At 48.1% G+C, this 230,686-nt stretch carries 192 protein-coding genes and 1 pseudogene (2 of these 193 cut by a window edge); 93 read left to right on the plus strand and 100 right to left on the minus strand.

Annotated elements, in window-relative coordinates:
* The 3 genes from V5J35_RS04410 to V5J35_RS04420 all read right to left on the minus strand — a co-directional run.
* Positions 1-2,728: the 5' portion of a hypothetical protein gene (locus V5J35_RS04410; RefSeq protein WP_354010090.1), read on the minus strand. 215 nt of this gene lie to the left of the window's left edge; only the first 2,728 of its 2,943 coding nucleotides appear in the window; the start codon lies at positions 2,726-2,728; its stop codon lies beyond the left edge, outside the window.
* A gap of 26 nt (positions 2,729-2,754) precedes the next feature.
* On the minus strand, positions 2,755-3,594 hold the full coding sequence (locus V5J35_RS04415) for a hypothetical protein (protein ID WP_354010091.1): 840 nt from the start codon (positions 3,592-3,594) through the stop codon (positions 2,755-2,757).
* 199 nt (positions 3,595-3,793) lie between these two features.
* Positions 3,794-4,612, minus strand: a complete 819-nt coding sequence (locus V5J35_RS04420) for a hypothetical protein (RefSeq protein ID WP_354010092.1) — start codon at positions 4,610-4,612, stop codon at positions 3,794-3,796.
* Positions 4,613-4,844: 232 nt separating this feature from the next.
* Between V5J35_RS04420 and sodB the strand changes: the two genes are divergently transcribed.
* The 12 genes from sodB to cas6f all read left to right on the plus strand — a co-directional run bounded on the left by sodB (position 4,845) and on the right by cas6f (position 20,267).
* Complete coding sequence (sodB, locus tag V5J35_RS04425) at positions 4,845-5,423, plus strand: superoxide dismutase [Fe] (protein WP_354010093.1); 579 nt, start codon at positions 4,845-4,847, stop codon at positions 5,421-5,423.
* A gap of 160 nt (positions 5,424-5,583) precedes the next feature.
* Positions 5,584-6,447: a TnsA endonuclease N-terminal domain-containing protein gene (locus V5J35_RS04430; protein ID WP_354010094.1), complete on the plus strand. Its 864-nt coding sequence runs from the start codon at positions 5,584-5,586 to the stop codon at positions 6,445-6,447.
* A complete protein-coding gene (locus V5J35_RS04435; RefSeq protein WP_354010095.1) occupies positions 6,444-8,834 on the plus strand; it encodes a hypothetical protein in 2,391 nt (796 codons plus the stop codon). Before V5J35_RS04430 ends, V5J35_RS04435 begins: the two co-directional genes overlap by 4 nt.
* Complete coding sequence (locus tag V5J35_RS04440; RefSeq protein WP_354010096.1) at positions 8,827-10,809, plus strand: ATP-binding protein; 1,983 nt, start codon at positions 8,827-8,829, stop codon at positions 10,807-10,809. The genes V5J35_RS04435 and V5J35_RS04440 overlap by 8 nt, the downstream gene beginning before the upstream one ends.
* A gap of 9 nt (positions 10,810-10,818) precedes the next feature.
* Positions 10,819-12,684, plus strand: coding sequence for a TnsD family Tn7-like transposition protein (locus V5J35_RS04445; protein ID WP_354010097.1), 1,866 nt, complete (start codon positions 10,819-10,821; stop codon positions 12,682-12,684).
* Between the two features lie 283 nt (positions 12,685-12,967).
* Positions 12,968-13,471, plus strand: a complete 504-nt coding sequence (locus V5J35_RS04450; protein WP_354010098.1) for a hypothetical protein — start codon at positions 12,968-12,970, stop codon at positions 13,469-13,471.
* 354 nt (positions 13,472-13,825) lie between these two features.
* Positions 13,826-15,160 carry an MATE family Na+-driven efflux transporter gene (locus V5J35_RS04455; RefSeq protein ID WP_354016273.1) on the plus strand — a complete coding sequence of 445 codons (1,335 nt, stop codon included), beginning with the start codon at positions 13,826-13,828 and terminating at the stop codon, positions 15,158-15,160.
* Positions 15,157-16,158, plus strand: a complete 1,002-nt coding sequence (locus V5J35_RS04460) for a phytanoyl-CoA dioxygenase family protein (protein ID WP_354010101.1) — start codon at positions 15,157-15,159, stop codon at positions 16,156-16,158. The genes V5J35_RS04455 and V5J35_RS04460 overlap by 4 nt, the downstream gene beginning before the upstream one ends.
* A gap of 494 nt (positions 16,159-16,652) precedes the next feature.
* Complete coding sequence (locus V5J35_RS04465) at positions 16,653-17,648, plus strand: hypothetical protein (protein WP_354010102.1); 996 nt, start codon at positions 16,653-16,655, stop codon at positions 17,646-17,648.
* Positions 17,617-18,453 carry a type I-F CRISPR-associated protein Csy2 gene (locus tag V5J35_RS04470; RefSeq protein WP_354010103.1) on the plus strand — a complete coding sequence of 279 codons (837 nt, stop codon included), beginning with the start codon at positions 17,617-17,619 and terminating at the stop codon, positions 18,451-18,453. Before V5J35_RS04465 ends, V5J35_RS04470 begins: the two co-directional genes overlap by 32 nt.
* A 30-nt stretch (positions 18,454-18,483) precedes the next feature.
* Positions 18,484-19,533, plus strand: a complete 1,050-nt coding sequence (locus V5J35_RS04475; RefSeq protein ID WP_354010104.1) for a type I-F CRISPR-associated protein Cas7f/Csy3 — start codon at positions 18,484-18,486, stop codon at positions 19,531-19,533.
* A gap of 29 nt (positions 19,534-19,562) precedes the next feature.
* Positions 19,563-20,267, plus strand: a complete 705-nt coding sequence (gene cas6f, locus V5J35_RS04480) for a type I-F CRISPR-associated endoribonuclease Cas6/Csy4 (protein WP_354010105.1) — start codon at positions 19,563-19,565, stop codon at positions 20,265-20,267.
* Between the two features lie 723 nt (positions 20,268-20,990).
* On the opposite strand, the gene V5J35_RS04485 is transcribed toward cas6f, so the two are convergent.
* Entirely contained in the window at positions 20,991-21,719 is a 729-nt protein-coding gene (locus V5J35_RS04485; protein ID WP_354010106.1) for a sensor histidine kinase, read from the minus strand.
* 354 nt (positions 21,720-22,073) lie between these two features.
* Here V5J35_RS04485 and V5J35_RS04490 point away from each other — a divergent pair.
* A protein-coding gene (locus V5J35_RS04490; RefSeq protein WP_354007591.1) for an IS1 family transposase occupies positions 22,074-22,777 on the plus strand; the annotation gives its coding sequence in 2 pieces (ribosomal slippage) (positions 22,074-22,317 and positions 22,317-22,777; 705 coding nt in all).
* Between the two features lie 68 nt (positions 22,778-22,845).
* On the opposite strand, the gene V5J35_RS04495 is transcribed toward V5J35_RS04490, so the two are convergent.
* Together V5J35_RS04495 and V5J35_RS04500 are read right to left on the minus strand one after the other, a co-directional pair.
* Positions 22,846-23,088, minus strand: a complete 243-nt coding sequence (locus V5J35_RS04495; RefSeq protein WP_354010107.1) for a type II toxin-antitoxin system PrlF family antitoxin — start codon at positions 23,086-23,088, stop codon at positions 22,846-22,848.
* On the minus strand, positions 23,078-23,275 hold the full coding sequence (locus V5J35_RS04500; protein ID WP_354016274.1) for a UPF0175 family protein: 198 nt from the start codon (positions 23,273-23,275) through the stop codon (positions 23,078-23,080). Before V5J35_RS04500 ends, V5J35_RS04495 begins: the two co-directional genes overlap by 11 nt.
* Positions 23,276-23,444: 169 nt before the next feature.
* On the opposite strand from V5J35_RS04500, the gene V5J35_RS04505 reads away from it, so the two are divergent.
* The 3 genes from V5J35_RS04505 to V5J35_RS04515 are packed head-to-tail and all read left to right on the plus strand — an operon-like array spanning position 23,445 to position 25,058.
* The gene (locus V5J35_RS04505; RefSeq protein ID WP_354010109.1) at positions 23,445-23,867 is read left to right on the plus strand and encodes an SPFH domain-containing protein; all 423 of its coding nucleotides are present in this window, start codon (positions 23,445-23,447) and stop codon (positions 23,865-23,867) included.
* Positions 23,868-23,890: 23 nt separating this feature from the next.
* The gene (locus V5J35_RS04510; RefSeq protein ID WP_354010110.1) at positions 23,891-24,307 is read left to right on the plus strand and encodes a hypothetical protein; all 417 of its coding nucleotides are present in this window, start codon (positions 23,891-23,893) and stop codon (positions 24,305-24,307) included.
* Between the two features lie 7 nt (positions 24,308-24,314).
* A complete protein-coding gene (locus V5J35_RS04515) occupies positions 24,315-25,058 on the plus strand; it encodes a metallophosphoesterase (RefSeq protein WP_354010111.1) in 744 nt (247 codons plus the stop codon).
* Positions 25,059-25,354: 296 nt separating this feature from the next.
* Here V5J35_RS04515 and V5J35_RS04520 read toward each other — a convergent pair whose 3' ends face one another.
* The 3 genes from V5J35_RS04520 to V5J35_RS04530 all read right to left on the minus strand — a co-directional run bounded on the left by V5J35_RS04520 (position 25,355) and on the right by V5J35_RS04530 (position 26,226).
* The gene (locus V5J35_RS04520) at positions 25,355-25,594 is read right to left on the minus strand and encodes a hypothetical protein (protein WP_354010112.1); all 240 of its coding nucleotides are present in this window, start codon (positions 25,592-25,594) and stop codon (positions 25,355-25,357) included.
* Positions 25,591-25,815, minus strand: a complete 225-nt coding sequence (locus tag V5J35_RS04525; RefSeq protein WP_354010113.1) for a hypothetical protein — start codon at positions 25,813-25,815, stop codon at positions 25,591-25,593. Before V5J35_RS04525 ends, V5J35_RS04520 begins: the two co-directional genes overlap by 4 nt.
* Before the next feature lie 69 nt (positions 25,816-25,884).
* Entirely contained in the window at positions 25,885-26,226 is a 342-nt protein-coding gene (locus V5J35_RS04530) for a hypothetical protein (RefSeq protein ID WP_354010114.1), read from the minus strand.
* 235 nt (positions 26,227-26,461) lie between these two features.
* Between V5J35_RS04530 and V5J35_RS04535 the strand changes: the two genes are divergently transcribed.
* The gene (locus tag V5J35_RS04535; RefSeq protein ID WP_354010115.1) at positions 26,462-27,031 is read left to right on the plus strand and encodes a hypothetical protein; all 570 of its coding nucleotides are present in this window, start codon (positions 26,462-26,464) and stop codon (positions 27,029-27,031) included.
* A gap of 481 nt (positions 27,032-27,512) precedes the next feature.
* Here the strand turns inward: V5J35_RS04535 and V5J35_RS04540 are convergent, their stop codons facing one another.
* The 6 genes from V5J35_RS04540 to V5J35_RS04565 all read right to left on the minus strand — a co-directional run bounded on the left by V5J35_RS04540 (position 27,513) and on the right by V5J35_RS04565 (position 32,684).
* Positions 27,513-27,854 (minus strand): hypothetical protein, encoded by a 342-nt coding sequence (locus V5J35_RS04540; RefSeq protein ID WP_354010116.1) that lies wholly within the window; start codon positions 27,852-27,854, stop codon positions 27,513-27,515.
* Positions 27,855-27,868: 14 nt separating this feature from the next.
* On the minus strand, positions 27,869-28,648 hold the full coding sequence (locus V5J35_RS04545) for a hypothetical protein (protein ID WP_354010117.1): 780 nt from the start codon (positions 28,646-28,648) through the stop codon (positions 27,869-27,871).
* 336 nt (positions 28,649-28,984) lie between these two features.
* Complete coding sequence (locus V5J35_RS04550; RefSeq protein WP_354016275.1) at positions 28,985-29,143, minus strand: hypothetical protein; 159 nt, start codon at positions 29,141-29,143, stop codon at positions 28,985-28,987.
* 436 nt (positions 29,144-29,579) lie between these two features.
* The gene (locus V5J35_RS04555) at positions 29,580-30,905 is read right to left on the minus strand and encodes a TRAP transporter large permease (protein ID WP_354010118.1); all 1,326 of its coding nucleotides are present in this window, start codon (positions 30,903-30,905) and stop codon (positions 29,580-29,582) included.
* Entirely contained in the window at positions 30,902-31,474 is a 573-nt protein-coding gene (locus V5J35_RS04560) for a TRAP transporter small permease subunit (RefSeq protein ID WP_354010119.1), read from the minus strand. The genes V5J35_RS04555 and V5J35_RS04560 overlap by 4 nt, the downstream gene beginning before the upstream one ends.
* Before the next feature lie 184 nt (positions 31,475-31,658).
* A complete protein-coding gene (locus tag V5J35_RS04565; RefSeq protein ID WP_354010120.1) occupies positions 31,659-32,684 on the minus strand; it encodes a TRAP transporter substrate-binding protein in 1,026 nt (341 codons plus the stop codon).
* 261 nt (positions 32,685-32,945) lie between these two features.
* On the opposite strand from V5J35_RS04565, the gene V5J35_RS04570 reads away from it, so the two are divergent.
* Entirely contained in the window at positions 32,946-33,863 is a 918-nt protein-coding gene (locus V5J35_RS04570; RefSeq protein WP_354010121.1) for a LysR family transcriptional regulator, read from the plus strand.
* A gap of 140 nt (positions 33,864-34,003) precedes the next feature.
* Here V5J35_RS04570 and lhgO read toward each other — a convergent pair whose 3' ends face one another.
* Entirely contained in the window at positions 34,004-35,236 is a 1,233-nt protein-coding gene (gene lhgO, locus V5J35_RS04575; RefSeq protein ID WP_354010122.1) for an L-2-hydroxyglutarate oxidase, read from the minus strand.
* 69 nt (positions 35,237-35,305) lie between these two features.
* On the minus strand, positions 35,306-36,253 hold the full coding sequence (gene glaH, locus V5J35_RS04580) for a glutarate dioxygenase GlaH (protein ID WP_354010123.1): 948 nt from the start codon (positions 36,251-36,253) through the stop codon (positions 35,306-35,308).
* A gap of 170 nt (positions 36,254-36,423) precedes the next feature.
* Between glaH and V5J35_RS04585 the strand changes: the two genes are divergently transcribed.
* The 4 genes from V5J35_RS04585 to V5J35_RS04600 all read left to right on the plus strand — a co-directional run bounded on the left by V5J35_RS04585 (position 36,424) and on the right by V5J35_RS04600 (position 42,037).
* Positions 36,424-37,302, plus strand: coding sequence for a LysR family transcriptional regulator (locus V5J35_RS04585; RefSeq protein ID WP_354010124.1), 879 nt, complete (start codon positions 36,424-36,426; stop codon positions 37,300-37,302).
* Positions 37,303-37,398: 96 nt separating this feature from the next.
* Complete coding sequence (aptA, locus tag V5J35_RS04590; RefSeq protein WP_354010125.1) at positions 37,399-38,712, plus strand: omega-aminotransferase AptA; 1,314 nt, start codon at positions 37,399-37,401, stop codon at positions 38,710-38,712.
* A 374-nt stretch (positions 38,713-39,086) separates the two neighbouring features.
* A complete protein-coding gene (locus V5J35_RS04595; RefSeq protein WP_354010126.1) occupies positions 39,087-41,306 on the plus strand; it encodes a ribonucleoside triphosphate reductase in 2,220 nt (739 codons plus the stop codon).
* A complete protein-coding gene (locus tag V5J35_RS04600; RefSeq protein WP_354010127.1) occupies positions 41,306-42,037 on the plus strand; it encodes an anaerobic ribonucleoside-triphosphate reductase activating protein in 732 nt (243 codons plus the stop codon). The genes V5J35_RS04595 and V5J35_RS04600 overlap by 1 nt, the downstream gene beginning before the upstream one ends.
* Positions 42,038-42,228: 191 nt before the next feature.
* Here the strand turns inward: V5J35_RS04600 and V5J35_RS04605 are convergent, their stop codons facing one another.
* Together V5J35_RS04605 and V5J35_RS04610 are read right to left on the minus strand one after the other, a co-directional pair.
* Entirely contained in the window at positions 42,229-42,939 is a 711-nt protein-coding gene (locus V5J35_RS04605) for a hypothetical protein (RefSeq protein WP_354010128.1), read from the minus strand.
* Positions 42,940-43,161: 222 nt separating this feature from the next.
* Positions 43,162-43,731, minus strand: a complete 570-nt coding sequence (locus V5J35_RS04610; protein WP_354010129.1) for an FMN-dependent NADH-azoreductase — start codon at positions 43,729-43,731, stop codon at positions 43,162-43,164.
* Between the two features lie 336 nt (positions 43,732-44,067).
* On the opposite strand from V5J35_RS04610, the gene V5J35_RS04615 reads away from it, so the two are divergent.
* Both V5J35_RS04615 and V5J35_RS04620 read left to right on the plus strand, forming a co-directional pair.
* On the plus strand, positions 44,068-44,874 hold the full coding sequence (locus V5J35_RS04615) for an amino acid ABC transporter substrate-binding protein (protein WP_354010130.1): 807 nt from the start codon (positions 44,068-44,070) through the stop codon (positions 44,872-44,874).
* Between the two features lie 8 nt (positions 44,875-44,882).
* The gene (locus tag V5J35_RS04620; protein WP_354010131.1) at positions 44,883-45,548 is read left to right on the plus strand and encodes an amino acid ABC transporter permease; all 666 of its coding nucleotides are present in this window, start codon (positions 44,883-44,885) and stop codon (positions 45,546-45,548) included.
* A 37-nt stretch (positions 45,549-45,585) separates the two neighbouring features.
* On the opposite strand, the gene V5J35_RS04625 is transcribed toward V5J35_RS04620, so the two are convergent.
* The 5 genes from V5J35_RS04625 to gcl form a co-directional block, all read right to left on the minus strand.
* Positions 45,586-46,257, minus strand: a complete 672-nt coding sequence (locus V5J35_RS04625; protein WP_354010132.1) for a LysE family translocator — start codon at positions 46,255-46,257, stop codon at positions 45,586-45,588.
* Positions 46,258-46,443: 186 nt separating this feature from the next.
* Positions 46,444-47,589: a glycerate kinase gene (locus V5J35_RS04630; RefSeq protein WP_354010133.1), complete on the minus strand. Its 1,146-nt coding sequence runs from the start codon at positions 47,587-47,589 to the stop codon at positions 46,444-46,446.
* 135 nt (positions 47,590-47,724) lie between these two features.
* Positions 47,725-48,615 carry a 2-hydroxy-3-oxopropionate reductase gene (locus tag V5J35_RS04635; protein ID WP_354010134.1) on the minus strand — a complete coding sequence of 297 codons (891 nt, stop codon included), beginning with the start codon at positions 48,613-48,615 and terminating at the stop codon, positions 47,725-47,727.
* Between the two features lie 46 nt (positions 48,616-48,661).
* Positions 48,662-49,444 (minus strand): hydroxypyruvate isomerase, encoded by a 783-nt coding sequence (gene hyi / locus V5J35_RS04640; RefSeq protein WP_354010135.1) that lies wholly within the window; start codon positions 49,442-49,444, stop codon positions 48,662-48,664.
* Between the two features lie 18 nt (positions 49,445-49,462).
* Positions 49,463-51,202, minus strand: a complete 1,740-nt coding sequence (gcl, locus tag V5J35_RS04645; protein WP_354010136.1) for a glyoxylate carboligase — start codon at positions 51,200-51,202, stop codon at positions 49,463-49,465.
* A gap of 337 nt (positions 51,203-51,539) precedes the next feature.
* Between gcl and V5J35_RS04650 the strand changes: the two genes are divergently transcribed.
* Positions 51,540-52,769, plus strand: a complete 1,230-nt coding sequence (locus V5J35_RS04650; RefSeq protein ID WP_354010137.1) for a hydantoinase/carbamoylase family amidase — start codon at positions 51,540-51,542, stop codon at positions 52,767-52,769.
* Positions 52,770-52,831: 62 nt separating this feature from the next.
* Here the strand turns inward: V5J35_RS04650 and V5J35_RS04655 are convergent, their stop codons facing one another.
* Together V5J35_RS04655 and V5J35_RS04660 are read right to left on the minus strand one after the other, a co-directional pair.
* Positions 52,832-54,001 (minus strand): YfcC family protein, encoded by a 1,170-nt coding sequence (locus V5J35_RS04655; protein WP_354010138.1) that lies wholly within the window; start codon positions 53,999-54,001, stop codon positions 52,832-52,834.
* Entirely contained in the window at positions 53,992-54,228 is a 237-nt protein-coding gene (locus tag V5J35_RS04660) for a hypothetical protein (RefSeq protein WP_354010139.1), read from the minus strand. The genes V5J35_RS04655 and V5J35_RS04660 overlap by 10 nt, the downstream gene beginning before the upstream one ends.
* A gap of 45 nt (positions 54,229-54,273) precedes the next feature.
* Between V5J35_RS04660 and V5J35_RS04665 the strand changes: the two genes are divergently transcribed.
* The gene (locus V5J35_RS04665) at positions 54,274-55,482 is read left to right on the plus strand and encodes an IS256 family transposase (RefSeq protein WP_354010011.1); all 1,209 of its coding nucleotides are present in this window, start codon (positions 54,274-54,276) and stop codon (positions 55,480-55,482) included.
* Positions 55,483-56,297: 815 nt separating this feature from the next.
* Positions 56,298-57,905 (plus strand): hypothetical protein, encoded by a 1,608-nt coding sequence (locus V5J35_RS04670; protein ID WP_354010140.1) that lies wholly within the window; start codon positions 56,298-56,300, stop codon positions 57,903-57,905.
* A 339-nt stretch (positions 57,906-58,244) separates the two neighbouring features.
* On the opposite strand, the gene V5J35_RS04675 is transcribed toward V5J35_RS04670, so the two are convergent.
* From V5J35_RS04675 to V5J35_RS04710, 8 genes are all read right to left on the minus strand, one after another.
* A complete protein-coding gene (locus V5J35_RS04675) occupies positions 58,245-59,711 on the minus strand; it encodes an NCS1 family nucleobase:cation symporter-1 (RefSeq protein ID WP_354010141.1) in 1,467 nt (488 codons plus the stop codon).
* 26 nt (positions 59,712-59,737) lie between these two features.
* Complete coding sequence (gene allB / locus V5J35_RS04680) at positions 59,738-61,123, minus strand: allantoinase AllB (protein ID WP_354016276.1); 1,386 nt, start codon at positions 61,121-61,123, stop codon at positions 59,738-59,740.
* A gap of 96 nt (positions 61,124-61,219) precedes the next feature.
* Entirely contained in the window at positions 61,220-62,584 is a 1,365-nt protein-coding gene (locus tag V5J35_RS04685; RefSeq protein WP_419095787.1) for an NCS1 family transporter, read from the minus strand.
* Positions 62,585-62,804: 220 nt separating this feature from the next.
* Positions 62,805-63,299, minus strand: coding sequence for an ureidoglycolate lyase (locus tag V5J35_RS04690; protein ID WP_354016277.1), 495 nt, complete (start codon positions 63,297-63,299; stop codon positions 62,805-62,807).
* A gap of 56 nt (positions 63,300-63,355) precedes the next feature.
* Entirely contained in the window at positions 63,356-64,816 is a 1,461-nt protein-coding gene (allB, locus tag V5J35_RS04695; RefSeq protein ID WP_354016278.1) for an allantoinase AllB, read from the minus strand.
* A 72-nt stretch (positions 64,817-64,888) separates the two neighbouring features.
* Complete coding sequence (locus V5J35_RS04700) at positions 64,889-65,920, minus strand: aspartate/ornithine carbamoyltransferase family protein (protein WP_354010147.1); 1,032 nt, start codon at positions 65,918-65,920, stop codon at positions 64,889-64,891.
* Positions 65,921-66,049: 129 nt separating this feature from the next.
* On the minus strand, positions 66,050-66,814 hold the full coding sequence (gene allE / locus V5J35_RS04705) for a (S)-ureidoglycine aminohydrolase (protein ID WP_354010148.1): 765 nt from the start codon (positions 66,812-66,814) through the stop codon (positions 66,050-66,052).
* Between the two features lie 339 nt (positions 66,815-67,153).
* Positions 67,154-67,831, minus strand: a complete 678-nt coding sequence (locus tag V5J35_RS04710; protein WP_354010149.1) for a GntR family transcriptional regulator — start codon at positions 67,829-67,831, stop codon at positions 67,154-67,156.
* Between the two features lie 208 nt (positions 67,832-68,039).
* Between V5J35_RS04710 and arcC the strand changes: the two genes are divergently transcribed.
* Both arcC and icd read left to right on the plus strand, forming a co-directional pair.
* Positions 68,040-69,020: a carbamate kinase gene (arcC, locus tag V5J35_RS04715; protein ID WP_472924763.1), complete on the plus strand. Its 981-nt coding sequence runs from the start codon at positions 68,040-68,042 to the stop codon at positions 69,018-69,020.
* Between the two features lie 82 nt (positions 69,021-69,102).
* Positions 69,103-70,380, plus strand: coding sequence for an NADP-dependent isocitrate dehydrogenase (gene icd, locus V5J35_RS04720; protein ID WP_354010150.1), 1,278 nt, complete (start codon positions 69,103-69,105; stop codon positions 70,378-70,380).
* On the opposite strand, the gene V5J35_RS04725 is transcribed toward icd, so the two are convergent.
* On the minus strand, positions 70,355-72,604 hold the full coding sequence (locus tag V5J35_RS04725) for a malate synthase G (protein ID WP_354010151.1): 2,250 nt from the start codon (positions 72,602-72,604) through the stop codon (positions 70,355-70,357). The two genes, icd and V5J35_RS04725, sit on opposite strands and share 26 nt — an antisense overlap.
* A gap of 271 nt (positions 72,605-72,875) precedes the next feature.
* Here V5J35_RS04725 and V5J35_RS04730 point away from each other — a divergent pair, with 271 nt between their 5' ends.
* Complete coding sequence (locus tag V5J35_RS04730) at positions 72,876-73,502, plus strand: hypothetical protein (protein ID WP_354010152.1); 627 nt, start codon at positions 72,876-72,878, stop codon at positions 73,500-73,502.
* Positions 73,503-73,531: 29 nt separating this feature from the next.
* On the opposite strand, the gene V5J35_RS04735 is transcribed toward V5J35_RS04730, so the two are convergent.
* Positions 73,532-74,479, minus strand: a complete 948-nt coding sequence (locus V5J35_RS04735) for a LysR family transcriptional regulator (RefSeq protein WP_354010153.1) — start codon at positions 74,477-74,479, stop codon at positions 73,532-73,534.
* A gap of 163 nt (positions 74,480-74,642) precedes the next feature.
* Here V5J35_RS04735 and V5J35_RS04740 point away from each other — a divergent pair, with 163 nt between their 5' ends.
* The 9 genes from V5J35_RS04740 (at position 74,643) to V5J35_RS04780 (ending at position 85,348) form a co-directional block, all read left to right on the plus strand.
* Positions 74,643-76,226 carry an isocitrate lyase gene (locus V5J35_RS04740; protein WP_354010154.1) on the plus strand — a complete coding sequence of 528 codons (1,584 nt, stop codon included), beginning with the start codon at positions 74,643-74,645 and terminating at the stop codon, positions 76,224-76,226.
* 170 nt (positions 76,227-76,396) lie between these two features.
* Positions 76,397-76,894: a hypothetical protein gene (locus V5J35_RS04745; RefSeq protein ID WP_354010155.1), complete on the plus strand. Its 498-nt coding sequence runs from the start codon at positions 76,397-76,399 to the stop codon at positions 76,892-76,894.
* Positions 76,895-76,961: 67 nt separating this feature from the next.
* Entirely contained in the window at positions 76,962-77,273 is a 312-nt protein-coding gene (locus tag V5J35_RS04750; protein ID WP_354010156.1) for an ArsR/SmtB family transcription factor, read from the plus strand.
* Positions 77,274-77,354: 81 nt separating this feature from the next.
* Positions 77,355-78,386: an ACR3 family arsenite efflux transporter gene (arsB, locus tag V5J35_RS04755; protein ID WP_354010157.1), complete on the plus strand. Its 1,032-nt coding sequence runs from the start codon at positions 77,355-77,357 to the stop codon at positions 78,384-78,386.
* Between the two features lie 127 nt (positions 78,387-78,513).
* A complete protein-coding gene (aceK, locus tag V5J35_RS04760; RefSeq protein ID WP_354010158.1) occupies positions 78,514-80,277 on the plus strand; it encodes a bifunctional isocitrate dehydrogenase kinase/phosphatase in 1,764 nt (587 codons plus the stop codon).
* Positions 80,278-80,887: 610 nt separating this feature from the next.
* On the plus strand, positions 80,888-81,469 hold the full coding sequence (locus tag V5J35_RS04765; RefSeq protein WP_354010159.1) for a 2-oxoacid:acceptor oxidoreductase family protein: 582 nt from the start codon (positions 80,888-80,890) through the stop codon (positions 81,467-81,469).
* Positions 81,463-82,659, plus strand: a complete 1,197-nt coding sequence (locus V5J35_RS04770; protein WP_354010160.1) for a transketolase C-terminal domain-containing protein — start codon at positions 81,463-81,465, stop codon at positions 82,657-82,659. The genes V5J35_RS04765 and V5J35_RS04770 overlap by 7 nt, the downstream gene beginning before the upstream one ends.
* A gap of 20 nt (positions 82,660-82,679) precedes the next feature.
* Positions 82,680-83,714, plus strand: coding sequence for a thiamine pyrophosphate-dependent enzyme (locus V5J35_RS04775; protein ID WP_354010161.1), 1,035 nt, complete (start codon positions 82,680-82,682; stop codon positions 83,712-83,714).
* Positions 83,715-83,716: 2 nt separating this feature from the next.
* Positions 83,717-85,348 carry an NAD(P)-binding protein gene (locus tag V5J35_RS04780; protein WP_354010162.1) on the plus strand — a complete coding sequence of 544 codons (1,632 nt, stop codon included), beginning with the start codon at positions 83,717-83,719 and terminating at the stop codon, positions 85,346-85,348.
* Between the two features lie 40 nt (positions 85,349-85,388).
* Here V5J35_RS04780 and V5J35_RS04785 read toward each other — a convergent pair whose 3' ends face one another.
* Complete coding sequence (locus tag V5J35_RS04785) at positions 85,389-86,834, minus strand: amino acid permease (RefSeq protein ID WP_354010163.1); 1,446 nt, start codon at positions 86,832-86,834, stop codon at positions 85,389-85,391.
* A 140-nt stretch (positions 86,835-86,974) separates the two neighbouring features.
* Between V5J35_RS04785 and V5J35_RS04790 the strand changes: the two genes are divergently transcribed.
* From V5J35_RS04790 to V5J35_RS04800, 3 genes are all read left to right on the plus strand, one after another.
* The gene (locus tag V5J35_RS04790) at positions 86,975-87,496 is read left to right on the plus strand and encodes a hypothetical protein (protein ID WP_354010164.1); all 522 of its coding nucleotides are present in this window, start codon (positions 86,975-86,977) and stop codon (positions 87,494-87,496) included.
* Between the two features lie 308 nt (positions 87,497-87,804).
* Positions 87,805-89,397: an ATP-binding cassette domain-containing protein gene (locus V5J35_RS04795; RefSeq protein ID WP_354010165.1), complete on the plus strand. Its 1,593-nt coding sequence runs from the start codon at positions 87,805-87,807 to the stop codon at positions 89,395-89,397.
* A gap of 72 nt (positions 89,398-89,469) precedes the next feature.
* The gene (locus V5J35_RS04800) at positions 89,470-90,024 is read left to right on the plus strand and encodes a hypothetical protein (RefSeq protein ID WP_354010166.1); all 555 of its coding nucleotides are present in this window, start codon (positions 89,470-89,472) and stop codon (positions 90,022-90,024) included.
* A gap of 177 nt (positions 90,025-90,201) precedes the next feature.
* Here the strand turns inward: V5J35_RS04800 and V5J35_RS04805 are convergent, their stop codons facing one another.
* Together V5J35_RS04805 and V5J35_RS04810 are read right to left on the minus strand one after the other, a co-directional pair.
* Entirely contained in the window at positions 90,202-91,632 is a 1,431-nt protein-coding gene (locus V5J35_RS04805; RefSeq protein WP_354010167.1) for a class-II fumarase/aspartase family protein, read from the minus strand.
* Positions 91,633-91,677: 45 nt separating this feature from the next.
* On the minus strand, positions 91,678-93,147 hold the full coding sequence (locus tag V5J35_RS04810; protein WP_354010168.1) for a DASS family sodium-coupled anion symporter: 1,470 nt from the start codon (positions 93,145-93,147) through the stop codon (positions 91,678-91,680).
* A 144-nt stretch (positions 93,148-93,291) separates the two neighbouring features.
* Between V5J35_RS04810 and V5J35_RS04815 the strand changes: the two genes are divergently transcribed.
* From V5J35_RS04815 to V5J35_RS04825, 3 genes are all read left to right on the plus strand, one after another.
* Complete coding sequence (locus V5J35_RS04815; protein ID WP_354016279.1) at positions 93,292-94,266, plus strand: LysR family transcriptional regulator; 975 nt, start codon at positions 93,292-93,294, stop codon at positions 94,264-94,266.
* Between the two features lie 358 nt (positions 94,267-94,624).
* Complete coding sequence (locus tag V5J35_RS04820; RefSeq protein WP_354010170.1) at positions 94,625-96,832, plus strand: RING finger protein; 2,208 nt, start codon at positions 94,625-94,627, stop codon at positions 96,830-96,832.
* Between the two features lie 67 nt (positions 96,833-96,899).
* Positions 96,900-97,343, plus strand: a complete 444-nt coding sequence (locus V5J35_RS04825; protein WP_354010171.1) for a LysR substrate-binding domain-containing protein — start codon at positions 96,900-96,902, stop codon at positions 97,341-97,343.
* Between the two features lie 14 nt (positions 97,344-97,357).
* Here the strand turns inward: V5J35_RS04825 and V5J35_RS04830 are convergent, their stop codons facing one another.
* Both V5J35_RS04830 and V5J35_RS04835 read right to left on the minus strand, forming a co-directional pair.
* A complete protein-coding gene (locus V5J35_RS04830; protein WP_354010172.1) occupies positions 97,358-97,954 on the minus strand; it encodes a hypothetical protein in 597 nt (198 codons plus the stop codon).
* 101 nt (positions 97,955-98,055) lie between these two features.
* The gene (locus V5J35_RS04835; RefSeq protein ID WP_354010173.1) at positions 98,056-99,402 is read right to left on the minus strand and encodes an MATE family efflux transporter; all 1,347 of its coding nucleotides are present in this window, start codon (positions 99,400-99,402) and stop codon (positions 98,056-98,058) included.
* 175 nt (positions 99,403-99,577) lie between these two features.
* Between V5J35_RS04835 and V5J35_RS04840 the strand changes: the two genes are divergently transcribed.
* Together V5J35_RS04840 and V5J35_RS04845 are read left to right on the plus strand one after the other, a co-directional pair.
* Complete coding sequence (locus V5J35_RS04840) at positions 99,578-99,826, plus strand: hypothetical protein (RefSeq protein WP_354010174.1); 249 nt, start codon at positions 99,578-99,580, stop codon at positions 99,824-99,826.
* A gap of 193 nt (positions 99,827-100,019) precedes the next feature.
* The gene (locus V5J35_RS04845; protein ID WP_354010175.1) at positions 100,020-101,024 is read left to right on the plus strand and encodes a hypothetical protein; all 1,005 of its coding nucleotides are present in this window, start codon (positions 100,020-100,022) and stop codon (positions 101,022-101,024) included.
* Positions 101,025-101,159: 135 nt separating this feature from the next.
* On the opposite strand, the gene V5J35_RS04850 is transcribed toward V5J35_RS04845, so the two are convergent.
* Positions 101,160-101,822, minus strand: a complete 663-nt coding sequence (locus V5J35_RS04850; protein WP_354010176.1) for a hypothetical protein — start codon at positions 101,820-101,822, stop codon at positions 101,160-101,162.
* Between the two features lie 230 nt (positions 101,823-102,052).
* Here V5J35_RS04850 and V5J35_RS04855 point away from each other — a divergent pair, with 230 nt between their 5' ends.
* A complete protein-coding gene (locus tag V5J35_RS04855) occupies positions 102,053-103,762 on the plus strand; it encodes a trypsin-like serine protease (protein WP_354010177.1) in 1,710 nt (569 codons plus the stop codon).
* Positions 103,763-104,030: 268 nt separating this feature from the next.
* On the plus strand, positions 104,031-105,056 hold the full coding sequence (locus V5J35_RS04860) for a threonine aldolase family protein (protein WP_354010178.1): 1,026 nt from the start codon (positions 104,031-104,033) through the stop codon (positions 105,054-105,056).
* A gap of 41 nt (positions 105,057-105,097) precedes the next feature.
* On the opposite strand, the gene V5J35_RS04865 is transcribed toward V5J35_RS04860, so the two are convergent.
* From V5J35_RS04865 to V5J35_RS04880, 4 genes are all read right to left on the minus strand, one after another.
* Complete coding sequence (locus V5J35_RS04865) at positions 105,098-106,390, minus strand: MFS transporter (protein WP_354010179.1); 1,293 nt, start codon at positions 106,388-106,390, stop codon at positions 105,098-105,100.
* A gap of 34 nt (positions 106,391-106,424) precedes the next feature.
* Positions 106,425-107,489 (minus strand): phospholipase A, encoded by a 1,065-nt coding sequence (locus V5J35_RS04870; RefSeq protein WP_354010180.1) that lies wholly within the window; start codon positions 107,487-107,489, stop codon positions 106,425-106,427.
* 31 nt (positions 107,490-107,520) lie between these two features.
* Positions 107,521-108,834 carry an MFS transporter gene (locus tag V5J35_RS04875; protein WP_354010181.1) on the minus strand — a complete coding sequence of 438 codons (1,314 nt, stop codon included), beginning with the start codon at positions 108,832-108,834 and terminating at the stop codon, positions 107,521-107,523.
* Positions 108,835-108,939: 105 nt separating this feature from the next.
* Entirely contained in the window at positions 108,940-109,332 is a 393-nt protein-coding gene (locus V5J35_RS04880) for a YybH family protein (RefSeq protein WP_354016280.1), read from the minus strand.
* A 166-nt stretch (positions 109,333-109,498) separates the two neighbouring features.
* Here V5J35_RS04880 and V5J35_RS04885 point away from each other — a divergent pair, with 166 nt between their 5' ends.
* On the plus strand, positions 109,499-110,881 hold the full coding sequence (locus V5J35_RS04885; RefSeq protein WP_354010183.1) for a DUF6829 domain-containing protein: 1,383 nt from the start codon (positions 109,499-109,501) through the stop codon (positions 110,879-110,881).
* A gap of 106 nt (positions 110,882-110,987) precedes the next feature.
* Positions 110,988-111,650 carry a metallophosphoesterase gene (locus V5J35_RS04890; protein WP_354010184.1) on the plus strand — a complete coding sequence of 221 codons (663 nt, stop codon included), beginning with the start codon at positions 110,988-110,990 and terminating at the stop codon, positions 111,648-111,650.
* Positions 111,651-111,683: 33 nt separating this feature from the next.
* Here V5J35_RS04890 and V5J35_RS04895 read toward each other — a convergent pair whose 3' ends face one another.
* On the minus strand, positions 111,684-112,538 hold the full coding sequence (locus V5J35_RS04895; protein WP_354016281.1) for a DUF2608 domain-containing protein: 855 nt from the start codon (positions 112,536-112,538) through the stop codon (positions 111,684-111,686).
* Between the two features lie 269 nt (positions 112,539-112,807).
* Here V5J35_RS04895 and V5J35_RS04900 point away from each other — a divergent pair, with 269 nt between their 5' ends.
* On the plus strand, positions 112,808-113,308 hold the full coding sequence (locus V5J35_RS04900; RefSeq protein WP_354010186.1) for an 8-oxo-dGTP diphosphatase: 501 nt from the start codon (positions 112,808-112,810) through the stop codon (positions 113,306-113,308).
* 151 nt (positions 113,309-113,459) lie between these two features.
* A complete protein-coding gene (locus V5J35_RS04905; protein WP_354010187.1) occupies positions 113,460-113,921 on the plus strand; it encodes an Hsp20 family protein in 462 nt (153 codons plus the stop codon).
* Positions 113,922-113,992: 71 nt separating this feature from the next.
* Here the strand turns inward: V5J35_RS04905 and V5J35_RS04910 are convergent, their stop codons facing one another.
* Positions 113,993-114,958 (minus strand): hypothetical protein, encoded by a 966-nt coding sequence (locus V5J35_RS04910; RefSeq protein WP_354010188.1) that lies wholly within the window; start codon positions 114,956-114,958, stop codon positions 113,993-113,995.
* 116 nt (positions 114,959-115,074) lie between these two features.
* On the opposite strand from V5J35_RS04910, the gene V5J35_RS04915 reads away from it, so the two are divergent.
* The 4 genes from V5J35_RS04915 (at position 115,075) to V5J35_RS04930 (ending at position 119,495) form a co-directional block, all read left to right on the plus strand.
* Complete coding sequence (locus V5J35_RS04915) at positions 115,075-116,583, plus strand: carboxypeptidase M32 (RefSeq protein ID WP_354010189.1); 1,509 nt, start codon at positions 115,075-115,077, stop codon at positions 116,581-116,583.
* A gap of 141 nt (positions 116,584-116,724) precedes the next feature.
* Complete coding sequence (gene rarD / locus V5J35_RS04920) at positions 116,725-117,684, plus strand: EamA family transporter RarD (protein WP_354010190.1); 960 nt, start codon at positions 116,725-116,727, stop codon at positions 117,682-117,684.
* Positions 117,685-117,790: 106 nt separating this feature from the next.
* Positions 117,791-118,843 carry an AI-2E family transporter gene (locus V5J35_RS04925; RefSeq protein WP_354010191.1) on the plus strand — a complete coding sequence of 351 codons (1,053 nt, stop codon included), beginning with the start codon at positions 117,791-117,793 and terminating at the stop codon, positions 118,841-118,843.
* A 22-nt stretch (positions 118,844-118,865) separates the two neighbouring features.
* The gene (locus tag V5J35_RS04930) at positions 118,866-119,495 is read left to right on the plus strand and encodes an NUDIX hydrolase (RefSeq protein WP_354010192.1); all 630 of its coding nucleotides are present in this window, start codon (positions 118,866-118,868) and stop codon (positions 119,493-119,495) included.
* On the opposite strand, the gene V5J35_RS04935 is transcribed toward V5J35_RS04930, so the two are convergent.
* From V5J35_RS04935 to V5J35_RS04970, 8 genes are all read right to left on the minus strand, one after another.
* Complete coding sequence (locus tag V5J35_RS04935; RefSeq protein WP_354010193.1) at positions 119,465-120,577, minus strand: hypothetical protein; 1,113 nt, start codon at positions 120,575-120,577, stop codon at positions 119,465-119,467. The two genes, V5J35_RS04930 and V5J35_RS04935, sit on opposite strands and share 31 nt — an antisense overlap.
* Positions 120,578-120,633: 56 nt before the next feature.
* Positions 120,634-122,073 (minus strand): metalloprotease TldD, encoded by a 1,440-nt coding sequence (gene tldD, locus V5J35_RS04940; RefSeq protein ID WP_354010194.1) that lies wholly within the window; start codon positions 122,071-122,073, stop codon positions 120,634-120,636.
* 132 nt (positions 122,074-122,205) lie between these two features.
* Positions 122,206-126,090 (minus strand): YhdP family protein, encoded by a 3,885-nt coding sequence (locus tag V5J35_RS04945; RefSeq protein ID WP_354010195.1) that lies wholly within the window; start codon positions 126,088-126,090, stop codon positions 122,206-122,208.
* Positions 126,091-126,307: 217 nt separating this feature from the next.
* Positions 126,308-127,780: a ribonuclease G gene (gene rng, locus V5J35_RS04950; protein ID WP_354010196.1), complete on the minus strand. Its 1,473-nt coding sequence runs from the start codon at positions 127,778-127,780 to the stop codon at positions 126,308-126,310.
* Positions 127,781-127,859: 79 nt separating this feature from the next.
* Complete coding sequence (locus V5J35_RS04955) at positions 127,860-128,447, minus strand: Maf family protein (RefSeq protein WP_354010197.1); 588 nt, start codon at positions 128,445-128,447, stop codon at positions 127,860-127,862.
* 19 nt (positions 128,448-128,466) lie between these two features.
* Positions 128,467-128,955, minus strand: a complete 489-nt coding sequence (gene mreD, locus V5J35_RS04960) for a rod shape-determining protein MreD (protein ID WP_354010198.1) — start codon at positions 128,953-128,955, stop codon at positions 128,467-128,469.
* Positions 128,952-129,884: a rod shape-determining protein MreC gene (gene mreC / locus V5J35_RS04965; RefSeq protein ID WP_354011369.1), complete on the minus strand. Its 933-nt coding sequence runs from the start codon at positions 129,882-129,884 to the stop codon at positions 128,952-128,954. The genes mreD and mreC overlap by 4 nt, the downstream gene beginning before the upstream one ends.
* Positions 129,885-130,069: 185 nt before the next feature.
* Complete coding sequence (locus tag V5J35_RS04970; RefSeq protein ID WP_262563848.1) at positions 130,070-131,107, minus strand: rod shape-determining protein; 1,038 nt, start codon at positions 131,105-131,107, stop codon at positions 130,070-130,072.
* Positions 131,108-131,677: 570 nt separating this feature from the next.
* On the opposite strand from V5J35_RS04970, the gene gatC reads away from it, so the two are divergent.
* The 4 genes from gatC (at position 131,678) to V5J35_RS04990 (ending at position 135,547) form a co-directional block, all read left to right on the plus strand.
* On the plus strand, positions 131,678-131,965 hold the full coding sequence (gatC, locus tag V5J35_RS04975) for an Asp-tRNA(Asn)/Glu-tRNA(Gln) amidotransferase subunit GatC (RefSeq protein ID WP_354010199.1): 288 nt from the start codon (positions 131,678-131,680) through the stop codon (positions 131,963-131,965).
* Between the two features lie 51 nt (positions 131,966-132,016).
* Positions 132,017-133,468, plus strand: coding sequence for an Asp-tRNA(Asn)/Glu-tRNA(Gln) amidotransferase subunit GatA (gene gatA / locus V5J35_RS04980; protein ID WP_354010200.1), 1,452 nt, complete (start codon positions 132,017-132,019; stop codon positions 133,466-133,468).
* 17 nt (positions 133,469-133,485) lie between these two features.
* The gene (gene gatB / locus V5J35_RS04985) at positions 133,486-134,928 is read left to right on the plus strand and encodes an Asp-tRNA(Asn)/Glu-tRNA(Gln) amidotransferase subunit GatB (RefSeq protein ID WP_354010201.1); all 1,443 of its coding nucleotides are present in this window, start codon (positions 133,486-133,488) and stop codon (positions 134,926-134,928) included.
* A 139-nt stretch (positions 134,929-135,067) separates the two neighbouring features.
* Positions 135,068-135,547: a hypothetical protein gene (locus V5J35_RS04990; RefSeq protein WP_354010202.1), complete on the plus strand. Its 480-nt coding sequence runs from the start codon at positions 135,068-135,070 to the stop codon at positions 135,545-135,547.
* A gap of 11 nt (positions 135,548-135,558) precedes the next feature.
* Here the strand turns inward: V5J35_RS04990 and V5J35_RS04995 are convergent, their stop codons facing one another.
* Both V5J35_RS04995 and V5J35_RS05000 read right to left on the minus strand, forming a co-directional pair.
* A complete protein-coding gene (locus V5J35_RS04995) occupies positions 135,559-137,049 on the minus strand; it encodes a protein kinase domain-containing protein (protein WP_354010203.1) in 1,491 nt (496 codons plus the stop codon).
* A gap of 272 nt (positions 137,050-137,321) precedes the next feature.
* The gene (locus V5J35_RS05000) at positions 137,322-138,911 is read right to left on the minus strand and encodes a protein kinase domain-containing protein (RefSeq protein ID WP_354016282.1); all 1,590 of its coding nucleotides are present in this window, start codon (positions 138,909-138,911) and stop codon (positions 137,322-137,324) included.
* A 279-nt stretch (positions 138,912-139,190) separates the two neighbouring features.
* Between V5J35_RS05000 and V5J35_RS05005 the strand changes: the two genes are divergently transcribed.
* Both V5J35_RS05005 and V5J35_RS05010 read left to right on the plus strand, forming a co-directional pair.
* Positions 139,191-139,748, plus strand: a complete 558-nt coding sequence (locus V5J35_RS05005) for a cysteine hydrolase family protein (protein WP_354010205.1) — start codon at positions 139,191-139,193, stop codon at positions 139,746-139,748.
* Positions 139,749-139,951: 203 nt separating this feature from the next.
* The gene (locus V5J35_RS05010; protein ID WP_354010206.1) at positions 139,952-141,424 is read left to right on the plus strand and encodes a hypothetical protein; all 1,473 of its coding nucleotides are present in this window, start codon (positions 139,952-139,954) and stop codon (positions 141,422-141,424) included.
* A gap of 21 nt (positions 141,425-141,445) precedes the next feature.
* On the opposite strand, the gene V5J35_RS05015 is transcribed toward V5J35_RS05010, so the two are convergent.
* Entirely contained in the window at positions 141,446-142,804 is a 1,359-nt protein-coding gene (locus V5J35_RS05015) for an MBL fold metallo-hydrolase (RefSeq protein ID WP_354010207.1), read from the minus strand.
* Positions 142,805-143,076: 272 nt separating this feature from the next.
* Between V5J35_RS05015 and V5J35_RS05020 the strand changes: the two genes are divergently transcribed.
* From V5J35_RS05020 to V5J35_RS05030, 3 genes are read left to right on the plus strand one after another with little or no spacing between them, the layout of a single operon-like run.
* Positions 143,077-144,405 carry a CmpA/NrtA family ABC transporter substrate-binding protein gene (locus V5J35_RS05020; protein ID WP_354011370.1) on the plus strand — a complete coding sequence of 443 codons (1,329 nt, stop codon included), beginning with the start codon at positions 143,077-143,079 and terminating at the stop codon, positions 144,403-144,405.
* 44 nt (positions 144,406-144,449) lie between these two features.
* Entirely contained in the window at positions 144,450-145,442 is a 993-nt protein-coding gene (locus V5J35_RS05025) for an ABC transporter permease (RefSeq protein ID WP_354010208.1), read from the plus strand.
* A gap of 22 nt (positions 145,443-145,464) precedes the next feature.
* A complete protein-coding gene (locus tag V5J35_RS05030; protein ID WP_354010209.1) occupies positions 145,465-146,310 on the plus strand; it encodes an ABC transporter ATP-binding protein in 846 nt (281 codons plus the stop codon).
* A 224-nt stretch (positions 146,311-146,534) separates the two neighbouring features.
* Here V5J35_RS05030 and V5J35_RS05035 read toward each other — a convergent pair whose 3' ends face one another.
* Both V5J35_RS05035 and eno read right to left on the minus strand, forming a co-directional pair.
* Positions 146,535-148,619 carry a glycoside hydrolase family 71/99 protein gene (locus tag V5J35_RS05035; protein WP_354010210.1) on the minus strand — a complete coding sequence of 695 codons (2,085 nt, stop codon included), beginning with the start codon at positions 148,617-148,619 and terminating at the stop codon, positions 146,535-146,537.
* Positions 148,620-148,883: 264 nt separating this feature from the next.
* On the minus strand, positions 148,884-150,179 hold the full coding sequence (gene eno / locus V5J35_RS05040) for a phosphopyruvate hydratase (RefSeq protein WP_354010211.1): 1,296 nt from the start codon (positions 150,177-150,179) through the stop codon (positions 148,884-148,886).
* Positions 150,180-150,596: 417 nt separating this feature from the next.
* Between eno and V5J35_RS05045 the strand changes: the two genes are divergently transcribed.
* Positions 150,597-152,207: an AbgT family transporter gene (locus tag V5J35_RS05045; protein WP_354010212.1), complete on the plus strand. Its 1,611-nt coding sequence runs from the start codon at positions 150,597-150,599 to the stop codon at positions 152,205-152,207.
* 97 nt (positions 152,208-152,304) lie between these two features.
* Here V5J35_RS05045 and V5J35_RS05050 read toward each other — a convergent pair whose 3' ends face one another.
* A complete protein-coding gene (locus tag V5J35_RS05050; RefSeq protein ID WP_354010213.1) occupies positions 152,305-153,840 on the minus strand; it encodes a hypothetical protein in 1,536 nt (511 codons plus the stop codon).
* A 365-nt stretch (positions 153,841-154,205) separates the two neighbouring features.
* On the opposite strand from V5J35_RS05050, the gene V5J35_RS05055 reads away from it, so the two are divergent.
* Positions 154,206-154,571, plus strand: coding sequence for an STAS domain-containing protein (locus V5J35_RS05055; protein WP_354010214.1), 366 nt, complete (start codon positions 154,206-154,208; stop codon positions 154,569-154,571).
* A gap of 71 nt (positions 154,572-154,642) precedes the next feature.
* On the opposite strand, the gene V5J35_RS05060 is transcribed toward V5J35_RS05055, so the two are convergent.
* On the minus strand, positions 154,643-155,887 hold the full coding sequence (locus tag V5J35_RS05060; protein ID WP_354010215.1) for a hypothetical protein: 1,245 nt from the start codon (positions 155,885-155,887) through the stop codon (positions 154,643-154,645).
* A gap of 371 nt (positions 155,888-156,258) precedes the next feature.
* Between V5J35_RS05060 and V5J35_RS05065 the strand changes: the two genes are divergently transcribed.
* Positions 156,259-158,679, plus strand: a complete 2,421-nt coding sequence (locus V5J35_RS05065; RefSeq protein WP_354010216.1) for a DMSO/selenate family reductase complex A subunit — start codon at positions 156,259-156,261, stop codon at positions 158,677-158,679.
* Between the two features lie 14 nt (positions 158,680-158,693).
* Positions 158,694-160,163: a DMSO/selenate family reductase complex B subunit gene (locus tag V5J35_RS24330; protein ID WP_354016283.1), complete on the plus strand. Its 1,470-nt coding sequence runs from the start codon at positions 158,694-158,696 to the stop codon at positions 160,161-160,163.
* 56 nt (positions 160,164-160,219) lie between these two features.
* Here V5J35_RS24330 and V5J35_RS05075 read toward each other — a convergent pair whose 3' ends face one another.
* Both V5J35_RS05075 and V5J35_RS05080 read right to left on the minus strand, forming a co-directional pair.
* Positions 160,220-161,518 (minus strand): NAD(P)/FAD-dependent oxidoreductase, encoded by a 1,299-nt coding sequence (locus V5J35_RS05075; RefSeq protein ID WP_354010219.1) that lies wholly within the window; start codon positions 161,516-161,518, stop codon positions 160,220-160,222.
* A 4-nt stretch (positions 161,519-161,522) separates the two neighbouring features.
* Positions 161,523-163,016, minus strand: a complete 1,494-nt coding sequence (locus V5J35_RS05080; RefSeq protein ID WP_354010220.1) for an aldehyde dehydrogenase — start codon at positions 163,014-163,016, stop codon at positions 161,523-161,525.
* 196 nt (positions 163,017-163,212) lie between these two features.
* Between V5J35_RS05080 and aptA (V5J35_RS05085) the strand changes: the two genes are divergently transcribed.
* The 8 genes from aptA (V5J35_RS05085) (at position 163,213) to V5J35_RS05120 (ending at position 172,159) form a co-directional block, all read left to right on the plus strand.
* A complete protein-coding gene (gene aptA / locus V5J35_RS05085; RefSeq protein ID WP_354010221.1) occupies positions 163,213-164,592 on the plus strand; it encodes an omega-aminotransferase AptA in 1,380 nt (459 codons plus the stop codon).
* Positions 164,593-164,666: 74 nt separating this feature from the next.
* Positions 164,667-166,013: a glutamine synthetase family protein gene (locus V5J35_RS05090; RefSeq protein WP_354010222.1), complete on the plus strand. Its 1,347-nt coding sequence runs from the start codon at positions 164,667-164,669 to the stop codon at positions 166,011-166,013.
* A 12-nt stretch (positions 166,014-166,025) separates the two neighbouring features.
* Complete coding sequence (locus tag V5J35_RS05095; RefSeq protein WP_354016284.1) at positions 166,026-167,414, plus strand: aspartate aminotransferase family protein; 1,389 nt, start codon at positions 166,026-166,028, stop codon at positions 167,412-167,414.
* A 50-nt stretch (positions 167,415-167,464) separates the two neighbouring features.
* The gene (locus V5J35_RS05100; protein WP_354010223.1) at positions 167,465-168,577 is read left to right on the plus strand and encodes a polyamine ABC transporter substrate-binding protein; all 1,113 of its coding nucleotides are present in this window, start codon (positions 167,465-167,467) and stop codon (positions 168,575-168,577) included.
* A gap of 83 nt (positions 168,578-168,660) precedes the next feature.
* The gene (gene potA / locus V5J35_RS05105; protein ID WP_354010224.1) at positions 168,661-169,761 is read left to right on the plus strand and encodes a polyamine ABC transporter ATP-binding protein; all 1,101 of its coding nucleotides are present in this window, start codon (positions 168,661-168,663) and stop codon (positions 169,759-169,761) included.
* A gap of 13 nt (positions 169,762-169,774) precedes the next feature.
* Entirely contained in the window at positions 169,775-170,677 is a 903-nt protein-coding gene (locus V5J35_RS05110) for an ABC transporter permease subunit (RefSeq protein ID WP_354010225.1), read from the plus strand.
* The gene (locus V5J35_RS05115) at positions 170,667-171,593 is read left to right on the plus strand and encodes an ABC transporter permease subunit (protein WP_354010226.1); all 927 of its coding nucleotides are present in this window, start codon (positions 170,667-170,669) and stop codon (positions 171,591-171,593) included. The genes V5J35_RS05110 and V5J35_RS05115 overlap by 11 nt, the downstream gene beginning before the upstream one ends.
* Positions 171,594-171,607: 14 nt before the next feature.
* Positions 171,608-172,159, plus strand: coding sequence for a cupin domain-containing protein (locus V5J35_RS05120; protein ID WP_354010227.1), 552 nt, complete (start codon positions 171,608-171,610; stop codon positions 172,157-172,159).
* 10 nt (positions 172,160-172,169) lie between these two features.
* Here the strand turns inward: V5J35_RS05120 and V5J35_RS05125 are convergent, their stop codons facing one another.
* The 3 genes from V5J35_RS05125 to V5J35_RS05135 form a co-directional block, all read right to left on the minus strand.
* Complete coding sequence (locus V5J35_RS05125) at positions 172,170-172,664, minus strand: LabA-like NYN domain-containing protein (protein WP_354010228.1); 495 nt, start codon at positions 172,662-172,664, stop codon at positions 172,170-172,172.
* Between the two features lie 127 nt (positions 172,665-172,791).
* Complete coding sequence (locus V5J35_RS05130; RefSeq protein WP_354010229.1) at positions 172,792-173,187, minus strand: hypothetical protein; 396 nt, start codon at positions 173,185-173,187, stop codon at positions 172,792-172,794.
* Positions 173,188-173,470: 283 nt separating this feature from the next.
* On the minus strand, positions 173,471-174,832 hold the full coding sequence (locus tag V5J35_RS05135; RefSeq protein WP_354010230.1) for a glutamine synthetase family protein: 1,362 nt from the start codon (positions 174,830-174,832) through the stop codon (positions 173,471-173,473).
* 252 nt (positions 174,833-175,084) lie between these two features.
* On the opposite strand from V5J35_RS05135, the gene V5J35_RS05140 reads away from it, so the two are divergent.
* Complete coding sequence (locus V5J35_RS05140) at positions 175,085-176,662, plus strand: AbgT family transporter (RefSeq protein WP_354010231.1); 1,578 nt, start codon at positions 175,085-175,087, stop codon at positions 176,660-176,662.
* An 88-nt stretch (positions 176,663-176,750) separates the two neighbouring features.
* Here the strand turns inward: V5J35_RS05140 and V5J35_RS05145 are convergent, their stop codons facing one another.
* Together V5J35_RS05145 and upp are read right to left on the minus strand one after the other, a co-directional pair.
* A complete protein-coding gene (locus V5J35_RS05145) occupies positions 176,751-178,016 on the minus strand; it encodes a uracil-xanthine permease family protein (protein ID WP_354010232.1) in 1,266 nt (421 codons plus the stop codon).
* Between the two features lie 170 nt (positions 178,017-178,186).
* Complete coding sequence (upp, locus tag V5J35_RS05150) at positions 178,187-178,813, minus strand: uracil phosphoribosyltransferase (protein WP_354010233.1); 627 nt, start codon at positions 178,811-178,813, stop codon at positions 178,187-178,189.
* A 350-nt stretch (positions 178,814-179,163) separates the two neighbouring features.
* On the opposite strand from upp, the gene V5J35_RS05155 reads away from it, so the two are divergent.
* A complete protein-coding gene (locus tag V5J35_RS05155) occupies positions 179,164-179,721 on the plus strand; it encodes a hypoxanthine-guanine phosphoribosyltransferase (RefSeq protein WP_354010234.1) in 558 nt (185 codons plus the stop codon).
* A 71-nt stretch (positions 179,722-179,792) separates the two neighbouring features.
* Here V5J35_RS05155 and V5J35_RS05160 read toward each other — a convergent pair whose 3' ends face one another.
* The 3 genes from V5J35_RS05160 to V5J35_RS05170 all read right to left on the minus strand — a co-directional run bounded on the left by V5J35_RS05160 (position 179,793) and on the right by V5J35_RS05170 (position 182,778).
* Positions 179,793-181,343 (minus strand): hypothetical protein, encoded by a 1,551-nt coding sequence (locus tag V5J35_RS05160; RefSeq protein ID WP_354010235.1) that lies wholly within the window; start codon positions 181,341-181,343, stop codon positions 179,793-179,795.
* 135 nt (positions 181,344-181,478) lie between these two features.
* Entirely contained in the window at positions 181,479-181,811 is a 333-nt protein-coding gene (locus V5J35_RS05165; RefSeq protein ID WP_354016285.1) for an SLC5/6 family protein, read from the minus strand.
* Positions 181,798-182,778, minus strand: coding sequence for an amino acid permease (locus V5J35_RS05170; RefSeq protein ID WP_354016286.1), 981 nt, complete (start codon positions 182,776-182,778; stop codon positions 181,798-181,800). The genes V5J35_RS05165 and V5J35_RS05170 overlap by 14 nt, the downstream gene beginning before the upstream one ends.
* Positions 182,779-183,097: 319 nt before the next feature.
* On the opposite strand from V5J35_RS05170, the gene V5J35_RS05175 reads away from it, so the two are divergent.
* Both V5J35_RS05175 and V5J35_RS05180 read left to right on the plus strand, forming a co-directional pair.
* A complete protein-coding gene (locus V5J35_RS05175) occupies positions 183,098-183,388 on the plus strand; it encodes a PA4642 family protein (protein ID WP_354010237.1) in 291 nt (96 codons plus the stop codon).
* 7 nt (positions 183,389-183,395) lie between these two features.
* Positions 183,396-183,893 (plus strand): rhodanese-like domain-containing protein, encoded by a 498-nt coding sequence (locus V5J35_RS05180; protein WP_354010238.1) that lies wholly within the window; start codon positions 183,396-183,398, stop codon positions 183,891-183,893.
* 78 nt (positions 183,894-183,971) lie between these two features.
* On the opposite strand, the gene V5J35_RS05185 is transcribed toward V5J35_RS05180, so the two are convergent.
* Positions 183,972-184,535, minus strand: a complete 564-nt coding sequence (locus V5J35_RS05185) for a pyridoxamine 5'-phosphate oxidase family protein (protein WP_354010239.1) — start codon at positions 184,533-184,535, stop codon at positions 183,972-183,974.
* Positions 184,536-184,712: 177 nt separating this feature from the next.
* On the opposite strand from V5J35_RS05185, the gene V5J35_RS05190 reads away from it, so the two are divergent.
* From V5J35_RS05190 to V5J35_RS05210, 5 genes are all read left to right on the plus strand, one after another.
* Complete coding sequence (locus V5J35_RS05190) at positions 184,713-185,891, plus strand: MerR family transcriptional regulator (RefSeq protein WP_354010240.1); 1,179 nt, start codon at positions 184,713-184,715, stop codon at positions 185,889-185,891.
* A 39-nt stretch (positions 185,892-185,930) separates the two neighbouring features.
* On the plus strand, positions 185,931-186,437 hold the full coding sequence (locus tag V5J35_RS05195; protein WP_354010241.1) for a GNAT family N-acetyltransferase: 507 nt from the start codon (positions 185,931-185,933) through the stop codon (positions 186,435-186,437).
* Between the two features lie 163 nt (positions 186,438-186,600).
* Positions 186,601-188,478: a serine/threonine-protein kinase gene (locus V5J35_RS05200; protein WP_354010242.1), complete on the plus strand. Its 1,878-nt coding sequence runs from the start codon at positions 186,601-186,603 to the stop codon at positions 188,476-188,478.
* A 161-nt stretch (positions 188,479-188,639) separates the two neighbouring features.
* A complete protein-coding gene (locus tag V5J35_RS05205) occupies positions 188,640-188,960 on the plus strand; it encodes a DMT family transporter (RefSeq protein WP_354010243.1) in 321 nt (106 codons plus the stop codon).
* A gap of 482 nt (positions 188,961-189,442) precedes the next feature.
* Positions 189,443-190,768, plus strand: coding sequence for a dicarboxylate/amino acid:cation symporter (locus V5J35_RS05210; protein WP_354010244.1), 1,326 nt, complete (start codon positions 189,443-189,445; stop codon positions 190,766-190,768).
* Between the two features lie 59 nt (positions 190,769-190,827).
* Here V5J35_RS05210 and lpxL read toward each other — a convergent pair whose 3' ends face one another.
* Both lpxL and V5J35_RS05220 read right to left on the minus strand, forming a co-directional pair.
* Complete coding sequence (gene lpxL / locus V5J35_RS05215; RefSeq protein WP_354010245.1) at positions 190,828-191,853, minus strand: LpxL/LpxP family Kdo(2)-lipid IV(A) lauroyl/palmitoleoyl acyltransferase; 1,026 nt, start codon at positions 191,851-191,853, stop codon at positions 190,828-190,830.
* Positions 191,854-192,041: 188 nt separating this feature from the next.
* Entirely contained in the window at positions 192,042-193,166 is a 1,125-nt protein-coding gene (locus V5J35_RS05220) for a porin (RefSeq protein ID WP_354010246.1), read from the minus strand.
* A 347-nt stretch (positions 193,167-193,513) separates the two neighbouring features.
* Between V5J35_RS05220 and V5J35_RS05225 the strand changes: the two genes are divergently transcribed.
* Together V5J35_RS05225 and tsaA are read left to right on the plus strand one after the other, a co-directional pair.
* Positions 193,514-194,452 (plus strand): LysR family transcriptional regulator, encoded by a 939-nt coding sequence (locus V5J35_RS05225; RefSeq protein WP_354010247.1) that lies wholly within the window; start codon positions 193,514-193,516, stop codon positions 194,450-194,452.
* Between the two features lie 53 nt (positions 194,453-194,505).
* Positions 194,506-195,225 carry a tRNA (N6-threonylcarbamoyladenosine(37)-N6)-methyltransferase TrmO gene (gene tsaA, locus V5J35_RS05230; protein ID WP_354010248.1) on the plus strand — a complete coding sequence of 240 codons (720 nt, stop codon included), beginning with the start codon at positions 194,506-194,508 and terminating at the stop codon, positions 195,223-195,225.
* Here tsaA and V5J35_RS05235 read toward each other — a convergent pair.
* Entirely contained in the window at positions 195,191-196,963 is a 1,773-nt protein-coding gene (locus tag V5J35_RS05235) for a hypothetical protein (RefSeq protein ID WP_354010249.1), read from the minus strand. The genes tsaA and V5J35_RS05235 overlap by 35 nt on opposite strands.
* A gap of 321 nt (positions 196,964-197,284) precedes the next feature.
* On the opposite strand from V5J35_RS05235, the gene V5J35_RS05240 reads away from it, so the two are divergent.
* Together V5J35_RS05240 and V5J35_RS05245 are read left to right on the plus strand one after the other, a co-directional pair.
* Positions 197,285-197,857 carry a hypothetical protein gene (locus tag V5J35_RS05240; protein ID WP_354010250.1) on the plus strand — a complete coding sequence of 191 codons (573 nt, stop codon included), beginning with the start codon at positions 197,285-197,287 and terminating at the stop codon, positions 197,855-197,857.
* Between the two features lie 101 nt (positions 197,858-197,958).
* Positions 197,959-198,210, plus strand: a complete 252-nt coding sequence (locus V5J35_RS05245; protein ID WP_354010251.1) for a YheU family protein — start codon at positions 197,959-197,961, stop codon at positions 198,208-198,210.
* Between the two features lie 141 nt (positions 198,211-198,351).
* Here V5J35_RS05245 and V5J35_RS05250 read toward each other — a convergent pair whose 3' ends face one another.
* The 8 genes from V5J35_RS05250 to V5J35_RS05285 form a co-directional block, all read right to left on the minus strand.
* Entirely contained in the window at positions 198,352-199,803 is a 1,452-nt protein-coding gene (locus tag V5J35_RS05250) for a DUF945 family protein (protein WP_354010252.1), read from the minus strand.
* Positions 199,804-199,819: 16 nt separating this feature from the next.
* A complete protein-coding gene (locus tag V5J35_RS05255; RefSeq protein WP_354010253.1) occupies positions 199,820-200,401 on the minus strand; it encodes a transglycosylase SLT domain-containing protein in 582 nt (193 codons plus the stop codon).
* The gene (ligA, locus tag V5J35_RS05260) at positions 200,398-202,452 is read right to left on the minus strand and encodes an NAD-dependent DNA ligase LigA (protein WP_354010254.1); all 2,055 of its coding nucleotides are present in this window, start codon (positions 202,450-202,452) and stop codon (positions 200,398-200,400) included. Before ligA ends, V5J35_RS05255 begins: the two co-directional genes overlap by 4 nt.
* Positions 202,453-202,531: 79 nt before the next feature.
* Entirely contained in the window at positions 202,532-203,551 is a 1,020-nt protein-coding gene (zipA, locus tag V5J35_RS05265) for a cell division protein ZipA (protein WP_354010255.1), read from the minus strand.
* Positions 203,552-203,775: 224 nt separating this feature from the next.
* Positions 203,776-207,285 (minus strand): chromosome segregation protein SMC, encoded by a 3,510-nt coding sequence (gene smc, locus V5J35_RS05270; protein WP_354010256.1) that lies wholly within the window; start codon positions 207,283-207,285, stop codon positions 203,776-203,778.
* A gap of 273 nt (positions 207,286-207,558) precedes the next feature.
* The gene (locus tag V5J35_RS05275; RefSeq protein WP_354010257.1) at positions 207,559-208,782 is read right to left on the minus strand and encodes a hypothetical protein; all 1,224 of its coding nucleotides are present in this window, start codon (positions 208,780-208,782) and stop codon (positions 207,559-207,561) included.
* Positions 208,783-208,926: 144 nt separating this feature from the next.
* Positions 208,927-209,400 (minus strand): DUF2147 domain-containing protein, encoded by a 474-nt coding sequence (locus tag V5J35_RS05280; RefSeq protein ID WP_354010258.1) that lies wholly within the window; start codon positions 209,398-209,400, stop codon positions 208,927-208,929.
* Positions 209,401-209,860: 460 nt separating this feature from the next.
* Entirely contained in the window at positions 209,861-210,106 is a 246-nt protein-coding gene (locus V5J35_RS05285; RefSeq protein WP_354010259.1) for a hypothetical protein, read from the minus strand.
* 714 nt (positions 210,107-210,820) lie between these two features.
* On the opposite strand from V5J35_RS05285, the pseudogene V5J35_RS05290 reads away from it, so the two are divergent.
* Both V5J35_RS05290 and V5J35_RS05295 read left to right on the plus strand, forming a co-directional pair.
* Positions 210,821-211,276: pseudogene (locus V5J35_RS05290) on the plus strand (IS4 family transposase); the annotation flags it as partial.
* Positions 211,277-211,807: 531 nt separating this feature from the next.
* Positions 211,808-214,486 carry an autotransporter outer membrane beta-barrel domain-containing protein gene (locus V5J35_RS05295; RefSeq protein ID WP_354010261.1) on the plus strand — a complete coding sequence of 893 codons (2,679 nt, stop codon included), beginning with the start codon at positions 211,808-211,810 and terminating at the stop codon, positions 214,484-214,486.
* A gap of 68 nt (positions 214,487-214,554) precedes the next feature.
* Here the strand turns inward: V5J35_RS05295 and V5J35_RS05300 are convergent, their stop codons facing one another.
* The 15 genes from V5J35_RS05300 to hrpA form a co-directional block, all read right to left on the minus strand.
* Complete coding sequence (locus tag V5J35_RS05300; RefSeq protein WP_354008570.1) at positions 214,555-215,763, minus strand: IS256 family transposase; 1,209 nt, start codon at positions 215,761-215,763, stop codon at positions 214,555-214,557.
* 169 nt (positions 215,764-215,932) lie between these two features.
* On the minus strand, positions 215,933-217,108 hold the full coding sequence (ccmI, locus tag V5J35_RS05305) for a c-type cytochrome biogenesis protein CcmI (protein WP_354010262.1): 1,176 nt from the start codon (positions 217,106-217,108) through the stop codon (positions 215,933-215,935).
* A gap of 2 nt (positions 217,109-217,110) precedes the next feature.
* Positions 217,111-217,584 (minus strand): cytochrome c-type biogenesis protein, encoded by a 474-nt coding sequence (locus tag V5J35_RS05310; RefSeq protein WP_354010263.1) that lies wholly within the window; start codon positions 217,582-217,584, stop codon positions 217,111-217,113.
* A complete protein-coding gene (locus tag V5J35_RS05315) occupies positions 217,585-218,121 on the minus strand; it encodes a DsbE family thiol:disulfide interchange protein (RefSeq protein WP_354010264.1) in 537 nt (178 codons plus the stop codon).
* A complete protein-coding gene (locus V5J35_RS05320) occupies positions 218,118-220,106 on the minus strand; it encodes a heme lyase CcmF/NrfE family subunit (RefSeq protein WP_354010265.1) in 1,989 nt (662 codons plus the stop codon). The genes V5J35_RS05315 and V5J35_RS05320 overlap by 4 nt, the downstream gene beginning before the upstream one ends.
* On the minus strand, positions 220,103-220,570 hold the full coding sequence (gene ccmE, locus V5J35_RS05325) for a cytochrome c maturation protein CcmE (RefSeq protein WP_354010266.1): 468 nt from the start codon (positions 220,568-220,570) through the stop codon (positions 220,103-220,105). Before ccmE ends, V5J35_RS05320 begins: the two co-directional genes overlap by 4 nt.
* Entirely contained in the window at positions 220,567-220,821 is a 255-nt protein-coding gene (gene ccmD / locus V5J35_RS05330) for a heme exporter protein CcmD (protein WP_354010267.1), read from the minus strand. The genes ccmE and ccmD overlap by 4 nt, the downstream gene beginning before the upstream one ends.
* 68 nt (positions 220,822-220,889) lie before the next feature.
* Entirely contained in the window at positions 220,890-221,642 is a 753-nt protein-coding gene (locus tag V5J35_RS05335; protein WP_354010268.1) for a heme ABC transporter permease, read from the minus strand.
* A gap of 240 nt (positions 221,643-221,882) precedes the next feature.
* Complete coding sequence (locus V5J35_RS05340) at positions 221,883-222,338, minus strand: rhodanese-like domain-containing protein (protein ID WP_354010269.1); 456 nt, start codon at positions 222,336-222,338, stop codon at positions 221,883-221,885.
* 234 nt (positions 222,339-222,572) lie between these two features.
* Positions 222,573-223,337, minus strand: a complete 765-nt coding sequence (locus V5J35_RS05345; protein WP_354010270.1) for an RNA polymerase sigma factor FliA — start codon at positions 223,335-223,337, stop codon at positions 222,573-222,575.
* A 2-nt stretch (positions 223,338-223,339) separates the two neighbouring features.
* A complete protein-coding gene (locus tag V5J35_RS05350; RefSeq protein ID WP_354010271.1) occupies positions 223,340-224,158 on the minus strand; it encodes a MinD/ParA family ATP-binding protein in 819 nt (272 codons plus the stop codon).
* Between the two features lie 578 nt (positions 224,159-224,736).
* The gene (locus tag V5J35_RS05355; RefSeq protein ID WP_354010272.1) at positions 224,737-226,197 is read right to left on the minus strand and encodes a sigma-54 dependent transcriptional regulator; all 1,461 of its coding nucleotides are present in this window, start codon (positions 226,195-226,197) and stop codon (positions 224,737-224,739) included.
* A 276-nt stretch (positions 226,198-226,473) separates the two neighbouring features.
* On the minus strand, positions 226,474-227,688 hold the full coding sequence (locus tag V5J35_RS05360) for an OprO/OprP family phosphate-selective porin (protein WP_354010273.1): 1,215 nt from the start codon (positions 227,686-227,688) through the stop codon (positions 226,474-226,476).
* Positions 227,689-227,917: 229 nt separating this feature from the next.
* Entirely contained in the window at positions 227,918-228,247 is a 330-nt protein-coding gene (locus V5J35_RS05365; protein ID WP_354010274.1) for a hypothetical protein, read from the minus strand.
* A gap of 115 nt (positions 228,248-228,362) precedes the next feature.
* Positions 228,363-230,686, minus strand: partial view of an ATP-dependent RNA helicase HrpA gene (gene hrpA / locus V5J35_RS05370; protein ID WP_354010275.1) — the 3' portion only. The gene runs 1,567 nt beyond the window's last position; 2,324 of the gene's 3,891 nt are visible here — the last part of the coding sequence; its start codon lies off the right edge, out of view; it ends in the stop codon at positions 228,363-228,365.

Genomic DNA, 230,686 nt, shown 5'->3' on the forward strand with positions numbered 1-230,686 from the left:
ATTTCAGCTGACCCGAATCCTTCCTCTCCTCGCAGAGCCTGTCCAGACAGTTATGGATCAAAGGGATCTGATACTCAGCAGTCCAGTTTTCAAGATTGGGCTGATGCCTGAGCCCCGCCCGGGCAGAGTGTTCAAGAAATGACACAACCATAGCCATCAGGCTGGCTTCCGGCACTTTATAAGACAACAGCCGCTGTTCGCAGTTGCCTTGCTCTTTTTCCGCAATGGCTCTGACTTTGCTCCTTAATACACCGACATTCATGCGGGCTATATTATGCGGCTGAAGCTCCGGGTAATGCTGAATAAAGTGTTGATAAAAAGCAGGTTTTGAGTCTTTCAAGTAATCCAGCGTGTCTTTAAGGGCGATCAGCATTTCACCATCGTTCGTACACCGGAATGCCGCATAAGTTCGTCTGAAAAAGTTTTGCATCTCAACAGCATGATTCAATGCCTGGGATTTTACAGTACCGATTTCCCTGTAGAGCAGTTTTTTCAACCAGGGACCCGCTTCATTAATAGCAGCGTGCAGCTGACACCACGAATAATTAAACCAGCCTTCCTTTAACAGGAAACGGATGGTCCGGAGATCGTCACTTTGCCCCGCTCCTTCAATGCCAAGCTCCGCGAACCTGTCCAGCTGATCTTCAACAATCTGAAGAATTCTCTGCCTGCAAGCCCTCGTATCTCCATGAACAATACCCTCATACTCTGCCCACATGCCTTCCACTGTCTTCTCAAGGGTTGCCCGGGCTTGCGCAAGACGGTCAAATGCCGGATTTTTCGAATCAATACTCCCTATTCTTTCCAGCTTGTGTAAATGACGCGACAACTGATCCAGCGTGCTGCTATGAAAGTTAATTTCCCGGTCAACCGGTAGCAGTTCATGACTGACATCCAGCCTTGAATAAAGCCGGGTTAAACGCTCTTCTATCGCTTCGGCCTGTACGGCAACACTCCCGGCATCCAGCTGGTCACCGGCATAAAACAGCAACGATTGACAGATTTCCTCTTTTGCTGAATTTCTTGCCACTTCATCCTTGCGAATCTGAAACTGTCGCATCAGCAATAAAGCCTGAAGGTCCTTGCCTTCAGACAGTTGATAGCGCTGATGGGCGTCATGAAGCGACGCATCCATACGCCTCTCTTCTGCCTGTAAATGCTGTTCTATCCTGGCAATATACCGATTCAGGTCGATGCCTTGCCGTGGGTCAAACTCTTCAGGTACGACCTTTCCTGCAAAAAGGTGCTCAAATGATCTGGCATCCTTAATGGCTTTATGGGCAGCAATATTAACCAGCCGCTCTTTCTGAACCTTCAGAGCCCGTGTTAGCTGCTCAAACTGACCAGCCCTGAGGGTTGCCGCTAAACCCTGTAAGTGAAGGAACTGGAAAGCATGTAACGACTCAAGGTCTGAAAATTCTCTTGTGACAAAGTCTTTCAGGTCAGGTGTCGGCTGTTCAAACAGGGAGGTTATCTTTCCCAGCAATAGCTGGCTGCCGTTAAGTTTCGTTGGAAGGATTGATGACGGAGGCGCAGGGCAGCCCACAGCGGCCCGCTGTGCTCCGGCACAAAAGCGCCGGAGTGGGCCTTTCTCCCGGTTAAACGCTGTACGGCGACCCCGGGGGGCTGATCGTAAAGGTACTAAACCAGGTTCTTCCGGGATAACCTCAGTTTCGATGGGAGCCGGCGGTTGATGACGTTCAGGTAATCTTTCCAGTCGTCGTCTATTACCCAGTATTGGCTTGAAACCCTGAATTTCAGGATGAGCTTCAGCCCGCAATGGCGCTCCAAACATCTCCTCAACACTGACATCCTGCCTGACATCTTCAGCCTCAGGCGCGGCATCCGCTTCACCATTGCCACCCACGGGATCAAAAACAAAATCAAGCAGCCTTTCAAGCTTACCCACACCATAACACCCCAGCCGATAAGCACCATGGCACAACCAGCCCAGATTCTGGCCAACACAGTGAATAAGCTGTGATGGACCCTGCAGACATTGTGTCAATTTATTTTCTGCACGAGCCCGTCTTTCCGTTCTCTCCCGGGCAACATCCGGTTCCAGCCGCTCATTGGCTGTTGAGACATTGTGGCCATTCAATGGCCGGGAGCCCAGACGGCAGGCTTCGTTAACACCATCCAAAAATTGCCTTGCACTGTCACGAAAGACCTGACAGTCGTCGAACACTGCCTGCAGCAAACGATTGACCTCCTGCATAGACACTCTACGGTCAGACACTTTAAGGCCAGACACTGCCCTGTTCAGATCCTGAATGCTTGTCTGTAGTCGACTTAGGTCCGCTTCAACCCCTATTCTCCCCCGTCCATCCCATTCTGCCTCAAGCGCCGGGGCATTCCCCGTAGCCAGCTGTATGGAATAGGCGTGTATCCGGGCTCCCAGTTCTGGAATAAATTCCAACAGGGGCGTGGTTCTCTGCAACACCCGCTCAACATCCTGTTCATCCCTGATAAGGTTTTTGCAGGAAACCAGATGACCAGCCTCAACGCTCAGCTGATTGATCATCGCATTAAGTTCATCCCCGAGGCGCTGGGGAGGCTGCATCCTTCGCCGTTCCCGCAGCGAAACATCGGGTACTTCATCACGAGCACCGGGAAGGGCTCGCTCCGGGCTGAATGACCAGGGTCCATGACGAACAACGCCCGGGCGATCCACAGAATGGCCCGGGCGGAAAGGTTTCAAGGGTCTGGAGGAGCGATCGACATCCATGTCTGCGGACCAAAAGGCTCAGGGCATTACCTGCTTATCGGCAGGTTCTGCAGAGCCTTATCCATGAATTGCCTGAATTCTGGCATCAGGGCTTCCTGAACATCCTGCTTTTGTGCGGTAGAAAGTCTTTTCCCGGCTTCCTCCCAACCCAGGCGACAGAAACCACGGCTTTTGAATTGCTTTTTACTGACAAAATCGTTTGAAACCCAGTCCAGCCGCAAAACCCCGACATAAGGTTTAACGGCCTTTATACGAGCCGATTCGTCCGCTTTCGTCAGCACCCGACCATAGGGGGAGTAACGTGTATGGAGCATGGCCGGAGCGTTGTACAGGTCAGAGGTTGACATCAGCAGATACCCTACTGAATCATGTGACTTCATCCACTGCTCTATACGCCCCCAGTCGTAAAGATTGTCACTGCTGAACAACCCGCCCACACTGAGCCAGCCTTTTAGCACACAGCCATCAATCTTCCGGGTTGCATTCTCAGGGCATGCGTGTTCCACACTGGCCAGCAGTGTCTGGAAAAACGCCAGACTGATGCCAGCCGATTCCAGCTTCAGATGATTCTCAAGGGATTTATAGAGAGGCACACTGGCTTCGACATCCGGAGCCAGCGTGTGTTGTTGACCCACTTTTAGTAATGGCAGGAGCAGCCCTTTCTGACTTCGGTCACTCAATGTCTGCAGCATTCCGGGGGACATTTGACACTGTCCCCTCAGCTGCACAGGGCCTGTAAAGAGGTCTGAGACTGAGTCAGGCAGCCCGGATACCTGCCACTCACGGCTGTAATCCCAACCCTGTCTGATTTCAACCCCGCCGTCTCTGCGATGACTGTCAGACTTGTCTTCGCTAAACCAGTTCAACCAGGAACATCCTGTTAAAACCAGTGACAGCAAAACAGGAGTCAGCCGTATAACCGAACGATACATTCTGGACATTACTTACCTACATCTATCCTTTTGATCGTATTTTAATCTTAGATAGACCTTTCACCCTGGACTGCGCAAAGTTCATGGACGAAAGTTCTGTAGAGAAGCGTCAGAAACCCGCCAGAATCAATACCTATTCCAACCCCAAACCCTGCTCAGGTGGCTGGGTAAATTCACGAACCGTTCCTTCCAGCTGATGAATCTGACGATTAACCTGCTGACGGAAGTTGTCCATTGATTTCACGGCATCAGACTGATCCCTGATACGCTGTTCCAGCTCGGCATTCTGCTTTTTCTGCTGTGCCAGTTGCGACTGCAACTCTTCCAGTTGCCTGCGCATGGCCTGAAGATTGATCGTGACTTCAGATTGTGCAGCCACCTGTTCGGAACTCATAGCCTTCAGACTCTGGCTGGCATCCTTCAGTTCCTTACTCAGACCGGCAATGGCTTTGTTAGCCTTGTCTGCCTCAGACGCTGCGGCATCTGCCTTTTTGGTGGCTTTCACCACATTATCCTTATTAATCAGAATCCACTGCCGGTTACGCTTGTTGGACACATCCCAGAGCTTGCGGATCTCGGAATTCACTTCCTTTAACTCAGAGCGAATAGAAGAATCGCTCTGGTTCAGGGTTTCTCCCGTTGCAGAAACCTCCCCTGTCACCTGACTCAGGTTATCCTTGGCATTTTGCAACTGAGAACGGGTATCCTCAAGCACCTGCTGCATCTCATAAAACTGCCAGCCACCAGCGCCTCCCAAAGCGGCTACCAGTACCAGCAAAAACCAGGTCATACCGTTGCCCGCTTTCTTTGCCGCCTTTGGCGCTTGTGCCTTCTGTGCTTCTGCCGCTGTGGGCTTTCTGGCAGTCCCTTTTGACTGACGGCGCTCCGGGCGCTCATCTGCCGAAATGGATAATTCAGGAACAGCCTTTATTTTCTTGTCATCATCTCTCATGGGTTATCCATCCAGAATCAATCACGCCATTTTAGAAGAAAGGTTCTTCAGTCCCAAGAGACACAGCTCAAAATAAACACTGTTTTCAATATTGTGGAATGAAAGGCTTTTCTTATAAAAACAACCAATTACCTATATGGATTCGTATGAATACTAATGGTAATATCGCTTCTGCGAAACACCAGATCAAAAATTGATTCTTTTTTATACAAAACCACGTGGAGAGATTAACATGGCTTTTGAATTGCCTGCACTGCCATACGCCCGTGATGCTCTGGTTCCTCATATCTCCGAGGAAACTCTGGACTATCACTATGGCAAGCATCACAACACCTACGTTGTGAAACTCAATGGCCTGGTTGAAGGTACCGAACTGGAAAGCAAGACCCTTGAAGAGATCATCAAGACTTCAGAAGGCGGCATCTTCAATAACGCAGCACAAACCTGGAATCACACCTTCTACTGGAACTGCATGAGCCCTAATGGTGGTGGTCAACCAGCCGGTGAACTGGCTGAAGCCATTAACAAAGCCTTTGGTTCCTTTGATGAGTTTGTTGCCAAATTCACTGATATGGCCGTTAACAACTTTGGCTCTTCCTGGACCTGGCTGGTAAAAAATGCTGATGGTTCTGTTGAAATCGTAAACACCAGTAACGCCGCCACCCCTCTGACCACAGACCAGAAGCCTCTGTTAACCTGTGATCTGTGGGAACATGCCTACTATATTGATTACCGTAATGTTCGCCCTGATTATCTGAAGGCTTTCTGGGCGCTGGTAAACTGGGAGTTTGCTCAGGCTAATTATGCTTGATCAACAGAGCCTTGACTGATACACAATTAAGTTGGCAATTAGCACAAATTAGTTGGAAATTAGCACAATTTGTAGGCAATTCCGACATTTAAGTTGGCAATCAGGCTTAATTTTTGACCTATACTGTCTGGTATGTAAGTGCCAGACAGTATCCTCAATTATGCCTTCAAAGAATATAAAACACTCCCCTTATTCCAGATCAGAGAAGCTATTTGTAAAATGGCTAGAAAAAGAGCTGCGTGGGACAGGCTCAGGTGCAAGTTACATACGAGGCTTAAACATTAATGAAGTTCCATCATCCGGCAAAGGTAACCGGAAACGCAGTGTTCCAAGTGTTACTGTATTAGGCAGGCTCATCCATTTGATGTCTGACCTTGAATACAAAGTGTTCAGATTTTTTGATCTTTCCAAAAACGTATTTGACATCCGCGAGCAGTTCCCACTTGATAGAGAAGTTACCTTATCCATCGCTGAAAAACTTAAGATAGGCCACCCGTCTGTAACCGACTACAACACCAAGGAAAAGATTGCCAACTGGATGACAACTGACTTATTAGTTGATTATCTTGATAATGAAGGTAATAAAAAACAGTTGGCCGTATATATAAAGCCTGCTAAAGACTTAAAATCATCACGCAACCTTCAAAAACTGATTATTGAATATGTATACTGGCAGCTTAAGGGTGTTAGGTTTTGTATCATAACAGATAACTCATTTTCTAAAGAAGTCTCTAGAAATCTTGAGTTTTCAGGTTCATTTTATGATAAACAAAAACTCATCGACGAAATGATTCCAAATCTCAGCGTAATTGAGAAACACATAGCTTCTGAAATAATCGCCACTTGCAGTAGGATAGATTTAATCTGCGAAAGCATAGACCATAAACTGGACATTCCTCCGGGTGATTCCTTAAGAGCTTTTTACTATATGATTGGAACGAGAAAAATAGATGTAGAACTAAGCAAAGTTTCCGTTGGACCGTTAACTCACTCATCCTTCCTTCAAAAATCATTCCTATCATGAATCAATCCACACATCTGATTTTTGAGTCTTGCCTGATCATCAAAAACCAAAAACAAGAGTCAAAGATTGAACTTAAAGACAAAACAATTTACCGAATACTCTTTTTTGATGATGAAAAAGAAGTCGTAATTTTGATTCACATCTTCAACAATAGCCTTCCGTTCGCAATATCATATAGTGAATTCAACCAAAAGCTTGAAAGCAGTTACTATTCTGTATATACAGAAAAAGACCCTTTCGATGAAACAGTAGACTTAACAATTCGCAAAACAGACTCAACTGAAACAGCCAACCTTAAGCTCAAGAAAAAAAATATAATTAACCAGAGATGGCTAAAAATACAAAAACATGTACATAATGAACCAAATATCTTTTATAGCAATTTCAGATCAACGATTATAGAAAAAGAAAGAAGAATTTCAAAAAATGATAAAGAATATACATCACAATACATATTCTACAATGATGAAAATGGAATAACATGTAAGTGCGAGCTCAAATACTTTTTAAAATACCTGAAACTCTACTGGAAAAGAGGAAAATGCGAGTCGGCTCTTATCGATGATTATAAGAATTGTGGAACAACTCCACCCGATCTTGAAAACCCAGGAAGAAGACGCGGCCCACCCTATAAGGAAGATCCATGTAGGACAATAGGACGCGCGCCTGAAAAAATCGACCACCTTATTTTTGAGCAATTTATTAGAGATGAATTAATAAAGAATAAAAACACTATTGAAGAAACATACGAAGCAATAAAGCGATCAATTTATTACTCCAACCCCGAAAAATTCGAATCATCTCAACATAAAGCTTTATCAATTTCAAAGAAAGATATTGAGACACTTAAAAAAGGACCTCTTTCACAACGACAATTTGAAGGTTATTATTACAAGCACTATTCACTAGAACAGAGGGAAAAAAATCGTATAAGTGCACGGACTTATGACTTGGAAAGATCACCTAAAACGGGCTCCCAGATAGCCCTCTACCCTGGTCATTTGTTTGAAATAGACGCAACAGTATTAGATTACTACATTGTTTCTCATTTCTATCCATATAATCTCATAGGACAGCCAACACTATATTTAATCATTGATGTTTATTCTAGATTTATTATCGCTTGGAATTTATGTTTAGGAAGACCATCCGGAGCTAATGCTTTAAGAACTCTTGTAAACATGGCGACTGACAAATCCGAATTACTAAATAGAATTGGATATGTAAAGCCATCCAAATGTAATAAAAATGACATATTCACCATACAAGGAATTCCTAAAGGATTAATTATCGATCAAGCTGAATTGAGAAAAAATATACCCACGCACTTCCAAAAAACATTTGGTGTACAAATAATTCAAACACCAGCTAAAAAACCAAAATGGAAAGGCACTATAGAAAAACGGTTTGACATACTTCAAAGATGGAACAAAATATATGACCCTTCCTACGGCAACTACCCAAAAAAGAAATATGGAGACCCTGATGTACGATTAGAAGCTGTTAGGTTTTTCGATGAAATGAATATAGAGGTAGCAGACGCAATCTTTGAACATAATTATAAACCAATTGACAACCCAAAACTGCTTAATACTTCAATACTAGAATCCGGTATTTCAACCGCTCCCGTTGAGCTGTTTAATCATGGAATAGCAAAAGTCGGAGGCTCAATAAAATCCTTTAGCAGAGACAAAATATTACGAAACCTACTGAAGCCAGGAGTAGCTACAAAAACGCTTCAAGGAATAAAATACAATGGCTTATTTTATTTACCCGAAATGGATGACGTTGATCTCTTCCTGTCTTCATCCAAAACCACACAATACAGAAAAGCGGCATTAAACAACAAGTTAAATATTCTTGAACATGAACAAATAGTTGATCAAATCTATATGCCTTTAGATGGTTATGATGATCCTGTTGTGTGCAATCTCTTGGATAGTTGCAATTTTCAAGTACAAAGCGACCTACCTGAAGGGATAGATATTAGTGACAAAAACTCAATCAAAGGCCTGTCATGGTATGAGTACAATGACATTAAAAATGAGTACAGGAAAACCAAAATAGTGGCTAATGAAAATTATCAAGAAATAAAATTTGAAATCAATGAACGCCGAAAGCAAAGACTAGAAGCTGCTAAAAAAAGAACAGACCAACTTACTGCAAACATGTCTAATAATGAATTTCTTGCTGGCGCGAATGAAAGAAAAAAACAGATCAAAGAACTACATGACAAAGAAGATGCGACTGAGGTTAAAAAAGCTTATCAATCGGTAGATGAGACTGAGCAACAAGATAAAATCGATGACCAGTATTCTGATGACGACATAGATTTTTCTGACCTCATCGGTGAAATCGATGATGAAATGGAGAATGACGATGAGTAGTGATAACAACCACACCGACAGAAGAGAGGATGACCAGCGAGTTTTCTTCAATGCTGTAAAATCTGGAAAAATAGCCCCACCTATATTTTTCAAATTCTCAAAATCTGGAAAAAAAGCACTGATAGCTCAATATACAGATTACAGAAAAATAAGCCCCTACAGCACCTCAATTTTTGCTCAGGCCCTTCCGCCAGTTCTATCTAATGACGACTTTATACGGTATGCAAATTTTTTTCCTGATCCTTTTGATGAGAGTGTTAAATCACTAAACTACGATGAAAAGCATGTCAGAATACAATCAATCTCAAAACTATTCAGAGTTACGAATAAAAGCCTTGAGGTCTTTCGATCAATTAGTACCGCTATTAGAGATAGCTACACAGATAAAGTGCACGATGGTGAAATCCAAAATTCACGAGGTGGCTTAACTGTCTATGGAATAAGTAGTCAGGGTAAAACTTTTTCAACAAACTTTAGTCTGTCTTATTTTCCCCAAATCATTATACATTTAGATCCTCCCTCCCAAGCTGATAGCACAACTAAAACCAAACTATCTGAATCAAAAGAGAACATTACCCCATCAAACCCTTCACAGGAAACCGCTAAAGACAGCCCCATATCCTGCGAATGGAATGATGGCTCATCCGCTTATCGATGCGGCAATGCAGCCAACCCAGACTCGGAATATGTCATCCAAGTCACATGGTTAAAGGTCATCTGCCCATCAACGGGTGGGCCAATCAGTCTTTGCAACAATATATTAGCGGCTGTAGATTCACTTCTTGGTACTCATTATGCCGATAGATTTAAAAGGAGCCTGGGCTACAGAACTGAGCTGGATGTAAAAGTCTACATCAACCGCGTAAAACAGATGATTAAAGATATTCACCTTGGAATATTGGTCATAGATGAAATACAGTTTTTAGCTCACAGCGAGTTAAAGCAACAACTGGCGGATTTTTTAGTTGAACTGAGTGATGAGATTGGCATACCTATTTGTCTCATTGGCACTCTGGAGGTTATTGCTGCTTTCAACAAACTATCCTTCTCCTTCAAGTCAAAACTTACAAAATATGGTGACACCTACTTTGAACCCTTTCAGCCAGAAAACCAAAAAGCACCTCCTGAGTATAAAGCGTTGATTAGGTTTTTATTTAAGCGTTATCAAATAGGAAAACATCCTGTAAGCATTGAAGAATTTGATGCGCAAGAAAAAGCCGTCAGTTCAGCAAACAAAAATTCTAAAGTGTCATCGATAACCGACACTTTTTATCACGAAACCGGAGGCATAACTCAATATACAATTTATCTGTTTATTTTCCTTCAGCAGCACATCAACTTACTTGAGGGTCAGGCTGAGAGGGCTGCAAACAAAAGTAATAGTAAATCTCCAAAGCCCATAAAAACAACCCAGGCTTTAATTTCAAAAACAGCCAAGCAGTCCTTCCAGATCAACAGGGAATATATTGATGCAATCATTAGTGGCAACAAGAAAGAGTTACAAAAAAAGAAAGACATAGATTTCAGAAAGTTCCGTTTAGATGAAGTATCAAAAAAATTTGAACCGGACGTAGACATCAACAAAGCTCAAGAACAATATGAAAAAAATATCGAAATCCCATCTAAATTAAAATCCACCCTAATGAGCTTCGACGCACCAGAAGATATAGCCGACAAAGCCATTAAAGCCGTCATGGATACCTACAACAGCGAGACCGAGAGCGAGAGCGAATTTGAGCTTATTGCAAAAGCTATCGAACTTTGTAAAAAACTCACCAAAAAACCAAACAAACCTGTACAGCTATCCCCAGACATCGATCGAGCCGATATTGATCTGAGCAAGCTAAAAGATGAGTTAACAGCAATTCGCGCTTTCTGTGATGAGCAAAAAGAAAATAAATCACCGGAAGCTGTCCCAAGCATTCTTCATAAACATGGGTTAGGATTTAATCTTGAGACGGAACTCGATCTATAAAGGGCATGGATGATACTAAAATTCCCACGACCATATCCTGATGAAACATTTTATAGCTGGATCGCTCGTTATCATGAGCGATCGGCAAATTATTTTGCATCAAGTACGCTTGAAAGTATCTATAACTCAAGTACAGGCTGTGCCGTTTACGGCCTTCCGACAGGACTCCAGACTTTCTGCAATCAGCTACAACCATTAATGTCTTACAAGCTTGAAGATATCATTCTCCACCACACATCACTGCCCTACCATTCATCATCTTTACCAAAAAAACGCATACAGGTAGCTTCAGAAAGAATGTCAGAAAATCTAAATTCTGATGTGCAGGGAATTCTGGGAACGCTTGGCTCAAAGGTAAAAGAATTCCGCTATCTTCGATATTGCGAAAACTGCCTTGAGCAGGACATTAAAGACTACGATGAACCTTACTGGCACAGAGTTCACCAATTACCCGGGGTATTAGTCTGCCCGCATCACCACAGCCCTACGTTAAATTCTTTGGTAGATAAACAGCACCTGAAAAGCCCCCTCTATATTAGTGCTGCAACAAGTGCCAAACCTAATGTGTTACAGAAAAAAGTAATCACCGATCCCAGACTGATTAAAATCGCCCAAGAGAGCCATAAGCTGGTCTCTAAATTTCACCGCCCAATCACTTCTGCCCATTACCGGCCAAACCTTATCAGGCTCGGCTTTAATAAAGGTTCTGTGATAAATCAGGCAAAGCTGGAAGATGCGTTCTCTTCTTACTGGGAGGAACCACTCTTACAACACCTTGGAGTGGTTGCCGATTTTAACAGTGAGTTCAGCTGGCTGAAGTTCATGACACGAAGAACCAGAGCCGGTCTTCAGTCTCATCCCTTGGAACATATCCTCTTCAGGCTTTTCCTGAACAAGAAGCGGATAAAACTAAGTACCACGCCAGGCAAATCTGAAGTTCAGGAAAACTATCCATGTCCAAATAAGTTCTGCACAGTCCCCGACGAAAATAGCGCCAAAGTCAAAAGAACTTATAAATACAACAAGTCCGGACCGGTTTATGCTGAAATCCATTGCCCCTGCGGCTTCCGCTTTACCAGTCGGGTTGATGCCAAAAAACTTTATACAAGCAATGTCCTGAGCTTCGGTGATGCCTGGGAGAAGCAGTTTATTGAATATGTAAACGAAGACCACTCAATACACAGGCTTGAACAGCTGATGTCTGTAACCCGTCCTGTTATCAAAAAAAAGGCGATAGAGCTTGGCCTATCCCCAAAATGGCTTTCTCAGGTTAAAAAGAAGAAACCAAGCCTGTTTATGGAGAAAAGAGCCAAACAGCACAAAAAACGCTATCTCAGCTATCGCCAGAAGTACCCAAATGCAACGGATATAGAACTTAGAAAGAAAATCAGCAGCTCTATTAAATTTCTGCTGCGTTACGAACGGGATTGGTTTGACAGCCACAAACCAAAGGCCAAAACACCGCCAAAGAAAACCTTGGTAGACTGGAACAAAAGAGATTCCTACTACCTCAAAGAAGCCCAAAACATTGTTGCAGAACTCCTGAAAGCGCCAGGCAAACCTCAGCGTATAACCCCCTACTTGATCAGCAAAATCATGGGTGAGAACAATATTTTTTCAAAAATTCCTGACAAAATCCCAAAAACCATGACCTATCTGACCAAAGCATGTGACCGGGGTGATTTTATCACCAGAAAATTCCGCTGGGCGGCAAGGCAGCTTTACCAGCAGGGTAAGCCAATAACCCGAAATAATATCCTTCAAAAATCAGCTGTTCGTTATACTGCTTCAGAGATTCATGAAGCTCTGCTGGAAGAACTTATCAGCAATGAAACGACGCATCAGCTCCCGAAAGATGGCTCCCCTTCGTCTTGATCTTCTACCTGATCAGTCCCGACTTCAGCTTACTCTGATAGCTTACGGAAACCTCTGCAGCGTCAACGATCAGCCACATATCTGGTGTCTGTTCTGCGATGAGAAAAAAAAGCTGCATGAGTCACCGCAGCCCTTATCCAAACTTCCCTATTTCACCCTTGGCAGCCATTTCAATAACGCCTTTCTGGTTAACCAGACAAATGCGCCAGCTCTGTACGGCTTTCATATAACCCCCGGGAAAACCAAGACAGGCACTCTTCCACATAAACTTCTGGAAGCCAATTTGGCTGGTTTTAAGGGAAACTATTACGAGCAGCGCTGTATACAAGTACGTAATAAGCAAGTGTTACTGGCAGACATAGCATTGAGAGCCCTGTTCCCCGATCCGGGGTTTGCTGAATTTATATTTGAACCTCTTTCCCAGTCTCTGATCATGCGTCATATCCGACCAGATGGTGATCACCTCTATGTAAAACTGGATAAGATTTACTCTTTTCGTGTTACCACCGCTGCAGTAAGGCAATTCGCCTGGATGGCCATTAGTCCGGAATACCGGAGCTGGCAAAGAGCCGTTGGGCTGTTTGCCGGTGAGGCACTGTCGTCTTCAGATGGACTTCCCTGGACTTACCCGCTGCCAAAGCTCAGCTTGAAAGTCACCTATTCCTCATTGATAACTCCGGGCAAAGCCCTTGTTTACAGAGTGACCCGGGTGCGGCCAGTATTATCCCACCCTTTTAAGGCGGTTACGGTTTACTTTAAAGATAAATCTGAAACCTTCTGGCTCTAACCATTTTAATTAGCTTTAATGAAGACCGGATCCTGTTGACCCCATCAATACTCCACACTTAGTATGGCTGCATTCTATTTTCAGCAAGTTAGTACCAGCAAGAGGGCAAGAAATAACTGTTTCAGGATAAGGAGGGTGAGCCTTTGCGCTCACCCTCTCGTAAACTTGCTGTTGATGCCTTGAAAGTTACATCGCTTTTATTTCCTGTGCTTGAAGACCTTAGTTTTTTTGATCTGTAACTGTTTTTTGGTTAGGGCTTTTAGATAGACTCAAGTAAACGAGATTTAGCTGATTGAAGAATCAAAATATCTAATAGAGCAGCTGTATAAAATATAAGAATGGAATTAAAAACTGATGTTTTCTTTTCAAAAAATAGATTATCGACTTTTCTTTGTATTATTGCTTTCTAATTTTATCCCGGTTATTTACTCAACAGTAAGAGTGTATTTTTTGGGATCCCTTCCTGATACTTGGGGGTATAGCATTGCAGCTCAGGCAGCCTGGTTAAATCTGATCTACGAAGTGATTTCTGAAGGCTTACTATTCTCTCTGTATTTCATACTTGGGCAAGTCATCAGCCAGCCAAAAGCTTTTTCAGAGCGACTGAGCGTGGCGTTAAGGGTTGTTGTAGCAACCTTTGCTTTGTTCTCTGTAAACATACTGCTTTTTGCTGAACCCATTGTGTTATTTATGGGGCAAGGAGGGGAGCAGCTCACGGCTACAGTGAGCTATATCAGATTGGAAAGTCTTGCCTTGTTGCTTTCGTCGGTTTATGCAGTTGCGATGGTGGTACTAGTATTACAAAAGCGTGAGCAACTGATGTATTTGCTCTTGGCTCTTAAGACGGTTCTTATTGTTATTCTTGATAGCCTGTTTGTAAGTCAACTACCAGTGTCTCTTCAGCTGGGCGTGAATGGGGTGGCGTGGACCAATATTGTCGTCAATGGCGTGCTGGTTCTGGCATCAATTATGTGGCTGTCGAGATCGGGTATTTCCATCCGAGCAATTCCTGCATATGGCCAGTTGAACTGGGTAAAGAACTGGATGAAGATCAGTGCTAAATCGGGCTTGGAATCATTGGTCAGGAATCTGGCTTTTATGCTTATGATTCTGAAACTGGTTAATGAAGTTCAACAAGCCGGTGTTTATTGGGTGACTAATCAGTTTATCTGGGGGTGGTTGCTATTGCCTGTTTTGGCTCTGGGTAATCTGATCAAACAAGATGCTGCATGCTGTAACGGAGAAATTGGCTCTCGTTTCAAAGGGTATTGTCAGTTAACTGCGCTCATCGCTTTGGGGTGGGTTCTGACAATGCCCGCCTGGGAGTGGTTTATACGATCAGTTATGGGGGCGCCTCAGGCGAAACAGGTAGCGCAGCTGGCCTTTGTGTTGGTTGTTTTCTACATAGTGTTTGCTTTCAACAATATTCTGGACAGTTACTTTTATGGGATAGGGAGAACGGATTTATTGCTCTATCAATCACTGGTTGTGAGCGGTGTTTATTATAGTGGCGCTTATATTCTATACAGCCTTGGTTATTTTGTTCCAACGCTGGATTCTATCGCCGTCCTTTTCGGAATGGGGATTGTTTTAGATGCAGCGGTTACCGGTTTTATCTTCTGGTATCTTGTAAAGCACAGAAGGCTGGGCAGCATAATGTTTGAGCATTCAAGGGGGGGAGCATTATGATCATCAGTGAAGACTGGAAGTCTGAGTATAAGAAAAATGGTTATTTGATCATCAAAGGCGGAGTTGATACCAGACAAGGAGAGTTCTGTTCCCGCTTGAATCGAACTTTAGAGCTCCAGGCTAAAGCCATCAGAGTTCCAGTCGATGATTATCTCCGAGCTGTATGCAGGTGGGATTCACCCAATGATATCGTGCAGAAATTCGTTAGAGAACTTAAACCAAAAATCCAGCCTCTTATATCATCCATTTTGGATCGGTCGGTTGAAATCGTCAGAGCTTCTGTAATACGTAAACACTACTGGGCAGGAAAAGCTACTCATGGTCATCAAGATGCAGGGTATTGGTTAAAAAATGCTTCACAAGCATATGACATTAGTTCATGGATTGCACTGGAGGATGTTGATGAGTCCAATGGTGCTTTAAAAATCATTCCCGCAAGCCACCTTAGTGGTGCAGAACCTCAGCAGGATTTTTTGTCGAAAGGCTTTGAAGATCCAGCTGATTTCTGGGGTGACAAAAGTTTAACGCTAAGTATGTCCGCTGGGGATATTTTGCTGTTTTCTCCTTATCTTTGGCATGCCTCACACCCATGCAGCAAAGGCCGAACCCGAACCGCTTTTGTGATGAGATGGGCTGGAATCCCCCCTATCTATGAAGCTATCGATACAATAGAGACTGAGCATGATAGTGCCACTGAGTTCGGAATGTCTACATCAGGAAAACTGCTGTCGGACTCTTTAATGATGCTTTTACAAAATAAGGGCTATACCGCCACGGAGAAACGAGAAGATCTGATTTGCCTCGTTCTTAAAAGGAATCTGACCAATATACTACACGATCCTGTCCGTGCAAATTTGGCTTTGAAAAAGCTGTTAATCCTGACTCTTGCAAAGCAAGATCATTATGGGAATGACCTGGGAGCAGGCATATGGGAAGAAATTCGGGATTCTTTTGTTGAGCCATGCAAAGTATTGTTTGGAGAAAAGGGTGATGCATAAAAAACTGTATTTTACATCAGAATTTGCATAACCAGTGCCTTATTCTAAAACGATCGGGAGATAACTTCTATCATGTCCCTGTGTTGAAAGCCTGATGTTGAGGCTACTTTGCTTATGTTCAGATCAATAGACACTCTGGCAGACCTAATCGAAGAAAGTAAAAACTGTCAGGATAAGGATTATAAACCCGATGACGTATTATATCGCTTTGTTAGCGCAAACCGGCCTCCTTATGACATCGGCAACTGCGAAAAGAAGCCACCTGTCTACTGATCAACTTTTCAGCTAAACGTGAAAATGTTGATGACCCTCTCGATCTTGAAGAGGCGAAAGAGCATCTGGAAGAAAATAAGAATCAGCTGATCAAGCGCTTTCTGGCTACTATCAAAGGTTGGCATACCCATAATATTAAATTCCCATTGAGTTTTCTCAGGGGAAATATCCGCTGCATATTGCCTTACGATGATAGCGACCCGTATGTGCATTCTGGCAGTGTGAAATTACAAAAGCGTTTTGGTTACTCCAGGGATGCAGCTTGTATCAAGGCGTCAAAAGCCCTGCTGGGAGAGTTTGTTTACCAAGGTAGGCTAACATCGATGCTGGAGGAAATTCAGCAAGGCAGCTCTCTGGCTGAACAATTTATGGCGCTGCTTTATGAAGCGGAGGAGTCTGCCCGACGCCATCAAGATGAGTCGTCAAAGAAGAAACAGAAAGAAAGAGAATCGGTTGTGGATAAGTTGTATGAAAGTATCCTGTCACTGCCAGCAGAAGAGTTTCCGGACACTGCAACTGATCCGCAGATTTTTGCGTTTACTGATGAAAATGAACCGAACTTACTGCTCTCCCCTGTTACTCATACTGGTATGATGTCTGAGATCAACCTCAGGCTGAAAGAATGTCATTCCTGGCTGAGCACATGGATGGTGACAGGCACTGGCAATGACAGAAACACTTACGGCGATTTAGTGTCTGATTCCGGAGGTTGGCTACGTGTCCTCCGTTCAGTGCCTCCCATTGAAAGAAGGGGGGAGTTTGGCAAGCTGGTCAATCAGTTAGGTTCTACTGGCCATCTATATTCTTTCAGTCGCATCACCACCTTCTTCACAAAATTTTCTACGGCCTATGTTGATGAAGAAACTGGCGAGCAAAAGCGATGGACAAGTTTTAGACAAAATCAGGTACTTGAAAATCAAGCTGAGAAAATAACAGCATCAATTTTTAGCTCATACCGAAAACTGAATTTTTATCTTTCTGTTGGCAGATGCATTCCTAAACGATGCCAGCATGTGATCGACCAGAATGAAGCTCAAGATTATCTGATTGAAAAAGGTGTTAACACAGCAAAAGCCATCAACGTAGTGATCGATGAACTGATGCCTCTGGTTGTATGTCATATAAATTCGCTAATTCCAAGAGATGGATTACCTTTTACAGAGCATCAGCAAGAGGTTATCCGAAATGCCATTATCGGCTACTTCAGACAACATTGAGCTTTATCTGTTAATAAAAAACATGCAGATTAATCGTGCCAATGCTATGCCGTGCCCTTATCTGACGGGTTTGCCATCGATGTACGGGTTGGTTGGAATGGGGCGAAATCTAGTTAATCATGCTCTTCAGGGGTCAGGCCTCCACTTCGAATCAATCGCTTTGTGCATTAGTTCGTTTCATATGTCTGGCAGTCAGAAGAAATATCCCGGTTTCTCTCTACAAGATATGGATAGACATCAGGATGTCAGAGTCATTACTGCGCGAGACAGCTGGTTTGATGCCTCCATACTCGTTCGAGTCACAGTGAAGAATAAAGAGAAAGTCAATACAGTTAGAAGCTGGATCGAAGAGAATAAGCACTTAGATGAACTTTACTCTCTAAAACTGTGCGGCGGTGCTGTCATGTACTCCAGTAGAGAACCGAATATTACCCTGCTGCGAGCAGAAGAAGTTAAGGACGTATGCCAGCACCTTGACGGATATTTTATTGCCGATCGAATTGAACTTTGCCGCTCAGAAAGGCTACCAGAAGAAGATGCTCTGGATACACTGCTGAGGCTCATCCAAAATAGCAAGGAATCTGGGCATGGCTGGCTAACGCCATTAAATGTTGGTTTTATCTCCCTTGGGCAGCCTGAAAGACGGAAGAATACTCGCCAGTTTATTGGGCATAGCTTTGCTGAACCAGTATTAGGGCTAGGTCGTTTATTTTCTGCATGCAGTGTTGCTCGCAGTGTTTGTACTAGTGAACCGTTCTTCTGGAAACCATTTTCTAAGAAATTTGTTGTAGCAGGGTCTATATAGTGAGTGTCACGCCTACTATCTGCGAGGAGTATGATGGCTTTACCAAACCAGTTGCATGCAGACCGATCACTGGTATTCGGTTGTGGCATTGCTGATTCCAAGGACTCAGAAACAGGTAGAATCTGGACACTCCATATCCCGCCTCCCCGTGACGTTAAGGGCCCTCCTAGTGATGCTAAATCCCTCAAAGGCCGAAATGACCAAAATCTGGATACCCCCAATATTTATCAAGGGGAATTTATCAGAAATGAACCCGGGGACACGTTGCGCATCCGGTTTGAAGGCTACATCCATAGAAACGCTTTCAAACCGAAAACGCCAGATAAGCGAATAGCGACCAAAATAAAAAACTTTCTAAATCGCATGCAGCAAAAGGGTGGCTTGAAAGTCATCGCTCGCTTAATGTTTACTAATCTTGTTACTCTGCTGTGGCTCCGAAAAAACAACGAAACTTTTTTATTAAAAAGAAAATTAATATTTGAAACCAACTATTTTAAGCATGAGTTTACTCTGCCTGATTGGCAGGAGGGTAATATAAGCCTTGAGCAAGTAACAGCATCTTCCCCTCAGGCAGTTAATGACTGTATAGAGTTCATCGAGACAAGGTTATATCAATGTAATATTGATCGCTGGTTTCGAGTAACCGCTGAGATATATACGGGCCATCAAATGAATATCTATCCCAGTCAGTTAATGGCGGTCAAACCAAAGACGGACAGCAGTAATTCAAAAGAGAAAGAAGGCCGATTGTTTTTGAAGGGGATAGACAAAGAAACAAGGTGCCGGAATATTCCGCTGTTTGATGAGCGACAAATACTGTATGCACTCTATACTTTTGATACTTGGTATGCTGAAGGTAACAACCTTGACCATATCAATAACAACCCTTCCGGCTTTAATTATGATAAATATAAACACTTTCGTGACTATCAAAAAGGCAACTGTATCTTCAACTATCTGGAAAAACTGTCTAAGTTTACTCTAAGATTGAGGTCTATTGATGACCCTGAAAAAATTCCCGGCGAAATGCTTTATACCGCTACCTGCCTTATTAGAGGCGGCGTTTTTGGCGATAAATAGAACTGAAGTAAGGCTGGATTCAAGCAATCATGGCACCACGTTTTTTTATTGAGCTATTACAGCCAGAATCACACGATGAGTTTCAAACATTTCATCAAACCATTATTCAGGCTTTACATGATCAATCCGAACGGTTCGATGATCCTTTCTCTGATGCCAAATATCGTTCATGGATCGGATTGTCATATCCCATATATGGTCAGCTCGAATTGTATGAAAGAGCTGAATATGCTCAAGATCCTCACTATCGTCTTCACTACGCCATTAAACACCCAGGAAAATTTCTCGGTAATGTTGTTCACTGTATTTCCTCTGAACCCTGGCGACTCGAAGCCCTGATTAGTACAACTTTACCCAGATCTTTGTCAGATGACAGTTGCTCTGTATCAGAAATTCTATCTGTGCCAGATGACTGCGAAGAAGTAATAAACAAGCGTGACAGAAGACCAGAAAGGCGATCTGAAAAAAATAAGACAAAACCGTCAAACCGCACATTTAACATTGGTTCGCAGAAATTCAGTCACAACCCTTCGCCTCTCACAGAACCAGTGCCTCGAATATGCAACTTCAGCACTAGCGGAAAACGCAAACCACTACACATATGTAGTCGTTCGAGTGAAAGACGCATTGATGGCTGGTATTCAATGTATGGGCTATCGAGAGGGGGTTCGACAGTGCCTTTAGTACCTGTGCAAAATACCCTTTTTCTCGGGTTGCTAAGTCAGGACCGTTAACCGACTGAAGACTAAGGATATTTGTAGGAGTGCCAGATGGAATCAAATTTTTGGTATTTTTGTTGAAATCGTAATAAATTGACTAAAATCAATGTGCTGGGAGCTTTTGCTTTCGGTGAACCGCCTCGGAGGCGGCTGATAAGAGTGGGGCAGAAAGCCGAGACTTTCAATCAGGGTGAACCGCCTCGGAGGCGGCTGATAAGATTAAATCCAAGGGTGCGGGTTTTCGATCCAAGTGAACCGCCTCGGAGGCGGCTGATAAGATTCGAACCCCACAACAGTTCAATACTCATGAGTGAACCGCCTCGGAGGCGGCTGATAAGATCACCTCAACGCCAGCATCTTGCATATACTCGTGAACCGCCTCGGAGGCGGCTGATGTTAACTCAACAGAAATGTCAGGCACCCTAGCTCGGACATTCAATGGAGTATGCGTGCCGCTCCTACAGCCTTTGAAACTATGAGTTTCACTCAGAATGGCATCGAACTGATGTGTCCGAAGTATTCTTCAGAGTAACTGTCTGTTTTCTACGGCCTGTTAAGTTTTCTTAACAGGCCGCGTATTTTGTTACCAAAAAGAAATAATCTTCTCATTCTCGTTCAGAGAACAGGTGTAAGCTCTGGGAAATGCAAGAGTGACCCACTACCGTTATTTCTGGATAAGAAAAACACAGCAACTCTTGCACCAGTAGATATCGACACAAGAGCCCGAAAAAATTCACTCTAGAGTTGCTCTGAACGACCTACAGGCACAGGAATCGTCACAGTGAAGACACTCCCCTGATCTTTGCCACTTTTCACTGTAATGGTTCCATTCATCAACTCAACCACCCTCTTACAAATTGGCAACCCGAGCCCGACTCCATGACGAGCCGAGTTAGTTTGATAGAAGGGCTCATAAATTCTCTGCAGCTCACTATCTTCGATACCAATCCCCGTATCAGTCACAGAAAACATTATGCGAGACTCAGACATGGTCGCCTGCAGTGTCACATACCCTTGCTCTGTGAACTTTACAGCATTGTCCAACAAAGCCAGTAAAATCTGTCGTATTTTCAAGTCGTCAATAGTTACTGACTGATCCAGCTCTTCCGGTAGTTGATAGCGAAATATCAGACCTTTTTTGTCTGACTTTGCGCTTATCATAAAACAAACGTCCTGAATGACCTCTTTGAGGTTCACTACCTGACTGCAAAGAGTCATTTTATTGCTTTCAATTCTACTCATATCGACCAGATCGTTAACCTGAGATAAAAGTTCCATTGCACTATGGTTTATCTGGTCAATAACCGCTGCCTGTTCTTCGTTACAATCAAGCGTTGCTCTCAGCAAGTGTGAATTTCCAAGAATCACATTAATCGGGGTTCTCAGACTATGACTGACGTTTGATAAGAATACTTCAGAAATGTCGCTGTACGTTACTTGGTTATCTATTGAAGACATCTGAGACATAGATCATTCCTAATATGGATATTCATTCAAGACGATAGTTTAACTAAATCCTGTCAACCATCCTGAAACAATAGAATGATTGAATTTAGATGCGTTTTGGACATTCAAAATGGTTGCCATGAGAAAGGCGACAATTTTACTGTTGAAGTGTCGTATGAAGGCTGGGCTTGCAACAAGCCCAGCTTCTTTGCTGGGTTTCAACCAGCTGTAACATAAAAAGCTACTCTTCAATGAAGCCGAGAATAATTCTCAGAAGACTAGATAACATTAGTCTAAAAACAAGGGTCATGAATCAAATGCGTTGATCTCGTATATCTAACGACCAATACTTGCTGTTATCCTGCCGATTTTCCTATGGCAATTATTAAAGTCGTTTGTGCTCACTGTGATACCACAGATGGTGTCGTGAAAAATGGTAAAGCGCCCTCAGGCATACAGCGCTATCTGTGTCGAAATTGCAGGCAAAGCTTCCAGCTTGAATTTGTCTACAACGCCAACAAGCCCGGTGCTCACGAGCGCATAGTGGATATGGCCATGAATGGTTCCGGTGTCAGAGATACGGGACGCGTTCTGGGCATCAGTCCAACGACGGTCATCAGCCACTTAAAAAACTCGTCCCGCGACAGGTGACATCACTCCCCTTCGACAATGAAGAGCTGGTGCTCATCTGCCAGATGGATGAGCAATGGTCTTATGTCGGCAATAAAAAGAATCAGCGTTGGCTATTCTATGCGTGGGAACCTCGCTACCAGAGGGTGATCGCTCATGTTTTTGGTCGAAGAACGAAAAAGACCTTGAAGAAACTGATAAAGCTGGTCAAACCTTACAAGTTCAAATTTTACTGCACAGATGACTGGAAGCCCTACGGATCAGAACTGCCGGAAGATAGCCATGTTATCAGTAAGAAGCTGACCCAGAGCATCGAGAGAACAAACCTAACGCTTCGCACTCGGCTGAAGCGGTTAACACGTAGAACGATCTGTTTCTCTCGATCAGACGAACTGCATGATAAGGTTATCGGGGAGTTCATCTCACGAACGTGGTATCAACGTGTTTGATGCGTGACCAATTTTTCTTGCTTCTTTTATCTGTCATTCAGGCACTATTCCCTTTTGGTGAGTTTGGCTTATTCGATGGGATCATCCAGTGGTAAAGGCGAGTCAAGATCGACTTCAACACCTTTAACCAAATCATTTATGCATTCAAGAAGATCCTGGGGAATTGGTTTTAATTGCTCAGGATTTTGCTGAATATCTGCATCAATCAGGCTCAGGAAAAAAGCTTCCTCATAGCTCAGGCTGTCTTCATCAACATCAAAAGTATCAGCATTTGCTGATGATCTCTGATTCTCAGTAAATTTAAGACTCAAGTAGGTTCAGCTCCTCAGTCAGTTCATTCGGTGGATAATCGACAATAGTGGCACCAAGAGACCCCGCAGCCAGAATAAAACTTTCAAGGCTGCACTGAGCCAGTCTGGCAGCATAATCCAGTGAGATGGAGCCATTGGAAAATAGACGAACAGCTTCCATTTTTTGACTGAGCAAATGTTCACTCATGGTTTCTCTACCGAGAGAGTTCTGGTGTATTTTTTCTTTTCATTGCTGCCAATAAATTTTCCGCGAGCCACAGAAAACTTAGTCTAGACTGTTTTTCCCATTTTAAATGAGAGAGTCTGACTCTGTTGAGACCGCTCTCAGGATAAAGCCTTAAGTTCTGGAGAGCAGCATGAGCAAATACTGGGATGAAAAAGAACATGAAACCAAATGGGGTGTGGTTCTGCGTGATTTTTCCGTGGGGTTTATTGTGTTGATTCTTGCCAGTATGGCTGGCTGTCCTTCTTACCGGGTCTGGCAGCAAGGGTTGGCAGGTCAGGCAGAGCTCAAGCGGGCTGAACAAAACCGGCAAATTGCCATTCAGGAAGCTGAAGCCAAAAAAGAAGCTGCATCACTTTTGGCCGCTGCTGAAGTTGAGCGTGCAAAAGGCGTGGCAGAAGCCAACCGAATTATTGGGGAAAGCCTGAGGGAAAATGAATCATACCTGCGCTATCTCTGGATCACAGAGGTGGCTCAAAATGAAACGGGCAAAACCACCGTGTATATTCCCACAGAAGCAAACATCCCTATTCTGGAAGCAGGCAAACGTGAATAAAAGTTATTGAAAGGGGTAGCAATATGTCTACAAAGTGTAGTCTTGCTTATGGTGATGATTTTCATCTCTATGAAGAAGTGTTTGACGATTACCATGTCTATCTGTCATTGGAGAAAGCGGAATTTGAGGCCAGCAATAATGAAGTAATGGTTCGTATCCCACTGGCAATCTGGGAGCACATCCGACAGTTCACCAATGCCCGTTTTGATCTGATTGATTTCGACGATGAAGCGCTACTGAAACTGACTGAAAAAGAGGTAGACGAACGAATTGAGGATTATAAAATAAACCCAAGCAGTCTGGCAGGTTTGCTGACCTTTGGCAAAGCAGACACCCCAAGAGATCAACAAATTAAAAATCGCATGGAATATTATATTAACGAGAGGAATCGACAACGCAGCATCAAAGAGAAGATAGATCAGCTGAACGAAAAACGCTGAGAGGCCTATGAAGATACAGCTTTTTTCAGATATACACCTTGAGTTCAGTGACTTTACGCCTGACTGTTCGGGTGCTGATGTGGTGGTGTTTGCCGGAGATCTTGCCACTGGGGTAAAAGGTGCGAAATGGCTGTTGCAACTACCAACTCGCACCCCTGTTTTATACGTTGCTGGTAACCATGAGTTTTATGGCAATACTTGCGGCAAACTTCAACAAAAGATCCGTGAATTGCTTTCCGGCAGCCACGTTCACTTTCTCGACAACGATAAAGTGGTGATTGACGGTGTCAGCTTCTTTGGCTGCACCCTCTGGACAGATTTTAAGTTATTCGGTAACCCGTCACTGGCGGCATATACCTGCAAGACAAGGCTTAACGACTACAACAAAATCCGTACCCTGCCCAACTATTCACGGTTAACACCAGAAGATACTCTGGCATTTCACAGGCAGTCGATTAGTTGGCTTGAGCAGCAGCTACTGCACTCAACTACTTCAAAAAATGTTGTTGTCACTCATCATGCACCGTCCATAAAATCGATTCCTGAACAGTATGAATGCGATACCCTGTCTACTGGGTTTGCCTCTGATCTCGAGGGTTTCATTAGCCAACACCAACCAGACATATGGCTACATGGGCATGTGCATACCAGTAACGATTACACCATTGAGGGTTGTCGGGTGGTGTGCAATCCTCGTGGGTATAACGATGAAAATGCTGATTTTAGTGGTCAGTTGTTGATTGATCTGTAAACCAGACCTGTATGGATGTAATGCTTCAATCGATCAAGCACTGGTTTTCAGATTAAAGCCGTAAAAGCGATAATACCGTTGGGAGAAGATGATGCGTTTCGCAATCCTGGTCTGCTTGCCTGTCGCCATAGCTTTAGCCTTCATAGCTGTATGGCACTACTATGACAATCATCTGATCTGGTTATGGATGAGTGGATTAATGCTGACAATTGCTATGCTGGGAGGGCTTTACTGGTACGTTTGGCGGTTGTCAGACCAGAAGGAAGAGGCCCGACATCGCTTAGGTTAGATGACCTTCAATATTCGCTTTTTCGGCAATACCCGGAAATCAGTTGGTGCAAGCAATCTGAGCAAAGGTCGCACTGAATCCGGTAGCCATCACCAAATGCCGAGGTGTAACCTGCCGTAAAGTCCAGACGTAGCACTTCTTCAAAGTCGCAGAGATCTTTATTTTTGTCATACCGTTTTTCGCAACGGTCACACTCAACTGCGACCTCGACATCTTGCTCTATAGGTTTTCGTTCAGTGATGATCATTGGTCATCAAGTGCCTCTGTTTCGTTGCCACGTATGCGATTTAGCTCTTCTATTTTTTGCTTAATCTGGTTTTCATGGTCGTCATAATACTGAGGGCTTAGAGCAGCAATCCATGGTTTGCCGCGCCGGGTAACAATCAATCTGGAAATACGATCATCTGCCAGTTTTTTGCTGATGCTGTTCATATTTCTACGAAAGCGAGAAAGAGGAAGTGTCTTCATTGTTTATTTTCGTACCTTATTGCAAGAGTCAGCCACTGGCAACAGCGGCTGATACATGACGGGCAAGGGCTACCAATAGTAATAGTGTGGCTTGTGATTGCCCAAAGGAAAGGTCATATCATCACTGTCCAGCCCCTGCTGAATATCTGCACAGAGCCTTTTCGCCAACCTTCTGTCCGGGCGGGTCATAAACAAGGTGACATGCCAGGAAGGAGTTTGTCTCAGCCAAAAACCACTTTCTGGCCCAGTGTACTTACGTTTTATTTTGCCTCTGCTATCACGATCTTTGGCCTTATTTTTCACAGCCATTTCACATCTCCAACTTAATAAAAAGCTAGAAGATGCTTTTGCTGTAATAGCCCTCTGTTGCTGCTGGCCTAAACATAGCCTAATCCATTTTTTGACCGACAAATAAAAATAGCATCTGGAGAGACTTTGTCCACGTCAAAGCAAGAAGAGAATGACAGTTCCGTTGGGAAATCAGTTTGAAGATCGGGTAAAAAATATAAATAGGTGTGGGTAAAAAATGCAAATGGGCTTGGGTAAAAAAGACAAATCACCGAGAGAATATAATCATTGATGTTTGAGGGCACGGTACTCAGATCAGGCTATACTGGCACAAAATAATTATTCTTAGGAAGGCAGTATGAGCATTATTACGATTAATAACGGAGAATTATCCCTTAAAATTCAGGATTCCGTAACTAAGATCCCTTTCGGAGTCGAAGATCTTGATGAAATGCTCTGCTTCGCTGAAACTTTCATCAATAAACAGCCCCCTGTCGGGCAGAAGTCAGAGTCTGACCATTACTTATCTGCACTAAAATCAGATATTAAAAAGTCTCAGCACCAGATAGATACCGAGTTCTTCTGTGAATGTCTCAGCAGCATTTCATCCGAAATGAACCAGTTTTTGCCTCCAGGCTATGACTTATTTGAAAACGAAAGACTGTGTATGGAATTTTTACAGAATAGCTCTCGCAACCTGAAATCAGGTGAAGTAGGTGACTTATATATACTCTCCTGCGAGAAAAATGATGATCAATCGTCCAACATGATCATGGTGCTCAACCCTCCCTTCAAAGAACTGATGCTGAGTCTTTATCATGGTGACCCGGAGTTAACTGAAGAAGAGAAGATTTCCAATGTCATTAGCACTGCAATTTGCAATATGGCTCGGAAGGTACTGGATGAAAATGGTGAGAGTATTGAATGACAACTATTCAACAGCAAATAGCTGTCATGTTCTTATCTTTTTTACCAGTAGTATTTATGGGGTTTGCGGTTGCCTAATGGAAAAATAGCACTCTCAGTATCTATGTCTCTGAGAATCTTACGACACAGCCTTGCAGTTTCCCGTCGTTCAGGACGAGTCATGAAGAGTTTTACCCACCACGCAGGTACATTCCTGTAGATAGCTGCTTTTTCTGAGCGCGTATACGTTCTTCGAATGCGACCCTTTTCATTTCGATCTTTTACTTTATGCTTTACAGACATCTTTTCTTCCAACTTATTAAAAAGTCATAGGAAGATGTCTTGGGTGTAATAATATTCGATAGTTTTCACGATTCTTATTTTCAGCATCAGTCAATCAGGTATAAATTAATGCCCGCTATTTCAGCGGACTGTGAGTCTAGCGTAAAAATCGGTGACAGCCACTTTACTGATCGCTTTTCAGACAGTTTGAAAGGAATAAGTTACTTCAGCAAGTAGCATTTTGGAGAACCTTCCCAACAAAAAAGCGTTCTTGAACGTTTTAAAAAACCATTATTTTGAACCGTCCAGCTTTTGGCTCCTATGATGATATTGTTAGCACGCTTAACCAAGTAGATTCGGTCTGTTGTCTGTATTTCAGCTAACGCAGGGCCTAATGATTTATCAAGATAGCGAGCAGATACGATATTACTCTCATCTTGCCTTTCATCAGGTAAAGTCTTCAAATCGACAATCAGCTCGCTTCTCCCTGGAACAACAATGTATGTGATGGCAATAATTGCACCAATGATTACAACCTGACCTAATGTATAAAAAGCGGACATAACGCTATTCGTTCTCAGTGTTTGCGTTTCGTTGGTTCTTTCTTAAAACTTCTCTGATTAAATCCCTTGGCAAAGAGCAAGCTGCTGTCGTCTACCGTAATGGTGGATTTTTCACCCACTCCAAGAACGCCTGATAGATACTGAGCAATACTTTGATGAGCCGTATAAGGATCTACCCGTGTTTGAAAGCCCAGTTGCATCAGTGAAGGGTTTTTGAATAAAACAAAGTCATCAAACCGTCCTTTTATCAACGCAAAGACAGGTACACCCCATTGCCTGAATGGTTCATCATCAGGAATGCCTTGTGACTGCTCCATTTGCTCCATTAGCTTTCGGGTTAATCTACGAGAAATAAAGTAGCCCTTATGGCGCTCACCCTCAAAGACCGCATCGCCTTTTTCAGCAGCCTTTCTGGTAAAGCGTTTATCGCTGTCAAAGATGCTTTGCTTCAGTGCGAATAAGCTTTTGGTACTCCATGCAGTAGCACTCTTGGGCCTCACCCTCGATATCAAGGGGTCTGCAGGTAAGTGGTAACAATAGGAGGGATACAACTTTCCACAAAAGCCAATTAACGCAAAACGCAATTCAGGGTCATTATGCCTCCAACCTCTTTCTAACTCCCAGGGAGACGTGGCATTTTCGAAGTTATCCAGCAGCCTTTGTATGGGATGGGATACAGAAAAATTCGAGGTGTTTTCAATCTTTTCAAACTCACGCTTGTAAACGATAGTTTTATCTATGCCGTAGGCAATCGCAGAATCATAATAATCATGGTATTTGCTGACAATATACACAGCAACATCCTTCGCTACTCGTCTTTATGCTTAATATATAAACATTTATTTTATGCTGATTGAGAGCAGCCATCTCTTTCTGGCTGCTCTGGCTACCTTCTTTTTTATGGAGCTATTGAAACCGAGAAACTGTCGTTTGTCATTTCCTCAGTGAAAAATTTAGCTTTTCGTTCTGTGATTGAGAGGCGTTCAGACCCACTGCTCAGGATGGATCTTCGTGGATTCCCACACATAGCACAGGAGCATATACAACGAGCCTTGGCAATTTTTCCAACCATTCTGCCTTTTATCTGTTCACTGTCGCACCAGCTGTTCAGGTCATGATAATTGTTCTTTTTACATCTTTGTTTGATCCGGGCAGCGTGATGCCTCCGGATAGCTCTCTTGATACTTTTCAATGTAGTTACCCTTCAGTTGCAAAGGGTGGGCTACTGTTTCCAGCACCCACCTGAAACTGATGAGGTGCATTTGTTGATGGAGGAACTGCTGTTTCATGGATGGTACTCTGCCACTTTCGAATTGGTTAACCACTACAGCCATCCCAAGTCTAAGAAACGCTCTATCTCATTGTTTTTTTAAAGAGTTTATTGAAAACACTAAGAAATTCAATATTGTATTGTAGAGTTAGAACTCAAATTGCCAACTTAAATGTTAAAACAAAATTCAAACGATTGTTTAAATTACTGCAATATCAAGAGATTACGAGATACTCTAATTGCCAACTTAATTGTGTATCTATCAGCCTTGTCAGATACACAGCTAAGTTGGAAATCAGGTTTAATTTTTGACCTATACCGTCTGGTAAATACATACCAGACGGTATTCTTATTTTTCCTGAAGAGAATCTAAAATACCCACCTTATTCTCTGAATCGCACGATTACAAATACGTCATATGACTTATTTTAGAAAGTAGCGACCAAATCGCAGATCTAACCCCTTACCCCCATAATTTTGTCGGGCAGCCAGAGCACTATTTCGGGAAACAGCATACAAATAAACAGAACCAGCAGCTTCAGCAGAATAAATGGAGTAATGGATTTATAAATATCCATCATAGTTACTCCCGGTGGTGCTATACCTTTCAAGTAGAAGAGTGCAAAACCGTATGGTGGTGTCTGAACAGCAATCTCAATATTGAGAATCATCAGAATACCGAACCAGATCGGATCATAGCCCAATGAGACGACAATCGGCGTGAATAATGGCGCACACATCAATACAATAATCAGCTCATCAATGATAAAGCCAAGCAGTAGCATGATGACCTGCATCAGAATGATGACGCCAATAGGTGGCAAACCCAGATCCTGGGCAAACTGCGCCACCATGGTCTGCACACCACTGAGCATGTGAAAATTACTGAAGATCGAGGCGCCAAGAATAATCCACATGGCAGCGCTGACCAGCAAAGCTGTTTCAAAACCTGCTGATTGAAACATCCTGAACCTGAATCGTTTAAACAGAATAGCCAGCAAAATGGCGCCAACTACACCTATTGCTCCTGACTCGGTAGGTGTCGCAATACCCGTGATAATAGAGCCCAGTACAGCCACGATCAGTAACAGAGAAAAGAAACCATCACGAGCTGTTCTCAGCTTTTCTTTACCTGACATTTGCCGTTCATCACCCGTATCCAGTGGTGCTTTCTTAGGGTTCAGCTTGCAGCTGATGATGACATAAGCCACCAGCAAGGTGATTGAAATCAGGGCGGGTACGATAGCTGCAATAAACATTCGTCCCACGGAATTCTGGGTAGTCGCAGAGTACATGATCATTGGAATACTGGGAGGAATCAGAATGCCCAGTCCCCCACCGGCCATGATTACACCCAGAGCCAGCCGCTTGTCATAACCGCGATCCAGCATGGGTTTCAGGGCAATACTGCCCGATGTCATGATGCCTGCACCGATAATTCCCACCATTGCACCAATCATGGAGCAAACACCGATAACACTGATAGCCAGTGAGCCGCGAATACGGCCTATCAACATCTGGCTGGCATTAAACATGGCATCCCCGATACCCGAACGGGTCAATAGCTGCCCCATATAGATGTAAAGAGGAATAGCCAGCAGAATAAAGCTGAAGAAGTTGCTCTCAATGGTCGTAGGTATCAGGGTAAAAATCCCTTCTCCCCAGGTTAAATAGCCAACAGCCATGGCAATGCCACCCAACGCCAGTCCCACCGGAGCTCCAAGGGCAAAACTGACCAGGATACAGACCAGTAACAGCAGAGTCAGAACTTCAATACTCATGCCTCTTCTCCTTTTACTTCATTCTCTGTAGAGGCGCCTGAATCTTCATTGTCCAATAGTGTCTGACCTGTCACCAGGAAATACCCGCTCTGCAGCAGATCGCTGAAAAATTGCAGTACGAACATGCCACTGGCCACCATCATCATTACCCAGAAGTGGGCCATGGAAGGTGCCCATTCAGACTGGCGACGGTAATTGAACTCCACTGCTTCCTGGAATTTACCGAGGCTCATGTACATAACAATGACAAGGAAAAATATCGCCAGTGAAAAAGTCAGGAGATTAAACAATGCTTTTATACGATCTGGAACGGTCAAATAGAGTACATCGACAATAATATGAGAGCGTTTCTGCTGAGCCAGCGCTCCTGTTAACGCAGCTACATAACCAAATAAAAACAGGGAAACGTCATAAGCCCAGATGGTTGGATTGTTAAGCACATACCGGGAAAAGACTTCGAATGCGACCGTTAACGCCAGCAGTGGCATTAACAAAGAAGCGGACAGACCTGTGCAATACACCAGCCGATTGATAGGTATACAGCAGGCCTGGATCAGCGTCTTGAACATAACTGCTTGTCCTGATTATCTGGAGAGCCCAATCAGCCAATTCACTGTTGTCCTTTTGGCTCCCGGTTGCCTAAAACCAAAGCCGTATGATTCACACTCTCTTTTCACACGACACTGATCGGTTTAGAACAACAGGTAACTGGTCAGAGGGTACCTGGCCAGCCACCTGTAGGGGTCTTTGCAGTTAGTTCTGAAGTATCTGCACCAGCTCCTTGCTGTACTTGTCAGCATTAGCATATTCAGACCAAAGAGATTCAGCGGCCGCATTCCAGGCAGCAACGTCTTCTTTGCTTGGTTCAGGACTCCACTTCATACCCTTTTTCTCCATATCAGCAACTGCCTGAGACTCCCAGAGGCGAGATTTTGTCATCTGCTCGCGAGCGTGGGCAGCACTGGCAGTTCGAACAATGGCCTGCAGTTCCGGAGACAGTTTATTCCAGGCGTTCTTGTTAACCACAATAGGCAGTGTCTGGGCACCGGCAACAGGCAGGGGGTACATATACTTAGCCACTTCTGCATGGTTGCCGTCACGGTGGTCAATCAGGTTGCTGCCTATAGAACCGTCGATTACACCAGTGGCCAGACTGGTATAAATTTCACTCCAGGATAATGAAGCCGGGGAAGCCCCGAGGTTTCGGAGGAATTTGCCATACGCACCCGGCGCACGGATCTTCATGCCCTTGAAGTCTTCGATTGAATTGATGGGCTTTTTGGTCAGTATATAAACTGGCAGTTGAATGTAAGGTTCCAGCCAGACCATATTTTGTTTGCCGTAGGCTTCTGTCAGTATCTTGTTCCAGCCTTTCTCATGGAACAGGGCACTAAGCTCACCAACATCATCAGTAGTGCCTGGCAAGCCCACCTCTACGACACCTGGTGGAAATTCACCGGCGTGCATGGCCTGAAAAGGAGCCCCCATGGTTATCAGACCAGATTTCACAGCTCCGAGAATACCTGTCTGCCCCACTCCTTCACCGGCATACATCATCTGAACCTTGATGCGGCCACCCGACATGGTTTCGATATTGTTGGCAAAGTTTTGATAAACCTCACCGTAAGCAGTTCCTCTCGAGTAGAGGTTGGCAAAACGCCAGTTATGTTCAGCAGAAAACGCATTAGGAACCATCGCCATGAAGGCTGAAGCTACCAGAGTGCATCCGGTAATGGCTTTTTTCAGCACTTTCTTCATCTTGACGGGAGATGAAAACATAATCTTACTCCAATATTATTATTATACGTCGCCTGTTGTATTATAAGGTCAGGCTGTGGGGGCAACCAGAAATTTTTCGCTGCTACAGTTGTTAAGTTCTTTGAACCTGAACAGAGAAATTGATCTACGTCATGGTTTCTAAGGATCATTACAACTCAGGCCTTTCTGATAAATGCCGCTCTGTCCATGTAAAGTTTTATAATGATCAAACCTTACCGTATGTGATTTCACATAAATTTTTAGTTTTTTGGATGTAAAACAATGACAAGAATCTCTATTCCGATGGGGCAGATCGGTGATTACGAGATCAAACAGCTGAAAATTTTTAAGACTGTTGTAGACTGCGGTGGTTTTTCCGCTGCAGAGACAGAACTCAATATCAGCCGTTCCACCATCAGCATTCATATTTCCAATCTGGAGTCACGCCTTAATCTCTCTCTTTGTCGCCGAGGTCGGGCCGGTTTTTCTATGACCAATGAGGGAGCCGTGGTTTACGACGCCACCATTAAATTACTGGGAGAACTGGAAGACTTTCGGAGTACTATAAATAGTCTGGATACCAGTATGACCGGCAAGCTGAACCTGGTATTCAGTGATGCCATCAGTCTGGATAACCGCGCAGCCATACCCCGAGCTATTGAGCGCTTCTCGCAGCACGCCAGTGAGGTTCACATAACCGCTGAAGTAGCCCGAATGACCGAGATCGAACGCATGGTGATGAATGAAGAGGCTGATGTCGGCTTTATACCCTATCATCGCAGTCTGGATGGTATGAACTATAAACGCTTGTATACCGATATTTGTTATCTTTACTGCTCCGAAGGTAATGCATTGTTTTCTCTGGATAGCAATGAACTGACAGACGAACTGATAAATACGACTCCTGCTGTTCATGCGGGATTCAAGGCTCACGACAATATCAATATACACCTGGCCAGGATGAATCAGAAAGCAACTGCTTACAGTTATGAATCCCGGCTGTCCCTGATTCTCTCATCAAAGTTCATTGGCTTTCTGCCTGAGCACTATGCCAGAACCTATCTGGATTCCGGACAACTGAAAGCCATCGATCAAAGCAATAAATATTACAAGCTGGATATTATGGCTATTACCCGTAACACTTCAGCAATCAATAAAGTCAGGGATCGTTTTATGCAGGTGCTACAGAGCGTTTGTTAAATGCTCTTTCAAAGAAACTAATGGCTCCTGGAGGCTTTGGTCTCTCAGGATATTGAAGAAGTTCAGGGCAGGCTGATAATCAAGCTTTGCAATTACCCTTCACTCCTTGCTCCATCAATCCAGGGAGTTCGTTTGATTGGTCAGGCGCTTATACGATTCACAGGCTGCCTTTCATCGATCTTGTCACAGATATGGTTTCCTATAGGTATTGCAGAAGTAGCCGCCGGCGATGGTGCGTTACAGACATGTAAGCTGCGTTTGCTTTCTGCGAACAGAAAATCGTGAATCAGTGTACCGTCTTTCAACACAGCCTGAGCACGAATCCCTGCTGGATAAGGTTCCAGATCTTCCAACCTGATCATTGGACAATATTTGTTGACCAGTTTCAGGTAGCCCGGTTTCCACCAGGAATTTCTGGTTTCAATCAGGCCTTTTTTCAGGTTGGCCAATGTCGCTTTCCAGAAGCCGGGAAAGCGCAGCATGTCCCAGATATCCTTAAGGTCGATATTAATTTTTCCATAACCTTCCCGTTTCCAGCCTTGAACGGCATTTGGACCAACAGTTACCGAGCCATCAATCATCCGGGTGAGGTGAACTCCCAGAAAAGGTAGCTCAGGATCAGGAATCGGATAGATCAGATGGTTAACGACCTGATTATGTTTGGCTGACAAGCGGTAATATTCACCACGGTAGGGAATGATCTGAAAATCGGTTTCAATGCCCAGCATCTTTGTCACACGATCTGCCATCAAGCCGGAACAGGACACCAGAAAATGACTTTTAAAGCTAACTGGCTGACCTCTGCGAAGGGCCTGAACTGTAACGGTCAAAGGCGATTCCGTAATACCAGTAACTTCCGTCTGCATACTGAGTTCACCACCCGCGTCGACAAACTCCTCAGCCATTTTTTCGGTAACCCGTCGATAGTTAACGATGCTGGTCGTTTTAACCCGAATAGCCCCCAGGCCAACAATATTCGCTTCAGCCTCTTTTAGCTGTTCAGCAGTCAGCAGTTCTACTTCAATAGCATTAGCAGTACAGCGTTCATACAGTGCCTGCATGCGTTCCATTTCCAGGAGATTGGTGGCTACCAGCAGCTTGCCACAGTTTTCCACCGGAATATCATGCTTTTTACAAAAATTAATGGTGGCATCAACGCCTGCCTTACAGAATTCGGCCTTGAGGCTGCCCGGGGCATAGTAAACACCGGCATGTATGACTCCGCTGTTATGACCGGTCTGATGCTGTGACAGGCCGTTTTCTTTTTCCAGAACCAGAATGGTTTTGTCAGGATTTCGTTGCTGAAGTTGCCAGGCCGTTGAGATACCAATAATACCGCCACCCACTATGATGTAGTCGTATACTTTTTCCACTGACCCTACTCCTTAAACCAACAGTTTCAGCCGTACGAAGCGACGAAGGTCCGCAATGACAACTCAGCATTAACGGGTAAAATGACCACGCTGGCGCAGCAGCTCACGTTTCAGGCCCGGATGTGCAACGAACTTGTCACGACCATGTAACCAGCAATGATTCTGAATCACTAGCATAGAGCCAACATTGACACTGATATTACTGCAGTTTTTATCACTTTCCAGAGACTCACCCATTTCATACAGATAGAGTCCCTGTTGCGTATTTTCCGGCTGGGCAAACTGGTCAATGAACAGCATGTGCGGTTTGCCGTTTTTGTCTTCTTCAAAGAAGACAGGGTGCTCGATAGAATAGCCAACATTCTTGCTGGGAGGTGCAGACCAGCGAATATCCTGCCTGGCTAACGGATGGTTATAGAACTTATCAAGCTCTTGCCAGTCATCAACATGTAGCAGCAAAGAGTCGCCCATCTCCATATTTTCTTCAGCCATCTTCATCATCAGTACGAAGTCGGTGCGCTCATTAACATAAGTGCCATCATTGTGAAGCTCCATGCGGCGGTGCGCCTGTCGCAGGTAACTGTCGCTGTTATCATCATTGGTAACAGTAAAACGTGCATAGTATTTGCCATACATAGCATCAAAGTTAGGCAAGCCGATCAGGTGGGAAATTGCTGTCGACAGTTTTACAAAACTATCCCGCTGTTCTTCACTGTCCACCAGGGCTTTTTTTGCGGCCTCATCACCTTCCAACAGAAAAGCGCCCGTATCGCGTTCTTCCATAGTACCTACCAGAAATTTACCCAACTGGTATTCACAACACTTGTCCAAAGCATCAGCAACAGCAAAACGATTGAAAGGTTTATACTCCAGAGCCTGAACGTTCCATTTGGTTGATATCTTTTCAAAGCGGTCAATGATAGCTTTATCCAGAGTGACCACTTGAACCCGTGGGTTTTCAGGATGGTTGCTGACAGTAAATCCTTCGTAGCGCACAACACTGGCGGCTGCAGTCATTATTATCTCCCTTGTCGTATCAGTTTCGGTCAAAGCTACTTCTTATAAAACATGCTCTGTCCATTGTTGTTTATTGTTTTGATCAAACTATAGAGATCAGCTCTTGCAATTAAAAATATATTAGAAATATAGTTTCTATATATTTTATTGATAACGATGACAATAATGGCATGGATATTAAACGACTGTATTACTTTACTATCCTGGCAGACACAGGAAGCTTTACCCGTGCTGCTCAGCAATTAGGCATTGCTCAGTCAGCACTGAGTATCAGCATGAAAAAGCTGGAAGATCAGCTGGAGTTGAAGTTGATTAACCGCCTTGAGCGCCGTATGAGTTTAACAACTGACGGTGACGTGCTGCTGAAACATGCGCGCTGCATTCTGGAGAATGTTGAACAGGCAGAAAAAGAACTGCAGGAACTGAAGGGACTAAGTTCCGGCGTTATCAACTTTGGTGTTTCTGCTATGCTGGGCTCTTATTTCCTGCCTGATGCCCTGGCCCTGTTTAAACAGACGTATCCGGGCATTCAGGTCAATATTCATGAAGCCGGTACAGCGACACTGGAAAAAATGCTGTTGGAAGGTCAGCTGGATCTGGCTTTGATTCGAACTGACCGCCCTCATGAACAAATTCGCTCCATTAGCCTGCTGCAAGAAGAAATCGTTGCCTGTATACCTGAGCATCATCCATTTGTCAGCAGGCAGCACATTACGCTTTCCGAGTTCTGTCAACAGCCATTAGTCCTGTTCCGTGAAGGTTACTTTCTTCGTGAAGCCGTCAGCTGTTATTGCCGTCAGAATCAAATTGAGCCGAATATTCAGTTTGAAACCAATCTTACCGAGCTGCTGAAATCACTGGTTAAAAAAGAGGTGGGGATCAGTACCTGTTTGTCGTTGATTCTCAACGAGCAGGAACCTCTGACAACTGTCTCATTTGATCCTGCTATTTCACTGGAGCTGGGTCTCGGCTGGAAATCCAGTCATTATCTGTCCAGTGCAGCCAGCGCATTTGTGAAGTTTTTACAGGCGGAGGTAGGGAAAGTTTGAAGGAGTAAAACCTTTATATTGAATCAAAACAATTTTCCTGATTGACCTTCACCACTACCCTGTGTTCACATAAGAACAACAAGAATAGTGCTGAAAATGAGTAAAACATCTGGCTATGACGCTTTCTGGATGCCTTTCACCGCTAACCGTGACTTTAAGGCAAACCCGAGAATCATTAACCGCGCCGAAGGCATGTATCTGTACAGTGACGACAAACGACAATTGCTGGACGCTACAGCGGGGCTCTGGTGTGTTAATGCCGGTCATGGCCGGAAAGAGATTGGCGAAGCCATGTCTCGCCAGGTAGCTGAGCTGGATTACACCTCGCCTTTCAATTTTGGTCATGATATCGGTTTTGAGTTTGCTGAACGTCTGGTGCAGTTTACTCCCAAAGGACTGGACAAAGTATTTTTCACCAATTCTGGTTCCGAAGCGGTCGAAACGGCTCTGAAGATTGCCCTGGCTTATCAGCAGGCTCGTGGCAAAAAAGGCAAATTCAAGCTTATTGGGCGCGAGCTGGGTTACCATGGCGTGAATTTTGGTGGTATCTCAGTAGGTGGGCTGACTACCAACCGTAAGGGCTTTGGTCCTTTACTGCCTGTAGACCACCTTGATCACACTCTCGATGTAACCAATAACGCTTTCAGCAAAGGTCTGCCAGAAAATGGGGTTGAAAAAGCCGAACAGCTGGAACGACTGATTAAATTCCACGGCAGTGACAGTATAGCGGCTGTTATTGTTGAACCGGTAGCAGGTGCAGGCGGCGTCATCATGCCTCCAAAAGGTTACCTGCGTCGCTTGCGTGATATCTGTGATCAACACGATATCCTGCTGATTTTTGATGAAGTCATTACCGGCTGGGGACGACTTGGTGCCAACTTTGCTGCTGAAGCTTTTGATGTTCTGCCGGATCTTATGACTTCAGCGAAAGGTATTACCAGTGGTGTAGTACCCCTTGGGGCTGTATTTGCCAAAGATGAAATTTACAACACGATTAATGACGCAGCGGCTGATGGTTCGGTGGAGTTCTTCCATGGTTACACCTGTTCGGGTCACCCGGTTGCCTGTGCTGCAGGACTGGCGACACTGGATATCTATGAAAAAGAAGGCCTGCTCACCCGGGGCAGTGGTGATATCGGGACTTACTGGCAGGAAGCGCTGCACTCATTAAAAGAGCTCCCGGGCATTGTTGATATTCGTAACTACGGTCTGATCGGGGCTGTTCAGTTTGCTCAGCAGGATAATGGTAAGCCTATCGGTTTTGATATCCTCAAAAAGTGTTACGCAAAAGGTGTAATGGTGAGAAGTATGGAGAACACTATTGCTTTATCTCCTCCGCTGATTATTGAAAAGCAGCATATTGACCAGATAGTCTCCACTCTTTCCGAGGTGGCCAGAGACATCTGGTAAATGCTGTAGCTATAAGAGCTGACGTTGTTGATGTGAGCCAAAACTTTCCGATTAGCTTTCCGGTATAAATTACGCCTCTGTTTTTGAGGCGTATATAAGCAAAATCGATGGTCGTAATATCATGACTGGTGCGTAAGCCCTGGCCTTCTAACGTTTGCTGTCTAAAACCTCACCCCTCTTTTCATCTACGCTACATGTTGTACTGAAATCACTGCAATAATACTATATATTGTGCTTAACTAACTATTAAGGCGTCTCTGCTTTTTATCTGGTCACAAACCAATCCAGTGATCAGCAGAACCCAGATCTTTCCAAAAAATGAAGTCCCACATTACGGAAGTAGTAAACATCCGAACACAATAAGGACTGTTAAAATGACTGACACGCCCGCCACAATCCCTCTGGCATTCCCGGAACAATCCCAGCCTTTTCTCAAACAGGTTCGCAAGCGTGACGGCAGTATCGTGGTTTTTGATGCAAAAAAAGTCAGAACCGCCATTGACAGTGCCGGTCAGGCCACCGGTGAATATGATGCCGCAGAATCTGAGCGTATTGCCTCCAAATTACTCACTCTGATCAGTTTTCGCTTCAGTGATAAAACCATTCCTACGGTAGAACAAATTCAGGATCTGGCAGAACAAGTGCTGGTGACGGAAGGGCATTTTGAAACAGCCCGTGCCTATATTGTTTATCGGGAAAAGCACAAAGTGCTCAGGAATGACAGCCGCACAATGCTGGATGTGGAAGCCTCCATGTCGGAATATCTTGATCGCAGCGACTGGAGAGTCAAAGCTAATGCCAATCAGGGGTATTCTCTGGGGGGACTTATCCTGAATGTCGCGGGTAAGGTGACTGCCAACTACTGGCTAAGCCACGTTTACGAACCCTCTATTGGCGAGGCTCACAGAGAAGGCGACCTTCATATTCACGATCTGGATATGCTGTCCGGATATTGTGCTGGCTGGTCTCTTCGAACCTTGCTGCATGAAGGTTTTAATGGGGTTCCGGGTCGGGTGGAAGCAGCACCCCCAAAACATTTGTCAGCAGCCATTGGCCAGATGGTAAACTTCCTTGGCACCCTTCAAAATGAGTGGGCGGGAGCCCAGGCATTCAGTTCATTTGATACTTATCTGGCCCCCTTCATCCGCAAGGACAATTTATCGTACCGCGCTGTTAAACAGTGTGTTCAGGAATTCATTTATAATCTGAATGCGCCCTCCCGCTGGGGAACCCAGACCCCTTTCACCAATATTACTCTCGACTGGGTGTGTCCACAGGATTTGCAGGATCAGGTTCCGGTGATTGCCGGTGAAGAGATGCCGTTCAGCTATGGCGAACTTCAGGATGAAATGGCGTTAATCAACCGTGCTTATATTGAAGTAATGATGGATGGGGATGCCAAAGGGCGGGTCTTTACCTTTCCTATTCCCACTTACAATATTACGCCCGAGTTTGACTGGAACAGCCCCAACACCGACCTTTTGTTTGAAATGACTGCAAAATACGGTTTGCCTTACTTCCAGAACTTTTTAAATTCCGACCTTACCCCTAACATGGTGCGCTCCATGTGTTGCCGTCTGCAGTTGGATTTGCGGGAATTACTCAAACGTGGCAATGGATTATTTGGTTCGGCCGAACAGACCGGTTCCCTTGGGGTTGTGACGATTAACTGCGCACGGCTGGGGTATCGCCATAAAAACGACAAGGCCAGCCTTTATCAACAGCTGGATTATTTGATGGAACTGGCGAAGAACAGTCTGGAACTCAAACGAAAAGTCATACAACGGCACATTGATGACGGTTTATTCCCTTACACCAGGCGGTATCTGGGTACGCTCCGGAATCACTTCTCTACCATCGGTGTCAATGGCATTAATGAAATGATTCGCAATTTTACCGGCGATGCCGAGGATATCACCACGCCTGCCGGACATAAAATGGCGGTGGACTTACTGGATCACATTCGGGAAAAAATGCAGGCATTTCAGGAGGAAACCGGCCACCTTTATAATCTTGAGGCGACACCGGCTGAAGGCACCACATACCGAATGGCAAAGGAAGACCGTAAACGGTTCCCGGATATTTTACAGGCTGGTACGCCGGACAAGCCTTATTACACCAACTCATCCCAGCTCCCGGTTGGCTACACCGACGACCCCTTTGCCGCTCTGGATGCCCAGGATGAATTGCAGTGCAAGTATACTGGTGGCACGGTTTTGCACCTTTACATGTCCGAGCGCATTTCCTCCATTGAAGCCTGTAAAAAGCTGGTTCGCCGGAGTCTGGAAAATTACCGGCTGCCTTATATTACAATAACGCCTACCTTTTCTATCTGCCTCCATCATGGTTATCTGTCTGGTGAGCATGAATTCTGCCCCCACTGTGATGAGGAAAACAAACCCGTCACACTGGACGACAATGAACGTCAGCGTTGCGAAGTCTGGACCCGGGTAATGGGCTACCACCGTCCTGTATCAGCTTTCAATCCCGGCAAGCATCAGGAGCATGATGACCGGCTGCACTTTCAGGAGCAGGGTATGAAAAACAAAGCCGCGAAAAGGGCTTCTATAACAGAAAGCGAAATTGCCTGCTGATGAACCTGATAAAGACCGAACCTTTTGAAAAAATACCGCCTGCTGAATCACTCAGGGTAGGAGGGTTTACTCCCCTCACGACCATAGATTATCCCGGTGAACTGGCGGCGGTTATTTTTACCCAGGGGTGTCATCTGCGCTGCCAATATTGCCAGAACGGTCATTTAATTCCCTCCCGGTCAGATCATTTGTTGCCATGGAATGAAATTCAGACTTTTCTGGAAAAACGAACAGGTCTTCTGGATGCCGTCGTGTTCAGCGGTGGAGAGCCCACTCTACAAAGCGCCCTGCCTTCTGCCATTAACGATATAAAAGCGATGGGTTTCAAGGCGGGACTTCATACGGTGGGCAGTGCGCCCGGAAAACTGGCAAGGGTTATAACAAAACTTGACTGGATAGGCTTTGATATTAAAGCCCTTCCGGAAGATTACGCGGAGACAACCGGCATTGATAAAGGCAAAGATTGCTGGGAAAGCTTACGGCTTATGCTGGAATCTGGCGTCTCTTATGAGGTGCGTACGACGATACACTGGCAACTGTTGCCACCAGAGAAGGTGTTGAAACTGGCAAAACGCTTACAGCAGGAAGGAGTCCGGCATTTTGTATTACAGAATTGCCGGACTCATCACTGCCTGAATCAAAGCCTGACTCCTTCCATCCTTGATGAACAACACCGTAAAGGTATTAATCAGGAGCTTTCGGAGCTATTTCCATTTTACCAAACCCGCTGATCAGCATTTCTGCCGAACCACCTGATAACGACTTCCCAGGTACCAGATAGATTCACTGACAATATGGGTGATGCTTCACAATCGTTGGTAGTGATTTCTTGAAATAAGGCTGCCAGTCTGAGGCACCACCCTTTCAGTAAAAAATGGCAGTCTCACAAACTGCCATTTTCAATTCTGCGACAAAACTACTCTCAGCTTTCGATAGCTTCCAGCACCCGACTGACGTTGCTGTTCAGCTTACTGCAATCCACTCCCATACGGATTTCAAACGCTTCATCCACTTCCCAGAACAGCTCCAGCAGGCGGAAACGGTCTTCCAGACTCACTTCGCCAAAATCGATACGTGTTACCGGATGCCGGGGATAAGCCGCCTGCACTTCTTTCAGCAAATCATGGTTAATATCATCCGGATGAACGGTCAGGCCATCGTCGCGGGTCTGGTAGGTATTAATCACATCACGCTGTTCCTGAGTCAGCAGTTCCCCTTCACCACTGGCTCGTACCCGTGCGTCTTCCATCAACAGGTTGATCTGAATGCGGTTCAGCTCGCGGGCAATGTTATTGATTGAAAACACGCCCTGCATAAAGTCAGCCTGATACTGCTGAAAGAACTGTTCATTTCGGACAGCCAGCTGATCGTCTTCAACAGCGGGACACTGACTGTTAATCAGAATCGACTCATAAGCAGCGTACAGGGTTTCATCGTCCAGATCGTGGATGTAATCGTAACTGGCCGGGGCAGTCAGTCGGTCAAGGTTGTCCTGACTTTGCTGCCACTGTGGCGGCAACTCTTCCTGAGTTTCCTCATTGTTGCCTTTCAGAACACAACCAGACAAAACAACGCTCGTAACCGCTGCAACAATAACGCTGTTTCGCAGCTTGCCAGAAATTTTACGACTCATAGCCAGCCCAATAATAAACACAGAATGAAGACCCCGCAGAAAGCTATGCCAGCTCTATCTGCGGGGTCTGGGAAATTAAGAGATGGCGCGAGTATATTGAGGCATTTTCAGGCAATCAACTGCGCTTACTAACTATTACCGGCTTGTATAAATAGCGCCTGATTCAGAAAGGTTAGGTTACAAACAGACCTCTGTGTATCAACGCCTTGTACTTGTCATAAGTTAATGACAAATTGCATCAATCTGCGCATGAACATCTGCTAACCCTTCTTCCCGTTCCGGGGTATCAAGGTTGGCCGCGTGAATAAAGGTAATGTCTTTCATGCCAAGCATCCCAAGCGTCTGGCTGAGCTGCATTTCAATATGCTCAACACTGCCACCACCACGAGCCAGAACAATATAGACTTTCTTATTGTCCAGATATCCGACTGGTCCCTGTTCGGTATAATTAAACGTCACCCCCACGCGGGCGATGTAATCAATCCATGCTTTCAGCGTCGTTGGAATCGAAAAATTATACACCGGCGCACCAATGATAATGATTTCACTGTCTTTCACTTCACCAATCAGCTCATCCGACAGTTCACAGGCTTTTTTGCTGGCCTGAGAGTCATCACCGCCAAAACCGGAGAACGCTGAGTGATCAAAATGAGGTACCGGTTGCTTCACCAGGTCACGATGCTTTACGCCGTGTCGTTCTGTGCTGAATTTCTCAAGCAAGACCTGTGTCAACTGTCGTGAATTGGAGTTTTCAAAGCGTACACTGCTGTTAATTACAAGGATGTTATTCATTATTTCCTGTCATCTTCTGGATACAAATCAAAGGCAGGCATTACCTGATCCCGAATTTCAAATGCATCTTATTACTTCAACCTAACTTTAAGTCAACCCGTAGTCCTGTTATTTTTTCGCACAAGCCTGCGCGATTTTTATACTACGATGGATAAATACTTAATAATTATAAGAATATTAATAATATCCATTTCAGTTATATCAAAAATACTGTTACCCTGCGCTCAGCGCCATTCGAATAGGCATATTTACCTAACAATAATTCCACCTGAATGCAGTTCACCTTGAAAGAATCCACCATAGAACAACAAGGCGCTGTGGCAAAAGGAGATGTATGTGTCCACTTCAAAACTAAAAAAAATTCTCACCGCTTCACTGGTTACAGCAGGAATAGCCCTGGCAGGCTGCTCCGCTGAGCAATCAGCACAGACCAGTACAGGAGCTACCAGCAGTACCGTTAAAGTGGGCATGTCCGGCACTTATTACCCATTCACCTTTATGGAAAAAGGTGAATTACAGGGTTTTGAAGTCGACCTGTGGAACGAGATTGGCAAACGTCTGGACTCTAATGTCGAATTTGTGACCGCACCCTTTTCCGGTCTGTTTGGCATGCTCGAAGCCGGCCAGCTGGATACCATCTCCAACCAGATTACGCTGACAGAAACCCGGGCCGAACGCTATGAATTTTCCCATCCCTACGTCTACGACGGCGTTCAAATAACGGTTCACAGCGATAACGATAAGATTAATTCAGTCACCGACCTGGCTGGAAAAAGAGTAGCTGTTAACCTTGGCTCCAATTTTGAACAGGTCCTGAGAGAATCAGACCCTGAAAACAAAATCAATATCATTACCTACGACTCAGGTATTGAGCAGGACGTCGCCATGGGCAGGTCTGATGCCTTTATCATGGATCGTATCAGCGTACTCGCCCTGATTGAAAAATCCGGTTTGCCTCTGAAACTGGCGGGAGAGCCCATCAAGGTCATGGAAAGTGCCATGCCATTTGTGCGTGATGACCAGGGTATTGCACTGCGGGATCAGGTGAACAGCGCCCTCAACAGTATGCTCGAAGACGGAACCCTGGCAGACCTCTCCGGTAAATGGCTGGGTGCCGACGTCACCACACCACCGGCAGGCTGAGGAGCGCCATGATTGATTTTGACTACACCGTTGGCTTACTGCCAACGGTGACTTCCAGTCTTGATGCCACCCTTTGGATGACAGTCGGGGGCCTGGCCCTCTCCCTGAGCATAGGGCTGGTTCTGGCGCTGATTAAAGTCACCCGACCCTTTTACCTGCATTATCTGGCAGACCTTTACATCTCCTTCTTCCGGGGATCGCCACTTCTGGTTCAGCTGTTTATTTTTTACTATGGCCTGCCACAACTGTTTCCAGTCATGCGCGGAATGCCTGCCATCATCGCTGTCATCATTGGTCTTGGTCTGCACTTTTCTGCTTACATGGCTGAAAGTATGCGGGCAGCCATTATTGGCATTCACAATGGGCAAATGGAAGCGGCACTCAGTGTTGGCATGAACCGTATGCAGGCCATGCGCAGGATCATTCTGCCACAGGCTGCCAGAGTCGCCTTTCCCGGTTTGATGAACAACACCATTGACCTGTTGAAAAGTACGTCACTGGCGTTCACCCTGGGGGTGGTAGAGATTATGGCGAGAGCCCAGATGGAGGCCTCCAGCAGTTTTCGTTTTTTCGAAAGCTACCTGACCGTTGCCCTGGTTTACTGGTTTGTCGTTGTTATCTGCACCTGGTTTCAGAAATGGGCAGAAGCCCGGCTTAACAGGGCTTATGCCTGAGAAAAGGTGATACAGGTGCATCATTAAAGCACCTGTATCACCTTTGCATCATTGCCGTTAAAGCGCCCGCCCCCATCAGCAGACCACCACCGGTACGGTTGAACCACTTTCGGGTTAAAGGCGACTGGAGTTTGTCGTGTACGTAACCGGAAAATAAACCATAAATAAGGACGGTTAAGCTTGATGCCGCAATAAAGCTGACCGACATAATCATCATCTGCACCAGAATCGGATGACGGTCATCAATAAACAACGGTAACAACATCACAAAAAACACAATGCTTTTCGGATTCAGGGCTGTCACGATAAAGGAATCCCTGAAGACCTGACGGGCATCCATCAGGCCGGACTGAAGCCTGAGTGACTCCACCGGCGCACGCCAGTAGTTTATACCCAGATAGACCAGATAGACCGCCCCAAGCCACTTTAATGCTCCAAACAGGACAGCCGAGGCAGACATCAAGGCACCCAGTCCAATAAATGACAGCGACATAGCCAGAAGATTGCCCGTCCCTGTCCCCATAATCAGTGGCAGTACCGATTTAGGGCCATGATTCAGCGCCTGTGCCATCACCATAAGAATCGTTGGGCCAGGAATCATACAGACTATAAAAGCGGCTCCGACATAAGAAAGCCAAGTCTCAAAGTTCACCGGATACTCTCCCCACACCAGTGCCAACTTCTGAATAGCGTGGATGGTGTCATACAATACGGCTAATCAACACGAGCCTTCACTTTAGCTCATAGATCTCAGGACGACACTGGTCTGAACACCTGAAAGACCAGAACGATCTTTCAGGCTTTATGGAGAGCCTTCAGCTATTAAAAAGAGCCTTCAGCTCTTACAAGGAGCCTTCAGCCTTTATAGAAAACCTTCAGCTGGTAAAAAGAGTCTTCAACCTTTCAACGGTACTTTTAGCTGTAACAGCCGGGCAACATTCTCAGCAGTACGTTCAAGGTTTTCCCGTCCCGCCTCAAGAGCTTCAGGCAAAGAAACAGCCCCATGAACCACTGGAAATACGGCATCAATGCCATGTTCATAAACCGCTTCACAGCCCTTGCCGACACTGCCAGCCAGTGCAATCACAGGTATGCCTTCCGCTTTAGCGACCCGGGCCACTCCGACCGGGGTTTTACCATGCACTGTCTGACCATCCAGACGTCCTTCTCCGGTAATCAACAGGTCAGCGCCACCAGCCTGAGCTTTCAGCCTGACAGTTTCGAGAACTATATTAATGCCAGGTTTCAGGTCAGCGTCCATAAAGGTCAGCAGGGCAGCTCCCATGCCACCGGCAGCACCGGCTCCGGCAACGTGTTCAATATCTACATCCAGGCATTGCTGAATCACTGCCGCATAATTTGTCAGAGCCTTGTCCAGTTGCACGACCATAGCCGGAGTTGCCCCCTTCTGGGGGCCAAATACCGCCGAGGCACCCTTCGATCCCGTTAACGGGTTATTCACATCACAGGCTGCAGTGACACGCACGTTTGCCAGTCGAGAATCCATAGTGCTGCAATCAATACTGGCAAGGTCTGCCAGTGCCGCGCCACCAGCAGGCAACTCTTCCCCCTTGTCATTCAGGAAACGAACCCCCAGAGCTGCCATCATACCGGCGCCGCCGTCGTTGGTCGCACTGCCACCAATGGCAACAATAATCCGGCTGACCCCAAGGTTCAAAGCTTCCCGCACCAGCTCTCCAGTGCCGTAAGTTGTCGTCAGTAAAGGATTGCGAAGATGAGGCAAGATCCGTTCAAGTCCGGAAGCTTCGGCCATTTCGATCACTGCGGTTTTGCCATCACCCAGAACACCAAAGCGGGCTTCTACCGGCTCCCCCAATGGTCCTGTCACCGTTCGTGAATAGAACTGTCCGGCAGTTCCGTCCACCAGCGACTGCAGTGTCCCTTCACCACCATCCGCTACGGGTACCTTGATGAACTCAGCCGAAGGTAATACACGACGCATTCCTGTTTCTATGGCAGTAGCGACGTCTATCGCACTCAGGCACTCTTTAAAGGAATCGGGGGCAATGACTATTTTCATAATTATTTTTCCCTGTGGCCGGTTTATGACGTTTTACGAAAGGCTTGAAAACCCTTGGTAAACTGCCATAGCTGAACTGTATAAAAGCGCAGAAAGCCCGATAACCCGGCTTTCTGCAATCTCAGCCAGCTATCCTCACTCTTCACGGATGCAATGATTACTCATGTGCTCCAGCGCCCGGATCATCGCCGAATGATCCCAGGCTTCACCACCCAGTGCTGAACAGGTGTTAAATAACTCCTGTGCAGTAGCAGTATTGGGCAAATTCAACTGCAATGCTCTGGCACCGGTCAATGCCAGGTTCAAATCTTTCTGATGCAACGCAATTCTGAAGCCGGGGTCAAAAGTGCCTTTCACCATGCGCTCACCATGGACTTCAAGAATCTTGGAAGACGCAAAGCCACCCATTAAAGCTTCACGAATTTTCACAGGGTCGGCACCTGCCTTTGAGGCAAACAGCAGCGCTTCAGAAACCGCTTCAATATTCAGGGCAACAATAATCTGGTTAGCGACCTTGCAGGTCTGTCCATCACCATTGCTGCCCACCAGGGTAACGTTCTGTCCCATGACCTCAAATAACGGTTTAACTTCATCAAAGGCTGCCTGTGTACCGCCCACCATAATAGACAGTGAACCGGCAATAGCACCTACTTCACCACCGGATACAGGGGCATCCAGATACAGGCCGCCTTTTTCCACAACCAGCGCTGCAAACTGCTTGGTTTCTATCGGCGAAATAGAACTCATATCAACAATAACTTTGCCTTCCCTGACCCCCTCAAGCACGCCTTTTTCACGCTTGAGAACATCAGCAACATGAGGCGTGTCTGGCACCATAATGATGGTAATATTGCACACCTCCACTACGTCGATAGGGTTGGGCAGTGCATGCCCCTGCTCTCCTAATAACTCTTGTGGTGCTGGTTCAAAGTGTTCAGTGAAATACAGGTCATAACCGGCAGTCTGAAGATTCTTTGCCATAGGCTTACCCATGATACCGGTGCCGATAAATCCTATTTTTTTCATAGTATTTCTCTCGATTTATTATGTTTATGCTGTGTTTATGTCGTTTTTAAACCTGGTTGTAGATTTTTAGCCAGCCCAGACCTTCTTCCGTTGTCGTAGCAGGTTTATATTCACAGCCAACCCAGCCGTCATAGCCAATACGATCCAGATGACTGAGCATAAAGTGATAATTGATCTCACCAGTACCCGGTTCGTGTCGTCCGGGGTTATCAGCCAGCTGAACATGCTGGATCACATCCAGATGGGCTTCACAGGTGGTGGCAATATCACCTTCCATTATCTGCATGTGATAGATGTCGTATTGCAGCATCAGGTTGTCACTGCCCACCTGCTCTTTGATCTTCAGCGCCTGTGCCGTAGTCGTCAGGAAAAAGCCGGGAATATCGCGGGTATTGATCGCCTCAATGATCAGACGGATACCCGCCTGCTCCAGTTTTTCTGCCGCATATTTCAGGTTGGCAACAACCGTTGCTTCCGCCTCAGCAGCAGGCACACCTTCAGGAACAATACCTGTCAGACAGTTGATCTGGGTATTACCCAATACCTGTGCATAAGCAATCGCGGTGTTTACTCCGGCTTTAAACTCTTCCGTTCTGGCCGGGTCACAGGCTATGCCGCGATCCCCTGCAGCCCAGTCTCCGGCAGGCAAATTAAACAACACCTGTTCAAGGTCATTCTGTTTCAGCTTTTGAGCAATTACCTCAACCGGGTAATCGTATGGAAACAGGTATTCAACGCCCTTGAATCCGGCTTTTGCAGCGGCTTCAAAACGATCAGGAAAGTCCACCTCGGTAAACAACATGGACAAATTTGCAGCTAACTTTGGCATGGAGCCCCCCCATTGAAATCAAAGATCAATAACTTCTTCAAACTCATTAACAGCGTCGATATTCACACCCATGGAAATATTGGTCACCCGTTCGGTAATCACTTCGACAACAACAGGTACACGATGGGTCTTCATCAACTCCTGCGCTTCCTTCAACGCAGGCCCGATCTGATCCGGATCAAACACCCGCAGCGCCTTACAACCCAGACCTTCAACCACTGTCTTATGGTCTACGCCGTAGCCTTCCAGTTCTGGCGCGTTAATGTTTTCATACGACAGCTGAACACAGTAATCGATGTCAAAGTTGCGTTGTGCCTGACGAATCAGGCCGAGATAGGCGTTATTCAGCACTACATGGATATAGGGCAGATTAAACTGGGCGCCGACTGCCAGCTCTTCAATCATGAACTGGAAGTCATAATCACCAGAAACAGCAACAACCGGACGTTGTGGATCAGCCTTGGCAACACCCAGGGCCGCAGGCAGTGTCCAGCCCAGAGGACCCGCCTGGGGGCTGTTCACCCAGTGACCGGGCTTATAAACATGAAGGAATTGTGTGGCAGCAATCTGAGCAAGACCAATAGTGGCAACGTAGCAGGTATCAGAACCAAACACATTGTTCATTTCATGATACACACGGTGTGGCTTAATCGGCTTACTGTCAAAATCGGTCTTGCGCAGCATGGTTTGCTTACGGACCTGACACTCTTCTACCCAGCCATTGCGGTTTTTCAATGTGCCAGCGACTTTCATCTCTTTAGCCACTGCAATAAACTGCTTCAGTGCCGCACCAGCATCAGACACAATGCCGAAATCCGGAGCCAGTACACGGCCGATCTGGGTGGGTTCAATATCGACATGGATGAACTTGCGACCTTCTGTATAAACATCCAGACCGCCGGTATGGCGATTCGCCCAGCGATTACCAATACCAAAGACAAAGTCGGAAGCCAGCAGGCTGGCATTACCATAGCGATGTGAACACTGAATGCCGGCACGACCAATCATTAAAGGATGATCGTCAGGTACAGAACCCCAGCCGCGCAATGTCTGAATCACAGGGACACCGGTGACTTCGGCAAATTCCTGCAACAGATGGGCAGCTCCGGTGCCAATCACACCACCACCCGCGATCAGAACCGGGCGTTCAGCGTCGTTCAGCATGGCCAGTGCTTTTTCAGCCTGAGCGCGGCTTGCCTCTGGCTGGTAAGGTTTCAGAGGTTCATAGGTATCAATATCAAATTCAATTTCTGTCATCTGCACATCAATAGGCAGATCAACCAGTACAGGACCGGGGCGGCCGGAGCGCATGATATGGAAAGCTTTCTGAATCGTACCCGGTAGCTGGGCCGCTTCACGAACGGTCACTGCCCACTTGGTGACCGGGGCTGCAATTTTTTCGATCTCCACAGCCTGAAAATCTTCTTTTGTAATTTTTGCAACAGGTGCCTGACCCGTGATGCAGAGGATCGGACTGGAATCAGAAAAAGCAGAGTAAAGCCCTGTAATCATATCGGTACCGGCAGGACCTGATGTGCCAATACAGACACCGATATTGCCCGGATTCGCTCGGGTATAGCCTTCTGCCATGTGTGAGGCGCCCTCAACATGACGCGCCAGAACGTGATCAATGCCACCATTTTTCTTCATGGCTGCATACATGGGATTAATCGCTGCGCCGGGTACACCAAACGCACAGGAAACACCTTCGCGCCTGAGAATCTCTACGGCTGCTTCAATTGCTTTCATCTTAGCCATTGCAATACATTTCCGTCGTTTATTAGTCTTGTTTAAACTTATAATTGCTAGCAATTTAAAATAATGTGGCTAGCAATTTGTCGGTATTATTTCACGGAGGAGTGGCAAATTTATTGTTGCAGATCAAATCTGAACAGAAGAAAACGAATAAAACACACCTTTATGAACAGAGCCTGTCAATATCGCTAAAAATCATCCGGCTTATTGACTTATATCTACAAACAACCTTTTTCATTCACAGACACTAAGTTATGTAACCAATGACAATAACTAACCTGCCCTTGATGCGTCTTACACTAAGAAGCTTAAAAGAACTTATAACACTTCCGGGGGAAGTATGACCAAGCCACAGATTAAACCTGAACGCCTGTTAGCAGACCTGCAGCAATTACGACGTTTTGGTGAATATAAATCAGGTGTCGTACGACCTGCACTGTCTCCGGTGGATATGGAAGCCAGAAGATGGTTAAGAGAACGTATGCTGGCTGCCAGCCTGGACGCACATATTGACGGTGTGGGCAATGTGATTGGCTATTCCGGTAAACAAGGGCCTACCCTGCTGATGGGTTCGCACACCGATACCCAGCCTGAGGGGGGATGGCTGGACGGAGCCTACGGTGTTATCTGCGCCCTGGAAGTGTGTCGCGCTCTGCAGGAGTGTCCCGAAACCACACAGATGTCGGTAGATATTGCGTCCTGGTCTGATGAAGAACACACCTTTCATGGGTTCCTGGGCAGCAAGAGTTTTCTTGGATTGCTGGAACCGGATGTGATCAGAACCGCCACCAATGCCGATGGGCATTCTCTTGAACAGGCTCTGTTTGACGCCGGCCTTAACGGTGTACCACACCGTTACCAGCCCGACCGTTATATCGCTTATCTGGAGCCTCATATCGAGCAAGGCCCCAGACTGGAGTTAAGCAATAAACGACTGGGGATCGTTACAGGCATTGTCGGCTGCCGTGATTACGATATTACCTTTACCGGCGAAGCCAATCATGCAGGAAGCACCCCAATGGAGCTGCGTAAAGATGCAGGGATGGCCATGGTGGATTTCATCGGGCAACTCAACCGGAGGTTTCAACAGTTGGCTGGCCAGTTTACTGTATGGACGGTAGGCCGGATTGATTATTTTCCCGGTGCCGCCTGTGTGATTCCGGGGCAGGCGATCATGCGCCTTCAGTTCCGAGACACCAGCCAGGGGCAGATGAATGTGCTGGAACAGGCTCTACGACAGTTAGTCGATACATTCAGCAGTCATAGCGGATTCCCGGTCACCGTCAGTCGTGAAAGTATCACCGATGCCGTGACACTGGATAGGCAGGTTCAGTCATGTCTGCAGGAAGCCGCTGAAGAACATTACCCCGAACAGTGGCAATCCCTGCCCAGCGCCGCCATGCACGATGCCAATATGTTTGCACCGGTGATGCCAACGGGTATGCTGTTTGTTCCCAGCATTAAAGGTATCAGCCATAATCTGGCGGAAGATACCAGAGAGAGTGATTTGATTACGGGTTGCCAGCTGGCAGCTTATGCTGCAGCCAGAATTATTAATGAGGCAACATAAACGATGAGAAGGGGGAAACGGCTGTTTCCCCCTTCTCATCAGTTTGAACATTCAGTTACCGGTCAGAAAGGACCGTAATTAATCATACCTGCCAGAATAGCGCCACCGCAGGCAACAAAGATAGTGAAGATAAAGAACGGGAAGTAGAACTTCACCCACCGAATATAATCCACACGGGCAGCCACCAGCGCCGCAATGAAATACCCACTGGTTGGGAAGAAGATGTTGGAGAGTCCATCCGCAACATTGGAAGACCATACCAGCACCTGTTGATTCATACCCACCAGATCAGCAACAGGGCTCAAAATAGGCAGAGTTACCAGCATCTGGCCGGAGCCTGAAGGAACCAGGAAGTTAAAGGTCGCCTGGCTGATCACAACACCAACGGAGGTTGCCCAGCCCGGCAGCCCGCTGATAAACATTGCCAGATAATGAACCAGCGTATCCATAATATTACCGGTATCCAGCATCACGGAAACACCGCGCGCCACACCACAGATCAAAGCACCCACCAGCATGATGCGCATGGCTTCATTAAAGTTGTTGCAGATCTGGTTCAGTGAGTTACCGGCAATCAGAGAGGCAACGATTGCCATAGCCATAAACAGACCGGAAATCGCATTGAAGCCTAAACCGAATATCATGATGCTGCTTATAACAGACAAAAACATGATCAGAGTTGCCAGACCCGCCATTTTCAGCCTTGGATCGTAGTCAACAGCAATGTTCTGGTCGTCTTTACTGAGAAGCTCTTCTCTCAGCCTGAGGTCGTCTTCATACATCATGCTGGATTCTGGACTGGCTTTTACCCGGCGTGCGTGACGCAGAATATAGGCAATCACACAGGCCATGACGAAGCACCAGAAGATAATGCGATACCAGGCACCGGAGAACATGGGCAGTTCGGTAATCATGTGACCGATACCAACATTGGTCGGAGCAGTGACGCCAAAAGCGAAGCCCAGAGTAGTAGGAATAATTGCAGTGGCCGCTGCGGTCATGGAGTCATACCCCAGCCGTAGCATAAGCGGTAATATGATGGGAATGTAAGCGATTGACAGCTCCGGGGTGCCGATAAAGGCACAAATGGCGCCAAATACCAGCACCAGAATCGGAATCATAAATTCCGTTCTTCTCCCCAGCTTATCTACCAGCATGTTGATGCCCATATCAACAACGCCAATCTTCTGCAGTACAATCACTGCACCGCCCACCAGCAAGGTCAGAACCACAACCGAAGACGCCCCACCAGACCGGCAGGAATGGCTTCAATCACATCCATGAAACCAACAGGAGTTTGTTCAATTTGCTGGTAGGTGCCGGCAATTACCACCTGTCGTCCATTAGGGAGGGTGTCACGTTCAAACTGACCAGCAGGTATCACCCAGGTTAGAAGGGCAACAATGATGATAAAACTGGAAAGGATGACGTAGATGTCGGGGAAGAGACTGTAATTCAAATTGTGTAAACGCTTGTCGTTAAAACTCCAAAGAGGAGAATAACAATGAGCGTTGACATCGATCCGGAACTCGTCGAAAAACTTGCCAGTCAAATAAAGACTCAAGATGATCTTGCCGAACTCAGTCGTCAGCTGTTGAAAGTCTCTGTTGAGCGTGTCATGGCCGCTGAACTGGAAGATCATCTTGGCTATTCCAAGCATGCGCCTGAAGGTCAAAACTCCGGAAACAGTCGCAACGGTTATTCCAAAAAAACACTCAAGGGCGACTTCGGTGAAGTCGAGGTCAAAACCCCCAGAGACCGCAACGGTGAATTCTCACCACAGCTTATTGCCAAAGGTAAAACCCGAATCAACAAGCTGGATCAGCAGATTCTGGCTCTGTACTCCCGTGGAATGACCACCCGCGATATAGCCGATGCCCTGGAAGAAATGTATGGCGCAGACGTGTCACACAACCTGATATCCAAAGTGACTGAAGCTGTTCAAGAGGAAGTACAGAACTGGCAGAACCGCCCTCTGGAAAGCCTTTACCCCATTGTCTACCTTGACGGCATCGTCGTTAAAGTCCATCAGGATAAGCGGGTTGTCCGGAAAACCGTTTATGTCGCTCTTGGTGTTGATATTGAAGGCCAAAAGGAACTTCTCGGTCTCTGGATTGCCGAAACAGAGGGAGCCAAATTCTGGCTCTCGGTTTTAACAGAGCTTCAGAGCCGTGGCCTTGAAGATATCTTCATTGCCTGTGTTGATGGACTGTCAGGCTTCCCTGAAGCCATCAACACGGTTTATCCAAAAGCCCAGATTCAGTTGTGTATCGTCCATCAGGTTCGTAACTCTCTGAAGTATGTGTCCTACAAGGATCGTAAGGCCGTATCAACGGACCTGAAGAAGATCTACCAGTCAGCTACTGTGGACGAGGCTGAACGTGAACTGAGCGCTTTTGAGGCGACCTGGGATGATAAGTTTCCATCGATAGGTAAATCCTGGCGCAACAACTGGGATAACCTGATAACCCTGTTTGACTATCCTGATGATATCAGGAAAGCGATTTACACGACGAACGCTATAGAATCGCTGAACAGTGTGATCAGAAAAGCTATCAAGCAACGGAAGATCTTCCCATCAGATAACTCTGTGATGAAGGTGATTTATCTGGCGATGGAAAGAGCTTCAGCGAAATGGACGATGCCCATCAGGAATTGGGTATCAGCTCTGAACCGGTTTGCAATTATGTTTCCAGACCGGTTCAGGCAGTAAAGTTGGTTGAGCGTTTACACAGAATTAATTACAGGCTCTCGGGGAACTGGAACTTTTTCTTATCTCGTTTTTCTTCTATTTGAGCTGCTATCGCCATGACCATACCTACAATTATTTAATTTCTAGTAATATGGTTTCCATCCGTAGCGTATATTTCATACGCTGACTTCCCTGTCGGTAGCTAATGCTTGCTTAAAAACTCATTTAATATTCTTGTTTAAAATATTACTGAACTTTTTAAACCTTCATTTTCCTTACGACCTTTGCTAACAATCTTTATTAATATTACTAACATTTATTTTCAAATAATTGCCACAGATCAATTATTGCAACAATAACCAACATGCAAGTAAAATGCATGATTTTATTGTCTTTAGCAATACACCTCGACCATTGATGGAAAAAGCATCGTGATACGAACAAGGAGTCGCTCAAGACCGCTTAAGTACTCAACCTATGGAATCAATATTCCTGACTTATTGGGCAGATGCTATGCAATACCCTGAAGGGCATAAATACCCTGAAGGACATAAATACCCTGAAGGGAATAAGGCTCTTATCGGCTTCTAAACTACTGGATGTTGAAACCTGCTCATAGCCCATACAGGACTTTAGTTTCATAGATATTGGTTAGTAGTTTCGCATATGCCTTGTCTACCAAAGCATGTAACCAGTTTTTGTATAGAGCAGTCTGCAGCCGATAAGAGCCTCTGTAATTAACCTGCTCCGGAAGACGACAAGAGCCAATATTAGTAGCAATCAGAAAATAATAAGCTACTGTCTACTGTACCATTATGATTAATGAATGACGTGTCGTGAACAAAAAAATACATAAGCTAACCTTAAAAAGAATGCTTCGTCTTGTTTGTTGTTTATTTTTTGCGACAACATTCGACTCAAATGGCGACACACTGTTGATGGGGCGCTCTGTTTCTTTTCAAAATAACCCATCCACTCTTTCCTTTGGACCGAAAATACCTGAACCAATGCATCCTCCTCAAATGGCCCTTTCTGATAAAGTTCATCGCGCCCTTTTCGCGGAAACAACTTTACAGGAAATAGAGATAGCCTCAAAAATAACACGATCGTACGAAAAAGAGCTTATTACACTTTTGGAACTAGCAAAAAAGATGATTATCATCGTGATCTTTGGTAGAAAGGAGTCAATTGAAACAGGGGACCCGTTAAGTGAGTCTGTAGAAAACGAAGCTCATGCAATCCTACCAGACGATGATCCGGGATTTTTAAGTTATTCCTACTCAGGTCCTACTGATTTTATGATCGTCTCACTTCCTATAGAAGGTGGTAAAAGTCAGAATGACCCGAATGGTCCGAATGGTCCGAATGACCCGAATAGTCCGAGTGACCCGAATGGTCCGAATGGTCCGAATGGTCCGGTTGGTCCGGTTGGTCCGAATAAAAAGAAACCCAAATTGCAACTAACTATAAACCTACCCCAAAAAGAAGAAATACATCATCGCCGCCTGACCTGTCAACTTAGTCAGGATGCACAGTTTGTCCGCCTTTGGTTACGTAACGATTTGCACTTGGAAAATCACATACCTAAGAAACTTCTGCTTAGTAAGCAGTTTACATTTAATACAGTTGCTGAGAGTGGGCATCGTTTAACAGTCATTGCAGAAACACCTGATCATAGAAAATATGTTATTAAAGTGACAGACACAGGCTATAGTGATTTTCAATCATCTTATGGAAATGATCCGGCATTAATAACATTCAAACAGGCTGTATTTGATGTTTTGGCTTTTCAACAATTTCAGAATTTCTTTAATGAACACTTTCCTCAATATGAGGAGGATACTATATTTCCTACAACACACGTTGCAATAGTATCTGTAGATGATTATCTCAAAAACCTGCCTGATGAGTTAAAAACAAGTAGCAACCCTATGCTTTCTATACTTCGAGAAAGCCTCCGCGTCAATAATGACTCTGAACTTCTTATGTTTGTAGTTATACAACAATTTATTCCTTCTTTAAGGAAGCTTAATGAGGATGATTTTAAAAAGCATGAAGATTTAATTGAAGAACTAACTAAGCTGATAACAGACATCAAAGAAGAAACAGGCCAAAACTTACTCATCAACTCTAATGGCCAGATAGCTTTAATTGATGTTGAACTGGATCAGATTGACTGGCGTGCCAGGGAAAAAATGGGTGAACTAAAGCATGATAAAGACGCTATGCTAGAAGCGCTCAGAAATTTTGACGACTTAGAGTGTATAGATCTGGATGAAAAAAGCTACACAAAATTACGGAATTCGTTGGGCCAGTCTGGTTCTTCAGACAGCGGTATTTATTCATATAAAAGCTTTAGTGAATTATCTGAAGTAACCAATGAAGATCACGACATCGGTGATGAAGATTACGATTTCAGTGATGAAGATGTTTTTGAACCATAAAAGATTCGGCGGTCATGCACCATTAGCCTTTGCATGGACTTTCAAAACCATTGACTCGCCCTTTTTACCCGGCAACCGTGGCATACCTGTGTGTCATAAAGAATGACTCTATAGAGTAATGTTCCTGATTTTGCCAAACGATACCGGGTTTCAGGTTCTGCCTTTGGATAGTGTGCAGACTGATGAAAGACAGGTTCAACGTAACAGTGAATTGTACGGCTCTCTGACCTTAAACCTGATATTAGAACCAGTGGAGATGTTCGATTATTTATTTTGGAAGCTAAGAGCTATTTTATGGACAGAAACCCTTGCCTGCCAGGCAAGGGCTTTTGCTAAGACTTAAGCAATTTTTTTCTTATGCACTACAGTTTTTTGCTCGCCGGACATCAGGAAAAAATAGCTCACCCCTCCAAGCGCAGCACCAATAACCCAACCAAAACCGGCCAGTGCCGACAACGCTGGCACCCAGACCGTACCAATAGCAAAAACTGCAGCGATGGCAAAAGCCTGCAGGGCTTTTCGGTTCCAGCCATTATCGTAGTAATACGCTCCATCAGTGTCGTAAGTGAACAGATCCTGCACAACCAGTTCCTGTTTTTTCAGCAGGTAGTAATCCACCATCATAATGCCGTAAACCGGTGCCAGAATCGCACCAAGCGTATTCACAAAACCGTCAATACCGATCCGGCTGATCAGAACCACCCACAATGCTCCGATAAAGAAGGAGATAAAGGCCGTAATCAGGCCACCCACTTTAAAGTTCACCTTGCTTGGGAACAGGTTAGCCAGACCAAAGGCTGATGGGATAAAGTTAGCCACCAGGTTGATGCCCACTGTAGCGGCAAAGAAACACGTAGCAGCAACCACCGTCAGAAACAGGTTATCGACCCGCTCAATAATTTCTGCCGGATTGGTCAGCTCTTCTCCAAACACCACGACAGTGCCTGCTGTAACGAACAGGGCAATAAACGAAAACAGGGCAACGTTACCAGGCAGACCCAACCAGTTACCCAGCTTCAAAGACCTGTCGTCTTTCACGTTACGGGAGAAATCACCAAAGTTAATAACGACGGCGGCAAAGTAAGCAATCATGGTTCCCATGGCTGCAAAGAATGCCATGACCGGACCGCCCTCATAACTGCCACTCCCTTTGAAAATATTACTGACAGCAGGCAACATCTGATCGCCCGCCTGTATCCAGATCATAATCATCAGGGCAATCATAACGAAGTAGACAAAAGGCCCAGCCCAGTTCAGGAAACGGGTGATCCAGCTTATCCCGCGCATAAACATAAGCAGCTGGAAGGCCCAGACCAGTACATAGGAGAACCAGCTGATAGCGGTCATGCCGAGATAGGTTTGCGTACTCTGTACATTAAACAGACTACCCAGTAACAACGTGACTGCCGTCGCTGCAAAGTAGGTTTGTACGCCATACCAGAACATGGCTACAACACCACGGGTCAATGCCGGAAAGTTCGCACCTTTCACCCCCATGCTGACCCGTGCCAGCACAGGACTGGGAATACCGTATTTAACACTGGGCTGGCCGGCAAGGTTACACAAGTACATAATAACAATAGCGGCAAGGATAATGGCGGCCATGACAGCCCAGCCATTCAAACCGTAAGAAATAAACAGTGAAGCCGCCAGTGTATAACCAAAAAGGCTTTGTACATCGTTGGCCCAGACATTAAATATTTCGAAAGAGCCCCAGGTTCTGTTTTTGGATTCTAATGGAGCGAGATCTTCATTATAAAGACCCGGATCGACGTTCTTGAGATTTAACTGATGGTCCGAGGACATGGCATACTCCCTTTCATTGTCTGTTTTTATTTCTCAAAATCTGGCTGAATCAGTTCCCCACTGCCTGGCTCAGCAATTATCTTTCCATTGCGGAATACCGTTTGCCCGCGAACAATGGTTTCAAGCACCTGGCCCTTAATTTTTTTACCTTCCCAGGGAGTCAGGCTGCTCTTCTGTTTACCGAGTGAATACTTACCTTCATAAACCCATTGATGATCAAGGTCTGCCAGAGCAAAATCAGCATCCAGTCCCACCTGTATTGCACCTTTTCTTCTGCCCAGACCAAACCGTCTGGCTGGATTGGAACTCATCAGTTGAGCAAGGCGCTCTGGTTTCATCCCCCGCTGGTTGATTGCAGCGTCCAGCATTAACGGCAGCATCAGTTCAATGCCAGGTAAACCGGGTGGTACTGACCATATATCGCCATCATGTTTAAGACGGTCGTCGTCCGTGTAGGGGCAGTGATCTGAACCCAACATGTCGATCTCACCCTTAAGCACCATATCCCAAAGGGTGGCCTGATTCTCAAGGCTTCGAATGGGAGGGTTACACTTGCCAAAAACGCCACAGCGCTGCAGATCAGAATCATCCAGAACCAGATAACTGGGCAGGGTTTCAACCGTCATGGATACCCCACGGGAGCGAGCGTGCTGGATCACATCCCGTGCTCGTGCGCTGGACAAATGACAGATATGGATGTCACAGCCAGTTTCTTCTGCAAACAGTGCTATTCGGGAAATAGCCTCTATTTCAGCGATGTCAGGCCGAGACTGCAAATGCGCTAAACCACCATTGATTCCAGCTTTCTGCATCGCTTCAGCAGTAGAGTCGATAATGTCAGCATTCTCTGCGTGAAAACCAATAAAACGACGGTATTTATTCACCTCTTTCATTGCTTCCAGAAGCCTGTAATCGGTCAGTTTCGGCGCATCAGGATCAGTGGATAAAAAGGTCTTGAAAGCCACACAACCGCATTCAACCAGCTCTTTCACCCGTTCCAGCTCATCGGCAGGCAGTAATCCCCATAAGGCATAATCTGTGACAACCTGTGGTTTAGCGACTTCATATTTGTGAGCAAAGGCATCACGGCTCGTCACCAGCGGCTGGCTTAATGGCATTTCAACGGTAGTGGTTACACCACCGGCTGCAGCCTGTCGTGTACCACTGCCAAAATCTTCTCTGCTTTGCCCCGGTCCCGGCTCCTTGAAATGCACATGTGGGTCAACCACACCGGGAAACACCATTAAGTCATTAGCGTTGGTTTCTTCTTTTGCGGGTAATTGAACGTCCGGAGCAGTAATAGCTGCAATCTTGCCATCTTTAATGGCCAGGTTGCCTTCAATCACGCCAGATTCAAGCACCAGACGGCCACCCGTAATTACCCGATCCATAAGCTTGTCATTGTTTTTCATTTTGTTTCCCAATAACTCACAAAAGCTGGAAGTTAAGAATGAAGCATTAAAGGTCAGAAGCCGTCTGTCACATATTCAGCCGACTTATGTCTTATATCAATGACCTGCCCTGAACCTCTGGGAAGAAGGCATATTCTTCATCAGGATATAGTACGTAAGACCGGCAGGTATCAGGCTGGCATACCAGGAGACGCTGACAAACATAAAGGCAAAAACAACACCGACAAGTACAGCGATCATACCTGCCCAGTTGACGCCACGCAGCGGGCCTTTCTCATCATAGAAATCGGCAATGTGCAGGGTACTGCGGCGAATCAGGAAATAATCCACCAGCATCACGGCAAAGATTGGACCAAGAAAAGCAGAGTAAGACTGCACAAACAGTTGCAGGCCCGCTGCAGAGTCTTCTTTAACCAGTTCCCACGGGAAGGTACAGAACGACACCAGCCCCACGGCGACAGCCGCTTTTTTGAAACTGATTTTGAAAGTATCCATCAGAACATAGGCAGGAGGAACAACATTGTTCAATACGTTAGTGGTCACCTGCGCAAAGGCGATAAACAGCAAAGTGATAATCAATAGTGGGGTGTTATCTACTGCACTGGAGAAGACCTGAATCGGATCAGAAACACCGGTTGCGCCAGAAACCATCAAACCGATCAGCCCCATAAATACGGTCACCGGCAGAATAGCCGCCACATAAATGCCGGTCATTAAACCACGTCCTGCTGACTGCTGCATTTCACGGGAGTAATCGCTCACATTCAACATCATGGTGCTGTATATACCGAGGAACAGCATGGTGGCCTTCCAGAATGGCAGCCCCCAGGTTCCTTCAATATTAACGATGGTGGTCGAGATTTCAGCGCCGTATTTATCAATCGTGCTGTAAAACATGTAAGCAAGGGAGGCGAGAATAAATCCACTGCCAATATTCTCAAGCCATTTGATACCCTGAAAGCCCAGTACAGACAGGCCAATCTGCAACCCCTGGAACAAGATAAAGAACAGTACCAGATTGTCATAACCAAACAGTGTGGCTGACACCATATTTAAAGCACCTGCACCGATCCAGCTCTGAAAGCCAAACCAGACGACAGCTGGCACAGCCCGGATCAGGCCGGGAACCCGGGTACCGGCAAAACCGAAAGCGCCCCGGGCCTGAACCACAAAGGGAATACCATACTTCTGCCCGGCCATACCGTTTATGGTCAGGGCAACACCAATGATCACGCAGCCCAGAGCCATCGCCACCACGGCCTGAAAGAAGTTCAGGGTGCCGACGATACTTGACCCCATGGCAAAGGTGCCAATAGAAACACAGCCACCCATCCAGGTGAACAGATAAGACCAGTTCCCCATAATTCGATGCTTCTGGGGTTCAAGAGACTCTTCACCGGCTTTTTTGGTTTGAATCTCTTCGCCTGTAACCTCGTATCCAGATTTTGAATCAGCAGCCAGTTCACTCACAGGTATGCCCTCATTCAAACACATGCTATGAAATCATCAGTGGTTCCACTGGCATGGTTTTATTTTGGTATTAGGAATTTCCCGGTTAATAAGTTAATGTTTCCTGTGATATTTTTAATTGTTCTCAGAACTCACTGGTTAACTTATTTGTGTTTCCCTTGCTCTGCTTTTGCTTGTCCTTAATATGAAAGAAAACACGTTTTCCTGTTTATTATTTTCGAACGAAAATATTTTGTTCCGACATAAAGACTTCTTCCAGATTCTTACCAACATCAGCCGGGTCTGCCACCAGAAATTCTGATTTGTCAGACATCGCCAGCAATGGGTGATGCCAGACTCCCGGATGGTAAACAATACCCTGTCCGTGACTGGCAATAAAACAACGAAGGGTGCTTAAATCAGGTTGTGAATCACCGGACGCCACAACAATCAGGTAAGGTTCTTTATTGACAGGCATAAACATCTGACTGCCAATAGGGTGGCGTTCCAGTACCTGTAAACGGCAAGGCAATTGAATGGCTTCAGCCTGTAAAAAAAGATGAGCGTTAACAGCACTGGCACCACCAGCCTGAATAACGCCCAATGCCGGATATTTTCGACACCGTCCCTGGTTATTACCCAGACTTTCACCACGGTATTCAATGACATCACCAAAGGGTGCAAAGGGTTCTCTGGTTAACGGTTCGGTCTGGATATAAGTCATCATTGTTATTAACCCACTATTGATGATTGCCTGATTATTCTTTTCCCGTTATTTGAAACTCACGCATTTCGCCTCAGGTTTAATTGACCAAACCCGGGTTCAACAAGTATCTCCCTGTTTCGGTAAACCGTCTTACCTCTCACCAGCGTCTGCTCAACGCGCCCTTTCATTTTTCTGCCTTCAAACGGGCTGCGGGTACACTTCGCTTTGGCGTAAGACGCTTTCCAGCTATACGTCCATTCCGCTTCAGGATTCACCAGCACCAGATCGGCATCATTCCCAAGCTTGATAGAACCTTTATGAGGCAGGTCGAAACGTCGGGCCGGATTGGTCGCCAGCAGCTGTGCCAGAGTTTCCAGACTGACACCACGTTTGTGATAACCTTCATCCAGCATCAGAGGGAGCATCAGGTCCATGCCACCGATTCCGGGAGGCATTTTCCAGATATTGTCACCGTGCTGAAGACGATCATTATCGGTATAAGGCGTATGGTCTGTGCCGATCATGTCAAACTCACCAGCTTTCAGCATATCCCACAGCTGTTCTTTGTTCTCCGGACTTCTCAGCGGCGGGTTGCACTTGGCAAACCCATGGTGTTTTTCCAGATCATCAGTATCAAGCACCAGGTAGTGCGGACAGGTTTCAACGGTAACATCAACGCCGCGTTTACGCGCATCGGCAATCAGCTGGCGTGCCTTAACCGTGGACAGGTGACAGATATGCAGACGACAACCTGTGTGTTCAGCAAACAGAATAACCCGGCTGATGGCTTCGACTTCAGCAATTTCAGGGCGAGCCTGTTCATGGGCAGAGCCATTAAAGATACCCTTCTCTTCAAACTCTTTCTGACGATTGAACAGGATATCGGCGTTTTCAGCATGAACACCCACCAGACCGTTAAACCGGCTGATCTCTTCCATCGCCTTTAGCAGGGCATAGTCAGGCGAATGAGGATAATCCGGGCTGGCATAAGGTATGAAAACCTTGTAAGCGACACAGCCACAGTCATTCAGTTCTTTATAATGCCCTGTGGACTTTTCTATAAGGGCGCCCCAGAAGGCAACGTCAACCACACTTTTACTGCTGACAATTTCCTCCTTGAAACGAAACGCTGCTGCATCGGACACAGGGGGGACAGACAGCGGCATTTCGATCATGGTGGTTATACCTCCTGATGCAGCCAGTTGCGAACCACTCAGGTAGTCTTCACGCTCGGGGTAATGGGTGGGCTCCCAGATATGACTGTGGGGATCAACCAGCCCGGGCATGATCACCTGCCCTGCGGCATCAATCACTTCACTGGCAGGCGGCGCACAGTCGTTATCGGTAATGCCGACAATCTTGCCATCCCTGATGGCTATTGCTCCGGAAACCACACCATTTTCAAGTACCAGCTGTCCATTTCTGACGACTACATCTACTGTCGGATTCAGACCTGCCATTGCACTTCCCCCTAAAGACCCGATGATAAACTTATTGATTTCCCTTGCCTGCTGGCCACAACAGGCAAGGGAAATCAATAAACGAAGCCGGGAAGATAGCTACCTGAAAAGATAGCTATTTGAGAAGATCTACCCGGCTTCTGTCATTTATTAATTAACACCGACTACGGAAGACAGCAGAGCCATACGCATGGCAACGGAGAACTCAATGGCCTTGAAGTAAATTTCATGTGGAGAGTCGTCAATGGCAAAATCAAACTCACCAGGATTACGTGGCAGAGAGTGATGTACACCAACGATCTTACCAGTTGCTTCTTTAACACGCTCAAGCATTGGCAGAGACAGATAATGGTTGTCCATCTTCTTCATGAAGTCTTCACGATTAGGATCGTCTTTCTTCACGGAGCAGCCTGGCAGGTAAACCAGATCAACCGCTTTTTCAACAAACAACGCTTCGTGATCTTTCTGATCCAGATCGAAATGCTCTTCAAAGGAAGCGCCCATACCAACCAGCTTGCGACGAACTATCTCAGGTGTACGCAACTCGCTGGAGCCAGTGTAAATAATATGAGCCCCCATTGCTGCCAGAGCCAGTGCAAAGGACTGACCGGAGCGGGCGCGACTCAGATCCGGGGTAGAAATAACCACCTTCATATCATCCAGACGACCATTGAACGCTCTCCAGCACGTGTAACTGTCCAGCAGGCCCTGGGTTGGGTGAGTGACATGACCATAGCCACCGGAAATGATGGGCGCGCCACGGCCATCCAGTTTTTCAATAGCACCCAGCGCTTCTTCATCGTCAGGATGACGCATTACGATAACGTCGGCGTATTTAGACGTCACACGCAGAGAGTCATAAAGGCTTTCATTTTTTGCTGCAGCTGAGTTGTGAACAGGGTCTGCTTCCGTAATCACCTGACCACCCAGGCGGATCATCGCATTTTCATGACTGCAGCGGGTGCGGGTAGAAGGCTGGAAAAACAGGGTATATAGTGTTTTACCCTGCAGCAGGTTGGTTCCAGTGCGCATGAAGGGTTCCAGCATTTCAGATGCTTTGAACAGATGGGTAATCTGCTCTTTGCTGAAATCGTCCAGAAAAGTAATATTGCGCCCTTTCATGCCAGTGGCTTCCAGATGTGCGCGAATATCTTTTGCTTTGAAATCGGAAGTAATAGCCATTTTGTTACCCTGTTCTTTATTGCAAAGAGTAAATGAAAGTTATATACGTCTTATGTCGTATATCTGAGCACCAGGCTCCTTAAAAAAAAGAAGCCTTAACCGTAATTAACAGACAAAGTTAGAAATCAGTCAGATCTCAACATCCCTGTGGCAGTCCTTTGAATAAATGTAGGTGAAGCGGCCATTGCCAGTGCCGTAGCAGGCCTGCTGAGTGAATGGACCAAACCAGATGAAATCTTCTTTCATGGTTTGCACCCAGTCATTTCCGAGCAGATAGATCCCTTCGCCTTCCAGCAGGTAAGCCCCATGCTCCTGAACATGGGTTTCAATGAAAGGATGGCAACCGCCTGGCGCAAAGCTGAGGATATGGAAGTTCATATCAAAGTGGGTATCGACAGGCAGCAGGTCTTTCAGGAAAACCTGATCGAGTCCCATATAGTTTATTTCAGGGATATCATTAGTGTTACCGAATACCGCATAAGGTTGCTTGCCTTCAGCAGGAATATAACGCTGTTTATAGAGGATCACGCGAACATCGCCCCTACCAGTGTTTTTGAATTCCAGTGCTTTATTATCCGGTGCATAGGCAAAACCACCCTGCCCCAGAGTCACGGACTCATCGCCCACACGAACTTCCAGCTCACCTTCACCGTCCATTACCCAGATAAAGCTTTCAATGCCTTCTTCTGCAGCAAAAGGTCTGGACGTGTAACCATCACTGGTAACAGTGCCTGTATACCAGACAAAGCTGCAACCAATCTTGGGTGAACCAATAATAGAGAGCTTACAATTTTCAAGCCCGGGAATAACATTAATAACCCGGCCTTCAGGCGGAATAACAGCATATTCGCCAGGTTTTACTACTGATCGTGTTTTCAGGTCTGGAAAGCTCATTCAAATTGCCTCCATAGAGTGCGTTGATTTTTTTATTGAGGGACCCGGCTACCAGGGCAAGGACAACGGCCGGGTCTATTGTTCTAAATTTGTTGTCGTGTTTTATTTTATATTTATTTATCAATTGCTAGCAATACTACTCTTAACTGCTAATAATTTATTGACCCTTGTCAATGGTTTTCACCAATAAACAAAACAGCCCGTTTTTTTAAGAGAAACGGCCTCCCTCATTCAATAAAGAGTCACAAACAAAGAGGAAAAAAGAGAAAGTAAAGAGAATAATGTCAGGCAATTACTGCCAGCCATAAGACTCTCTGGCTGGCAGCAATTGAACAGAAATCATGCAAAAATAGATTCCAGGTTCGGAGAATCCTGCTCCTGATAGCGAAGCAGCAGTTTTTTCTCAATAGAAGACAAGTGACCGGCCATCAGTTCCGGCAGACTGTCATAGTCTTTTTTCCTGATGGCATTGAAAATGATGTCATGCTCATTAATGGTGCCAGTAAAATCATCATTCTTTTCATAAAGCCCCGCCACCAGTGAACTGCTGGCCACCAGCTCTTCAAGCATTTCATATAAACGTACATTGCCCAGAATACGAGCCAGCTCAAGATGGAACTCACCAGACTCTCTGACCAGCCCATGTCGACTTTTATCGTTCCTTGCCTGCTTTTCCCGGTCAAGTATCTCTTTAAGCCGGCGGAGGTCGTCGCTGGTACACTTTCTGGCTGCATCAGAGATCATACCGCACTCCAGAATGCGGCGAGCCATAAAAATCTCTTTACACTCTGCGGAACCCGGATTGGAGACAAACGCCCCTTTATTGGTTTCCACCGTTACCACCCTGCGCAGGCTCAACTGTTCTATCGCAGCCCGGACATGATTGCGGTTCGCAGAAAATATATCCGCAAGGCGGGTTTCCACCAGGCGGGTGCCAGCTTTCAGCCGTTGTTCAATAATAGCTTTATAGATAGCGTCGGATATTCTCTCTACCTCGAGAGCTTTGAATGTTTTCATAGTTTTGCTACAGCACTTAAGTCTAAAAAAGACAACCGCTTATAGTTTACAGCACATAAAAGCATATACGACAGAATTAAATCATAAGACATAATTTAATGATTTTTTGAATGTACGTATCAATATTTTGTACTTACAATATTAAAGTCGTTTACTTTTGCTAGCAATTCAAATTACAATCGCTAACAGGCAAGGACAATTCACTTCTATGCATCACATACCATCCATGATGGGTGGCATAACAACAGGTATTGTCATGAAGATTGTTATTGCCCTTGGCGGAAACGCCATGCTCCAGCGCGGTCAACCTCTTGAAGCTGATATCCAGAGGGAAAATATCCGCAAGGCCGCCGAAGTAATTGCCAAAGTATCCGACGATCATCAAATTATTCTGACTCATGGTAACGGGCCACAGGTGGGGCTGCTCGCTTTGCAGAACGCAGCTTATGAAGCGGTCTCTCCCTATCCGCTTGATGTGTTGGGTGCAGAAACGGCAGGTATGATCGGCTATATGATGAACATGGAGCTACGAAACCAGCGACCCAAAATGCCGATTGTCACCATGGTGACTGAAACCCTGGTGGACATTAACGATCCTGCTTTCGAAAATCCCACCAAATTCGTTGGCCCCGTCTACAGCAAGGAAGAAGCACTAAAACTGGCTGAAGAGAAGAACTGGCACGTTAAAGAAGATGGTGAATACTATCGCCGGGTGGTTCCTTCCCCAAAACCTGAAAAAATTGTTGAAGGCAACACGGTACGACAACTGACAGACGCTGGCGCACTGGTTATCTGTTCCGGAGGCGGCGGTGTTCCGGTTTGCCAGCAGCCCGATGGCACGATTGATGGCGTAGAAGCGGTTGTGGATAAAGACCTGACCGCTGCCATTATGGCAAAACAGCTGAAAGCCGATGCCTTGATTATCATGACCGATGTTGATTCCGTCAGCGTCAACTTTGGCAAACCGGACCAGAAGCAGATCAGCCTGGCCTCGCCCGATCAAATCTGTACCCTTGATCTGCCTGCTGGTTCCATGGGGCCCAAGGTGGAAGCCGCTGCTGATTTTGTTCGTGCCGGAGGCCAGTATGCCGCTATTGGCAGTCTGTACGATCTGGAAAAAATCGTCACCGGTGAAGCCGGTACTCATATTACCGAAGCCTATACCCAACCGGATATGAGCTTCTATTAATAAATTAAAGTCGTTTACCAACGAGCTAAACCCATGCACAATCAGGGCAATGATAATAACTACACTGCCCTGATTACACGACATGCATTACCAGCACATCACCACTCCGGCAAACGCTGAACGAATCACCATCAATCCTGACCAGTCCCTTTATGTTCCAGACAATCCTATTATCACTTTTATTCAGGGCGATGGCGTTGGTGCAGATATAACACCGGTCACCCTGAAAGTCGTGGATGCTGCGGTTAAATATGCCTATGGTGAAAGCCGGAAGATTGGCTGGATGGAAGTCTTCAATGGTGAAAAAGCGGCCGAACTCTACGACGGAGACTGGTTTCCCCAGGAAACCCTGCACGCTATTCGGGAACATGTCGTCGCCTTAAAAGGCCCTTTGACCACACCGCTTGGAGGTGGTTTCCGTTCCCTGAATATCGCCTTGCGTCAGGAGATGGACCTGTTTGTCAATATGCGGCCGGTGCAATGGGTACCGGGCGTACCTTCTCCCATTACTCACCCTGAAAAAACAAACATGGTCGTGTTCAGGGAAAATTCTGAAGATATTTACACCGGCATCGAGTGGAAAGCCGGTTCATTACAGTCAGAGCAGCTTATGGCGTATCTGCAACAGGAAATGGGGGTTTCCCGAATACGGTTTACCGAGCAATGTGCGCTCGGCATCAAACCCATCTCGGAACAGGGGTGTAAACGACTGATTCGCCACGCCATTCAGTATGCCCTGGATCATCAGCGCCAGTCGGTCACCCTGGTTCATAAAGGCAATATCATGAAGTTTACGGAAGGCGCTTTCAGACAGTGGGGCTTTCAACTGGCTAAAGAAGAGTTTGACGCAAAACCATATAACCATGGTCGCGAGCTGGTTATAGACAACAATGGGCATCCACTGATCATCAAAGATGCCATTGCCGACAGCATGTTGCAGTACATTCTACTGCAACCTGAACAGTTTGATGTGATTGCAACCATGAACCAGAACGGCGATTTCATTGCTGATGCCCTTTCGGCCCAGGTCGGTGGCAGTGCTATTGTGCCGGGTGCAAACCTGAACAACGAGCTGGCTATTTTCGAACCGACTCACGGTACCGCCCCAACCATTGCCGGGAAGGATAAAATGAATCCCTGCTCAATGCTGCTCAGTGCAGAGCTGATGCTGGAACATATTGGCTGGAGAGAAGCAGCAGGTTTAATCCGGAAGAGTATCGAAGAAACCATTCAGGCCAAAGTCGTGACTTACGACTTCGCCCGAATGATTGCCGGAGCAAGAGAAGTGAGTTGTTCTGAATTTGGAGAAGCCATTATTCAGAACATGAACGTCTCTAAATCTCAGCTACCGCTTCTTTAGCGTTGTTACACAGACTGGCAATGCTGCTCAGGTCACGATCGTGTTTGAGGCGATAGCGGTATTTGTGCAACAGTGGTTCCGTATAACCGGAAGGCTGAACCAGCCCTTTAAACACCAGGTTTAAAGCCGCCCTGAACGCCGTACTGTTATCAAGATCGGCACACATGGGGGTATAACCTTCGGTATCTGTATTTTGCCGGTCAACTATCGCCGCCATGCGGTTAAACACTTCCCGCACCTGATGTTCACTGCAAATACCAAAATGCAGCCAGTTAGCAATATGCTGGGCTGAAATCCGCAGAGTCGCGCGATCTTCCATCAGGTTAACGTTATTGATATCAGGCACCTTGGAACAACCAACGCCCTGGTCAATCCAGCGCACGACATACCCCAGAATCCCCTGCGCATTATTTTCCAGCTCTCTCTGGATGGTGTCAGGATGCAAGGATTCAGACGCTTCCATAACCGGCACCTGCAATAAATCACTGAACGACGTATGACGTCTTTCAAGGGATTGCTGAACGTCTGTCACCTTAACCCTGTGGTAGTGGATTGCATGAAGCGTTGCAGCCGTCGGAGAAGGCACCCAGGCACAGTTGGCACCCGCCTGTGGATGAGCCACCTTGGTTTCCAGCATATCGGCCATGGCATCAGGCATTGCCCACATGCCCTTACCAATCTGGGCATGGCCAGACAGACCACACTGCAGACCAGTATCCACATTCCAGTCTTCATAAGACCTGATCCACTGCTGGTGCTTCATTTCGGTTTTAGGCACCATGGGACCGGCTTCCATATTCACATGCATTTCACTGCCGGTACGGTCCAGAAAACCGGTATTAATGAAAATAACCCGATCTGTGGCAGCGGCAATGCAGGCTTTCAGGTTCAGTGTTGTCCGATGTTCTTCATCCATAATGCCCATTTTCAGGGTGTTTTTGGCCAGACCAGTCAATTGCTCGGTGCGGGCAAATAACTGACTGCAGAATGCGACTTCTTCCGGCCCCTGCATCTTGGGCTTAACGATATAAACACTGCCGGTGCGGCTGTTACGAATCGGGTCAGATGCTTTTTTACTCAGGTCATAACGGGCAATCACCGCAGTGACCAGCGTATCCAGAATGCCTTCCGGTATTTCACAACAGTGTTCGTCCAGAACCGCCGGGGTGGTCATCAGGTGACCAACATTACGAATCAACAGAGTGCTGCGACCGGGCAGACGAACAGGTTCACCCGACAGGGAACGATACTCACGATCCTTATCCAGGGTGCGAAGCAGGGTTTGACCACCTTTCTGAAATTCTGCCGATAAATCGCCCTTATAGAGACCCAGCATATTTCTGTAAACTTCAGCCTTGTCTTCTGCATCCACCGCTGCAACAGAGTCCTCGAAATCCTGAATAGCGGTAATGGCTGACTCCAGCACAACATCTTTTACATGGGCCTTGTCGGTACGGCCAACAGGGTGTTCCGGATCAATCTGGATCTCAATATGCAACCCGTTGTTCTTCAGCAAAATGGCTGAAGGGCTATCTGCTGCGCCCTGAAAACCCTTAAACGCATCAGGGTTTGCCAGTGTCGTCATGGCTCCAGACGAAAGCTCTATGGCAAAGCCATTGTCCATCACGCAATAACGGCTGACATCGTGATGGCTACCCTGTTGCAACGGGAACAGCTCATCCAGCAAGTTTCTGGCATAGCGAATCACCTGTTCGCCACGTTCAGCGTTATAGCCTTTACCCACTTCCCCGGAAATCACATCGGTACCATAGAGCGCGTCGTATAAGCTACCCCACCGGGCATTGGCAGCATTCAGGGCAAAGCGCGCGTTTTTAACCGGCACCACCAGCTGTGGACCTGCAATGCTCGCCAGCTCAGGATCTACCCCGGAGGTCGTCACCTTTACCTGATCCGGCGCTTCGACAATATAGCCTGTGTCACGTAAAAACTGTTCAAAAGCACCGGCATCAAAGGCAACCCCCTGATCACGCCGGTCTTTATGCCACTGGTCAATCTGGTCTTTATAGTCCAGACGCTTTTTCAGCAGCGCCCTGTTCGTTTTACCAAACTCCTGCACCAGTGCTGTAAGAGACTCGTAAAAAGTTTCAACCGACACGCCACTGCCAGGCAGCAGTTCTTTTTCAAGAAAATGAATCAGGGGCGTATCAACAAACAGTCTGCACCTGGACTTGTATCCCTGGTCTGAATGGATCTGGGGGGCCATACGATCTCCAACGGTCAACAGTTTTTCTTAATAGTTACAAACTCAGACTAAATGTACCGAAACTATAATTAAAATGATAAATTTTTATTTTAAGTATAAGTTTCGTGAATGGTCATACTTCCCTGTTAACTCTCCGCTCCAGCAAAAACGTAAAACGGTCGCCGTGCAGTATACTACTTTTGCCATTCTCTTTTTAGCGATTACGGGCAGGCACTCAAGCCTAATCAGCATGTACTGGTAAATTCTGGTGTTGAAGTAACGGAGACCAACCATGAAAACCAAAATTTTTTCAACGGTCAATGATCAGTCAGCCTGTGTTGAATGGTATAAGGTAAAAGCTGGCAACTCAGTTCGCGTAGAACCTTGCTGGTACCAGAGCGATGGAGGCCTGTGCATGAGTATGTCGTTAATCTGGATGAAAAAAAGTATTGCTACAAAGGGAGGAGGAATCGATAGCGCTGAACAGCTTGGTTCGCCACACCTGACTGCAATTGTACACGGCGCGTACAGAAAAATGATTGTTCCCCTGACAGAACTGAAGCATGAAATTGATGTCATCACCCGAATGTTCATTATTCAGAGCCTGGAGCCCGGAGAGTCCATGAGCGGGTCTGGATACTTTGATCCTGCAGGTATTGTAGACTGGGTACTAAAAGAACCCTGTCACTGCCTGTTTTCTTTTGGCGTACCCCTAGGCTCTTTTAATGGTGCTCGTCATGGAATAGGCATGCGATATGAAAATCAGCTAATGCAAATGTATGACCCCAATGAAGGTTTATTTCAATACTCTGATGCAGAAAGCTTCAAAGAACATATGGAGGAAGTATGCTACCAGAACTACGTACATTGTCTGGGAGGAGAGTGGGCGATACTCAAAGGAAAATCTGCCCTTGACTGATGCAAACCACGTTGCAGAAATAGCATGTATCACCGATCCAGAACCGTTTCCGAAAATTCCAGAAGCGACCGCCTCAACCATTGATGCGCTCTTGAGTGATGACGTAAAGGACTCCAGATCATCTTGATTTCAAAAGGTACGATCTGAAAGGGAACCCTGCATACAGCCAGCTCTTTTCGGTCCTGATAGATTCTTGCCAGTCGTCGTGGAATCGTTGCGATCAGCTGAGGTTCCTGCAGTAAGAGTTCCACCATCATATAGTGTCGTGTAAACACCCGGATAAGTCGTGTTTTATCCAGCTGCCAGAGTGCCTCATCCACCCACCCAAGACGTTGCGCCCCTGATTTATTGCTGGCAATAGATTCGGCTCCCCAACCCGTCCGGTTTACCCAGATATGCTCAGCTGCCAGATAGTTGTCAAGGTCGGGCTGGCTGACATAGGGGTGATTCCTGTGCAGCAGGCAGCAGAAATTATCCCGCCATACTGTCGCCTGATGAAACGACTTTGGCAGGGTAGTAAAACGGTTAATCGCAAGATCAACGGTGCCTTTTTCCATATCGTGCAGACTTACATCGCCCGGGGTCAGCAGATCAAAATTGATATGGGGCGCATCACCTAGTACGTGCCGGATAAACGGCGTGATCAGGGTTGCCTCCATGTAATCCGACGCCATGACCCTGAACGTTGCTTCACTATGGCTGATAGAAAAGTCCCGGTCTGGCTGGGTGATCTGCTCTGCAAGACTGAGCAGCTCAACGATATCCGGTTTCAGTTTTACCGCCTTGTCGGTTGGCGTCATACCATCGGCAGTGCGCACCAGGATCGGGTCATCAAACAGTTCCCGCAGGCGCTTCAGAGCATTGCTCATGGCTGGCTGGGTAATGGCAAGCTTGTCAGCAGCTTTGGACACACTACGCTCTTCCAGCAGCACATTAAGGTACACCAGTAAGTTCAGGTCTGTTTTTCTTATATTCACTGAATCAATACCGTAAATAAAAATTATAAATTTTTTCTATTTAATCGCCGTTGCTATTGTTTTTGCAAGTCAACCGAGAAAAATAGCCACGGGCAAAGGAATTTTTTTCATCTCTTCAGATGATGGAAAAATGTTCACCACATAAAAAGAGCAGAGGACAACCATGTCTAATTATCAGAATGCCATTACGCAACTACAGGAACGCTTAAACCAATCCCAGGCTCTGAACCCAGAACATATTGTTCGCATGCGATTACAGAATCGCTTCCAGACCGGGCTGGATATTGCCCGCCACACTGCCAGTATTATGCGCAGGGATATGGCGGCCTACGACGAAAACCCGGAACAGTACACTCAGTCACTGGGATGCTGGCACGGTTTTGTAGGGCAGCAAAAACTAATTTCTATTAAAAAACATTTCTCAACCGTTAAAGGTCGTTACCTGTATCTTTCCGGCTGGATGGTCGCAGCTCTGCGTTCTGAATTCGGGCCTTTGCCCGACCAGTCCATGCATGAAAAAACATCGGTTCCAGCCCTGATCGAAGAGCTCTACACCTTTCTGCGCCAGGCCGATGCCTGGGAACTGAACCACCTGTATCGACAACTGGATGAGGCCAGACAGGCAGGCAACAGGGAAAAGGCTGAAGAAACACTTGGACTGATCGACAATTACGAGTCACATGTCGTGCCGATTGTTGCCGATATCGACGCAGGCTTTGGTAATGAAGAAGCCACCTATCTGCTGGCTAAAAAAATGATTGAGGCCGGTGCCTGCTGTATTCAGATTGAAAACCAGGTTTCTGACGCCAAACAGTGTGGCCATCAGGATGGCAAGGTCACTGTTCCCCATGAAGACTTTCTGGCAAAAATCAATGCCGTTCGTTATGCCTTTATGGAACTGGGTGTAGAAGACGGTGTTATTGTTGCACGTACAGACTCCCTGGGTGCTGGACTGACCCAGAAGATTCCGGTTTCCCGGGAACCGGGCGACCTGGCTTCTCAATACAACCGCTTCCTTGAAACCGAATCCGTCACCCTGCAAACCGCAGATGATAATGACCTGCTGATGAAGGTCGATGGTCAACTGACTCGTCCTGTGCGCCTGCCTAACGGCCTGTTCCGTTTCAAGGCCGGAACCGGTGAAGACCGGGTGGTTCTGGATTGTATTACTTCGCTGCAACACGGAGCCGACCTGCTCTGGATTGAAACAGAGAAACCGCATATTGGCCAGATTGCCGGAATGGTTGAGCGGATTCGTTCCGTCGTCCCCGACGCCAAACTGGTTTACAACAACTCGCCTTCCTTTAACTGGACACTGAACTTCCGTCAGCAGGTATTTGACCAGTGGCAGGAAGAAGGCAAGGCTGTGGAAAACTATGACCGCAACCTGTTGATGAGTAAAGAGTACGACAGCACCGCGCTGGCACAGGAAGCCGATCTGCGTATCCGGAACTTCCAGCGTGATGCAGCCCGACAGGCTGGAATTTTCCATCATCTGATAACCCTGCCGACCTACCATACAGCAGCATTGTCAACGGATGATCTGGCGAAAAACTACTTTGGTGAAGATGGTATGCTGGCTTACGTTCGCGACGTTCAGCGCCGCGAAATTCGTGGTGGCATTGCTACCGTCAGGCATCAGGACATGGCCGGTTCCAATATTGGTGACGATCATAAAGAGTACTTTTCCGGTGAGGCTGCCCTGAAAGCCAGTGGTAAAGACAACACCATGAATCAGTTTGGTTAATACACCGCATCACTAAACCTTGATTGAGGCTGCCTTTTATAAGGCAGCTACTCCCCTTCTTTCTGTTTGCTGAATAAACTGATTTTCAGCTTCAAATTTTTATTGGTCTTGCCATACTATCAAATACTCTTATGCTGTCTTTGATGCAACAGACCTGACCGGTGAAAAAAATGGTTAATCAATTTACTGTCGTGTTTTTTGCTTTATCTGCCTTGGTTGCCGAAAGCCTTCTGGCAGCCCCTGTTGTTCCCGCTGTTCCCGTTAAGCCCGCTTCCTCACCAGAGGGATGTTATGCCCGAAGTGATGTCATTGAAGATCTGGTCAGTGGTGAATCCGACAGTAAAGTCAGTTTTATCTCAATCAAAAAAGAGAAAGATGCATACTTTCTTAAAGGGTTTCTATGGGGAACCAACTGGCATATTTGTGATATATCCGGAGAAAGCGAGAGAGGATTACCGCTTACTCAGGAAAAAAACACATTGGTGTATAAAGAGACATATCCGAAAGAAGGCATTAACTGTCGTTTAGAAATTCTGCTTGAAGATGGCAGCATTCAGCTGCGGGATAGCAATGGTCAGTGTAAAGACAAGATTTTCGCATGCGGTGTCCGCACCTCGATTGATGGTACAAAATTGCCCAGAGTTCCGGATGAAGCGTTGTGCGAATAATAAACCTTGCCTTCTCTGGAGATAGACATTAACCTCTATCGCAATTTAACGATTATGAATTTCTGTTGTGACGAAGTGCCTGAATAACCTGAACCATCTCCAGTTTGATGAAAAAACCGAAGCCGAACTGGCTGGTTTTGCCAAAGCTGTTGGTCACCCTGCCCGGGTGAGGCTGTTGAAAATCCTCGCCAGTGGCGGGTGTCTTGGAACAGACCTGGTCAAACAGCTGGGGCTGGCTCAGTCTACGGTGTCAGAGCATCTCAGAATTCTTAAGCAGGCTGGTCTGGTTGATGCTGAAATTCAACACCCGAGAACCTGCTTCAGTTTACGACCCGGCGCTCTGCAACGACTCAACGAGCTGCTGGGCTACCTGAAATAACGCCTGTACTGCAGGCATTTTTTTACATTTATAATCGCTTTTCGACGATAGGCGATAAAACATAACTGAGGAGAATGGACAATGGGTTTTTTCGAACGGTATCTGAGTATCTGGGTCGGCCTTGCAATGATCGCAGGACTCGTCGGAGGTACTCTCTTCCCTGATGAGCTTGCTTATCTCGGCAGTCTGGAATATGCCAGTATCAATTTCATAATTGCCGTGCTGATCTGGCTGATGATTTACCCGATGATGATGCAGATTGATTTTTCTGCCATTAAAAATATCCATCGTCGTCCAAAAGGATTGATCGTCACGCTTACCGTTAACTGGCTGATTAAACCTTTTACCATGGCACTGTTGGGCATTCTGTTTATTCGCCATTTGTTTGGTGACGTTATGGGCCTGATCGGTCCTGAACTGGCTAATGATTACGTTGCCGGGATGATTCTTCTGGGGGTTGCTCCCTGCACGGCAATGGTTTTTGTCTGGAGCCAGCTGACGAAAGGTGACGCCAATTACACACTGGTACAAGTGGCTGTCAATGACCTGATCATGGTGGTCGCCTTCGCCCCTGTCGCGGCTTTTCTGCTGGGTGTGACCGATGTTACTGTGCCATGGAATACCCTGATTCTGGCAGTGGTGCTGTATATTGTTATCCCGCTGCTGGCTGGCCTGATAACCCGCAAAGTGCTCAGAACGCCTGACGCCCTGCAGGCATTTGGCAACAGGGCTAAGCCACTGTCCATACTCGGGCTTATCAGTACAGTTATTCTTCTGTTTGGTTTTCAGGCACACCAGATTCTGGCTAATCCTCTGGATATTGTCCTGATTGCCATTCCACTGATTATCCAGACTATTCTTATCTTCGCCATCGCTTATTTCTGGATGTATAAATGGAAGGAACCTCACAGCGTTGCGGCACCGGGCGGTATGATCAGCGCCTCCAATTTCTTTGAGCTGGCGGTTGCGGTGGCCATCAGCCTTTTTGGTCTTAATTCCGGAGCCGCACTTGCCACAGTCGTGGGCGTCCTGGTTGAAGTGCCGGTGATGCTGGCACTGGTATCCTTTGCCAACAGAACCCGTAACCGGTTCCCTGTGAATTACGCTCATTAATCTTTCGGGCAAAACGTTTATGGTTCGCTGAAACCAGGGGAACCATAAACGTCAATGGTATACAATATAGTGAACCGTCTGTTCTGTATAACCAATCACTCAGCCATAATAATAACGACACACTCTCATGCATCCCTTCACCACCGAACAACAGGTATCCCATAAACTGGCCAGAGCCATTCTAGCCGGTTTCGAATCCATGTTTGCCGAGTTCCTGAATATTACCCTGGGAGCTCAGTCCCGGTTTGAGCGGGCTGCCTGGCAGGAAGTACAGGATGCCATGCGACAGCGCCTTCAGGTGTATGAAAATAAGGTCAAACTGGTGTGTGAAGCGGTCAAAGTGATCGCCTACCGGGAACTGGATCATTCAGATGTCTGGCACCGCGCTAAAAACGACTACGCCCAACTGGTTGCTGACCACGAAAATGCGCTGATTGCCCAGACTTTTTTCAACTCCATTTATGGTTCGCTGCTGGGGCAGCAGAAAATACGCGACGTTCACCGCTTTATTCTGCAGGAAAAGTATCGTCCGGAGCCTCGTTCAACAGACAGCATTCTTTATCAATTGACAGAAACTGAGGGCATTATCGGCAGCCTTAGACAAGTGCTGAATGTCTTTCCACTGCGAATTCCCTTCGAAAACCTTGAGCGAGACCTTAAAGCGGCTCACAGAGTGTTGGAAAAAATAAATCCGGAGCTTCTGACCAGACAGAACGATACGATTGAGTTTGGTCGTTCCCTGTTTTTCCGAAATAAAGCCGCCTATATTGTTGGGCGGTTGATTGATCCCTCATCTGGCGAACACCTGCCCTTTGCCATCACGCTGCTCAACCGGAAAAACAACGATGGCGACACCTGCCTCTACCTTGACGCTTTTATTATTGGAGAGGAACAGCTGAGTAAGCTGTTTGGCTTTGCCCGCTCCTATTTTATGGTCGATACCGACCAGCCGGTTCGTTACGTAGACTATCTGTGTCGTCTTCTACCGAACAAAGAACGGTTTGAGCTGTTTAATGCGATCGGCTTTATCAAACACGCCAAAACCGAGTTTTATCGTTTCAAGGTAGATTACACAAAACGTATGCCCGGAACGACGAAATACGTCAGTGCGCCTGGTGTCAGAGGGATGGTTATGCTGGTCTTTACCACCCCCGATTCAGACTATGTTTACAAAGTGATACGGGATCGATTCCGCCCCCCTAAAACCAGCAACCGTCAGGAAGTAATGGCTAAATATGACTTCGTTAAACAGGCTGACCGGGTGGGCAGACTGGTCGATACTCATGAATTTAACTATCTCGCCTTTGACCGGCAGCGCTTTTCTCCTGAACTACTTGAAGAGATGACCAGTGAAGTCGCTGACAGCATCACCCTGTCCGGCAACGCCCTGATCCTCAGGCATGTCTATGTTGAGCGCAAAGTGACGCCACTTAACCTGTATATAAAGGAAGCGTCAGAACAGGCACTTGAGCAGGTGATTGACGATTATGGCACAACCATCAAACAACTGGCGGCTGCCAATATCTTTCCAGGCGATATGCTGATTAAAAACTTTGGGGTGACCCGCTGGGGCCGGGTTGTCTTTTACGATTACGATGAAATCTGCCCTCTGACCGACTGCCACTTTCGCACACTGCCCAAACCTGACAACGAGATTGATGCCCTGTCTGAACAACCCTGGTTCGATATTGGGGAAGACGATGTTTTTCCCGAACAGTTCCCGGTATTTTTTGCCGGACATCATGAGGCTAAAAAGTATTTTGATTGTTTGCATCACGATTTATATAGCGTTGAATTCTGGAAAAAAACGCAGGAAGTCATTAAATCCGGAACTCTGGTGGATGTCTATCCCTATAAAAAAGAGTGGCGACTAAAACATTTTAATGCCTGATATTGCACAGTTTTCCTTTTTATTAACCTCAGGCTCCTGGCTCATTGCCCTGAGGCAAACAAACGGCTTTGCCTTAAATCTGAACAAAACTCAAAAGTGCAACCAGACTCCCGATTCATAATTAATAAAAATGATTCTCATTTAATTACAAAAACTATCAGCTTTACGTAAAATATAGACGTCATATTATTTAACCGGATGGTCAAACTATATATAATATGCTTGGCTATTTTTGAAGTGGTAACTTCTGAAATATACAGTATTTATGGCGTATTTTGCCCAGAAAATCGACTTTACTGCGGGAATACAATAAGCCCTGATACTGTACAACCACCACCTTGTTAATTGATGTTAATGGATGTTTCAGACTGCGATCGCGACAACACGACAGGTAATAATAAAACGGTTAATCTAATTCGCCGGACCATTTTTTTTGTAAATGTCTGTTACAGCATTTACCCATTCGTAAATCCACTCGCTCTTCTTAATCACCTTTAACTGACTAACAGGGCTGTGTCTGTTATCTGCCAGATAGAAACAGTCAACAGCAACCACTGTTGGCTAAAAATCGTCGGTGTCGGAAACGGCACTAAAATTGCGAGCATCACCAATGTTACAAGTCCGCATTCACGGCCGAGGTGGCCAGGGCGTTGTATCGGCTGCAGAAATGCTGTCCATCGCCCTGTTTCACGAAGGGGCTCATGCCCAGGCTATTCCCAGTTTTGGTTCTGAGCGAATGGGCGCTCCGGTAGAAGCCTATGTTCGTATCAGCGATAAGGACATCGAGCTGCGCGAACCCGTTTCCGAACCAGACGTACTGATTATTCAGGACCCTTCCCTGCTGCAGTCCATGGACGTCTTTTCCGGACTGACCGACAATGGCTATGTACTGATCAACACCTCCCGATCCATTGAAGAACTGGGTATTCAGAGTCAAATCGAACACCTGCCAGAAGGTCATGTTCACTGTCTGCCCGGCACTGAACTGGCGCTGGAATACCTGGGTCGCCCCACACCAAACACCGTTCTGCTGGGTGCTTTCTCAGCAGTACTGGGTTCGTTCTCCAGAGAGTCCCTGGGGGCAGCCATTCATCAGAAATTCCCAAAACCTGTTGCTGAAAAAAATATTCAGGCAGCTGACGCCGCCTTCAGCCTGATCAAGGAACGCATGAAAGAGGAACAGCCATGCTGAAGCAGATGGACGGGTCTTACGCCGTTGGTGAAGCCGTTGCCCTGTGTCGTCCACAGGTCGTGTCCTGCTACCCGATCACGCCTCAGACCCATATCGTTGAATCCCTGGGCAAGCTGGTCAAAAGCGGAGAGCTGGCAGATTGCAGCTTTATGAATATGGAGTCCGAGTTTGGTGCCATGAGTGCCTGTATCGGTTCATCCGCTGCCGGTAGCCGAACCTACACGGCGACATCCAGTCAGGGCATGCTGTTTATGGCAGAAGCCGTCTACAACGCTTCCGGCATGGGACTCCCTATCGTGATGACGGTCGGTAACCGCGCAGTGGGTTCACCTCTGAATATCTGGAACGACCACAGTGATGCCATGTCGGTACGCGACGCTGGCTGGATTCAACTGTTTGTGGAAAACAACCAGCAGTCCATCGACGTTCATATTCAGGCTTTCCGTCTGGCTGAAAGCCTGGGTCTGCCCGTCATGGTTAACATGGACGGCTTTATTCTGACCCACGCCTACGTGCGTGTCGACATGCCGGAACAGGAACAGGTTGACCGTTTCCTGCCTCCTTTCCAGCCATTCCAGAAGCTCGATCCGCAGGACCCGGTGACCATGGGCGCACTGGTCGGCCCCGAAGCCTTTACCGAAGTACGTATGCTGGCTCACAAGCGAATGGAGCGCGCGCTGGACGTTATCCCGGCCCAGATGGAAGCCTTTGCCAATATCTTTGGCCGAGACTCCGGCGGTCTGGTGAAAAAACATTATGAAGGCGAAGCCGACACCGTGCTGGTGACCATGGGTTCCGTAATTGGTACAGCTAAAGAAGTCGTCAATGAACTGCGTGACCAGGGCGAATCAGTCAGCGCCGTCACCCTGCGTACTTATCGCCCGTTCCCGACAGAGGCTCTGCGTGAAGCTGTAAACGGCGCAAAACGAGTAGTTGTACTGGAAAAATCCTTCACACCGGGCATGGGTGGCATTGTTTATCAGGATGTCGTTGCGGCTCTGGCAGGCACCGGTATTGAGGTTCAGTCTGTGATTGCCGGTCTGGGTGGCCGTCCGGTAACCCGGGAATCTATCCGCACACTGTTTGCGGGCTGCGATAAGCGCACCGGCTTTGAAGTACTGGATCTGGACCATGCCACACTGGATCGTGAAATCACCCGTGAGTCTGCGGTGCTGGATCGCATCATCTGACCGAGGAAACGACTACCATTATGCAATCTCAAATCCTTCATTTCCCGGCCAAAGAAGCGGTGATCAAACACCAGCAGACCGGCGACCTGACTATCAGCAACCGTCTGTCTGACGTAGACGACAGTCTGCAGGGCAAACCGGAACGAGCAAACAGCCTGGATTCCGGCCACCGTGCCTGCCAGGGTTGTGGTGAAGCACTGGGCGCCCGCCATGCCATTGATACCGCCCTGGACGCAACCGATGGTGAGCTGGTTGTCGTCAATGCCACAGGCTGTCTGGAAGTATTCTCCACCCCTTACCCGGAATCCGCCTGGCGCACGCCATGGCTGCACTCCCTGTTCGGTAATGCCGCAGCGGTGGCGTCCGGCATCGCCCAGTCCATGAAAGTTCAGGGCAAAGAGAATGTGCGGGTTATCGCCCAGGGCGGTGACGGTGGCACCACCGATATCGGTATGGGCTGTCTGTCGGGTATGTTTGAACGTAACGAAGATGTCCTGTACATCTGCTACAACAACGAAGCCTACATGAACACCGGCGTACAACGTTCCAGCCAGACGCCGGGTGCCGCACGTACTGCCACCACAATGCCTGTGGGTGAACATCCGGGCAACAGCTTTGGTGTTGGCAAAAGTGTACCGAAAATCGCCATGGCTCACGGTATTCCCTACGTAGCAACCGCCAACATCTGCAACCCTCGCGATCTGGAAGCCAAAGTGCGTAAAGCCATGAGTATTCGTGGCGCGCGTTACATCGAAGTTTTTGTGCCATGCCCTCTGGGCTGGGGTACTGCCAGCTGCGACACCATCAAGGTTGCCCGTCAGGCACACAACTGTGGCCTGACCCCTCTGTATGAAGCAGAATACGGAGAGATCACAGCTGTCAGCAAAATTGCCCGTCCAGAGCCTGTAAAAGCCTACCTGAAAAGCCAGCGTCGTTTTGCCCATGTGTTCAAAAAAGGCAATGAGCATCAGCTGGAAGCGATCCAGGCCATTGCCGATGCCAACATCAGGGCATTTGACTTGCTGGAAAACCCTGCTCAGGGAGAGAGATTCTAATCATGCAACGACTGATTCCTTTTGCCACCACGCTGGAACCAGGCTCCAGCCGCAGCAACAAAACCGGCAGCTGGCGCAGCCTTCGCCCTGAGTATGTAAAAAACCTGCCGCCGTGTAATGACACCTGCCCGGCCGGTGAAAACATTCAGAGCTGGCTCAGTCATGCCCAGCGCGGCGACTTTCACGCCGCCTGGCAGGAAATTGTGCTGAACAACCCGCTGCCTGCGACTATGGGACGAGTCTGCTACCACCCCTGTCAGTCCGGTTGTAACCGTAAGGTGACAGACGGCAGCGTACAGATTAATGCCACCGAAAAATTTATTGGTGATACGGCTCTGGAACACGGCTGGCAGTTTGAACGTCCGCAGAAGCTAACCGGCCAGAGAGTTCTGGTGATTGGTGGTGGTCCCGGTGGTTTGTCGGCGGCTTATCATCTGCGTCGTGCCGGACACTCCGTTACCATTTACGAAGCCATGCCGGATCTGGGTGGTATGCTGCGCTACGGTATCCCCAGCTACCGTCTGCCAAGAGAAATTCTGGATGCTGAAATCACCCGTATTCTGGCAATGGGGGTAGAAGTTCGCACCAGCACCCGTGTACACGACATTCAGGAAGTCATGCGTGCAGAAGGTTTCCATGCGGTGTTTACCGCTGTGGGTAACTGGATGCCAGGCCGTGTCGATGTTAAAACGACGGGAGACGTAAAGGTACTGGACGGCATTGAGGTACTGCGAAAAGTAGAAACCGGTGAAGACCACGGTCTGAAAGGCTCCGTTGTCGTCTGGGGTGGTGGTAACACCGCTATTGATGTTGCTCGTGTGGCACTGCGTGTTACCGGCAAGCGTCCAAAGATGATTATTCGTCGTGATATGGAACACATGCGCGCCCATCAGGAAGAGATTGATGATGCTCTGGCGGAAGGCATCGAGTTCTTTAACCTGCACACGATTGATGAAGTCCGTGAAGGTGAAATCGTTCTGGAACGTATGGAAGCCGACGACAGAGGGCGTCCATTACCTACCGGCAAATACGTGACCGTCGCCGCAGACTCCGTCGTTATGGCTCTGGGCCAGAGTGCAGAACTGGGTGTCATGGAAAAGATGGGCATCACCAAGGCGGGTGACTGGGAAGTGCCGGTGTCTCCGGGCATGATGACCTGCGTACCGGGTATTTTTGCCGGTGGTGATATGGTGCCGTCCATCCGTACCGTAACGGCTGCCATTGGTCACGGCAAAAAAGCAGCGCGTAACATCGACCTGTGGTTGAACGATCAATCGTCCCCGCAGCGTGAAGAGCGCACCATTGCCACCTTTGATCTGATGAATACCGACTATTATCCATCAGCAAACAGTCATCATCGCCCAAAACTGGAAGCCGACGAGCGCATTGTTGATTTCCGGGAGGTGAAAGGCAGCTTGACCGAAGAACAGGCTATCCGTGAGGCCCAGCGCTGCATGTCCTGTGGTAACTGTATGGAGTGTGACAACTGCTACGGTTTCTGCCCGGATAATGCCATTAAAAAGCTGGGGAAAGATCAGGGCTTCGAGATTGACCACGACTACTGCAAAGGCTGCGGTGTCTGTGCAACCGAATGTCCGCTGGGAGCGATTGAGATGGTGGCGGAAACCATCTGATTCCCGACGCCTTCCCTGCTTTTCAGGGAAGGCTTTTTTGTCAGCTCTTTTTTCGAACCATTGTGTCAACAACACTATTCTGAGCTGCACGCCACTGGGGACGTTGCAGTTTAAACAGGAAGAATGGCAGCGCAGTGAATGCTGCAAACACACTGGCAACGACCAAAACGTACGTCAGACGTCCACTTTCAGGCACCACAGCCGGTGGAATAAAACCGAAGACAATAGCGACAACGCCTGCCATCGACCCGACAATAGCCAGCCCCCAGACTCCAGTGTTACCCAATGGAACCTTGTATTGACGAGACACTCCGGGCCGGGTGTAGCGAAGTCGTACTGCGGCCGCGAACATTAACAGATACATGACGACATACAACATGGTAGGAATAATATTCATCAGCCAGAAAGCGGTTTGAACATTGTCGTGAAACAGATACAAGGTGGATATAGCTGAGAACAGTAACCCCTGAAACAGCAGAATTCTGTGATGAGCGGCGTATTTATTTTCCCGTTGCCAGAAGACCGGCAATATACCGTCCCTGCCTGCCACCAGAAGCCCCCGGGTGGGTGCAGGAATCCAGTTATTCACTTCACCAAGTATTCCCAAAGCAATAATCAATCCGAAGGGAGCCAGCCATCCGTGTATCCCGGCCTGATTCAATATCACATTAATGGCCTGCATGATACCGGCATCCAGTTTTATGCTGTGTTGTGGTATCACCATGGCGATGGCCAGTGCTGCCAGCGTCACCAGTATCACTGCCAGGCAGGCGGAGGTAAGAATGGCAAGCGGATAATCCCTTTGCGGGTTTCTTGCAGACGCAGCATTGGAGGCAGAGGCTTCTATACCGGCAAAGGTAAGAAATGCCCCCGCAATAAAAGTCAGTTTATTGATATCTGTAAAATCAGGGACGAAACTCTCCAGAGAGAATTCAATGGGCATCGGGTTGCCTTTTGCCAGATAAAAGCAGGCCAGTGTGAATATGGCCAGAATTGGCAAAATCCTGCCAAGAATGGTGCAGACACTGGCAACAGTACCCGATGTTTTCATGCCAAACAGGTTGATAATGGTTAATAACCAGAAAGCCCCGTTGACTGCCAGAAAGATAAACTGACCATTGTCAGCTAACCGGGCATCAAACCCGTACGCTGCCGCCAGAACAGCCACCGTAAGAATGGATGGAAACCAGATAACATTCTCAATCCACTGCGACCAGACAGCAACGAAACCAAGCTGTTCGCCAAAAGCCTCCCTGACCCAGATATACACGCCACCATCCTCCGGCCAGCCGGTTGCAAGCTCAGCCGAGATCAGCGCTGAAGGTACAAGAAAGACCAGTGCAACGAATAAATAGATAAAGATCAGGCCGAACCCGTATTCGGCCATTGACGGCGCACCGTGAATACTGGTTATGGTGCCTGTCGTTATCATTATCAAGGTAAAGGCGGTTAGCGTTCGCTTTGGTTGAACCGGAGACTTAGGCATTGGAGAACGCTCACTTAATTGGGATCGAGTGTAAAATAATAGTCAGTCAGGCTATTCCCGGTTACTGTCAGGCATCACAGATGCAATAGAACCTGTTATCAGGACACCTATCAGAATGAGTCAGGGAGTTGTGGCTTACGATGCTAACACTCGAACAAGTTATGTCATTTCGTGATCAAATGTTCATGCTGGAATGCCTTAATCCAGTGATGAGCAGAATTGCCCCCAAACGCCTTCTGTTCGAATTATGCCGGTCTGGAGAAATTTACTATCTAAAAAGAACCTCTGATAACAAAGTGTTCCAGATATATTCCTGGAAAGTATATATTTTTGTGATTCTGGCATCACGTCCCACTCAGGTATTCTGCGTTCCAAAATATAACAAAAGCACTAATGATGAGATCAATTTCTTGAATTTTCCATCTGCTTTTACGCTAGGTCACACATCGATCACTCGCAAAAGTCCGGTGTTTTATGCGGGAGAGCTTGTCCTTGAAAATACAAAATTGTTTGCCTGGGATAACAGGAGTGGTCATTACAAAACACCTGATGATGCCCATAAAATTAATTTTCTTCCTCCTGTTAAACATCTGTTGCCTTTGCACAAAAGCGCTATTAAATATGGAGCAGAGAAAACTTTCATATTTTCTAAACGCCACTGAATGCATAACCTCTATACATCACGCAGTCGATAGCCTGAGGCGCATTTCATACTGGAAGAGACTTAAAATTGCTTTTTACTGATTTTACTGTTAGGTTCCGCGTCACTCATTCCCCATTGGAGCTAACGCCATAATGAACAACTAACACCTGTCTTTCCGTTTTCTTACATTAAATAAACCGGATTAAACAGGGTTGGTCGGCGTTGCTTCGTCCTGCAGCTATTCAACACTCTCTGAATATCATTTTCTGAGCCATCTATTGCTCAGCAGGCATACGTGCAGCAGCCCTGTTTGTTACAGGAGCCTGAATGTCGCAACAGAACATTCAATCTGAATCTTTACTACGTGCTGCCCATCTCTCTTTTCAGCTTGATGACGGCGAATTCCTGTTCAAAGATATCAACCTGTCTCTGAATAAAGGTCTGTATGGGCTTGTTGGGCGCAATGGCGCAGGCAAGTCGGTTCTGGCCTCTATTCTGGCTGGAATTCTCAAGCCATTCTCTGGAAGTGTCGAGGCTGACAGCATTGTACACACGTTTGCGCAGCTTCCTTCAGAACAGCTGCCTGGCCAGACTTTCAGTCAATACCTCCGTATTGATCAGAAGCTGCATGCGCTTCAGAAAATCGCCAGTGGCTATTGTGACAGCCATTACTTTGACCTTGTCGGAGACGACTGGCTGCTGGAGCAGGAACTGAATGAACTACTGACCGAAATGGGGCTTCCGGCAGATACTGGTCTGCCCTGCTCAGTATTGAGTGGCGGGCAGCTAACCCGGCTGAACCTGTGGAAGTTATTTAACGACAAACACAGAATCCTGATACTGGACGAACCTTCTAACCATCTGGATCAGAAAGGCAAACAATGGTTAATAGATTCAATCCGTCGCTTTCCCGGGCTGTTACTGCTGGTCAGCCATGACCGGCAACTGTTAAGACAGACTGACACCATTCTGGAACTGTCTTCACTGGGCTTAACGCGCTACGGTGGCAATTATGATCATTACTGGCATCAGAAAAACGTCGAGCAGCAGGCTATCCAGCGACAATTACTGAACGCTAAGCGTTCTTATAAAAACACCGAGCGCCAGATCCAGAGAAACAAGGAAAAAGCTCAAAAGCGCGAAGCCATAGGCAAACAGCTACGACGCTCTGGCAGCCAGCCAAAAATACTGCTGGACGCAATGCGGGATAAAGCCACTCAGTCAGCCTCCAGACAGAGTGCTATTGCGGACAATAGACTGTCTAATGCACAGGAAAAAATCGGATCATTGAACAGCAGACTGGAACACTACAAACCACAGAAACTGGCAATACCGGCTGCCAGTATTCGTAAGTCCAGATTGTTGCACCTGCTGGAAGTCAAACAGCAACACGGTTCGTGTAAATCAGTGACTTTTGATCTGTACTCTGGAGACAAGCTGCGCCTGTCTGGTAATAACGGCTCAGGAAAATCGCTGTTTCTAAAGAGCATTTGCGGAGAAGTGGCGGGTTATAAAGGCGAAATCAGCATTAACACAGCCTGTATATACCTTGACCAGCATTTCAGTCTGATCAATCCCGAACGCTCTATTCTGGAGAATTTTCTGGATTACTGTCCACACCTGAAACAACCTGAAGCCAGGACTTTGCTGGCAAGTGTCGGCGGCTTCCGGAAAGAGGTTGTTAACAGGAAAGTAGCACTGCTCAGCGGTGGCGAACGAATGAAGCTCTCTCTCCTGATCGTCTGCCATCAGCAGGAACAACCGTTGCTGCTTCTGGATGAACCCGACAACCATCTGGATCTGGAATCAAAGCAACTGCTGGCAGCGGCACTCAACGATTATCCAGGCAGTTTTATTCTGGTCAGCCACGATGAAGATTTTTGTATAGAGTCAGGTGTTCAGAACGAGATTAAACTCTGAATACAAAAAATTCCCTGACAGATAGCAAGCGCATGATGTGGGAATGATGTCGTCCAGAAGGTGTTACTTAATATGTTAACGCTCGAACAAGTTTTGAACTTTCGTCGTCGAATGGTCAGGCTGCCATGTCTTGATCCGGAGATGGATCGCATCGCCCCCAAACGTCTTCTGTTCGAATTATGTCGATCCGGAGAAACCTATTTTCTAAAAAGGACTTTTGACGAGAAAATAGTCCACGTACGCTCCGGAAAAGTATTTGTTTTTGTGGTTCTCGCATCACGCCCCACGCAAGTATTCTGCGTTCCTGCATATAGCAACAGTACTGCAGACGAGATCAATTTCAGGAATTTTCCACCTGAACTGGAATTGGGCCACACATCAATCACTCGCGCCAGCCCGGTTTTTTATGCCGGAGAGTTTGTCCTTGAAAAGAGTGAACTGTTTGCCTGGGATAATGAAAGTGGTCATTACAAACCAACTCGTTATAGCCATGAAATTAACCTTCTTCCTCCTGTTAAGCATTTGCTGCCTTTGCGCAAGAGGGCTCCTGCAGGTGGGGCTGAGGCAGCCTTCAGGAGGGTTCAACGCCAGAGGCTGCTGAACCCCGATACATATAGCTTTCAATAGCCCGGGGGGTCCGCAGGTAGCAACTTAAAATGTTAACACCCGATATAGCGGTCATTACAATCCTGCTCCTTTTCTTCATGAAGTCAGTTGTTCAGAACAGAACAAAACAAAACTCTGAACAAAAAAACTCCCTGCCAGAAAGCAGGGAGCTTATCAAACACTCAACTCAATCTACGTTTACTTTCTTCTGGCTCTTACCTCTTGCACAGCTCGTTCAACAGTTTCCTCTGCCACGCCCAGATAATTAGACGGATTCAGAGCGGCGTCTATTTCTTTCTCACTCATGTTACTGGTGATCTCAGGCGTACCCTTTACGATATCCACAAAGCTGGTACCTGGTTGAGCGCCGGCAATAGCCTCTTTCACCACATCGTAGGCTCTGGCACGACCAATCTTTTCCGCCAGGTCATTCATCACTGCTTCTGACATAACGTAATACTGGGAAGCGTTAAAGTTTTCCAGCATACGATCCTGGTTCACAATCAGGTTGGCGAACAGACGCTGGGCGCGTTCAACAGACTGCGATGTCACCATAAAGGAATCCGGAATCACAGACCATTCCAGAATCCATGGCGACCCCTGACGGGTATCAGAGTGGCTCATCATATCCAGCGCCGCAGCGTTATACATCTTACCCATACGACTCAGGCCACCCATAAATTCAGCCGCACGCGGGTTACGCTTCTGTGGCATGGTACTGCTGGCACCGCCCTCACCTTCCTGAACTTCCAGAATCTGGGTACGGCCAAGTGTGTTCACATCATTGGCAATACGACCAAAGGTAGCGTTTACCAGTCCCAGCGTCTGGACGATTTCAGCAAAGGTGTCGCGGCTTGGGTTCCACGGCGCGGAAGGCGTTTTCAGTCCCAGGTTTTTCGCTACACCGGCCTGCAGTTCCAGCCCCTGGTCACCGTAGCCGGATAAAGTACCAACCGTACCGCCAACCTGTACAGCAAGACGGGAAGACGCTTCATCCAGTCGGGTAATATGACGATCCAGCTCGGTCATGTAAGTGATCAGGTGCAGGCCAAAAGTGGTCGGAATCGCATCCTGACCGTTGGTGCGGGAGATCATCACCGTGTCTTTGTGCTTTTCTGCCAGGTCAGCCAGCTGCAGAACCAGTTTCTTCAAGTCTTTCTGAACCAGCTCAATACCCTGTGATACCTGCATAACCGTCGCAGTATCCATGATGTCCTGGGTGGTGCTGCCAAAGTGCAGATAAGTCGCCACCTTGTCATCACCCGCCGCCCGCAGCTGTCCCAGCAGTGGGCTGATGCCACGACCGACACGGTTGGTACCGGCACGCAGGGCGTCGTAATCAATCTCAACAGAATCAGCCGCCTTTTTAATGGACTGATAGGCATCCTGAGGGATCATACCCATCTCTGCCTGAGTCTTTGCCAGTGCCACCTCAACCTTGATCCAGTGATTGACCATGGCTTCATCGCTGAAAATCGCGCGCATGGCCTGTGTACCGAACAGGTCACGATAGACACGGGAGTCAAATACGCTAACCGCAGCCTCTTCACTCACCTTTACCGGTTCAGCATGGGCGGTCATGGTTGCAAAAGCGCAGGCAGTAGCCAGTACCAGTTTTTTCAATTTCATTGTCGTATATACCAAAGTCGTTTAATTCGGGGGATTCATTCAGTATCAGGCGCCCAGCAGCGTCCACCAGACCAGTCCGGAAGCCATAAACAGCACCATTCCGGCAACAGAAATCACCAGCCCGATACGCATCCATTCGCTGTCGGTGTGGTAGCCGTAGCCCATTAACAAAGGGTTACGGGCATGGCTGTAGGTGCTCAGGTTGCCACCAATATTGGTAATGCCTGCCACGGCCAGTACCGCAACCATGGGGTTAACGCCCAGAGTCATCAGCGCGCCCAGAATAACGGGACCCAGAGCCACCACCTTGGCAGTGGCAGAGGCAAAGAAGTAAGCGGTAAACAGGTAAAACACCATCATTGCCAGCAGGAACAGGGTTGGGCTGGCACCCCCCATTGCCATGGACAGCGCTTCAGACACCTGACCACCTACCCAGCCAGTAAAGCCCAGATCTTTCAGATGACCGGCCATACCCATCAGCACAGAGAACCAGATGAGCGTATCCCAGGCACCTTTTTCAGCCTTGATATCGCCCCAGCTCAACACGCCGGTCAGCAATAGGATAGAAAGACCAATAAAGGCTGCCGCTGTCGAATGAATACCCAGGGCAGAACCACCTATCCACATAACAATCAGCGCAATAAACACGCCAACCAGTTTCCATTCGCTACGGGTAACAGCACCCATCTTCTGCAGCTCACCACGGGCAAACGCCGGAGCTTCAGGGGTTTTCTTTGTGTCAGGGGAGATGAATGTGTACAGAATCAGAGGGATGGCGGCCAGCAGAACCAGGGCTGGCAACAACAGGTACAGCATCCAGTCAGTAAACGACAAGGTTACACCCGCTACGGTAGTTGCAATGCCCACCAGCGCCAGGTTTCCGGCAAAACCAGTCTGGAAGCCCGCTCCGGACGCATCGTTCATGGCACTGGAGCAGGAGATCAGGAACTGCCCCAGCTTTTTATCGGCTTTATCTATGGTTTGGGCCAGAGAGTGGGCAATGGGAGAAACAATAGCGGCACGGGCCGTATTGCTCGGTGTTGCCGGTGCAATAATAAAGTCGGCCAGCCCAAGGCAGTAAGCAATTCGCAGGGAAGACTGACCAAACTTGCTCAGAAGCAACAGGGCAATTCGACGACCAAGGCCGGTTTTACTAAAGGCCCTGGCAACCATAAAGGCAATGACAATCAGCCAGATCAGGGCATTATTAAAGTTGCCAATGGCATTATTGATAACCACTGCAGCCGACTCTTCACCGCCCGGACGCAGAATGGAATAAGCAGCAACAGACACAATAGCCACCGCACCGGTAGGCATAACATTAGTGACAATGGCTGCAATGGTAGCAATAAAGACAATCGCCGTTCGGTAGGCTGACACTTCCAGTCCATCAGGCGGTATGATTCCCCACGCCAGTGCGCCGACCAGAATGATCAGCATCAGTGGAATCATACGTGCTGCAAACCAGGGTTCTGCGCCTGACTCTTTCAGCTCTGACGAAACGTCAGTGGGCATTGCTAACGACGAGGCCATGTTCGTTTATCAACCAACTACTTAATGAGTGAATATTTAACATTTAAAGTAATTGAGAAAATAAGTTTGGACAATCGCAAATAAAACAACAAAAATTGCATTTTTTGCAAGAATTGCCATTTACGAATGAACCTGAACTTCAACCTGAAATCTTTGCAGATTTTCTCCTCTGTTATGGAGCAGGGTACGCTGTCCAAAGCGGCAGAAATGCATTTCCTCAGTGAATCGGCTGCCAGCCGCCAGATTGCCACACTGGAAAACCAGATTGGCTTTAAGCTGTTTTCAAGGGAAAAACGACAACTGATCCCTACCTCCCAGGGGCAGGCGTTTCATAAAGAAGCTCAGCGAATTATCTACGGTTTGCAGGAGTTGCCAGATATTCTGGACACGATTAAACGGGATTGTAGTCCACAGTTACGCATCATTACCGTTCCGCGACTGATCAGGCAGATTGTCTCCCCGGCGGTGGCCAGAAGCTGCACACAGAACCCTGCGCTGAAAATAAACGTCGATGTTCAACCAATGCGCTATCTGCAAAGATGGGTGGCAGGCTTTCAGTTTCACCTGGGACTGGGGCGTTTACCGGCTCAGCATCCGGACATTGTTACCCGTTCATTCTGTTCATTGCCGGCAGTCGCCGTTCTGCCTGCGGGCCATCCGCTTGCCCGGCGGTCTGAACTGACACTGGGAGACCTGTATGGAGAGAAGCTGGTCTGTACCTATTTAAAACAGACACTGCTGGGGCGAAACATTGCCAGCATCTATCAGCAACAGGGCATGCAACCAGAACCAACGGTTGAAGTAGCCAGCTCTTTTCATGCCTGCAGCATCGTGGCCTCAGGGTTTGGTTTCACAATCGCAGACCCTCTGGCAGCGCATGATATGGGAAATGATGTCGTCCAGGTTCCGGTTAAAACCGAATTCCGTTATGACTTCGCTTTCTTTGAACCCGTTCAAACCAGAAACGACCCAATGGTTGCACAGTTTAAACAAAGAGTGAAAGAGGTGAGCGCTGAATATACACAACGATGTGGTTTTAACCTGCAACCTTTAACTTCCAGCAAAAGCAACAGCCTGCCAGCTGACCAGTACGACTCCTGATGGCATCGGTTTTATGTCGCTGTCGTATAGTGAAATCCAGTTCTTCAGCCATCCTGAGGAGCTCTGACTGGCCGAAACAGGCCAGTAGTTTTTTTCAATTAATCTACTATTTGAAGTACTCATCTTGTTCAGCTTTGATACTGTGATTCAAACTTATTTTGGCTGTTCAAAGTGAGTTCTGTCGATGAAAATACTGCTTTCTTGTGCTTAATGTCTACCCTAAGAAAAACGGTCAGGTACCTTTCTGCAATAAACTCAGGTGATGGTAAAACTGAATTCTCCAGTGCCTTTCGACATTTTCAAAAACAACTACTATTTAAGCGTCTTTATTTTAATTCAATTCAGTGGATATCGAATTATGAAAGTCATTACCATAGGTTTTGAGATGATTGTAAAGGGGCTTTTTTTTATATTATTGCTTTTTTGGGGCAAGAGCGTAATAGCCGATACTTATCATATTAAAAAATTAATTCAAAGCAATCAGCAAGTTCAACAAACAGCTAGAAAAAAAAAAGTACTAACAAATATTCATATAGGTACAGTAACCATCGATTTAACAACCCCTGACATTCCTGATCATGAGAGATTCTCATATCAACCAACTATGTCCGTTATGGAGGATAATCAGTCTAAGGCGCTTCTTGATTTATTTTTTGGTTTAATAACTTTGCCTCAAACACCCGACTCAACAGAATCATCTGTAGATGCCGCTATGTCTGTGCTACTCGGCATATTCCACCACCAGGCGATTCATTGGCGAACAGCCAGTGATGCCACAAGACAGCAATGGAGGACCCAAATACAAGAGTCTTACAATAGTTACACAGGCAGACCAACGGGTTCTCGCCGGGGAAACAGAAACAGGAACAGGAATTTCCACGGCCAACAAACACAAGTTCAGGTAGGGCCAATTACATTTGACAATTATTTTAATCCGACAAGTAACTTTCACCTCGACCCTGACGGGCTTGTGCGGGTTGATACGGGTATAATGGCTCTTATGACCGCTTTTTTCGGGCCATTATTGTTTCAGAATCAGGAAACGTTTGAAGCTCATTTGTTGACTGCAACACAGGCTTTGATTGTGAGAGTTTTACAGCGGGCAGCTGGGCAAAACCCTCTTTTCAACCCTTCTAACCCCGACTTTAGCCATTTCAGTGATCATGAGACTTTCGCACGTTTTTTGCGGGAACGCGGTATAGCTAATGATATTTTACTGGCACTGGCACTAAAATCTTTTTCCCGGTACCTCCGTGCTCAATCGCAACCGGCCGAAAATGATCCTTTTCAACTTTGGCCTGATTATCAAACCGTCCTGAATGCACAGCTTCCGTCTAATATTTCACGGGATATTTTTATTAGTTTATTCATTGCCCAATTAAGAGCCTTAGGTCATTCTATCCAGCGAAGTGAGGTTGAGGCCCCTTATGACTTAGGTCTCTGGGCAAATAGAGCCCGGAGTCTGGGAACGTTATTTTTTCCAGTCATGCTTCCGACTCTCAGAGTCCTCAATACCCCTTCTGCAAGATCACTTCCTTACTTTCTGGTCAATGGAGGCACAGCCACTACTGCTTCATCAAATATCTCACCGGAGGCTCTTGTTGTGGAAGGCGTGCCACAAAGAGCCAGCCTACAGCATCAGGTTCAGACAGATACCACAGAAAACAACCAAAATGAACCGGCCAATGATAGAGATATGTTTACCGAAATTTCAGCAATTTTGATGGATATTTTAAGTAACATGCGTATACAAGATGATCCAAATCATCCCGAAGCAACCGGACAAATAGTGGCTTTGAATCCAAACAACAATATACGGGCAAGGCAGGCCTTGTTCCACAATCTCAGACGTAGCATCATCTCCGAAACGCAAATCGAAAGATTTCAACCTTTCAGATCAAGAGCCTATTTAGATATAGCGACTGGATTTTCTGGAATGACAGGTAACAATCAGGGGCCTGTAAATGGTAACCGCCATAGAGCGGCAAGCAACTCACTGGCCGGATTAAATCCTCAAAACATCAGGGCTATCCATAATATCGCCAGAAGAACCAGAGCGGCAATGTCACAAGACGGTATTCTTATGGAGAATGCCCCTCAAGATATTCACGATTTTTATAGTTTCCTTTGGGGGCTGGCAATGCCTTTCGTAACCTTAATTCCTGAAACACCTTTGGCTGAAGAACAACGCACTTTGGAGAACGCAGAGGCATCAACCCCGGTAAATCAGGAACCTGTGGTAGGATTATCGCAAAATCCGGCACAAACATCGCTATCAGAACAAGGAGCCACCGACACCTCCGGAGCTACCTCTGAAAGAGAACCTATCACTATACCGATAAACATGTGCGCTATCTGTTTGGATGAGAATCACGCACAGTTAGTGCGATTCCAAACGTGTAACCATGCCGTGGTTTGCCCGGAATGTCTCACAGCCTACGAACGTACCAGAAACCAGGATTTCCCCGGAGCTCTTCATACCTGTCTGTACTGCCGTAGACCTTACGAGGACGATGATAAAGAAATATACAAACCTAAAAGTAACTCAAAGAATTATAAACAATAAGGGAGAGGCACAACTCAGCCCGGTTATTTTGCCGTCATTAATACCGTTGCACGGCTGGTCAGGCAGCTTGTCTCCCCTGTGGTCTGAACTGACACTGGAAGATCTGTATGGAGAGAAGCTGGTCTGCACCTATTTAAAACAGACACTGCCGGGGCGGAACATTGCCAGCATCTATCAGCAACAGGGCATGCAGCCAGAGCCAACGGTTGAAGTAGCCAGCTCTTTTCATGCCTGCAGTATCGTGGCCTCAGGGTTTGGTTTCACAATCGCAGACCCTCTGGCAGCGCATGATATGGGAAATGATGTCGTCCAGGTTCCGGTTAAAACCGAATTCCGTTATGACTTCGCTTTTTTTGAGCCCGTTCAAACCAGAAACGACCCAATGGTTGTACAGTTTAAACAAAGGGTGAAAGAGGTGACCGCTGAATATAGACAACGATGTGGTTTTAACCTGCAACCTTTAGCTTCCAGCAAAAGCAACAGCCTTCCTGCTGACCAGGACGACTCCTGATGGCGCATCGGTTTTTATTTTGCCCTCAGAGTGTAGACACCTTCTTTTGTTACACTCCAGTCACACTGGGCACCATGAAATTCGGCCTTTTTAGTGACTGGTTGTGCCGGGCCTGAAGCAGCAATATAGAAAACACAGGTTTTGGCAGGAGGTTGCGGTTCTGATAGTTCATTCTGTTCATCCAGTTTTTTTAATAATTCTAATTGCTTCAGTTCATTATTTGACAGATAAGGGTGTAATTGCTTTATCTTCTGATGATGCCCGGGCTGCCACGTCATGGTAATGGTGATCGTTCCCCAGAAATCACCACCCTTAGCATTTTGATGCCCAAGAGTAACGGGGTTGTCTTCATCAACCCATTGCGGAATTTGTTGCTGAATATAAGAGTCAGGGTCACTAAAATCCTGATAGACAAACCAGCTGACCGCTTTGCACTGATTGTTGGGTAATACCATCTTTCCGCTTTCACTGCTGTAATGGGCATAAGACTCCCATGCTCCTGACACACTCTCGCTGATTAAATTGATCTTAATGTGAGTTGGACAGACTGGAGCTGACACAGCTTCCCCCGTCAGCAAGACTGACAAAAAGACAGGCACAATATACTTCATGGAATTAAGCCTTTTCTCAGTAAAAATGCGCACTGAGTATAGAAAAGGCATAAGAAAATGCAGGAGGAAATCATCCCCCTGCACGAACATTGATTCAGCAATCAGTGAGCCTGTACAGGAACAGCCGGAGTACGAAGGTAACGACGTAACATCACCAGGCTGAACAGAACCGTGACCGCCTCGGCAAATAACAGGCTCAGCCATACTCCGTTATCAGGCAGAAATACAGGGATCACCAGCAGGCCAATGACCACCAGAACAAAGCCTCTTGCCAGCGACAGAACCGTAGCGCTGGCAGAGCGCTCTGTCGCCTGGAACAGGTTAGCAACCATCAGGTTGAGACCCATAAAGGGATAGGCAAGAAAGTAAAAGCGCAATGCAATAGCCGCCATCGCCACCAGTTCCGGATTATCAACCACAAACAGGCTGGCAATCGACTCAGCACCCAGCCAGACTATAGCAACCGCAGCCAGTCCTGTTGCTATGGCAAACTTCAGACCAACAAACAGGGTTTCACGCACCTTGCTGACAGCACCCGCGCCATAGTTAAAGCTGATGATCGGCTGACACGCCTGACCAATTCCGACCAGTATAAAGAGGGTTAACACGGCTGTGTTCAGTACGATGCTGTAGACAGAGATATACAGTCCGCCTTTCGCCAATAGCACCGTATTAAACACCATGGATGTCGCCGCTACGGAAGATTCGATAAAGAAAATCGGCAAACCAATATTCAAAATGCGACGCATTCTGTCAACCCCTATCCCTGACAGGCTAAAACGCAAATGCCCCCGTCTGGTCAGGAAGTGAATCAGCAGAATAACCATTGAGATCAGGTTAGCAATAATGGTCGCATAAGCGGCGCCTTCAACACCCCAGCCGAACCGCATGATAAACAGGTAATCCAGTACAATGTTCATCAATGCTCCACCCGCCAGCGCATACATGGCCAGCGCGGGGTTGGTGTCGTTGCGGACAAAGCACGACAAAACCCAGCCTAATGAATAAAGGACAAAGAAGTTAAGCATAATGCCCAGATATTGCCCTGAATAAACGGCTATCTGCCCGGTTGCACCGACCAGGGCGAGTATGTCGTCCAGCCAGAATCGTCCACCCAGCGCCAGACCACCTGCTACCAGAACCGCCAGCAAAATAGACTGTACAAACAGTCCCTGACCGGCCTGATGGTTGCCTTTACCAAACTCAATCGACATCAGCGCTGAACCACCAATACCAATCATCATCGCAAGCGCAGTAAAGAATGAGAAAAACGGCACAGCCATAGAAATCGCCGCCAGACCATCGGGACCCACACCGCGGCCAATGAAAATGGTGTCCACCATAATAAAAATGGACTTGATCACCATGCCAGTAATGGCAGGCATCAGATAACGAAAGAAAGATCGTTTAATCGGGTCGTTTTTCAGATCAATACTCTTGCTCGCCACTCAGTACTCCCTATCAAAAAATGTACGACAGTCCGGCGCGCTATTATCTGTCAGTACCAGGCGGCAGGAAATAGATAGAGTTGCGAACGTTAGCCCTGCTGACGCCCCTGTTATGCAAACCCTGTTATTTATTACCTAAGATCTTCCCCACGAAGGTGATAACAGGGATAGAACCATGTTTATACACATGCAGCACACAAGACAGTTTAAGCGCATCAGAGGGGTGTTCCAGATATTGATGACGCTGGTCAGCTTTTTTGGTTTCAACGAGGCTGTGCTGGCGGAAAGGTATCGGACTTCACTTTATATCAAGAACGATAACACTCGTATGATCGTTGTGAAGAACCCTATGACTGAACCATTAAGACTGAGCTATGCAAGCCTGGAACGGATTTCGATGATTCATAACATGCAGGACGAATAATACGAAAGTCGTAGTGAATCAGTCACAGAGCTATACGGAACATTCAAATTCACAGCGGATGTAACAAACAGCAGGTTAATGACAGGGTTGTCAGCAGCACTGACAGCCCTGTCATTAACCTGATTGCCAAATACGGGTACGGTGTACCTGTATGCATGAAGCAGCGCACGACAGCAAGCAAGGAGGATTCAGTATGTCTTTTGATTCGGTACACCAAACATTGATCAACACAGGCAGCATGCCTGATGTTTCTCCACTCAATCCCAAAGGGTCTGTGGAAAAAGAAACACTCAAACCTCAAACAGGTTTTATGCCGGCTACAGATGCCAGACCGGGTAAAACCGTTAAGCCAGTGAAAACACAAAGTAGCTGGCTGATTGGCGCACTGACAAAAGCCTGGAATGCTTTATCTCTGGAAAATGCTGCTTACTATCTGGACTTCATGCCCGATTTCGATATCAGCAGTGCATTTGAGGACTTTGACACAAATACTTCTGTCAGTGTCGTTAAGCCTGAACTGCACATGAAGGAAACCAGACCGGAAACACCATCACCCAAATCAACGGTTATTCAGGAACAGAAGCCCGATGAATCCATTGCGCCAGCAGAAAAAGAACGTACCAGTGGTATTCCAGTCAGAAAAGCAGGTTACAAATTTACGAAAAAGCCTGAAGGCGTTTCACTGACCAGACCGGATCGTGGAAAAACCGGTATCCCCATGCCCGGGCGCCAGCAAGCCACGCAAAAGCAGAGCGAAGTAAAAACACCGGAATCGAAACGCCCTGTAAAGCAGGAGCAGGCAACGACAAAAAAATCCATCTTTGCCTTTAATACGGTTAAGAGAGATGACTACTATCTACATGGCGACCTGCCAGCCGCAGAAACCATCCGTAAGCTGAACGAACATGCTCGTGAAGCCAAACTGCGGACACCAGAAGAACAGGCAGCAAAGCCAGAGGTTAAAGAAATTGATCCAAAACTGTACCAGCGTCTGCAAAGCAAAGGACGCATCAAAGCCAATCCAGCCCCGACAACAGTGACCAGCACCAGGCAGGGGAAGAAGCAGTTCAAGGGTGACCTGAAAAAGCTGATCAAGCCACTGGAAGGTCATGCTAAAGCAAAGGGAAAATTTGTATCCAATGCGGAACTCGTTGCGAACTTCCCTAAAACGCTTCGCTCTCTTGAGACACTAAATTAATACAAAAGTACGAAATTTAAATGGATTCGATGTATTGGAGGAGTGAACAAATCGTATATATTTACAATTTAGAACCTGTTCGCTCCCATTTTCGAAAGAGCATGAGTTTTTTTCGAGAAGGCAAATACTTAATGACTACCAATAACTTTCAGGCGGAGCAGATGGATGAGAAATCGGTTTCCAGTTATCGGTAGGTTGTCCTTCTGAGTCCGTCATTTTAATAAACTGCATTTTTTCCAAAAGCAATCTGTTGCTCCACACAGATGCAGGTTCAGTATTGTTATCGTCAATATATATTTCCTTTCCTTCATGTTCCCATTGAGTCGATTTGCCCATGACCATCAAATGATATAAGTGCATTTTACAATGAATATTAAACCACGGATCACACACCCAGAAACTGCTATCTTCGTACTGGCAAAACTCATTCACAGTCAGATCATTAAAGCCGGCTGAATCTGCCAGTACCAGAAATTGATGTAAGTTTTGCCCCACCAGCCATATATTTGGAATGCGAGCCTGCACACCATGATCGATAGCCACCATGGCATATTCATGACAGTTACCTGCTCTGTCCAGAGGATCAAGCACGTGCAAAACATTAAGCAATTCATTAGTATCGAAATGCTCCCTCAAATGACAAATCATTTCACTGGATTTTTCCGCATCATAAACACGCCTTCGTTTTCTAAAAGGTGAGGCAGATCCATAAGATAAGGAAAATGTTTTTATGCTTGACTTCAGGGACTCTTTAAAGAAAGCCCGGGTATAAATTAAAAGTTGACGTGCATTTTCCATCTCATACATAACCTGCTAACCCACACTCATAGCCAGACTGTAAGAGCAATGGCACTGACTCAAGGCTGGGCTCCTGAAATACCAAAGCTTGCCCGGGGGAAAAACGACTATAAAAATCGTAAAGCTTTTACCCCTGAGCAAGCTTAGTGCATCGTAAGGCGTTCTGATCGTACACAGACGGCCTCTAAGGTAACCCTGTCCCTGAATATGCGTGTACAAATGATGAAAAAATGTCGCAGTATGAGCATTTTGATATAACCTTACAGCACCTTTTTCAGCGCAATAAAAAAATTACCATGTACTTTATAAGTTCGCCGACTATAAGAGTGGCTGCTTATCCTTTTAATAAGGAATCAGCAAAAGCAATTAAAACTATCTTTTTCACTATCTTTTTTTTCGTACTTATTTCTCAGTTTGCATCAGCTGCCGCGCTACCATCACACTCCAGAGTCAAAAGAATTATAGGTGGAACATTAGTTCAATCTAATCAGTACCCAGAGATCGCCTTACTGAAGGCTAAGTCTTATTTCAGTGAAGAATTTAAACCAGCCTGTACTGCAACGCTTATAAGGTCCCGGGAAAAACCACCCGCATCAGCCTGGTTATTATCTGCAGCACATTGTCTGAAAAACAGAACTCGTGACAAATTTTTTATCTACTTCAAAAATAGCAGCGAGCTGTCTGAAACGAAGTTCCCAATTGAACAGATAATCATTAGCCCTGATGAAGAGAATGGCGGGATCATTCGTTACGAGACATTTAAAATCAATGATGCCGCTCTGATAAAAATAAAACCACCTGAAAATATCAAACCTATGGGGATAGACTTCCACGAAATCACTGATGCCGACATCAGCTCAGGAAAATATAATGGAGCCATTATCGCAGGTTATGGCAAGGATGGTCTTGAAAACACGAGAGCCTTAGCTGAACTGGTTCAAGGCCCGCTGAAAAGCCAGAACTGCTGGAATAATAATTCCGTATTCCCAAAACTAAAACAGTATTTACTGTGCTCAAGCTCCCTTCCTGACGGGGAGAAAGGGACATTTTATGGTGATTCGGGAGGCCCCTACTTCATTACAGACGGCATCTCCCGCAAAATGATTGGCGTTATCAGTGCAGGAAGTCGTGGATTAGTTGTTGAGAAAGATGAGGAGGGAAACCCGGAAAAAGACAGTTATAACTTTAACTATTATGCCAAAACAAGTTATCTGAAAGATTTTATTATCAGTCGTACTGGCATAGATGATGACAGGCTTTTTGCCTGGGGAAACAGTTTATTAGGTGCAGCAAGGGTTTATAAAGGGACAGAAGTCGGAATGTGTAAAGTGACCCGCGATTCTCAGGCCACAATATGCACACTGGACATTGCCAATAAACGCTGTCTGTGTGCCTACGAGTACCCCGGAAAATATTATGAATATTTTAACGAAAATGATTTTGACACCCTGCTTGGGGATGTGAACGCCCTGTACCAATGGTATAACTGGTCCCAGAGCATTCCACCCAACGTTATTTTCAGCACTCTTTCGCAAGATGAAGCGACTACCATCAGCAAAACGGCAACAACCCCCTCTCCCCTGGCAACCACATCTGTTCATATTGACCAGAGTGAGCCCGTCGTTCCCTGTCTGGTAGAGTTTGATGACTCTTTTCGATTACCGGACTTCAAAAGCACCACTAACGTTACACAGGCTCCAACGCCAGCAAAACCATCGGGCAAGGCAAAAAAACGCTTCTTTATTGGAACAGTTGACCAACAACATCAATGCATTGTTGTTGATGCTGATTCACACCAAACCCTCGCTAAAAGCCAGTATAAGGTACTCGTTCATTACCAGTACGCCTCTAATAATGCCGGTAGCCAGACATTGGAAAGCACCAGAAGTTTACCCTTGTTGCTAGCCACTTTCTCCGCGCTCTGGTTCTTGGCTCAGTGATCCCCATAAGAAAAAACTGTACGGGGGGGATGCCTCAAAGCTGTAAACCTGACCACTACACTCCGCGTGTATCCCCCTGCAAAAAAGAAAAGTGTTGAATCACCCGTTCAGCCAGTCTGGCAGCCAGAATCCTGCCTGTGCTAACCTCTCCTTCCTTTTTAGTATGAAAATGCAGCTTTCAGAGACTCTGTACTCATTTTCATGTTTTGGGATGAGCTGCATTTTCCGCTCATGGCTGTTTGGCAACATTACTTAATTGAATATTTTCATGGAAAGACACTTTTGCAGTGACAACGCTTCCGGTGTTTGTCCGGAAGTCATGAACGCCCTGGTTCAGGTCAACCAGGGTCATACCGCCTCTTACGGTAACGATGCTCTGTCCCAGACTACTGAAATGCTGATCAGAAAAGAGCTGGGCAGGGAATGCGCTGTTTATTTCGTTTACAACGGCACAGCCGCTAATACCCTGGCCTGCAAAGCGGCCCTGAAAAGCTTTGAAAGCATTATCTGCCCCGACACCGCCCATATTGTTACCCATGAAGTCGGCGCACCGGTCAATGCCACGGGCAGCAAAATGCTGACGGTTCCAGCCACTGAAGGAAAAATCACTGCTGAACAGATTCGCAGGGCGTATGCTGATGAAACTTACTGGGGTCCTCATGCCACCAGGCCCAGGCTGGTCAGCATTACCCAGTCCACTGAGTGGGGAACCCTTTACAGCCTTGAAGAGCTGGCGGATATTAAACAGGCCTGCAACGAACTGAACCTGCTGCTCCATGTCGATGGTTGCCGTCTGTACAATGCAGCCGCTGCACTTGGCTGCTCTCTGGCAGAACTGTGTGAGCACGTGGATATTCTATCCCTGGGAGGCACCAAAAACGGCCTGATGTTTGGTGAAGCACTGGTATTTTTTGACCAGAGTGCTGCCGATGGTTTTCTGCACCTGCGTAAACAGGGTTTGCAGTTGCACTCTAAAATGCGTTTTATCTCGGCACAGTTTCAGGCGCTGTTTACGAACCGGCTATGGTATAAAAACGCCCATCATGCTAACGAAATGGCAAAACGACTGGCAGAAGGTTTAAGTCAGATCAACGGTATTGAGCTGCTCCACCCGGTACAAACCAATCAGGTATTTGTCACCATGCCCGAAGCCATGGCAAAAGCACTGATCCGTGCTGTCCCCTTTTACCCGAACGGGCCTGCCCTCGATGTTTACCGGTTTGTTACGTCCTTCGATACCTGCCCTGAAGAAATCGAAACGCTGTTAGAGGCTGCCAGAAAAGAGGTCAGCTAGTGTTATACCAATTCCGCCTTCTAAATATGACCATGAGCAAGTCATTTTGGACTGCTGGACAAGGCAGAATTGGTATTATGCAACGCTGGCAGCTTCCATGCTGCCAGCAGCCCCAGGCCACCGCTTGTCATCAGGTACCAGGCCGGCGCCTGAAGGTTGTCACTCCAGCCAATCAGCGCCATGGCTATCACGGGCGTCAAGCCGCCAAACAGGGCATAACCGGCGTTGTAACAGAAGGCGATGCCGGAATAGCGTACAATGACCGGGAACAAAATCGACAGGGTCAGCAGTCCACCGGTCAGAGAACCCACCATCAGTCCACTAAACAACATGACACGATACACATCAGCACCTGTTTCATACCAGTAAAACACTGGCACAGAAAACAATACGATAAAGCCGTACGCTGCAAACAGAAGACGACGGACAGGCAACAGGTCAGCCAGGTGTCCGGCAACAATCGTCACTAACGATGTAAAGAAAATACCTATGCCGCCCGCCAGCGCAACGTCACTGCCCGGATAATTCAGCATTTTTGTCAAATAGCCCGGTGTAAACAGAAACAGTAACGTTATAGAGCTTGCTCCCGGGGCAGCCAGAAGAACACCAGCCAGTAACTTACGTCGATGCTGTTGCAACAGCTGTACCAGGGGAACAGCTGAACGTGTCTTGTGTTTAGCGAGCTGTAAAAACAGACCTGACTCCTGAAAATGTTTGCGCACAATGTAGCTGCAAATACCCAGCGTTCCTCCCAGCCAGAAAGGTACCCGCCAGCCCCATTCCTGCATGCTGTTTTCAGGCAACCACCAGAGCATAAAGGCATTCACCAGCGAACCAAACAGGATTCCGTTCGTTAATGCTGAAAACAGCAGGCTGACGACCAGTCCACGACGCTGGTGAACCGTTTCACTCAGGTAAGTCATGGCACCGGGAATTTCCCCCCCGATGGAAAATCCCTGCAATATGCGCAGAAACACCAGCATCAGCGGTGCCCAGATGCCAATCTGAGAATACGTTGGCAGACACCCCATCAGAAAGGTGGACAGCGCCATAACCAGAACCGTTGCCACAAAGACAGGTTTGCGTCCAAAACGGTCACCCAGATGCCCGAACACAACCCCACCTAATGGCCGGACAAGATACCCTATGGAAAAGGTCGCAAACGTTGTCAGCAGAGAAGTGTAAGTGTCGTGTCCGGGGAAAAACTGATCGGCAATATACGGTGCCATCAGGGCATAAATGATGAAGTCATAAAGCTCCAGAAAGCCACCCATTGAGGTTATGAATATTAATCCCAGCTGCTCCCGGGATAAATTTGCTGTGCTGTTGCTCATCACCATAAAATGCCTTATCAACGCCTGTTAAACGTTATAGCCAGTCCGTTAACATCACCCCTAAACTGATGCGATTAGTACTTTTGTTGTAATCAATCAGGCTTTCACCATAGCCATTGAAGTACTGCACATAACCCCTGAATCTTTCAGTCAGCGGGAATGACCAGTCCAGCTGTATAGCACCCAGATTGTCTGAACGCAGGTTATTACGCAGAATGACTCCCACGTTATGACGATTAAACTTGTAACCAAACAGCAGTTCGCCATACCCCATGTAACGCTCTATGCCGGGATTGTCGTCCCCCTTCACGTTGGGGTAGTTCGAGTCATGAATATCCTTGCTCTTTTCCGGAATCCGGTACCATGGCGACAGGGCAAGATAGAAACTGCCCCGTTCAAAATAAGCACCGAATCGAATGCGGTTCCAGCTGCGGGAAATGGAGCCAGTACGGCCATTAGACTGATGGTTTATACCAGCACTCAGGGCTCTGAGCCTTAACCCCAGAAAATCAAAGTCGGTAGGAAAAACAAAAAAAGCTTCCGGCTCATGGTTCGTTTCCCGAAACGGTGAAGAAAGGCTGTTATAAGCCTGCCACCAGGAGACATTAGTGTAAGCCACAAACAGGTCGCCATAGCCCCTGAACACTCCCTTCCACAATGGAGCCTTTAAACTGATCTGGAACTTGACTTCGTAGCGCGACAGCTTGTCTCCCAGGTTGCCAAAAGGCTCCCGATTGGGTGATGCGTTGTAGGAAAAGGGCAGCAGGTAGTTTGGCCTGTGGGGTGTGATAACAAAACGATTATCTTCAACACTTTCTTCACTCAGAATACGGTCGGTAATGACACCGTGTTCATCGTCAAGCTGTTCATCGTGCTCACCCGTATCACTGAGTATCGGCTCGCTGAAGTGTTCAGGCTTAAAGTGTTCACAGCGCCGCCGGATTTCATGCAGTGTCACCTGGTCATCGCCATTTTTGACTTCTTTCATCAGGCATTGCTCGTAGGCACTTTCGGCCTCTTTCCGGTGCGTATCTGAAAAACCATGAACTGGAAAAATGCAGGCAAAAGCAAACAGCCCACGACAAAGGTTGCGCATCATCGGGAATCCAAACCTGTTGCTGGATGAATGGCTACTGACCCTGACTTTTCCCCCTGTCCACTGCCATGGAGTAATCAGGCCAGGCGACAAAAACAATCAGCAGTGAGAAGAGTGAAACCATCACCAGGTACATTGCCGGGCCGGTTGTTACATCAAACCACTTAATCAGCAATGTGCTTGAAACTGGCGCAAGGCCACCAAACAGGGTTATTCCCAGGTTATAGGAGGTTGCCACCCCGGTATAACGCACTTCCGTGGGAAACAGCCTTACCAGCATGGGCGGCAGCAGCCCGGTCACGAATGCTGAAAGAATAGCTGCCACCATCATGATCTTACTGAGTTCAGCTCCTTCAGAACTGATGTACTGATAGTAAGGCAGGCTGATACCGGCTATCAGCACAATACTGAGCAACAGTAGCAGTTTATGGGAGTAGCGATCATTCGCCAGACCCATCAGCAGACAGATCGGGGCTGACATGATATAGGCCAGCGATGCCTGCCAGGCGACTTCATCGCTGGCGAAACCGTGTAATGTCACCAGATAGCCGGGCATATAGACTCCCAGAACAGTAACTGCTGCACCACAGATGGCGATAATGCAAAACCCGCAGACAAAACCACGCAGATGGTTACGTACCAGTTCCAGAAACGGGACAGCCTGACGCTGTCGCACTTGGTTCAGTGCCGTGAACAGTCCGGACTCATCAAACCGTCGTCGTATATAAAAGCTAAGCCCTCCCAGCAGGCCACCTATCCAGAAAGGCACGCGCCAGCCCCACTCCGTCATAACATCCGGCGGTAGAAACAGTGTCAGCAGCCCATGCACAAAGGTCGCCAGAGAAAGCCCCAACATTAACGACGTGAACAGAATACCGATAACCAGCCCGCTGCGCCCGGGAGTGGTTTCACTCATGTAAGTCATCGCACCGGGTAGTTCCCCCCCCAGAGAAAAACCCTGAAACAGTCGCAGTAAAACCAGCAGGACAGGGGCAAAAATGCCAATGCTGTTATACGTTGGTAAGCACCCAATCAGTGCGGTGGTCAGTGCCATAATCGATATTGTTAATGTGAACGTTCTTTTACGCCCATGGCGATCACCAAGATGCCCAAAGAAAATACCACCCAGAGGTCGTGACAGGTAGCCAACAGCAAAGGTTGCAAAGGTTCCCAGCAGAGAAGTCATCGGATCGCTGGAAGGAAAGAAACACTCCGCAATATAACTCGCCATCATGGCATAAACCATGAAGTCATAGAGTTCCAGCATCCCTCCCAGAGAAATAGCAAATGCCAGTCGGTACTGTTCTTCTGGAACATTTGTACAGTGACGCATATTTTGCAGGGTCACTACACCTTCTCCCGCCTGTTAGTTGAATAACACAGACTAGTACATCGTTGCAGTGAGGACGAATGGTCGGTTGGAGTAAAAAGAAGCTGATTATTTTAAAGGGTATTACTGAGGCGAAGCATGCAAATGAACGATTTTCCATTCATTACCAAGCTTTCTGAGAATATGAGTCGCTCTCAGCGACTGCAGTTCTGTGGCTGAGCCCTCCGGTTTCATTCTGGTTTCAAACTGCCAGATACTGCAACAGCCAATCACATCGCCGGACTCCCAGAACGATTCCAGCCGATATTGAACGGATTCGATTTCAAACTGGTCAAACAGGGACTCATACCAGACCCTGAGACCGCTATGAGTGGTACAGCTGACATTTTCACTGCTCCAGAACAGCAGCTCGGCGTCCGGGGCGTAGTGCGCCAGCATGCCATCAATGTAGCGTTGCTGATAATTTTCAGCCTGCTGGTCAAACAACGTGGTAATCGCTTCCGGTTGATTCCCCATCGCTCTCCCCCCCTGCCTTTCATTTAATGTCTCTGGTTGACTCTTCATCAAATTGCCACCCTAAGTATAGGTTTGATCAGGCTTACACGGTCGATTGCTATGCTTAAGCGGCGCATTGAGGCAGTACTCTCAGCCTTAACCATAAGGAGCTACCATAGGAGTGACCATGAAAACGCTGGCCCGAATACTCTTTCCCATGATGATGCTGGCTGCTGAAAGTAGTCTGGCCAACGCCAATATCACGACTCTCAGGGACTATATTAAAGCCACTTATGGACAGGAGCTGGTGATTTCTGACGCTCAGATAAACCAGCTGAGCTGGGTGATGGATAATCCGCTGGCGACTCCGGAAATGGATTTCTACACAGTCAAAGGGATTCACAGAGAAGTTCCAAGAGCCCTGTCACGGCTTTATAACCTGCAACGACTGCGATCAGGCACTAACGAGGACTTTGAGAAATTTATTGCTCCGCAGAAGGATGCAAAGGCTTTGAAGGTTGAAAAAGCTGAAAAGGTTGAAATTCTCTCGGCTGACAGCTTCAGGCAACTGTCAGCCGATATTCGCGCATTGAAGGACTATCAGTATGAGGGACTGGCAGCAGCAGCCATCATCTCTGCCGTTACCCTGTCGCCGGAAGCCATTAAAAAAGCCCGGCTTATCCCGAACCTCAAGCTTCCGACAGACAGCGTAAAGTTCCTGGCGGCCACTGCGCCGGAAGCCGGTAAAATTTACCCTCTGGCACAGGCATTGAACAAACGGTTTAAAACCGGCAATCATCTGTTTGAAGTGGCCTTTATGCCCGACAGCCACCTGCGTCATATGATGTATAACGAGGGCTCACTGGCAATGTATGAGCATATCGATCAGGGGCTGGCCAACGGCTCGGTTTCCAGGGATGACCTAAGGTTCTGGTACTACCACTGGGTGATCAATATCGCCGGATTCCGTGGGCATATTGCCCCCAAAGGCTCACTGTACCTGACTCAGGATACCTACAACGCCATGACAGCCGTTAAGTCAGTGCTGGATCAGCTCGGTACCCGTAAAAAAGACTTCAATCCGATGCGGGCTTATCTGGCAAAGCGTGCTGACTGGCTGCAACTGGATAAACTCACGCAGAATACCGACGAACAGCAGGCCCTGGCTTCCATTGCAGCTTCTCTGCGATTGTTTTCACCTGAACAGGGAAAACAGCTCTACCAGGCTTTCAGGCAACTCACCCCGGCCGACCAGAAACGCTGGCTGGCTTACAGTCAGTTCCAGTTCACGAATACCCGAACACCAGCCCCTACTTACGCCCCGGCCCTGTTTGCAAACGCTGTTGTAGAAGCCGGACTGACCGATACTGTAGTAAAAGTCCTGCCGCTGTTTCTTGACGTTATCGACAAAGAACAGCAGATGCGCAAAAACGACAAATTAAGCCTTCAGGTTCCTGTGTCATTCCGCGAACTCAGCCAGCATCAGCAGATTCATCGACTCCTTCACCAGTCGAAGAAAGGAGCCGTCACCATTGATCCGGTCACAGGTATTGCTTCGATAGCAAAGTAACCGATAACAAAATAGTCACTAACGAGATAGCCACTAACGAGATAGCCACTAACAAGATAGTCGCTAACCAGTCCCCAACCACAGGGAAAGTGCCGGAGGGTTCAGTATGTTTTATCAGTCATTTTCAGCCAATCATCAGGGCAGAGACTTTGCCATTGGCGATCTCCACGGCATGTACGACCTGCTGTTCGAAGCGTTGGATAAAGTGGATTTCGACTTTGCCACAGACCGGTGCTTCAGCGTCGGCGACCTGATTGACCGGGGAGCTAAATCCGAACAATGTCTCAGCCTGATCAAGGAACCCTGGTTTCATCCGGTCTGCGGCAATCATGAAGATACATTGCGAATGGTGGCTCGTAACCTGTCTTCATCCGCCATCACTGCCGACTGGATTCTGAACGGCGGGCTCTGGCACCTGATGGTTTCTACTGAGAAAATGCATCATTATGCCGACCTCGTCGATACCCTGCCCGAACTCATTTCTGTCACCACAACGTCCGGCAAACTCATTGCCCTGTGTCATGCTGAATACCCCCTGCCTTACTGGGCGCCGGACGACATTGAAAAAGACGATGAACTGAGAACATACATGATGTGGTCACGCCAGAAAGTCCAAAGCGGGGATACTTCAACCGTGTCCGGAGTCGATACCATTATCTGTGGGCATACGATTGTAGAATGTCCACAGCAGCTGGGTAACTCTTTCTACATAGACACAGGAGCCTTTGCGTCAAATATTCTGACGCTGGTCAATCTGGAAGAACTCTGACTGATTGACGACTGCTTTTCTGTTCATGCAACCTCAGGTCAGGTCTGGCCATGACCCACTGCTGCCTGTATCACTTTGATCATCATCACTGTCATCTTCAGTGCCATAGAAAAACGGGCGAGACTTGCTTTTACCTGGCTCTACCCGATCACACTCACCGATCCTGTCTGAACTAAGCCAAAAGCCAATGATATTAACGCCATTGCCGCTTAAAGTACTTACAACATCTTCAACATTGCTACGTATATTATCCACGAACAGAACCCTGTCATAATCACCGGAACTCCACCGATAAAAATCCAGTAAAGGAGTCCCCTTAGGGTTATGATCTGTATATATAATATTGTCTCTGTAGGTCGAGCCGTGAGAGCTCAGTGCTTCAACCCGGGAAGATTCAGGCTCAATACAATTGCCCGGGGTCATTAAGTTAATCCCCAGCTGCCGTAAATTTGCCCGACTGTCAAAACCTCTCATGGTTAAACAAATAACATCAGTGACTGTTGTTAAATGATTCACCCATCGGGTCAAATCTGCCGGGATGCGAACTTCCCAGCGGCTTTCAGGTGAGGGGAGGCGGGGCATCTGGATCGGATCCGGGCTGAAGCCTGTCGCACATGCACTGCCCACCCCACTCATTTTGAGGCTTTGCATCCCCCGCCACAGTTCTGCCCCGAGTTGCAGATACAGAGGATCATACTTTTCTTCAACTGCTGCGTGACTCCGCCTCTCCCGACGAATAAGGACATCATCAATATCAAAAACGACGAGTACTTTTTCAGACTTACTTAACTCCAGCGCCCTGGAAATAAATTCCGCAATAGATTCTATCGTAATTATCAGGTTGCCAGATTGAACGTGTGGCTGAGGTTTTAAGGGCGGATTATCCATCCCGTAGCAGTTAATACACATAAGCAATAACAATGAATAAAGATGCATGTTCACAGTGATACCAGTGTATTCAGAAAAAGCAGTATAGAAGCCATCTATTGGCACCTTCCGGAAATACGGAGTTTTCCGATAATTCTGATAAATAAATCAAAGCTGGTTGCTCTTGCATAAGAGGGTCGAGTACGCCACCTTTAAAATGACATAATAGTGAATAATTCTCTCAACCAGAGTTAGATGAAAGAGTTAGATGAAAGAGTTACATGAACCTGATGACTACAACGTTTCTTCCACAATCCCTGACAGACATCGACTGGCCCACCTGGCAGGCAAAAGACCCGGCCACTCTGACGTTTGTGATTAAAAATAACAAAATCCTGCTGATACGAAAAAAACGCGGACTGGGTGCCGGAAAAATAAACGGTCCGGGCGGACGTCAGGAGCCTGGAGAAACCATGCTGAAATGCGCAGTCAGGGAAGTTCAGGAAGAACTGTGCATCACCCCGTTGAATATGCAACATCGGGGAGAGTGCCGGTTTCAGTTTGTAGACGGTTACTCAATCCACGTTCACCTGTTCACTGCTACCGACTATGAAGGCACACCCACTGAAACCGATGAAGCCATTCCACTCTGGTTTGAACTGGAGGCCATTCCCTACGAAGAAATGTGGGAAGACGACAAGGTCTGGCTTCCCCTTATGTTGCAAGGGAAAGCCTGCTCAGGCCGGTACCTGTTCGACAACGATACGATGCTGGATTACCAGCTCGATTAAAAAAAAATTCAAGCAAAGGGTTGAAAGATAAAACCATCGTCCTTATTAATAATAACGACGATGGCTCATACGAGCATTGTCGCAAAGCCAACGACCTGTTCCTGAGGAAAGGTCACTGTTAATAACATATTGCTCGATTGAGGATATGACAATGCGTACTATCGATTTAGACTTCAGCCCACTGTACCGTTCCGTTATTGGTTTCGACCGTGTTGCCCATCTGCTGGAAGGCATGGCAAACAATAGTCAGAGTACCAAACAGGGCGGCTACCCTCCTTACAATATTGAACTGCTGGCAGAAAACCAGTATCGAATCACTATGGCGGTTGCCGGTTTCGCAGAAGACGAACTGGATATTGAAAGCCGTGAAAATGTTCTGGTGGTTCAGGGCAAAAAACAAGCCGACGACACTGAACGTCAGTATCTGCATCAGGGCATTGCAGAACGCAACTTTGAAAGAAAATTCCAGCTGGCCGACTATGTAAAAGTCACCGGCGCCCGGATGGACAACGGCCTGCTCCACATTGAGCTGGAACGTGAGATTCCAGAAGCCATGAAACCCCGCAAAATCTCCATCAGCGGACAGCGGATGCTGGAAGCTGAGACTGAATAATTAATTTATTCGGTTCCTGTTAAAAAAGAGCTCTTTGTTTGAGCTCTTTTTTATTGTGAAGGCGATTGGTATTACTCACTGATAATCGTAGAGCGTTCAGAAATACTCCTTTGCAATAACACAATACGATCCAGGTCTTTTCTGGCATCCAGAGCCATTGCAAGCTCCTTCGCCTTTTCTGCATCCACTTCCGCTTTCTGCCACTCCTTCATGGCTAACAGCACTTTCGCTCGTTGTTGAAAAAACAGCATCCGGGTTCGGGGTGGCCCCAACTGGAACTGAATACCATTCAATCGGGTTAATGCCTGCTTATAATTCCCCTGCAGATAACTGACCCTCGCCAGCCTGATCACCGTTCTGACCACGTCATACTGATTACCCTCCTCCCTGAACAACGTATCAGCATTCATCAGCGCCTCCCTGGCCCGTTCCAGACTTTGCTCTTTTCCGTCAGTCAGTGCTGCTGCAAGGTTGTATAACACCTTACCTCGCAGGAGCGGAGCTGATTCTTTCTGTCTGTCAATAATGGCCAGAGCCTTTTCAGCAAGACTGACGGCACGGCCATCGTTTTTGACTCTGGCAACCGCTGACTGCAGATAAAGACTTTCAACGATGGATCGCCAGTCTTTTTTCGGATCTGACAGGGTCTCTGCGGCTTTGGCAAAACTCAGGCAAAGAGCATATTCACCCAGATAGAAGTAGCTGGAGGCAAGGCTGAGCAACAGCGCCCGTTCCTGACTGAACTGTTTGCGTTTCCTGGCCTCCTTAAGTGCCTGTTCGCCCCAGTGGATGTGCGACTTCCAACACCCCTGACGCTTAAGTACTGAGTCCGAGCCCAGGATCCATTCAGGCAGAGCCAGCCGGTCTGCAGCCGACGGCTGTAAAGACTGGCAATACGAGGGTTCTTCAGCATGGTTTAATGCCTTCTGGCTGACTGCTTTAGATTGACCGGCTTGCACTTTAGCAGCACACGCCTCACCGGAACACACTGACGACGACAGAATAAAGCCCGCCAGCAGACACTGTATTTTTTTCATGGAGCCAGTATAGAAAAAGTCATCATATTCACAATGAGTCAATGATATTTTCACATTGGTTTCCACAATCAAGAGCAACCGATACACTGATAATAAATCCGCCTGGGGCAAGCCTGATGAGTGATCAAAGCAACAACGCCTATGAAAAGCTGGTCGAACGTTTTACCAAGCTACACCGGCTAAACCATCTGAGCGCCATCGCCAACTGGGACCAGGCTGCCATGATGCCTTCCGGCAGCAACCGGGCTCGTTCGGAAGCCCTGGCTGAAATCTCAACACTCACCCACGAACTACTGACCGCCAGTGAAGTGGGGGACTGGATACAGGCTGCCAGTGATAAAACTCAGGACAGTTTCAAAAAAGCATCCCTGAGAGAGATGGAACGACAATGGCAACACGCTTCTGTCATACCCGCCGATCTGGTAAAAGCCAGGTCACTGGTAACATCAAACTGTGAACACGCCTGGCGCTCCCAGAGACCGGAAAATGACTGGCAGGGATTCAGCAAAAACCTTCAGGAAGTCCTTCAACTGACCCGGGAAGAGGCACGCATTCGCTCAGAGTCTACAGGCCTGTCACCCTACGATGCCATGCTGGAGCTCTATGAGTCGGGTATGCACAGTCAGCAACTGGATGCATTATTTGGAGAGGTAAAACAATGGCTGCCCGATTATGTTCAACAGGCAACAGAGCAGCAGAAATCCGTTCAATACCAGATGCCTGAAGGCCCTTTTGCCACTGAACACCTGAAAGCCCTGAGTCTGGAGGTAATGACCCTGCTGGGTTTTGACTTCAACCGGGGTCGGCTGGATGTCAGTGCCCACCCTTTCTGTGGTGGGGTTCCCGAAGATGTCCGCATCACGACCCGGTACCGGGACAATGACTTTATTGAATCGTTAATGGGAGTGATTCATGAAACCGGCCATGCCTGTTACAACCAGAACCTTCCGGCAGATACACCGGGGCTACCTGTCAGCTTTGGCCGCTCAATGGGCATCCATGAAGGGCAAAGCCTGTTCTTTGAGATGCAGATTGGTCGTAGCCGTGAATTTTTGGCGCTGATTCGCCCGCTACTCATAAAGCACCTGACTCAAGGTAAAGAACTGCCTGCCTATCAACTGGATAATCTGGAAACCATTTATCGCCGTGTCCAGCCCGGCTTTATCCGGATTGAAGCGGATGAAGTAACGTACCCGGCACATATCATCCTGCGTTATGACATTGAAAAGGCACTGATCAATGGCGACATGGCGGTTGCTGACCTGCCAGACGCATGGAATGAGAAAATGCAGAAATACCTCAATCTTTCTACACAAGGTAATTATAAAGATGGGTGCATGCAGGATATCCACTGGCCTTCTGGTGCGTTTGGCTATTTCCCCAGTTACACGTTAGGTGCCATGTTCGCAGCACAACTGTTTGCTGCTATCCAGACAACCATTCCCGATGTCCACTCCAGAATCAGCCGTGGAGACCTGTCTTCAATCTTCGACTGGCTGAAAGAGAATATCTGGAGCCAGGGCAGTCGCTATACCACTTCGGAGCTAATGGTCAGAGCAACAGGGGAAGACCTGAATGCCAGCTTTTTTCAACAACATCTGAAAAAACGTTATTTGATAGATTAAAGCAGTGGTAACCTCTGTCATGCAACACTGCACAGAGGTTACTGCCTTTCGCAATTAAATACGCATAAAAAGCTGTTACTGGATAGCTGTTTTTCAGGCATTATCCCTCCGCATAACGACGTCTACAACAGAGATCACACCGTGTCTGAAAACAAGGATTATTCCGGTTTTAATGTCGCCCTGATGGCATTTTCATTCTGGGGGCTGATACCTCTTTATTTCAAATTACTTGACCAGGTTCCTCCCACTGAGGTGCTTGGTCACAGGGTTTTCTGGTCCACTATTCTGCTGTTTGCCCTACTGGCGGCAAAACGACAAATGTCGCAGTTTATTGCGATTCTGAAAAGTCCAAAGACTATGGCATGGCTGTCATTGTCTGCGGTACTGGTGGCCATAAACTGGCTGGCATTCATCTGGGCTGTCAGCAACAACCGTCTGCTGGAAACAACACTTGGATACTTTATCAATCCACTGTTAAGTGTTTTTCTTGGCTATGTTTTTCTGGGTGAACGTCTGAACAAAGCCCAACTACTGGCTGTTACTCTGGCCGCCACCGCCGTGGTTATCCAGACCATTATGCTGGGTACGGTTCCCTGGATCGCGCTCACCGTTGCTGCCAGTTTTGGTACATACGGACTGGTGCGAAAGATGACGGCAGTCGCTGCAGTACCGGGGCTGGCCTTTGAAACCCTGTTCCTGCTGCCAATTGCCCTGCTCTACTTTGCAGTGATCTATCAGTCCGGAAACTACCACTTCCGCATGGACGACCTGAGTACTTCGGCACTGCTCAGTCTGGCGGGTTTTGTGACAACCTTCCCGCTGATCTGCTTCAATATGGCGGCCAAAAAGCTGCCTCTGTCAACGATTGGCCTGATGCAGTACCTGGTTCCTTCCATGTCATTCCTGATTGGCGTATTTCTGTTTAAGGAACCCTTCACCAGCGCCCAGCTTATCTGCTTTGGCCTGATCTGGGTTGCACTGGTTATCTTCACTACCGACAGCCTGCGTCAACATCGCAAAACTGAACGACAACTCACTGGTAAAAAAAACACACCGGCAGCATCAACTCCTTCAGAATCCATTAAGGAATCCGCAAGCTAATCCTGCCCCCCGGAAGCCTGACCGGGAATAGACTGAAGGCATTGGCAAATTCATCGCTTTAAGCGATGATGCGCCTCTGCCATCACTATTAAACACTGATTCACTTATGACGCTTACACACACCCGGTCTACCCAGGCTTTGCTGACCATCGCAGCGGTGGTCGTTATTCTTGCCGGTATCCGCCTCAGCAGCAGTATCATTTCACCACTGTTGCTGGCTTTCTTTATTTCCATGATTTTAAACCCTGTGATCACCGGGCTGGAAAAACTGTATCTGCCAAGAGGGCTGGGGGTTCTGCTGGTAATTTCACTGCTGGTGCTGATGGCTGCGTCACTGATTGGAATTGCGGGTCATGCTGCCCAGGAATTTTCCAGAGTCCTGCCCGGCTACCGTCAGGAACTGCTGGAAATGGTCACACGTTTCCAGTGGTCGCTGTTGAAAAGAGGCGTCAGTGTGGATTTCAGCACTCTGTTTAATACCCTTGACTCCAAGTGGCTGTTTAACCTTGCTACCTCGTTTGTATCCCGCATGAGCAGTGCCACCAGCTACGCCGTAGTGATCATACTGACCGTGGTATTCATGCTGTTTGAAGTGCCACTGCTGCAGGGTAAACTCCAGCGTGCGCTGCCCGACCCGGACCGACAACTTCTGGATGTTGAACGCTTTGTCTTCAGCGTCAACCGTTACGTGATTCTGAAATCCATACTCAGTGCCATCACTGGCCTGTTAGTGACGGCAATGTTGCAGTTAAAGGGGGTTGAATTCTACGTACTGGCCGGACTGGTGGCATTTTTTCTCAACTTCATCCCTAACATTGGCTCCATACTCGCAGCTATACCGGGGATCCTTATCACCCTGCTGCAAAAGAGTCCCGCCGACGCCGCGCTGGTTGCAGCCGGTTATGTCGCTATCAATATGGTGATAGGCAACCTGGTCGAGCCCCGGGTTCTTGGTAAAGGTCTGGGGCTTTCGTCTCTGGTCGTTTTTCTTTCACTGATGCTCTGGGGCTGGCTGCTGGGACCCATTGGTATGCTACTCTCTGTCCCTCTTACCATGTGTATAAAAATTTTGCTGGAGTCGTCCCGGCATAACGGCCTTGCACAATTACTGGGGGCGGGTGACGATACGGCCGATAGACCTTCTAATGTTACTCAATAGTCCTATTCAAGAGGCATAAGCTATGGATCATCAGGAACAACAATGGCTTGACTGGGTAGAGCAGCTGAGAGCCATTGCCCAGAACGGGCTGGCTTATGCCGACGGACATTTTGATATCGAACGCTATCACCAGCTGCAGACGATTGCCCATGATATGACGGCTCTGCTGAGTGGCGCTCCAAGGTCTAAAGTCGATCAGTACTTTGTCGGCGAAAACGGTTACACCACCCCCAAGCTGGATATACGGGCCGGGGTGTTTAAAGACGACAAAATTCTTCTGGTAAAAGAGCGGTCCGATGGTTGCTGGGCATTGCCCGGAGGCTGGGCAGATGTCTGTGAATCGCCCGCCCTGGGCGCTGAACGGGAAACCCTGGAAGAGTCCGGGTATATCGTCAAAGCTGTGAAGCTGGTTGCTGTGCGGGATACGCATCGACACCCCTATCATCCCCGTAATGCCCATCACCTTCTGAAACTGCTGTTTCGCTGTGAACTGCAGGGCGGAGAAGCAAAAGAAAACATCGAGATTTCCGAGATTGATTTCTTCGATGTTAATCAGCTGCCGCCCCTCTCACAGGGCAGGACTATTGCTGAAGATGTTGCCCTGATGGTGAAACATAAAGATCATCCAGACTTGCCGACAGAGTTTGACTGAATATCAGTTTCATCTGACCGTTGTCGCCCGTCCTGCTCCAGGGGACTGGCGAATGACGCTCTTTTCTTTCCCGCTTTCTGTTCCTTCACTGCCAGATCATCTGAGAGCTGTCTTTCTTCTAACAATATTTCCAGCTTCTGTTTATAAGGCTCCATGATTTTTTTTGATGTCTCATACCTGCCAAAGCAAGCCTGTAAAAACTCGTCGTAAAAATGGCCAGCAAAAGTGCTTATATCAAGTTCGGCATGGCCTTTTTCCAGAAAGAGGAAAAGGGATTGCAGTTCCTCGCGGTCATCGAATTCCAGCTGTTTCCACTTTCTCGTATTCAGGTCACAACCATAACGACTACCAAGAAAATAAAAAACCTTTCGTCCTAATCTGTCATCCATATCGCCCAAAGCCTGACAGGCACTTTTCGATCCCAGATAGGCCGCCTTTCGATAATGCTTACACCCAAGGATCTTATCTCCGTAATGATTCGCAATAGCGGCTTTGTTGTAATGATACTCGGGATATGGACAGAAATTACGGTGTGGACTTCTCGTGTCCGCAGGACTGCACTCCAGAGCATTCCTGAGACAGTCAGCAGTGTCATAAGGCGACTCACTTTGCAAAGCAGGAAACACATCGATCAATACGCCAACATTATTCCAGCAACGAGGCTCTCCTGCTTCAGCACCTCTGAGAAAACAATCCAAGGCTTTTCTTATTTCCCACATCATAAAGTGAGAAACCCCTTCAAAATAGGCATCTTCCGGTCCCGTTCTTATACGCTCGTTGAAAATGTGCCGACTGAAGTCCGGAAGTATCAGCCGATCGGGATGAAGAGCAAAAAATATATCGGGCCATACCGACTTAACAGGTGACTCGACTTCCCGCCTGGGAGGAAAATAACGAACAGTCCGGAGAGCTAAAGCGCCTTCCTGACTGGTGTCGTCGGAAGACGTTGAAGGCATTTCAGTTGGAACATCCATTCTGGCTACCGAACCGGAGGTTGAAGCCGTTTCATCTTCTGCCTGCTGACCTGAAGAGTCAGGAGCCGGGGAAAGGCTTCCCCGTGAAGGGTCCGAAGGGATACTCATAGACAAGTCCTTTTGTCCTTTGCATCTTTAGAGTATAAACATCAGCTGATTGCCATTCAGGCAGTACCACCCACTGTAATATCATCAATCTTCAGGGTTGGCTGCCCCACCCCCACCGGCACCGACTGACCATCTTTGCCACAGACGCCAATACCTGTATCCAGCTCCAGGTTGTTACCTACCATGGAAACCCGGTTCATCACATCGGGTCCATTGCCGATCAGAGTGGCACCTTTCACCGGTGTCGTTATCTTACCCTTTTCAATCAGGTAGGCTTCACTGGTTGAGAAAACGAATTTGCCAGAGGTGATATCCACCTGACCGCCACCCATATTGCTGACGTAAATGCCCCGGTCCACACTGGCAATAATTTCATCAGGATCATGCGCCCCGGCCAGCATGTAAGTGTTGGTCATTCGGGGCATAGGCAGGTGTGAATAAGACTCCCGTCGTCCGTTGCCTGTCGGGGCAACGCCCATCAGCCGGGCATTGAGCTTATCCTGCATGTACCCCTTGAGAATGCCGTTCTCAATCAGTACCGTGCTTTCGGTAGGAACCCCTTCGTCATCCATGTTCAGTGAACCACGACGCCCGCTCAGGGTACCGTCATCGACAATGGTACACAAAGGCGAGGCCACCCGTTCACCAATACGACCGGCGTAGGCAGAACTGCCTTTACGGTTAAAGTCGCCTTCCAGGCCATGCCCCACCGCTTCATGCAGCAGAACACCAGACCAACCAGCCGCCAGTACCACCGGCATACTGCCTGCCGGAGCGTGAACCGCTTCCAGATTAACCAGAGCCTGACGCACAGCTTCGCGGGCAAACCCTTTAGCCGTACCGTCCAGCAGAAACTGCTGATAGTCGCCACGGCCACCACCACCGGCGGAACCTCTTTCGATACGACCTTCGTGCTCAGCAATCACGCTGACATTCAACCGAACCAGCGGGCGAATATCACCAGCCAGAGTGCCATCGGAAGCTGCCACCATCACTACTTCATGGACACCAGCCAGGCTCACGGTTACCTGTTTGACACGGCTGTCCATCGTTCGGGCTTCCTGGTCAACCGCTTTCAGCAAAGCCACCTTATCTTCCCGGGTCATGGAATCCAGCGGGTTCGCGGCAGGATAAAGCGCCAGCGGCTGGCTGCGCCCCCAGGCCTGAACCTGTTGCTGCTGCCCCTGTCGGGCAATGCTGCGAGCCGCACTGGCAGCCTGCTCCAGGGCAGGCACTACAATTTCATTGGAATAGGCAAAGCCGGTTTTTTCGCCGCTAATCGCCCTTACACCAACGCCGCCATCAACATTAAAGCTGCCCTCTTTAACAATGCTGTCTTCCAGAACCCAGGCTTCATGGCGGGTGGATTGAAAGTAGAGATCGGCAGCATCAACGTTGTGTCCCAGAATACTGTCCAGCACCCGGGACAGATCCCTGGCTTCAATATTGGCTGGCGCCAGCAGATGGTTCTGCGCCTGTGAAAGAATATCAGTCATAAATTGCTCAGGCCGGTTATGATCAGGTTTTATAGTAAGTACCTATACGGATGAAAACAATGATTTCAGACAGAATACCGGATGCCTTCATCCGGCATTTGTCGTTTTATTGATGCACGAACCATCCCCGCTTCATTTTGATGCAGGTCTGCTCACATCACCGGAGAATAGCTGATTCAGGGTGACCGAAGGTTCATCAAAACTGCCGGTAATCCGGTAGCGAATACTGGCTAACTGGTCAACCTGCCGTCCAACCAGCTTATCCGCGAGATAGATGATACCCGCCACCTGCGGAGTTGTTCCAAACAGCACACTGAGAATAGGCAGGTTTGAAGTAACCGGCAATGTTACCACCAGACTGAGGTCCATGACCTCGTCCCTCGTGTTAATCAGACCATCCAGTTTGAAGTTAGAGGACGGCCCCTCAACGGTCAGAGGGTCTTCAAAGGTAATGATGCCATTATCGAAATCCAGCTGCCCTTTCAACGTATCAAAGCTCACACCGGAAGAATAAAGGTCAGAGAAGTCCAGTCTTATCCTCCGCAGTAGCGCTTCCGTGTTAAAGATACCAAAGAGCTTAAGCGCCCCTCCTGCACCACCATCCAGCTGTTTCAGGACTCCATTTTTATGGCGCAGTTTTAAAGAACCGTTAAGGGTACTCATGTTGACCCCCAGAGGTGATCCCTGCCACTCCAGCGAGGTTTCAATCCGGGTATCTTTAGCTTCTACCATAACGGGCAGACCAAGGGACTCCTGCAGCTTATCCACATGCCTGCCCCTCAGCGATCCCTGGTATCGGGTCTGATGCTGGTCGTTAATGTATAGCCAGTCCAGCGCTCCGGTAAAGTTCATACCTTCTATGCCGGACTTTATATCACTGACACGCTTACCGTCTGGTATTGGCTGCATAATAAACGACAAATCACCTAAATTACGACGCCCGATTTTCAGTGAATCAATTTTAACAATCGCTGAAGGCAGCTCCCGGGGATTGACATTGACCAACCAGTCTTCCCTGCTTTCATCCCGATCTTCCTTTTCTTCCTGCTCAGGCAGTTCAGGCAGGTGCAGGCGGTTCATATCCAGCATAAACGGCAGAGATGGACGACTGGGGATTAACAACTGCCCGTCAACCGGCTCACTGTTTACAGTCACCTCTGTATAATTTGCACCCAGCTTGACCCTGAGCATCAGGTCATTCCAGGAATAGTCGTCATAAATCAGCTTATCAATTTTAACATTATTCATTTCCACCTGGGACAACAGGTTAAGCTCGTCCTCTCCGGGTGGCTGCCCATCAAAAGTGTCAAGCCATGGGCCAATATCCAGCTCTGGAATGGTACCCGATATCAGAATTTTATCCGGCTCCATGGCGGGTAAAGCACCGCTTTCTCCCAGACGAACCGCTGCGGCCCTGAAGTCAAATTCCGGATCAAACAGAAAACGGGCTCGCCCGACATCACCCAGCCGGACAAATAACTCATTTCGATCCCTGAAGACATTCAACCTGATATCCATAGGATTCTTGTCTTCCGCAGCAATACCCAGGGGCGCTGGCAACTCAATTTCCAGACCTTCGAGGTCACTCTGAATAGAAAGTTGCGCCTGCAGGTCTCCGGAACTTTTCAGCATCAGGCTGCCTGTGTAATCAGCAGCGCCTTCCAGCAGGCTGAGAAAATCCAGTTCCAGCCAGCTCTGCAGAGAATCAGTAGCCATCTTCCCGCGCCAGTCCAGCTGCATGGTTTCATTGCCCCGATAATCAATGGTTGAAGCAATAGAGCCGCTGATTTTGCTCCCCAGGAATCGGGCTTCTACCTGCTCAGCCTGAAGGCCATTTTGCAAATCATACGAGAATGCGCCACGAATCTGGTCAAGCTCCACATTCGGAGATTTTGTCGCGAAATAACCATTGCTGGTTTCCAGACCAATCTGAACACTGACCTTTTCAACATCCTCAATGGGTAAAGCCAGATTGAAATGACCTGAAAAATCGCCATCCATTGCCCAGTCTCTGGCGATCTCATCGGAGTATTCTGCCAGCGGTGTTTCAGTCAGCAGCCGTATAATATCTTTACCCGGTCCCTGAACCTTGCTGTCTAAATGCAGAGTCATCAGCTTATCGTTGAGGTCGAGCGACACTTTTGCCTGCTCCAGCACCGTATCAAAGGTTTTGCCACGCTCTGCCTCAATCAGAACCTCATCGTCATCAACAAATATCCGCCCCTTCAAACCAGTGACAGCAGGCCAGTCCGGATCATAGGCAAACTCACCTTCTTCAACATCGAAAAACAGGTTCCATAGCAAAGGCTCTTCCGCATCACTGTCCAGCGGGCCTTCCATACTGAAACCGCCCTGGTGGATAGTTGCCCCGACGATAGCGGTTTCCAGCCACTCTGACAGGTCCTGGTTCAGTATATGAACAGGCAGGTATTTTTTAGCAAACCGGGCATCACCATCAGCAATACCTATATCAATATCCAGATAGTTAGGTTCATTCGCCTTACGACCAAAAGGTATGTCCAGCAACATTGTGCCATTCAACCAGCCTTCGTCGCCGACCACCGAAATATCATCACTCTTCAAACGATAGATGTCGTCCACAACATCCCAGTAGAGCCGGGCTTTGGCTGAATAAAAGGTCCACTCGTCATGAAACAGCTCAGGAAAGCCAAGCTTGAAATCTTTGGTTTCCAGATCAAAATAGCCACTCAGGGTATTCATGTGTAACCAGCCTGACACATTGCCCGCCGATGGCGCACCTTCCCAGGCACCCACAGCGACATTGTCCAGTCTGGCTTTAGTCACGATAGAGCCGTCTGCCAGAGGGTCCCGGTCAGGCAGATAACGGATCGTAATATCCCGAAGCGTTCCCGAAGGGTCCAGAGTACTGACCAGGTCAGCCGCTGACTCAGGCAGCAGTCCAGATTCAAGTGCCAGATGTTTAACCGGTGCCAGGTCAAGCGTTTTGACGGCAAAATTGATGGTCGTTTCACCCTGATGATGACCACGAACTTCAGCATTCTCAATCGACACCTGGTTCTCACCCTGAGTCAGGCTGATGTTACTCAGCTCTGTACTCCAGTCCGAAATGACCGGTCCCTGACTGTAACCCATAGCCTTCAGCTCTGTACTAAAGGAAGCCGGGACGGTAGAGAGCTCTCCATCTGTGTCATAAACCATATCGGTTAATGCCAGATCACCGTCAACCTGCCAGTGACCGGTCTGAAAACGCCACTGGCTGTTAGCGTCTAAACGGGCAGCCTGTAGATATTGCCTGCAGTCGTCTACCAGCAGACAAAGTCTCGAAACGTCTGCCCCCTCAATGTCCAGCGCACCTGACCAGTCAGCATTCCAGCGATTAGTCCCGCTGCCATAAGCCGTAAATTCAACCGAACCCTCACCTACTTTTAGCAGCCACTCCAGTTGCTTCTGCCCGGACTTTTCACTTAATGACAGGTAGTGAGTGTCAAATACTACCGGCGACTGACCGTAAGGGAGCAGCTCCAGCTTAATATTGGTCAGGTCGACATAGCCCTGCATACTGAGCCAGTGCATGGTCGTCTGGAGGTCGAAGGACCTGGACGGCTTCCGCTCTTCTTCCAGTTGCCTGATACCAAACAGCGACCAGTGTTTTTCGCCATCACCTTCCAGCACAACGCTGATGGCATTGGCCTCAAGATGGTCAACAATCGGGGTGAAATTGAGAAAGGTCGCCACGGTGTTCAGTTCCACATCCAGCCGTTCGACCAGAAAAGCCGGTCGTCCGGCTTCATGACCCTGTAACCGCAGACCTCGTATTGTCAGTGTCGGGTTAATGCCGTCCCATTCGGGTTCCAGAACATCAATAACAAAATCGGTATCCAGCTGATCATTCAGGTAACTAACAACACGCTCATGAAACAGAGGCAGCAGGCTGAAACTGACACGTACGCCAAGCGCCAGCAGGGCCAGTAACAGCAATCCGGCCAGCGCCAGTTTCAAACTCCAGCGTAAAACAGGCTTCAGAAGGTATAGCATCAACTATAAAACCTGCCGTAGTTCATTCTTTGTCTTTCTCTCATACATTCAAAAAAGTGCGGCCAATATCGGCATAAATAAACCTGACATCGGCCCAATACCCCCCCTCATCGTCATCCCCGCGAAGGCGGGGAACCACTGTTCGTGGTGGATTCCCACCTGCGTGGGAATGACGATAAGCTGGTATATTCTGCTTTGCAATTTCCTTTATCAATCTTCAGACAAGAATGACATCAAACTGTTCCTGACTGTACATAGGCTCAACCTGGAAGCGAATAGTTTTCTCAATAAACTCTTCAAGGTCAGCCACATTGCTGGATTCTTCATCCAGCAGGCGATCCACTACTTTTTCAGAAGCCAGCACCGTGTAGCTTTTGCTGTCGTAGGCACGGACCGCCCGGAGAATCTCCCTGAAAACCTCGTAACACACGGTTTCTGCCGTTTTCAGGCTACCCTTTCCATCACAGGTTGAGCAGGTTTCACACAGTACATTTTCCAGAGACTCCCGGGTGCGTTTGCGGGTCATTTCCACCAGCCCAAGTTCGCTGACTCCGGTAATGTTGGTTTTCGCGTGATCTTTCTCCAGAGACTTTTCAAAGGTGCGCTGAACCTGACGCTGATGCTCCTGGTCGTCCATATCGATAAAGTCGATGATGATAATTCCCCCCAGGTTGCGCAGGCGCAGTTGGCGGGCAATGGCAACGGAGGCTTCCAGGTTGGTCTTGAAAATCGTCTCTTCCAGATTGCGATGACCAACAAATGCACCTGTGTTCACATCAATCGTCGTCATTGCTTCGGTCTGGTCGATAATCAGGTAGCCACCGGACTTCAACTGAACCTTGCGGCTCAATGCCTTGTTAATCTCATCTTCAACCCCGAACAGGTCAAAGATAGGACGCTCACCCGGATAATATTCAACCCGCCCATCCACCTGGGGTACCAGCTTTTTCACAAACTTGGAGACTTTGGTGAAGGTTTCTCTGGAGTCAATCCGGATCTTTTCAATATCCGGATCCACCAGATCGCGCATGGTGCGCAGAGACAGCGGCAGGTCTTCATAAATGGCCGCAGGCGCGCGGTTTTCCCTGATGGTTTCCAGCGTGGTATCCCACAACCGGTGCAGAAACTGGATATCCGCCATCACTTCCGTTTCGCCAATGCCTTCGGCGGCGGTGCGTAAAATAAAGCCACCCTTGTCCTGACAATTTTCCTGCTCAATGCATTTCTCGACCAGCTGACGCAAACGTTCGCGTTCATCGGCGTCTTCAATACGCAGGGAAATGCCTACATGGTTGTTCTGTGGCATCAGCACAAGATAGCGTGCCGGAATGGAAATATGGGTAGTCAGGCGCGCTCCCTTGGTACCCAGAGGGTCTTTGGTCACCTGCACCACCAGCGACTGGCCTTCATGCACCAGTTCACCAATGGGACGTTCTACCTGTTCGTCGGTTTTTTCACTGTTGCGTGGCGCGATCTCACTGGCATGAATAAACGCAGCCCGCTCCAGACCGATATCCACAAAAGCCGCCTGCATACCGGGCAACACCCTGACCACCTTGCCTTTGTAGATATTGCCCACAATACCGCGACTGCGGGCTCGCTCTATATAGATTTCCTGAAGGACTCCATTTTCTACCAGCGCCACCCGCGATTCCATCGGCGTGATATTCATCAGAATTTCTTCACTCATTCCCTTCCCCTTAAGCTGGCATGGCAGTACACATCCAACGCTGTACCGATACCAGAAAAATCAAAACCAATAAAAAACATTACAGGGAATGCCAGGGAGTGATGCCAAATTCGCTTAAAACGTCTGCGGTCTCCTGTAGTGGAAGTCCTACTACACCTGAATAGCTGCCTCGAATCGATTCAACCAGGATAGCTCCGTACCCCTGAATACCGTATGCACCCGCCTTGTCTGCAGGCTCACCCGTGGCGACATAGGCTTCAGCCCGAACCCGGTCAAAAGGAGTCATCTGCACCTGAGTGGTAGAAAGTCGAACGATGGTCTTATGCCCATTGGTTACCGCTATGGCCGTCATCACTGCGTGACAGTTTCCACTTAATGACAACAGCATATCACAGGCCTGTTCAGGATTATTGGGTTTACCGAGTATTTTCGATCCCATGACAACGGAGGTATCGGCCGCCAGCAGGGGTATTTCCGGCAAACCTCTGGCCTGCACCTCCATCCAGCCAGCCCGGGCTTTTTCCCTTGCCATACGGCAAACATAATCCCCGGGGGCTTCATCGCCCTCCGGAGTTTCATCAATTTCAGACACCAGCTGCTGAAATGGTATGCCAATCTGTTGCAGTAATTCCTGCCGTCTTGGAGACTGGGAGGCCAGATAAATCATATTACTCGCTCATATCCGATCATATTACCCGAAAGTAACGCCGCAGAAATCTCAACACCCCGGACACCCAGGGCCATAAGGCCGCACTGCTGACCGAAGGCAACAGGTACCATAACGAGGGAGGCGTTCCACCCAGCAGGGCTCGCATCCAAAGGTTGAGCATCTGGTATAGCCCGATGATCACCAGCACCATGAACGCCTGTTGCCACCAGGGAAACATTCGCAGCCGCCGGTGCAGGCCCAGGCCAATGACGGCCACCAGTAGCAGTCCCATAGAACTCTGCCCAAAATACGTTCCCAGAAAAACATCAAGAACGATGCCGGTCAGAAAAGCGAACAACAGACCAAAGCGTTCCGGCAGCGCCATGATCCAATATAAAATCACCATGGGAATCCATGCTGGCCGGGCAATGGATAACCAGGCAGGCATCGGCAGTATGCTCAACACATAAGCCACCAGCAGGCTGACCCAAACCACCCAGTGAGCATTGGCTCTCTGTACACTCATGAACCTTCTCCCTGTTGTCCGTCAGCCGTTTCAGCGCTTTCCTCTACGGCGCTACCCTCTACTACTTCCTCTGGCGTTTCATCCAACGTCTGGTCAAGTATTGACTCATGGGGAGTACGGAAGACCAGCAGAACAAAACGGCTGCGATTCACTTCTGCCAGCAGCTGAATCTCCACGCTGGCAAACGCATCACCGGGTTTATGGGTAATCTTTCGGACTTTGCCCAGGGGATAGCCGGCAGGATAACGCTGTCCAAGCCCGGAACTGGTTAACAGGTCGCCTTCCCGTATATCTGCGGTATCAGGAATATGCATCAGCTCCATAGAGTCCGGCAGCCCGGTGCCAGCGGCAACAGCTCTGTAACCCGTACGGTTGACCTGTACCGGTATCCGGCTGGAGTTATCGGTTACCAGAACCACCCGGCTACTCAGCGGTGTGACTTCAACCACCTGCCCCATAACACCATGGGCATCAACAATCGCCTGCCCTTCAAATACGCCGTTAAAAGAGCCTTTATTGATGGTGACGATATGCCTGAAAGGGTCCGGGTCCACCCCGACAATCTCAGCCACCAGCACCTGTTCATCCACCAGTTCGGAGGAATTCAGCAGCTCGCGCAGGCGAATATTCTGTGCCGTCAGGCTGGCCAGTTTCTGAACCTTTTGTTCCAGAATCAGATTTTTGGCTTTGAGACGGGCGTTATCTTCCATCAGGTCGCTGCGGGAAGTCACAAACTCATCGGCCACGCCCCAGACCCGGGAAGGGATATCGGCAAGAAACTGAACCGGTGTTGCAGCGGCCGTCATCCAGTTACGGACAACGGATAAATAATTAAAACTGTGATCAACAAACAATAGCCCCAGAGACAGGAGCGTCAGCAGTACAAAGCGCGTTGCCAGTGATTGTTGTTGGCTGAATATCGGTTTGATAAAAGCGCTCCTTTTATCATCAAAAGCATGAAAGACATCATGCCATTAACGCACTATTTTTCCTTAACCCCGTTAAACGCGAAAAGGCCAAACAAGCAACCCTGTTTGACCTGTCGCAGGCTGGACAACCATTCAGGCTTCCAACAGCTTCGGATGGGAAACCCACTCCGTTTGTGGAGTCGCCATCAGTCGGTAGACAGCAGATCCATACGATGCTTATCCATCATTTCCAGCGCACGGCCACCACCACGGGCCACACAGGTCAGAGGGTCTTCAGCAATCAGAACCGGCAGCCCGGTTTCTTCACTGATCAGCTTGTCCAGATCGCGCAGCAACGCGCCACCACCGGTCAGCACCATGCCCCGTTCAGCAATGTCTGAAGCCAGTTCCGGTGGAGACTGTTCCAGAGCACTCTTGACCGCCTGAACAATCGCACTGAGGGATTCCTGCAGCGCATCCAGAATTTCAGCACTGTTCAGCGTGAAGCTGCGCGGAATACCTTCTGCCAGATTGCGACCACGCACATCAATTTCCAGCAGTTCATCACTTGGGTAAGCAATCGCAATTTCCTGCTTGATGCGTTCTGCCGTAGCGTCACCAATCAGGCTGCCATAATTGCGACGAACATAGGTCACAATGGCATCGTCAAAGCGGTCACCACCGAGGCGGATAGACTCGGAATAAACCACACCACTCAGGGAGATAATAGCGATTTCAGTGGTACCACCACCGATATCCACTACCATGGAGCCACTGGCTTCCTCAACGGGCATACCGGCACCGATGGCTGCCGCCATTGGCTCCTCGATCAGGTATACCTCGCGGGCTCCGGCACCCATGACGGATTCGCGGATAGCCCGCCGTTCAACCTTGGTGGATTTACACGGCACACACACGAGAACCCGTGGGCTTGGTTGAATAAAACTGTTCTCATGCACCTTATTGATAAAGTGCTGGAGCATTCTTTCACACACGTCAAAGTCGGCAATAACGCCGTCTTTCATAGGACGAATCGCGGTGATATTGCCAGGCGTACGCCCCAGCATGCGCTTGGCGTCAGCACCAACCGCTACCACACTCTTTTGCGATCCCAGATTGCGAATGGCCACAACCGATGGCTCATTCAGGACAATGCCCTTTTCACGGACATAGACCAGTGTATTGGCGGTTCCCAGGTCGATCGACAAATCGCTGGAAAACAGACCCCGTAACCTTTTCAGCATCTTGTGAGTTACCTTGACTCAAGGCTTTCTTTAAAATGGCGCAAACTCTATCAACGCATGATATTCAGAGCAAGCATCAAATCCTAGCACTTCTTTGTTCTGACAGGGTATTTACCTCATAAACCAGCCTGGTTCGGTGTGGTGAACAGCTAACAGCCTGAAATACACCTGTCCAGTGAAACCGGCTCTGAAGAATACGCATAATCTTTGCCAGTCACTGAATAATTCACCACTTCATGTCACAAAAACTACAAGCATAGTGAATTAATCCCGTCGTACATAAAAGTTACCGGAAAGTTGCTCAGGTGAAAACCACTTAGATCAATAGTTACGCAAGGTTTGTGTCAGTTTGGTCAATTTTTTTAAATAATTGTGAGTTTCCCCGACTGTGTTGCGTTGATCAGGTGGCAGCCCGGTTTATTGATTAAATCTCAACTTAATCACGCCAACACCTTGAGATTCCTCCCCATAGACCATACATTTAGCGATTATTTTTGATATTTGCACTGACACTTGCCTGTCAGTGCAAATACGTTCCCCCGATTCAAGCACCCGATTCCGGAGATCGCCATGGCTATTGATGCCTCTGAAATTCAGAAGGTTGCCCATTTGGCACGCCTGTCTATTGATGACAGTCAGGTAGAAGCCACCGCTGGCACCATCAGTAAAATTCTGGATATGGTGGACCAGATGCAGTCTGTCAATACTGACAACGTAGAGCCTATGGCCCACCCTCTGGACGCTACCCAGCGTCTGCGTGAAGATGTTGTGACCGAGCCCAATAATCGCGAAAAACTGCAGAGCTGCGCGCCTGCAGTCGAGGACGGCCTGTTTCTGGTACCCAAAGTTATCGAGTGATAACCAGAAGCAACCAGACCCACTCCTGAAACTCTGCGATTGACGAAGATCATGTACGAAAAAACTCTTTCCGAACAAAGCCAGGCTCTTAAGTCAGGCGAACTGTCCAGTGTTGAACTGACACAGACCTACCTGGACCGCATCAGACAGCTGGACAGCGATTACAACAGTTACATCACTGTCACTGAAGAGCTGGCACTGGCGCAGGCAAAAGAAGCTGACGAGCGTCGTGCAGCCGGTGACGCCACAGCCCTGACCGGTATCCCTGTTGCTCACAAAGACCTGTTCTGCACCGAAGGCGTTAAAACCACCTGCGGCTCCAATATTCTGGACAACTTTGTAGCCCCTTACGAATCCACCGTGACCCGCAAGTTCAGGGAAGCCAGTGCCGTTATGCTGGGTAAAACCAACATGGACGAATTCGCCATGGGCTCTTCCAATGAAAACAGCCATTACGGAGCCGTGAAAAACCCCTGGGATACCCAAGCCATTCCCGGCGGATCATCCGGTGGTTCCGCTGCCTGTGTAGCTGCCCGTCTGGCGGCCGGCGCTACCGGTACTGACACTGGCGGCTCCATTCGTCAGCCAGCTTCTCACTGCGGCATTACTGGTCTGAAACCAACCTATGGTCGTGTATCCCGTTATGGCATGATCGCCTACGCATCCAGCCTTGACCAGGCAGGCCCGATGGCACAGACCGCTGAAGACTGCGCCCTGATGCTGAATACCATGGCAGGCTTTGATCATCGCGATTCCACCTGCATGGACCGTGAAGTGCCGGACTACACCACCACCCTGAACGACTCTCTGGAAGGCATGACCATTGGCCTGCCAAAAGAGTACTTCTCCACAGGTCTGGACGCTGCGGTTGAACAGCGCATTCGTGATGCCGTTGCTGAATACGAAAAGCTGGGCGCAACCGTAAAAGAAGTCAGCCTGCCAAATCTGGAGCTGTCCATTCCATCCTATTACGTGATTGCGCCAGCAGAGGCTTCCACCAACCTGTCCCGTTTCGACGGTGCGCGTTTTGGTCATCGCTGTGAAAACCCGGCTGACCTGATGGATATGTACAAACGCAGCCGCAGCGAAGGTTTTGGTGAAGAAGTCAAACGTCGTATTCTGGTGGGTACCTATGCCCTGTCTGCCGGTTACTACGATGCCTACTACCGCAAGGCACAGCAAATCCGCCGTATGATTCGTGACGACTTCATGAATGCCTTCGAACAGTGCGACATCATTATGGGGCCAAACGCACCAACACCAGCGTTTAACATTGGTGAAAAGAGCGACGACCCGGTAGCCATGTACCTGTCCGATATCTATACACTGTCTGTTAACCTGGCGGGCCTGCCAGGTATGTCGGTGCCTGCGGGTATTGTTGAGGGTCGTCCGGTGGGTCTGCAGATGATTGGTCGTCATTTCGATGAAGGCCGCCTGCTGAATGCTGCACATCGCTTCCAGCAAGCCACCGACTTCCACAAAGCCAGTCCATTTACAGCCTGATACCGAGGTAACATACAATGCAATGGGAAACAGTGATCGGGCTGGAAATTCACGTACAGCTCGCAACCAGAACCAAAATTTTCTCCGGCGCGTCCACGGCGTTCGGTGCTGAACCAAACACCCAGGCCTGCGCCGTCGACCTGGGTCTGCCGGGTGTACTGCCCGTCGTGAACGAAGAAGCCATTAACATGGCCATCAAATTTGGTCTGGGTATTGATGCCGAGATCAATCGTGTCAACGTATTCGAGCGTAAAAACTACTTCTACCCGGACCTGCCAAAAGGCTACCAGACCACCCAGCTGGACAAACCTATCGTTGGTGCGGGTCATGTTGACATCACCCTGAAAGATGGCTCCAGCAAGAGCATTCGCATCCATCATGCGCATCTGGAAGAAGACGCAGGTAAAAGTCTGCACGAAGACTATCACGGCATGTCCGGTATCGACCTGAACCGCGCAGGCACGCCACTGATCGAAATCGTGACCGAACCTGATCTGCGCAATGCAGAAGAAGCCGTTGCCTTTGCCAAAAAACTGCACTCCATCGTCACCACGCTGGGCATCTGCGACGGTAACATGTCCCAGGGCTCCATGCGCTTCGACGTTAACGTTTCTGTTCGTCCGAAAGGTCAGGAAGAATTCGGTACCCGTACCGAAACCAAAAACCTGAACTCCTTCAAGTTCATGGAAGCCGCGATTCTGAAAGAAGTGGAACGCCAGATTGATGTGCTGGAAGACGGCGGTAAAATCGTTCAGGAAACCCGCCTGTACAACGGTGACACTGGTGAAGCCCGCTCCATGCGCAGCAAGGAAGAAGCCAATGACTATCGTTACTTCCCCTGCCCGGACCTGCTGCCGGTAGTGATTGAAGACAGCCGTCTGGAAAAACTGCGTGCTGACATGCCGGAAATGCCCGATGCGAAAAAAGCCCGTTTTATCAGCGAGTTTGGACTGAGTGATGTGGACGCGGACATCCTGTCCGGTGATCAGGCAACAGCAACCTTCTTTGAAGCCGCTGCTAAAGGCAGTGATGCCAAGCTGGCATCCAACTGGGTACTGGGTGAAGTGTCCCGGTCCCTGAACACCAATGAAATCACCATTTCTGACAGCCCGGTCACCGCTGAGATGCTGGCAGGCCTGATCGTCCGTATCAAGGACAACACTATTTCCGGCAACATTGCCAAGAAGGTGTTTGAAGCCTTGTGGAACGGTGAAGGCAAAGACGCTGACGAAGTCATCGAGAAGAAAGGCCTGAAACAGGTCACCGACACCGGTGCCATTGAAGCCATGATCGATGAAGTTCTGGCAGTCAATGCCCAACAGGTCGAAAACTATCGTGCCGCACCTCCTGAAAAGCGCGGAAAAATGATCGGCTTCTTTGTGGGGCAGGCAATGAAGGCTTCCAAAGGCAAGGCTAATCCGGGAATGGTTAACCAGATTCTGAAGAAGAAGCTGGGCTAAAACCACTATAACGATGTGCCTTATTGACAGGCGCATCGTTTATTTTTCTCTTCTTCAGGTTAATATCGTTCAACATTTCCGGCAGACAAGAGGTTTAATACCCATTGCGTAAATGGCCTCTCATAATGGTAACTTAATCATGTTGACTTTCAACAAGGTACCCAGTAGCAATAAGTTAGTCATTGGCTGTGGATCCGGACATACCCATCCAGGGGGGCATTTAGGTTGTGATACCATGGATATCAGCAGTGAGATGGAACCCGATATTTTAGGTGACATCACCAAGACTTGTCGTATGCACATGGAAATGTTTGAACGGTATCAATTTATCTTATGTGAAGGTTTGCCTGGTAAAATATATCGGGAACCGTTTTTTTATGAAAATCTTGATTTTTTTTGTAAAAAAAATGGTTTGATAATATTCTCTCCAATTATCTCCTCCTCTATCGCCTTATTAGCCAATTACGCATCCCTTTATCCATGGAGGCTGAATATTATGGATTTATCGAACCGATATTTATTAAGCCCCTTTGAATATGATGAATATTTTCGCCTGGTTAATGATCTGTATTTTAAGTATGGATCCAAAGGCAGTATTTCATACATTGCAACAAAGTAAGAACATATATTTTAATCATTTTCAGGCTCCTCACCCACTGGTTCAACTTTCTGTTCTTTAACCGGTGAACTTTCATCCTCAGCTTGCTCATCAACATCAGAAGAGTCGTCATCTGAATCAGCTTCGTTCAGATCAATATCCTCCATCACCCTCTCCAGACAATCTTTTACTGCTTCAATAGATGGACGATTTTCAGGTTTTATACAGCAACAGGGGTACGCTACTTCTTTCAAAACTTTAATGTATTGTTCAACAGCAAACTCACCCCATTTTATTACAAGACTCCGTATTAAATACTTCTGCTGACTTCTCTGCGCTAATCCAATGAGATACTGAATATTTTCTCTGTCTTCAAGATACTTGCTCAGTAGAACCTCAATAATCAACAGGCCCACTCCATACATTTGCCCTCTTTTTGTTACCAGCCCTCCTGCTCTTATTTCTGGTGCCAGATGATAACATTTAATAACACTGGATGGCTTTGATTCAGGTTCTACTTTAAACAGAGAACCAAAATCAATGAGTTTCACCTCCCCGTCTTCATTAAACATCAGATTCGAACTCTTCAGATCAATATAGAGAACATTCTTCTCATGCAAGTACTCCAGCGCATCAAGAATACACATAAACATATCGCCAAATCCGTGGGCAGATAACCGGCACTTAAATTCTTTAAGTTTCTCAAAACGCTGGGAACTCAGTATAAGCTCTTTAAAGCTATAAGGCAGGTACTCCAGATACAGTACAACCAGTTTTTCTGACTTATTTTCCTCATGAGCAATCAACTTTACTATCCCCTGGTGTTTGAGCTGTAAAAGCTGCCTTACTTCTTTTAAAAGGTTTTCAACGAGTTGATCGTCTGTCTGGTTTGTAACTGTTTTTCTTACTTTAGCAACAATTTTTTTCTGTACACCGTCTTTAACGCGCTGCAACAGGAAAGCATCACTAAATGTACCACTCCCAATAAGAAGAGCTTTGCTTCGCCAACACTCTATCGCTTGTTTTAAGGAACGCTCGCCTGGCGTTTCACTGGAAGACTGCTGACTTGCTTCCTGTACTTGAGGCGTCGTACAACTTTCTTCTTCAGGCTGGCTGTCTTCCTGGTTATTGTCAGCTTCCGGCTGCTCAGTACCAGCACTGCCTTCACTTGACGGTGAATGTCGTACATATTTCTCATAATTAACTGACCACGGCAATGTATGGCAGGCGCAAAACGGTCGTGCAAATGATTTAACCGAGTATTCATCATCTTCTGAATCCACACCAGCTTCTTCATCACCCCATAAATCAGTGATTAAATCACGATTGTCTTCATGAAAAGGCTCTTCAGCAACAAAGTTATCATCGGATATCTCTATTAACGTTGAATCTACTTCTTCGGGCATGGAACGCATATAGGTAAAAGCCAGCAACAGCAAAGGATCCAGTAAATTTTTTTCATTACCCGGATAAAATGCACCTGATAAAACGATAGCCCCGGAAAGCACACATTCAATGATCATAGAAACCAAATAAATGAAGTATAAGGCTTATCAGGTTAGTTAATAATTATTTTTCAGCCACCGGACTATGATGCTAAAACAGGTTTGGGATGATTTATACCAATCAAAGTTATTAGCTTCGTCATGAGCATGACTTTTCCGCCGGTTAGACAAGACGGCGTGAGGAGTCATAGCCTTAGCTATGGCGACGATCGCCAACGCTGGATAACCGGCTGAAAAGTCAGCGCAATAGAATAGTTAATAACTGCGATTGGTATTACACACCATCGACTTTAGTATCCGGGGACTATCTGATCATATTCCAGCCTTTGCTTCTTGACAGGAGGATAGGCATCGACATCCTTACCATGACCTTCAATAACCTTTTTCGCCTCTCCCTCAAACTCTATAAGGCCTGAAGGTGTAAATTCCGGATCCATTATTCGGTCAATGGCATCTGCTATTTCATCCAGCATAGTGGACACATCATCAAAATCAGGGCGCTTATCTGGGTCAGACTCGCAACATGGGAAGCCAATATCATCTAGTAATGACGCGTACTCACTAACAATATCTTCACCCCAGCAAACAATCATCTTTCGAAGCAATTCACTTTGATCCATTGGACGCTTGTTATCTATGTATTCCTGAACCTCGGGAGAGTTCTCAATATACTTATTGTGTAGCAATTGTATCATTAAGAGACCAAAGCTAAATAATTGCCCTTTAGTCGTCACTTCTTGTCCTGCACGAATCTCCGGTGCCAGGTAGTAGCTTTTTTCAGCGTCGGAGAACCCCTCACTTTTGTCATATTGCAACAACAGGCCAAAATCAATCAGCTTCAAGGTGCCGTTCTCATTGAAACGCAGGTTTCCACTATGCAGGTCAAAATACATAATGTCCCACCGCCGCAGATACCTCAGAACTTCATGGAGACAGAAGAAAACATTGATTAATCCCTTCTCTGATAACACATTGTTATTTAGCCCTGTAAACTTCTGAGCTGGCTCCTTACTAACAATCAGCTGATAGAAGCCGTAAGGCAAATACTCAAGATAAATCACCAGATTTCTGACTTCGTCTGATTCATAGGCAATCAGCTTGACAATGCCAGGGTGATCAAGCACTTGCAGCCACCGTCTTTCACGGTCCAGATTATGAAAGGCACGCCTCCCGGGCTTTTTCATTACTTTGGCAGCAATTCTTATTCGCTTTCCGTCCTGGTTCAGAGCCCCCAAAAAAACCTCTCCATAAGTGCCAGATCCGAGTCGTTTTGCAGTACTGCGCATCGTTGCAATCCGTGCCGCAACCCGTGTACTCAATGAGGCAGGCTCCCCCGAAGGCTGACCACTATCATCCTCAGACTGGGTTTCTTCATCTGCATCGGATTCATCCTGTTTATCTTCATTGCTTTCTTCTTTTTTGGTGTCGTCATTGCTTGCCTCACCATCAGGAGCCTGTCGCAATAAATTGTTAAAATCAGGGAACCATAAAACAGCTACCTTGCCGAGCCTCCCGGGAGCATCTAGCCTCTCTTTCCGTGATTCCTCATCTACCTCTCTATCGGGAAACTGGTTTTCAAAGCTCAGGTTCTGATCTATAGAATAAGATCTGGACCATTCCTGTAACGCTTTTTCATATTCGCTCAATATCCCATCTTCTGGCGGCAGTTCTGGTTCCTGGTAATAATCCAGGTCTGTCGTGTCAATGAATACCTGATGCACTTCTTCAGGAGTCGAATGTACATAGGCGAATGCAAGCAATAACATTGGCTCCAGTATTCTTTTTTCCTCAACCGGAAACAAACCACCGGAGAATGCTATAGCTAAGGAAACAGTCCATTCGAACAGCATAGAGACACCGCCAACCGGTAAATTTAACATTTATTCAAAATTGTGGGCATAGTCTAGACTGAGTCTGACCTTTATATTTACTTATTTTCACTTTTAAATACGGGCCTGAAACCGATGATTCTCATTCAGCTACAGTTATGACTTATGTACCAGTCAACTACGATCACAAACAGTAAAAAACTCCTCTGCTTCCTGGCTCATATGCCTGTTCCATTATCGCCAACCCACTTCCTTCAGCAGACGAATCAGACATAATGCCGCTTCAGTTGATTTGATATAATAGTGAGAATCATGTGCCGGGCTTCTCTTATGATGGTTAATCAACTTCGTTTTGGTGCAATTGCCGATGACGCGTTTCATGTCGCCATTGATATGCAGCGGATGTTTGCTGAACCGGGTACTTTTTTCTGCCCTGACTTCCCATCAATTATCCCTGTTGTGGGTAAAATCACAGCCCTCCAGCCAGAGAACACTGTATTTACGCGTTACGTGAAACCAGACAGAGAAGAGATGACCGGAGCTTTATGGCAGGAATGTTATCGACAGTGGGTAAGCAGTACTCTGGGATCACTGAATAGCGAAATGTTCGATCTTATTGACCCTCTGTTACGCTTTATTCCTCCAGCGAATGTAGTGGAGAAAACCACCTATTCAGCCTTTGAAAGTAATGCGTTCACAGAGTTACTGGACAAACGACAACCTGATACTCTAATTTTTACCGGGGTAAAAACCAATTACTGTGTGTTAGCAACAGTATTAGCATCTGTTGATAAGCATTATCGAACGATTGTGGTCACCGATGGTGTAGCGGGCTCAACAGCTGAAACTCAGATGGCTGTTAAAAAAAACTCTTTTTGCACGCTTTGAACATCAGATTGAGCTAACAAGCGTTGAAAACCTGCTGTGCCAGTGGAAATAGCCCTGACTCGATAATCACTTAACCGAATTCTGCTGACAACATACCATTCTTAAAAAATGAATTATTTTCAATGACTCAGTTAACCCCTTCCTGACTTTGCTGCTAAATTTTCTGATTGAATATTCATACAGTCAAAAAAGGAAGGAATATCATGCGTACAGCGTACGTTTTATTCACGCTGATCATTCTGTCGATCTCTGGTTATTCTTTATCAGGTTCGGCAAGAGGGGGGATTTTATCAGAGCGAACGCTCCGGAATTATCCGGCATTCATATCGGAAAGCCCTCCTGAAACGCTTCTAAAGCAAACCATTGAATTATTTGTATCACCTCTGTTTGAGCCTTATGAAGCGGGCATAAAAGCTGTTCCAAGGGGTAATAAAAAAAATCAGCTCCCTCAACACCAGAACTTTAACGATCAAGACTTCAGCTCGGAAGAAGAGGATTATGACCAGGAATCCCAAGAAGCTGTACCTTTTTTCAGAGATGTTCATTTTGAAAAATTGAGTGGCCGTCTGAATACCACTTTGAATAAGCTTGATAACTGGCTAAAAAGCCATCCGGATATTGTTCTGATTCTTGAACTGGATATTGATGGGGTAATGATACATTTCCTGCCCCCTCCCACTTTAGACAATCTATCTGACAGCCCTGAAAACCAGCAGAAAATACTGGATCGTCTTGACGCGTTCATCAGGGAGCATCCTAACATTTACCTTTTCTACAATACTGCCCGATCTGACCTGTCGTTTGAGCGCCCCCACAGAACGATTCAGGCAGAGGCAGATGGGCCTTATGGGAATAACATCACATACCAATTACCTGCCGCAAGGGCCATCATAACAGGTGGTGGTGGTCATATTGAGTTGGCATCTGATGATTTTGCAACAGTTCCGGATCTTATAGAAATCAATGCCGCTCTTGACCAGTGGCGCGAGGACGATTTAAAAGCATTGCCCAATGTCCTTTCTAGTTTCGTGATTAGTAACCACTATCACTCAAGTGGCTCGAAAACAAGGCTCCCCATAATACTCACACGCAAAAATTCGGGAAGCCCATTGATCACAGGGCCGTTTAATACGCTCCCCATGATGCAATTCATAGCACTTTTTTATAAAACAACGAACGATATCCTCTACTACAGCTTCAATGGAGTTGCCCTGAACAAAGGCACTGCCGCCCGGTTGCTACTGAGCCTTCTGCTTAAGAAGCAGTTTCTAAAAGGAAAAAAAGGTCTGCTGATAGCCGCTGGTGACTCTTTCTACGATGCCCCAATGATAAACCCTGTCTTTGAAGCAGCGACCCTTGAAGTTGTTAACGAGAACCAGCTGACAACCATGGAAAACCGTATCAGAAACGACATCAGACTCACCAAGGTACCTCAGCTCCCTCCCGCTACAAATTTTTTATTGGAAGGCAACCTGGTCTGGCTGCTGGGGGTTAAGGTTTGCAACATAAATGCAAGCATTTTTAATATTTGCGATTCATCAAACCCTACCCTTAACCAGAAGCTTTCGAACCCAAAGATAGTGGGGGTAAAAGGGCAGGGACTGGAGTTAACCGTTAGCCTGTTTGAGAAAATCACTAATGCCCTGAGTCGATATCAGGCTACATCTGCACTTTAGGGCTTAAGGTTGTCCTGCCACTTATAGCGCAACCCGCTCTCCCAGCTCAGGAACCCGGGCATTCCAGCCCAGTTCCCGACTGATTTTCTCAGACATTGCCGAAGCCGCATCAGCTTCCCCGTGTGTCACAAACACCTGCTGCGGTGGTGTCCGGATGCTGCGCAGCCACTCGACAATCTGGTTGGCATCAGCATGAGCAGAGAAGGCATCAAAATGACAAACCCTTGCCTTCACAGGAATATCCTGCCCGTGAATACGAACACTGCTGGCACCGTGTACCAGTTTCTCCCCCCGGGTTGCCATAGACTGATAACCGGCAAATAAAACGGTATTACGATGATTAGGCAGCATCTGCTTAAGATGGTGCAACACCCTGCCACCACTTGCCATTCCGCTGGCGGATACAATAATCGCCGGGTAGTTCTGCGCCGCAAGCTTCATTGACTCTTCTACGGTTCGCACATAGCGGGTCATGGCATCAATACGCTCACAGTCGTCTCTGGTCAGCCGGTGTCTTTCGTGAAAACGATGAAAGACTTCTGTCGCTTTAATCGCCATGGGACTGTTCAGGTAAACTGGCAGGTCAGGAATCCGGTTCTTAGCTTTTAAACACTCCAGCAGATGCAGGATCATCTGCGCCCTGCCAACAGCAAAAGCAGGAATCAGGACAGAGCCACCGTTTCTGGCGGTCGAGGTAATCACCTGAGCAATGGCATCTTTAGCATCCACCTTCTGATGTTCCCTGTCACCATAGGTCGACTCTACAACAAGATAGTCAGCCCGCTTCAGAGGCTCTGGCGGGTACATTATCAGGTCATCAGGACGACCGACATCTCCGGAGAACACCAGTAAACGACTACCATCAAATACCTCAACAGAAGCCGCTCCAAGAATATGGCCAGCAGGCCGGAACCTGACAGTGACGTTATCAAACAGTTTGTGAATATCACCAAAACTGGCGGCATTCAGTTGCTTCAATGCCTGCAGGGCATCTTCTTCTGTATACAGAGGCAGAGGTGAACTGTGTCTGGAAAAACCATGCCGGGCAGCATAGCGGGCATCTTCTTCCTGCAGAAAGCCGGAGTCAGGCAACAGGATTTTGCACAACTCGCAGGTTCCGGGCGTTGCATAAACCGGCCCGGTAAACCCCTTCCTGACTAGCAGAGGCAGATAGCCACTGTGATCAAGGTGAGCATGGGTAAGGACAATGGCATCCAGATCACCCGGTTTTACTGGCAAATCCTTCCAGTTCATTTGCCGGTATTGCTTGATGCCCTGATAGAGTCCGCAGTCCACCAGAATTTTCCGGTCACTGAATTCAACAAGGTACTTCGACCCGGTGACGGTGCCTGTTGCGCCAAGAAACTGTAGCTTCATCATTTTTCTCCCACAGCCTGTCCCGATCTTATCGCAGCCCGGTTATCAGAGACAGAACAGATTTTCAATTCTGACCCGGTTTGCACAAGGATTACTCTCACCGGCAAAAAAACGCACATTTACCGTGCATTATTTAACCGGAACTACACAAAACCCTCATAAGAAGGCTGCATAAATTTTGGCACAGCTTTTGAATGATCAGGTTTAAACCCAACAATAACTCAGGGAGAAGAATAATGAACTGGTTGAAAAAGCTGGCTGTCAGAAGTCTGATTATGGCAGGCGTCATTGCCGCCTCAGCAAACGCTCAGGAACCGGGCTGGCCGGAAAAAGAAGAGCTGACGTTCGGCTTTATAAAGCTTACAGATATGGCGCCTATTGCCATTGCCTACGAAAAAGGTTTTTTTGAAGACGAAGGGCTATACGTCTCCATTGAGGCGCAGGCTAACTGGAAAGTATTGCTTGATGGCGTTATTGATGGCCGTCTTGACGGCGCCCACATGCTGGCTGGCCAGCCTATTGCTGCCAGCATTGGTTATGGCACCAGAGCGCGTATCATCACGCCCTTTTCCATGGACCTGAATGGCAATGGCATCACCGTATCCAATGCGATCTGGGAGCAGATGAAACCCAACATTCCCAAACAGGCAGATGGACGACCACAGCATCCTGTTAAGGCCGATGCCCTGAAACCGGTTGTGGAAAAATACAAGTCAGAAGGCAAGCCGTTCAACATGGGTATGGTATTTCCGGTTTCCACCCATAACTACGAGCTGCGTTACTGGTTGGCAGCCGGCGGTATTCATCCCGGATTTTACGCTCCTCACAAAGGCGATACTTCTGGACAGATAAACGCCGACGCTCTTCTGTCCGTGACACCACCGCCACAAATGCCTGCCACCCTGGAAGCTGGCACCATTTACGGGTATTGCGTGGGAGAACCCTGGAACCAGCAGGCTGTCTTTAAAAACATCGGCGTACCGGTGGTCACTGACTATGAAATCTGGAAAGACAACCCGGAAAAAGTATTTGGCATCACGGAAGCCTTTGCTGAAAAGTATCCCAACACAACGATCCGCCTTACCCGGGCGCTGATCCGGGCAGCCATGTGGCTGGATGAAAACAACAATGCCAACCGGCCTGAAGCCGTTAAGATTCTGTCACAGTCAAACTATGTCGGTGCCGACTATGAAGTGATCGCTAACAGCATGACCGGCACCTTTGAATACGAAAAAGGCGACAAACGTCCTGTGCCTGATTTCAACGTATTCTTCCGTTATAACGCCACTTATCCCTACTACTCCGATGCCATCTGGTACCTGACCCAGATGCGCCGCTGGGGGCAGATTGCGGAAGACAAGAGTGACGAATGGTATTTCGAGACTGCGAAAAAAGTCTATCGTCCGGATATCTATGAAGCCGCTGCCCGTTCACTGGTTGCCGAAAAACTGGCAAGCATTGAGGACTTTCCAGACTTTGCCAGTGAAGACGGTTTCCGTTCCCCTCAGACCCATTTTATAGATGGCATTGTCTACAGCGGCCTTAAACCTAATGAGTACATCAATAAGTTCTCTATTGGCCTGAAACAGGGTGAAACCCTCTAGGAGTTTTTAAGGGAAAGCCTATCTCAGCAAGGAATTGGATTATTATGGCATCCACCACACCAATGGCAGGCAAAGCCGACAGGGCAGCGGGTTCCCTGCCCCGTTTACTCAGTCCGTTGTTACTTAACCTCAGGTCAGTCATTGCTCCGGTTGTCGGTGTACTGGGGTTTCTGCTGCTCTGGACCATTGCCGCACAAAACATTAATACGTCACTGGGACAGTTTCCCAACGCAGGTCATGTCCTGCAACAGTTTGGCACTCTGTATCAGGAACACGCAACGGAACGGGAAAAAGAACAGGCATTCTATGAACGACAGGAAAAGCGTAATGCCGACCGCGTCGCCATGAACCCATCTTATGTCCCCAAAATCCGGGCTTATACTGGCAAAGAAACCTTTTTAGACCAGATTGGCACCAGCCTGATCACCGTCATGAGCGGTTTTTTACTGGCGGCTTTAATCGCCATTCCCCTTGGCATTGCCGTTGGACTCAGCAAAACACTGAATGCAGCAATCAACCCCATCATTCAAATCTTCAAACCCGTCTCTCCCCTGGCCTGGCTGCCCCTGGTGACCATGGTCGTCAGTGCATTGTATGCGACACCGGACCCGGTCATTCCGAAAGCACTCCTTAATTCAATGATCACGGTCACGCTGTGCTGCCTGTGGCCCATGGTGATTAATACGGCAGTCGGTGTCGCATCCATTGACAATGACTTAAACAATGTCAGCAAGGTTCTGCGGCTACCGCCCTTGAAGCATATTCAGAAAATTGTTCTACCGGCTTCCATACCCATGATCTTCACCGGTATGCGACTGTCGCTGGGAGTTGCCTGGATGGTACTGATTGCGGCAGAAATGCTGGCGCAGAACCCGGGGCTTGGCAAGTTTGTCTGGGATGAGTTTCAGAATGGCAGCTCACAATCTCTGAGCCGGATTATGGCGGCGGTTTTTGTTATTGGCTTTATTGGCTTTCTCCTCGATCGCTCAATGCTGCAACTGCAGAAGCTGGTCTCCTGGGATAAAACGTCTCTGTAATCATGACAAAAGGACTAAAACCATGAACCCTGTTCTCGATATCAGCCAGATCGATATGGAATTTCCCACCCCAAAGGGATCGTTTACCGCTTTGAAAGAAGTCGACCTGAAGATCGGCAAGGGTGAATTTGTCTCCCTGATCGGTCACTCCGGCTGCGGTAAGTCAACGGTTCTGAATATCGTTGCCGGATTGTATCAAGCGACCAGAGGCGGAGTCATCGTTAATGGCAGAGAAATCTCAGAGCCCGGCCCGGATCGTGCTGTTGTGTTTCAGAACCACTCTCTGCTCCCCTGGCTCTCAGCCTACGAAAACGTCGAACTGGCAGTGGAGCAGGTATTTGGCAGGCACAAGTCCCGCCGGGAAAAGCGTGACTGGATTGAACACAACCTGCAGCTGGTACACATGGAACACGCTATGCACAAGCGCCCGGGTGAAATTTCCGGCGGTATGAAACAACGTGTTGGCATCGCAAGGGCGCTGGCAATGCAGCCGGATATTCTGCTAATGGACGAACCCTTTGGCGCACTGGACGCCCTGACCCGGGCGCATATGCAGGATTCGTTGATGGAGATTCAGAACGAGCTGAATAATACCGTCATTATGATTACTCACGATGTTGATGAAGCTGTCCTGCTCTCAGACCGGATCGTGATGATGACGAATGGCCCGGCAGCCACCATTGGTGAAATTCTGGAGATTGATCTCGAACGACCAAGAAACCGCCTAACGCTAGCCAGTGACCCGGAATATACACGATTGAGGTCAGAGGTATTAAAGTTCCTTTATGAAAAACAGAGGAAAGTGGAGTCCATCACCGTTAAACCCAGGTCACTGAATCCGCTAAAAAAAACGACGGAAGCTGCTTAATTGCTTTAAAATTTATCAGCCAGCTACAGGAGGTATCACTACTCAAAATCAATCATTGCATACTCTTGAAGGTGAAAAGCTACGTCCCTGGCTTTTCACCTTTCTCTGTGTTGTTATTATTGAGCTATTTCCTTACTAATAAGCGAAACAACCTTGCTTCCTCTTGCAAAATAGTTTTAGTAAACGTTGACATTAATTAAATATGAGTAACGATCAGTAATCTCTCAAAAAGCATCACAAGCCCTGCTCAGGCTTGCAGCCTCAATCCACCCACTCTCAGGCTCGTTGTATTTCGAACTAAAATAGTTCTCAATAAATATCTTGTTCAGTTCGAAGTGAAGACTGGGGTTAACAATTTTATATTGTTTATGGAAGATACCATCAGAGTGTTTAGAATCCAGTGAAATAATAGTATTCAGTGAATTCTGTTTTTTATCGAGATATATTTTAGCTACCAGCTCGTCGTCTTTATCTGGATAGACTTGATAAACTTCCAGAGGTTTTTCCTCATCACTGTATTCTCCGGTTCTTGAAAGAGTAATACTGGCTGCTGAAATCTGGTAGTCATTTTCTAAAAAGTCAGCCCTGTCGCCAAGTTGGATTTTAAATTGGTAACCGTTATCGCCTCTTTCAGGTAATGTTGCACCTGAAGCACTATCACCTGAAGCACTATCACCTGAAACGGTTCCATTTACAGTGGAATTTTCACCACCTTGAGCTAATCGAGTTTTGTTATAGCTGTCCATTTTTTGAAAAACAACAATCTCACTTGTTGCCACACTAGGACTAAGCGTGTAAGCCAGATCAGAAATTTCTATCTTTTTTATTCCTAAAGGTGCCGCTTCAATTATTTTTTTAAATCGTGATTCATACATTCCTGAAGCATTAATCAGCTTTTCAAATACAGACCCAGACCATGAATTTACAATACTTTCAGTTTCTTTCAACAATGGGCTTTTCGACCCTTGATTTTTCTCCAGAATTGATAGCAGTTTTCTGGACTTATATATTTTAGCAGCATGACATGAAAGCAGCCTTGCCTGATCTCCCTGATGGTCACAAAGATAGTCTTCCACTTCTCTACCTTTCTTCAGCAAGCATGATTTTTTTGCAGAAATAGCAATATCATCAAAACCGCCTGCCTCTGTTGGCTCAATATGCGTGCCTTCAGAAAAATCATTAAATGTTTCTATCAATACAATGTCAGGTTTATCATAGGACTCAAGCAAAACCTGATCCCACATAAACTCAAAAGTATTAACACCTCTTTCAGAGCGCATTATTACATTTTTTGTTCTATTCCAGTTTGAATATCTTGTATCCATTCCTGGTGAAACTGACTGAACACGCAGAGGAATAAGATTATTATATTTTTCGTTAAGCACATTAAGGCGCCTAATGGTAGTTTTAAGATCGTGATGTTTGCCAAACTTTTCAAAGTTGTCTTTGATAAATGCTCTATCACTTTTATTTGTTAATCGCTGCCTTGGAGCAACCCATGGTAAATTACCAACAACCTCAGGAATCAGTGATATATGTTCTCTCCAATTTCTACTGTCCGCCTCACCCATCCGCCAAATAAACTGTGGATTATCATCAAACTCATTTGTAGCAAAAAAGTTAAATAACTGTGACCGTTTTAAAGATCTACGAATAATACCTAAATCCAAAACAAAAAGTAACGGCCTTCCCTCATAGGTAATTCCTTCACCATTTTGATAAAAGCTTGACGTTATTTTATAAATCTGTTCTTTATAGTTTTTTTCCCAGAATTCTTGCGTTTTGCTTTTTTCTGTTGTGAACCAGTGAGGCAACCACATGGGGGCTACAAAAAACTTATCTTTATCTACTTTTTGAAGTCTGCGTAAAATATTTCTATGTGATTCAATTGCTTTATCGGCAGAACTATTATCGTTATCATAACCCCACTCCGTAATGAATCCATCAATATTACCCGCCCTGGCTACTAAAATTTGCCATTCATGATAGTGATCGTTACCTGCATAGGTTGCCCCAACCATCGTGCGATCCAGGGTTCCAAACCCGAGATGTCCATCTAAAAGAAAAGATGGAAAATCTCCATAGCGATCCTTTAATTCATAGCCATTGCTAAACAAATTTTCTGGTTTGTTCGTTAGTTTTTGTGAGTTCACTTTACCATTTGCATGGAAAGTTGCAATGACAACAGGTTTGCCTTTAACTAATTCAAATGCCCACCCCTTGCCAGAGAGCATAAAAAACAGAACTCCTAAAAAGACTATGATGCGCGAAACCCGGTATTGAGAAAAACCTGAATAAAATGGATACATTTTTCTTTACCCTGAACAAAGTAAAATGAAAACGTTTGTCACGTTCAAAAGCCGGCTGGACAGTCAACAACCTATATCGTTTGGATGAAAAGAAAAAACAAATGAGATAGTACTTATACCAATCGCAATTATTAGCTGAAACATATTTTGTTTAATGCCCAACAGGCCTCTATGCATGGTAAAAGTAGTCAGTAAGAATCGATAGATCAATTCTGACTTCAGGTGAAAAGCCGGGTACTGCTTTTCACCTGAAGTCAGTCATTTTTACCACTCAACCGGACGAACAAAAGCATCCTTACCCGCATATTCCGCCATATCGCCCAGCTCTTCCTCAATTCGCATCAGCTGGTTGTATTTTTCTATCCGCTCGCCACGGCAGGGCGCACCGGTTTTCAAATGTCCGGTTCCCAGTGCCACAGTCAGGTCGGCAATAAAAGTATCCATGGTTTCACCGCTGCGGTGCGATACAAAAGCCCCCCAGCCGCAGCTATGGCAAAGATGCACCGCATCCACGGTTTCCGTCAGTGTTCCGATCTGATTCAGTTTAATCAGGGCCGAATTGGCGGCTTCCAGCTCTATACCCCTGGCAATATATTCAACATTGGTGACAAAGATGTCGTCGCCCACTATCTCAATCCGGTCACCCAGGGCCTCATTAAGCACAGGCCAGCCCTCCCAGTCGTCTTCTGCCAGACCGTCTTCCAGCAGAATGACCGGAAAAGCATCAACCAGTTCCCGATAATAGTCAGTCATTGCTTCAGCGGTGAGCGAGCGATTCTCGGTATGAAGGTGATATTTTCCATCCTTGTAAAACTCAGACGACGCTGGATCAATACATATTCCAACGTCCTTGCCCGGTTTCAGCCCTGTTTTCTCAATACCGGCAACCATCAGTTCCAGGGGCTCCCTGTTGGAAGCGACCTGAGGCGCAAACCCGCCTTCATCTCCAACACCGGTATGATGCCCTTTCTCCAGCAGTACAGCACGAAGGGCATGGTAAATTTCGCTGGCCCAGCGCATAGCATCAGCAAACGTATCGGCTCCGTAAGGTGCAATCATATATTCCTGAAAATCAGCGCCCTGCCAGCGACTGTGAACGCCGCCATTCATAATATTCAGGCAGGGAACGGGCAGAAGATTAGCGCTGATTCCGCCAATATACTGATAAAGAGGTAATTGTACGGCGGTAGCTGCTGCTCTTGCCGCCGCCAGAGAGACGCCCAGAATGGCATTGGCACCTAAACGCGATTTATCCCGGCTACCATCGAGTTGTATCAGCTGATTATCAATCCAGGACTGATCCCGAACATTAGCTCCATAAAAATGCTCATTTATTTCGGTATTGATCAGTTCAACGGCCTTTTGTACCCCTTTGCCTGAATATCGCCCCTCTTCATCGTCCCTCAGCTCAACCGCTTCCCTGGAACCCGTGCTGGCACCGGACGGGACGGAAGCCCTCGCAGTCATGCCATTGATCAGGCTGCACTCCACCTCAACGGTAGGGTTTCCTCTGGAATCAAGAATTTCACGGGCATACAGACCGTTAATTTCGAAATCCATGAGCGTTACCTCCACATAGAGAAAGGTAAATATAGAAGGAGCAGCTGACAATTGGTAAAAAATTAATTACTCGTCACAGTTCACACCGAAAAAACACACAACAAACCGATAATTCGCAGGTGCAAAAATTCGATAACCGCACAAAAACCCGTCAAATGTAGCGAAAATTGCATCATTGTTTCGCTTTACGCTATGATACCCGCTCATTTTTGCTGGACGACATTTATCGTATGTCAGTCCGGCATGATTTTTGTCGGGGTGTTATTGCCCGGCCATAGAGACGATCAGGTTCTATCCATGAACCTGACGGTACACTGTTATCAATAATCGATAACAGTCGTACACCTGCCAGAGGGAACGCTCAAAGGGAGTTTTGCTGGCGGGTATCACAATGAACAAAAACTGTTGGAGTGGATAATGTCGTACGATTCCGAAGTACTACCAACAGGCAATGCTAATAATACAAATAATAAGCGCAGCGCCTTTTCCCGTTTTCTGGCCGCCGTTGAGTGGCTTGGTAACCTGTTACCTCACCCGATTACCCTGTTTGCCCTGTTTGCGGTCGGCATCGTAGTACTCAGTGGCCTTGCCTCCTGGGCAGGGCTGAGCGTGGTTGACCCCCGCCCCGAAGGCGCACCCGGTCGTGCCGCCGGCGGTATTATTGAAGTGGTCAACCTGCTCAGTGCCGACGGTCTGCGTATGATTGTCAGCAACCTGGTTCGCAACTTCACTGGCTTTGCGCCTCTCGGTACGGTTCTGGTGGCGCTGCTGGGTGTGGGCATTGCGGAACACTCAGGCCTGCTGAGTGCCGCCGTACGCTCGCTGGTGATGAAAGCCTCCCGCCACACCGTTACCATGATTGTGGTGTTTGCCGGTGTTATTTCTAACACCGCTGCAGAGCTGGGCTATGTGGTTCTGATCCCACTGGCGGCCATGATCTTTCATTCTCTGGGCCGTCATCCTATTGCCGGTCTGGCGGCTGCGTTTGCCGGTGTTTCCGGTGGTTACAGCGCCAACCTGCTGATCGGTACCGTTGACCCGCTGCTGTCGGGTATCACTGAAGCGGCTGCACAGATTATCGATCCGACCTATGCTGTTGGCCCGGAAGTGAACTGGTACTTCATGATGCTGAGTACCTTTATGATCACCTTCGTCGGTTCCTGGGTCACTACCCGAATTGTTGAACCTCAACTGGGCGAGTACAACAGCAACGACGCCAGCATTGACCTGTCTGAAGAGAAGATGGAAGAAGTCAGCGCTGTTGAAAAGCGCGGCCTGAAGCTGGCAGGTGTGTCGCTGGTGATCCTGACTGCCCTGATCGCAATGACCGTTGTGCCTGAATCCGGCATTCTGCGTCATCCGGAAACCGGTGCGATTGCAGGCTCTCCTTTCCTGCGCGGTATCGTCGCCATGATTCTGGTGTTCTTTGCAGTACCCGGCATTGTGTACGGTAAAGTGGTCGGCACCATCAGGAATGACCGTGACGTAATTGACTGTATGTCCAAGAGTATGAGCACCATGGGCATGTACATCGTGCTGGTGTTCTTTGCGGCGCAGTTTGTGGCTTACTTCAGCATGACCAACTTCGGCACCATCTTTGCCGTACTGGGTGCAGAATTCCTGCAGAGCATTGGCCTGACCGGTCCGTTGCTGTTCCTGTTCTTCATCCTGATGTGTGGTTTCGTTAACCTGATGATCGGCTCTGCCTCTGCACAATGGGCTGTGACAGCGCCTATCTTTGTGCCAATGCTGATGCTGGTAGGCTATGCGCCGGAAGTGATTCAGGCCGCTTACCGTATTGGTGACTCAGTAACGAACATCATTACACCAATGATGAGCTACTTTGGCCTGATCGTTTCATTCGCTACCCGTTACAAGAAAGACCTGGGTATTGGTACATTGGTCTCTGTGATGCTGCCTTACTCCCTGTTCTTCCTGATTGGCTGGAGCCTGCTGTTCTTCCTGTGGGTATTTGGCCTCGATATGCCAGTAGGACCTGGCGCTGCGACTTTCTATAGCGCAGGTTAAAATTTTTTTCCGGAGGAGTCAGGCTTCTGACCCCTCCGATTTTTTTATCGTTTCGCCCGGGATTCCCAGCATTCACCAAACCTGAGCCAATCGTTGTTTATTGGTTTTCAGGACTATTTTTCTCGGTACTGTCTTCACCTTCTCCCCCAGCTCCAACGCCACCCAGACCGACACTGCCTGTTACAAGAGTTCTTGCTCCGCCAATGCGACCTTCAAATTCATCACCTGGAGACGAGTCAGGTAAATTGGCCACCAGAGACTGATCGGTCGCCGGAACACGAATCTGTAAAGAGTCACCCTCATCGGCGGGTTCTGATGGTGTTTCGTCTGCACCCGTCACGGGTTCAGAATCTTCAGGTTTAGCATCCCCTTCTTCGGCAGGTTCTGATGGTGTTTCACCTGTATCTGTAACGGGTTCAGAATCTTCAGGTTTGGCATCCCCTTCTTCGGCAGGTTCTGATGGTGTTTCGCCCGCACCTGTCACGAGTTCAGAATCTTCAGATCTGACACCCTCCTCATCGGCAGGTTCTGGTGGAGTTTCGCCTGCACCTGTCACGAGTTCAGAATCTTCAGATCTGACACCCTCCTCATCGGCAGGTTCTGGCGGAGTTTCGCCTGCACCTGTCACGAGTTCAGAATCTTCAGATCTGACACCCTCCTCATCGGCAGGTTCTGGTGGAGTTTCGCCTGCACCTGTCACGAGTTCAGAATCTTCAGGTCTGATACCCTCATCATCAGCGGGTTCTGATTTCGATGGTGCAGATATGTCGTCATGAGACACCTTTGCATGATCACTTGGGTCTGAGCCTGAATCTGCTGCGGCCTGCTGATCATCCGGTTTCTCATCTTCTGAACCTGTTACCTCTTGATTCTCCTGCGTCTGTTTCTCGTCTTCTGAACCTGGTCCGCTTTGCTCATTCTGCGTGTCGGCTCCAACATTCTGGTTACTGCTGGCATCCTGTCTGTCTCTGATTAGCGAACCACTGACGTTCACAGCGGTATTGTTATCTTTCCCTGTGCATTCAAATTCAAACCTTTCAAGCTGATTGTTGTCCGGGTTGTATGCAACATCGATTTTGATATGGACAGTAACCGGGCCATTTTGCCCTTCGCCAGGATCCAGATTCAGATATCCCTCAGCAATGAAAGCATTTTCAGTCTCGCCCCGAGTCACTGTCATATCGCTTAACAATCCCTTGCTTCTGACATCGCCATCGTCATATTCACCAAACGGCAGCAATACAAGGCCTGGTTCCGGCTGGCCCGTTTCAGACTGCCTCCTCAGCAAGTCATTGTTCATAACTGAAAACTCTATAATCTGATCGCTCTGCCCTCCGGCAGTGGTATCGTCAGTGGCTGTACCCTGAATATTTAACTCCCCTCTTGTCCCGTCAGAGTCTAATTGTATCGTGTGTGGATCACGCTCCAAACGACTCCCGTCGGGCAGAGTGGTTTCTGAGTTTACAACGAGATTGTGGCGGTCTCCGTCTCTAACCGTTTCCGTTTTTACCTTGGTTTCTGCATTGGTTTCGTTGTTAATAAACTTAAATTCATCTCCAGCCTGTAAATTCAGAGCTGTGGTCGCCAGTAGCAGAACCAGAGCCTGCTGCAAGATTAACTTGAAAACCTTCACCGTTAACTACCTGATATAAAATGAAAATTCATAACATGACGAAAACAGTCTAGCCAATATTCTAAAAAGCGATGAGCGAGCGAATGAAACTTTTTCCACTATAAAATACGAAACATCTTATTATGAATATTCCGTCACATTTTTTTGATAGCTCCTCAAATAGCAGTACTGTGTTCAGTAACTTTAATCAGAAAGTACAGCCTCAATGCCTCAGGAAATAATGACCTGGCCCTAAACAGTCCGTATGACCCCACCGAAAGGAATTCACTCTGTCAGCCTGACTAACAGTCTGGTTATGCAAGCTTCTCAATGCACTCTGTAGGATTGACACCAGTAAAGGACAAGCCCCATGGAAGGAGTAAATCATGGCACTATCCATTAATCTGGAAGACCACTACAACTACACACTGGTAGAGATTGAAGGCAAGGTTGACGCCAGCTCGGCTCAGATGCTTGACCGGGCGCTGGAATCGGCCACTTTTGAAGGAAACCGCCATCTGGTCCTGGACTGTTCACACCTGTCCAGCATCAGTTCAGAAGGGCTGCGTGTGCTGATGAACGCCAGAACCCAGCTGGCACGGTTTCACAGTCTGACCCTGTGCAACGTGTCTTCTGCCATTGCCTCACTGTTCAGACTCTGCGGTATCACCCGGTACATTCAGATCGTCGGTGGTGTCGATGAAGCAGAAGCGTTGCTTTATGAGAAGGATTCGGGACTGGGGAAGCTATAGCTTTAAAAAAAAGCCTCCCCACCAACAGACTTGCAGGGAGGCTTTTCCAACACTCGGATTGTCTCAGTTCATCAGAAGAAGAAAGAGACCGCCAGCAGCAGAACCATACCAAACAGCATGGCAGGACGCTGGAACAGGTTCGCTTCTTTCAGCTCGGAACCCTTGATCACAGGAATAACCGTTGCCAGAGCCGCTACCGGACCACCGGTCAGGTAGTACTGCATCACTGCGCCGCCACCAGCAGCCATAACAGCCAGACCCAGCGGGCTTGCTTCCGGAACTGCGGTCATCACCGCCTGCAGGAATGGAATGGAGATGGCAGCGGAAGCACCGTTAGACTGGGTGATAAACGACGCAATACCCGCAACAATCAGCATGCTCTGCAGAGGCGCTACCGTCAGCATTGGGCGGAACAGGTTAGCGATAGAGTCTGCCATACCGATGTTGTTGATCACGGAAGACATAAACAGGAAGCCAATGGTAGCCACCAGTGGTGTCGCAATACGACCCACGCCGTTCAGCATGAACTGTTCAGCCTTGGAGAAGCATGTAGCGCTCAGAACCATAGTAACGATACTACTCAGGACACCAACGACAAAGATCGGGTAACCCAGTACGAAGCCAACCATCAGCACCAGGAAAGGCATCATGGTTTTCCAGAAGGCGTAGTTGTGTTCGCTGCTTTCAAACTCTTTGGCGATAGCATTCACTTCTTCATCAGTCATAGGGCCGTTTTTCGCGGTTTCCTTACGCAGACGCATGAAGCTGAAGGCAAAGATAGCCAGGGAAATCAGCACACCGTAAACGTTGATCATACCGAAGCCGATGCCGGTAATCGCAACCACTGCCACCTGAGTCGGATGAGTGAAGCCACCAAAGTTACCCAGATGACCCGCATGAGCGTGTACACCGGCAGACTTGGAAGGGTTCACACCAAGCTTGGAGCTGGCGGCACCGGTCAGTACAGCGGTAATGGCTGGCTGGGTGAAACCGGTCAGCATACCGATGAAACCAGCAGCAATACCACCCGCCGTAGCAACACCGGCACCACCACCCAGACGACGACCGACTTTAATGATGTTGCGGATGATCACGTCCAGGAAGCCAACACGTTCCATAACGCCAATGAACATCAGTACACCCGCCATATCGGCGATAACCGGGTTCAGACCACCGTTGATCAGTGATGTGACGGAGGGGCCTTCACCACCGGTCATCGGGAAGCCAGCGATCATGGCTGTGATAAAAGAACCGACAATAGCGGTCAGATAAAGAGGGGTACGGCCGGATATCATTAATAATAATGTTATCCCCATTACAATTTGCGCTACCAGCATAACTATTTAATATAATAACTATAAATGAGGGAGCGCCGACTATACGCAAATCGAATCTATCAAATTTTGATCAATATCAAATATATTAACTATTAGGTAAATAAGTACATTTAAATTTCTGATAATACCCGTAAAATTTCGCTTTATTGTCACAGTTAAGTGGAAATGCACACCCGTTAACCTTAAATATCAACAGTTCAGGAAATATATACGACAAAGTAACAATACTTATCTATATCTGGGTAAATATCGACCTGTCTTGATATGAATCATAACCAGAGCTGCAACAGACCATCTATCATCCGACCCCCTTAGCATGATTAATACATTAAATAGTTTGTAACTGTCGAATGAAAAACTGGCTGAATAAAACCCCGTTAAGTCGCCGGAGCTTTGCAAAGTGGGGGGCGGCGCTGAGTGGGGCCGCCTTTACAGCAGGCTCAGCGTTGCCTCTCAAATCCATTGCTAGTAGCAAACCGTCCGGAAAAACCCCTGAAATCAAGTCTGTGTGGTCAGCCTGTACGGTTAACTGCGGTTCCCGCTGTGCATTAAGGCACCAGGTTCAGGACGATCAGATTATTGCCACCCATACCGACAATACCGGTAATGATGAATATGGCCATCATCAGGTACGTGCCTGTCTGCGCGGGCGCTCTTTTCGTCAGCGGGTATACAACCCTGATCGTCTGAAATACCCGATGAAGCGCGTCGGTCAACGCGGCGAAGGTCACTTTGAACGCATCAGCTGGGAAGAAGCGTTTGACACCATTGCCGATAACCTGAAACGCATCAGAAAAGACTATGGCAATGAAGCCATTTATATCAATTATGCGACAGGTACTCTGGGTGGAACGATCTCCAAATCATGGCCTCCGGGTTCCAGCCCGATTGCCCGGCTGATGAACTGCTGGGGCGGTTACCTGAATCACTACGGTACTTACAGTACCGCCCAGATCGCTATCGGTATGCCATACGTCTATGGCTCCAACATGAACAACTGCAGTTCTGACCTGGTGAACTCAAAGCTGATCATCAACTTTGGTAACAATCCGGCAGAAACCCGCATGAGTGGTGCCGGTGTTGTCTATCAGATGGCCGAAGCCAAAGAGCGTGGCAACATGCGCATGATCACCTTTGATCCCCGCAAAACCGACAGCACATTAAGCGACAATGACGAATGGGTACCTATTCGTCCGGGCACCGATGCAGCTCTGGTCGCAGGCATGGCCTGGGTGATGATCAGGGAAAACCTGGTGGATACCGACTTCCTGACCCGTTATACCGTAGGTTATGACGAAGACAGTCTGCCCGCCGGCGCACCGAAAGGTTCTTCGTGGAAATCCTATATTCTCGGTCAGGGAGCGGACGGCATTGAAAAGACGCCGGAATGGGCTGCACGAATTACCTCGGTTCCAGCCAGAACCATCATCCGTATTGCCCGTGAAATCGCGCTGACCAAACCCTGTAACATACAGCAGGGCTGGGGTTTGCAGCGTACCGCCAATGGTGAACAGGCGGCTCGTTCCATCGCCATGCTGGCGGTGATGACCGGTAATGTAGGCATTTCCGGTGGTGGTACAGGCGCACGGGAATCGTCCTACGCGATGCCGTTCGCAGCCTTCCCGACACTGACCAACCCGGTTTCGACCTCCATTCCGATGTTCCTGTGGACCGACGCCATTACCCGCTACCATGAAATGACGGACAAAACCGACGGTATTCGTGGTGCGGAAAAGCTGAATCAGCCCATCAAGTTTATCTGGAACTACGCCGGTAACTGCATCATCAACCAGCATTCGGACATTAACCGTACCCACGACATTCTTCAGGATGACAGTCAGTGCGAAATGATTGTCGTGATCGAAAACCACATGACGTCCAGTGCGCGTTACGCCGACATTCTTCTGCCAGACCTTACTGCGGCTGAACAGCCTGACTTTTCGCCTGCTGGCAGCTCAGGCAACATGGGCTACGTCATTTTCACCGACACCGCTGTTTCGCCACTGTTCGAATGCCGTTCTGTATACGACATGTGTTCAGAGGTCGCAAAACGTCTGGGGGTGGAAGAAGCCTTTACCGAAGGGCGTGATCAGGAAGCCTGGCTGCGCCATATCTATGCGCAGGCTCAGCAAAATAATCCAGACCTTCCGGAGTTTGATGCATTCCGCCAGATGGGCATTGTTAAACAGAAGAATCCGGGCAAGCCTAATATTGCTTACGAAAGCTTCCGTAAAGACCCGGAAGCCAGCCCTCTGGGTACACCATCAGGGAAAATTGAAATTTACTCGGAACGCCTTGCCGATATAGCAGCCACCTGGACCCTCAATGAAGACGATATCATTACACCACTACCAGAGTACGCTCCTTCCTGGGAAGGCCATGAATCAGAGCTGACCAGTAAATTCCCGCTGCAGCTGTTTGGTTTCCATTACAAGTCCCGTGTCCATTCAACGTATGGCAACGTCGCGCTGGTTGACGACGCCTGTCGACAGGAACTGTGGGTTAACCCCATCGACGCTGAAAAACGTGGCATTAAAGACGGTGACATGCTGAAAGTCTGGAATGACCGGGGTGAACTGCGTATTCCAGCCAGAGTGACCGAACGTATTCTGCCCGGTGTGATCGCCATGGGTCAGGGTGCCTGGTACAAACCGGATCGCAAGGGAGTCGATCACGGTGCCTGCATTAATACACTGACAACACAACGCCCGTCGCCACTGGCAAAAGCAAACCCACAGCATAGCAACCTTGTCGAAATTGCCAGGGTATAAGGGATCAGTAGACCATGACTCAATACGGATTTTATATTGATACTGCCCGCTGTACCGGGTGCAAAACCTGTCAATTGTCGTGTAAAGACGATAACGACCTTGATATTGGTGTGAACTGGCGTCGGGTTTATGAATACGGCGGTGGTCGCTGGCTTCAGAATGAAGACGGCACCTGGGAGCAGAATGTTTTTGCTCACTATGTCTCCATCAGCTGTAACCACTGCTCAGAGCCTGCCTGTGCCAAGGCCTGCCCCACCGGAGCCATGCACAAACGGGAACAGGATGGCCTGGTCGCCGTAAACGGCGATGTCTGCGTTGGGTGTCGTTACTGCGAAATGGCCTGCCCTTACGGGGCTCCACAGTTTGACCCGAAGAAAAAAGTCATGACCAAGTGTGATGGCTGCTTTGCCAGAGTTGAACAAGGTGAAAAGCCCATTTGCGTGGACTCCTGCCCTCTGCGCGCCATTGAGTTCGGACCGGTTGAAGAACTGCGCGCCCGTTACGGCGACAGGGCAGATATTGCGCCACTACCGGAAGCGTCCCTGACCCGGCCTAATCTGGTCATTCGTACCTCTAAAAATGCACGCCCATCCGGCGACACTTCCGGACGGATTATGAACGTGCGGGAGAATTTAATCATGGATCAGTTATCTCTGGTATTTTTCACCGTACTGGCGCAGGTCGCCGTTGGTATTTTTATCGCTCTGGGGCTGTTTGAGCTGCTGGCAAAACCGGATGCCAGAACACTAAACAAGTCATTTATTGCGGTCTGGGGGGTTCTGGGGATTGCCGCTTTAGCCTCCATGACCCACCTGGCTCAGCCATTACGAATGTTCAATGTTCTGATCGGCGTCGGGCATGGCTCGCCACTGAGTCTGGAAATAATGGCCCTGACACTGTTTGGTGGTACTGGCGTGGCTTTCACCGCCATGCGCCTGTTTAACATTGCCCGACCCTTGCAGAAATGGGTGCTGGTCGTTGCAATGATTCTGGGCGTTGTACTGATCAGGGCGATTGCCAGTGTTTACACACTGCCAACAGTACCTACCTGGGATTCTGGCTGGACCACCTTCCAGTTTCTGATGACCGCTGCAATCGCTGGCCCGGTGGGGGCTTCGGTCCTGCTGCGTCTGGAGTCCGGCACTCTGGGCAGTGTTCAGGCAGCTGCCGACAAAGCTCTGGCAACAACGGGTTGTATTCTGCTGACCGTTGCGATGGCAGGCTACGCCGGTTACCTGTTCTGGCTGGGTCAACTGTCTCTTTCAGCGAATGTGTTTATGGTGTCTGACTATCACCTGAATCTGCTGATCACCCGGGTTGCCCTGTTGGTTGCTGGTGTACTGGTCTGGGCTGTTTCAGCAATGCGTGGCTCTAACCAAAACATGGCGGTTGCTACCACATCACTGGTTATGGTCGTTTCTGCTGAACTGCTGGGACGTATCTTCTTTTACGATGTCATGATCAGTGCAGGTGCAGGGATGTAAAACCCTGATCATTACAGTGAGTGCAACGATTGTTGCACTCACCTCTCCCGCTTCTTTCAGAAAAACTCCTTCATCCGGTACCAGAGCATTCCCAACGCTAACAGTTCGGACCGGAAATGCTTGCCACCGGGGAAGTGCCGGTGCCGGATACCGGCAAAGACATCAAAACGTTCAGCCTGCCCACTGATCACCTCTGCCAGAACATGCCCTGCCATATGGGTTGCATTAACGCCATGACCGGCATAAGCCTGGGCAAAATAAACAGAAGAACTTAGTCGTCCGATCTGGGGCATACGGTTAGCCCCGATTCCCAGATGCCCACCCCACTCAAAATCAATCGCAACATTCTGGAGTTGCGGAAAGACTTTCAGCATCTTCGGACGCATGGCTGCCGTGATATCCTGAGGGTCCCGACCCGAGTAGTTACACCGGCCACCAAACAGAAGACGACGATCAGCCGATAAGCGATAATAGTCCAGGGCAATAGCGGCATCACAAATTGCTGAGTCCTGTGGAATTAACTGACGACACAGTTCTTCCGAAAGAGGCTCTGTGGCAATAATATAACTTCCGGCAGGCAGCACCCTGGCACTGATCTCGGGTTCCAGATCGCCGAGATAGGCGTTACCGGCCAGTACCAGAAAATCACAGGTCACTGAGCCATGATCGGTTTTCACTACGGGATGACGACCCTTCTGAATATCAGTAACGACTGAGTATTCAAAAAAGCGGGTTCCCTGTTTCTCAGCAACAGCGGCTTCGCCCAGCAAAAGATTCAGAGGATGTAAGTGTCCACTTCCCCCATCAAACAGCCCACCGGAATAACGGTCACTGCCCACATAGTCGTGAATGGATTCAGTGGTCACCAGTTTTAATGGATGAGGGTATTCCAGCGCCTTCAGCTGGTCATAGTCCTCCTGAAAAAGCCGGTAATGTTTCTGGTTCAGAGCAACATCCATATAGCCCATTTTCAGGTCACATTGAATTTCATGTTCAGCAATACGATCCCGAACCAGCTGTACCGATTCAAACCCCATACGCTGAATCGCCCTGACCCCTTCCGCCCCTATCTGGTTATGGAACTGTTCAGGTTCTTCACCAATCCCCCGGATCAACTGACCACCATTGCGTCCACTGGCTCCCCAGCCAAGTTTTCGTGCTTCAAGTACCACCACGCTGTAGCCTTTGGCTGACAGTTCCAGCGCCGTTGCAACACCGGTAAAACCACCGCCCACAATACAAACGTCTGCTGTCTGAGAACCTTTCAGTTGAGGGTAAGACGTGTCCCGACTGACACTGGCAGCATAGTATGAGCAGGCATGACTGGAAGTGTGAAGAGCGGCTTTTGCAATCATAGTATCAGGACAACGCTATCCAGGTCGTTTTCAGCTCTGTGTATTTATCAAAGGCATGTAACGATTTATCACGTCCGTTACCAGACTGTTTGAAACCACCGAAGGGAACGGACATATCCCCACCATGATAATTATTCACAAACACCGTACCTGAACGCAGCCGTCTGGCTACTCTGTGCGCCCTGCCCAGATTGTCTGTCCAGAGCGCAGCGGCCAGACCATAAATCGTATCATTGGCAACCTGAATCGCTTCTTCTTCGCTATCAAACGCAATGGCAGAAAGTACCGGGCCAAAAATTTCTTCCCGGGCAATGCGCATTGAGTTATCAACCCCCTCAAACACGGTCGGCTCAATATAAAAACCACCGGTTTCCTGCATCACCTGTCGGCCACCAAAGGTCAGTCTTGCACCTTCCTGCTGACCAGCCTCAATATACTCCAGAACCTTTGTCGTCTGAATCTGGTCAACTATGGCACCCGAACTGGTTTCAGGGTCGAGAGGGTTGCCCGGATGCCAGTCGTGCATATGCTGCCTCACTAACACCATAAAGTCGTCATAAATACTGCGTTCTACCAGCAACCGGGAAGCCGCTGTACAAACCTCTCCCTGGTTATAACCAATGGCCATGGCAGCCACACGGGCGGCTTTATCCAGATTTTCACAGTCGGCAAAAACAATCTGTGGACTTTTACCACCCGCTTCCAGCCAGACCCGTTTCATATTGGATTCACCGGCATACACCTGCAACTGTTTGGCAACAGCCGTCGACCCGGTAAAAGCGATGCAGTCCACGTCGTTATGCTGTGCCAGAGCCTTACCCGCCTTATGACCGAAGCCCGGCAACACCTGTAAACCCCCTTTGGGCAACCCGGCCTGTTCAGCCAGTTCAGCAATACGAATCGCAGTCAGTGGGGACTTTTCAGAAGGTTTCAGAATCACACTGTTACCTGCTGCCAGCGCCGGCCCCAGTTTCCAGCAAGCCATACTCAGCGGGAAATTCCAGGGTACCACGGCAGCAACAACACCAATGGGTTCACGGGTCACCAGCCCTAGTGCATCGTCTCCGGTGGGCGCTACTTCGTCGTACAGTTTATCAATCGCTTCAGCACACCAGCGAATACTGTTCACACTGCTGAAAATATCATTCAACGCTTCCGACACGGGTTTGCCCATATCCAGCGTTTCCAGCAGTGCCAGCTCCTGAGCATGCTCTTCTATCCGATCAGCAAAAGCCTGTAGTGTCTTTTTGCGCCTGACAGGAGATAACCTTGACCATTCGCCGGATTCAAACGTTGTGCGGGCTACAGCTACGGCTCTGTTAACGTCTACAGAATCGCAACTGGCTACCTTTACCAGGTGACGCCCGTCTACCGGCGACTGGCAATCGAAGGTTTCCCCGGACTCGGCATCGGTATACTCACCATTGATCCACGCCCTGCCATTGATCGAGAGACTGTTGGTCATGGCTTCCCATTCGGAACGCGTCAAATTGCTCATGCTGCCTCCACACTGGACTGTTTTGATTGCTTGTTAAAATTGTTCATTCATCTGAACACTAAATCAAAATCAGTTCTTGATTCAATGACCAATGTTTGAAATATTCTACAGAACGTTCGAAATAACATAGCAGCCGTGACTAACTTCACAGGCATCGTGAATACCTGACTATCAAAACAATAATAAAGGTATATGTATGTCCGAACTAACGCTGACCGAGCCTCTGGTCAGTCAGATATCTACTGTCACTGACCACCAGCCAGCATCCATGGCTGCCTTCTGGATGCCTTTCACAGCGAATCGCCAGTTCAAGTCTGCCCCCAGAATGCTGACCAGTGCCAGCGGCATGTATTTTGAAAACGACAAAGGTCAACAGATCCTTGATGGTTGTGCCGGCCTGTGGTGTGTTAATGCCGGTCATGGGCGTGAAGCAATTTCTGAAGCCGTTGCGCGCCAGGTCAGTCAGCTTGATTACGCGCCCCCGTTCCAGATGGGACACCCGCTGGCCTTTGAATTTGCCGAACGGTTGATACAGCACACTCCGCCAAACCTTAACCATGTTTTCTTTACCAACTCAGGTTCTGAATCGGTAGAAACCGCATTAAAAATTGCCCTGAACTATCATCGCCTGAAAGGTCAGGGAACCCGCCAACGGCTGATAGGTCGGGAGCGTAGCTACCACGGTGTTAATTTTGGTGGTATATCCGTGGGTGGAATTGTCAACAACCGTAAAACCTTTGGCTCCGGACTGCCAGGAACAGACCACCTGCCCCATACCCTGAACATTGATTTAAACGCTTTCAGCCGGGGGCTGCCTGAGCATGGCACAGAGCTGGCTGATGCGCTGGAACAACTGATCGCACTACACGACGCATCGAATATAGCAGCCGTCATTGTTGAGCCTGTTGCCGGTTCCGGTGGCGTGATCATGCCGCCTGTCGGTTATCTGCAAAAGCTCAGGGAGATAACCCGCAAACACGGCATCCTTCTTATTTTTGATGAAGTCATTACAGGCTTTGGTCGTGTTGGAGAAGCGTTTGCTGCCAGTCGCTGGGGTATTGAACCCGATATTATGACCACTGCAAAAGGGCTGACTAACGGCGCAATTCCCATGGGAGCCGTTTTTGTCAGCGATGCAATACACGACGCTTTTATGACTGGCCCCGAATCAATGATCGAGCTGTTCCATGGTTACACGTATTCCGGTCACCCGGTCGCCTGTGCGGCAGGGCTGGCAGCGCTGGACATCTATGAGCAGGAAGGGTTGTTCCAGCGTACATTAGCCATGGAACCAGTCTTTGAAGCAGGACTGCACAGTCTCAAAGGGCTGCCCGGCCTTATCGACATTCGTAACATCGGACTGATTGGCGCTATCGAGTTACAACCACTTGACGGTCAGCCCGGAGAGCGTGGCCGCAGGGTGTTCCAGCACTGTTACGAGCAGGGAGTACTGGTGCGCTGGACCGGAGATATTCTGGCCATGTCACCGCCTCTGATTATTGAGAAGGAGCATATTCGACAGCTGGTTAATACGTTGAAAGAGGGTATACAGCTTGCTTTTCAAAACCATGAATAGTTGTCCATTATTTTGAACAGCTGTCGTCAAAGAGCAAACATAAAAACAATAATAAGGAAAAAACAGGGTTCATTATGCAAAAGCTGGCGGCCTGGTTGAAAGAGCACAACATTAATGAAATCGAAGCGGTTATCTCTGATTTCACCGGGATTGCCCGTGGCAAAATTATGCCCAGCAACAAGTTTCTGGCAGAAGCTGGCATCCGCCTGCCTGAAAGCGTTCTGATCCAGGGAGTAACCGGAGATTACGTAGACGACAGTGTTTACGATGACCTGATCAGCAACACCGAAATGGATATGGTGCTGAAGCCTGACCAGGATGCCATCCATAAAGTTCCCTGGGCTTTGGAGTCCACCGCGCTGGTTATCCATGACTGCTACAGCAAAGAAGGCGCGCCCGTTGAGATGGCACCCCGAAATCTGTTGAAAAAGGTATTGGCACTTTATGAAGGCAAAGGCTGGAGACCTGTCGTAGCCCCTGAGCTGGAGTTCTATCTGACTCGACCCAGCGACAATCCTGACTACCCACTACAGCCGCCTGTAGGCCGTTCCGGTCGTCCGGAGTCTGGCCGGCAGTCGTACAGTATTGATGCCGCCAATGAGTACGATCCTCTGTTTGAAGATGTTTATGACTGGTGTGAAGAACAGGGACTGGACATTGATACCCTGATCCATGAAGAAGGCGCGGCACAGATGGAGATTAACTTCCGCCATGGTGACGCTTTATCACTGGCCGACCAGGTCTTTATTTTCAAGCGAACGGTTCGGGAAGCGGCACTGAAACATGGCATCAATGCCACTTTTATGGCTAAACCCATCAGCCACCAGCCCGGCAGTTCCATGCATCTGCACCAGAGTGTTCTGGACAGTAAGGGCGGTAATATTTTCACCCTCTCTAATGGTAACGACAGCAAAATGCTGCACCACTATGTGGGAGGTCTGCAGAAATATCTGCTGGAGTCCATGCCCCTGTTTGCCCCTAATGTGAACTCCTACCGACGTTTCCTGTCGTATACTTCGGCACCGGTTAACCTTGCCTGGGGTATTGATAATCGTACCGCAGGTTTGCGTATTCCGGATTCCACCCCGGAAAACCGCCGTATTGAAAACCGTATTGCCGGGGCCGATGTCAACCCTTACCTGGCTTTCGCAGGGTCGTTGCTGTGTGGCTATCTGGGCATGGTTAACGACATTGAACCCAGTCGTATGATCAGTGGCAGTGCCTACGAGGAATCCAGTATTGAACGCCTGCCACTGAACCTTGAAGAAGCGCTGGAACGTATGGAAAACAGCGATGTAATGAAGCAGACACTGGGACACCTCTTTGTCAAAGCGTTTGTTGAAGTAAAACGGGCGGAATACCAGAACTTTAAACAGGTCATCAGTTCCTGGGAACGGGAATACCTGCAGCTGACAGTTTAAGGAGGAAGCATTATGCAAAAGCTGAAGAAACCTGAACTTTGTCGTTTTAAACAACGTACAGAAACGTTGCAGGCCAATAACCATAAACATCACCTGCACCCTTTTTCAGACAACGGCGCACTGGCGCAGGAAGGCGCCAGAGTCATAGAGAAGGCGCAGGGCGTTTATCTTTACGACAGCAATGGCAACAAGATTCTTGATGGCATGGCAGGACTGTGGTGCGTGAATATTGGTTACGGCAGGCAGGAGCTGGTGGATGCCGCAACTCAACAGATGCAGCAGCTGCCTTACTACAACACCTTCTTCAAAACTACACACCCTCCGGCAGTCAGGCTGGCAGAAAAACTGGCTGAAATTGCGCCTGAACATCTCAATCATGCTTTTTTCACGAGTTCAGGTTCTGAATGCAATGACACCGTTCTAAGAATGGTTCGCCATTACTGGGCTGCAAAAGAGCAGCCAGACAAGCAGGTTATTATCAGCCGGAAGAACGCCTACCACGGCTCAACCGTTGCCGGTGCCAGTCTGGGTGGGATGACGCCCATGCATAAGCAGGGACAGCTCCCCATCCCCGGTATTGTCCATATTCAGCAGCCTTACTGGTATGGAGAAGGGGGAAATCTCCCGGCCGACGAATTCGGCATCCATGCCGCCAGGGCTCTGGAAGAGCAGATTCTGTCACTGGGTGAAGATAAGGTGGCTGCCTTTATTGCAGAACCCATTCAGGGTGCCGGTGGCGTGATCATTCCGCCAGACACTTACTGGCCGGAAATCAAAAGAATACTGGCAAAATACGACATCCTGCTGGTCATGGATGAAGTGATCTGCGGCTTTGGTCGCACAGGGCATTGGTTTGGCAGCAACTACTACGATCTGCAGCCGGATTTCATGAGTCTGGCAAAAGGCATTACATCCGGCTACCTGCCCCTGGGAGCGGTAATGGTCAGCGACAAAGTGGCTGAAGTGATCAGAACGAGCGGTGAATTTAACCACGGCTTTACCTATTCCGGCCATCCAACAGCGGCGGCCGTCGCCCTTGCGAATATAGAAATACTGCAGAATGAAGGCATTATCGAGAAAGCCAGAACGATCACCGGCCCTTATCTGCAACAACGCTGGTCAGAGCTGGCAGCCCATCCTCTGGTGGGGGAAACCCGTGGAGCAGGCATGGTCGCAGCTCTGGAAATAATCAGCGATAAAACCAGCCGAACCCGTTTTGATGACAAAGGTACGGCTGGCACCCTGTGCCGGGATTTCTGTTTTAACAATGGTCTCGTTATGCGCGCCGTAGGCGACACCATGATTATTTCACCACCGCTGGTGATCTCCGGACAGGAAATTGATGAACTGATTGAAAAGGCATGGAAAAGCCTCGACCAGACAGCTAAAGCATTGCTGTAGGTTCTTATTAAAAGCTGAAGGCTCATTAAAAATAGAAAAGGAACATAATAATGATAAAAAAACTCCTTACCAGCAGCCTGGTTGCCAGCGCTCTGGCGCTTTCTTCCCTGTCACTCTCTTCTCTGTCAGTGGCTAACGACAAAATGCTCAATATCTACAACTGGTCTGACTATATAGCCGAAGACACTATTGCTAACTTTGAGAAAAAAACCGGCATCAAGGTTCGTTACGATGTGTTCGACAGTAACGAAGTTCTGGAAGCCAAACTGCTTTCCGGCAAGACAGGCTACGATATTGTCGTACCCTCTGCGTCGTTTATGGCAAGACAGATTCAGGCCGGTGTATTTGCGCCGCTGGAAAAAGACAAACTGGCTGGCTGGAAAAACCTCGACAACAACCTGTTAAAGCGCCTGGAAACATACGACAGTAAAAATCAACACGCTTTTCCCTACCTCTGGGGAACAACAGGCATTGGTTACAACCCGGATATGGTAAAAAAATACCTTGGCGCCGCTGCTCCGGTAGATAGCTGGGACCTGTTGTTTAAAGAGGAAAATATCAGCAAGCTCAGCCAGTGTGGCGTTGCCGTTCTGAATGCACCGACCGAAGTGATACCGGCAGCCCTTAAATACCTTGGTCTTGACCCTAACTCTAAAAACAAGGGTGACTACGCAAAAGCAGAACAGCTTCTTAAAACCATTCGCCCTTATATTACCTACTTCCACTCGTCCAAATTTATCAGTGACCTGGCTAATGGTGATATCTGCGTTGCCCTGGGCTGGTCAGGTGACATTCTGCAGGCCAGCGACCGCGCGGTGGAAGCAGGGAGCGGTATTACCGTCGAGTACGTCATCCCGAAAGAAGGTGCCGGTATGTGGTTTGATATGCTGGCGATTCCCAGAGATGCGGAAAACGTTGAAGAAGCCTATGCCTTTCTGAACTACCTGCTGGAGCCTGAAGTGATGGCTGAAATTTCCAACTATGTCTCTTACGCCAGTGGTAACAGTGCTTCGGTCAGCTTTGTTGATAACGAGATTGTACAACATCCTGGCATTTACCCCACCCAGGAAGCGCAAGCGAACCTGTACGTTTTTGAGGTATTACCACCTAAAATTGACCGTCTGGTAAACCGTACCTTTACCAGAGTGACAACCGGAAGATAAGCGTCAATGTACTTTTAACCACAGAGTTAACGGGGAACGTAATGCCCGTTAACTCAATAATTATCATAAGCGGTTGTACGATCATGCCCGAAACAAGCCCTACCATCCTTGAAATCAGGGAAGTCGCTAAACAGTTTGATGGCATCACTGCCGTCGACCATGTATCGCTGGAGATCAGCCGGGGAGAAATTTTTGCCCTGTTAGGTGCCTCCGGATCGGGCAAGTCAACATTGCTGCGTATGCTGGCAGGCTTTGATACTCCGACCTCCGGGCAGATCATACTGGATGGGCAGGATATTACTGCCCTTCCCCCCTACAAACGCCCAATTAATATGATGTTTCAGTCCTACGCTCTGTTCCCTCATCTGACGGTTGAGCAGAACATAGCCTTTGGTCTGAAGCAGGACCGGCTGGCAAAGCACGAGATTAACGACAGGGTTGAAGCCATGTTGAAACTGGTGGATATGAGTCGTTTTGCACGACGCAAGCCTCACCAGCTGTCAGGCGGCCAGCGACAACGAGTAGCCCTCGCACGCAGTCTTGCCAAACGTCCCCGGCTATTATTGCTCGACGAGCCTATGGGTGCGCTGGATAAGCAGTTACGGACTCGTATGCAGCTGGAACTGGTTGATATTATTGAACAGGTGGGCGTCACCTGCCTTATGGTCACCCATGACCAGGAAGAGGCCATGACCATGGCTGACCGCATTGGCATTATGGATCATGGCTGGATTGTTCAGACCGGCTCACCAGTCGATATCTACGAAAGCCCTAACAGTCGTATGACCGCAGAATTTATAGGCTCAGTGAACCTGTTTGAGGGTGAAGTGACTGAAGATGAAGCCGATCATGCGATTATCCGTTCCCATTTACTCGAAGCGCCGGTTCGAATCAGTCACGGTATCAGTACCGCACAAGAAAACCCTCAGGTATGGATTGCAGTACGACCGGAAAAAACCCGGATCAGCACCGAAAAACCGGCTTCCGGCAACAACTGGTCAGAAGGCATTATTGATGATATTGCCTATCTTGGCACACACTCGGTTTATTACGTCAAACTGCCTTCAGGAAAAGTTGTTCAGGCTAATCAGGCCAATACAGAGCGTCGTGGAACCCGGTTAACCTGGAATGAACCGGTCTATATCAGCTGGGATGCATCCAGCCCTGTTGTGCTTAACAGCTAGGGAGTACTGACTGATGAAATGGTTATCACTGCTGGCTAACAAACGACTACTGATTGGTATTCCCTATCTCTGGCTGTTGCTGTTTTTCCTGATGCCGTTTGTCATTGTCCTGAAAATCAGTTTTGCCGAGATGGCGATCGCCATTCCACCTTATACACGGCTGTTCGAATACGTCGATGAATCCCTGAACATTGCCCTTAATATTGGCAACTACCTTTTTCTGGCAGAGGATGACCTGTATGTAAATGCTTACATCAGCTCAATCACCATTGCCTTTAACTCAACCCTGCTGTGTCTGTTGCTCGGTTATCCCATGGCTTATGCCATGTCCAAAGCTTCCAGACAGATGCAGATTACCCTGCTGTTACTGATCCTGCTGCCGTCATGGACATCGTTCCTGATTCGGATCTATGCCTGGATGGGCATCCTGAAAAACAATGGACTGATCAATAACCTCCTTATGTCCCTGGGCGTTATTGACAGCCCCCTGATCATGATGAACACGAACTTTGCCGTCTATATTGGCATTGTGTACGCCTATCTGCCTTTTATGGTATTGCCACTGTACGCCAACCTGATTAAACACGACGCTTCGCTGCTGGAAGCTTCGGCCGACCTTGGTGCTAAACCATGGAAGACTTTTCTGACCGTCACCCTGCCATTATCCAGAAACGGGGTTATTGCCGGTTCCATGCTGGTCTTTATTCCGTCAGTCGGTGAGTTTGTTATCCCCGAGCTGCTGGGAGGACCGGATACATTAATGATTGGCGGTGTACTCTGGCAGGAGTTCTTTGGCAACCGGGACTGGCCTGTGGCTTCTGCCCTGGCCATCGTCATGCTGATCCTGCTGATTCTACCCATGGCGCTGTTCCATCATTATCAGTCACAGGAGCTGGAGGGTCGCTATGAAAACTAAGCCGGGTTTCTCTGACTGGGTGCTGATTGCGGGTCTGCTGTTCCTGTATATGCCGATGCTGATTCTGGTGATTTATTCTTTTAACGAATCCCGGCTGGTAACAGTCTGGGCAGGCTTTTCATCAAAATGGTACCTCGAACTGTTTCGTGATGAGCAAATAATGGGGGCAGTCTGGACCAGCCTGAAAATTGGTTTCTGGAGTGCCAGTATGGCGGTTGTACTGGCGACCATGGCAGCATTTGTGATGACACGTTTGCGAAGATTCAGGGGCAAGACCGCCTTTTCCAGCATGATTACTGCACCGCTGGTTATGCCCGATGTCATCACGGGTCTGTCTCTGTTGCTGCTGTTTGTCGCTATGGCAAACAGCATTGGCTGGCCTGCCGACCGGGGCATGCTGACGATCTGGATCGCCCACGTTACCTTCTGTACGGCCTATGCGACGGTGGTTATTTCTTCACGTTTACGGGAAGTGGACCGGTCCGTGGAGGAAGCAGCCATGGACCTGGGAGCACCACCGTTCAAAACCTTTATGCTGATTACCCTGCCTGCTATTTTGCCCGCTATTGCCGCAGGGTGGCTGTTGTCGTTTACCCTGTCGCTGGACGATCTGGTGATATCCAGTTTTGTCTCCGGGCCGGGAGCAACCACCCTGCCGATGGTGGTGTTTTCATCGGTGCGTCTTGGCATCACGCCCAAGATTAATGCACTGGCTACCTTGATTATTTTTGCAGTTTCCCTGGCAGCTTTCGTGTCCTGGTGGCTACTACGCCGTCAGGAAGCCCGTCGCGTCGCCCTGCTCCGGCAGGAGGTGGCAGACACTGAATCAACAGACTTTTCCGAACGCCGGATCAAAGCGGTACTGAGAATTAACAGAAAGCCAGTACAACAGGGTTTAACAACAAAAACAGAATAAAGGACTGATGCAGAATGGATGTCGGAAGCCGTTTAAAAGCCGTTCGTAAAATGCATACCCTGTCCCAGCGGGAGCTGGCCAGACGGGCAGGTGTTACAAACAGCACCATTTCGATGATTGAGAAAAACAGTGTCAGCCCTTCGGTCAGCTCCCTGAAAAAAGTGCTGAGTGGCGTTCCCATGTCACTGGTCACTTTTTTTTCTCTGGAACTGGATGAAGAAGGTTATGAACCGGTTATCTACCGGGAGTCCGATATTCTGCCAATGGAAGTAGGCGGTGTCCGTATGAAAGTATTTGGGCAGTTTCGTCAGCAAAAAGCAATGTCATTTCTGGACGAATGCTACCCTCCGGAATCCGACACCGGCGCAGAAATGCTATGCCACGAAGGAGAGGAAGCCGGTGTCGTGATATCGGGCATACTGGAGCTGACCGTGGGAACCGACATCTACACCCTGCAACCTGGTGACGGTTATTACTTTGATAGCAGCCGTCCCCACCGTTTCAGGAATCCCGATAAAGACGAGGATTGCCGTCTGATCAGCTGTACGACACCAGCCAATTTCTGATCCGTGACATTCAGCGTTGACGTGATGCTGGAGACAGTAGCAGCTTTTCATCAATCGGAATAAAATTCGTAGCAGCATCAATCAGAGAGCCTGCTGTTAGAGCTGGCACTCCGAAAACATCCACCCTGGTTTCAAAACGATCCTGTAACTTTTTAACAAGCAGGTCGAAGTCGCCATCACCCGAGGCCAGAATCAGTCTGTCAGCCTGTGCGCCGTATTCAATGGCATCCAGCGTGATGCCGACATCCCAGTCGCCTTTGGCGGAACCATCACTGCGCTGAATAAAAGGTTTCAGCTTTACCTCAAAACCAATGGCTCTCAGGATTCTCTGGAACTGTCGCTGTTTTTCATCCCCACGGTCAATGGCATAGGCAATAGCTTTGATGACCTTGCGCCCCTGGGTGGCTTCAGCCCAGAAGGCGTTGTAATCAAAATTGCACTGATAAAAACTTCTGGTGGTGTAGTAAATATTTTGCACATCAACCAGCAGCACAACCGTTTCCATCAATAAGACCTTATCGTTAGTGTTTATCCAGATAGTTCTGAAGCATAGCAGGAAGGCATGCAATGAATGAAGTCTGTTGTCCCCATAATGCCTGTAATCAGGATTGCTGTCTTATCAGCCTTGTTAATCAGGCAGCATCAACCGCGTTAATGGTTTCATACAGTTTCCCCAGTACAGGAACGGCTTCTTCAACCGCTACAAACTGGTCAAAGATATTCAGCTTGGCGTATTTGCCATTTTCTCTGACTACACAGCCGACTTTATCAGCAATGTAGCTCAGGTGCTCTCTGTCTTCCTGCTTTGGAGTCAACGCCTGCAAGTCAATTTTGAACCGTTCAGGAGCTGTATGTCTGCGCTTTACCTGGATAAGTACACCATTGCAGTCCAGCTGCAGGTTAGTCGTGCGATTGTCACGCTCATCCAGCTCATCCCGGAACTGGATATCCAGATTGCGCTCAAATTCTTCCCGTAAATTTTCAAGGTATGACACAACCCCAAACATTTCGCCCTGTTCTCGGCTCATTATGATTACCCACTCACGGTAAATTTTTTGGAAACTCGATTTTTACTCCATTTTTAAAGAATGAATATGATATGGGTCATACAATGATGAAAAACGAATAACATTTTAACTATTAGAATCAAAAGATTTTCTACGTTGTTTTAATGCGTGTTGAATGGCGTTAATTCAAGTTAATTAAAGCTCAATGATGACAAAATTATTTTAATAAAGTCATCAGTCGACCAGCAATGGAGGCTTTAATTCAGAATTAACCCTGAATCAAAACCTGATGAGTTGTCATCGTTCAGGCTGTTGTTAACAGCCAGTCCATTTCAAGGCGAGTAATATGCTGCTCAAATTGCCGTAACTCATTTTGTTTGAGTACCACGTAAGTATCCAGAAACTCTTTACTGAGATAATTAGGCAGCTCTTTGCTGTTGTTCAGACATGCCAGTGCTTCTGCCGGACGGCAGGGCAACACGGGATGAGTCTGGTTCAGACCATTACCGGTTACGGCATCCGGTGGTGTCAGTTTATTCTCAATACCATAAAGAATACCTGCCAGAACAACCGAAAGGGCGATATAAGGGTTAGCGTCTGCACCGGCAAGACGGTGTTCAATCCGACGGTTCCCCCCGTCGCTGAACGGTATTCTTAACGACACTGTTCGGTTGTTATGACCCCAGCTGGCATTCAGGGGAACATACATATCAGGCGCCATACGGCGATAAGAGTTTACATTCGGACACAACAGGGCAACCGTATCAGGCATTAATGCCAGAGAGCCGGCAATAGCCTGATGCAAGGTATCGCTGTCCTGTCCATCACCCAAAGAAAATACATTGCGGTCAAACTGGTCGAGCAGACTGGTATGGATATGCAGACCATTCCCGGTGAACTCTGCATAGGGTTTTGCCATAAACGTCGCTTCGTAGTTATAACGCCGGGCCACCGACCTGATCAGACGCTTGAGCAAAACAGCATGGTCACAGGCAGCAACCGGGTCATCACAGTGACGCAGATTGATTTCAAACTGGCCGGGTGAGGCTTCGGCAATCGCCGTATCGGCAGGAATACCCTGTAGTTGTGCCAGCTCATTCACGTCACTTAAAAAACCGCTGAAGTCATCCAGCCCATCAACCGTATAAAGCTGGCTACGGATTTCCCGCTCTCCGGAGAGGTAGCCGATGGGAGGCTGAATATCGCCCTGTTCGTCCCGCTTCGGATCTATCAGATAAAATTCCAGTTCCAGGGCAACAACGGGTTTGTAGCCTGACACCGTATAACTGTCAATCAGGTTTGCCAGCAGGTTTCTGGGTTCGTATAGAAACCGTTCACCTTCTTCGTCCAGCATCGTTAACAACACCTGACCAATACGCTCCGGGTCAACCGCCGACGGTGCCAGTGTTCCGGGAACAACCCTGCAATGACGGTCAGGGTCGCCTATATCCAGTCCAAGTCCAGTGTCTTCTATAGTGGTACCGGTAATATCGAGGGAGAACACCGAGCCGGGAAAATAGCAGCCTTTATCCAGTTTTCTGGCGGCTGATACAGGGAAACGTTTGCCACGAACAATACCGTTGGTATCCGGTAGTAGTGTGTCGATATACTGAATATTCGGGTAATGTTCGAGAAACTCTGCCAGTTCTGCCCTGAAGTCACTCATTGAGAGTCCCGCCTGCTGCTTATACTTATTATCAGTCTGCATTTATACTGCAACTTAACGGACAATGGTTCAATATATTTGACATAAATCAATACCAGCCACAGCTATTTTGCCGTTTTTCCCAACTCCTTATTGTGCATAAAAATTCAATAATCCCGCTGACCTGATCAATGCAGTCTCTTTTTAACACCACAACACATCCTGGCTCTGCATTGCCCGCTGCCCCGGCAGCCTATTAAAACAGGAATTTTTATGAGCACAGCGGTCAACGCAATAGCCAACAATAAACAGAAAGGCGCACTTCAGCGTTTCCTGGATATTATCGAGCGAGGCGGTAATGCCCTGCCTCACCCGATCATCATGTTCTTCTACTTTGCGGCAGGCACCGTTGCCCTGTCTGCTGTCCTGAACATGCTGGGTGTATCGGTCACCTACGATGCCATGGACCGGGCTACCGGCGAGCTGATGCCGACCACCGTGACTATTCAGAGTCTGCTGACAGCAGACGGCGTTCGTTTCATGTTTACCAATGCCATCCGCGCCTTTACCGGCCATGCGGCGCTTGGCACCATTCTGGTGGCCATGCTCGGTGTCGGGGTCGCGGAGTCTTCCGGTCTTATCAGCGCCATGCTCAAGCGCGTTGTACTGGCGACACCTAAACGACTGATTACACCTATTCTGGTATTCGCCGGTATTATGTCCAACGTGGCATCCGACGCTGGCTATGTTGTTCTTGTGCCTCTGGGCGCCATTGTCTTTATGAGCTTTGGCCGTCACCCGCTGGCGGGTATTGCGGCGGCGTTTGCCGGTGTATCCGGTGGTTTCTCCGCTAACCTGGTGATTGGCTCTACCGACCCTCTGCTGGGTGGTATCTCTACTGAAGCAGCACGCATTCTTGATCCGACCTATATGGTGACCCCGGTCGCAAACTATTACTTTATGTTTGTGTCGACATTCCTGATCACCATTGTGGGTACTTTTGTTACCGATAAAATCGTTGAACCCCGTCTGGGTCAGTATAACGGTGAGATGACGAAACAGGCTGACCAGATGTCGCCTGAAGAACTGAAAGGCCTGAAGCGTGCCAAATGGGCTTTCCTGACCCTGGCAGGCATCGTGGCGGCTCTGGTACTGCCAGAATCTGCGCCTCTGCGTGATCCGGCTACCGGTGCCATTCTGGGTAACTCACCGTTCATGCAGTCCATTATTGTTATTCTGACGGCTGCTTTCCTGATTCCCGGTGTCGCTTACGGTTACGGTGCCAAAACCATTACCAGCCCTGACGATGTCGTTAAAGGTCTGGTGAAGGCAATGTCTTCCATGGGCAGCGTGCTGGTAATTATTTTTGTCTCCGCACAGTTTGTGTCTTACTTTGCCTACTCAAACCTTGGCATTGTGGCAGCAGTTTCCGGCGCAGATATGCTGCACGGTATTGGCTTTACAGGCATTCCGCTGGCAGTGGCTATGGTTGTTCTGGCAGCGGTCACAAACCTGTTTATGGGTGGTGCCAGCTCCAAGTGGCTGATTATGGCTCCGGTTTTTATCCCGATGTTCATGCAGCTGGGCTTCAGCCCTGAATACACTCAGGTGGCTTACCGTATTGGTGATTCCACCACCAATATCATTACACCACTAATGACGTATTTCCCGATCATTGCCAGCTTTGCGGCTCGCTATGAAGAGAAGAATGGTCCGAAGATTGGTATTGGTACCGTGATTTCCATGATGATGCCATACACCTTCTTCTTCCTGGGGGGCTGGATTGTTATGTTTATTATCTGGAGTGTACTGAACCTGCCACTGGGTCCTGGTGCTGCGATTATGCTATGACATCTGCCTGATTAGCATTCACTGAATAAAAACACCCATGATCATTCTGGTCATGGGCGTTTTTATTGGAAGGTCGATTAACCAAACATCAGGACTCAACTTCCACGGACTGAAAGCGATCCTCTTGCTCCGCATGAGGCAGAAGCAGGTTCAGCAGTACCGCAGTGATCGCGCACAGGGAAACACCACGCAGGGTGAAATCACCAAAGCTCAGTGCCATATTGCCAATGCCGAACACCAGTACAATGGAAACAATTACCAGGTTGCGAGCTTTGCCCAGGTCAACCTGAGCCTTGATCAGAGTGTTCAGGCCCACCACAGCAATAGAACCAAACAGCAGAATCATAATGCCCCCCATCACCGGTGTCGGAATGGTCGCCAGCAGTCCACCAACTTTTCCGATAAACGCCACCCCAATGGCAATCACGGCTGCCCAGGTCATGATCTTTGGATTAAAGGCTTTGGTCAGCATCACAGCACCGGTGACTTCACTGTAAGTGGTATTAGGCGGACCACCAAACATTGCCGCTGCAGACGTAGCCAGACCATCACCCAACAGAGTGTTCTGCAGACCTGGTTTTTCCAGATACTTCTTCCCGGTCACAGAGCTGATTGCCAACATATCGCCTATATGTTCTATCGCGGGCGCAATAGCAACCGGAATCATAAACAGGATGGCGTTAATGTTATATTCCGGAAGGCTGAAGTTTGGCATGCCAATCCATGCTGCTTCGTGCATGGCGGTAAAGTCTACAACACCCATGAAAACCGCCGTGAAATAGCCAGCCGCAACACCGCATAAAATGGGGATTAACTTCAGAATACCACCCGCCACTGTCGACACCAGTAACGTTGTAAGCAGCGAAACACCCGCCAGAATAATGGAGGTGGTTTCATTGATAGAAGGGTTAGCCGTTCCATCTGCCATACTGATAGCTGTTGGTGCCAGCCCCAGACCAATCACCATAATCACAGGGCCGACCACAACAGGTGGAAACAACCGGTACAGGAAACCACTGCCACGAACACGGACGATCAGGCTCAACACCACATAGAAAAAACCTGCCGCCATAAGACCGCCCATGGTCGCTGGCAAGCCCCATTGCCCGACACTGAATGTGATCGGTGCAATAAACGCAAAAGAGGATGCCAGAAAAATAGGCACACTGCGGCGAGTGACCAGCTGGAAAATAAGGGTACCAACGCCCGCCGTAAAAAAGGCTACATTCGGGTCCAGTCCGGTCAGGATAGGAACCAGCACCAGTGCGCCAAAGGCAACGAACAGCATCTGTCCACCCATCAGCACCTGATGCCCCAGTGACATATCGTCTCCCAGAGAGTTTGTGTCAGTCATAATCGTTCTCTTCAAGTCAGCAAATTAATCATTCTTTTTAGCGTGAACATTTTTTCATCATCAGGGGTGACGAAAAAATGTTTCTTGCGTTCATGGCTGTTTTTACGCCTTTTATCCCGCCACTCTTTTCAGCATCCATAAAAAAAGGCCTTCCGGCCTTTCTTTATGGATTATTTGGTTCCGAAGATCTTGTCTCCGGCATCACCCAGCCCTGGCATGATATAGCCGTGTTCGTTCAGGCAATCATCCACTGAAGCGGTGTAAAGTTTAACATCCGGGTGCGCTTCCAGCAGTTTTTCAATACCTTCAGGTGCAGCTACCAGAACCAGACAGCGAATTTCCTTACAACCCGCTTTTTTCAGCATATCAATGGTCGCAATCATGGAACCGCCTGTTGCCAGCATCGGGTCCAGCACCAGAGCCATGCGCTCATCAATATCTTTTACCAGCTTCTCAAAGTAAGGTACTGGTTCCAGGGTTTCCTCGTCGCGGTACAGCCCGACAACACTGACACGAGCGCTTGGAATCAAATCCAGAACACCGTCCATCATTCCCAGTCCGGCTCGCAGGATAGGTACGATGGTAATTTTCTTGCCCTTGATCTGCTTGACCTGAACATCGCCAGCCCAGCCATCAATGGTGACATCTTCCAGCTCCAGATCTTTGGTCGCTTCGTAAGTCAGCAGGGAACCTACTTCATTTGCCAGGGTGCGAAAACCCTTGGTGCTGATATCACGCGTACGCATAATACCCAGCTTATGCTGTACCAGAGGGTGTTTAATTTCCTGTACACTCATGCCAAAACCTCGACCAGTGTGGTGTCTCTCAATTCAATCCGGTGTCATTTATCTTTCTCCTGCCCGAATAGCGTTCTTCTGGAAAATTTCCTGAAGAGTTACAGCGAACAAGTATGGAGAAAAGCGGCTGTCTGAACAGACCATGCCTTAGAATGCACCGCTAACAGCGTAAACCCTCTTATTGTCACACAACTTGAACACAACTCCATAGGTTTTTTACGAAAACCACCTCGTACAGCCTCGACTTGCTGTTCTGGTCAAACACAGGTATTTTTTTCTTCTTTTTTTGATCAGAGTCAAACCTGTCGTCAGGTTGACCAGATTGCTCACTTTACTGAGGTTCTCACCCGATGTCTGTTGATCTAGATCATATCCGGCAAGTTCGTGACGAAGCTGACTGTCTCTACAATGAGCAGCAGATTGAAGAAGCTATTGCCAGCATGGGTAAAGCCATCACCGAACAGCTGAGTGACAGCAACCCGCTGGTTTACTGTGTGATGAACGGTGGTCTGGTCATCACCGGCAAACTGATGACCCACCTGCAGTTCCCTCTGGAAGCATCTTACGTGCATGCAACCCGCTACAGAGACCAGCTGACTGGCGGACAGCTGAACTGGAAAGTGCGTCCAACCCAGGACATGAAAGGTCGTACCGTTGTTGTGGTTGACGATATTCTTGACGAAGGACACACTCTGGAGGCCATAGTTGACTTCTGTAAAGAACAGGGTGCCGAGAAAGTACTGACTGCCGTTCTGATCGATAAGAATCACGACCGTAAGGCTCGCCCTGGCATGAAAGCCGACTTCTGCGGCCTGGAAATCGAAGACCGTTACATCTTCGGTTACGGTCTGGACTATCAGGGTTACTGGCGTAATGCTAATGGCATTTTTGCCCTGAAAGGTCACTGAGACTTTTTGGCTCAATAAAAAAACCGCTATTTTATTACGGAATAGCGGTTTTTTTGTATGTCACCAACTGCTTAAACACCTGTTAAAAAAGCTGAAAGGATGAATCTTTTCTTCAGCGGCCACGTATTGATTTTTTTAATGTTATTTCTTTCCTTCCTTAAGGTTTCAGTTACCTGCTTGTGCTCTTTCTCTGCAACCTTGTCTTCATTGTGAGTACGTTTATCCAGGTTTTCCAGGGTTGCACTGAAAGCGTCACTGTCAGTGACTTTTTTCAGGTCACTTCTGGCTTGTTCCAGTTTCTTTGTCAGCTTTTTGCGATCTAATGGGTAAAAATCGACCCTTTTGTCCATCTCTGCTTTTTCGCTTTTGGCTTTATTTAACTTTCCAACTAGCTCACCAAGACCTGACTGTAAAAATTCTTTTTTAGACGTTGTTTTTCTTTCTGCCTCCGGTAGCTGCTTATACTGAGTTTCCAGTCTGCTTTTTTGTCTTTTCAGCTGAGCCTCTAACTGTTTAATACCACGCCTTTTTTTAGGAATTTCGACACTCCGGAATTTATCCCGCGTAGTCCTGAGGTCACTTAGATTTCTCTCCGCCTCGCTGACTTTATCCTGATAATGTACCAGCAGTTTATCGTACCCCTCTTCCACCCGGCCTTTTTCCTGACCCAGTGCTTTGTGTCTGGTCTCAGTGGCTTTGTCAATACCGCTGTGTTTCTGGTTTTCCACCTGCTCATAGTGTTGGTCAAGAGCCGCACTAAGCTCTTTAGTCGATAACGATAACTCATCTTTCAGACTGGTTCTGAGGGAATCAATATCAGCGGTTTGCTCAGATGCTTTCTTATAATGGTTATATCCCGCTGATTCACTGAATGCCTCTTTAAACTCTCTCAACATCTCTTTTTTCTGATCTCTGGATTGAGATTTAGAGAAAACAAATTCCTTTCCCGTATCCGGAATTTTGAACTTGCCTGATTTCGGACTCTTATCACTATCCAGTAAATCCAACTCCTTGCCAAACTGACGCTCAAACTGCTGCCACTCCTGCTTCATGGTCTTTAGCCCATCAAGACGTTCCAGCTTTTCGTTTCTGGCTTCCACTTTAGCCTGCAGGTCTTCTGGAAAGGTCTTCAGTACGTCTGGAGGCACTTTCTTCCAGTTCTTCCCGGTTACCCAACGCTTTGCCTCACTAAACACCGCTGACTTGAGCTTGCGGCCTTTTGAACGAATAGCATCCGCCACCTTCTGCTTTTTGTTGCGGGTATCCGTTCTGTCCCCGGGTTGAGCATCGGTATTACCGGAAAGCTGGCGAAGTTCACTCTCAGATGGCGGAGGCGGCAAATCATTACTGTCTGGAGTTATTACACCAGAATTCGATGCAGGCCGAGGGATATAAGATTGTACTGGCGTATGGCATGAAGTTCGCCTGCTGGCAAGCAGCTGGCTGTGATCCGGAGACGTAGGCAGTGAAGGTGGTGATTTGGCGGTAGGCATGGATGCCGCTTTTGGCGGCAAGCTGACCGACTTCCCAAAAGACTTTCCTGTTGCTGCCGGAGCCGATTGAGTCGCCTGTTTCAGGATTTGCGCTGATCTGGCAGCTCCGGAACTATCGATTGATGACATAAGCTGATACCGTGAACGTTCTTGTTCTTATGTTGCAAAAGTACTCGCAACAGTTACTGAGTCCTTTCAGTTATAAATTAAGTATCAGCTATAGCCATCAGGCTTATCGTTTAGAATTTATATCATTTTGAAATATCAAAAAATTTTATCTACAAGAAAGGCTGTTATTGCTACAACGCCGACCAACACGGTAAAACCATCCAGAAACGGCTGTCTGAAGTGTTTCAGCCGCTCAACCCTGTAAAAGGCGTAAACCGGCATCAGGTAAAGAATAGTGGCCAGTACAGGGACTACAACCATTTCCACCATACCAATCACGCTCCAGTTGGCATAACCGGCAATCCAGCAGGTCAACACCACAAACACCACTGAAAAACGCTTCAGCCCAACCGTATTGACAGGCTTTTCCGGCCATTTTTTCATCCATTGCTGCACCACCAGCCCCTGAATACCTTCAAGTGTCCCCAAGGTACACCCCGAACCAGGAACTGGCAATAGCCAGAAAAGCAATGCAGGGGGCGATAATAGAGAAGAACAGATTACCCGACCGGTTAGCCAGTACAGATAAAACCGGCAGGTTCTCCATTTTTGCCTGAGCCATATCCTCTGCAGAAAGGCTGAGTACTGAAGAAAAAACAAACAAAAGGATCACTAACAGCAGTAGCTGCGTATTGCGTTTCAGTATCTGGGACGTCTTGCGGGCACATGCCTGTTCATCCCTGATCTGCACCCGGTAAGCCCGGGCAAAGGCCGAACAGGCTGGCGAGTGGTTAAATGAAAAAATCAGCAATGGAGTCGTCAGAAACAGGGTAACCCCCATGCTCTGAATGTCTACTGGCTGATTAAAAGCCGAAAAATTCCATTGCGGCACCAGATACAGGGAAATGCCCAGCAATACGACTAATAGTGGATAACACAACAATTTCACAGCCCGAAGCATCCAGGTTTCCCCGGCGTGCATAACAGCCACCAGTACCACCACCAGAGACAGGCACAACCAGAGCCGGGAAGGCAGCTCCCACTGCAGCTGATGCTCAATAAAACTGAGTACTACATTAGTGATACCTATTCCATAAAGCAGAATGATGGGATAAATACAGAGGAAATAGCCTAAAGTGACGACCCTTCCTGCCTTCTCACCAAAATGTTCGTTGACAGTAGAGGTAATGTTGGCTGTCGGATCACTGCCAGACAGGCAGAAACGAACAAGGTTACGATGAGCCAGCCAGACCATTGGGCCAGCCATGACAGACAATATGATCAGAGGCCAGATACCACCCGCTCCGGCACTGATGGGCAAATAAAGGATACCAGCACCAATGGCAGTTCCAAACAAATTAAGCATCCAGCCTGTATCGCGGGAAGTCCAGTTGCTGGCAGAGCTGCCAAAAGCCTCTGCCCGCCCTACATCAAGCTCTGCAGAATTTTCTGGCATTGAGTTCTCCTCAAACTTAGCGCTTTCTGTTACTTCAGTATTAATAGCCGGTTTCCATTCCTGCCTGATTATCAGCCTTCAGAAGCCTGTCGTACCAAAGGCTGCCCTGATGCAGAACATCAGCATCAGAAAAATAGCCTGAATTGATAAACAGCCCGTAAGGCCGTTAGGAGTATAGACATTCTGCTCAGAAATAATTCCCGTGTTTACAGAAAAACACACTTTCAAAGAGGGTATGAATATCCATATAACTACCTGGATTAATGCCTCGATTAGTTATTCAGTTAGAATCATGTAAGACCATTTTCCGGATCGAACCATGAAAAAAGACAAGAAAAAAATTATCGGAGAAACATTAAGCAATGAGCGTATTAAAGAACTCCTGGCGCTAAAGCCCCCGGTCGGTGAAAGCCGCTCATTCCATATTCTGACCAGGGCTTACCGCACCCTGAGGCAGGAAGACTTTTCCCGTTTCATTCTGTTTTATGCAGAAACCGGGTTAGAGCTGAACCCCTGTGACCGGTCTGGTCATCGCTTCCTTGATGTGCTCTCCAGACACCAGCATGCCGTGCCTTATATTCAAATTCTCCACAGAGTGGGCGTCAGATAAACACCAGATGGCAGATCCTCAACTGCCATCTATACTCCTGAGTCCTTATTATCTTTCATTATCGGGTAACCCCACCATGCTGTTTTCAAAGCTTCACCAATACTGGCTTCTGACTGTTATTTTGCTTTCAGGTCATCTGTTTGCCGGAGAGATGGATCAGGCAAGAGCTTATGACAAACACTACCCGGAAATAAAATACACCGAACTGAGAAAGTCCATTGATGCGGGTGAAGTGTTTATTATTGATGTCAACAGTGAGCAGACTTTCAAAAAAGGCCACCTGCCTACCGCCGTGTCTATGGTTGATGAAAAAAAGCTGGAAGAGCGTATGCCTTACAACAAAGACTACCCCGTCATTGTTTACTGCGGTGGCCCCCAATGTACGGCGTGGCATAAAGCAGCCGACTTTGCAGCAGCACGGGGTTATACCAGTGTTCGCCACTATAAGGGTGGGTTAAAAGACTGGCAGGCACAGGGGGATCGTCTGTCTACAGCATCAAACTGAACCGTTCGGCCTCTTGCCGCCAAAAGCGCTCAGAAAGAGACCGCATTGCCGGGAGGCCACAGAAAACTGAGTCACGGGTTATGCTTCATCAAGTCCTGAAAGCTCAGCAATATGCGTATCAAAACCATCGATGCTTGTCTGGTTTTTCTGCTTCCAGTAACTCTCAGTTCCCTCTTTGCCCCTTCGCTGGAATGCATTCACCAATGCCTCCCGGTCCTGCTTGTAGTCATAAAACGGAACCCCCATACCGCATGAGTTCTGGGTTCTCTCCACATTTAACAGAAATATCTGCCGGCTTCCCGGGATTTCTGGAAATAAACCGATGTAATCGTTCCACTCCCGATCGGCCTGATGCAACACTTTTGCCTGCCCATAAAGCCTTAAGATAATGGGCTTCCCCTCAAAAGCGCAAAACATGATCGTCATTCTGGGATTTATCTGAACATGGGCTGAAGTTTCGTTGCCGCTGCCGGTTAAATTTAACCAGGCAACCGTATTTCTGTTGAGAACCCTTAAAGAGTCCATGCCCTTGGGTGATACGTTAACCGTTCCCTCTTCGGCGGCGGTACCCACAAAGAAAACATGCTGATTGCCAATAAACTCAGCCTGTTCATCGGTTATTGCCTCAAATTGCTTTCCCATAGTAACCACCCGCTTTATTGATGTTTGATCAGATGTATAACAAATAGTTGACCTGTCTACAGCTTTATACTTTACACTTTCACACCGTTGTTTCTGACTGTTGTCGGATTCTGTTGGTTTAAGTGCGTTTGCAGCCTGCTGTGACCAGACCTTTACAACTGTTAGATCATCCGCCTGATGTATAAGATCTCCGAACTTGCCAGCCGGGCCGGTTTGTCCCGCTCGACCTTATTGTACTACGAGAAACTGGGATTGCTCCGTGGCCAGCGCAGTGCCAATGGCTATCGATATTACACCGACACCGACTTACAGCAACTGTTTCTCATCAGACAGTTGCAGGCAGGCGGACTTTCACTGAAAGAATGCCTTAACTGCCTGAACAGTGGACCCGATCCTGCCATTCTCAGGCAACGGTTGAAAATACTGGATCAGGAAATAGCCGATAAACAGCAGGCCAGACAACTCCTGTCCTCCCTGCTGGGTGAAGACGACAACACCCTGCGCGGTTTCCATATTAATCTGGAGCAACGCGCACCAATAGCCCATGAACAATGGTTACAGGCTCAGGGATTTAACCAGACCGACCGTTTGCAACTGCGCTGGCTATCCCGAAACCTGCATCAACACAGCGATTATATGAACGATTTTAAACGTATTTTTGAAGGGCTGGACCGACATGGTCCAGGCTCTGAACAGGACTCTTTATGGGCGCTTTCCCAGGTTGGCAACAGCCCTGAAAGCATTCTTGATATTGGCTGTGGTACAGGAGCATCCTCGCTGCTTCTTGCGGAACAGACGTCAGCCCGTGTGACAGCCCTCGATAACCTTCAGGAAAGCCTCGACTGTCTGAAACAAAAGGCAGAAAAAAATAAACTGTCCCACAGAATTCAAACCTGCAACGCCAATATGACCGACATACCTTTTGCGCCTGCCAGTTTTGACCTGCTGTGGAGTGAAGGCAGTGCCTACATCATGGGCTTTGCTCATGCCCTGTCACAATGGCGTCCTTTATTAAAAGACCATGGATTTCTGGTAGTCAGCGACCTGGTCTGGACCGGCAAACAGCAGGATGACGACATTGCCGATTTCTGGCGGATGGGATACCCCGATATGCAAACCGCCGGGGAGAGGTTCGACCAGTGTCGCCATCATGGCTATGAGCTGGTTGCTTCCCGGATGCAGGGAAAAGACGCATGGGACAATTATGTCAGACCTCTGGAGCAGCGCCTTAACCAGCTGGAACCTGAAATGTCGGGTTCCCAGACCATCAAAGACCTTCGCAAAGAGATCGGTATTCTCGATCGCTTTAAAGGGCGCTTCACCTACATGATTATGGTTCTTCAAAAAAAGTCATAAGCAGAAAGCACAATATCAACAGACAGTCACTGAAACAAAATGATGAAGATTCGCAAAGAAACACCAGACGACATCAGCGCTATACGTAATCTGGTTTATGCCGCTTTCAAAGGGCATCCACACCATGAGCCCGGAGCCGAACCCACAGAGCACAGCATTATTGACAAACTCAGGGAAGATGGCGAATTGTCACTCTCTCTGGTGGCTGAGCAGGATGATAAAATCATTGGTCATATCGCTTTCTCGCCCGTCAGAATTGATGGACAGGATCATAACTGGCTGGGGCTTGCCCCTGTCGCGGTATCACCCGACGCTCAGGGCAAAGGCATTGGCTCGGCACTGATCAGCCAGGCACTGAAACAGTTAAAGGAACAGGGAGTCAAAGGCTTTGTGGTATTGGGAGAGCCTGAATACTATGGTCGCTTCGGTTTCTCGCACCATTCGGAACTCACTCTGCCGGGCGTTCCACCAGAATATTTTATGGTGCTGCCTAACAGCTCAGAGATCCCAAAAGGTGAAGTGACCTACTCTTCAGCCTTTGGTTGAGCCTGCTGGTCATTCAACAGTCAGACACAACAAAAGGGGCAATTCGCTTTAATGACCTGTTCCTTTTGTTGCAGAAGCCGGTCAGACTCCTGCCAGAAAACAGCATTAAAACTTCCCAGCTCTTTGACGATGGCATATATACTCACCAAACCGTGTTCACAATATGCCCGATATCACTGGTGTCAACAGGCCACTACCACCGATCCCCGGTCGAAGGCCCAAACTTCCGCCTTTGCGAACTGGCAAAATGGGCAATGCGGGACGTACCGTTCAAACAGCCACACCAAAGCGAAAACTGCCAGAACCACCAAAACTGCCACCCATCAACCCTCTTCCCGACAAACCCCTGAAAGAAAGGAAAGTGGTAGCAACAGAGAAGCAGACACCTTATATCAAGAGGCAGGCAAAGGATGTCATACCTGAAATGATGCCGGGCAAGGTGCAACCCCCTCCCAGGCTGGGCGATGTAAAGATTGGAGAAATGCTTGGGCAAGGGGCGTTTGGCAAGGTATTCCTTGCTAAAAACGATGCACCTGCCAATGATTCCGAAACGCCCGGTGTATTACAGAAAAATTACGTGGTAAAAGATCAAAACCTGGGTAAAAAAGCAAGTAATGAGAAATTCCAGCGAAAACTGGCTCGAGCCCGTGCTGAAGTCGATTTCCAGAGGCAGGCAAAAGGCGCTGTGCCTGTTGCCGGTGAAAGCGTCTATCGGGACAGAGAAGGACTGCATCATCAGGTTATGATGGAACACGGCGGGCAGGAGCTTGCCAAAATTATTGCACGCTCAGCCAGTGGCGCGGCCAACCCTCTGGATGAAGGAACCTGCCGGGCCATAGGCTCACAGCTTATTTCACAGCTATCTTCCCTGCACAGACAGGGAGTGGTTCACCGGGATATCAAGCCTGAGAATGTACTGATCAACCATCAGGGCAAAGCCAGATTATCCGATTTTGGAGTCAGCCAGAAAGAAAACCCTGACAACAGACAGCACGGTTCTGACACCCTGAAATTCAGCGGTTCTGCCGGAACCCCCATCTATATGGCTCCGGAAACCTTTCATGCTCAAACTTACTCAGAAAAAGCCGACTGCTGGTCGATGGGAATGATGCTGTCAGAGTTGCTGACCGGAGAAAGGCCACCTTATTTATTTCAGGATTTTGAGTATCAGGGGCAAAAACACAAGCAATTTAATCAGCAATTGTATAACCAGTTTACCCATTCAATCTGGAACCGTTCTGAATTGTCACCAGATGCAAAGAATACCATTCTCAGTATGATTGCCCTTGATCCACGAGCCAGACCTTCCGCCGAACAAGCCCTGAAACTACCGTTTTTCCAGAGTGGCAAGACTCAGGCCAGAGGCGCGCATTTTCAACTTCAAAACCAGCATCAGGAGGCATTCCGGCAACTGGCACGCCTTGAACAGATGCTTGAAAGCGCCGGGGCTCGCCTGCAGGCAAATCCCGATGAAACGACAGAACGGGAAGTTGCTTCGCTGGAGCGACAGGTCTCAGTGATGGGGATTGAAGTCAAGAGCTTACAAGCCAGGATGGAATTAGAAGACTTGAATGCTGAACTAAAAAAGCTGAGTCAGGAAATGAATGGTTTTCGTCACTGGCTGCCATCAACCAAAAAACAGAAAAAAGCCTTTTCAGACCTGTCTGTCAGGTATTACGCAACTCAAAAGGATGTACGTCTGAAGGAACAGGAAACAAAGCATCTGGACCAGACCGCCAGCCTTATGCAGCAAAAAAACAGCCTTATTAGTCAGGTAGAAGTCGCACAAAACGGACGCAACGGGAGACCAACCCGGAAAACGGCACAATTGATGATACAGGCTCTGGAAGTCGACAACGCGCTACAGGTCAAAGACCTTGAGAACCAGCTGGGCATCCTGGAAATAAAGCAGAACTATTTCAGGGATCAAAAAACGACATTAACCAGTCGTCAACGTAACGAGGCAAAAGAGATAGTAGACGCTATAAAAAACACGAAAAGCCAGCTGGTCGCTTTGCAACAATCATTCAAACGCTCTTAAAATCGGCTACAGTGAGTTCACTCAGCCTTCACATCATCCGTTGAACAGCTCGCAATTTCGAAGTGCTATGAACTAAACTGTTCTTAGAACAAGAAGAGGAAAGTAAAAGAATTTGGTCTTTTACTACCAGCAACCATTATCCAACTGACAGACTGCTGCTTATGTACTGGTTCCTTCTTTTTATGGCCGGAGTGTTTGAATCCGCCTTTGCCATAGGCCTTAAGCTCTGTGACGGCTTCAGCAAGCCGATTCCCAGCATTCTGACGGCGATTGCCATTGCCCTGAGTATGCTGATGATGTCCCTGGCCATGCGTGGCATTCCGGTAGCGATTGCCTACGCTGTGTGGGTGGGGATCGGGGTCGCTGGCAGCCTGGCTCTGAGTTATACATTCCTGAAGGAACCCATCAGCGCTATGCAGCTTGTCAGCGTTGCGTTGATTATTACTGGTGTCATTGGCTTAAAAATCACCTCATCTGGCTAAAACATGAGCAAAAGGCATCTATCAGCCCACTCCCTGCCTGAAATTGCTTGATCCAGATCAACAACTTTTAGTTACGTAGTAGCCGAAACCATATAAATACAGACCGAAGCGGGTGGCGATTTAGCCTGCAAAAAAGCAAAAAACATGGTTTTTCATCCTTAAAACAGGCATTTAAATTCTTCTTTTGCTATTTATTGATCTGGATCAACCGCACTTGCCCCGCGCATCTCTAACCTTTACAGCCACCGGGGTTCTGGTTGATAAGCTGCACCAACAAAAACTCTTCTTCGCCCGTGGGTTCAATAACGATTCTAATACCCGCTAAAGCTTTATCACCCGCTGAGATTGACCAGCCATAATAACCACAACAGTCTGATCGAACATCCTCCCCGCACTCAGCCTGCAGAAACTAAACGACAATGACATTTACGCAGGCACAATCTTTTGCAATACACGATGTTTGGCAATAAAGGATAAACAATATGCAGCAGTGGATTAGACTCTCTCTAACCGCCAAAGTTCTGATTGGTATGGTAACCGGCCTGCTGATCGGTCTGATCATGCGTCACCAGTTTGAAGGCGTTGCCTTCGTGGAACAGTACCTGGTGAACGGTCTGTTCGACATCATCGGCCAGGTATTCCTGACCGTCCTGAGAATGATTGTAGTACCACTGGTTTTCACTTCCATTGTCTGTGGTGCCTGCTCGCTGAAAGATATCAGTGTGCTGGGTCGCCTGGGTGGTAAAACCATTGCCCTGTACCTTCTGACCACCTGTATTGCGATCAGCCTGGCCATGGCAGTAGCCCTGGTGGTGTCCCCAGGTGAAGGCGCCAACCTGGAGAGCGTCAGCACATACGCTGCATCCACCGCACCTTCCATTTCCGAAGTCATCATCGGCATGTTCCCAAGCAACCCGGTTGAAGCCCTGGCTTCCGGTAACACCCTGCAGATCATTGTGTTTGCGCTGTTGTTTGGTATTGCCATCGCCGCTGCGGGTAAACCTGCCCAGCCTGTGGTCAACCTGTTTGTCGCCCTGAATGAAGTGATGATGAAGCTGGTTACCCTGATTATGAACCTGGCACCTTACGGTGTGATGGGCCTGATGGCGAAACTGTTCTACAGCATGAACCTTGGCGCTATTGGTAACCTGTTCCAGTACTTTATGGTGGTGGTCGGCGTTCTGGCCCTGCAGGTGCTCATCACTTACTGTGGTCTGCTGAAAGTTACTACAGGTCTGAGCCCACGCCTGTTCCTGAAGAAAATTCAGGACGCCTTTATGTTTGCGTTTACCACGGCTTCCAGTAATGCCACGATTCCGGTGACTCTGGAAGCGGTGACCCGTCGCATGGGTGTAAAGAACCAGATTGCATCGTTCACTATTCCTCTGGGCAGTACCATTAACATGGACGGCACCGCCATTATGCAGGGTGCAGCGACGGTATTTATCGCCCAGGCGTTTGGTGTTGAATTGTTCCTGAACGACTACCTGCTGGTCATTATGACGGCCACTCTGGCCTCTATCGGCACCGCAGGCGTTCCGGGTGTTGGCCTGGTGATGCTGGCCATGGTTCTGCAACAGGTTGGCCTGCCACTGGAAGGTATTGCCCTGATTATGGGTGTTGACCGTCTGCTGGATATGGTGCGAACCGCTGTTAATATTACCGGCGACAGTGTTGTCACCTGCATCGTAGCGAAGAGTGAAGGCGCCCTGGATCAGTCCGTCTTTAACGACGCAACGGCTGGCGAGAGAGAAGAAAACATCGACTTCCACCACATTGGCAATCGCCAACAACCTCTGGAAGCCTGATCAGCTAAATTTCCGTTCTCCAAACCTGTAGTACTGTACAGGTTTGGAGAACTATCGCCTCAACCCACCGTTGCTGACATATCGCCATAACCAGGCTGCTGACCATACAGATTTGGATCATCAGGATGAGGGCGGGTTTTAAAACGACGATGCAGCCACATATACTGTTCCGGTGCTTTCAGAATACCCTGCTCGATAATTTTGTTGCAGCGAATGGCATCAGCCCGGTCATCGCCACTTGGAAAACCTTCCAGAGGTTCAGAAATTTCCAGCGTATAGCCTGAACCGTCTTCATTACGGGTCGCCAGGAACGACATCATCTTTGCTTTGGAAATTCGGCACATAGTACTGCTGCCCGTAATGGTGGCGGCTTCTTCCACAGCAAAAAAAGGTACAAACTCAGCACCGTCACGACCAAAGTCCTGGTCGGTGGTATACCAGACAACCTCTCCCTGACGCAGCGCACGAATAGCAGACTTCAGTTTGAACTTGTTGATCATGCCCTTGTTGGAACGGGAACGGCCACGAACCTGCAGGTATTCCATAACCGGATTATTATGCGGACGATAAACTCCAATACCGTCAGACTTCAGGCCAAACAGCCGAACGCCAATCTCCAGCGTCAGACTGTGCAGGGAAAACAGCAAAACACCACGGCCTTCCTTCTGGGCCTGCTCAATATGTTCCAGCCCTTTAAACGTCAGCAGTTTGCTAAGGCGTCTGTCCGACCACCACCAGGCCATTGCCAGTTCAAACAGGGCAATACCAGTGGATTCAAAGTTTTTCACCAGAAGGTCACGACGTTCGTCGTCTGGCATCTCAGGGAAACAGAGTTCAAGGTTACGCTCAGCGGTTTTGCGGCGGGAAGGCACCACCACCATTAACAGTCGTCCCAGCCTGCGCCCAAGGGACAGTTGCCAGCGATAGGGAAGCACCTGCGTGGTTATCCACAACATGGCTACCAGCAACCATAACGCCCAGTATTTCGGATGCAGGAAAGCCAGCTCGAACTTAACGGTATCCGCTGACACCAGAGAGCTGATGGTCTTGCCTGAAGATCGTGAGGTATTGGAAGTCTTTTGCATGACAGCATTCTATTAAAATTTATGAATGCTGAACTTGAGTATTAACCACAAATTACAGGTAAAAACGGTCATGCTTACCGAACCAGAAGATAACGGTTGCAAACCATAAAAAAACGACAGCACACCATTTATTTATCCAGTATGCTGTCGCCAATCTGAAGGTTTTACTAATAAGGGAGCAAGGTCACTTAGAAGTAGTAACGAGCCTGCAGAGTCATGTAGTTATCCGCATCGGAAGTGCCGTCATGCTTTTTGCTGTCATCCACTGTGTATTCAGCAGCTAACTGCATTGGGCCAACTCTGTAGAGGGCGCCCAAAGATTTTGTGTCAAGCTTGCCATCGGAATCAGAACCGTCATGCTGCTCATCCACTTTCAGCTGGTTCAAACCCGCGTAGAAGCTCAGGCCTGCAACGCTTTGCAGGTTGTACTGACCGAACAATTCAATACCAGTGGATTTTTTGTCGAAGTGACCAGTAGGTACATAACCTGTACTTCCTTCGTCACCAATAGGCTTGCGGTTAGCCAGGGTCGCATTCGTGTGATTTTTGAACTTACCATAGGTAGCAGCAAGGTACATCTGTTCAGTATCGAACTTGATCCCTGCCGACTGGGCGTGGGCATTCTCACGCTGTTCGAAGCTGGTCTGGCTGTAGGTGTAACCAACAGACAGGCCGGAATCAAAGTCATAAGACAGCGCTGCCTGACCACCACCGGTTCTTTCCCAGGCACGATCCATCACCAGTTGGTCAGTGCCATCAATGTCGCTTCCAGAAGTACCGCGCATCTGATACTGCAGGCCGACATTCAGACCACCAACGCTGGCACGGTAGCTGATAGCGTCATCTGCACGGCCTGTACCGTTAACGCCACCATCAGTCGAGTAGCCGTCGTATATACCCATGGACGTACCGCCACCGATCGCATACATATCAGTCCAGCCAGCGATATCATAGTACACGGACCACTGCTTACCCGCAGTCACTTTACCGTAAGTGCTGTGGGCAACACCGATATTACCAAGACGGTTGCTGAACAGATCTTTTTTAGAACCTTCATCGTATTGGTCAATAGCGTTAATGCCCCACTCCGCCATAGCGAAACCGGTCAGGTCTTCACTGAACTTATGCTCGAAGCCAAAGTTGATACGAGCACTGTCGTTGTTGAGTTCAGTGTCTCCATCCATGGTCTTGGACTGAACACCAACCCGGCCACCGATGGTCAGCTTATCGGTACCGTCGTCATAAGCGGTTAACGCCATAGCTGGAACAGCTACTGAAGAAGCAACAGCTACCGCCAGTAATTTCTTATACACAGAACGCACTCCTGATGTGTTTGTTTGGTCAGGCGGCATTCTGTTGTACTAAAGTACACATGGTCACGTGGGTTATCTTCATAAGTACATAGCGAAGATCGATATACAACCTACTCATCGATAATCACCATCTACCAATGGATAAGTTCCATTCGCTCCCGGCATAAAAATTCTATAATCTTAAACAGCACAAACCGGTACACGGTTCGTGCTAAATGTGTTGTGTGGCCGGCCTGGCAACCTGTCAGTGCCGGTTTTTTTTATCATGACTCTATCACCACTTTATTCATTCCCTCATGAATGACGAAAAATATTCCTCTGTTCGTGACTGATTATGGTATTTCAAAATGGTCAGTGAACGCCTGAAAATGAGTCTGCTGCCTGCACTGCATGCACTACTGGAAACCGCCAGTGTGACTCAGGCCGCAGCGATTATGCATGTCACCCAATCGACAATGAGCCGGACGCTGTCTCAGCTCAGAGAGATTCTGAATGACCCTATACTGGTCCGGGAAGGTAATGCTATCTCTCTGTCCAGCAAAGCACTGGCGATCCAGCCACAGGTAGCCAAACTGGTCAATGACGCAGACTCTCTTTTTACCGAACAAACGTTCTCTCCATCCAGTAGCGAAATGCACTTTCGCATCGCCACCAGTCCGATTTTTCAAAAAATCTTCCTGCTGAAAGCTCTGGCAGAAATAAGGAAAGAAGCCCCCGGTATGCGCTTCAGCCTGAAGTCAACGGGCAAATCAACCTTTCAGGAAATGGAAGCAGGCAACCTTGACCTGGGCATACTTCAGTTGCCGGAAACCTCGAAGCCCGATTTCCTCTCCAGCAAGCCTGTTGCCAGAAGCCCGATTTACATCGTAGTAAGAAAACATCACCCTTTATGCCAGACAGGGGTCACACAACTCAGTGACCTTGATCCCTACCCATTCTTGCGTCCTCTCGGTCCATATCTGAACGAACACGTTGCCAAACACATCGCTTCACAATGCTCCAGCATCCGCTCTCCCTGGGTTGAGCTGAACAGCCTTCAGGCTACTCTGGAGCTGATTAAAAACGATGACTGTTTTTCCATGGCAACCTGTATCATGTGTCCGGAGTTGCTGAGTAATCCCGATTACCAGTTAATTCCCCTGCCTGAACAGGTAGCTTCCAACTATCTTTCTCTATGGTGGCCAGAGCACTGGCACTACAGTCAGGCTCATCAGTGGTTACGGAACCAGCTGGAAGAAAAAATGCACCTCTTCTACAGGCACTCCGGCCTGCGCCCTATTGAATAATTCTGCCTATTCGGTAAAGTCCGCGGTTTATCGTAATCCCAGATGGAATCAGTGTGTCCAGAAGCTTTCAGTTCGACCAGATCGGTGTCATCCACTCCTGTTACCGGCAGAAGTTTGGTATTCCCCGCCAGCCCGGCATCGTCACCGCCGCCGAGGCTGAACTGGAACTGTTGCCACCTTACAACCAAGAAAACCTGGTACGGGGGCTGGAAGGTTTTTCGCACCTGTGGGTACATTTTATTTTTCATGAAACCATGGACGAAGGCTGGCGCCCCACCATTCGCCCACCCCGTCTGGGTGGCAAACAGCGCATGGGCGTTTTCGCCACTCGTTCGACGCACCGTCCAAACCCGGCAGGTCTTTCGGTAGTTCGCTTAAAAGGCATTCAGTCTGGCAATGGTAAGCTGATCCTTAAACTCGCAGAAGCCGATCTGCTGGATGGCACGCCGGTCATTGATATAAAGCCTTATCTGCCTTATGCAGACGCCCTGCCTGAAGCCAGAGGTGGTTTTGCACCACTGCCAGCGGTTATGGCAGAAGTAGAGTTCACAGAAAAGGCCATGACCAAATGTCTGAACTACGAACAGAAAACCGGTCGACAGCTGGTACTGCTTATTCAGCAGGTTCTCGGGCAAGACCCTCGCCCGGCTTATCTGCGTGAAACCACCGGGCGACGGCATGGCTCGGCACTATGGGATGTCAACGTGGTCTGGGAATCCAGAGGTGACCACTTTCTGGTCACCGACCTGGAAGCTTATACAAGCCATCCGTAGCTGCTCTGGTGCTACCGGCAACATAGTGATCAATGACCAGTCTCTGGTCAGCCTGAACCAGTGTCCGGATTGGGGCCCGGGGGGCAGAAGCATCCGTCATCATATCGGCGATCTTTTTTGTGAATAAAACTGAGGCCGGTCCGGCATAGTTCACAGCAACATGGAGAAAAATGCCTTTGGTTGCAGAGTTGCTGGCAAACAGCTCAGGGTAAACGAGATAAGACTGAAGCATCTCAACACCGGGAACCGCCCTGATTTTACCACCAATAATACTTCCTGCAGAAAGGGCAGCATCTTTTACCTGATCTGGTACTGATAAAACCCTGCCTAGCAGGTTTGTTGCAGGTGCAAACCCCGGTATATAAGCTTTACCGTAGGGAATAAGGTAGTTGATTATCTGGCCCACGTAAGGGGAGGCTACTGCCCCCCCAGCCATTACCCCCATGGTCAAAGCAGCCTTGCTAATTTGACTCTGAAACCATTCTTCCATTTCTTGTATTCGCTGACTACTGGACAGCATGTAACCTGTGGCTGAAGAACTCATCTGTTTCAGATATTCATCAAAAAAAACGTTTGTTACCGCACCGGGGGTATCCACCAGTGCCATAGACACAGAAACCAGACCATCCTGCAACAGAGGCAGCATTTGAGAATCACGCCAGAAATATTGCTCATTGATGTTTCTTATAAAACTTCGGGTTCTTCCTGCGGAGGTAATGGTAATTTTCACCAGCATGACATGCAGGCCATCACTCTTGCCAGCCAGTGCGTAAGCACTACCCAGAGCGCCAAAACCACCCCAGGCATCGGTAACCGCTTTGCTACCAGGCTGACGAATGGTGCCATCAGCAGGCGACAGTTTTTCCCCTATTGGCTGAAAAACAGCTTGCCCAATGCAGTCTATGGTGTTTCCAGAAAACGATGAGAGCCAGAAAGTGGCATAGCGTCCTGCCAGTGAAAGCTCCCCCATAGGTGTTAACAGTCTTTGTATCAGGGGAAAAGCTGATGCCTGCATAGCGGCTGCTGAACAGGTTGCCTGAGCCGGTGAAAAACCACGATTCGCGAAAAACTGCTTAAGGTCACGCCCTGCCTTTAGCTGCACTGATAACATACTGTAAGCATGCAGATAAGAGAACGCGCCTCCATCCTTAAAGTTATTTAATCCATTTCCTGCGGCCTTATCAATACCCCCGGAAAAAGCCACTACCATTCCGTGATAGCCCAGAGTTTCAAGCAGGGACTGAACCCTGACATAAGGAGAACGCCCCGGTTTATGCAGTGTGGTCAGGCAGATCAATTTGCCCTCATTACCCGGCGAGCGAATAACCCGTTTTCTGGTCAGAGGGGTTTCCAGCCTTTCACTGTCAAATTCAGTGCGCCCCATAGCGTTAATGGAGGCCAGATCCAGATACAGGCCGTGATGGGTGTAATCAAATCCCTCCTCAGTGGCGGTGTTGCCGGGGCGGATCGGGTTGTACTCCTGGCTATCCCAGTAATCGTTCTTTAACTGCGGAGGAGCAACCAGATAAACGGTTGCAGTAGCATCAGGGCCAACCAGAACACAGTTTGTACCATCATCTTTAATCGTACCGTCAGGCTGGATCTCAATAACAGGGTGCTGTTCATCAGGGACTGCCGGCCAGGTGGAATTGAGTGGTTCGACGCTCGACTCTGCACTACCGGGAAATAGAAAACCCGCTAGCAGGCTACCCAATAACAAAGAAAAGAACTGTCGCATATTATCTTCGGGCTCTAATAACTGAATGCTAAGAATAGACAGTTAGCTTAAAGAACGCAGACAATTATCAATTTATTTTTTTAGCACAATATGAACTTAAAGGAAGCATTCTGAATTTGCCCAACTATTTATTTCTGAACAGAAGTATCATTTTCATCCTTTCAAAGCCTTACGTATACCTCCCACAGGATTCCATCGGAGACTGCAGCTTCAGGGACAAAATATAGAAACCCTGCCCTGTCTCCCCCCTGAGAACATCATCACCAGAGGCATTTCCTATACTCCTGAGATATCCAAAAAAAACGATGAAGTAGGGAATTAATGATGGAGACCCCGTTCAGATATAAAATCGCTGTTTTGCTTCTGGTATGCGCTACCCTCTCTGCCTGCTCCACTGGTCAACAAATGGGACACGGTATTGTTTTACGGGAAGAGTTGCTGGCTCCCGTTGACCGGACCGACGAAGCGAAAACCGGAGCATTAAGCGGCGCTACCCTTGGTTCAATCATTGGAGGCATCAGCGGCGCAGCTGCCGGTGCAGGCTGTGCTGCTGTAACCTTTGGCCTTTGTGCGCCGGCTATTCCCGGGCTGGTTGCCTATGGCGCAGTTGCAGGTGGGGGGATAGGTGGCGCATCAGGGGCTCTTCTGGGCTATGGGTATGGAACCAGTCGTCAGGGTAATGGACTCCATCATTACACTGTAGCTCCCTGTTCCGAAAAGAACGCGCCCATTGATTTAAGGCAATACAGTCCAAAGCTGATGCCACCCGGAACTCTTGTACTTATCCATAAGAAGGAAGAACAGAAAGGCCCTGTTTACAGTATTGCGCCGATAAACCCCAAAGAGCTTCATAAATACCCTGCTCATGAGTGTCCGTCGCTGCCTTCCGAATAAGCCAGCCTTCACATTGTTAAACCGGTATAATCTTTTCTGGAAAAAAACCACCAGCAATGAAAATACTGGTTGTCTGATAATGTCTGATGACGGAATGCTGAATGATTATACCTTATAAGGAAATTGAACCCGATACACTCAACAACCTGATTGAAGAGTTTGTCACCCGCGATGGCACCGACAATGGCTACGATCAGCCTCTGGAACAAAAAGTAGGAAGTATCCTGAAACAACTGAAGCAAGGAGAAGTAGTGATTGTTTTTGATCCGAATCTGGACAGTGTTAATATAGTGCCGAGAAATACGGTCACCACGACGGATATCGACAGTGACTATATAATAAGCGAAACATGACCTGTAGGTTGGGACGAACGAAGTGACTCCCAACACGGGAACCCAATGATGCTGACCGTGTTGGGTATTACCCTGAAGGGCATAAACACGTTCCGCTCGACCCAACCTACGTAACGGCTCCTTCCCTGAGCTCTATACCAATCAAAGCGGAAAGCGAGTCAGTTCAGCACCATTCAGCATCAGCAAACCATCTTCCAGAGCCATTTTCAGGGTTCTGCTTTCCTGCCAGACCGCTTTTGCCTGTTGCATGCTGTTCAGGCATTGCATCTGCTGACCAGAATCCCCGAACTGCAGGCAGGAAGCTGTGAGAAAGTCACCACTGTTCACCATGGTCTGACACATAGCGCTGTATAACACGGCTTCTGCTGGCTGTCCGCCATGCTCATGAACCATCTGCTGAGGAATGTACTCACAGCCCCAGTCCAGCAGTTCATCGGACAGATGAACAGAAGCAGACACAGCCAGCGACTGCATCGCGGCACTAGTCATCAGGCTTTCTTCCACCTGTGTCTGAGGTGGATTATCCAGCAGCTGCTCTACAAAGACTTTGGTTTTTTCCGTACCTGCCAGATCAAAGGCAAAGGCAAACCGCCCTTTGCTGGTCTGCACAGAGACTTCATCAACAGCAATACGTGGCTGAGAACTCATCAGATCCAGCAGCCACTGACTGGCATCGTCAACCGACATGGCCTGTTCAGCATCGCCGCGCCCCAGCAGATCAGGAATACGCTCAAGCAGATTCCGGTCAAGATTTTCTACGCTGGAGCGGATGCTTACTCCTTCAATCAGGTTATCCAACCCCTGTTCGGACAACAGCGGAACGGTGACCGGCCCCGTACTCATGACCATATGACTGCTCATCTGGTCATTGTCGGTTGTCTGCCCACCTTCAGCCTGAAAGTTATCCACAACCAGCAACACGTCTGAAGAAACAGAAGGCATAGAGTAAGACACTTCCGGAGCAGTCATCGACCAGCTCTGTTCACGGGTACTGAATTCCACCAGCGGGGAATTCATCGCCATGCGAAACAGGGGTTCGCTGTTTTCATGCACCGTCCAGACCAGAGGTTCCATATCCACAGCAACGGTTCCGGAGCGCCGGCTTGTCAGTTGTCCCTGTGCCGGATCAACCTGCAAGGTCAGCACCGGCCCCGGGTCCAGGGGCAATTCAATGCCTTCTGTCGTCAGTCTTGCGGAGACGGAACCGTTCAGGTTCATGGAGCCACTGATGGTTCCCGGCATGGTAAAACGAACGCCCTGCTCATAAGCGTGATAGTTGACGTCCAGATCACCAGAGATCATGCCCGGCGCAGAAAAGAGACTGCCATGATCCAGTGTGCCGGTCAGTTCCAGTGCCTGACCGTTAAGCTTGCGCAGCCCCGTCCCCTGCAGTGTCAGCTCCAGATCCGTACTGCCATAACCTCGGCTGACGGACAGGTTTTCAACACGATAGTCGTGCTGCTCTGCCAGATCGACCAGATCATTCTTCAGGCGGCCTTCAAGAATAAAGCCATTCAGCGCAGGCATGCCCAGCACAGCCAGACCTGCCAGTCCGGCGATACCGGATATCCATATTTTTTTAGTCTTCGTCATCGGTTTTACTTCTTACTTATAATCTGCAGCGTCGCAGTTGCTCGCCATAATTACTGGCCCGACTCTTCACACGTTGTGCCGTATTCATCAGCCATGGCTTACTCTTGTAGGTACCACGGCGATAACCACCCCAACCTTCGTGATAGTTGAGATACAACTGGTCAGCCCGCCAAAGGGACACTCCGTTTACACGACGGGTTTTGTTGGTATACCAGCCAATAAAATCAATTGCGTCGGCAAAGTTGTCGCGGCTCTTGAACCAGCCACCGGTTTCATCCAGGTATTCCTGCCATGTGCCGTCCTGAGCCTGTGCATAACCATAAGCTGAAGATTTACGCGGTAACGGAATAAACAGGAAGTAAGGACGGGGCGGCCTGACATTGTGCCTGAAGCTGGACTCCTGAAACATGATCGCCATCTGGATCTGTACAGGTGTCCCCCATTTCTTCTGGGATCTTTTTGCAGCCCGGTACCAGCTGGGCTTTTCCTTAAAGATGCTGCACAGGTTGTGTGCGTCAGAAGGCGGCGCAGTACTGCCACACCCGGTCAGCAGCAGGCTGATCGTCACGACCAGCCCCCCCAGTATTTTTTGTATCATTCAACGCCCCAGTCCGCTTTCAGTGCTATGAAATCGTCTTCGGAGATCACTTTAACCCCCAGGTTCTGCGCTTTAGTTAATTTCGATCCCGCTTTTTCCCCCGCCAGCAGTACTGTTGTTTTTGCTGACACAGACCCGGATACCTTCGCGCCCAGCTGTTGCAGAATCTCTTTTCCCTGATCTCTGGTCATGGAATGCAGAGAGCCGGTCAACACCCAGGTTTCCCCGGCAAGCGGCCGGGCAACGTCTTCGGTAGGTGCTTCAATGGCTGGCCAGTGAACCCCCTGTTCCAGCAGTTCTGCAATCACTTCCCGGTTATGGGGCTGACGGAAAAACTTCTCGATGTGCGACGCCACCACCGGGCCAACATCATCAACGGTTTGCAGGTCATCAACACAGGCTGAACGAATCGCTTCCAGCGCTTTATAATGACTGACCAGACTGCGTGCCGTCGCTTCTCCCACTTCCCGAATACCCAGCGCATAAATAAAACGGGCAAGCGTTGTCGTACGACTGCGATCCAGGGCATTGATCAGGTTGGTGGCTGATTTTTTACCCATACGCTCCAGGCCAGACACCTGCTCTACTGTCAGCTTGTAAAGGTCGGCAATGGTATTAATCAGACCTTTTGCCACCAGCTGATCCACCAGTTTATCGCCCAGTCCTTCAATATCCAGCGCCTTGCGGGACGCGTAATGCTTAATGGCTTCCTTACGCTGTGCGGAACAGTACAAACCACCGGAACAGCGTGCAGCGGCTTCACCTTCATCCTGCTCGATTTCAGAATCACATACCGGACAGGTGTCCGGCATAACAATATCTCGCAGCTGATCGTCTGAAGGGCGGCGGGAATGAACAACACCCACCACTTTGGGGATAACATCACCCGCCCGATGTACAATGACTGTGTCGCCAATTTTCAGGTCAAGGCGGATAATTTCATCCATATTGTGCAACGTGGCATTGCTGACAGTGACGCCACCGACAAACACAGGCTCCAGTCTGGCGACAGGCGTGACCGCACCGGTACGCCCCACCTGAAACTCAACGTCTTTCAGCTGGGTCATCTCTTCCTGGGCAGGAAACTTGCGGGCAATCGCCCAGCGTGGCGCGCGGGCCACAAAGCCCAGCTGTTCCTGCAGAGCCAGATCATTCACCTTGTAGACAATGCCGTCTATTTCGTAAGGTAAACCCTGTCGTTTGTCTGCCAGCTGTTCATAGTAATCTTCACAGGCTTTAATACCGGTGACGACCTGCATTTCCGGGTTAATGCGCAGCCCCCACTGACTGAACTGTTCCAGAATGTCGGCGTGCTTATCAGGCAGGCTGCCGCCTTCAACAAACCCTGCGCTGTAACAGTACATATCCAGAGGACGACGTGCTGTCACCCTGGAATCCAGCTGTCTCAGGCTACCCGCAGCCGCATTACGGGGGTTCACAAAAACTTTTTCCTCTCTGGCACGAGCGCGGGCATTCATCTTTTCAAAACCGGCTTTGGGCATAAAGATTTCACCGCGCACTTCCAGTCGTTCAGGCCAGCCTTTCCCCATAAGTTTCAGCGGTATGGATGAGATAGTTCGAACATTCTGGGTGATGTCTTCCCCGGTGGTACCGTCACCACGGGTAGCACCACGAACCAGTACGCCCTTCTCGTACAGCAAACTGACGGCAATACCATCCAGCTTGGGTTCACAGGCGTATTCGATATCAGCCGTAACGTTCAGACGCTCTTTTACACGACGGTTAAAGTCCTGCAGGTCGACTTCATCGAAGGCGTTATCCAGCGACAGCATCGGCAGCTCATGACGTACCTGGCCAAACTCTTTCAGGGGGGCAGCACCGACTCGCTGAGTAGGAGAGTCTCCGGTGGTCAATTCCGGATGGTCGGTTTCCAGCTGTTTCAGCCGTTGCAGTAACTGGTCGTAAGCGGCATCACTGATCTGTGGATCATCCAGCACATAGTAGCGGTGGTTGTGGTGGTTAATTTGCTGACGCAGGTCCTGAATTTCCTGCTCAACAGCTTCCTGAGAGAATAGATTTAGGTCAGTCATGGTCCGGGAGAGTATTAAAGCCCCGTCGCTTAACTAACCGTTAACAGCGACGGGGCTAATAAGAGAATTAGTGAGAGCGTTAATGAGAAAGCTTGATGGCCAGCTGCTTACGCTCGTAATCACGAATACGCTGGCGACAATGTTCCAGCGTCTGCTGGGTCATTACACTCATATTCTCATCCTTGAGTTCACCACCAAGATCCAGTGCCAGCTGTTTTGCAGTTTCTTCCATCTGGGCAAAGGCTTTCTGCGGCGCTTCCGGTCCGGGCAGACACAGAAACAGGCTGAGAATCGTCGTTTCTGTCGCTTCCATCCGTTCGATATCAAACGTACCCGGTTTCACACCGTTGGCAAGGCTGAACTGTATATGCCCACTGCCGTCTTTGCTGCTGTAGCGATGAAAAATCGACCGGTCACCAAAGCGCATGCCAGCCGTCAGTACACTTTGCAGCAGGCGGGTACCGTCAAACAGCTCATTGTTTTTAGCCAGCACGTTAATGACAACCACTTCTTCAATCGCAGGGCGGTCAGACAGTTTTTCCTTGTCCTTCTCCACCTTCCTGACAGGTCGTTGCTTAGCCCTTGTCTCCGGAGCGGCAGGCTCAGCCATCGCTGCTACTGAGTTTGCGTCATCCCGGGCTTTATCCTGTGCAGGCTTAATGTCATCAACCGGTTGCGGCTGATCATCGACAGAAGGGGCAGCAGGCTGGTCAAACCCGGTCTCCACGTTTCCTGTACGACCGCTGGCTAATGGCTCTGACAGATCCAGTCCGGGCTCAATGGCTGAGCCGAAGTCCATGCTGTCAAAATCCGGTTCGATACGGTCAAAGCGATTTGACCGGTCTTCCCTGCGTACACGTTTTGGTGCATCGGACTCAACCGCCTCAGTTTCAGGCAGTTCATCCTGCGCACCAGGGCGACGCGCGCCGCCATTGGGCAGCTCACTGGAAAATGACTCGTCGTAGCCTTTTACTTCTTCAATTCCAAACGTCAACTCAGAGGCTCGTTTACGAGCCAGACGCATACGGCGGTATCCATCAATAATTACTCCAATAATGACGATAACTCCGATTACTATCAGCCACTCTCGTAAACTCATGTCCATGCCATCCGTCTTACCGCACTTTCCGGTTGCTCAGTGCTTACTACCTGACTCCCGAACCGGAAAAATAAGGTGTATTTCATTCAATGGTACATCAAAAATACATGAATCGGACTACCCCGAAAGCAATACACGACCATGTTTTTATACTACATTACTGCTATGTTAATGCTACATCGCTACTAAATAGCTACTAATAAATAGCTACTAATAAATAGCTACTACATTGCAGCCATAGCAGCTGCTTCTTCAATATCCACAGACACCGGCCGGGAAACACCAGGCTCCTGCATGGTAACCCCCACCAGCTGATTAGCCGCCTGCATTGCAATCTTGTTGTGGGTGATGTAGATGAACTGTACCTTGTCACTCATCTCCGACACCATTTTTGCATAGCGGCCAACGTTAGCGTCATCCAGCGGCGCGTCCACCTCGTCCAGCATACAGAACGGCGATGGATTCAACTGGAAGATGGCAAAAACCAGCGCAATGGCAGTCAGTGCCTTTTCCCCGCCGGATAACAGGTGGATAGTACTGTTCTTTTTACCGGGTGGCTGCGCCATGATCGCCACACCGGTATCCAGCAGATCTTCGCCCGTCAGTTCCAGATAAGCCCGGCCTCCGCCAAACACTCTGGGAAACAGGTCCTGCAGACCTGAATTTACCTTATCAAAGGTACTCTTGAAACGTTGCCGGGTTTCCCGGTCAATTTTCCTGATAGCATTCTCTAACGTTTCCAGCGCAGATTCCAGATCTTCGTTCTGGGCGTCCAGATAGTTTTTACGTTCAGACTGCGTTTCATACTCTTCAATCGCTGCCAGGTTGATCGCCCCAAGTCGTTCAATTCTTGCCTGCAAACGTTCCAGTTCGTACTCCCAGCTCTGCTCTGACGCCTCTTCCGGCATATTGGCCAGTACCGTCTGCAGATCAAACTGGTCTTCTTTCAGCTGTTCAGCCAGCGTCGTCCGGCGTACCTGCATGCCCTGCCAGTCCATGCGCAGTTTTTCCAGACGGGAACGGGCAGTCTGTGCTTTCTGCTCGGCAGCCTGACGCTCTTTCTCGTATTGTTGCAGACGCTGTTCAACCTTTTCCAGTTCACTGCGGGCCGTCTGCATGGCTTCTTCTTCTTCCAGACGACGGGTCAGCAATTCTTCCAGCTGCTCCTGCAGCTCACCTTCAGGCGAGTGAGATTCGCTCAGGGAAGCCTGTAACAATTCTCTGCGTTCACGCAGTTTAGTGGATTGCTGGCTCAGCCGTTCAATCGCTGCCCGCAGCGACATGACCTGACTGTTGATACCCTGCTGCCTCAGTGCCAACTGATGAGAACGCTCTTTATCGTGACGGGAGCGCTGCCGGACGTCTTCCAGTTTTTCACGACAACGTTCCCGTTTTTCCAGCAGTTCGTCTTTATGACTGCTGTCGTACTCCATAATGTCCAGGGCTTCCTGCAGTTTCAGGCGGGATTCGTTGATACGCTCCTGCTCAAGCAGTTGCTGTTCACGACAGTCCGTCAGCTCCTGCTCAAGACGCCTGCGTCGCTCGGAGAACTGTTCCAGCCGAACTTTACGCCCCTGAAGGTCTGCCCGCACTTCACCCTGCTGACGGTTCAGGTCGGACAACTGCTGTTGAATTTCCTTACGACGATTTTCCAGAACATCGCCCTGCTCCCTGCGGGTCTGCAGATCTTCACCCAACTGTTCGAGCGACTGCTCCAGCTGTTCCAGCCTGATGGTCAGCTCTTCCAGCTCCTGCTGACGTTCCAGCACACCAGAGCTGTTATCGGCACTGCGATTAACCCGCAGCCAGCTGCGGGACAGCCAGATACCTTCCGGGGTAATGATCGATTCATGGGATTCCAGTGACGCACGCAGCCCTAACGCTTTGTCCAGTGATTCACAGGTAAAAATACCCGCCAGCAAAGGCAGGGCCTCACTACCAGCCACCACTTTACTGGCCAGAGCCACCAGACCCGATTTATCCGCCTGCGGTGTTACGGTCTGGCTGGAATCCAGCAATATGGCTGAACCCTGTTCCAGATTACCGAGAAAACGGGTGACCGGATCAAAACCATCGACACATAATGCCTGCAAACTGTCGCCCAGAACCGTTTCCATGGCCAGTTCCCAGCCACTGTCTACCTGCAGTTTTTCTGCCAGCCTGGGGCGGTTCTGCAATCCATGTTCTTCCATCCATACCAGCACGCCGGTATCCTGCCCCATGGCAGCCTGTTGCAAGGCTTCCAGAGAGGCATGGCGACCACGCAAAGTGCTGAGTTCTGAACGGCTGCGATCACGCTGCTCCAGCAGTTCATCCACTGTCGTACGATTCTGTTCGATTTCGGTCAGGGTATCTTCCTGACGCAGCTCCTGAGTCTCACGGGTCATTTCCAGTTCGGTCAGACGCTCAGCCAGCAGCTCCATCTCTTCCTGGTCTTCACCACCGCCAAGGCCATCCAGCTCGCCTTTCAGGCGCTGGTCACGCTCGGACAGACGCTGAATCACCTGTTCAGCGTGTTGAATGCGGGACTGTTCCACTTCTGCCGTACGACGGGGTTCATGAGAGCGCTGGTTAAACTGGTCCCATTCCTGCTGCAGGCGGTGCATCTCTTCTTCCACCTGAGCCAGAGCGTCACCGGATCCGGCTTCCTGCTCCAGCAGCATTTCCAGTTCAGGCTCAATCTCCAGTTTTTCAGCTTCGAGCAGTTCCAGCTGTTCCTGATCGTCTGCCATCTGCTCTCGGGCTTCCTGCCAGCTGTGTTCCAGCTGTTCAAGATCGTGGCTCAGCTCTTTTGCCCGTTCTTCACGGTGGCGAAGGGTCTGTTCGATGCGGGTAACTTCGTTGCCGGTACCATAGAACCTGGCCTGAGTTTCGTGGAAGTGATCGCTCAGTTCCATCTGTGCGGCACGGTCTTCCTCGGAACGGGCGTCTGCTGCGCGCTGCTGACTGACAGCCGCTTCCAGCTGAACTTCCAGTTCACTGATAACGTGTTCCTGAGATTTCGCGCCTTCATCAATGGTTTTCCAGCGCAACGCCTGTAACTGCGCCTTTTTCAAACGCTCTTCGCCTTTGAACTCTTTATATTTTTCCGCAGCCTGCGCCTGACGCTGCAAATGGCCGAGGCGCCGACCCAACTCTTCACGCAGGTCGGTCAGACGTTCAAGGTTTTCATTGGTACGGCGAATGCGGTTTTCGGTTTCCCGCCTGCGCTCTTTGTATTTGGAGATGCCAGCAGCTTCTTCAATAAAGACACGCAGTTCTTCCGGCTTGGATTCCACCAGGTTGGACACTATCCCCTGGCTGATGATGGCATAGCTGCGAGGTCCCAGACCGGTACCCAGAAAAATATCCATCACATCCCGGCGGCGACATTTGGTACCGTTGAGATAGTAGAAATTCTTGGCCTCAGAGGTGAGCAGACGCTTCACGGAGATTTCGCTGAATGCCGCGTATTCTCCGGTCACCCGGCCCTCGTTGTTGTCAAAGACCAGCTCAACCGACGCTTTGGCAGACGGTTTGCGACTGTTTGACCCCTTGAAAATAACGTCGGTCATGGACTCGCCACGCAGGTGCTTGGCGGAAGACTCACCCATTACCCAGCGCACAGCGTCGATAATATTAGACTTACCGCACCCGTTAGGCCCGACCACACCACTCATATTGGAGGGGAAATGAACCACGGTTGGGTCCACAAATGATTTGAAACCGGCCAGTTTGATCGATTTTAGACGCATCTTATCCTTTAGCTCATCGCTTTCGGGGCCACAGCATGCCGCCTCGCGGCCCCCATTCCCTGTCCTCGAGTGTTGCCTGGATCACCTACTGACGTATTGAACGAATCAAGTCTGATGACGTTCAGCAACGTTTCGCTGCCAAAAGCCTTAACTTTCAGAGTGTACACAGGATTAGACTAACAGGAAAAGTCGTTAAATCCGAAAAGATAAGACAAGATGATGGAAAACTAGTTCACATGTGGTCATAAACCGCATCCCTGCGGCCTTTACCCGTTAATGTTCGTCATGGACATCGGCGTACATAATGCTTGTAACGGTCATACGAGCACCTCTGAACATTGGATAGGTATTCTCTTTTGCTTTCATTTCACTTCGCAAGACTTTAATGTCGTCGAGATAGGTGGCTTTATGTCGGCGGCTCAGCTCCCCCCTGACAGTGATATCCCTTGGATCAACATCATCAATATCACTTCCTTCAGGCAGTGCGTTCACACCGCTTGAAATCACATCAAACCAGGGGGTATCTACCCCGGCAATTTTTAAAGCCTCTACGGCAAACTTCAACACTTTAACAAACGAAATGTTAAGATCCCTTTCCTTGAGTACCAGCCGAACCTGATCAGCCCCTCTCCAGAAAAGCAGTTCGGTATTTCCTTCATTCATTCCTTTTTCGGTCGCCCAGTCCACATCAACGGTGTCCATGCGAATGAATTTGCCATCTTTGTAGTAAAGAACCAGAAAATAAATTTCAGGCTTGCCGAACCACTCCCCGGTGCGCTTTAGCTTAAGTTTGAGCAGTCTGGTTTCCTTAGCCCAGTTCCTGCCATCCACTGTGGTTGAAGCTTCTGCTTCCGGAGCAGCCTCAGGATCAGCAACCATGGACATTGGCTTAAAACGATAAACCAGGCGCACCGCATCCCTGTCGATGTCGTTCAACCTGACAATTCTGAAATCACATGCGCCCTGACGACAGTGTCCGGCATCTGTTACACGGCCAACTTCAGGCACTTTTCCATCATCCCCTACCTTCGCATCCGGATCGGGCCTGATATAACCCACCAGAGGTTTGTCCGTTTCAGCTATACGATAGTAACGCCATTTGAGAATTGGCGGATCAGACTCATCAACCCGACCATACATATAGCATCTGGCTATTGTTTGAACTTTTTTCTGCGACGCCTCCAGTGCAGTTATCTCGTTTTCCAGTTCTGGATAGTGTTTCTTTACCGCATCAGGAAATGCCTGTAGAGGCAGTTCATGGTATTTATCATTTTCCGTCCCTTCTTTCATAACATACTGGAACTTTTCACCATTGCGCTCCAGCCGCAGTGAAGTAATAAATTCATCCTGTGCAGCCATTAACTGTTCAAACTTCGTGTTATCAGGCTGCTTCTGAAACTCAACGCATTCTTCAGCCGTCATCGCCGAAACCGGCACAGACCCCAGTGAACCCAATAGAGGCAAGGCAAGCAGCCAACTGCAGGAAAATTTAACCATAGCAGGAGTACCTGACTGATTCGGAAGGAAAGACAAAATAAGAGAGAAAGACGTGAAGGCTGACCTGAAATCAGCCTGACTATTTATTAGAAGGCAATGGTGCTTCTGTCAAATGAAGTGAAGAAGGTAATCACTTTTACTCAGCTACTTTGCCCGTAACCAGACCTGAGTCCGCCCAATAAGGGCAAATCCAAGGTAACCCCTGACTTTTAATCTTTCTCCACCCTCTGTCAACGACAGGCTCGCGCTGTAGATTTTCCCGGAAGCAGGGTCAAGAATTTTACCATCGTCGTATTTATCGCCATCCCTGGTTAATCCCCAGATAAAGGTCATTCCTTCTATTTTCTGATCTTTGAACTCACCCTTGCACTGCTCACACAATTTGCCCCTGGATGCCGGATCGGCAATCTGTTCAATTCGTCCTTTGAGCTGATTGTCTTCCATGTAAATGGAAACAAGGCTTTCGACCTCATTGGTATTTTCATTCACGGTATGCCATTGACCCACATAGCTATTGGCAGAGTCGTTATTGGCAGAGTCGTTATTGGCAGAGTCGCCATTGGCAGAAGCATGTAGCGATAAACAAAAGAGGGTGGCTGGCAGCAGTTTTTTCAGCATGGTCTTTTTTTATTGTTTTAAGTGAATGCTTGACGATAACAGGTCGTTTTGCAGCAGACAACACTCAAACACCTGGCAATATAATCAATCCAACCTGTTTGCTGAATCCTTTCTATTCCAGTAATGTATGCCCAACTTTCTGGAAACTAATCAGGCTCCACAACTTAAACTCGAGAGTCGAGTTTCAGGTTTATGGCTGAATGGTCAGTATAGCTTTGCCTGCAGACACTTGATTAACGAGTTGGGCAGAAGCTTAGATGTTGCACTTAAGTCTGTTCTGCGGCTGGATGGTTGCGGCATATCATGGCTCCGATCCAATTTTGAACATGCGCCACATACCCTTAAAAAAAGGGAGATGACCCAAGAGATATTGACTTATCACTCCTCTAAACGCCCTTTCGCCGGCATACCAAAAAAGTCCCTCATTGGGCTGAAACATTTCCAGCGTATCATTTTCGTGTCAAAAGCCTATTGCATGACCATTCAGATTATCTTCCATATAAAATGCTAAATAAAAAAGTCCAGAATTTTCTTCCACCCAGCTACAAATTTGAATTGCATCGTTAAGCGATCTTCCTTCTATACGATCCAAAACAATAAGGTTTTGGCTTTCTAATAAAAATTCAAATCCGCGACAACGACTGTCTATAAAAGCAGATTTGCAAGACATCAGACTTTTTAGAAAACCAGGTTTGCAAGTCATCATGTAGGCCCCTTGAGTAATTGAGATTGACTCCATATCAAACTCACTGGCACTTTGGACGCCTCTACCCCCTGAAGCGATGCATTTTTTATCCAGTCCACTACCATGGCAGCACAAATGCCACCTGGCGCAGTAACAGGCTGCAAGGTATGCTTATTCCAACGGGCAGCAATTGAATAACTGTTTGATATGGAAAACTTTTTTGAAGTAATACATAAGCAATCTGCCCGGCTCTTTTCCATTTAAAGGTAAGAAATCCTGAGAACTTACCCCCGAACGCTACTCAGAAAACCGCGTCCGCCCGAGAATCAATCAAATCAACTACCCGGTTGTTTGCAGCCAATTGGTTGATTTTAATCGATTTTTTTAATACTAGTGCAAAATAACGAAAATATCAGTTTATACCTACAAGTCAAACGTAATGAAACGATGTACTAGTTTTTGATAGACGTGGGAGTCAACGCCTTCAGGAAATAAGTCCTGTGTCGTATGACCACAACTGTATTGTTTGACCTCTGCTACATGAGAGGTTACTTCAAAGCAGCCAAAATGACCTGATTCAAATACCTGCCTTCAATCAGCTTAATAATTTTTGCCTGTGTACGGGACAAAAATTCCAGAAGCTTGGATTTTCGAGGGGTTGGAGGGTATGAGCTGACTCCCATGTAGAGTAACCTGTATGGTCTCTAACCTCCGTACAGTTTACCGTTGTCGTACATGGAAGAAGTCAGCTCACTGGCCGAGAAGCTTAAGCTTCATCTGCCTTGGCATCAAGCCCGAATTATCTTTTTATCCCAGTTTATTCTGTCTTTGATTTTGAGTCGTTCAACGAATCTCTATCGGGTTGCAGAAGAGTTCCAGACCTCTGCCCAGGTGGAGTCGAGCTACCGTCGCATCAAGCGTTTTTTCCATGGTTACAGTTATTGCTACGAACAACTTGGCAAGCTGATTCTTCACTGGTTGCCTCTGGATCGTTATCTGCTCTGTTTGGATCGAACAAACTGGAAGTACGGGACCAAGAACATCAACTATCTTGTAGTATCCATTGCGTGGCAAGGTGTATCGGTTCCCATAGCCTGGACCTGTCTCGATAAACATGGTGGTAACTCAAGCTCTGCCGAACGAATTGAACTGATGCAACGGGTTTCTTTCCTTATAAAACACTATCGGATTTACAGGCCTTTTTAATTCGAAAATATTACTTTAAGTTTATGGTTTGCCAACTGTACGATGCCGAACCTTTAGGCTGTGTGTCTGACTCTTTTTCTACTTGAGAGCGCTCAAAATCGAGATTATTCAACGAGCATAAGATCCAGACTAGAAGTTGGAGTTGCAAGAATGAAACAAGTTCAGGTGTTAAAAAAAACCCTACTTTCTTTAGCCGTAGTTTCAGCATTTGGTGGTTATGGGTCAGCTACAAAAGCTCAACAGGATTCACCATCAGGAGGAGGATCATCAGCCACCTCTCCGCCTCCGCCGGCTGCAACTGAGGGTGTAAAAAAAACAAAACCTTCAGATAAGGTCGACTTTGATGCGCTGCGTAAGAAATCTGAAGGTATCACGGTAGATGCTTCGAAAATGGGTCTTGATGTTTCACTCGTTAAACGTGAACGAGAAAGTGAAGATCAATTCAATAACAGAGTTAAAAAAGCTGTAGATAAATTTAACAATCTGCCAGCAGATGATTTCAGAAAGATGTTACTGATGAAAAACCCCAAGGCGGAGCCTGGTAAGGAAGAATATGTTGTTCCTGAGGTAATCAGGCTTAAAGGCTTTGACTTGCGTACTCGTGAACTTGCTGTAGCCTTTGGGCTGCGCATTGTTGAGGGAGTTAAACCTGAATTGTATGATTCTTCTAACCCTGTTTCAGACAGGGCTGTGGTACTTGCCTCAAAATTAGGGACGGTAGAGTTGGATGGTTTTAAAAACAGTCTGGAATCCCGACTGCCAGATGTGAGCTTTGCTAATCCTGATAATCCTGCGTCAAAAGAACCTTATGGTACTTATGTTGTCGCTGAAGGCTCCGATGTTTATCAGTTATCAGTCGGTGGTAAAAAATCGATAGATGCTTTTATCGTCGAGAAGTCTAAATTCCGGGCAAATGGTAGCGTATCTGCGTCTAAGGTGTTGATCAAGGACGCTGACATCCGTATAGCTCATGAGGCAGGTTCTATTGCAACTCAGAATCTGGTTGTGGAAGGTTCATCAAAGATTTCTTTGGTTGATGAGGATACTGATGAAAAGAAAAAGAGCTTAACGACCATTCTTGGCGCAAATCTGACGAAAGATTCGGTAGACACCTTCAAAATAGGCAAGGGTTCTGAAGTCTGGGCTAACGTTAAGGACTACGAAGAAGGAACCGTTGGCGGTACTTTGATTTCCAATAAGATTGGTTCACCAGCAAAACAAATCAATAAACTCGATTTAAAGCAAGGTGCTTTTCTTGGCATATATAGCATTGATGGTAAAGCTATATATGGTAGTGAAAAGCTTGATATGTTGATTGGTAACGGTGTGACCGTTATTCATAATGTTAAAGGCTTTAATAAAATTGTTCTTGATGGTGGCTTGCTGGAAGGTGATTTGACTGGTTCTCAGCCGAATGTTGGAGGTAAAAAAAATCCCTTTGAAGGTTCTGTCGAAATGAAGTCAGGTACTTATCAGGGTGGTAAAGTGACAAAAGTGGAGTCCATTACTATTTCTGGCCCGGTTCGTTTGATGCCTGGTGTTGTCACCGAACTGAAAAAAATGAATGATGACGGTACTGTTCAGAGTACAAAAGCTAAGTCAATTGATATGCACAGTGATATCGCTGTTACAAATGCTGCTATTGTTGAAATCTCAAAAGCTGGTGATTTGAAAAAAGGTGAGTCACACGTAAATGTAAAAGGTAGTATGACTTTCCAGAAAGGTAGTGGTTTGGCTGTCGTCGTTGATGATATGACAGCTGACAGGGTTGGTTTGAATACTGCCTACTTGAATATTAAAGAGGACGGTTCAGGTAAAGGCACACTTAAACTTGAAGGTGACAACAGGGTTCATATTCGTCCCCGGAACTTAATGGAACCCGGTGCTTATGAGGCAACGAAACAGTTGTACAAAGCGGCTAAAGATGGTTCAGCAGCTCCCATTCCTATGACGATTGTCAGCTTTAAGACTACTGACGGGACGTTTGAGGAGCCTGTCAGCGAATACCCATTGCTGAATGTGGCTTCGATTAAAAAGGGTTCCCCCGGTTACGATGATAAATCCTATAAAGTCAGTTTGACATTCAACAAAGATCCACGAGGCACTTTCCGTTCCATGTGGAATATGAGCCACAATGATGCTGAAGTCGCGTCTGCCGCTTTGCTGTCTTCTCTGGAGGCCGGTGGTGAAGCCGGTAAGGCGATGTTTAATGCTATTCAGGAAAGCGGTTACCAGAAAATAGCCAGAGAGCACAAGTGGGAACCCCATGCAGGCATGGGAATGGCTGCGGTGACGGTGACTCAGAAAACGAATCAGTCCATCAGCCGTCATCTGAACAGGCACCGTATCGGAATTGCGACGGGCGATATGTTTGAGTCACGGGGTTTCTGGGGTGAATATTTCTTCAGTGAAGGTGAAATGGATGATACCCGTGATGTCTGTGGATTCGAGAATACAGTGAATGGTATTAACCTTGGTTTTGATGCCTTGCTGAACAACCAACTGACCGCTGGTTTTGCCTTTACATACGGTGATGTAAAAACTAAAACCAATAAGCTTGGCCAGGAAGCCAGTGGCGATACTTATATGGCTACTGTCTATACAGGCTGGACCATGGATGATTACTTCTTCGATACCATGTGGACCTATGGACGCGGCAGTCTCGACATGAAACGGAAGACCAGCCAGGGTAACTACAAGTCTGATACCAGGAGTGAGACTCTGGCGATTCGCCTGGTCGGTGGTTACAACTACCAGGTCAACCAGTGGCTGATTCAACCCCAGGTAGAGTTTAACTATGCAAAAGTTAAGTTCGATGACTTCAGGGAAAAGCCACGGGACGGAGAGTTTGCGCAGTCTGTGAAAATGAACGACTTTGAAGTGATGGAGCTGGGCGCAGGTTTCAAACTAATAGCTGAATATGACGTTTCTAACGGCATGCTCAGGCCTGAGTTCACTCTGATGGGTTATCACGACTTTAAAGATAAGAAGCCTGAAGTGCGGGGTATCTTCCTGACTGGTCACGAAGCTTATCATGTCATTGGTAAAAACCGTAACCATAATCGTGTTCTGTCAGGTGTTGGCCTGAAATATGAAATGAACAACGACCTGACCCTGGGCCTGAACTACGGTTACAACTGGCAGGGTGACTACACCGCCCATGGCGTTGTAGTCAGCGTTCGTTACGACTTCTGACTCAGAGCTGGCTGCTTATGGTCAGATATCGAGCCTGTAATTAATTCTGTGTAAACGCTCAACCAACTTTACTGCCTGAACCGGTCTGGAAACATAATTGCAAACCGGTTCAGAGCTGATACCCAATTCCTGATGGGCATCGTCCATTTCGCTGAAGCTCTTTCCATCGCCAGATAAATCACCTTCATCACAGAGTTATCTGATGGGAAGATCTTCCGTTGCTTGATAGCTTTTCTGATCACGCTGTTCAGCGATTCTATAGCGTTCGTCGTGTAAATCGCTTTCCTGATATCATCAGGATAGTCAAACAGGGTTATCAGGTTATCCCAGTTGTTGCGCCAGGATTTACCTATCGATGGAAACTTATCATCCCAGGTCACCTCAAAAGCGCTCAGTTCACGTTCAGCCTCGTCCACAGTAGCTGACTGGTAGATCTTCTTCAGGTCCGTTGATACGGCCTTACGATCCTTGTAGGACACATACTTCAGAGAGTTACGAACCTGATGGACGATACACAACTGAATCTGGGCTTTTGGATAAACCGTGTTGATGGCTTCAGGGAAGCCTGACAGTCCATCAACACAGGCAATGAAGATATCTTCAAGGCCACGGCTCTGAAGCTCTGTTAAAACCGAGAGCCAGAATTTGGCTCCCTCTGTTTCGGCAATCCAGAGACCGAGAAGTTCCTTTTGGCCTTCAATATCAACACCAAGAGCGACATAAACGGTTTTACGGACAACCCGCTTATCCTGATGGACTTTAACGACGATGCCGTCAAGGTAGACAATGGGGTAAAGGCTTTCCAGAGGGCGGTTCTGCCAGTTCTGTACTTCCTCTTGAACAGCTTCAGTCACCTTGGATATCAGGTTGTGTGACACGTCTGCGCCATACATTTCCTCCAGGGCATCGGCTATATCGCGGGTGGTCATTCCACGGGAGTACAGAGCCAGAATCTGCTGATCCAGCTTGTTGATTCGGGTTTTACCTTTGGCAATAAGCTGAGGTGAAAATTCACCGTTGCGGTCTCTGGGGGTTTTGACCTCGACTTCACCGAAGTCGCCCTTGAGTGTTTTTTTGGAATAACCGTTGCGACTGTTTCCGGAGTTTTGACCTTCAGGCGCATGCTTGGAATAGCCAAGATGATCTTCCAGTTCAGCGGCCATGACACGCTCAACAGAGACTTTCAACAGCTGACGACTGAGTTCGGCAAGATCATCTTGAGTCTTTATTTGACTGGCAAGTTTTTCGACGAGTTCCGGATCGATGTCAACGCTCATTGTTATTCTCCTCTTTGGAGTTTTAACGACAAGCGTTTACACAATTTGAATTACAGTCTCCAGATATCATTTTAACCACCAGTGTCTGTAACAGGACCTGAACTTCCTGCCCTGCTATTGCGGGGCTTTTTTTTGTTTGCCCAGAGAGTTAAGCATACGACCTGCAGGCTTAACCGGCAGGTCGTATCAACAGTTCAACCACTTCTTTGCTTTCAAACCGGACAGACTTCACTTCACCTTTATAATCTGGGTTCATCACGTCGCCGGAAAGGCTTATTGTCGCCACCACATCAAGCAGATCCGTTTCCGACAGTTTACTGCCACCCATCATCATGGCTGTGCTGTCATCCAACACCACTTCCCCGGGAAGCTCTGATACCAGAACAGGTTTCACAGCTAATGGCATACGCCCTTCTCTGGCTCTGGCAAATACCATCACCCTGGTATTGCCCGGCAAAGACTGCAGCTCTGGCGCCAGAGACACCATAACCCTGAGAGAGGGCATCGGCTCACCCAGCATCTTTTTCGCCTGATTAATTCCGGTCAGCAACGACTCCCTTGCCACCGGGTCGGTCTCAACAGAAAAGGCCTTATCCCAGGCTGCCAGCGCACCAGCATAGTCTTTCTGTTCAAAAGCGGCAATCCCCTGCATCCCCAGGGCTGTTGTATTAAATTCGTTGCGTGTCAGGGCTTCGTGCAGCAACTGACTGATCTCAGCATCAAGCCGGCTGTTGTTTTTCAGATACAGTACCTGAGCCAGCTGGGCAGCCCCCTGGTCACTGTCAGTAAGTTCATAAAAGCGGCGGTAGGCCTGTTCCGAATCATCCATTCGTCCCAAAGCCAGATAACGCCCCCCCAACAGATACAACGCCTGAGGGTTGTCAGGCTTACTCTGTTGCCAGTTCTCCAGAGTATCCAACAAGGAATCCGCGTTCAGCTCTGGCTCTGCCAGCGCTTCTGCCACCTGCAGTTCAGTCTGTGCGCCCAGCTTCCAGTAAAGAGGCACTGTCAGCAGGGGAATCAACAGCACCAGCAGAGCCGACAGGGCAACACCGGGACGAACGTCGAGATACTCTTTCGTTTCCTCTTTTGCTTTATTGCGCCTTGCTGGTACATCACTTAACAGTTTTTTCTCAAGCTCAGCACGCATCTCTGCAGCCAGGGAAGGCGAAATCAGCCCTTGACTGAGTTGGGCTTCCAGCTCTTTCTGTTGCTCCTGAAACTGTTCTATATTGGCTTCCCGGGCTGACGTACCAGACGACTTTCGCCGTTTAACCAGCAAAGGTACTGCAGCAAGAGCAATGGCAGCCATAATCAGTAAAACGGCAGAAAACCAGAAATTCATTATCATTGCTTACCGTCCAGAATGTTATCCAGTTCAGCCTGTTCCGTTGTATCCAATACACAGGGCTGAGCAGGTTTACGATGCCTTTTTACGATCACGACCAGAACCCCCAGCGCCAGAATCAGCAGGAGTAAGGGACCAAACCAGAGCAGCAGAGTCTGGGCATTAAGCCGGGGTTTGTAGAGCACAAAGTCGCCATAGCGCTCCTGCATGAAACGGATAATGTCCTGATCCTCCCGCCCTTCATCAATCAGTCGATAAACTTCACGACGCAAGTCTTCTGAAATAGTGGCGTTAGAATCAGCAATAGACTGGTTCTGGCATTGCGGACAGCGTAACTCCGTCGTCAGCTGAATAAACCGGTTCTGCTGTTCCGGTGTTGAAAAAACATAGTCGTCTATTACCGCGGCATTCGCTGCCATCATCCACGACGACAGCGTTAGCAGGGAAATAACAGTACGGATGACCTGAAGCATTCAGCCTGACTCCTTCTGCAAAGCCTGGTAACGGGGTTTCAGATCTTCCTCCCAGACCCGCTTGTCCACTACGCCAATATGCTTGTAGCGGATCATACCCTGCTGATCAACCAGAAAGGTTTCCGGTGCGCCATAAACCCCCAGGTCAATACCCAGCCTGCCATCCATATCAGCGACGCTGAAGACATAGGGGTCATCCCTGAGCTTCAGCCACTGCCGGGCGTCAGCCTGTTCATCCTTGTAGTTCACACCATAAATAGTGACCCCCTGATCGGCCAGTTCCATCAGGTAAGGGTGCTCAACCCGGCAGGCGACACACCATGAGCCCCAGACATTAAGCAGAAACACCTGCCCTGTAAGGTCTTTTTCCGTTATTAAACGCTCAGGATTTGACACCGCTGGCAACTGAAACTCCGGCAGGGGTCTGTTCAGCAACGCAGAAGGCAGTTCATTTTTATTTTCCCGAAACAGAGCCCGGTAAAACAACAGGGACAACACCAGAAATAAAACCAGAGGCACCAGTGTCCATTTCTTCACACAGTTACTCCTTCTGCATCGTCCTTACCGGAATTAATCGTTGATTGTCGCTTAGCCACGCGCAGCCGGTACCGCCGGTCAGCAATAGCGACAAAACCGCCCAGCGCCATAAAGATGGAACCCAGCCAGATAAAACGGACAAAGGGCTTTACATGCAGCCTGAGCGCCCAGCTGCCATCACCCAGGCTTTCACCCAGCGCAACATAGAGGTCCCGTGACAGGCGCGGATGAATCGCGGCTTCCGTCATGGGCATATTCTGCACCTGATAAAGCCGTTTTTCCGGATGCATAAGGGCAACCTGCCGCTGACCTTTAAAGACCGTCATGGTGCCATAATCAGACAGATAGTTAGGGCCCTGCCGGCGCTGAATACCGTCGAAACGGAAGGTGTACTCGCCCAGAGTGGCCATATCTCCCGGAGCCATGCGGACATCTTTCTGCACCGTATAACCGGCACTGATCGCCACACCAATAAAGGTAACAGCCAGTCCCAGATGAGCCAGCTGCATGCCGTAATAGCTGGCCCGCAGTTTCTTCATACCCTGCCACAACCCTTTGTGGCGGGTTTTATTCGCAATGTCCCGGGCAATGGTTAAAACAATCCACAACACCAGCCCCATTGCCAGAGCTTCACTGATCAGGAACACATCTCCGTAAAACAGGCTGAATACAAACCCTCCAACTACTGACACCAGCACAATCCAGCGGACCTGCAACCACAACCAGGAAGCGAGGCTTTCCTTCCAGTTAAGGAGGATGCCAACCCCAAGGCAGAGCGCCAGCAACATCGACAATGGTACAAAAAGCGTATTGAAATAAGGGGGGCCTACGGAGATCATGCCCAGATCCAAAGCATCCAGGATCAGCGGGAACAGCGTTCCCAGTAACACAGTCGCCGCCGCAATGGTCAGCAGGATATTGTTGAGCAGCAGAAAGGTCTCTCTGGAAAGCAGGGCAAAACCAATCCGGTTTCGAACCTGCGGTGCCCTGAAAGCAAACAGCGTTAATGACGCCCCCACCACCACGACCAGATAAACCAGTATAAACAGACCCCTTTCCGGATCACTGGCAAACGCATGCACAGATGTCAGCACGCCCGAGCGAACCAGAAACGTACCAAAAAGGCTTAATGAAAAGGTGAAGATAGCCAGTAACAGTGTCCAGCTTTTAAACAGCCCTCTCTTTTCCGTCACTGCAAGCGAGTGCATTAATGCCGTACCCACCAGCCAGGGCATAAACGACGCATTCTCTACCGGGTCCCAGAACCACCAGCCTCCCCAGCCCAGTTCGTAATAGGCCCACCAGCTGCCAAGAGAAATACCAAGAGTCAGGAAGCACCATGCTACTGTCGTCCACGGCCTGGCCCAGCGCGCCCAGGCGCTGTCCATTTTGCCTTCAAGGAGCGCTGCAATCGCAAAAGCAAAAGCAACAGCAAACCCAACATAACCCATATACAGCATGGGTGGATGAACAATCATGCCAAAATCCTGCAGCAGCGGATTCAGGTCATTACCATCCAGTGGCGGAAACGGTAGAATTCGGGCAAACGGATTAGAAGTAAGCAGGATAAACAGCAAAAAGCCGACGCTAACCAGTCCCAGTACCGACAGCACTCTTGCCGAGAGTTCATGAGGCAACCGATAGCTGAACATGGCGACTGCCTGTGTCCAGCCTGCCAGCACCAGAATCCACAACAACAGAGACCCTTCATGGCCTCCCCAGGTGGCGGTAATTTTGTACTGCAACGGAAGCAGGGTATTGGAGTTGCTGGCGACATAAGCCACAGAGAAGTCGTCGCTGACAAATGCATACACCAGGCACATAAACGACAGCAATGCAAAAGCAAACTGTCCAAATGCCAGGGTTCTGCCCATCGCCATCCAGCGCAGCTTACCCATGTAACTGCCCGCCAGCGGGATAATGCCCTGGAGGAGCGCCATGCAGAATGTAAGGATCAGCGCCAGTAGCCCGAGTTCAGGGTTCATTGTTCACCTCCTTTCACCGCTGGCTTTTTAATGGGATGGGGAGCCGCGTCTTCAAGCGCCTTTTGCACTTCCGGCGGCATATAGTTTTCATCGTGCTTGGCCAGAATTTCGTCAGCAATAAAACGACGTTTATCATCCAGTTTGCCCGTTCCAACCACACTCTGCCCTTCTCGGAAGAGGTCGGGAAGTATGCCCGTGTATTGAACGTCCACCTCTGCCGCACCATCCGTAATTTTGAAATGAACGGTCAGGCCCTTGCTATCCCTTCTTACTGAACCCGGAACAACAATACCACCAGCACGAAAGCGAGTGTTCTCAGGTGCTTCTCCGGCAACGATCTGTGACGGGGAGTAGAAGTGGTTAATGTTATCTTTCAAAGCCAGCATCATCAGTGTTACCGCCAGGCCCACACCAGAAACCAGCAATAAGATCAGAATTAACCGCTGCCGCCGAACCGGGTTCATAATACTTCCCCCTTGTTCGTCGAACTGTCCGTCTGAACCGGCCTGCCTGATGTTGTTATTACTTTTTTTGTTCGACGACTATGTTTTGTTCGACGACCATGGATTTGTATTGAACGGATGACCTGCTGCTGACGCAGCAAAGGAACCCCGATATTGTAGAGTATTACCAGTAAACCGATCCCGTAGGCGGTCCAGACATAGACCCCATGCCCGCCCATATCAATCAGACTGCTTACACTGTCAAAAACCATTCAATATCTTCCCCCAAACTTGTTCTGTTTATTGCTGAAGTAGAAAGAAATGTGTTTATTATCAGTTGTTATAAGGGTTTTTCTGTGGGTGTCAGTAATGCCTGAACCCATTTGGTACGTCTTTCCCGGCTGAGAATCTCAGCCCTCATTCGCAATAACAGAACCACTGCAAAAAACAGATAGAAGGCCACAATAGAGATCAGTAGCGGCCAAAGCATTTCCGGTGCCATCGATGGTTTGCTGGTCAGTTTGAGTGTTGCTCCCTGATGCAGGGTATTCCACCATTCAACAGAAAATTTGATAATGGGCAGGTTGACCACACCGACCAGCGCCAGGATTGCACAGGCTTTTGATGCAGCATGAGTCCCGTTTATTGCTCCCCTTAAAGCAATAACTCCCAGATAAAGAAAGAAAAGGACCAGCATTGATGTAAGACGTGCATCCCAGACCCACCAGGTACCCCAGGTGGGTTTACCCCATATCGCACCGCTCACCAGGGCAAGAAAGCAAAATGAGGCACCTATCGGCGCACTGCACTGCAAAGCAATATCCGCCAGTTTTATCTTCCAGATCAGACTGACAGCTGCCGCTATTGCCATCATGGCGTAGATAGCTGAAGCCAGAAACGCACTGGGGACGTGGAGAAAAATAATGCGATAGCTGTTTCCCTGAAGATAATCCGGTGGGGCAAACAATAACCCCCATCCTAAACCTGTAAGGATCAGCAGTGCAGCTGACAGTGCCAACCATGGCAACCATCGACTGCTGATTTCGTAGAACCATTTGGGAGAACCCAGTCTGTGGAAAATACGCCAGCTCATTACTGCTTAGACTATCTCGTTGTTATTTATTAGTTTTTACTATGAAAATGCGATTTTCATCGCCACAGGTAACGAAACAGTACCGGATTTTACCTGAAATGCACAGATGAATAAGACAGAAAACTAAATTCAGCAGCAGGGAGGAGGAAAAAGGGGTTATCCACAGACAGAAGTCAAACACTCAAACCTGTGGATAAGGCTGGCAGGAAACAATCATGTATCACCACTGTTTCCAGCGGATTATTCTGGCCTCATGGTGACGACTTCTTCAGGCTCTGAGTCAGACTTCAGGGTGACAGGGAAATCCAGCGCCAGCCAGGAGTAGTAACCGTCCCGGAAGAAAAACACACGTTTGTATCCCCAGAGCGCGGCAAGGTAGCTGGCGATAGCCCCGCGCATGTGGTAAGTGCTGTTTCCATAGATCACGATTGGCGTATTTTTATCCAGAGTGCCTGGCATAAAGAGCTGCCGAAAGCCCGATTTCAGGTCAAGATTATGGGCTCCATCAACCCTTCCCCAGCGCCACTGGTCCAGAGGGCGAACATCGATAAACAGAGCACCCAGCTCGTGCAGTCTCTTGGCCTGATGGGTATTGACTGTGACGACATCCTTGATATTGACGGGCGCTTCCTGTGCGGAGAGAAAAGGGCTGGACAGAGCAAGAATGATTCCTGCTACATAAGAAATCCATTTCATATTGATACAGTCCGTTATAAAACTTCTTAATAAAAAAGTATATGGAGCGCATGACGGCTTACATGGAACATTAAGAAACTAAAAATCGCCTGCTCAAAGCGATGCAGTATATAAACTGTGCAAAACAATGAACTAACCAGCAGAAGCTGGCCTGTTAAGCAGCAGGAATCCGGCCATTCTTCGGTAAGAAGTCTTTACTAAAGGTGCGATTGGGAATGAACCCACTGGAAGAGCTCAGCTCAACCAGTGGTGAAGTTTGCCTCTGAGTCGGAGGGCAGCCTGAGAATGAATCTGGCTGACGCGGGATTCACTGACCCCCAGCACCTTGCCAATTTCCTTGAGGTTCATCTCTTCGTCGTAATAAAGCATCAGAACCAGTTTTTCCCGTTCTGGCAGTTTTTCAATCGCATCCACCAGGGCGTATTTGAATTTTTCTTCCTGAGTGTCTGCCTGAGGTCCCTGATCACCGGAACGCGCCTGCATTCTGGATTCTTCACTGTCAAACAGCTCTTCAAAACTGAACAGACGGCAACCACGTAAATCACTGAGGATGGTATAAAACTCTCCCACTTTTACATTGAGTTCCGCTGCTATTTCAAAATCCCTGGCGTCACGCCCGAGTCTTGCCTCTACTTTCTGTATGGCCTCTGATACCTTCCGGCTGTTGCGATAAACAGACCTTGGTCCCCAGTCGCCTTTGCGAATTTCATCCAGCATCGCACCCCGAATACGAATACCGGCAAAGGTTTCAAAGCTCGCACCTTTAGTGGCATCGTACTTTCCGGCAGCTTCCAGCAACCCAATCATGCCAGACTGAACCAGGTCATCAATCTGAACACTGGCAGGCATTCTGGCAGCAAGATGATTAGCAATGCGTTTCACCAGCCCACGATGCAGCTCAACCAGTTTAGTCACTTCTGCCTTTTTCCGTTTTTTCTGCGCTTCAGTCTGTTCAGTTTCAGAAAACTGCTTGCCGGACTCTTGAGTGATCTCGTTCATGCTTAAACCCTTTCTTTTATTCTTGTTGGTAAAAAGAACTCAATGCGCCCACGGGGAGGCGTGACTGGCATGGAATGCAGTTGATGCGCAATTCGAAGAATGGCTTTGGATGCACGACACTCAGGGTTGTGTTCAAGCAGCGCTTTTTGTTCTTTCAGAGATTCTGCAACCGTCTTGTCGAAAGGAATGGTTCCCAGGAATCGCAAAACAATCTCAACTTCGTCTTTTAATTGTGCCTGCAGTTTTTCAAACTGCTGCGCTCCGGAACGACGATTACTCACTGCATTGACGATAATGCCGAATTTCTGAACACCATAAATCCGGTATAAAACCCGAATTAAACGCAAAGCGTCGAGTAATGAAACCACTTCCTGATTAACAACAATGAGAATTTCTCCTGCTGCCTGAATCAGAGTGATATTGTCTGGTGCCAGACCCGGAGAGGTATCAAGAATAAGGGTATCGAGAGAGGGAGCCAGTGGTTCGAGGCTATCAATCATTTCAACAGCATGACCAACATTAATAGACTCCCGCCATATAGGCTTTCCTCCGGGTGTAAGGACATTAACGCCAGAAGGTCCCTGTCTTAAAAGACCGTGGTCATAAGCTTCTAAACGACTGGTTTCAGGAGCGTTCATATCGAGGTCTTTCTCAAGACCCAGAGTAACCCCCACATCCGGTACATCCAGGTTGCCATCGACCAGAACAACTTTCCGTCCTTTTCTGGCCAGAGCCAGAGCCAGATTCACAGACACCAGTGTTTTGCCTACCCCGCCTTTACACCCCGCAACAGCAATCACTTGTTTTGTTGATGAGTTCATAATTGACCAGCTTCAGATTGAGTTTGTCGGCATTTAAAAACGACATTTATCTTTTACCGCTACATCAATTCCTTACTTCAACAACTTTTTTACTGTCACCTTTTATATAACAAGTCTTATGCCAGTCTTTTAAAAAACAGCAAATACGCGAATTGTCACCACCTTGACGTGGCAATAATTTGACCCGGCAACAAAACCAACAGATAAGTCATTGATAATATCAAGTTTTATATTTATCGTTCATTTTTCTGGCGTGATAGTTAATTGACACTACACAAACACTGTCGCCATTTAATACAAACTGGTTGTTTTTTTGAAAACCGTAACGAAAATTAATTGACAGTGTCAGTTTATAGTGACGGATTAATGGCAAACTTTTCAGATTTAATCTGAAAAATAAGACATTCTTTTGTCGTTCACAGACGTCATTCATCACAAAAACAAAAACGACAACTTTATGTCGCTTTTATTTTTCACTAAAGAAACAGGAATTACGGCCGGGCATTGCAGGCGATTTATTCAAACGAAAAAAAACGCCATAGACAAGTCTATGGCGTTTTTTCAGGTCAGGGAAATAATTAGCGGGCAGTTTCTTCGTAGCGGTGTAAACTGTACTTCCTCATTTTTTCAACCAGCGTCGTACGACGAATTTGAAGCTTATCAGCAGCTCTGGCAACAACATTATTACAGTCACTTAATGCCTGCTGAATCAGGCTTTTTTCCAGGCGGGTCAGAAACTCTTTCAGATCAAGGCCTCCGACCGGTAGCACAGCCAGCTCATCCACACCGCCACTGCCTGCGGGTTGAATGCTATCGGGGAAGAGGTCAGCAACTCCGTCATCGTCACCGGTTTGCTGATCGAAATGGCAGAAGTTTGGCGGCAGATCCTGAATACCGACGACACCATAGGGATACATTACAGCCAGGCGTTCCAGCAAATTGGCCATCTCCCGGACATTGCCCGGCCAGTCATGGCGACACAAAGAAAGAATCGAAGCAGAGCTGAGCCGGATAGAACCCCTGCCCTGCTTTTCCATTGCACCCACCAGTTCATTAAGAATCAGTGGAATATCCTCAGGGCGCTCCCTGAGAGCAGGCATTTCGATCGGGAATACATTTAGCCGGTAATACAGGTCTTCCCGGAACTCGCCCACCTCAATCATATCTTTAAGATTTTTATGGGTAGCGGCAATAATTCTGACATTCACCTCGATGGGTTCAGAACCACCTACCCGCTCAAAGGTTCTTTCCTGCAACACACGCAACAGCTTGACCTGCATGTGCATGGGCATATCACCGATTTCATCCAGAAACAGAGTGCCATCCTGAGCCAGCTCAAAGCGTCCCTTCCGGGTAGCCACTGCTCCGGTAAAAGAACCCCTTTCATGACCAAAGAGTTCGCTTTCGAGCAGGTCATGGGGAATCGCACCACAATTCACCGGAACAAAAGGTCCATCCTTCCGGTCAGAATGTTCGTGCAGATTACGCGCTACCACTTCCTTGCCAGTTCCGGACTCTCCGGTAATCAGCACGCTGACATCACTGTTTGCCACTTTTGACATGGCGGCACGTACTTTACGGATTTTTTCCCCTTTGCCCACCAGTCCGCGAAACAGTTCAACCTGATGATTAAAGCCTGTTTGATGCACCTGTCGCCACTGCTCACGATACACCTGTCCGTAATGCAGACACGAAAGCAGCTGCGGCTTGGTGCAAGGCCAGTCGATGCGGGCAATAATTTGACGGCGAAGTGAGGATTGAAGGTTTTCAGGAAGAGGTTCAGCAATACGAACGACCGGTACACCTCCGCTCCAGCGCTGTATACGGGCAATCATTCCCTGCAGAGAGCTTTCAGCCTGAAGAAAATCTCCCAGGAACAAGGCACAGAAGCCACCCTTGTCCATGTCGCTGACGGCTTCTTCCCAGTATGCTGCACCGACAGCCTTGGTGCGATACCCCATAAATTCGAGTATGGTGCTGAGGTCATGGCGACGCTGTTGAGCGTCTTCTATGATGAGCACCTGATCCACTGTCTCCATTGTAACGACGGTCCCTGTCATCAAAGCAATGAAAAAAAACAGCTTGAATTAATCAGAATCGCTATAAAACATACTCTTATTAATTCAGTTAAGGTCTAAATCACTGTTTCGTCAAATTTATTTCGAACTTTAATAAATTTTTATCGGGATTTTTGCAATTCGTCGGAAATGCGGCTGTATTTTGGGAGGGGTCAAGTGTTTTTTAATGCTTATTGACAGATAAAAGCCCCACCCAAAAGTCTGGGCGAGGCATTCACAGAGCAATCAAGAGCCAGATCAGAATACGTACTGGAGGCGACCAACTACAGCCGAACCTTTGTCATGCTTATCTGCATCCACTTTGTGATCCAGTTTTGCATTCACATAATTCAGGCTGGCACGAATGTTCTTTGTAGCAAAGTAGTTAACACCCAGCGTGTAAGTGGTTATTTCAGTGTCTTCACTAACACCGTCTTTCTCACCTTTGATTTTGCCGTAACGGCCAAAGAGTTCCCACTGACCACTTTCCGGCTTGCTGAAAGCACCACCTTTATAAGAACGCTTTCCACCATCCAGCATGTAAGACAGCTGACCGTAATAACCCGATACCTTGCCGTCTGCATTAGCATCGTCGGATTTCAGGTCACGCACAGCGTACTCAGCCTGAGCCTGCAATGACTGGAACTGACCCGCCAGCTCAAGCACATATTCAGAATCACTTTTAACACTGGTCAGGTTAACCAGATCCACTTTAGCCGCTTTTTTAACAGCCGGTGCCACCGAAATAGTTCTGTCTTCTTTCTTGTCAGGGTTGGCGTTGTAATAGTTGATACCAACATGCACCAACATGTTATCTTCCATTACCGGTGCAAAAGTAGCCCGAACCGCGTAACTGGCAAGGCGTTCCTGCTTTGTATTTTCTTCATCAACTTCACCGTTGTTATGAAGACCTAATGACAAGGTATAGTTATCACCTTCAGTAGCCAGTTGAATACCGTACTTATTGCCCCCACCACCATTCAAGGCACTGAATATCATGGGACGTTCTATCGCCATAATCCAGGAAGAACTGGTAGAGTCTTCAAGGCCGAAGCTCCGGTCCCAGCGACCAACTCTTACATCAACAGGGTTTAAGCCAGTGTAATCAATATATGCATCATCCAGCTTTACTTTTTCATTACCCTCATCACTTGTCAGCTTCAGCTTGTATTTCCAGGAATCATAAGCCTTACCGCTGAATGCCACTTCACCGCGACGAATATAACCGGAACGTCCTTTATCCTGAGTTTTAGCAGCATCAACCATCAGGTCACTGTAGTCCGCATAATCCCACTGCAGCTTACCACTGACCTTAAATGAAAAATCACCACTTTCTGTTTTTAGCTGAAGCCCGCCATTACTGGTGCTGACAATAATATCCTCACCTTCCGTCTTAACAACACCGGCGCTGGCAGATAAAACAAAACCTGCGGTTACAGCAGCAACAGCCATAGAGATAGCCTTGAGTTTCATAGAACTCTCCTTGATATGTTTTAGTTTTTATTAATGTGTTGGCGTTTTCTTATTCGTGCGGGAAGGTATATTGGTCGGAAATTATTACTTTGGCATGACAGTTAAAATAAAGTTTAATGTCTGTGAGATAACAGAAATAAGTCAATAAAAAAACAACTGGCTTAATAGATAAAAGCCTTTAAACTGAAGGCTTTTATCTATTAAGGGACAACAAAGGAGCGAGAGCCCTTTACTCTTCGTCATAATAATCCGATTCAGACTGCTCATCATTTTCATAAAATTCGTCATACATTTCTGAATCATCTTCACCCATATCCGACTCATCACCATACTCATCGTCATCATAAGTCGATTCAAACTGGTTGTATTCAGCATCATCACCGGTTTCTTCTTCCTCATTGCTGAACATCATGGAGGGATCAAAACGGCCTTCGGAGTCATCTTCTGCGCTCTGATCTTCCCAGCCATTTACAGTCGTATAATCAGAACCATCTTCATCGTTCGCCATAAGATTTAATGAGAAGCAAACCGTCATTATGGCTAGCACTGGTCTAATCATCTCAGCCTCCCTGCTGATTAAGCTGATTGCAGCTGTTCAATAGAAAAATGCCACCTGCAATTCATGTGGTGGCATTTCAATCCGGTTCCAGTAACAGTATATGCAATCAACAGGATTATATATCCTGAACTTCCTCCCAGAGCTTACGCAAGCGCTTGGCTGACGCCGGAAAACGGGTTCCCAACTGCTGGGCAAACAAAGACACCCGATACTCCTCCAGCATCCAGCGGTAAAGTACCAGCTTTTCATCCACCAGCTTATGCTTCTGGTGAATCTCCCGGCGCTTTTCCCAGCCCTGATACAGCAGGATCAACTCTTCCGTCCACGCCCGGTCTTTATTAATCTGGGCGGGCAGTTTCTCCTGACGAAGCTCAATACCCCGAAGAAAACGAGGATAATGCCTCAACCACTCAATGCCCGCATCCTGCATAAAGCCCGGATAAATCAGCTGTCCCAGATGCGCCTTGATATCGGCCAGGGAAAAGGCCCGGTCAAAGGAGATCTTCCCCTTGAGATTTTTGCTGACCGAGTGAGCGGTTTTAAATATTTCCAGCAGCAGCTTGTCGATCTCTTCAGCAAAAGGCACCAGATTACCCTTACGCTGATCCACCAGAGCCTGAAAAGCGTCCTGGTTTCGCGGCCACTCTTCCGGGTTCTGCACAAAGACCTCAGAGATCAGAAAGCTCTGAAGGTCATCTTCCAGCGCCCGCGCCTGAACAATCCCTGTGGTCAGCAGCTTAACCTGGGCAAGGTTTTTCATTTTGCTCAAAGCAAACTTAAGCTGGTTAGACAACTTGAACCGGAACAGCCTCGTTAAACCTTTACGGTGCTCACTGGCTGCCATTTTCTGATCTTCAAACAGCTTCACCGCCACACTGTTTTTCTGATCTACCAGCGCCGGATAGGTTTTCAGAACCAGTCCGCCCACCTTGCGGGTGATCTCCTGTGGCAGCTCACCACAGCTCCAGTCTTTCAACCCTTCCTGCTCCAGAGAGCTGTCAGTCAGTTTGCGCAGACTGTCTTCCGACTGGTTGCCAAATTTCTCTTTCAGCCTGATCAGGTCACGCCCCTGTCCCAGCACCTTGCCGTTTTCATCAATCAGACGGAAATTCATGCGCAGATGCGGATCGAGGTCATCCACATTCCAGTGCTCATCCAGAATGCGAACCCCTGCCATTCGATGCAGATGATGACCAAGAATTTCGGTCAACGGCTCGTCACAGGTCGACATGGCTTCCATGGCACCCCGCACGTAGTCCGGCACCGGTACAAAATTCTTACGAACTGCCTTGGGCAAGGCACGTACCAGTGCCACACACTTGTCGTACAACATACCGGGAACCAGCCACTCAAGGCGGTGTTTAGGCAGCAGACGCAACGCCTGAACCGGCAGTGTCAGTGTCACACCGTCGTCAACAGCACCCGGTTCAAAATGATAGGTTAACGGCAGTTCCAGACCCTCCCAGCGCAGACGATCGGGATACTTGTTTTCAGTCACCTGATCCGCATCATGGCGCATCAGGTATTCTCTGGTCAGAAACAGCAGTTGCGGCTGTTCTTTCTCAGCGGTTAGTCGCCACTTCTCAAAACCGGCACCATTATGAATGCCTTCTGGCAGGCGCTCGTCGTAAAAGGCGTAAAGGGTTTCCGGGTCCACCAGAATATCCCGGCGACGGGACTTGGCTTCCAGTTCATCCACCTCACCAATCAGGTCAAGGTTGTGCTGCTGGAAAGCGCCTTTGGAATGATAATGCCCTTCCACCAGCGCTTCGCGGATAAATATCTCTCTGGCCACCACCGGATCAATCGCCCCGTAGTTCACACGACGACGCCCGACAATAATCAGCCCGTAAAGAGTGGCCTGTTCATAGGCGACCACCTGGGAACGTTTTTTCTCCCAGTGTGGTTCAAAGTAATTGCGCTTAACCAGATGTCCGGCCAGCGGCTCAATCCACTGGGGTTCAATTTTGGCATTGACCCTGGCAAACAGACGGGACGTTTCCACCAGTTCCGCCGTCATCACCCATTTGGGTTTGCGTTTGTACAGGGTTGAAGCCGGGAACAGATAGAAACGACGGTTTCTCGCTCCCATGTAATCCGCTTCTTCATCCTTATTGCCCAGATGGGACAACAGACCGGCCAGCAATGATTTATGAACATCGCCATAACTCGCCGCCTCATCGTTGGTCTTCAGCCCGATGTCTTTGCAGGCCAGCGCCAGCTGACGGTGGAGGTCACGCCATTCACGCATCCGCATAAACGACAGAAATTGTTGTTTGCAATATTTACGCAGCTGGTTCTGGGACAGTTCCTGACGCTGTTCTTCATAACTTTCCCAGAGCTGTACAAAGCTCATAAAGTCGGAGTCATCATGGTAATGCTCACGATGGCGCTGATCCGCTGCCTGCTGTTTTTCCGCCGGACGTTCTCTTGGGTCCT

The sequence above is a fragment of the Endozoicomonas sp. NE40 genome, from assembly GCF_040549045.1.
Taxonomy (GTDB): domain Bacteria; phylum Pseudomonadota; class Gammaproteobacteria; order Pseudomonadales; family Endozoicomonadaceae; genus Endozoicomonas_A; species Endozoicomonas_A lisbonensis.

Coding starts and splice junctions, on each gene's coding strand:
- gatC (WP_354010199.1), top strand. CDS start 131,678: ATGGCTATTGATGCCTCTGAAATTCAGAAGGTTGCCCATTTGGCACGC.
- V5J35_RS04605 (WP_354010128.1), bottom strand. CDS start 42,939: ATGAGTCGTAAAATTTCTGGCAAGCTGCGAAACAGCGTTATTGTTGCA.
- V5J35_RS05000 (WP_354016282.1), bottom strand. CDS start 138,911: ATGTTAAATTTACCGGTTGGCGGTGTCTCTATGCTGTTCGAATGGACT.
- V5J35_RS05080 (WP_354010220.1), bottom strand. CDS start 163,016: ATGAGCAATTTGACGCGTTCCGAATGGGAAGCCATGACCAACAGTCTC.
- V5J35_RS04935 (WP_354010193.1), bottom strand. CDS start 120,577: ATGAGTATCCCTTCGGACCCTTCACGGGGAAGCCTTTCCCCGGCTCCT.
- V5J35_RS05345 (WP_354010270.1), bottom strand. CDS start 223,337: ATGAACGAGATCACTCAAGAGTCCGGCAAGCAGTTTTCTGAAACTGAA.
- V5J35_RS04775 (WP_354010161.1), top strand. CDS start 82,680: ATGCAATCTCAAATCCTTCATTTCCCGGCCAAAGAAGCGGTGATCAAA.
- V5J35_RS04865 (WP_354010179.1), bottom strand. CDS start 106,390: ATGAGCAACAGCACAGCAAATTTATCCCGGGAGCAGCTGGGATTAATA.
- V5J35_RS04895 (WP_354016281.1), bottom strand. CDS start 112,538: ATGGATAATCCGCCCTTAAAACCTCAGCCACACGTTCAATCTGGCAAC.
- V5J35_RS04845 (WP_354010175.1), top strand. CDS start 100,020: ATGTCTTTTGATTCGGTACACCAAACATTGATCAACACAGGCAGCATG.
- potA (WP_354010224.1), top strand. CDS start 168,661: ATGCCCGAAACAAGCCCTACCATCCTTGAAATCAGGGAAGTCGCTAAA.
- V5J35_RS04905 (WP_354010187.1), top strand. CDS start 113,460: ATGCGTACTATCGATTTAGACTTCAGCCCACTGTACCGTTCCGTTATT.
- V5J35_RS04790 (WP_354010164.1), top strand. CDS start 86,975: ATGCTAACACTCGAACAAGTTATGTCATTTCGTGATCAAATGTTCATG.
- V5J35_RS04440 (WP_354010096.1), top strand. CDS start 8,827: ATGAGTAGTGATAACAACCACACCGACAGAAGAGAGGATGACCAGCGA.
- V5J35_RS05100 (WP_354010223.1), top strand. CDS start 167,465: ATGATAAAAAAACTCCTTACCAGCAGCCTGGTTGCCAGCGCTCTGGCG.
- ccmE (WP_354010266.1), bottom strand. CDS start 220,570: ATGAACCCGGTTCGGCGGCAGCGGTTAATTCTGATCTTATTGCTGGTT.
- V5J35_RS04955 (WP_354010197.1), bottom strand. CDS start 128,447: ATGATTTATCTGGCCTCCCAGTCTCCAAGACGGCAGGAATTACTGCAA.
- V5J35_RS05155 (WP_354010234.1), top strand. CDS start 179,164: ATGTCTGTTGATCTAGATCATATCCGGCAAGTTCGTGACGAAGCTGAC.
- V5J35_RS04500 (WP_354016274.1), bottom strand. CDS start 23,275: ATGAGTGAACATTTGCTCAGTCAAAAAATGGAAGCTGTTCGTCTATTT.
- V5J35_RS05175 (WP_354010237.1), top strand. CDS start 183,098: ATGAAAAAAGACAAGAAAAAAATTATCGGAGAAACATTAAGCAATGAG.
- V5J35_RS05295 (WP_354010261.1), top strand. CDS start 211,808: ATGAAAAACCCCAAGGCGGAGCCTGGTAAGGAAGAATATGTTGTTCCT.
- V5J35_RS05005 (WP_354010205.1), top strand. CDS start 139,191: ATGATGGTTAATCAACTTCGTTTTGGTGCAATTGCCGATGACGCGTTT.
- upp (WP_354010233.1), bottom strand. CDS start 178,813: ATGAGTGTACAGGAAATTAAACACCCTCTGGTACAGCATAAGCTGGGT.
- V5J35_RS04730 (WP_354010152.1), top strand. CDS start 72,876: ATGAAAACCAAAATTTTTTCAACGGTCAATGATCAGTCAGCCTGTGTT.
- V5J35_RS05210 (WP_354010244.1), top strand. CDS start 189,443: ATGCAGCAGTGGATTAGACTCTCTCTAACCGCCAAAGTTCTGATTGGT.
- V5J35_RS04470 (WP_354010103.1), top strand. CDS start 17,617: ATGCCATTATCGGCTACTTCAGACAACATTGAGCTTTATCTGTTAATA.
- V5J35_RS04870 (WP_354010180.1), bottom strand. CDS start 107,489: ATGATGCGCAACCTTTGTCGTGGGCTGTTTGCTTTTGCCTGCATTTTT.
- V5J35_RS05350 (WP_354010271.1), bottom strand. CDS start 224,158: ATGAACTCATCAACAAAACAAGTGATTGCTGTTGCGGGGTGTAAAGGC.
- V5J35_RS04635 (WP_354010134.1), bottom strand. CDS start 48,615: ATGAAAAAAATAGGATTTATCGGCACCGGTATCATGGGTAAGCCTATG.
- V5J35_RS04820 (WP_354010170.1), top strand. CDS start 94,625: ATGAAAGTCATTACCATAGGTTTTGAGATGATTGTAAAGGGGCTTTTT.
- V5J35_RS04515 (WP_354010111.1), top strand. CDS start 24,315: ATGAAGATACAGCTTTTTTCAGATATACACCTTGAGTTCAGTGACTTT.
- arcC (WP_472924763.1), top strand. CDS start 68,040: ATGCATCACATACCATCCATGATGGGTGGCATAACAACAGGTATTGTC.
- V5J35_RS05125 (WP_354010228.1), bottom strand. CDS start 172,664: ATGGAAACGGTTGTGCTGCTGGTTGATGTGCAAAATATTTACTACACC.
- V5J35_RS05190 (WP_354010240.1), top strand. CDS start 184,713: ATGTATAAGATCTCCGAACTTGCCAGCCGGGCCGGTTTGTCCCGCTCG.
- V5J35_RS04945 (WP_354010195.1), bottom strand. CDS start 126,090: ATGCTATACCTTCTGAAGCCTGTTTTACGCTGGAGTTTGAAACTGGCG.
- V5J35_RS04570 (WP_354010121.1), top strand. CDS start 32,946: ATGACAAGAATCTCTATTCCGATGGGGCAGATCGGTGATTACGAGATC.
- V5J35_RS05185 (WP_354010239.1), bottom strand. CDS start 184,535: ATGGGAAAGCAATTTGAGGCAATAACCGATGAACAGGCTGAGTTTATT.
- V5J35_RS05340 (WP_354010269.1), bottom strand. CDS start 222,338: ATGAAATGGATTTCTTATGTAGCAGGAATCATTCTTGCTCTGTCCAGC.
- V5J35_RS05075 (WP_354010219.1), bottom strand. CDS start 161,518: ATGATTGCAAAAGCCGCTCTTCACACTTCCAGTCATGCCTGCTCATAC.
- V5J35_RS04455 (WP_354016273.1), top strand. CDS start 13,826: ATGTTTTCTTTTCAAAAAATAGATTATCGACTTTTCTTTGTATTATTG.
- V5J35_RS04665 (WP_354010011.1), top strand. CDS start 54,274: ATGAGCGTTGACATCGATCCGGAACTCGTCGAAAAACTTGCCAGTCAA.
- V5J35_RS24330 (WP_354016283.1), top strand. CDS start 158,694: ATGACTCAATACGGATTTTATATTGATACTGCCCGCTGTACCGGGTGC.
- gatB (WP_354010201.1), top strand. CDS start 133,486: ATGCAATGGGAAACAGTGATCGGGCTGGAAATTCACGTACAGCTCGCA.
- V5J35_RS04785 (WP_354010163.1), bottom strand. CDS start 86,834: ATGCCTAAGTCTCCGGTTCAACCAAAGCGAACGCTAACCGCCTTTACC.
- V5J35_RS04565 (WP_354010120.1), bottom strand. CDS start 32,684: ATGTTTTCATCTCCCGTCAAGATGAAGAAAGTGCTGAAAAAAGCCATT.
- ccmI (WP_354010262.1), bottom strand. CDS start 217,108: ATGAATTTCTGGTTTTCTGCCGTTTTACTGATTATGGCTGCCATTGCT.
- V5J35_RS05065 (WP_354010216.1), top strand. CDS start 156,259: ATGAAAAACTGGCTGAATAAAACCCCGTTAAGTCGCCGGAGCTTTGCA.
- V5J35_RS04805 (WP_354010167.1), bottom strand. CDS start 91,632: ATGAAATTGAAAAAACTGGTACTGGCTACTGCCTGCGCTTTTGCAACC.
- V5J35_RS05245 (WP_354010251.1), top strand. CDS start 197,959: ATGATTATACCTTATAAGGAAATTGAACCCGATACACTCAACAACCTG.
- V5J35_RS05200 (WP_354010242.1), top strand. CDS start 186,601: ATGCCCGATATCACTGGTGTCAACAGGCCACTACCACCGATCCCCGGT.
- V5J35_RS04430 (WP_354010094.1), top strand. CDS start 5,584: ATGCCTTCAAAGAATATAAAACACTCCCCTTATTCCAGATCAGAGAAG.
- eno (WP_354010211.1), bottom strand. CDS start 150,179: ATGGATTTCGAAATTAACGGTCTGTATGCCCGTGAAATTCTTGATTCC.
- V5J35_RS05310 (WP_354010263.1), bottom strand. CDS start 217,584: ATGCTTCAGGTCATCCGTACTGTTATTTCCCTGCTAACGCTGTCGTCG.
- V5J35_RS04880 (WP_354016280.1), bottom strand. CDS start 109,332: ATGGGGAATCAACCGGAAGCGATTACCACGTTGTTTGACCAGCAGGCT.
- V5J35_RS04930 (WP_354010192.1), top strand. CDS start 118,866: ATGGATCATCAGGAACAACAATGGCTTGACTGGGTAGAGCAGCTGAGA.
- V5J35_RS04710 (WP_354010149.1), bottom strand. CDS start 67,831: ATGAAAACATTCAAAGCTCTCGAGGTAGAGAGAATATCCGACGCTATC.
- V5J35_RS05205 (WP_354010243.1), top strand. CDS start 188,640: ATGTACTGGTTCCTTCTTTTTATGGCCGGAGTGTTTGAATCCGCCTTT.
- V5J35_RS05225 (WP_354010247.1), top strand. CDS start 193,514: ATGGTCAGTGAACGCCTGAAAATGAGTCTGCTGCCTGCACTGCATGCA.
- V5J35_RS04675 (WP_354010141.1), bottom strand. CDS start 59,711: ATGTCCTCGGACCATCAGTTAAATCTCAAGAACGTCGATCCGGGTCTT.
- V5J35_RS04925 (WP_354010191.1), top strand. CDS start 117,791: ATGACGCTTACACACACCCGGTCTACCCAGGCTTTGCTGACCATCGCA.
- V5J35_RS04885 (WP_354010183.1), top strand. CDS start 109,499: ATGAAAACGCTGGCCCGAATACTCTTTCCCATGATGATGCTGGCTGCT.
- V5J35_RS05045 (WP_354010212.1), top strand. CDS start 150,597: ATGTCGTACGATTCCGAAGTACTACCAACAGGCAATGCTAATAATACA.
- V5J35_RS05335 (WP_354010268.1), bottom strand. CDS start 221,642: ATGAGCTGGCGTATTTTCCACAGACTGGGTTCTCCCAAATGGTTCTAC.
- arsB (WP_354010157.1), top strand. CDS start 77,355: ATGGGTTTTTTCGAACGGTATCTGAGTATCTGGGTCGGCCTTGCAATG.
- V5J35_RS04485 (WP_354010106.1), bottom strand. CDS start 21,719: ATGTCTCAGATGTCTTCAATAGATAACCAAGTAACGTACAGCGACATT.
- gatA (WP_354010200.1), top strand. CDS start 132,017: ATGTACGAAAAAACTCTTTCCGAACAAAGCCAGGCTCTTAAGTCAGGC.
- V5J35_RS04740 (WP_354010154.1), top strand. CDS start 74,643: ATGTCTAATTATCAGAATGCCATTACGCAACTACAGGAACGCTTAAAC.
- V5J35_RS05360 (WP_354010273.1), bottom strand. CDS start 227,688: ATGAAACTCAAGGCTATCTCTATGGCTGTTGCTGCTGTAACCGCAGGT.
- V5J35_RS05025 (WP_354010208.1), top strand. CDS start 144,450: ATGGCATCCACCACACCAATGGCAGGCAAAGCCGACAGGGCAGCGGGT.
- rng (WP_354010196.1), bottom strand. CDS start 127,780: ATGAGTGAAGAAATTCTGATGAATATCACGCCGATGGAATCGCGGGTG.
- allB (WP_354016276.1), bottom strand. CDS start 61,123: ATGAAAAACAATGACAAGCTTATGGATCGGGTAATTACGGGTGGCCGT.
- V5J35_RS05320 (WP_354010265.1), bottom strand. CDS start 220,106: ATGAACCCTGAACTCGGGCTACTGGCGCTGATCCTTACATTCTGCATG.
- V5J35_RS04850 (WP_354010176.1), bottom strand. CDS start 101,822: ATGGAAAATGCACGTCAACTTTTAATTTATACCCGGGCTTTCTTTAAA.
- V5J35_RS04745 (WP_354010155.1), top strand. CDS start 76,397: ATGGTTAATCAATTTACTGTCGTGTTTTTTGCTTTATCTGCCTTGGTT.
- aptA (WP_354010221.1), top strand. CDS start 163,213: ATGTCCGAACTAACGCTGACCGAGCCTCTGGTCAGTCAGATATCTACT.
- V5J35_RS04475 (WP_354010104.1), top strand. CDS start 18,484: ATGATGGCTTTACCAAACCAGTTGCATGCAGACCGATCACTGGTATTC.
- sodB (WP_354010093.1), top strand. CDS start 4,845: ATGGCTTTTGAATTGCCTGCACTGCCATACGCCCGTGATGCTCTGGTT.
- tldD (WP_354010194.1), bottom strand. CDS start 122,073: ATGACTGATATTCTTTCACAGGCGCAGAACCATCTGCTGGCGCCAGCC.
- V5J35_RS04830 (WP_354010172.1), bottom strand. CDS start 97,954: ATGAAGTATATTGTGCCTGTCTTTTTGTCAGTCTTGCTGACGGGGGAA.
- V5J35_RS04520 (WP_354010112.1), bottom strand. CDS start 25,594: ATGATCATCACTGAACGAAAACCTATAGAGCAAGATGTCGAGGTCGCA.
- V5J35_RS04855 (WP_354010177.1), top strand. CDS start 102,053: ATGTCGCAGTATGAGCATTTTGATATAACCTTACAGCACCTTTTTCAG.
- V5J35_RS05240 (WP_354010250.1), top strand. CDS start 197,285: ATGATGGAGACCCCGTTCAGATATAAAATCGCTGTTTTGCTTCTGGTA.
- V5J35_RS05115 (WP_354010226.1), top strand. CDS start 170,667: ATGAAAACTAAGCCGGGTTTCTCTGACTGGGTGCTGATTGCGGGTCTG.
- V5J35_RS05180 (WP_354010238.1), top strand. CDS start 183,396: ATGGCAGATCCTCAACTGCCATCTATACTCCTGAGTCCTTATTATCTT.
- V5J35_RS04560 (WP_354010119.1), bottom strand. CDS start 31,474: ATGTTCAAGACGCTGATCCAGGCCTGCTGTATACCTATCAATCGGCTG.
- V5J35_RS05170 (WP_354016286.1), bottom strand. CDS start 182,778: ATGCCAGAAAATTCTGCAGAGCTTGATGTAGGGCGGGCAGAGGCTTTT.
- V5J35_RS04990 (WP_354010202.1), top strand. CDS start 135,068: ATGTTGACTTTCAACAAGGTACCCAGTAGCAATAAGTTAGTCATTGGC.
- V5J35_RS04890 (WP_354010184.1), top strand. CDS start 110,988: ATGTTTTATCAGTCATTTTCAGCCAATCATCAGGGCAGAGACTTTGCC.
- V5J35_RS04420 (WP_354010092.1), bottom strand. CDS start 4,612: ATGAGAGATGATGACAAGAAAATAAAGGCTGTTCCTGAATTATCCATT.
- V5J35_RS05300 (WP_354008570.1), bottom strand. CDS start 215,763: ATGAGCGTTGACATCGATCCGGAACTCGTCGAAAAACTTGCCAGTCAA.
- V5J35_RS05130 (WP_354010229.1), bottom strand. CDS start 173,187: ATGAGCCGAGAACAGGGCGAAATGTTTGGGGTTGTGTCATACCTTGAA.
- V5J35_RS04445 (WP_354010097.1), top strand. CDS start 10,819: ATGATACTAAAATTCCCACGACCATATCCTGATGAAACATTTTATAGC.
- V5J35_RS04540 (WP_354010116.1), bottom strand. CDS start 27,854: ATGTCCGCTTTTTATACATTAGGTCAGGTTGTAATCATTGGTGCAATT.
- V5J35_RS04690 (WP_354016277.1), bottom strand. CDS start 63,299: ATGATGACTTATATCCAGACCGAACCGTTAACCAGAGAACCCTTTGCA.
- V5J35_RS05280 (WP_354010258.1), bottom strand. CDS start 209,400: ATGCTGAAAAAACTGCTGCCAGCCACCCTCTTTTGTTTATCGCTACAT.
- V5J35_RS05195 (WP_354010241.1), top strand. CDS start 185,931: ATGATGAAGATTCGCAAAGAAACACCAGACGACATCAGCGCTATACGT.
- V5J35_RS04525 (WP_354010113.1), bottom strand. CDS start 25,815: ATGAAGACACTTCCTCTTTCTCGCTTTCGTAGAAATATGAACAGCATC.
- cas6f (WP_354010105.1), top strand. CDS start 19,563: ATGGCACCACGTTTTTTTATTGAGCTATTACAGCCAGAATCACACGAT.
- V5J35_RS04765 (WP_354010159.1), top strand. CDS start 80,888: ATGTTACAAGTCCGCATTCACGGCCGAGGTGGCCAGGGCGTTGTATCG.
- V5J35_RS05120 (WP_354010227.1), top strand. CDS start 171,608: ATGGATGTCGGAAGCCGTTTAAAAGCCGTTCGTAAAATGCATACCCTG.
- glaH (WP_354010123.1), bottom strand. CDS start 36,253: ATGACTGCAGCCGCCAGTGTTGTGCGCTACGAAGGATTTACTGTCAGC.
- V5J35_RS04995 (WP_354010203.1), bottom strand. CDS start 137,049: ATGATCATTGAATGTGTGCTTTCCGGGGCTATCGTTTTATCAGGTGCA.
- aceK (WP_354010158.1), top strand. CDS start 78,514: ATGCATCCCTTCACCACCGAACAACAGGTATCCCATAAACTGGCCAGA.
- V5J35_RS05255 (WP_354010253.1), bottom strand. CDS start 200,401: ATGATACAAAAAATACTGGGGGGGCTGGTCGTGACGATCAGCCTGCTG.
- V5J35_RS04600 (WP_354010127.1), top strand. CDS start 41,306: ATGAACCTGATAAAGACCGAACCTTTTGAAAAAATACCGCCTGCTGAA.
- V5J35_RS05160 (WP_354010235.1), bottom strand. CDS start 181,343: ATGTCATCAATCGATAGTTCCGGAGCTGCCAGATCAGCGCAAATCCTG.
- V5J35_RS04840 (WP_354010174.1), top strand. CDS start 99,578: ATGTTTATACACATGCAGCACACAAGACAGTTTAAGCGCATCAGAGGG.
- V5J35_RS04595 (WP_354010126.1), top strand. CDS start 39,087: ATGACTGACACGCCCGCCACAATCCCTCTGGCATTCCCGGAACAATCC.
- V5J35_RS05020 (WP_354011370.1), top strand. CDS start 143,077: ATGGCAGGCGTCATTGCCGCCTCAGCAAACGCTCAGGAACCGGGCTGG.
- V5J35_RS05365 (WP_354010274.1), bottom strand. CDS start 228,247: ATGATTAGACCAGTGCTAGCCATAATGACGGTTTGCTTCTCATTAAAT.
- V5J35_RS05010 (WP_354010206.1), top strand. CDS start 139,952: ATGCGTACAGCGTACGTTTTATTCACGCTGATCATTCTGTCGATCTCT.
- V5J35_RS04505 (WP_354010109.1), top strand. CDS start 23,445: ATGAGCAAATACTGGGATGAAAAAGAACATGAAACCAAATGGGGTGTG.
- V5J35_RS05035 (WP_354010210.1), bottom strand. CDS start 148,619: ATGTATCCATTTTATTCAGGTTTTTCTCAATACCGGGTTTCGCGCATC.
- V5J35_RS04630 (WP_354010133.1), bottom strand. CDS start 47,589: ATGAAAATAGTCATTGCCCCCGATTCCTTTAAAGAGTGCCTGAGTGCG.
- lpxL (WP_354010245.1), bottom strand. CDS start 191,853: ATGCAAAAGACTTCCAATACCTCACGATCTTCAGGCAAGACCATCAGC.
- V5J35_RS05095 (WP_354016284.1), top strand. CDS start 166,026: ATGCAAAAGCTGAAGAAACCTGAACTTTGTCGTTTTAAACAACGTACA.
- V5J35_RS05015 (WP_354010207.1), bottom strand. CDS start 142,804: ATGATGAAGCTACAGTTTCTTGGCGCAACAGGCACCGTCACCGGGTCG.
- V5J35_RS04970 (WP_262563848.1), bottom strand. CDS start 131,107: ATGCTGAAAAGGTTACGGGGTCTGTTTTCCAGCGATTTGTCGATCGAC.
- V5J35_RS05090 (WP_354010222.1), top strand. CDS start 164,667: ATGCAAAAGCTGGCGGCCTGGTTGAAAGAGCACAACATTAATGAAATC.
- V5J35_RS05110 (WP_354010225.1), top strand. CDS start 169,775: ATGAAATGGTTATCACTGCTGGCTAACAAACGACTACTGATTGGTATT.
- V5J35_RS05140 (WP_354010231.1), top strand. CDS start 175,085: ATGAGCACAGCGGTCAACGCAATAGCCAACAATAAACAGAAAGGCGCA.
- V5J35_RS04555 (WP_354010118.1), bottom strand. CDS start 30,905: ATGAGTATTGAAGTTCTGACTCTGCTGTTACTGGTCTGTATCCTGGTC.
- V5J35_RS04780 (WP_354010162.1), top strand. CDS start 83,717: ATGCAACGACTGATTCCTTTTGCCACCACGCTGGAACCAGGCTCCAGC.
- V5J35_RS04815 (WP_354016279.1), top strand. CDS start 93,292: ATGAACCTGAACTTCAACCTGAAATCTTTGCAGATTTTCTCCTCTGTT.
- V5J35_RS05285 (WP_354010259.1), bottom strand. CDS start 210,106: ATGATGACTTGCAAACCTGGTTTTCTAAAAAGTCTGATGTCTTGCAAA.
- V5J35_RS04460 (WP_354010101.1), top strand. CDS start 15,157: ATGATCATCAGTGAAGACTGGAAGTCTGAGTATAAGAAAAATGGTTAT.
- hyi (WP_354010135.1), bottom strand. CDS start 49,444: ATGCCAAAGTTAGCTGCAAATTTGTCCATGTTGTTTACCGAGGTGGAC.
- V5J35_RS04910 (WP_354010188.1), bottom strand. CDS start 114,958: ATGAAAAAAATACAGTGTCTGCTGGCGGGCTTTATTCTGTCGTCGTCA.
- gcl (WP_354010136.1), bottom strand. CDS start 51,202: ATGGCTAAGATGAAAGCAATTGAAGCAGCCGTAGAGATTCTCAGGCGC.
- allE (WP_354010148.1), bottom strand. CDS start 66,814: ATGAGCTTTCCAGACCTGAAAACACGATCAGTAGTAAAACCTGGCGAA.
- V5J35_RS05135 (WP_354010230.1), bottom strand. CDS start 174,832: ATGAGTGACTTCAGGGCAGAACTGGCAGAGTTTCTCGAACATTACCCG.
- V5J35_RS05145 (WP_354010232.1), bottom strand. CDS start 178,016: ATGACTGACACAAACTCTCTGGGAGACGATATGTCACTGGGGCATCAG.
- aptA (WP_354010125.1), top strand. CDS start 37,399: ATGAGTAAAACATCTGGCTATGACGCTTTCTGGATGCCTTTCACCGCT.
- V5J35_RS05250 (WP_354010252.1), bottom strand. CDS start 199,803: ATGACGAAGACTAAAAAAATATGGATATCCGGTATCGCCGGACTGGCA.
- V5J35_RS05055 (WP_354010214.1), top strand. CDS start 154,206: ATGGCACTATCCATTAATCTGGAAGACCACTACAACTACACACTGGTA.
- V5J35_RS05060 (WP_354010215.1), bottom strand. CDS start 155,887: ATGGGGATAACATTATTATTAATGATATCCGGCCGTACCCCTCTTTAT.
- V5J35_RS04435 (WP_354010095.1), top strand. CDS start 6,444: ATGAATCAATCCACACATCTGATTTTTGAGTCTTGCCTGATCATCAAA.
- V5J35_RS04725 (WP_354010151.1), bottom strand. CDS start 72,604: ATGGCCCCCCAGATCCATTCAGACCAGGGATACAAGTCCAGGTGCAGA.
- V5J35_RS04915 (WP_354010189.1), top strand. CDS start 115,075: ATGAGTGATCAAAGCAACAACGCCTATGAAAAGCTGGTCGAACGTTTT.
- V5J35_RS05275 (WP_354010257.1), bottom strand. CDS start 208,782: ATGGTTAAATTTTCCTGCAGTTGGCTGCTTGCCTTGCCTCTATTGGGT.
- V5J35_RS04510 (WP_354010110.1), top strand. CDS start 23,891: ATGTCTACAAAGTGTAGTCTTGCTTATGGTGATGATTTTCATCTCTAT.
- V5J35_RS05355 (WP_354010272.1), bottom strand. CDS start 226,197: ATGGAGACAGTGGATCAGGTGCTCATCATAGAAGACGCTCAACAGCGT.
- V5J35_RS04620 (WP_354010131.1), top strand. CDS start 44,883: ATGATTGATTTTGACTACACCGTTGGCTTACTGCCAACGGTGACTTCC.
- V5J35_RS04795 (WP_354010165.1), top strand. CDS start 87,805: ATGTCGCAACAGAACATTCAATCTGAATCTTTACTACGTGCTGCCCAT.
- icd (WP_354010150.1), top strand. CDS start 69,103: ATGCATTACCAGCACATCACCACTCCGGCAAACGCTGAACGAATCACC.
- V5J35_RS04810 (WP_354010168.1), bottom strand. CDS start 93,147: ATGCCCACTGACGTTTCGTCAGAGCTGAAAGAGTCAGGCGCAGAACCC.
- ccmD (WP_354010267.1), bottom strand. CDS start 220,821: ATGGTTTTTGACAGTGTAAGCAGTCTGATTGATATGGGCGGGCATGGG.
- smc (WP_354010256.1), bottom strand. CDS start 207,285: ATGCGTCTAAAATCGATCAAACTGGCCGGTTTCAAATCATTTGTGGAC.
- V5J35_RS05030 (WP_354010209.1), top strand. CDS start 145,465: ATGAACCCTGTTCTCGATATCAGCCAGATCGATATGGAATTTCCCACC.
- V5J35_RS04770 (WP_354010160.1), top strand. CDS start 81,463: ATGCTGAAGCAGATGGACGGGTCTTACGCCGTTGGTGAAGCCGTTGCC.
- V5J35_RS04550 (WP_354016275.1), bottom strand. CDS start 29,143: ATGAAACAGCAGTTCCTCCATCAACAAATGCACCTCATCAGTTTCAGG.
- V5J35_RS04860 (WP_354010178.1), top strand. CDS start 104,031: ATGGAAAGACACTTTTGCAGTGACAACGCTTCCGGTGTTTGTCCGGAA.
- V5J35_RS04700 (WP_354010147.1), bottom strand. CDS start 65,920: ATGGCTATTACTTCCGATTTCAAAGCAAAAGATATTCGCGCACATCTG.
- V5J35_RS04610 (WP_354010129.1), bottom strand. CDS start 43,731: ATGAATAACATCCTTGTAATTAACAGCAGTGTACGCTTTGAAAACTCC.
- V5J35_RS04650 (WP_354010137.1), top strand. CDS start 51,540: ATGACCAAGCCACAGATTAAACCTGAACGCCTGTTAGCAGACCTGCAG.
- V5J35_RS04585 (WP_354010124.1), top strand. CDS start 36,424: ATGGATATTAAACGACTGTATTACTTTACTATCCTGGCAGACACAGGA.
- V5J35_RS04900 (WP_354010186.1), top strand. CDS start 112,808: ATGACTACAACGTTTCTTCCACAATCCCTGACAGACATCGACTGGCCC.
- V5J35_RS04800 (WP_354010166.1), top strand. CDS start 89,470: ATGTTAACGCTCGAACAAGTTTTGAACTTTCGTCGTCGAATGGTCAGG.
- V5J35_RS05235 (WP_354010249.1), bottom strand. CDS start 196,963: ATGCGACAGTTCTTTTCTTTGTTATTGGGTAGCCTGCTAGCGGGTTTT.
- V5J35_RS04535 (WP_354010115.1), top strand. CDS start 26,462: ATGAGCATTATTACGATTAATAACGGAGAATTATCCCTTAAAATTCAG.
- zipA (WP_354010255.1), bottom strand. CDS start 203,551: ATGAGTTTACGAGAGTGGCTGATAGTAATCGGAGTTATCGTCATTATT.
- ligA (WP_354010254.1), bottom strand. CDS start 202,452: ATGACTGACCTAAATCTATTCTCTCAGGAAGCTGTTGAGCAGGAAATT.
- mreD (WP_354010198.1), bottom strand. CDS start 128,955: ATGAGTGTACAGAGAGCCAATGCTCACTGGGTGGTTTGGGTCAGCCTG.